Annotated in this window: 219 protein-coding genes, 7 tRNA genes, 1 other RNA gene, 1 pseudogene and 2 riboswitches; of the genes and pseudogenes, 134 read left to right on the top strand and 94 right to left on the bottom strand. The window is 65.1% G+C overall.

Annotated features, from left to right (window positions below):
- Positions 1–265: 265 nt before the first annotated feature.
- From gyrB to FYJ28_RS09980, 7 genes are all read left to right on the top strand, one after another.
- Positions 266–2,329 (top strand): DNA topoisomerase (ATP-hydrolyzing) subunit B, encoded by a 2,064-nt coding sequence (gyrB, locus tag FYJ28_RS10005; protein ID WP_055242804.1) that lies wholly within the window; start codon positions 266–268, stop codon positions 2,327–2,329.
- Between the two features lie 49 nt (positions 2,330–2,378).
- The gene (gene gyrA / locus FYJ28_RS10000) at positions 2,379–5,012 is read left to right on the top strand and encodes a DNA gyrase subunit A (RefSeq protein ID WP_055242802.1); all 2,634 of its coding nucleotides are present in this window, start codon (positions 2,379–2,381) and stop codon (positions 5,010–5,012) included.
- Positions 5,009–5,509: a DUF3566 domain-containing protein gene (locus FYJ28_RS09995; RefSeq protein ID WP_055242800.1), complete on the top strand. Its 501-nt coding sequence runs from the start codon at positions 5,009–5,011 to the stop codon at positions 5,507–5,509. The genes gyrA and FYJ28_RS09995 overlap by 4 nt, the downstream gene beginning before the upstream one ends.
- A 111-nt stretch (positions 5,510–5,620) precedes the next feature.
- Positions 5,621–5,694: transfer RNA gene (locus FYJ28_RS09990), tRNA-Ile, on the top strand.
- Positions 5,695–5,738: 44 nt separating this feature from the next.
- A complete protein-coding gene (locus FYJ28_RS17350; RefSeq protein WP_211372315.1) occupies positions 5,739–5,858 on the top strand; it encodes a DLW-39 family protein in 120 nt (39 codons plus the stop codon).
- Between the two features lie 65 nt (positions 5,859–5,923).
- Positions 5,924–5,996, top strand: a tRNA-Ala gene (locus FYJ28_RS09985).
- A gap of 162 nt (positions 5,997–6,158) precedes the next feature.
- Positions 6,159–7,106 (top strand): DMT family transporter, encoded by a 948-nt coding sequence (locus FYJ28_RS09980; RefSeq protein WP_154579165.1) that lies wholly within the window; start codon positions 6,159–6,161, stop codon positions 7,104–7,106.
- Positions 7,107–7,159: 53 nt separating this feature from the next.
- On the opposite strand, the gene FYJ28_RS09975 is transcribed toward FYJ28_RS09980, so the two are convergent.
- Positions 7,160–8,098, bottom strand: a complete 939-nt coding sequence (locus FYJ28_RS09975; protein ID WP_154579164.1) for a hypothetical protein — start codon at positions 8,096–8,098, stop codon at positions 7,160–7,162.
- 152 nt (positions 8,099–8,250) lie between these two features.
- Between FYJ28_RS09975 and FYJ28_RS09970 the strand changes: the two genes are divergently transcribed.
- Both FYJ28_RS09970 and FYJ28_RS09965 read left to right on the top strand, forming a co-directional pair.
- Positions 8,251–8,793 carry a peptidylprolyl isomerase gene (locus FYJ28_RS09970; RefSeq protein ID WP_055242794.1) on the top strand — a complete coding sequence of 181 codons (543 nt, stop codon included), beginning with the start codon at positions 8,251–8,253 and terminating at the stop codon, positions 8,791–8,793.
- 308 nt (positions 8,794–9,101) lie between these two features.
- A complete protein-coding gene (locus FYJ28_RS09965) occupies positions 9,102–9,716 on the top strand; it encodes a rhomboid family intramembrane serine protease (protein ID WP_321164379.1) in 615 nt (204 codons plus the stop codon).
- Between the two features lie 903 nt (positions 9,717–10,619).
- On the opposite strand, the gene FYJ28_RS09960 is transcribed toward FYJ28_RS09965, so the two are convergent.
- On the bottom strand, positions 10,620–10,877 hold the full coding sequence (locus FYJ28_RS09960; protein ID WP_055242791.1) for a cell division protein CrgA: 258 nt from the start codon (positions 10,875–10,877) through the stop codon (positions 10,620–10,622).
- A 310-nt stretch (positions 10,878–11,187) separates the two neighbouring features.
- Here FYJ28_RS09960 and FYJ28_RS09955 point away from each other — a divergent pair, with 310 nt between their 5' ends.
- Genes FYJ28_RS09955 through FYJ28_RS09945 form a run of 3 tightly spaced genes read left to right on the top strand, consistent with a single transcriptional unit; the run spans position 11,188 to position 12,726 of the window.
- A complete protein-coding gene (locus tag FYJ28_RS09955) occupies positions 11,188–11,904 on the top strand; it encodes a class E sortase (RefSeq protein ID WP_082413656.1) in 717 nt (238 codons plus the stop codon).
- A 1-nt stretch (position 11,905) separates the two neighbouring features.
- Positions 11,906–12,085 (top strand): hypothetical protein, encoded by a 180-nt coding sequence (locus tag FYJ28_RS09950; RefSeq protein ID WP_055242788.1) that lies wholly within the window; start codon positions 11,906–11,908, stop codon positions 12,083–12,085.
- On the top strand, positions 12,082–12,726 hold the full coding sequence (locus FYJ28_RS09945) for an aminodeoxychorismate/anthranilate synthase component II (RefSeq protein ID WP_055242787.1): 645 nt from the start codon (positions 12,082–12,084) through the stop codon (positions 12,724–12,726). The genes FYJ28_RS09950 and FYJ28_RS09945 overlap by 4 nt, the downstream gene beginning before the upstream one ends.
- 30 nt (positions 12,727–12,756) lie before the next feature.
- Here the strand turns inward: FYJ28_RS09945 and pknB are convergent, their stop codons facing one another.
- From pknB to FYJ28_RS09910, 7 genes are read right to left on the bottom strand one after another with little or no spacing between them, the layout of a single operon-like run.
- A complete protein-coding gene (gene pknB, locus FYJ28_RS09940) occupies positions 12,757–14,652 on the bottom strand; it encodes a Stk1 family PASTA domain-containing Ser/Thr kinase (protein ID WP_195840645.1) in 1,896 nt (631 codons plus the stop codon).
- 5 nt (positions 14,653–14,657) lie between these two features.
- Positions 14,658–16,436, bottom strand: coding sequence for a protein kinase domain-containing protein (locus FYJ28_RS09935; RefSeq protein WP_326831640.1), 1,779 nt, complete (start codon positions 16,434–16,436; stop codon positions 14,658–14,660).
- On the bottom strand, positions 16,433–17,875 hold the full coding sequence (locus FYJ28_RS09930) for a peptidoglycan D,D-transpeptidase FtsI family protein (protein WP_154579162.1): 1,443 nt from the start codon (positions 17,873–17,875) through the stop codon (positions 16,433–16,435). The genes FYJ28_RS09935 and FYJ28_RS09930 overlap by 4 nt, the downstream gene beginning before the upstream one ends.
- A complete protein-coding gene (locus FYJ28_RS09925; RefSeq protein WP_154579161.1) occupies positions 17,872–19,284 on the bottom strand; it encodes an FtsW/RodA/SpoVE family cell cycle protein in 1,413 nt (470 codons plus the stop codon). The genes FYJ28_RS09930 and FYJ28_RS09925 overlap by 4 nt, the downstream gene beginning before the upstream one ends.
- On the bottom strand, positions 19,284–20,789 hold the full coding sequence (locus FYJ28_RS09920; RefSeq protein WP_154579227.1) for a protein phosphatase 2C domain-containing protein: 1,506 nt from the start codon (positions 20,787–20,789) through the stop codon (positions 19,284–19,286). Before FYJ28_RS09920 ends, FYJ28_RS09925 begins: the two co-directional genes overlap by 1 nt.
- 44 nt (positions 20,790–20,833) lie before the next feature.
- On the bottom strand, positions 20,834–21,319 hold the full coding sequence (locus tag FYJ28_RS09915; RefSeq protein WP_055242776.1) for an FHA domain-containing protein FhaB/FipA: 486 nt from the start codon (positions 21,317–21,319) through the stop codon (positions 20,834–20,836).
- Positions 21,319–22,047 (bottom strand): FhaA domain-containing protein, encoded by a 729-nt coding sequence (locus tag FYJ28_RS09910; RefSeq protein ID WP_055242774.1) that lies wholly within the window; start codon positions 22,045–22,047, stop codon positions 21,319–21,321. The genes FYJ28_RS09915 and FYJ28_RS09910 overlap by 1 nt, the downstream gene beginning before the upstream one ends.
- Positions 22,048–22,466: 419 nt before the next feature.
- Between FYJ28_RS09910 and FYJ28_RS09905 the strand changes: the two genes are divergently transcribed.
- Positions 22,467–22,549 (top strand) — tRNA-Leu (locus FYJ28_RS09905).
- Positions 22,550–22,650: 101 nt separating this feature from the next.
- Here FYJ28_RS09905 and FYJ28_RS09900 read toward each other — a convergent pair.
- Positions 22,651–23,010 carry a DUF5997 family protein gene (locus FYJ28_RS09900; RefSeq protein ID WP_195840651.1) on the bottom strand — a complete coding sequence of 120 codons (360 nt, stop codon included), beginning with the start codon at positions 23,008–23,010 and terminating at the stop codon, positions 22,651–22,653.
- A gap of 79 nt (positions 23,011–23,089) precedes the next feature.
- Between FYJ28_RS09900 and FYJ28_RS09895 the strand changes: the two genes are divergently transcribed.
- Positions 23,090–23,860 carry a substrate-binding domain-containing protein gene (locus FYJ28_RS09895; RefSeq protein ID WP_326831638.1) on the top strand — a complete coding sequence of 257 codons (771 nt, stop codon included), beginning with the start codon at positions 23,090–23,092 and terminating at the stop codon, positions 23,858–23,860.
- Between the two features lie 14 nt (positions 23,861–23,874).
- Here FYJ28_RS09895 and FYJ28_RS09890 read toward each other — a convergent pair whose 3' ends face one another.
- Both FYJ28_RS09890 and FYJ28_RS09885 read right to left on the bottom strand, forming a co-directional pair.
- Complete coding sequence (locus FYJ28_RS09890) at positions 23,875–24,645, bottom strand: metal-dependent hydrolase (protein WP_154579159.1); 771 nt, start codon at positions 24,643–24,645, stop codon at positions 23,875–23,877.
- Positions 24,646–24,746: 101 nt separating this feature from the next.
- Positions 24,747–25,262: a gluconokinase gene (locus FYJ28_RS09885; protein ID WP_326831637.1), complete on the bottom strand. Its 516-nt coding sequence runs from the start codon at positions 25,260–25,262 to the stop codon at positions 24,747–24,749.
- Between the two features lie 147 nt (positions 25,263–25,409).
- Here FYJ28_RS09885 and FYJ28_RS09880 point away from each other — a divergent pair, with 147 nt between their 5' ends.
- Positions 25,410–26,129, top strand: coding sequence for a FadR/GntR family transcriptional regulator (locus FYJ28_RS09880; protein WP_326831636.1), 720 nt, complete (start codon positions 25,410–25,412; stop codon positions 26,127–26,129).
- Between the two features lie 4 nt (positions 26,130–26,133).
- On the opposite strand, the gene FYJ28_RS09875 is transcribed toward FYJ28_RS09880, so the two are convergent.
- The gene (locus FYJ28_RS09875) at positions 26,134–26,631 is read right to left on the bottom strand and encodes a Dps family protein (RefSeq protein ID WP_055242766.1); all 498 of its coding nucleotides are present in this window, start codon (positions 26,629–26,631) and stop codon (positions 26,134–26,136) included.
- Between the two features lie 210 nt (positions 26,632–26,841).
- On the opposite strand from FYJ28_RS09875, the pseudogene FYJ28_RS09870 reads away from it, so the two are divergent.
- Positions 26,842–27,291 (top strand): annotated as a pseudogene (locus tag FYJ28_RS09870) (SRPBCC family protein); the annotation flags it as partial.
- Between the two features lie 184 nt (positions 27,292–27,475).
- On the opposite strand, the gene FYJ28_RS09865 reads toward FYJ28_RS09870, so the two are convergent.
- Positions 27,476–28,951, bottom strand: a complete 1,476-nt coding sequence (locus FYJ28_RS09865; protein ID WP_055242763.1) for an FAD-dependent oxidoreductase — start codon at positions 28,949–28,951, stop codon at positions 27,476–27,478.
- A 200-nt stretch (positions 28,952–29,151) separates the two neighbouring features.
- On the opposite strand from FYJ28_RS09865, the gene FYJ28_RS09860 reads away from it, so the two are divergent.
- The 5 genes from FYJ28_RS09860 (at position 29,152) to FYJ28_RS09840 (ending at position 33,251) form a co-directional block, all read left to right on the top strand.
- Positions 29,152–29,655, top strand: coding sequence for a DUF4383 domain-containing protein (locus FYJ28_RS09860; protein WP_055242761.1), 504 nt, complete (start codon positions 29,152–29,154; stop codon positions 29,653–29,655).
- Between the two features lie 211 nt (positions 29,656–29,866).
- Positions 29,867–30,940 carry an acyl-CoA dehydrogenase family protein gene (locus tag FYJ28_RS09855; RefSeq protein ID WP_154579158.1) on the top strand — a complete coding sequence of 358 codons (1,074 nt, stop codon included), beginning with the start codon at positions 29,867–29,869 and terminating at the stop codon, positions 30,938–30,940.
- Positions 30,937–32,283 (top strand): PIG-L family deacetylase, encoded by a 1,347-nt coding sequence (locus tag FYJ28_RS09850; RefSeq protein WP_152970018.1) that lies wholly within the window; start codon positions 30,937–30,939, stop codon positions 32,281–32,283. Before FYJ28_RS09855 ends, FYJ28_RS09850 begins: the two co-directional genes overlap by 4 nt.
- A complete protein-coding gene (locus FYJ28_RS09845) occupies positions 32,280–32,966 on the top strand; it encodes a glycosyltransferase (RefSeq protein WP_055242756.1) in 687 nt (228 codons plus the stop codon). The genes FYJ28_RS09850 and FYJ28_RS09845 overlap by 4 nt, the downstream gene beginning before the upstream one ends.
- A gap of 45 nt (positions 32,967–33,011) precedes the next feature.
- Entirely contained in the window at positions 33,012–33,251 is a 240-nt protein-coding gene (locus FYJ28_RS09840) for a DUF2630 family protein (RefSeq protein WP_055242754.1), read from the top strand.
- 9 nt (positions 33,252–33,260) lie between these two features.
- Here the strand turns inward: FYJ28_RS09840 and FYJ28_RS09835 are convergent, their stop codons facing one another.
- A complete protein-coding gene (locus FYJ28_RS09835; protein ID WP_055242752.1) occupies positions 33,261–33,515 on the bottom strand; it encodes a hypothetical protein in 255 nt (84 codons plus the stop codon).
- A 3-nt stretch (positions 33,516–33,518) separates the two neighbouring features.
- Positions 33,519–34,385 (bottom strand): non-homologous end joining protein Ku, encoded by an 867-nt coding sequence (gene ku, locus FYJ28_RS09830; RefSeq protein WP_055242750.1) that lies wholly within the window; start codon positions 34,383–34,385, stop codon positions 33,519–33,521.
- 174 nt (positions 34,386–34,559) lie between these two features.
- Between ku and FYJ28_RS09825 the strand changes: the two genes are divergently transcribed.
- From FYJ28_RS09825 to FYJ28_RS09815, 3 genes are read left to right on the top strand one after another with little or no spacing between them, the layout of a single operon-like run.
- Positions 34,560–35,951: an FAD-binding oxidoreductase gene (locus FYJ28_RS09825; protein ID WP_154579157.1), complete on the top strand. Its 1,392-nt coding sequence runs from the start codon at positions 34,560–34,562 to the stop codon at positions 35,949–35,951.
- A gap of 41 nt (positions 35,952–35,992) precedes the next feature.
- The gene (gene soxR / locus FYJ28_RS09820) at positions 35,993–36,451 is read left to right on the top strand and encodes a redox-sensitive transcriptional activator SoxR (RefSeq protein ID WP_055242747.1); all 459 of its coding nucleotides are present in this window, start codon (positions 35,993–35,995) and stop codon (positions 36,449–36,451) included.
- A gap of 38 nt (positions 36,452–36,489) precedes the next feature.
- Positions 36,490–37,008: a flavin reductase family protein gene (locus FYJ28_RS09815; protein WP_055242745.1), complete on the top strand. Its 519-nt coding sequence runs from the start codon at positions 36,490–36,492 to the stop codon at positions 37,006–37,008.
- Here FYJ28_RS09815 and FYJ28_RS09810 read toward each other — a convergent pair.
- A complete protein-coding gene (locus FYJ28_RS09810; RefSeq protein ID WP_154579156.1) occupies positions 37,005–37,886 on the bottom strand; it encodes a LysR family transcriptional regulator ArgP in 882 nt (293 codons plus the stop codon). The genes FYJ28_RS09815 and FYJ28_RS09810 overlap by 4 nt on opposite strands.
- A 71-nt stretch (positions 37,887–37,957) precedes the next feature.
- Between FYJ28_RS09810 and FYJ28_RS09805 the strand changes: the two genes are divergently transcribed.
- Both FYJ28_RS09805 and FYJ28_RS09800 read left to right on the top strand, forming a co-directional pair.
- The gene (locus FYJ28_RS09805) at positions 37,958–38,578 is read left to right on the top strand and encodes a LysE/ArgO family amino acid transporter (protein ID WP_154579155.1); all 621 of its coding nucleotides are present in this window, start codon (positions 37,958–37,960) and stop codon (positions 38,576–38,578) included.
- 130 nt (positions 38,579–38,708) lie between these two features.
- The gene (locus tag FYJ28_RS09800) at positions 38,709–39,173 is read left to right on the top strand and encodes a hypothetical protein (RefSeq protein WP_154579154.1); all 465 of its coding nucleotides are present in this window, start codon (positions 38,709–38,711) and stop codon (positions 39,171–39,173) included.
- A 66-nt stretch (positions 39,174–39,239) separates the two neighbouring features.
- On the opposite strand, the gene FYJ28_RS09795 is transcribed toward FYJ28_RS09800, so the two are convergent.
- A complete protein-coding gene (locus tag FYJ28_RS09795; RefSeq protein ID WP_154579153.1) occupies positions 39,240–39,794 on the bottom strand; it encodes a TetR/AcrR family transcriptional regulator in 555 nt (184 codons plus the stop codon).
- A gap of 97 nt (positions 39,795–39,891) precedes the next feature.
- On the opposite strand from FYJ28_RS09795, the gene FYJ28_RS09790 reads away from it, so the two are divergent.
- The 3 genes from FYJ28_RS09790 to FYJ28_RS09780 all read left to right on the top strand — a co-directional run bounded on the left by FYJ28_RS09790 (position 39,892) and on the right by FYJ28_RS09780 (position 41,519).
- Entirely contained in the window at positions 39,892–40,740 is an 849-nt protein-coding gene (locus FYJ28_RS09790; RefSeq protein WP_154579152.1) for an alpha/beta fold hydrolase, read from the top strand.
- A gap of 81 nt (positions 40,741–40,821) precedes the next feature.
- On the top strand, positions 40,822–41,259 hold the full coding sequence (locus FYJ28_RS09785; RefSeq protein ID WP_055242734.1) for a hypothetical protein: 438 nt from the start codon (positions 40,822–40,824) through the stop codon (positions 41,257–41,259).
- A 38-nt stretch (positions 41,260–41,297) separates the two neighbouring features.
- Positions 41,298–41,519: a PLD nuclease N-terminal domain-containing protein gene (locus FYJ28_RS09780; protein WP_055242732.1), complete on the top strand. Its 222-nt coding sequence runs from the start codon at positions 41,298–41,300 to the stop codon at positions 41,517–41,519.
- Positions 41,520–41,523: 4 nt separating this feature from the next.
- Here FYJ28_RS09780 and FYJ28_RS09775 read toward each other — a convergent pair whose 3' ends face one another.
- From FYJ28_RS09775 to FYJ28_RS09765, 3 genes are all read right to left on the bottom strand, one after another.
- Positions 41,524–42,762 (bottom strand): L,D-transpeptidase, encoded by a 1,239-nt coding sequence (locus tag FYJ28_RS09775; protein ID WP_154579151.1) that lies wholly within the window; start codon positions 42,760–42,762, stop codon positions 41,524–41,526.
- 61 nt (positions 42,763–42,823) lie between these two features.
- Positions 42,824–45,040 carry an acyltransferase family protein gene (locus FYJ28_RS09770; protein WP_195840644.1) on the bottom strand — a complete coding sequence of 739 codons (2,217 nt, stop codon included), beginning with the start codon at positions 45,038–45,040 and terminating at the stop codon, positions 42,824–42,826.
- Positions 45,041–45,183: 143 nt separating this feature from the next.
- Positions 45,184–46,671 carry an SDR family oxidoreductase gene (locus FYJ28_RS09765; RefSeq protein ID WP_154579149.1) on the bottom strand — a complete coding sequence of 496 codons (1,488 nt, stop codon included), beginning with the start codon at positions 46,669–46,671 and terminating at the stop codon, positions 45,184–45,186.
- Positions 46,672–46,803: 132 nt separating this feature from the next.
- Between FYJ28_RS09765 and FYJ28_RS09760 the strand changes: the two genes are divergently transcribed.
- The 3 genes from FYJ28_RS09760 (at position 46,804) to FYJ28_RS17120 (ending at position 52,302) form a co-directional block, all read left to right on the top strand.
- A complete protein-coding gene (locus tag FYJ28_RS09760) occupies positions 46,804–49,395 on the top strand; it encodes an ATP-dependent DNA ligase (protein ID WP_154579148.1) in 2,592 nt (863 codons plus the stop codon).
- A gap of 38 nt (positions 49,396–49,433) precedes the next feature.
- A complete protein-coding gene (locus FYJ28_RS09755; protein WP_154579147.1) occupies positions 49,434–51,911 on the top strand; it encodes a phosphoketolase family protein in 2,478 nt (825 codons plus the stop codon).
- 172 nt (positions 51,912–52,083) lie between these two features.
- Entirely contained in the window at positions 52,084–52,302 is a 219-nt protein-coding gene (locus tag FYJ28_RS17120) for a hypothetical protein (RefSeq protein ID WP_195840643.1), read from the top strand.
- 80 nt (positions 52,303–52,382) lie between these two features.
- On the opposite strand, the gene FYJ28_RS09745 is transcribed toward FYJ28_RS17120, so the two are convergent.
- Both FYJ28_RS09745 and FYJ28_RS09740 read right to left on the bottom strand, forming a co-directional pair.
- Positions 52,383–52,994: a zinc-binding dehydrogenase gene (locus FYJ28_RS09745; protein WP_229780380.1), complete on the bottom strand. Its 612-nt coding sequence runs from the start codon at positions 52,992–52,994 to the stop codon at positions 52,383–52,385.
- A gap of 228 nt (positions 52,995–53,222) precedes the next feature.
- Positions 53,223–54,221, bottom strand: a complete 999-nt coding sequence (locus FYJ28_RS09740; protein WP_154579144.1) for an SDR family NAD(P)-dependent oxidoreductase — start codon at positions 54,219–54,221, stop codon at positions 53,223–53,225.
- A 156-nt stretch (positions 54,222–54,377) separates the two neighbouring features.
- Between FYJ28_RS09740 and FYJ28_RS09735 the strand changes: the two genes are divergently transcribed.
- On the top strand, positions 54,378–55,373 hold the full coding sequence (locus tag FYJ28_RS09735; RefSeq protein ID WP_154579143.1) for a LacI family DNA-binding transcriptional regulator: 996 nt from the start codon (positions 54,378–54,380) through the stop codon (positions 55,371–55,373).
- Between the two features lie 18 nt (positions 55,374–55,391).
- On the opposite strand, the gene FYJ28_RS09730 is transcribed toward FYJ28_RS09735, so the two are convergent.
- Entirely contained in the window at positions 55,392–56,495 is a 1,104-nt protein-coding gene (locus tag FYJ28_RS09730; protein ID WP_326831635.1) for a GTP pyrophosphokinase, read from the bottom strand.
- A 147-nt stretch (positions 56,496–56,642) separates the two neighbouring features.
- Here FYJ28_RS09730 and FYJ28_RS09725 point away from each other — a divergent pair, with 147 nt between their 5' ends.
- The 4 genes from FYJ28_RS09725 to FYJ28_RS09710 are packed head-to-tail and all read left to right on the top strand — an operon-like array spanning position 56,643 to position 59,791.
- Positions 56,643–57,398, top strand: coding sequence for an alpha/beta hydrolase (locus tag FYJ28_RS09725; protein WP_154579142.1), 756 nt, complete (start codon positions 56,643–56,645; stop codon positions 57,396–57,398).
- A gap of 33 nt (positions 57,399–57,431) precedes the next feature.
- Positions 57,432–58,346, top strand: coding sequence for a carbohydrate kinase family protein (locus FYJ28_RS09720; RefSeq protein WP_055242711.1), 915 nt, complete (start codon positions 57,432–57,434; stop codon positions 58,344–58,346).
- Positions 58,347–58,392: 46 nt separating this feature from the next.
- Positions 58,393–58,923 (top strand): YbhB/YbcL family Raf kinase inhibitor-like protein, encoded by a 531-nt coding sequence (locus FYJ28_RS09715; protein WP_326831634.1) that lies wholly within the window; start codon positions 58,393–58,395, stop codon positions 58,921–58,923.
- A gap of 58 nt (positions 58,924–58,981) precedes the next feature.
- The gene (locus FYJ28_RS09710) at positions 58,982–59,791 is read left to right on the top strand and encodes an HAD family hydrolase (protein ID WP_154579140.1); all 810 of its coding nucleotides are present in this window, start codon (positions 58,982–58,984) and stop codon (positions 59,789–59,791) included.
- Here FYJ28_RS09710 and FYJ28_RS09705 read toward each other — a convergent pair.
- From FYJ28_RS09705 to FYJ28_RS09695, 3 genes are read right to left on the bottom strand one after another with little or no spacing between them, the layout of a single operon-like run.
- On the bottom strand, positions 59,788–60,522 hold the full coding sequence (locus tag FYJ28_RS09705; protein ID WP_154579139.1) for a phosphatase PAP2 family protein: 735 nt from the start codon (positions 60,520–60,522) through the stop codon (positions 59,788–59,790). The genes FYJ28_RS09710 and FYJ28_RS09705 overlap by 4 nt on opposite strands.
- Entirely contained in the window at positions 60,519–61,820 is a 1,302-nt protein-coding gene (locus FYJ28_RS09700) for an alpha/beta hydrolase (protein WP_154579138.1), read from the bottom strand. Before FYJ28_RS09700 ends, FYJ28_RS09705 begins: the two co-directional genes overlap by 4 nt.
- The gene (locus FYJ28_RS09695) at positions 61,817–64,375 is read right to left on the bottom strand and encodes a bifunctional lysylphosphatidylglycerol flippase/synthetase MprF (RefSeq protein WP_154579137.1); all 2,559 of its coding nucleotides are present in this window, start codon (positions 64,373–64,375) and stop codon (positions 61,817–61,819) included. Before FYJ28_RS09695 ends, FYJ28_RS09700 begins: the two co-directional genes overlap by 4 nt.
- 156 nt (positions 64,376–64,531) lie before the next feature.
- On the opposite strand from FYJ28_RS09695, the gene FYJ28_RS09690 reads away from it, so the two are divergent.
- Both FYJ28_RS09690 and FYJ28_RS09685 read left to right on the top strand, forming a co-directional pair.
- A complete protein-coding gene (locus FYJ28_RS09690) occupies positions 64,532–65,326 on the top strand; it encodes a glycerophosphodiester phosphodiesterase family protein (RefSeq protein WP_055243005.1) in 795 nt (264 codons plus the stop codon).
- Between the two features lie 39 nt (positions 65,327–65,365).
- Positions 65,366–66,475, top strand: a complete 1,110-nt coding sequence (locus FYJ28_RS09685; protein WP_154579136.1) for a glycerate kinase — start codon at positions 65,366–65,368, stop codon at positions 66,473–66,475.
- A gap of 4 nt (positions 66,476–66,479) precedes the next feature.
- On the opposite strand, the gene FYJ28_RS09680 is transcribed toward FYJ28_RS09685, so the two are convergent.
- On the bottom strand, positions 66,480–67,793 hold the full coding sequence (locus tag FYJ28_RS09680) for a uracil-xanthine permease family protein (protein WP_055242697.1): 1,314 nt from the start codon (positions 67,791–67,793) through the stop codon (positions 66,480–66,482).
- Positions 67,794–67,986: 193 nt separating this feature from the next.
- Here FYJ28_RS09680 and FYJ28_RS09675 point away from each other — a divergent pair, with 193 nt between their 5' ends.
- Positions 67,987–68,808 (top strand): SDR family NAD(P)-dependent oxidoreductase, encoded by an 822-nt coding sequence (locus tag FYJ28_RS09675; protein ID WP_229780392.1) that lies wholly within the window; start codon positions 67,987–67,989, stop codon positions 68,806–68,808.
- The gene (locus tag FYJ28_RS09670) at positions 68,805–70,205 is read left to right on the top strand and encodes an aldehyde dehydrogenase family protein (RefSeq protein ID WP_154579134.1); all 1,401 of its coding nucleotides are present in this window, start codon (positions 68,805–68,807) and stop codon (positions 70,203–70,205) included. Before FYJ28_RS09675 ends, FYJ28_RS09670 begins: the two co-directional genes overlap by 4 nt.
- A gap of 81 nt (positions 70,206–70,286) precedes the next feature.
- Here FYJ28_RS09670 and pgm read toward each other — a convergent pair whose 3' ends face one another.
- From pgm to FYJ28_RS09640, 6 genes are all read right to left on the bottom strand, one after another.
- Positions 70,287–71,918, bottom strand: a complete 1,632-nt coding sequence (gene pgm, locus FYJ28_RS09665; protein ID WP_195840642.1) for a phosphoglucomutase (alpha-D-glucose-1,6-bisphosphate-dependent) — start codon at positions 71,916–71,918, stop codon at positions 70,287–70,289.
- Positions 71,919–72,066: 148 nt separating this feature from the next.
- Complete coding sequence (locus FYJ28_RS09660) at positions 72,067–72,855, bottom strand: ABC transporter ATP-binding protein (RefSeq protein WP_055240509.1); 789 nt, start codon at positions 72,853–72,855, stop codon at positions 72,067–72,069.
- A gap of 16 nt (positions 72,856–72,871) precedes the next feature.
- Entirely contained in the window at positions 72,872–73,771 is a 900-nt protein-coding gene (locus FYJ28_RS09655; RefSeq protein WP_055240510.1) for an ABC transporter permease, read from the bottom strand.
- 46 nt (positions 73,772–73,817) lie between these two features.
- Positions 73,818–74,807, bottom strand: coding sequence for an ABC transporter substrate-binding protein (locus FYJ28_RS09650; RefSeq protein ID WP_055240511.1), 990 nt, complete (start codon positions 74,805–74,807; stop codon positions 73,818–73,820).
- A gap of 363 nt (positions 74,808–75,170) precedes the next feature.
- Entirely contained in the window at positions 75,171–76,649 is a 1,479-nt protein-coding gene (locus FYJ28_RS09645; RefSeq protein ID WP_055240512.1) for a peptide MFS transporter, read from the bottom strand.
- Between the two features lie 163 nt (positions 76,650–76,812).
- On the bottom strand, positions 76,813–78,243 hold the full coding sequence (locus FYJ28_RS09640; protein WP_442778582.1) for an amidase: 1,431 nt from the start codon (positions 78,241–78,243) through the stop codon (positions 76,813–76,815).
- 145 nt (positions 78,244–78,388) lie between these two features.
- Here FYJ28_RS09640 and FYJ28_RS09635 point away from each other — a divergent pair, with 145 nt between their 5' ends.
- From FYJ28_RS09635 to FYJ28_RS09620, 4 genes are all read left to right on the top strand, one after another.
- On the top strand, positions 78,389–78,706 hold the full coding sequence (locus FYJ28_RS09635) for a rhodanese-like domain-containing protein (protein ID WP_154579132.1): 318 nt from the start codon (positions 78,389–78,391) through the stop codon (positions 78,704–78,706).
- Complete coding sequence (pheA, locus tag FYJ28_RS09630; RefSeq protein ID WP_229780379.1) at positions 78,703–79,665, top strand: prephenate dehydratase; 963 nt, start codon at positions 78,703–78,705, stop codon at positions 79,663–79,665. Before FYJ28_RS09635 ends, pheA begins: the two co-directional genes overlap by 4 nt.
- A 1-nt stretch (position 79,666) precedes the next feature.
- Positions 79,667–80,641, top strand: coding sequence for a DNA topoisomerase IB (locus FYJ28_RS09625; RefSeq protein WP_154579131.1), 975 nt, complete (start codon positions 79,667–79,669; stop codon positions 80,639–80,641).
- A gap of 128 nt (positions 80,642–80,769) precedes the next feature.
- Entirely contained in the window at positions 80,770–81,051 is a 282-nt protein-coding gene (locus tag FYJ28_RS09620) for a hypothetical protein (RefSeq protein WP_055240515.1), read from the top strand.
- On the opposite strand, the gene FYJ28_RS09615 is transcribed toward FYJ28_RS09620, so the two are convergent.
- The gene (locus FYJ28_RS09615; RefSeq protein ID WP_154579130.1) at positions 81,048–82,148 is read right to left on the bottom strand and encodes a diacylglycerol/lipid kinase family protein; all 1,101 of its coding nucleotides are present in this window, start codon (positions 82,146–82,148) and stop codon (positions 81,048–81,050) included. The genes FYJ28_RS09620 and FYJ28_RS09615 overlap by 4 nt on opposite strands.
- A gap of 66 nt (positions 82,149–82,214) precedes the next feature.
- On the opposite strand from FYJ28_RS09615, the gene serS reads away from it, so the two are divergent.
- Together serS and FYJ28_RS09605 are read left to right on the top strand one after the other, a co-directional pair.
- Positions 82,215–83,486, top strand: coding sequence for a serine--tRNA ligase (gene serS / locus FYJ28_RS09610; protein WP_326831632.1), 1,272 nt, complete (start codon positions 82,215–82,217; stop codon positions 83,484–83,486).
- Between the two features lie 136 nt (positions 83,487–83,622).
- Positions 83,623–84,468 (top strand): HAD family hydrolase, encoded by an 846-nt coding sequence (locus FYJ28_RS09605; RefSeq protein ID WP_154579129.1) that lies wholly within the window; start codon positions 83,623–83,625, stop codon positions 84,466–84,468.
- A gap of 5 nt (positions 84,469–84,473) precedes the next feature.
- On the opposite strand, the gene FYJ28_RS09600 is transcribed toward FYJ28_RS09605, so the two are convergent.
- Both FYJ28_RS09600 and FYJ28_RS09595 read right to left on the bottom strand, forming a co-directional pair.
- Positions 84,474–85,133 (bottom strand): hypothetical protein, encoded by a 660-nt coding sequence (locus tag FYJ28_RS09600; RefSeq protein WP_229780378.1) that lies wholly within the window; start codon positions 85,131–85,133, stop codon positions 84,474–84,476.
- A 120-nt stretch (positions 85,134–85,253) separates the two neighbouring features.
- Positions 85,254–85,799: an inorganic diphosphatase gene (locus FYJ28_RS09595; protein WP_055240519.1), complete on the bottom strand. Its 546-nt coding sequence runs from the start codon at positions 85,797–85,799 to the stop codon at positions 85,254–85,256.
- Between the two features lie 254 nt (positions 85,800–86,053).
- Here FYJ28_RS09595 and dacB point away from each other — a divergent pair, with 254 nt between their 5' ends.
- The 23 genes from dacB (at position 86,054) to dhaM (ending at position 108,115) form a co-directional block, all read left to right on the top strand.
- Positions 86,054–87,472 carry a D-alanyl-D-alanine carboxypeptidase/D-alanyl-D-alanine endopeptidase gene (gene dacB / locus FYJ28_RS09590; RefSeq protein ID WP_195840641.1) on the top strand — a complete coding sequence of 473 codons (1,419 nt, stop codon included), beginning with the start codon at positions 86,054–86,056 and terminating at the stop codon, positions 87,470–87,472.
- A gap of 71 nt (positions 87,473–87,543) precedes the next feature.
- The gene (locus FYJ28_RS09585) at positions 87,544–88,686 is read left to right on the top strand and encodes a zinc-dependent metalloprotease (protein WP_154579127.1); all 1,143 of its coding nucleotides are present in this window, start codon (positions 87,544–87,546) and stop codon (positions 88,684–88,686) included.
- Between the two features lie 85 nt (positions 88,687–88,771).
- The gene (gene tilS / locus FYJ28_RS09580) at positions 88,772–89,836 is read left to right on the top strand and encodes a tRNA lysidine(34) synthetase TilS (protein ID WP_154579219.1); all 1,065 of its coding nucleotides are present in this window, start codon (positions 88,772–88,774) and stop codon (positions 89,834–89,836) included.
- A 35-nt stretch (positions 89,837–89,871) separates the two neighbouring features.
- On the top strand, positions 89,872–90,423 hold the full coding sequence (gene hpt / locus FYJ28_RS09575; RefSeq protein ID WP_055240523.1) for a hypoxanthine phosphoribosyltransferase: 552 nt from the start codon (positions 89,872–89,874) through the stop codon (positions 90,421–90,423).
- Between the two features lie 267 nt (positions 90,424–90,690).
- Positions 90,691–92,757: an ATP-dependent zinc metalloprotease FtsH gene (ftsH, locus tag FYJ28_RS09570; RefSeq protein ID WP_055240524.1), complete on the top strand. Its 2,067-nt coding sequence runs from the start codon at positions 90,691–90,693 to the stop codon at positions 92,755–92,757.
- 73 nt (positions 92,758–92,830) lie between these two features.
- Positions 92,831–93,448, top strand: a complete 618-nt coding sequence (gene folE, locus FYJ28_RS09565; RefSeq protein WP_404320977.1) for a GTP cyclohydrolase I FolE — start codon at positions 92,831–92,833, stop codon at positions 93,446–93,448.
- A gap of 9 nt (positions 93,449–93,457) precedes the next feature.
- Positions 93,458–94,363 carry a dihydropteroate synthase gene (gene folP, locus FYJ28_RS09560; RefSeq protein WP_055240525.1) on the top strand — a complete coding sequence of 302 codons (906 nt, stop codon included), beginning with the start codon at positions 93,458–93,460 and terminating at the stop codon, positions 94,361–94,363.
- 2 nt (positions 94,364–94,365) lie between these two features.
- On the top strand, positions 94,366–94,758 hold the full coding sequence (gene folB / locus FYJ28_RS09555) for a dihydroneopterin aldolase (RefSeq protein ID WP_235472042.1): 393 nt from the start codon (positions 94,366–94,368) through the stop codon (positions 94,756–94,758).
- Positions 94,755–95,249 carry a 2-amino-4-hydroxy-6-hydroxymethyldihydropteridine diphosphokinase gene (gene folK / locus FYJ28_RS09550; protein WP_055240526.1) on the top strand — a complete coding sequence of 165 codons (495 nt, stop codon included), beginning with the start codon at positions 94,755–94,757 and terminating at the stop codon, positions 95,247–95,249. Before folB ends, folK begins: the two co-directional genes overlap by 4 nt.
- Positions 95,250–95,256: 7 nt before the next feature.
- The gene (locus FYJ28_RS09545; protein ID WP_055240527.1) at positions 95,257–95,742 is read left to right on the top strand and encodes a DUF3180 domain-containing protein; all 486 of its coding nucleotides are present in this window, start codon (positions 95,257–95,259) and stop codon (positions 95,740–95,742) included.
- The gene (locus FYJ28_RS09540; protein WP_154579126.1) at positions 95,735–96,247 is read left to right on the top strand and encodes a PH domain-containing protein; all 513 of its coding nucleotides are present in this window, start codon (positions 95,735–95,737) and stop codon (positions 96,245–96,247) included. The genes FYJ28_RS09545 and FYJ28_RS09540 overlap by 8 nt, the downstream gene beginning before the upstream one ends.
- Positions 96,244–97,905, top strand: a complete 1,662-nt coding sequence (locus FYJ28_RS09535) for a PH domain-containing protein (protein WP_326831631.1) — start codon at positions 96,244–96,246, stop codon at positions 97,903–97,905. Before FYJ28_RS09540 ends, FYJ28_RS09535 begins: the two co-directional genes overlap by 4 nt.
- The gene (locus tag FYJ28_RS09530; protein ID WP_055240529.1) at positions 97,892–98,800 is read left to right on the top strand and encodes a Rossmann-like and DUF2520 domain-containing protein; all 909 of its coding nucleotides are present in this window, start codon (positions 97,892–97,894) and stop codon (positions 98,798–98,800) included. The genes FYJ28_RS09535 and FYJ28_RS09530 overlap by 14 nt, the downstream gene beginning before the upstream one ends.
- A gap of 11 nt (positions 98,801–98,811) precedes the next feature.
- The gene (gene panC, locus FYJ28_RS09525; protein WP_152969923.1) at positions 98,812–99,687 is read left to right on the top strand and encodes a pantoate--beta-alanine ligase; all 876 of its coding nucleotides are present in this window, start codon (positions 98,812–98,814) and stop codon (positions 99,685–99,687) included.
- Positions 99,688–99,818: 131 nt separating this feature from the next.
- Positions 99,819–101,273, top strand: coding sequence for a lysine--tRNA ligase (gene lysS / locus FYJ28_RS09520; protein WP_154579215.1), 1,455 nt, complete (start codon positions 99,819–99,821; stop codon positions 101,271–101,273).
- 4 nt (positions 101,274–101,277) lie between these two features.
- Positions 101,278–101,469 carry a hypothetical protein gene (locus FYJ28_RS09515; protein WP_055240532.1) on the top strand — a complete coding sequence of 64 codons (192 nt, stop codon included), beginning with the start codon at positions 101,278–101,280 and terminating at the stop codon, positions 101,467–101,469.
- 109 nt (positions 101,470–101,578) lie between these two features.
- A complete protein-coding gene (locus FYJ28_RS09510) occupies positions 101,579–101,905 on the top strand; it encodes a histone-like nucleoid-structuring protein Lsr2 (protein WP_055240533.1) in 327 nt (108 codons plus the stop codon).
- A gap of 94 nt (positions 101,906–101,999) precedes the next feature.
- Positions 102,000–104,513 (top strand): ATP-dependent Clp protease ATP-binding subunit, encoded by a 2,514-nt coding sequence (locus FYJ28_RS09505; protein WP_055240534.1) that lies wholly within the window; start codon positions 102,000–102,002, stop codon positions 104,511–104,513.
- Between the two features lie 136 nt (positions 104,514–104,649).
- Positions 104,650–105,180: an amino-acid N-acetyltransferase gene (locus tag FYJ28_RS09500; protein ID WP_055240535.1), complete on the top strand. Its 531-nt coding sequence runs from the start codon at positions 104,650–104,652 to the stop codon at positions 105,178–105,180.
- 150 nt (positions 105,181–105,330) lie between these two features.
- Positions 105,331–105,507 carry a CsbD family protein gene (locus FYJ28_RS09495; protein ID WP_082413445.1) on the top strand — a complete coding sequence of 59 codons (177 nt, stop codon included), beginning with the start codon at positions 105,331–105,333 and terminating at the stop codon, positions 105,505–105,507.
- A 237-nt stretch (positions 105,508–105,744) separates the two neighbouring features.
- Positions 105,745–106,746 (top strand): dihydroxyacetone kinase subunit DhaK, encoded by a 1,002-nt coding sequence (gene dhaK, locus FYJ28_RS09490; RefSeq protein WP_154579125.1) that lies wholly within the window; start codon positions 105,745–105,747, stop codon positions 106,744–106,746.
- Positions 106,747–106,748: 2 nt separating this feature from the next.
- On the top strand, positions 106,749–107,390 hold the full coding sequence (gene dhaL, locus FYJ28_RS09485; RefSeq protein ID WP_154579124.1) for a dihydroxyacetone kinase subunit DhaL: 642 nt from the start codon (positions 106,749–106,751) through the stop codon (positions 107,388–107,390).
- Positions 107,387–108,115, top strand: a complete 729-nt coding sequence (dhaM, locus tag FYJ28_RS09480) for a dihydroxyacetone kinase phosphoryl donor subunit DhaM (RefSeq protein ID WP_154579123.1) — start codon at positions 107,387–107,389, stop codon at positions 108,113–108,115. Before dhaL ends, dhaM begins: the two co-directional genes overlap by 4 nt.
- A 39-nt stretch (positions 108,116–108,154) precedes the next feature.
- On the opposite strand, the gene FYJ28_RS09475 is transcribed toward dhaM, so the two are convergent.
- Positions 108,155–109,084, bottom strand: coding sequence for an A/G-specific adenine glycosylase (locus tag FYJ28_RS09475; protein WP_154579122.1), 930 nt, complete (start codon positions 109,082–109,084; stop codon positions 108,155–108,157).
- 102 nt (positions 109,085–109,186) lie between these two features.
- Here FYJ28_RS09475 and FYJ28_RS09470 point away from each other — a divergent pair, with 102 nt between their 5' ends.
- On the top strand, positions 109,187–109,885 hold the full coding sequence (locus FYJ28_RS09470) for a hypothetical protein (protein WP_154579121.1): 699 nt from the start codon (positions 109,187–109,189) through the stop codon (positions 109,883–109,885).
- Positions 109,886–109,897: 12 nt separating this feature from the next.
- Here the strand turns inward: FYJ28_RS09470 and disA are convergent, their stop codons facing one another.
- From disA to FYJ28_RS09455, 3 genes are all read right to left on the bottom strand, one after another.
- Positions 109,898–110,974: a DNA integrity scanning diadenylate cyclase DisA gene (gene disA, locus FYJ28_RS09465; RefSeq protein ID WP_055240539.1), complete on the bottom strand. Its 1,077-nt coding sequence runs from the start codon at positions 110,972–110,974 to the stop codon at positions 109,898–109,900.
- 153 nt (positions 110,975–111,127) lie between these two features.
- A complete protein-coding gene (gene radA / locus FYJ28_RS09460; RefSeq protein WP_055240540.1) occupies positions 111,128–112,495 on the bottom strand; it encodes a DNA repair protein RadA in 1,368 nt (455 codons plus the stop codon).
- A 54-nt stretch (positions 112,496–112,549) separates the two neighbouring features.
- Entirely contained in the window at positions 112,550–113,680 is a 1,131-nt protein-coding gene (locus FYJ28_RS09455; RefSeq protein ID WP_154579120.1) for an FUSC family protein, read from the bottom strand.
- A gap of 209 nt (positions 113,681–113,889) precedes the next feature.
- Between FYJ28_RS09455 and pstS the strand changes: the two genes are divergently transcribed.
- The 4 genes from pstS (at position 113,890) to pstB (ending at position 118,068) form a co-directional block, all read left to right on the top strand.
- Positions 113,890–115,011: a phosphate ABC transporter substrate-binding protein PstS gene (gene pstS, locus FYJ28_RS09450; RefSeq protein ID WP_326831630.1), complete on the top strand. Its 1,122-nt coding sequence runs from the start codon at positions 113,890–113,892 to the stop codon at positions 115,009–115,011.
- Between the two features lie 167 nt (positions 115,012–115,178).
- Positions 115,179–116,111 carry a phosphate ABC transporter permease subunit PstC gene (pstC, locus tag FYJ28_RS09445; RefSeq protein ID WP_055240542.1) on the top strand — a complete coding sequence of 311 codons (933 nt, stop codon included), beginning with the start codon at positions 115,179–115,181 and terminating at the stop codon, positions 116,109–116,111.
- Complete coding sequence (gene pstA, locus FYJ28_RS09440; RefSeq protein ID WP_154579117.1) at positions 116,111–117,211, top strand: phosphate ABC transporter permease PstA; 1,101 nt, start codon at positions 116,111–116,113, stop codon at positions 117,209–117,211. The genes pstC and pstA overlap by 1 nt, the downstream gene beginning before the upstream one ends.
- A gap of 77 nt (positions 117,212–117,288) precedes the next feature.
- Positions 117,289–118,068, top strand: coding sequence for a phosphate ABC transporter ATP-binding protein PstB (pstB, locus tag FYJ28_RS09435; RefSeq protein ID WP_055240544.1), 780 nt, complete (start codon positions 117,289–117,291; stop codon positions 118,066–118,068).
- Between the two features lie 132 nt (positions 118,069–118,200).
- On the opposite strand, the gene FYJ28_RS09430 is transcribed toward pstB, so the two are convergent.
- From FYJ28_RS09430 to FYJ28_RS09420, 3 genes are all read right to left on the bottom strand, one after another.
- Positions 118,201–119,211, bottom strand: coding sequence for an inorganic phosphate transporter (locus tag FYJ28_RS09430; RefSeq protein WP_154579116.1), 1,011 nt, complete (start codon positions 119,209–119,211; stop codon positions 118,201–118,203).
- The gene (locus tag FYJ28_RS09425; protein WP_055240546.1) at positions 119,212–119,829 is read right to left on the bottom strand and encodes a DUF47 domain-containing protein; all 618 of its coding nucleotides are present in this window, start codon (positions 119,827–119,829) and stop codon (positions 119,212–119,214) included.
- A 223-nt stretch (positions 119,830–120,052) separates the two neighbouring features.
- Entirely contained in the window at positions 120,053–120,697 is a 645-nt protein-coding gene (locus tag FYJ28_RS09420) for a hypothetical protein (protein WP_055240547.1), read from the bottom strand.
- A gap of 170 nt (positions 120,698–120,867) precedes the next feature.
- Between FYJ28_RS09420 and FYJ28_RS09415 the strand changes: the two genes are divergently transcribed.
- A tRNA-Lys gene (locus FYJ28_RS09415) sits at positions 120,868–120,940 on the top strand.
- A gap of 85 nt (positions 120,941–121,025) precedes the next feature.
- Here FYJ28_RS09415 and FYJ28_RS09410 read toward each other — a convergent pair.
- Together FYJ28_RS09410 and FYJ28_RS09405 are read right to left on the bottom strand one after the other, a co-directional pair.
- On the bottom strand, positions 121,026–121,301 hold the full coding sequence (locus tag FYJ28_RS09410) for a CDGSH iron-sulfur domain-containing protein (RefSeq protein ID WP_082413447.1): 276 nt from the start codon (positions 121,299–121,301) through the stop codon (positions 121,026–121,028).
- A complete protein-coding gene (locus FYJ28_RS09405; RefSeq protein WP_154579115.1) occupies positions 121,298–122,383 on the bottom strand; it encodes an iron-containing redox enzyme family protein in 1,086 nt (361 codons plus the stop codon). Before FYJ28_RS09405 ends, FYJ28_RS09410 begins: the two co-directional genes overlap by 4 nt.
- Before the next feature lie 142 nt (positions 122,384–122,525).
- On the opposite strand from FYJ28_RS09405, the gene FYJ28_RS09400 reads away from it, so the two are divergent.
- The 3 genes from FYJ28_RS09400 to FYJ28_RS09390 all read left to right on the top strand — a co-directional run bounded on the left by FYJ28_RS09400 (position 122,526) and on the right by FYJ28_RS09390 (position 124,742).
- Complete coding sequence (locus FYJ28_RS09400) at positions 122,526–123,116, top strand: hypothetical protein (protein WP_154579114.1); 591 nt, start codon at positions 122,526–122,528, stop codon at positions 123,114–123,116.
- Positions 123,117–123,318: 202 nt separating this feature from the next.
- Positions 123,319–124,005 (top strand): hypothetical protein, encoded by a 687-nt coding sequence (locus FYJ28_RS09395; protein WP_321164365.1) that lies wholly within the window; start codon positions 123,319–123,321, stop codon positions 124,003–124,005.
- Entirely contained in the window at positions 124,002–124,742 is a 741-nt protein-coding gene (locus FYJ28_RS09390) for a hypothetical protein (RefSeq protein WP_055240551.1), read from the top strand. Before FYJ28_RS09395 ends, FYJ28_RS09390 begins: the two co-directional genes overlap by 4 nt.
- A 152-nt stretch (positions 124,743–124,894) precedes the next feature.
- Here FYJ28_RS09390 and FYJ28_RS09385 read toward each other — a convergent pair whose 3' ends face one another.
- From FYJ28_RS09385 to FYJ28_RS09370, 4 genes are read right to left on the bottom strand one after another with little or no spacing between them, the layout of a single operon-like run.
- The gene (locus tag FYJ28_RS09385) at positions 124,895–125,173 is read right to left on the bottom strand and encodes an HPr family phosphocarrier protein (protein ID WP_055240552.1); all 279 of its coding nucleotides are present in this window, start codon (positions 125,171–125,173) and stop codon (positions 124,895–124,897) included.
- 46 nt (positions 125,174–125,219) lie between these two features.
- Entirely contained in the window at positions 125,220–126,914 is a 1,695-nt protein-coding gene (gene ptsP / locus FYJ28_RS09380) for a phosphoenolpyruvate--protein phosphotransferase (protein WP_154579113.1), read from the bottom strand.
- 33 nt (positions 126,915–126,947) lie between these two features.
- Positions 126,948–129,131 (bottom strand): PTS fructose transporter subunit IIABC, encoded by a 2,184-nt coding sequence (locus FYJ28_RS09375; protein ID WP_154579112.1) that lies wholly within the window; start codon positions 129,129–129,131, stop codon positions 126,948–126,950.
- Positions 129,131–130,192, bottom strand: a complete 1,062-nt coding sequence (locus FYJ28_RS09370; protein ID WP_154579111.1) for a 1-phosphofructokinase family hexose kinase — start codon at positions 130,190–130,192, stop codon at positions 129,131–129,133. Before FYJ28_RS09370 ends, FYJ28_RS09375 begins: the two co-directional genes overlap by 1 nt.
- 147 nt (positions 130,193–130,339) lie before the next feature.
- Between FYJ28_RS09370 and FYJ28_RS09365 the strand changes: the two genes are divergently transcribed.
- The 3 genes from FYJ28_RS09365 (at position 130,340) to FYJ28_RS09355 (ending at position 132,299) form a co-directional block, all read left to right on the top strand.
- Positions 130,340–130,999 (top strand): alpha/beta hydrolase, encoded by a 660-nt coding sequence (locus FYJ28_RS09365; protein WP_154579110.1) that lies wholly within the window; start codon positions 130,340–130,342, stop codon positions 130,997–130,999.
- Between the two features lie 138 nt (positions 131,000–131,137).
- Entirely contained in the window at positions 131,138–131,404 is a 267-nt protein-coding gene (locus FYJ28_RS09360) for a GlsB/YeaQ/YmgE family stress response membrane protein (RefSeq protein ID WP_055240556.1), read from the top strand.
- 148 nt (positions 131,405–131,552) lie between these two features.
- Complete coding sequence (locus FYJ28_RS09355; RefSeq protein ID WP_154579109.1) at positions 131,553–132,299, top strand: hypothetical protein; 747 nt, start codon at positions 131,553–131,555, stop codon at positions 132,297–132,299.
- Here the strand turns inward: FYJ28_RS09355 and FYJ28_RS09350 are convergent.
- Positions 132,296–133,501 (bottom strand): DUF445 domain-containing protein, encoded by a 1,206-nt coding sequence (locus tag FYJ28_RS09350; protein ID WP_154579213.1) that lies wholly within the window; start codon positions 133,499–133,501, stop codon positions 132,296–132,298. The two genes, FYJ28_RS09355 and FYJ28_RS09350, sit on opposite strands and share 4 nt — an antisense overlap.
- Positions 133,502–133,738: 237 nt before the next feature.
- Between FYJ28_RS09350 and FYJ28_RS09345 the strand changes: the two genes are divergently transcribed.
- From FYJ28_RS09345 to FYJ28_RS09335, 3 genes are read left to right on the top strand one after another with little or no spacing between them, the layout of a single operon-like run.
- On the top strand, positions 133,739–134,632 hold the full coding sequence (locus tag FYJ28_RS09345) for a glycerophosphodiester phosphodiesterase (protein ID WP_326831629.1): 894 nt from the start codon (positions 133,739–133,741) through the stop codon (positions 134,630–134,632).
- Between the two features lie 14 nt (positions 134,633–134,646).
- Positions 134,647–136,500, top strand: coding sequence for a glycoside hydrolase family 15 protein (locus tag FYJ28_RS09340; RefSeq protein WP_268235005.1), 1,854 nt, complete (start codon positions 134,647–134,649; stop codon positions 136,498–136,500).
- On the top strand, positions 136,497–136,895 hold the full coding sequence (locus FYJ28_RS09335; protein ID WP_055240561.1) for a DoxX family protein: 399 nt from the start codon (positions 136,497–136,499) through the stop codon (positions 136,893–136,895). Before FYJ28_RS09340 ends, FYJ28_RS09335 begins: the two co-directional genes overlap by 4 nt.
- A 51-nt stretch (positions 136,896–136,946) precedes the next feature.
- On the opposite strand, the gene FYJ28_RS09330 is transcribed toward FYJ28_RS09335, so the two are convergent.
- From FYJ28_RS09330 to pta, 4 genes are all read right to left on the bottom strand, one after another.
- A complete protein-coding gene (locus tag FYJ28_RS09330) occupies positions 136,947–138,140 on the bottom strand; it encodes a zinc-dependent alcohol dehydrogenase (RefSeq protein ID WP_154579107.1) in 1,194 nt (397 codons plus the stop codon).
- 226 nt (positions 138,141–138,366) lie between these two features.
- Positions 138,367–138,756: a hypothetical protein gene (locus FYJ28_RS09325; RefSeq protein ID WP_154579106.1), complete on the bottom strand. Its 390-nt coding sequence runs from the start codon at positions 138,754–138,756 to the stop codon at positions 138,367–138,369.
- 155 nt (positions 138,757–138,911) lie between these two features.
- Positions 138,912–140,048: an acetate/propionate family kinase gene (locus tag FYJ28_RS09320; RefSeq protein WP_154579105.1), complete on the bottom strand. Its 1,137-nt coding sequence runs from the start codon at positions 140,046–140,048 to the stop codon at positions 138,912–138,914.
- On the bottom strand, positions 140,048–142,120 hold the full coding sequence (pta, locus tag FYJ28_RS09315; RefSeq protein ID WP_055240565.1) for a phosphate acetyltransferase: 2,073 nt from the start codon (positions 142,118–142,120) through the stop codon (positions 140,048–140,050). Before pta ends, FYJ28_RS09320 begins: the two co-directional genes overlap by 1 nt.
- 153 nt (positions 142,121–142,273) lie before the next feature.
- On the opposite strand from pta, the gene FYJ28_RS09310 reads away from it, so the two are divergent.
- The 4 genes from FYJ28_RS09310 (at position 142,274) to FYJ28_RS09295 (ending at position 145,947) form a co-directional block, all read left to right on the top strand.
- Positions 142,274–143,818 carry an amino acid permease gene (locus FYJ28_RS09310; protein WP_326831628.1) on the top strand — a complete coding sequence of 515 codons (1,545 nt, stop codon included), beginning with the start codon at positions 142,274–142,276 and terminating at the stop codon, positions 143,816–143,818.
- Between the two features lie 67 nt (positions 143,819–143,885).
- On the top strand, positions 143,886–144,236 hold the full coding sequence (locus tag FYJ28_RS09305; protein ID WP_055240567.1) for a thiamine-binding protein: 351 nt from the start codon (positions 143,886–143,888) through the stop codon (positions 144,234–144,236).
- Positions 144,237–144,297: 61 nt separating this feature from the next.
- Positions 144,298–144,954, top strand: a complete 657-nt coding sequence (locus tag FYJ28_RS09300; protein WP_154579211.1) for an O-methyltransferase — start codon at positions 144,298–144,300, stop codon at positions 144,952–144,954.
- Positions 144,955–145,068: 114 nt separating this feature from the next.
- On the top strand, positions 145,069–145,947 hold the full coding sequence (locus FYJ28_RS09295) for a spermidine synthase (RefSeq protein WP_154579104.1): 879 nt from the start codon (positions 145,069–145,071) through the stop codon (positions 145,945–145,947).
- An 82-nt stretch (positions 145,948–146,029) separates the two neighbouring features.
- Here FYJ28_RS09295 and FYJ28_RS09290 read toward each other — a convergent pair whose 3' ends face one another.
- A complete protein-coding gene (locus tag FYJ28_RS09290; protein ID WP_154579103.1) occupies positions 146,030–147,460 on the bottom strand; it encodes an NCS2 family permease in 1,431 nt (476 codons plus the stop codon).
- A 194-nt stretch (positions 147,461–147,654) separates the two neighbouring features.
- On the opposite strand from FYJ28_RS09290, the gene FYJ28_RS09285 reads away from it, so the two are divergent.
- The gene (locus tag FYJ28_RS09285) at positions 147,655–148,650 is read left to right on the top strand and encodes a universal stress protein (RefSeq protein ID WP_055240570.1); all 996 of its coding nucleotides are present in this window, start codon (positions 147,655–147,657) and stop codon (positions 148,648–148,650) included.
- A gap of 9 nt (positions 148,651–148,659) precedes the next feature.
- On the opposite strand, the gene FYJ28_RS09280 is transcribed toward FYJ28_RS09285, so the two are convergent.
- Both FYJ28_RS09280 and FYJ28_RS09275 read right to left on the bottom strand, forming a co-directional pair.
- Positions 148,660–149,589 (bottom strand): cation diffusion facilitator family transporter, encoded by a 930-nt coding sequence (locus FYJ28_RS09280; RefSeq protein WP_154579102.1) that lies wholly within the window; start codon positions 149,587–149,589, stop codon positions 148,660–148,662.
- Between the two features lie 3 nt (positions 149,590–149,592).
- Complete coding sequence (locus FYJ28_RS09275; protein WP_055240572.1) at positions 149,593–149,952, bottom strand: metallopeptidase family protein; 360 nt, start codon at positions 149,950–149,952, stop codon at positions 149,593–149,595.
- A 156-nt stretch (positions 149,953–150,108) separates the two neighbouring features.
- Between FYJ28_RS09275 and FYJ28_RS09270 the strand changes: the two genes are divergently transcribed.
- The 9 genes from FYJ28_RS09270 (at position 150,109) to FYJ28_RS09230 (ending at position 153,567) form a co-directional block, all read left to right on the top strand.
- Positions 150,109–150,181: transfer RNA gene (locus FYJ28_RS09270), tRNA-Glu, on the top strand.
- 61 nt (positions 150,182–150,242) lie between these two features.
- Positions 150,243–150,316 (top strand) — tRNA-Asp (locus FYJ28_RS09265).
- A 57-nt stretch (positions 150,317–150,373) separates the two neighbouring features.
- Positions 150,374–150,449, top strand: a tRNA-Phe gene (locus tag FYJ28_RS09260).
- 143 nt (positions 150,450–150,592) lie between these two features.
- Positions 150,593–151,036 carry a pyridoxamine 5'-phosphate oxidase family protein gene (locus FYJ28_RS09255; RefSeq protein WP_154579101.1) on the top strand — a complete coding sequence of 148 codons (444 nt, stop codon included), beginning with the start codon at positions 150,593–150,595 and terminating at the stop codon, positions 151,034–151,036.
- Positions 151,037–151,241: 205 nt separating this feature from the next.
- Entirely contained in the window at positions 151,242–151,712 is a 471-nt protein-coding gene (locus FYJ28_RS17345; RefSeq protein ID WP_326831653.1) for an Asp23/Gls24 family envelope stress response protein, read from the top strand.
- 70 nt (positions 151,713–151,782) lie between these two features.
- Positions 151,783–151,974 (top strand): DUF2273 domain-containing protein, encoded by a 192-nt coding sequence (locus FYJ28_RS09245; protein ID WP_055242076.1) that lies wholly within the window; start codon positions 151,783–151,785, stop codon positions 151,972–151,974.
- Positions 151,971–152,360 (top strand): hypothetical protein, encoded by a 390-nt coding sequence (locus FYJ28_RS09240; protein ID WP_154579099.1) that lies wholly within the window; start codon positions 151,971–151,973, stop codon positions 152,358–152,360. The genes FYJ28_RS09245 and FYJ28_RS09240 overlap by 4 nt, the downstream gene beginning before the upstream one ends.
- Complete coding sequence (locus FYJ28_RS09235; protein ID WP_055240575.1) at positions 152,357–152,959, top strand: DUF6286 domain-containing protein; 603 nt, start codon at positions 152,357–152,359, stop codon at positions 152,957–152,959. Before FYJ28_RS09240 ends, FYJ28_RS09235 begins: the two co-directional genes overlap by 4 nt.
- Positions 152,956–153,567, top strand: a complete 612-nt coding sequence (locus FYJ28_RS09230) for a hypothetical protein (protein WP_154579098.1) — start codon at positions 152,956–152,958, stop codon at positions 153,565–153,567. The genes FYJ28_RS09235 and FYJ28_RS09230 overlap by 4 nt, the downstream gene beginning before the upstream one ends.
- A 138-nt stretch (positions 153,568–153,705) precedes the next feature.
- Here FYJ28_RS09230 and FYJ28_RS09225 read toward each other — a convergent pair whose 3' ends face one another.
- The 3 genes from FYJ28_RS09225 to nadE form a co-directional block, all read right to left on the bottom strand.
- Complete coding sequence (locus FYJ28_RS09225) at positions 153,706–154,560, bottom strand: hypothetical protein (protein ID WP_055240577.1); 855 nt, start codon at positions 154,558–154,560, stop codon at positions 153,706–153,708.
- 2 nt (positions 154,561–154,562) lie between these two features.
- Positions 154,563–155,366: an exodeoxyribonuclease III gene (locus FYJ28_RS09220; RefSeq protein WP_055240578.1), complete on the bottom strand. Its 804-nt coding sequence runs from the start codon at positions 155,364–155,366 to the stop codon at positions 154,563–154,565.
- A 1,140-nt stretch (positions 155,367–156,506) separates the two neighbouring features.
- Positions 156,507–157,328 carry an ammonia-dependent NAD(+) synthetase gene (gene nadE, locus FYJ28_RS09215; RefSeq protein ID WP_154579096.1) on the bottom strand — a complete coding sequence of 274 codons (822 nt, stop codon included), beginning with the start codon at positions 157,326–157,328 and terminating at the stop codon, positions 156,507–156,509.
- 113 nt (positions 157,329–157,441) lie between these two features.
- On the opposite strand from nadE, the gene pyrE reads away from it, so the two are divergent.
- Positions 157,442–158,011, top strand: coding sequence for an orotate phosphoribosyltransferase (gene pyrE, locus FYJ28_RS09210; RefSeq protein ID WP_055240580.1), 570 nt, complete (start codon positions 157,442–157,444; stop codon positions 158,009–158,011).
- A 26-nt stretch (positions 158,012–158,037) separates the two neighbouring features.
- Complete coding sequence (locus FYJ28_RS09205) at positions 158,038–159,045, top strand: alpha/beta hydrolase (protein WP_055240581.1); 1,008 nt, start codon at positions 158,038–158,040, stop codon at positions 159,043–159,045.
- Positions 159,046–159,059: 14 nt separating this feature from the next.
- On the opposite strand, the gene FYJ28_RS09200 is transcribed toward FYJ28_RS09205, so the two are convergent.
- Entirely contained in the window at positions 159,060–159,812 is a 753-nt protein-coding gene (locus FYJ28_RS09200) for an HAD-IIA family hydrolase (RefSeq protein ID WP_082413451.1), read from the bottom strand.
- Between the two features lie 151 nt (positions 159,813–159,963).
- On the opposite strand from FYJ28_RS09200, the gene FYJ28_RS09195 reads away from it, so the two are divergent.
- The 8 genes from FYJ28_RS09195 (at position 159,964) to FYJ28_RS09160 (ending at position 168,155) form a co-directional block, all read left to right on the top strand.
- A complete protein-coding gene (locus FYJ28_RS09195; protein ID WP_326831627.1) occupies positions 159,964–160,623 on the top strand; it encodes a TrmH family RNA methyltransferase in 660 nt (219 codons plus the stop codon).
- A gap of 30 nt (positions 160,624–160,653) precedes the next feature.
- Positions 160,654–161,631, top strand: coding sequence for a sensor histidine kinase (locus FYJ28_RS09190; protein ID WP_055240584.1), 978 nt, complete (start codon positions 160,654–160,656; stop codon positions 161,629–161,631).
- Positions 161,628–162,311 (top strand): response regulator, encoded by a 684-nt coding sequence (locus FYJ28_RS09185; protein WP_154579094.1) that lies wholly within the window; start codon positions 161,628–161,630, stop codon positions 162,309–162,311. Before FYJ28_RS09190 ends, FYJ28_RS09185 begins: the two co-directional genes overlap by 4 nt.
- A gap of 159 nt (positions 162,312–162,470) precedes the next feature.
- On the top strand, positions 162,471–163,526 hold the full coding sequence (locus FYJ28_RS09180; protein ID WP_055240586.1) for an ABC transporter substrate-binding protein: 1,056 nt from the start codon (positions 162,471–162,473) through the stop codon (positions 163,524–163,526).
- A gap of 71 nt (positions 163,527–163,597) precedes the next feature.
- Positions 163,598–165,340: an ABC transporter permease gene (locus FYJ28_RS09175; protein ID WP_229780377.1), complete on the top strand. Its 1,743-nt coding sequence runs from the start codon at positions 163,598–163,600 to the stop codon at positions 165,338–165,340.
- A 51-nt stretch (positions 165,341–165,391) separates the two neighbouring features.
- Positions 165,392–166,549 (top strand): ABC transporter ATP-binding protein, encoded by a 1,158-nt coding sequence (locus FYJ28_RS09170; RefSeq protein ID WP_154579093.1) that lies wholly within the window; start codon positions 165,392–165,394, stop codon positions 166,547–166,549.
- A gap of 167 nt (positions 166,550–166,716) precedes the next feature.
- On the top strand, positions 166,717–167,736 hold the full coding sequence (gene fbaA / locus FYJ28_RS09165) for a class II fructose-bisphosphate aldolase (protein WP_055240588.1): 1,020 nt from the start codon (positions 166,717–166,719) through the stop codon (positions 167,734–167,736).
- The gene (locus FYJ28_RS09160; RefSeq protein ID WP_055240589.1) at positions 167,736–168,155 is read left to right on the top strand and encodes a DUF3151 domain-containing protein; all 420 of its coding nucleotides are present in this window, start codon (positions 167,736–167,738) and stop codon (positions 168,153–168,155) included. Before fbaA ends, FYJ28_RS09160 begins: the two co-directional genes overlap by 1 nt.
- A gap of 30 nt (positions 168,156–168,185) precedes the next feature.
- On the opposite strand, the gene FYJ28_RS09155 is transcribed toward FYJ28_RS09160, so the two are convergent.
- Positions 168,186–168,671 (bottom strand): DUF427 domain-containing protein, encoded by a 486-nt coding sequence (locus FYJ28_RS09155; RefSeq protein ID WP_154579092.1) that lies wholly within the window; start codon positions 168,669–168,671, stop codon positions 168,186–168,188.
- A complete protein-coding gene (locus FYJ28_RS09150; protein WP_321164366.1) occupies positions 168,563–169,285 on the bottom strand; it encodes a hypothetical protein in 723 nt (240 codons plus the stop codon). Before FYJ28_RS09150 ends, FYJ28_RS09155 begins: the two co-directional genes overlap by 109 nt.
- 196 nt (positions 169,286–169,481) lie before the next feature.
- Here FYJ28_RS09150 and FYJ28_RS09145 point away from each other — a divergent pair, with 196 nt between their 5' ends.
- A complete protein-coding gene (locus tag FYJ28_RS09145) occupies positions 169,482–170,771 on the top strand; it encodes an adenylosuccinate synthase (protein ID WP_055240591.1) in 1,290 nt (429 codons plus the stop codon).
- Positions 170,772–170,832: 61 nt separating this feature from the next.
- On the opposite strand, the gene FYJ28_RS09140 is transcribed toward FYJ28_RS09145, so the two are convergent.
- The 3 genes from FYJ28_RS09140 to FYJ28_RS09130 all read right to left on the bottom strand — a co-directional run bounded on the left by FYJ28_RS09140 (position 170,833) and on the right by FYJ28_RS09130 (position 173,248).
- Entirely contained in the window at positions 170,833–171,195 is a 363-nt protein-coding gene (locus tag FYJ28_RS09140; RefSeq protein ID WP_326831626.1) for a VOC family protein, read from the bottom strand.
- Positions 171,196–171,635: 440 nt separating this feature from the next.
- Positions 171,636–172,628, bottom strand: a complete 993-nt coding sequence (locus FYJ28_RS09135; RefSeq protein ID WP_154579091.1) for a DUF2804 domain-containing protein — start codon at positions 172,626–172,628, stop codon at positions 171,636–171,638.
- 11 nt (positions 172,629–172,639) lie between these two features.
- Complete coding sequence (locus tag FYJ28_RS09130) at positions 172,640–173,248, bottom strand: hypothetical protein (RefSeq protein WP_154579090.1); 609 nt, start codon at positions 173,246–173,248, stop codon at positions 172,640–172,642.
- Between the two features lie 189 nt (positions 173,249–173,437).
- On the opposite strand from FYJ28_RS09130, the gene FYJ28_RS09125 reads away from it, so the two are divergent.
- The 3 genes from FYJ28_RS09125 (at position 173,438) to FYJ28_RS09115 (ending at position 175,957) form a co-directional block, all read left to right on the top strand.
- The gene (locus FYJ28_RS09125; RefSeq protein WP_154579208.1) at positions 173,438–173,887 is read left to right on the top strand and encodes an Hsp20/alpha crystallin family protein; all 450 of its coding nucleotides are present in this window, start codon (positions 173,438–173,440) and stop codon (positions 173,885–173,887) included.
- A 102-nt stretch (positions 173,888–173,989) separates the two neighbouring features.
- Positions 173,990–175,108, top strand: a complete 1,119-nt coding sequence (locus FYJ28_RS09120; protein ID WP_055240596.1) for an NAD(P)-dependent alcohol dehydrogenase — start codon at positions 173,990–173,992, stop codon at positions 175,106–175,108.
- A 42-nt stretch (positions 175,109–175,150) separates the two neighbouring features.
- Positions 175,151–175,957, top strand: a complete 807-nt coding sequence (locus FYJ28_RS09115) for a carbon-nitrogen hydrolase family protein (RefSeq protein ID WP_154579089.1) — start codon at positions 175,151–175,153, stop codon at positions 175,955–175,957.
- Between the two features lie 423 nt (positions 175,958–176,380).
- Here FYJ28_RS09115 and FYJ28_RS09110 read toward each other — a convergent pair whose 3' ends face one another.
- Positions 176,381–177,787: an amino acid permease gene (locus FYJ28_RS09110; protein WP_154579088.1), complete on the bottom strand. Its 1,407-nt coding sequence runs from the start codon at positions 177,785–177,787 to the stop codon at positions 176,381–176,383.
- Positions 177,788–178,158: 371 nt separating this feature from the next.
- On the opposite strand from FYJ28_RS09110, the gene FYJ28_RS09105 reads away from it, so the two are divergent.
- Together FYJ28_RS09105 and FYJ28_RS09100 are read left to right on the top strand one after the other, a co-directional pair.
- Positions 178,159–178,734 carry an RNA polymerase sigma factor gene (locus FYJ28_RS09105; protein ID WP_154579087.1) on the top strand — a complete coding sequence of 192 codons (576 nt, stop codon included), beginning with the start codon at positions 178,159–178,161 and terminating at the stop codon, positions 178,732–178,734.
- Positions 178,706–179,527, top strand: coding sequence for a hypothetical protein (locus tag FYJ28_RS09100; RefSeq protein WP_154579086.1), 822 nt, complete (start codon positions 178,706–178,708; stop codon positions 179,525–179,527). Before FYJ28_RS09105 ends, FYJ28_RS09100 begins: the two co-directional genes overlap by 29 nt.
- 90 nt (positions 179,528–179,617) lie before the next feature.
- Here the strand turns inward: FYJ28_RS09100 and FYJ28_RS09095 are convergent, their stop codons facing one another.
- Positions 179,618–180,109 (bottom strand): CoA-binding protein, encoded by a 492-nt coding sequence (locus tag FYJ28_RS09095; protein ID WP_154579085.1) that lies wholly within the window; start codon positions 180,107–180,109, stop codon positions 179,618–179,620.
- Entirely contained in the window at positions 180,102–181,463 is a 1,362-nt protein-coding gene (locus tag FYJ28_RS09090) for an O-acetylhomoserine aminocarboxypropyltransferase/cysteine synthase family protein (protein WP_154579084.1), read from the bottom strand. The genes FYJ28_RS09095 and FYJ28_RS09090 overlap by 8 nt, the downstream gene beginning before the upstream one ends.
- Before the next feature lie 64 nt (positions 181,464–181,527).
- Between FYJ28_RS09090 and FYJ28_RS09085 the strand changes: the two genes are divergently transcribed.
- Positions 181,528–181,857 (top strand): hypothetical protein, encoded by a 330-nt coding sequence (locus FYJ28_RS09085; RefSeq protein ID WP_154579083.1) that lies wholly within the window; start codon positions 181,528–181,530, stop codon positions 181,855–181,857.
- On the opposite strand, the gene acs is transcribed toward FYJ28_RS09085, so the two are convergent.
- From acs to FYJ28_RS09065, 4 genes are all read right to left on the bottom strand, one after another.
- Positions 181,854–183,833, bottom strand: coding sequence for an acetate--CoA ligase (acs, locus tag FYJ28_RS09080; RefSeq protein ID WP_154579082.1), 1,980 nt, complete (start codon positions 183,831–183,833; stop codon positions 181,854–181,856). The two genes, FYJ28_RS09085 and acs, sit on opposite strands and share 4 nt — an antisense overlap.
- The gene (locus FYJ28_RS09075; protein WP_154579081.1) at positions 183,824–184,681 is read right to left on the bottom strand and encodes an ABC transporter permease; all 858 of its coding nucleotides are present in this window, start codon (positions 184,679–184,681) and stop codon (positions 183,824–183,826) included. Before FYJ28_RS09075 ends, acs begins: the two co-directional genes overlap by 10 nt.
- Positions 184,681–185,748, bottom strand: coding sequence for an aliphatic sulfonate ABC transporter substrate-binding protein (locus FYJ28_RS09070; RefSeq protein WP_154579080.1), 1,068 nt, complete (start codon positions 185,746–185,748; stop codon positions 184,681–184,683). The genes FYJ28_RS09075 and FYJ28_RS09070 overlap by 1 nt, the downstream gene beginning before the upstream one ends.
- Before the next feature lie 115 nt (positions 185,749–185,863).
- Positions 185,864–186,691, bottom strand: coding sequence for an ABC transporter ATP-binding protein (locus tag FYJ28_RS09065; protein ID WP_154579079.1), 828 nt, complete (start codon positions 186,689–186,691; stop codon positions 185,864–185,866).
- 420 nt (positions 186,692–187,111) lie between these two features.
- Positions 187,112–187,227, top strand: a riboswitch (SAM riboswitch).
- Positions 187,228–187,260: 33 nt separating this feature from the next.
- On the opposite strand from FYJ28_RS09065, the gene FYJ28_RS09060 reads away from it, so the two are divergent.
- The 3 genes from FYJ28_RS09060 (at position 187,261) to FYJ28_RS09050 (ending at position 190,236) form a co-directional block, all read left to right on the top strand.
- The gene (locus FYJ28_RS09060) at positions 187,261–188,655 is read left to right on the top strand and encodes an LLM class flavin-dependent oxidoreductase (RefSeq protein WP_154579078.1); all 1,395 of its coding nucleotides are present in this window, start codon (positions 187,261–187,263) and stop codon (positions 188,653–188,655) included.
- Positions 188,656–188,976: 321 nt separating this feature from the next.
- Positions 188,977–189,750 (top strand): alpha/beta fold hydrolase, encoded by a 774-nt coding sequence (locus tag FYJ28_RS09055; protein WP_055240609.1) that lies wholly within the window; start codon positions 188,977–188,979, stop codon positions 189,748–189,750.
- A 69-nt stretch (positions 189,751–189,819) separates the two neighbouring features.
- Positions 189,820–190,236, top strand: a complete 417-nt coding sequence (locus FYJ28_RS09050) for a CoA-binding protein (protein WP_154579077.1) — start codon at positions 189,820–189,822, stop codon at positions 190,234–190,236.
- 10 nt (positions 190,237–190,246) lie between these two features.
- Here FYJ28_RS09050 and FYJ28_RS09045 read toward each other — a convergent pair whose 3' ends face one another.
- Positions 190,247–190,810: a hypothetical protein gene (locus FYJ28_RS09045; RefSeq protein WP_326831625.1), complete on the bottom strand. Its 564-nt coding sequence runs from the start codon at positions 190,808–190,810 to the stop codon at positions 190,247–190,249.
- A gap of 211 nt (positions 190,811–191,021) precedes the next feature.
- A riboswitch (SAM riboswitch) is annotated at positions 191,022–191,125 on the top strand.
- A 102-nt stretch (positions 191,126–191,227) separates the two neighbouring features.
- Between FYJ28_RS09045 and FYJ28_RS09040 the strand changes: the two genes are divergently transcribed.
- The 5 genes from FYJ28_RS09040 to FYJ28_RS09020 are packed head-to-tail and all read left to right on the top strand — an operon-like array spanning position 191,228 to position 196,247.
- Entirely contained in the window at positions 191,228–192,019 is a 792-nt protein-coding gene (locus FYJ28_RS09040; protein WP_055240612.1) for a methionine ABC transporter ATP-binding protein, read from the top strand.
- Positions 192,012–192,677 carry a methionine ABC transporter permease gene (locus FYJ28_RS09035; protein WP_055240613.1) on the top strand — a complete coding sequence of 222 codons (666 nt, stop codon included), beginning with the start codon at positions 192,012–192,014 and terminating at the stop codon, positions 192,675–192,677. Before FYJ28_RS09040 ends, FYJ28_RS09035 begins: the two co-directional genes overlap by 8 nt.
- A gap of 29 nt (positions 192,678–192,706) precedes the next feature.
- Entirely contained in the window at positions 192,707–194,131 is a 1,425-nt protein-coding gene (locus FYJ28_RS09030) for an LLM class flavin-dependent oxidoreductase (RefSeq protein ID WP_154579076.1), read from the top strand.
- Complete coding sequence (locus FYJ28_RS09025; protein ID WP_055240615.1) at positions 194,128–195,342, top strand: acyl-CoA dehydrogenase family protein; 1,215 nt, start codon at positions 194,128–194,130, stop codon at positions 195,340–195,342. Before FYJ28_RS09030 ends, FYJ28_RS09025 begins: the two co-directional genes overlap by 4 nt.
- A 29-nt stretch (positions 195,343–195,371) precedes the next feature.
- The gene (locus FYJ28_RS09020; RefSeq protein WP_154579075.1) at positions 195,372–196,247 is read left to right on the top strand and encodes a MetQ/NlpA family ABC transporter substrate-binding protein; all 876 of its coding nucleotides are present in this window, start codon (positions 195,372–195,374) and stop codon (positions 196,245–196,247) included.
- Here FYJ28_RS09020 and FYJ28_RS09015 read toward each other — a convergent pair.
- Positions 196,244–197,077: a DUF1206 domain-containing protein gene (locus tag FYJ28_RS09015; RefSeq protein WP_229780376.1), complete on the bottom strand. Its 834-nt coding sequence runs from the start codon at positions 197,075–197,077 to the stop codon at positions 196,244–196,246. The two genes, FYJ28_RS09020 and FYJ28_RS09015, sit on opposite strands and share 4 nt — an antisense overlap.
- A 124-nt stretch (positions 197,078–197,201) precedes the next feature.
- Between FYJ28_RS09015 and FYJ28_RS09010 the strand changes: the two genes are divergently transcribed.
- Positions 197,202–197,594 carry an MmcQ/YjbR family DNA-binding protein gene (locus FYJ28_RS09010; protein ID WP_154579073.1) on the top strand — a complete coding sequence of 131 codons (393 nt, stop codon included), beginning with the start codon at positions 197,202–197,204 and terminating at the stop codon, positions 197,592–197,594.
- Positions 197,591–198,163, top strand: coding sequence for a DUF1990 family protein (locus FYJ28_RS09005; RefSeq protein WP_326831624.1), 573 nt, complete (start codon positions 197,591–197,593; stop codon positions 198,161–198,163). Before FYJ28_RS09010 ends, FYJ28_RS09005 begins: the two co-directional genes overlap by 4 nt.
- Here the strand turns inward: FYJ28_RS09005 and FYJ28_RS09000 are convergent.
- Positions 198,111–198,551 carry a hypothetical protein gene (locus tag FYJ28_RS09000; RefSeq protein WP_154579071.1) on the bottom strand — a complete coding sequence of 147 codons (441 nt, stop codon included), beginning with the start codon at positions 198,549–198,551 and terminating at the stop codon, positions 198,111–198,113. The two genes, FYJ28_RS09005 and FYJ28_RS09000, sit on opposite strands and share 53 nt — an antisense overlap.
- Positions 198,552–198,583: 32 nt before the next feature.
- Positions 198,584–199,120, bottom strand: a complete 537-nt coding sequence (locus FYJ28_RS08995; RefSeq protein ID WP_195840640.1) for a GNAT family N-acetyltransferase — start codon at positions 199,118–199,120, stop codon at positions 198,584–198,586.
- 132 nt (positions 199,121–199,252) lie between these two features.
- On the opposite strand from FYJ28_RS08995, the gene FYJ28_RS08990 reads away from it, so the two are divergent.
- Complete coding sequence (locus FYJ28_RS08990) at positions 199,253–200,218, top strand: endonuclease domain-containing protein (RefSeq protein ID WP_229780375.1); 966 nt, start codon at positions 199,253–199,255, stop codon at positions 200,216–200,218.
- A gap of 88 nt (positions 200,219–200,306) precedes the next feature.
- Here the strand turns inward: FYJ28_RS08990 and purL are convergent, their stop codons facing one another.
- From purL to FYJ28_RS08955, 7 genes are all read right to left on the bottom strand, one after another.
- A complete protein-coding gene (gene purL, locus FYJ28_RS08985; protein ID WP_055240622.1) occupies positions 200,307–202,616 on the bottom strand; it encodes a phosphoribosylformylglycinamidine synthase subunit PurL in 2,310 nt (769 codons plus the stop codon).
- Positions 202,616–203,389: a phosphoribosylformylglycinamidine synthase subunit PurQ gene (gene purQ, locus FYJ28_RS08980; RefSeq protein ID WP_154579069.1), complete on the bottom strand. Its 774-nt coding sequence runs from the start codon at positions 203,387–203,389 to the stop codon at positions 202,616–202,618. The genes purL and purQ overlap by 1 nt, the downstream gene beginning before the upstream one ends.
- Positions 203,390–203,391: 2 nt before the next feature.
- Entirely contained in the window at positions 203,392–203,646 is a 255-nt protein-coding gene (gene purS / locus FYJ28_RS08975) for a phosphoribosylformylglycinamidine synthase subunit PurS (protein ID WP_055240624.1), read from the bottom strand.
- A 180-nt stretch (positions 203,647–203,826) separates the two neighbouring features.
- Positions 203,827–204,603 (bottom strand): amino acid ABC transporter ATP-binding protein, encoded by a 777-nt coding sequence (locus tag FYJ28_RS08970; RefSeq protein WP_154579068.1) that lies wholly within the window; start codon positions 204,601–204,603, stop codon positions 203,827–203,829.
- Positions 204,590–205,258: an amino acid ABC transporter permease gene (locus tag FYJ28_RS08965; RefSeq protein ID WP_055240626.1), complete on the bottom strand. Its 669-nt coding sequence runs from the start codon at positions 205,256–205,258 to the stop codon at positions 204,590–204,592. The genes FYJ28_RS08970 and FYJ28_RS08965 overlap by 14 nt, the downstream gene beginning before the upstream one ends.
- Positions 205,259–205,267: 9 nt before the next feature.
- Complete coding sequence (locus tag FYJ28_RS08960; RefSeq protein WP_154579067.1) at positions 205,268–206,053, bottom strand: amino acid ABC transporter substrate-binding protein; 786 nt, start codon at positions 206,051–206,053, stop codon at positions 205,268–205,270.
- Between the two features lie 84 nt (positions 206,054–206,137).
- Positions 206,138–206,566, bottom strand: a complete 429-nt coding sequence (locus tag FYJ28_RS08955) for a hypothetical protein (protein ID WP_055240628.1) — start codon at positions 206,564–206,566, stop codon at positions 206,138–206,140.
- A gap of 142 nt (positions 206,567–206,708) precedes the next feature.
- On the opposite strand from FYJ28_RS08955, the gene FYJ28_RS08950 reads away from it, so the two are divergent.
- Complete coding sequence (locus tag FYJ28_RS08950; protein ID WP_235472045.1) at positions 206,709–207,227, top strand: DUF4442 domain-containing protein; 519 nt, start codon at positions 206,709–206,711, stop codon at positions 207,225–207,227.
- Here the strand turns inward: FYJ28_RS08950 and FYJ28_RS08945 are convergent.
- From FYJ28_RS08945 to FYJ28_RS08925, 5 genes are all read right to left on the bottom strand, one after another.
- On the bottom strand, positions 207,190–207,678 hold the full coding sequence (locus FYJ28_RS08945; RefSeq protein WP_154579066.1) for a serine protease inhibitor: 489 nt from the start codon (positions 207,676–207,678) through the stop codon (positions 207,190–207,192). The genes FYJ28_RS08950 and FYJ28_RS08945 overlap by 38 nt on opposite strands.
- Before the next feature lie 84 nt (positions 207,679–207,762).
- Entirely contained in the window at positions 207,763–208,287 is a 525-nt protein-coding gene (locus FYJ28_RS08940; protein ID WP_154579065.1) for an SRPBCC domain-containing protein, read from the bottom strand.
- Positions 208,224–209,207 (bottom strand): 3-methyladenine DNA glycosylase, encoded by a 984-nt coding sequence (locus tag FYJ28_RS08935; protein ID WP_326831623.1) that lies wholly within the window; start codon positions 209,205–209,207, stop codon positions 208,224–208,226. Before FYJ28_RS08935 ends, FYJ28_RS08940 begins: the two co-directional genes overlap by 64 nt.
- A gap of 32 nt (positions 209,208–209,239) precedes the next feature.
- Positions 209,240–211,330, bottom strand: a complete 2,091-nt coding sequence (locus FYJ28_RS08930) for a BCCT family transporter (RefSeq protein ID WP_442778581.1) — start codon at positions 211,328–211,330, stop codon at positions 209,240–209,242.
- A 159-nt stretch (positions 211,331–211,489) separates the two neighbouring features.
- Positions 211,490–211,954: a MarR family winged helix-turn-helix transcriptional regulator gene (locus FYJ28_RS08925; protein ID WP_154579064.1), complete on the bottom strand. Its 465-nt coding sequence runs from the start codon at positions 211,952–211,954 to the stop codon at positions 211,490–211,492.
- 111 nt (positions 211,955–212,065) lie between these two features.
- On the opposite strand from FYJ28_RS08925, the gene FYJ28_RS08920 reads away from it, so the two are divergent.
- The 3 genes from FYJ28_RS08920 to FYJ28_RS08910 all read left to right on the top strand — a co-directional run bounded on the left by FYJ28_RS08920 (position 212,066) and on the right by FYJ28_RS08910 (position 213,264).
- The gene (locus FYJ28_RS08920; RefSeq protein WP_055240632.1) at positions 212,066–212,281 is read left to right on the top strand and encodes a hypothetical protein; all 216 of its coding nucleotides are present in this window, start codon (positions 212,066–212,068) and stop codon (positions 212,279–212,281) included.
- 92 nt (positions 212,282–212,373) lie between these two features.
- Positions 212,374–212,610 carry a hypothetical protein gene (locus tag FYJ28_RS08915; protein ID WP_055240633.1) on the top strand — a complete coding sequence of 79 codons (237 nt, stop codon included), beginning with the start codon at positions 212,374–212,376 and terminating at the stop codon, positions 212,608–212,610.
- Between the two features lie 177 nt (positions 212,611–212,787).
- Positions 212,788–213,264 (top strand): VanZ family protein, encoded by a 477-nt coding sequence (locus FYJ28_RS08910; RefSeq protein WP_154579063.1) that lies wholly within the window; start codon positions 212,788–212,790, stop codon positions 213,262–213,264.
- On the opposite strand, the gene FYJ28_RS08905 is transcribed toward FYJ28_RS08910, so the two are convergent.
- Positions 213,261–214,547 (bottom strand): aspartate kinase, encoded by a 1,287-nt coding sequence (locus FYJ28_RS08905; protein ID WP_055240634.1) that lies wholly within the window; start codon positions 214,545–214,547, stop codon positions 213,261–213,263. The two genes, FYJ28_RS08910 and FYJ28_RS08905, sit on opposite strands and share 4 nt — an antisense overlap.
- 272 nt (positions 214,548–214,819) lie before the next feature.
- On the opposite strand from FYJ28_RS08905, the gene FYJ28_RS08900 reads away from it, so the two are divergent.
- The gene (locus FYJ28_RS08900; protein ID WP_154579062.1) at positions 214,820–215,755 is read left to right on the top strand and encodes an ABC transporter ATP-binding protein; all 936 of its coding nucleotides are present in this window, start codon (positions 214,820–214,822) and stop codon (positions 215,753–215,755) included.
- Positions 215,752–216,816 carry an ABC transporter permease gene (locus FYJ28_RS08895; protein WP_055240636.1) on the top strand — a complete coding sequence of 355 codons (1,065 nt, stop codon included), beginning with the start codon at positions 215,752–215,754 and terminating at the stop codon, positions 216,814–216,816. Before FYJ28_RS08900 ends, FYJ28_RS08895 begins: the two co-directional genes overlap by 4 nt.
- Positions 216,817–217,191: 375 nt before the next feature.
- Here the strand turns inward: FYJ28_RS08895 and recR are convergent, their stop codons facing one another.
- The 3 genes from recR to ffs all read right to left on the bottom strand — a co-directional run bounded on the left by recR (position 217,192) and on the right by ffs (position 221,328).
- Complete coding sequence (gene recR, locus FYJ28_RS08890; protein ID WP_055240637.1) at positions 217,192–217,788, bottom strand: recombination mediator RecR; 597 nt, start codon at positions 217,786–217,788, stop codon at positions 217,192–217,194.
- A gap of 47 nt (positions 217,789–217,835) precedes the next feature.
- Positions 217,836–221,156 (bottom strand): DNA polymerase III subunit gamma and tau, encoded by a 3,321-nt coding sequence (locus FYJ28_RS08885; RefSeq protein WP_326831622.1) that lies wholly within the window; start codon positions 221,154–221,156, stop codon positions 217,836–217,838.
- Between the two features lie 76 nt (positions 221,157–221,232).
- Positions 221,233–221,328, bottom strand: an RNA gene (gene ffs / locus FYJ28_RS08880) — signal recognition particle sRNA small type.
- 159 nt (positions 221,329–221,487) lie between these two features.
- Here ffs and FYJ28_RS08875 point away from each other — a divergent pair.
- On the top strand, positions 221,488–222,354 hold the full coding sequence (locus FYJ28_RS08875) for a GNAT family N-acetyltransferase (RefSeq protein ID WP_154579061.1): 867 nt from the start codon (positions 221,488–221,490) through the stop codon (positions 222,352–222,354).
- The last annotated feature ends 484 nt before the right edge of the window (positions 222,355–222,838 follow it).

Here is a 222,838-nt window from a genome sequence, read left to right as displayed (position 1 = left end):
CGAAAAAAGTTGTTGAAAATTCGCTCTTTTTGTGCTCGGCTTCACACGCCCTCCGTGCGGGTTTGCGGGCTGCAAACCCCGGAGGACGTATCCGGAGCCGTGTGAGCACTCAAAACTGTCTCAAAAGTGGCTTTAGTGGCCTCTGGAGGGGTGTTTTGGCCAGCAAAGGTACCCTTAGCACGGTAGAATTGGTAGTAGAGGCGCTCTGTCCCCTGCAGGACGGGGTGCCAAATTCTGACCGACACAAGAGGAGTCGACAGCACCTGTGGCTAACGACAATGAGCTTGGCAACGAGCTAGACAACACGGAGCCCGCCCCCCAGGAAGACAGCGAAGCTCTGGCACCGCACGAGTACGGCGCCAATGAGATTACTGTTCTTGAAGGCCTGGAAGCTGTGCGCAAGCGCCCGGGTATGTACATCGGTTCCACCGGACCCCGCGGTCTGCATCACCTGGTCTATGAAGTGGTGGACAACTCCGTTGATGAAGCCCTGGCCGGATACTGCGACCGGATCGACATCACGCTCCAGGCCGACGGCGGCGTCCGGGTAACGGACAACGGCCGCGGCATCCCCGTGGACATGCACCCGACGGAAAACATGCCGACGGTCCAGGTTGTCATGACAATCCTGCACGCCGGCGGCAAGTTCGGCGGCGGCGGATACGCCGTTTCCGGCGGCCTGCACGGTGTTGGCATCTCCGTGGTGAACGCTCTTTCTGCCCGCGTCGAAACCGAGGTGAAGCGCCAGGGCTTTGTCTGGCGGCAGACCTTCGAGAACGGCGGCCACCCGGTGGGAGGCCTCCGCAAGGGTGAGGAAACCGAAGAAACCGGCACCACCCAGACGTTCTACCCGGACCCGGAGATCTTCGAGACCACCGAGTTCGACTTCGAAACCCTGCGTGCCAGGTTCCAGCAGATGGCATTCCTGAACAAGGGCCTGCGCATCGTGCTCACGGATGAGCGCCAGCTCGACGACGTGACCGAGGAAATTGCCGAGGACGGCGCTGAAGACGATGCTCCGAAGCACCGCAGTGTCGATTACATGTACGCCAACGGCCTGCTGGACTACGTTCATCACCTGAACAGCTCCAAAAAGGTAGAGGTCATCCACGACGACATCATTGCCTTCGAAACCGAAGACAATGACAAGAAGATGGCCGTGGAAATGGCCCTGCAGTGGACCACCGCGTACTCCGAGAGTGTCCACACGTACGCGAACACGATCAACACGCATGAAGGCGGAACGCACGAAGAAGGCTTCCGTGCTGCCATGACCTCGCTGATCAACCGGTACGCGCGGGAAAAGAACATCATCAAGGAGAAGGACGACAACCTTACGGGTGACGACATCCGTGAAGGCCTCACCGCCGTCATCTCCGTGAAGATCGCCGAACCGCAGTTCGAAGGCCAGACCAAGACCAAGCTCGGCAACTCCGAGGTCAAGGGTTTCGTCCAGCGCGTCGTGACCGACCAGCTCGGTGACTGGCTGGAACGCAATCCCGGTCCTGCCCGCGATGTCATTCGCAAGTCGATCCAGGCCTCCCAGGCCCGGCTGGCGGCCCGCAAGGCCCGCGAATCCACCCGCCGCAAGGGACTCCTGGAGTCCGGCGGCATGCCGGGCAAGCTGAAGGACTGCTCCTCCAAGGACCCGTCGAAGTCTGAAATCTACATCGTGGAGGGTGACTCGGCAGGCGGTTCCGCCGTCCGCGGCCGCAACCCTGAAACACAGGCCATCCTGCCGCTGCGCGGCAAGATCCTGAATGTGGAGCGTGCCCGGCTGGACCGGGCGCTCTCCAACGCTGAAGTCCAGTCAATGATCACGGCATTCGGTGCCGGCATCGGCGAAGACTTCGACGTCGAGAAGGCCCGCTACCACAAGATCGTGCTGATGGCCGATGCCGACGTCGACGGCCAGCACATCACCACCTTGCTGCTGACACTGCTCTTCCGCTACATGCGTCCGCTGATCGAGCAGGGTTACGTGTACCTGGCCCAGCCTCCGCTGTACCGGATCAAGTGGTCCAACCACCCGCACGACTACGTCTACAGCGACCGGGAACGCGACGAAGTCGTGGCGCGCGGCCTGGCAAACAACCAGCGTCTTCCCAAGGACAACGGCATCCAGCGCTACAAGGGCCTGGGCGAGATGGACTACACCGAGCTGTGGGACACCACCATGGACCCGGACCACCGCACCCTGCTGCAGGTCACCATGGACGACGCAGCCTCCGCGGACCAGGTCTTCTCGGTGCTCATGGGCGAAGACGTCGAATCCAGGCGCAACTTCATCCAACAGAACGCCAAGGACGTCCGGTTCCTGGACATCTAGTGCCGCAGCTACCCGGACTTTTTCGAGAACTTAGAACGGAACACAACCAATGAGTGATGAGACCCCGGAAGTACCCGGCGGCGAACTCGAGCCCCTCAGCGGGAACGTCCTCTCCGACCGCGTGGAGCAGATCGACCTGCAGACTGAAATGCAGCGCTCGTACCTGGACTACGCCATGGCGGTCATCGTCGGGCGCGCCCTCCCGGACGTGCGCGACGGCCTGAAGCCCGTGCACCGCCGCGTTATCTATGCGATGTACGACGGCGGCTACCGGCCGGACCGCTCGTTCAACAAGTGCGCCCGCGTAGTCGGCGAAGTCATGGGCCAGTACCACCCGCACGGCGATTCCGCGATCTATGATGCGCTGGTCCGCCTGATCCAGGACTGGGTCATGCGCGCCCCGCTGGCGCTCGGACAGGGCAACTTCGGTTCCCCCGGTAACGACGGGGCTGCTGCACCTCGTTATACAGAGACCAAGATGGCCCCGCTGGCCATGGAAATGGTCCGTGACATCGACGAGGAAACCGTCGATTTCATGGACAACTACGACGGCCGCAACCAGGAACCCACCATCCTGCCGGCCCGCTTCCCGAACTTGCTGGTCAACGGCTCCTCGGGCATCGCCGTCGGCATGGCCACCAACATTCCCCCGCACAACCTGCGCGAGGTGGCTGACGGTGTGCAGTGGTACCTCGAGCACCCCGAAGCTTCCAATGAGGAGCTGCTGGAGGAACTGATCAAGCGCGTCAAGGGACCTGACTTCCCCACCGGCGCCACCATCCTGGGCCACAAGGGCATCGAGGATGCCTACCGCACCGGCCGCGGTTCCATCACCATGCGGGCCGTGGTCAACGTGGAGGAAATCCAGGGGCGTACATGCCTGGTCGTCACCGAGCTGCCCTACATGGCCAACCCGGACAATCTGGCCATCAAGATTGCCGAACTGGTCAAGGACGGCAAGATCACCGGCATCGCCGACATGCGCGATGAAACTTCCGGCCGAACCGGCCAGCGCCTGGTGATTGTGCTCAAGCGCGACGCCGTTGCCAAGGTTGTGCTGAACAACCTGTACAAGCACACGCAGCTGCAGGACAACTTCGGCGCCAACATGCTTGCCATCGTTGACGGGGTGCCGCGCACGCTGAGCCTGGATGCGTTCATCCGCCACTGGGTCACCCACCAGCTCGAGGTTATTGTCCGGCGTACCCGCTACCGCCTGCGCAAGGCGGAGGAAGTGGCGCATATCCTCCGCGGGCTGCTCAAGGCACTGGACGCCCTGGACGAAGTCATTGCGCTGATCCGCCGGTCCAGCACCGTCGATGAGGCCCGTACCGGCCTGATGCAGCTGCTGGACATCGATGAACTGCAGTCCCAGGCCATCCTGGACATGCAGCTGCGCCGCCTGGCAGCACTGGAACGGCAGAAAATCCAGGACCAGCACGCCAAGCTGGAAGTTGAAATCGCCGAGTACAACGCGATCCTGGCTTCCGAGGAACGCCAGCGCAGCATTGTCAGCGAAGAGCTGGCAGAAATCGTGGACAAGCACGGGGACGATCGCCGTACCAAGGTCCTGATGGGCTACGACGGTGACATGAGCATGGAAGACCTGATCCCCGAAGAGGAAATGGTCGTCACCATCACCCGCGGCGGCTACGTCAAGCGCACCCGCAGCGACAACTACCGTGCCCAGCACCGCGGCGGCAAGGGAATCCGTGGAGCCCAGCTGCGCGGTGACGACGTTGTGGAACACTTCTTTGTCACCACCACGCATCACTGGCTGCTCTTCTTCACTAACCTGGGCCGCGTCTACCGTGCCAAGGCCTATGAACTGGCTGAAGCCGGGCGCGATGCCAAGGGCCAGCATGTTGCTAACCTCCTGGCCTTCCAGCCCGGCGAACACATTGCCCAGGTGCTGGACCTGCCCGACTACGAAGCAGCTCCCTACCTGGTGCTCGCCACTAAGCGCGGCCTGGTCAAGAAGACCCAGCTGTCCGACTACGACACCAACCGTTCCGCAGGCGTCATCGCAATCAACCTGCGCGAAGGCGACGAGGTCGTGTCGGCGCAGCTGGTCAGCGAAACCGATGACCTGATGCTCGTTTCCCGCAAGGGCCAGTCCCTGCGCTTCACTGCCACCGATGAGGCGCTGCGCCCCATGGGCCGTGCCACCTCCGGCGTTACCGGCATGAAGTTCCGCGAGGATGATGAACTGCTGGCAGCTGACGTCGTCACCGAGGACTCATACGTGTTCATCGTGACAGAGGGCGGCTATGCCAAGCGAACCTCCGTCGACGAATACCGGGTCCAGGGCCGCGGCGGCCTGGGCATCAAGGTTGGCAAGTACAACGAAGACCGGGGGCACCTGGTGGGCGCCATGATCGTCCAGGAAGAGGACGAAGTCCTGGTAGTCATGCAGGGCGGCAAGGTTGTCCGTTCAGCAGTCTCCGGTGTCCCGGCCAAGGGCCGCGACACGATGGGCGTCATCTTCGCCAAGCCGGACAAGAACGACCGCATCATCGCTGTGGCCCGGAACTCCGAGCGTGACCTCGCCGTGGAAGCGGACGAGGACGACGCAGCTGCCGAAGGCGAGTCTGTGGAGGCAACTGTGGATGAAGTACCGTTGTCTACAGACGAAACGGCTGGGCGCGACGCGCAGTCTGCTGAAGATGGAGGTAGCGAGTGAGCTCGACCAACTCTAATGCCAGGTCCGGCGGCCCGCGGGTAAAAACCCCCGCCCGGCCCGCCCAGCGGCCTGGGACGGGTCAGAGCGCGCCAGGAAACCGGCAGCCGCTGGTCAAGCCGGCACCCAAGGCCAAGGCCCGCAAGGCCCGCCTTCTGGTAAGCAAGATCGACCCGTGGTCGGTTCTCAAGATGTCCTTCCTGCTCTCCGTGGCCCTTGGTGTGGTCACGGTTGTGGCAGCGATTGTCCTGTGGACGGTCCTGGACCTCACCGGCATCTTCGACCAGGTGAACCGTCTCCTGGGCGAAATTGCAGGCTCCGAATCCGGTGGATTCGACCTGCGTGAGTTCGCCTCGCTGGGACAGGTGGTCTCCTTCGCGACCATCATCGCCGTCGTCAATGTCCTGCTCCTGACGGCACTGTCGATGCTTTCGGCCGTGCTCTACAACATCGCCTCCACTCTGGTGGGCGGCATCGGTGTGACCCTCACCGACGACTAAAAACGGCTCTCTTCCGGCGCGGGCAAACGGTCCGCGCCGGAAGAATGAACCCGGATTTGTTGAAGTGGCCGAGGGTACGGTAGAGTCTTATCTCGGCCCGGTGAGGTATCGGGGCGTATAGCTCAGGCGGTTAGAGCGCTTCGCTGATAACGAAGAGGTCCCAGGTTCAAGTCCTGGTACGCCCACGGAAAACCATGAAAATGGTTGACCACAACGGCAAGGAGGCACTGTGAAGAAGCTGATTGCAATTGCAGCGGCGACGGCAGCGGGAGTCTTCGCCTTCAAGAAATGGCAGGAAACTGCCGCGGAGAAATCTGTCTGGAAGGCCTCGACCGACAAGGTTGAGTAGCTCCATCCGGAGCAGCTTGGTTTGAACACCCTTCCGGGTGGGATATACTGAAGCAGTTCCATTTCGGGGGCATGGCGCAATTGGTAGCGCACCTGCTTTGCAAGCAGGGGGTTCGGGGTTCGAGTCCCCGTGCCTCCACCGAAAGAAAGTCCCGGCCGGTAACGGCCGGGACTTTCCGCTTTAACGGCTTACGCACAGTCCGAACATTCCGCCCGGATTTCCGGGTTTCCCTCGCTCCCCGGCTCCGCGCACACGGCGCGGCCACAGCCGGTGGGCGCACACAGGGAATAACCTCTTCTAATGACCTTTCTCCTCGCCGTAGTCGGCGTGCTGGGCGTCTCCGCGTCCGGACCCATTATGGCCGCCACTGCGGCACCGGCCCTCGCCATCGCGTTCTGGCGCAACGCACTCGGAGCGCTCATCATGGGAGTTCCTGCAGGAGTGCGCGGACGGCAGCAGTTCCTCAGCCTCAACCGCACTGAGCTGCGCTGGACTGCCCTGGCATCGGTCGCCCTGGCACTGCACTTCGCCTGCTTCATCACTGCCCTGCAGCTGACTTCCGTGGCTGTCGCAACCGCTCTGGTGTGCCTTCAGGCCGGGTGGATTGCTCTCTTCGATGTCTTCCGCGGACGAAAGGTTGCCGCACAGACGCTTGCCGGCCTTGTCATTGCCTTCGTGGGAGTCCTCGTCATCACCGGGTTCGACATCGCGCTCTCGCCGCAGGCACTGCTCGGAGACGCGCTGGCTGTGGCAGGTGGTGCCCTGGCCGGGCTGTACACAATAGCCGGAGGCAAGGCCCGGCGCACCATGTCCACGGGCACCTATACAACGCTCTGCTACGGGTTCTGCGCCCTGGTACTGGCGGTTATGTGCCTGGCCTTCCGGCAGCCCGTCATCGGCTTTCCGCCGGCGGCCTGGGCGGGAATCCTGGGCGTGACCCTCATGGCCCAGTTGCTGGGACATACGGTGTTCAATCACCTGCTGGCCGTGATCAGCCCGCTGGTTGTCTCGATGACTATTCTGCTGGAAATACCCGGGGCAGCGATCCTGGCCGCGATCTTCCTGGGCGAGGAACTGCCTGGGGGAACCTACGCCGGGCTCGCTGTGATCCTGGGCGGCCTCGCCGTCGTACTGCTGGGCCAGGCTAAACGGCGTGAAAGTACTCCGCCCCCACCATGCGGGGAACCGCTGCCGCCTGCACCGCCCGCGCTTGGCGGGGATGTGAGCGCTGACCCTGCGAAGCCTTAAACCGGAAGGGACCGGATGCCTGAAGCATCCGGTCCCTTTCCTGCAGCTAAAGCCTACTTCTGCGGCTTGTCGGCCTTGGCCGAGGTGTCTGCGTGTGCACCGCCGGACTTCGCAGCTGCGGCGTCCTTGGCGTTGTTGGCTGCGTCAGCGGCCTTGGTGCCGGCCTTCTGCGTGTTGGAAGCAGCAGCTTCCTTCACAGTCTGGGCGGCGTCCTTGGCCTTCTCAGCGGCCGTAGCAGCAGTGTCCTTGGCCTTGTCAGCAGGAGTATCTGCCGCCTTGGCTGCGGGAGCGGCGGACTTTGCTTCAGCGGCCGGGGCAGGTGCCGGGACCGGAACAGACGGCTGGGCCGGAGCCGGGGTCTTCCACGGGTCCTCGACCGGACGCGAAGCACGCCAGGCTGCTACGCCGGCAACCACAGCGGAGGCGATGATGCCGAAGATGAGCCAGCCCTTGCCACCGCTCTTGTTCTGCTTCCGGGCTTCCTTGGCGGCCTTCGCAGCAGCCTTTTGAGCCTGCTTGAGGGCTTTCTTGTTGCCAGTGGCCTTTGCAACGGCGGTCTGTACCGGAACAGCTGCGGTTCCGAGACTGCGCGTAACTGAATCTGCCGCGTCGCCAATACGGGTGGACAGAGTGGGGATGTAGCTGTCCACAACCTTGTCCTTGGCGTGGGTCAGGGCCGGCGAAGCCTTATCCAGGGTGGTCTGAATTTTCGGCGCCGCGTCGTCGACAACCTGGCTAATCCTGGGGCCGACCTTCTGCAGGCCGTCCTGGAGCCGCGGAGTCACGACTGCGACTCCCTGCGCGATCTCATCGGCTGCGCGCTTGAGCCCGTCCTGGATCTTCGGAGAGGCGGTTTCGATTCCCTTTTCGATGCGGGGAACTGCCCATCCGACGGCTGCTTCTACTTTGGGGGTTGCCCAGTCACGCGCCGTTTCCACGCCTGCGGTGACATTCGCTTCGAAGTCACGGGCAATGCGGTCCTTCTTGTTCAAAACTACCTCCCAGGATAGTGACGGTTCAGCCTTAGCCTACGTGCAATGCCGGTTCTGTGCTATCAGAGCCCTGCCAGCCACTGGATTTTCACTGTGCGCTGAACAGGGCGTTTTCCAGCCGCCTGTAAGGCCGCCGTGGAAGAATGAGCGTTATGACTGCTATTCCTACCGCAAAAGCAACCGTCCACACGACCAAGGGCGATATCCGGATCAACCTCTTCGGCAACCACGCGCCGAAGACGGTCCGCAACTTCGTCGGCCTGGCAACCGGAGAGATCGAATGGACTGATCCGGCAACCGGCGAGAAGACCAGCCGTCCGCTCTATGACGGAACCATCTTCCACCGCATCATCAAGGACTTCATGATCCAGGGCGGCGATCCCCTGGGCCGCGGCACGGGCGGACCGGGTTACCAGTTCGACGACGAGATCAGCCCGGACCTGGACTTTGCCACTCCGTACAAGCTGGCAATGGCGAACGCGGGCATCCAGATGGGCCGGGGCACCAACGGCTCGCAGTTCTTCATCACCTCTGTTCCCACCACCTGGCTGCAGGGCAAGCACACCATCTTCGGTGAAGTTGCCGATGACGAGTCCAAGGCAATCGTGGACGCGCTCAACGCCGTTCCCACCGATATGCGGGACAAGCCGACCGAAGATGTTGTTATCAACAGCATCACCGTCGAGCAGCTCTAGCCGCTTCGCCGGAACCCCGGCCGGTACCGCCGGCCGGGGTATCCCTCTTTAGAACTTCCTGGAGCACACACACCATGTCCTATGGAGTACCTGCCGGAACACCTGCCCACGATGTGCCTGTCTGCCCCCGGCACCCCGACCGGGTCAGCTACATAAGGTGTCAGCGGTGCGGCCGTGCCGCCTGTCCTGAGTGCCAGCACACGGCACCGGTGGGCATCCAGTGTGTTGACTGTTTTCAGGAAAGCCGCCGCCAGTCCCCGGCGTACCGGACCCAATACGGGGGCGCGGTTCGTGCCGGAAAACCCGTTGTGACCATTACGCTCATGGTCCTGTGCGGTGTGGCCTACGCCCTGCAATGGATTGTTCCCGGCTTTACGGAGCTGTTCTGGTTCGCCCCGGTTTACGCACAAGTCGAACCGTGGCGCATGCTCACTGCCGCCTTCCTGCACTCCCCCGGCTTCATCTTCCACATCGCCTTTAACCTCTATGCCCTGTGGCTGCTGGGCAGGTCGCTTGAACCGCTGCTTGGCAGGCTGCGGTTTACCCTGCTTTACCTGATCTCCGCACTCGGCGGTTCGATCGGCGTGCTTATGCTTGCCCCGGGCCTGCAGGCAGTAGTTGGTGCGTCCGGAGCCATCTTCGGACTCTTTGGTGCCCTCTTCGTCATCCAGCGGCAGCGTGGCGGTGAGGTGAAAGCCCTGCTGATCCTAATCGGCATCAACCTGGTGCTTGGCTTTGTCTACCCCAGCATCTCCTGGCAGGCCCACCTGGGCGGCCTGGTAACCGGTGCAGCCTGCGGCGCCGTCCTGGCCTACGCACCGAAGGGCCCGCGTCGTTCCCTCTTCCAGTTCGGCGGACTTGCCCTCATTACAGTGGTGCTCGCGGTTCTCAGCTTCGTCTGGGCGCCCAGCTTCCAGCCTTAGACGCCTTCCGGGCGGGCTCCAGCAGCCGGCTTGTCCGGTCCCTTGCGCCGGCTCCCACCTTACCCCGCACTCTTTCCCCGCGTCCCGGCCGGGAGTTAGTCCAGCTCCCGGCGGCCGTGCGGCGTGCCCTATTTGGCGTTCTCCTGTGCGTGGCCACACACACGCCGGCTCCTGCGGACAACCCCGCCGGACCGCGCTCTCCTTCCGCTGAGGAAAAATGCTGCAGCGCCGCAGACGGGTCACAGCTGTGCGGCAACCAGTCCATCCACAGGGTCGCCCCCAGTTATCCACAGAGATACCCACATTGTTAATAACTTACAGTGGTGTAACTCGAATCCTGGGGGTGTTCTGCACGGTCGCCGGATAGAGGGACAGAGCAGACCGCGGATGTTATCCACAGGCCTGCTGAGAAGTTGTGCACAGCCGGTGGGTAACTCTTCGACAGAGTTATCCAGTGCTGTGTATGAGTTACACACATGTAATTCCACAGCTGTGGATAACTCGCATCCCCGCGCTGGCGCCAAATAGGCCCGCACTAGCCACAGAGTTATCCACTGTTGTGGATAACTATCTGCACAAGGTGGGTATAAACCCCTATGCGTGGAGCACGCTTTATCCCCAGCTTTTCCACCTGCTGCTGTGGATAAGGCAGGGACGGCACTGAGGTGCACGGTGTCTCTATCTGCAAGATCACACACATAGTTATCCACCCCTGTGGATAACTATGTGTGGAGAACCTGTACCCCTGTGGGTAACCCTGTTAAAAACTCCTGCGTCCGCGGTCTGCCGTGGTCAGCCGCGCAGCGACGGCCTGGGTACAGCCGGCGGTGCGCCCGTCCCCGGTCAAAAAAGAACTCCCGGGCTGCCGTGGCAACCCGGGAGTCGAAGAGAATCGGTAGTCGGCTAGCGCCAACGCGTGGTCATCAGGAATCCCACAATGGCGACCCCGAAGCCCACGAGGATGTTTCCGGCCCCGAGGGCGGGGACGGGGTAAACACCTTCAGAGATGTAGAAAACGATGATCCAGATGAGGCCGATGATCATCAGGCCGAACATGACGGGCTTGTACCAGACCGGGTTCGGCTTCGGCTCGGACTTCGCCTTGGCGGGCACTGCTCCTGTCGCTGCCGGGGGCTTCTTGCGGGACTTGGACTCTGGCACGGATCCTCCTAGCGGAACCGGCTCTGGACGCCGGCACGGTTATGGTCTGCGGGTTCCCCGCACAGCTCGCCTGGGCTGGTCCGCTGGCTATATCCTGACGGGGTATCTGCGGTGGGCCGGGCGGTTGTGTAAGGTCCCTCTCATCCAATCGTAGCGAATGAGCAGACCGGGCGTGCCCGGATGCGCGGCCAGCCATTGAGAGGACCGGAACCGGGTGGAGAGTACCGCTAACAAAATCGAGGGAGTTGAGGCTGCGGAGCCGCCATCCGGCAAGCCACGCGTTCCCCGGCGCAGACGGGGCAAAGGCGCCATGGCCGTACAGGTGATGGGCGAACTGCTGATTACCCTTGGCCTGGTTCTGGTGCTGTTCGTCGTCTGGGAACTCTGGTGGACCAACATCGAAGCTGACCGGAACCAGGAAGCAGCCATGGAGGAGCTGTTTGCCGGGTTTGAGCCCGCCCCCGCAGCACCGGCCATCCCGCTTCCCGAATCCTACGGTGACCCTGCGGTGCTTCCAGCCCCGGAAACCGACGGAACTACCTTTGCCGCAATCTATATTCCCCGGTTTGGCGCCGAGCATGCCCGTCCTGTCACACAGGGCGTGGGCACCGAGGTCCTGGACACACTGGGGCTGGGCCACTACCCCGAAACAGCAATGCCGGGAGAGGTTGGCAACTTTGCCCTGGCCGGACACCGCCAGACCCACGGGCAGGTGCTGGACGCCGTCGACACCCTCGTGCCCGGAGACCGGATCTATGTGCAGACCGCCCAGGGCTACTACACCTACGTGTTCCGCAACAGCCAGATTGTCCTGCCGGACCGGGTGGACGTACTGGCCCCCGTGCCCACACAGCCGGGTATAGCGCCTGAAGAACGCATCCTGACGCTGACCACCTGCAATCCGCGGTTTGGTTCGGAGGAGCGCTTCATCTCCTACGCAGTTCTGGACTCGTGGCAGCCGGCATCAGCTGGACCGCCCGAAGAGATAGCCGCAGTCGTCAGCCGTAACTCTGCAGGACAGGGATAAAATGTACGCTTGGATCTTCCGGCATCTTCCGGGGCCCCTGTGGGTTCGTATTCTTACGGCTCTCGTGCTGGCAGCCGGAGTGGTGCTGGTCCTGATGATGTACGTCTTCCCCTGGTTCTCGGAATTCAGTTTCCTGGCACCCCTCACGGATTCAACGATTGGCGGTTCTGAAACGCAATGAGTACCCGCATCCTTGTGGTCGACAACTACGACAGCTTTGTCTACACCCTGGTGGGGTACCTCCAGGAACTGGGCGCTGAGACAACCGTTATCCGCAATGACGACCTCAGTGCCGACCAGGCCCGGGAAATGGCTGCCGAGCACGACGGCGTCCTTGTGTCCCCCGGACCCGGGGCCCCGGCAGAGGCGGGTATCTGCATCGACTTGATCCGCTGGTGCAGTACCAATAACAAGCCCATGCTTGGCATCTGCCTTGGTCACCAGGCTCTGGCCGAAGCATTTGGCGGTACGGTCACGCACGCACCGGAACTTATGCACGGCAAGACTTCCCAGATTCAGCACGAGGGAACTGACGTGTTTGCAGGACTCTCCAGCCCCCTGACTGCTACCCGCTACCACTCCCTCGCAGCGGTGGCGGAATCAGTACCGGAAGAGCTGGAAGTGACGGCCAGGACGCAAAGCGGCATCATCATGGGACTGCGCCACCGCACCGCTCCCCTGTCCGGCGTCCAGTTCCATCCGGAATCGGTACTCACGGAGGGTGGCTACCAGATGCTGGGGAACTGGCTGGAAACCCTGGGACTCACCGGGGCCGCAGCGCACGCTTCAACGCTGAGCCCGCTGATCAGTTCCGCAGGCTGAGGAACCGCAGTCAAGAGCCGGCCGGAACGGTCAGCCGTTGCCTCCCCTGCGGTTTCCCGGTGCCGATGGTGATGCGGAGGAGCTGGGCGAGGCCGACGGCGAGGGCTCAGGAGCCTTGGCCACCGTCAGTGTGATGGTGCTTCCCTGCGGCACGTCGCTTCCGGCGGGCGCACTCTGGCCAGTCACGGTACCCGGCTCAACCACACTGTTCTCGACTTCTTCCACCTCTACCCCCAGCCCGTAGGCGGGATCGGCGAGGTAGGCCTTTGCTTCTTCCACGTTGGTGTCCACGAGGTTCGGGACCGTGACCTTGCCGGTGGACAGCACCAAATCCACGGTGCTTCCCGTCTGGACGGAAGTACCAACACCAGGTTTGGTCTCGATAACCCTGCCTTCCGGGACGGTGGGACTATTGGCCGTGGCCGTGTCCCCTCCCTGCAGGCCAAGCAGGCGGAGTGTGTCGCGTGCCTGGGCCTCGCTCATCCCGGGCAGCGTATCCGGGATCTGTACTGCAGACGGGCCCTGGGAGATCAGGAGGGTTATGTCGCTGTCGAGCTCCACTGTGCTGCCAGCCTCCGGCTCAGTGCCGATGGCCAGGCCCGGCTCAACTGTGTCGCTGTACTGGGGTTCGGTCACCGGCGCCCTGAATCCTTCGGCAAGCAACGCATTGATCGCGTCAGTCTGGGACATGTTCTCCACGTCCGGGATGCTTGCCACCGCGGGCGGCGGAGGCGGCTGGTTCACGAGGTTGTAGGCGTAAATGCTGCCGCCGGCCAGAATCAGCGCAATAGCCGCAAACAGGGTGATGATCCAGGCCCTGCGGCGTCCGCTGCGCTCCGGATTCCCGTCCGCACGGCTGGACGGAGGAAGGATTGAATTGTCCTCTTCTTCCTCCAAATCGCTGGCGGACATGCTTGTGAGAGGGCCGCCTTCGAGCACACGTGCCATGGCCCGGGTGCGCGGCTCATCGGAGGGAACGGGCTCAGAGCGCACGGACTGGCGAGGGACAGCCTGTGTGGCGGCCGTTGGATGCGGGTCTACCGTGCCGGCGCGTGCCGCCAGGAGGGCCTCGCGGAAGGCGTGCGCATTCTGGTACCGCTCATTACGGTCCTTGGTGAGGGCATGCCCGAGGACAGAATCAAGGGCGGGGGTCACCTCGGGGTTGAAGCTGCTCGCTTTGGGGGGTGCCTCCCGCACGTGCTGGTAGGCAACCGAGACCGGGCTGTCCCCGATGAACGGGGGCCGCCCGGCGAGCATCTCGAACAGCAGGCACGCCGCTGAGTAGAGGTCGCTGCGGGCGTCAACGGTTTCGCCGCGGGCCTGCTCGGGTGAGAGGTACTGCGCCGTTCCGATAACTGCCTGGGTTTGTGTCATGGTGGCCGCGGAGTCTGCAATTGCGCGTGCAATGCCGAAGTCCATGACCTTCACGTGGCCGTCGTGGGTCACCATCACGTTGGCTGGCTTGATGTCCCGGTGCACAATGCCGGAACGGTGGCTGTACTCCAGGGCAGCCAGGACTCCCAGAGTGTAATCGACAGCCTCGTCAACGGTGACGTCACCGGACTTGATGAGGTCCCGAAGAGTCCGTCCGGATACGTACTCCATAACGATGAAAGGAAGCCGTACTTCGTCAGGGGAGCCGCTGGCCGGGGCCTGGTCGCCGGTGTCATAGACAGAGACGATTGCGGAGTGGTTCAGGCCGGCGACGGCCTGGGCTTCCCTGCGGAACCGCGACTGGAACAGCGGATCGCGCGCCAAGTCAGGGCGCAGCACCTTGATGGCGACGGCCCGGCCGAGCCTCGAATCGCGGCCCAGGTAAACATCGGCCATGCCTCCGCGGCCGATAAGCTCACCCACTTCATACCGGCCGTCAAGGATCCGGTCGGTGTTCAGCGTTGGGTGTCCCTTTAGGAAGTCCGAACTCATGGTGGTTACGGTCCGTCAGGATTCGTGGTTTCTCCGGCGGCAGGTGTCGACGCGGAGGGGGCGGGGCCGGAGGAAATGACAATGGTCACCGTGGAACCGCGCGGAACAGAGCTGCCCTCACGGGGGTTCACGCTGATAACAGTGCCCGCAGGCTGGCTGCCGGGCTGCTCCACCCGGTTGGGAACGAGCCCCGCGGCTACAATCGACTGGCTCGCTGCGGATGCCTGGGTGTCCATGAGTCCACCGGGGACGGTGACGAGTTCAGGGCCGCTGGAGTAGGTAATTGCGATTGCGTCACCCCGGGAGAGCGGGCCAACCGGGTTAACGTCCAGGACAGTGCCCTCGGGCTGGTCTGACGGCACCGGGTTGCGGCTGACCGCCAGCCCAAGGCTGCTGAGCTCCTGGGACACTTCGTTTACGTTCCGGCCCTGGTACTGGGCAGCGTTGATCGTGATTTCAGGAGCCTCGGTAGACGGGCTGGGCTCTGAAGTTGTCGGAGACGGGGAATTCGACGTCGGCGAGGCGCTGCTGCGGGTAGGGCTGCTCGAGACCGAGGTGGACGGCGACGTCGTCGGCTTGCTGTCTCCGGCGGGGTCGGAGTTCAGGTTCACTACGATCATGGCGATGATGCCCGCCAGGACCAGAGCCAGGATCACGATCAGCGGGATCAGCCACTTCTTGCGCTTCGGCTGGTCCGCATCGTCATTTCCGTAGCCGTCATTTCCGTAGCCGTCGCCGTCGCTGTCTACGTCTTCATCGGTCCACTCACGTGACGCTGCCAGGGCACCGGTCTGCTCACCCGCGTTGGCCATGGGCAGGGCCGAGGTTGAGGGAGAGGTGTCCACGACGCGCGTTGCAGACGTGTCGCCGGGCATGGGCACCGGTGCGGTGACCGTGCTGGTTGCCGCTGTGCCTCCGGAACCGAAAAGCAGCATGCCGGGTACAGCCTGCTGAGCAGCGCTGATGTCGCCGCGGCGGATGGCCGCAACAGCGCGGGCAAGGGCCTCGGCGTCGGCCGGACGGTCTGCCGGATCCTTGGCAAGCATGGACATGATCAGCGCCCGTACCGGAGCCGGTATCGACTCCGGCAGCGGCGGCGGAGTGTCGTTGACCTGTGCCAGCGCAATGGCGATCTGGGATTCGCCCGAGAACGGGCGGGTACCGGCAAGCAGTTCGTAGCCGATGACTCCAAGGGCATAAATGTCGCTCGAACCGGTCGCCTGCTGGCCGGTGGCCTGCTCGGGGGCGAGGTACTGTGCCGTACCCATGACCTGGCCGGTGGCGGTGAGCGGGACCTGGTCGGCAAGGCGCGCAATGCCGAAGTCGGTGATCTTTACCCGCCCGTCCGGCATGATCAGCAGGTTGCCGGGCTTGACGTCCCGGTGCACCAGTCCCTGCCGGTGCGCGACTGCCAGAGCAGTGGCCGTCTGTCCAATGATCGAGAGGGTGCGGTCCGGGGAAAGGACCTTCTCGCGCTCGATGATGGTGGAGAGCGGCTGGCCGGGGACGAGCTCCATCACCAGATAGGCGGAACCCTCCTCCTCGCCGTAGTCGAACACGTTGGCGATGCCTTCGTGGTTCAACAGTGCGGTGTGGCGTGCCTCAGCGCGGAAACGGTTCAGGAAGCCCGGGTCGCCGGTGTACTCCTCCTTGAGGATCTTGATGGCAACGATCCGGCCCAGGACAAGGTCCCGTGCTTTCCAGACCTCGCCCATACCGCCGATGGCTATACGATCGGTCAGCTGGAACCTGCCGCCTAAGGTGATTCCCGAAGTAGGCCTCACTTATTCAACACCGCCTCTAGGAGTTTTTGCGCGCTTGGAGTGGTCAATTGGGATCCGGTGGCCAGGTCAACATTTTCCATCACGATGGAAATGACTACCTCCGGGTCATCGGCTGGGGCGAACCCGGTGAACCAGGCGTTGTCGCCGCGGTCCTGGACTTCCGCCGTGCCGGTCTTGCCTGCAACCTTCACCCCGGGGATCCTGGCTGCGGAGGCGGTGCCGTTGTCTACTACGCTGACCATCCAGTCGGTCAGCTGGGCGGCAGTGCCGGGGCTGATCGAATCGTTCAGCACGGTGGGCTCGGGCTCGTTCAGCACCGAGAGGTCGGGAGCCCGGACTGTCTTGATGAGGTTAGGAGTCATCTGCACGCCGTTGTTGGCTATGGCAGCTGAAATCATTGCCACCTGCAGCGGAGTCGCCGTGACGCTTCCCTGGCCAATGGAGGAGAGAGCAAGCTCGGCCTGGTCTTCGGTCTCGGGGAACTGGCTCGCGGTGACGGGTGTCGGAATGCTCAAGGACTCACCGAAGCCGAACTTCGAAGCCTGCTCCGAGAGGGCATCCTGTCCCACCTCCCAGGCGATCTGCGCGAATACCGTGTTGCAGGACTGTTCCAGTGCGAACTGGATGTCCGCCTCCGTGCGGCTTGCACAGGCACCGTTGGTGTAGTTGGGCAGGGAAATGTTGGTCCCGGGCAGCGGCAGGGCAGCAGGATTTGGGATCACGGACTCGGCGTTGAACTTGCCGGTCTCCAGGGCTGCTGCGGCGTCGATGAGCTTGAAGGTGGAACCGGGAGCCAGCAGGGACTGCGTGGCAGGGTTCAGATAGGGGGAAAGGCCTGGAACGCTGAGCAGCGCATCCATATTGGCATTTACCTCTTCGGTGTCATGGCCGGCGAGCAGGTTGGTGTCATAGGCCGGTTTGGAAACCATGGCCAGGATGTCACCGGTCTTGGGATCCATCATCACAATCGAACCGCGCTGGCCGTCAGGGATGAGGTCGTAGGCCATCTGCTGCAGCTGTGGGTCAATCGTCAGTTCCACCGAGGCGCCCTCCGCCTGGGAACCGGAAAGCAGCTTTACAACCCGGTCAAAGAACTGCTGGTCACTGTTGCCGGCCAGCTCGTCATTCATGGCCTGTTCCAGCTGGCTGCTGCCGTGCACCAGGGAGAAGTAACCGGTCAGCGCTGAATACACCTCGGGGTTGTTGTAGACCCGCTGGAAGTTGAACTGGTCGTTCGAAGGAACGGACTCTGCGATCGGAACGCCGTCCACCAGGATGGACCCGCGGTTCTGTCCGAAGTCCTGGTAGAGCTGCCGGCTGTTGATCGGGTTCTTGTTGAGTTCGTCCGCTGCAAAGAACTGTACGTAGGTCAGCGAGCCCAGAATCGCGAGGAACATGGCGAGGGCCACGATCCAGCTGTTGCGGATTGCCTGGTTCATACTCCTGTCACCTCATTCCGTCCTTTGCGTCCCGGTCCCCGTCCAGCGGCGGGAGAGGCCAGTGCAGGTTCCATATCAGTGAGAAGTCCAGTCGCAGCAGGGCGCCGGGCAGCGTCGGAGATCAGCAGCAGCAGCGCCACAATGATCCAGTTGGCCAGCAGTGACGAACCGCCGGCAGACATAAACGGTGTTGTCAGGCCGGTCAGCGGGATGAGGCGGGTGACACCGCCAATCACAACGAAGCACTGCAGTGCGATGGTGAAGGAGAGGCCGCACGCCAGGAGCTTCCCGAAGCCGTCCCGGGTGCCCAGCGCCGCGCGGAAGCCGCGGGAAACGAGCAGCACGTACATAAGAACGATTGCGAAGATTCCGATCAGGCCCAGCTCCTCGCCGAGCGCAGCAATAATCATGTCCGAATTGGCATACGTGACCATGTCCGGGCGTCCCTGCCCCAGGCCGGTGCCGGTCATGCCGCCGCTGGCGAGGCCAAAGAGACCCTGCACCACCTGGTAACTTCCGCCCGGGGAACGTTCGATCACTTCGGGGTCGAACGCGTTTAGCCAGCCGTCGATGCGCAGGGCAACGTGGCTGAACAGCTGAGTTGCCACAAATCCGCCTGCACCGATTAGCCCCAGGCCGATCAGGACCCAGCTCACCCGGCTGGTTGCCACGTAGATCATGGCCATAAAGAGGCCGAAGAAGAGGATGGAAGAACCGAGGTCGCGCTGGAATACCAGGACCCCGATGCTGACGGCCCACGCAGCCATCATGGGACCCATGTCCTTGAAGCGGGGGAACTGCAGCGGACCCACCTTGCGTCCTGCCAGCAGAATCAGGTCGCGGTTGGTGGACAGATACCCCGCAAAGAATATGGCCAGGGTGATCTTGGCGATTTCACCGGGCTGGAAGGTGCCGCCCCCAACACTGATCCAGATCCGGGCGCCGTTAATGGTCAGCCCAAGCGGCGTTAGGGGAAGCAGGAGGAGGACGGCGCTCACGATCAGCGAGATATAGGTGTAGCGGCGCAGGATCCGGTGGTCCTTGATGAGGAACAGAACGCCAATGGCGACTGCCACGGCCAGTGTGCTCCAGAGCAGCTGGCGGTCCGCAGCCGTGGTCCCCTCGGCAATGTCCAGACGGTGGATCATTGCCAGTCCGATGCCGTTCAGGGCCGTCACGACCGGAAGTATTACCGGGTCGGCATATTTGGCGCGGAAGCGCAGCACAAAGTGGAAGGCCAGTACCAGTGCCACGAGGGTCCCGCCCTGGAGCCAGAAATCGGAATCGAAGGCACGGTCCTCATCGATGCCCACGAGCATGTTGGCGCCGACGCCCACGCCCAGGGCAAGCACCAGCAGGACGGCTTCGATGTTGCGGCGCGGTTTGGCCGGAGCTGCGAGTTCTGACATCACTGCTGGCCTCCGCAGGCGTCTATGGGAGGAAGTGCTTCGGTGGTGGTGGCAGCATCGAGTGCCTCAGCGAGTACGGAAGGAGATGGCGAGGGAACAGGATCTGCCGGCTGAGGGCAAAGGATCGCCTTCGCGGTTCCGCGGAGCTGGTCAACAATCTGCTCGGCGTGCACGAGGTCCCTGGCCGGAACGGTGTCGTTGACACGGCTGCGCCAGTACTCGGGGAGGCTGTCAACCGGGATGTTCGTGGTCTCCGCAACCTGGGAAAGCCTGATCGGACCGATGGTTTGGGACACACCGTTGTAAATGGCCACCCGGTTGTCCGCCGATCCCACGTAGTAGCGCGTCTGCGTCCAGGCGTAACCGACCCAGAGGACGGCGGCCAGCAGGGCGGCAATCACTCCCAGGACTACCAGCAGGATCCAGCGGCGGCGCCTGCGCGGCTCAACAGGTGCATCCTCGGGCGCGTCCGGGCTGCCGGCGTCGTCCGCCTTGTGCATAAGCAGGCGTGCCGCGCGCCGTTCTGCCGAACGTTTGGTGACAATTGGAATCTGCCCGGTTTCGGTGGCAAGCGAAGCGGCGCCGACCAGCACATGGGGCCTCGACTCCAGATCCCTGCGGATGAGTTCGGCGCGGGCGGGGCTGTCTGCCTCTCTCGCCTCCTCGCCGTCGGTGCCGGTGCCTTCGCTGTCTGCATGCGGTTCATCAGCTGTATCAGCTTGATCCGGCAGCGGCCGGGCGGCAGCGCCCTCAGCCTTGACGGCAGCGGTCCCTGCCGTGACTGGGGCAGGTTCCCGGACAGGTGCCGGGGCGGGGGCTTCAGCCTCTTCAGCGACCTCGATAATCGCCACCGTCACGTTGTCCGGCGACCCGCCCGCCAGGGTTAGTTCCACGAGGGTGTCGACGGCGGCGCCCAGATCCGTGGAGTCCCGCAGCACGGTCTCGATGTCGCTGTCCCGCAGGACTGCATTGAGCCCGTCTGAGCACAGCAGCCACTTCTCGCCCGGTTCCACCTCAAAGGTAGCCAGATCAAGTTCCGGACTGGCGTCCACATCACCCAGCACGCGCATCAGCACATTCTTATGGGGATGGACTTCCGCGTCTTCGGGCCGCAGACGGCCCTCGTCGATGAGCCGCTGAACGAAGGTGTGATCCACACTTATCTGCTCAAAAACGCCGTCCTTGAGCCGGTAGGCGCGGGAATCGCCGATATGTGCCAAAGCCAGGCGGTCGCCCTGAAGAAGCATGGCCGTGACCGTCGTGCCCATGCCGGACAGATCCGGGGACGTGGTGACAAGCTCCGAGAGCAGTGAATTTGCGGCCTGGATTTCATCAGCAAGGACGGTGACGGCCACGTCGTCAAGATCAGGGCGGTCGAGGTGGACCAGGTCCAGAACAGTGGAAGCGGAGGCCACGTTGCCCCCTGCATGACCACCCATTCCGTCTGCGACAACGGCAAGATAGCGCCCCACATAGGCAGAGTCGTCGTTCTTGAAACGAACCATACCTACGTCGGAGCGGGCAGCGTACCGAAGGACCAGGGCCACTGCTATGGCCTCAATTCAATGACTGTTTTACCGATGCGGATCGGAACCCCGGGGTCAACGGGCTGGGCGCGGGTGAGCTGGGAACCGCCAAGGAAAGTGCCGTTCGTGGAACCGAGGTCCTCAATAAACCAGCGGCTTCCCTGAGGGAAGAGCCGTGCGTGCCGGCCGGAGGCGTAGTCGTCCTCGAGGACGAGGGTGGCTTCCTGTGCACGTCCAAGCAGGATGGGGCTGGATGCCAGCTCCAGCGTGGTTCCGCGCAGCGGGCCTTCCGTCACAACCATTTCCCGGGCCTGGACCTTTGCAGGCGGCGCAGCAACACGTTCAAGTTCCGGGTTTTTCCGCACCTGCCTGGCTGTGGGAGTACCGGTGCGGTTGCGCGCACCGAGGACAAGGTCCCGCCGGATAGCCCCTACTACTCCGAGCACCATGACCCAAAGCAGGATGAGGAAACCGTAACGGAGCAGGGTCAGCGTCAGTGAACCGTCCATCAGCGCCCCCCGGAACGAACTGGAAGCAGACGGAACACAATGCGCGTCCTGCCCATGGCAATTGTGGAGCCGTCAGTAAGGATGGTTTCCCCCTGGACTTTCTGGCCGTTGACGTAGCTGCCGTTGGTTGAACCGAGGTCGATGGCACGGACGGTTCCACCGTCGGTACGGATTTCCAGATGGCGGCGGGAAACACCCGTGTCGTCCACCAGGATGTCCGCTTCGGAGGAGCGGCCAAGCACAACTGAGGACGCGTTCAGCGAATAGCGCTGTCCGTCAATGTCCAGCACGGGCTGCATGCGGGTGGGACTCTGGCGCGGTGCAGGCGGCTGAGGGGGCCGTGTCGCCGCGGCATGGGACTTCTCGGTTGCTGAATCAATTTCCAGGGAACCCGGTTTCAGCGATGAATCACGGGTGAAGGAGACCCTGACTGCACCCTGCAGTGTGTAGGACTGGCTGCGTGCGTGCTTGATGACAACGTCGCACAGTTCTTCCGCAAGAGGAGCGCCCCATTCCTGGGCGCGGGCGAAATCGTCGTCGGAAAGGCGTGCGGTGAAGACATTCGGGGCCAGGGTGCGGCCCTGCCCCAGCGTCATGGACTTCTCATCCAGTTCGCGGCGGAGCGCTATTGCCAGTTCGAGGGGTTCGACACGGCCGGAAGATCCGCTGGAAAAGGCACCGCGGACCATTCGTTCAATGCCGCGTTCAACGTTGTCGAGTAGGCCCATCTCCGCCTCCTTCCCTGTTCCTAGAACTTCCCTGGCTTGCCTTGAGTCCGCGCGGTGCCAGCGGGCGGCCAGCAGGCCGATCAGGGGGCAGGGCGCGGGTTATCCATTCCGATACTACTGGGGTCCGCTCGCAATTGTCTTAACACCCTAACGGTGTCCCCTTACCAATCTGTGCGCCCTGTTTCTGCAGGCGAAGCGTTCCGGAGCCGCCCGGGGGACCCGGATTCCCCGCCTGTTGGCAAGGGAGAACACCCCTCGGCGGACCTGCGGGTCCGGCGTTTGAGGAGCCTCACAGAGTCCGTTTAGGTGTTTCGGGGAAATGCCGGTATGCTTGATTCTGCTGTTCCCGAGGAATCGGGATGCGAATCTCACATCAAGGTGTGAGCAAATGAGCGTCCGAGGCTGAGGGAAATCACTTTGCGCGAGTGGCGGAACGGCAGACGCGCTGGCTTCAGGTGCCAGTGTCCGAAAGGGCGTGGGGGTTCAAATCCCCCCTCGCGCACACTATAGAGAATCACCCCGGCGGTTAGCCGGGGTGATTTTTTTATGCCGGTCAAGGACCGGCCGCGCCGGCACCCAAACGGGTGCAGCGCGGCAGCAGTGTCAGCTGCGGGACTTCTTGGCGTTTTCCTGCTTGACCCGCTGGTTCTCGGCACGGACAGCAGCGAAGCTGGCCCGTTCAGCGACCAGCCACTCCGGCGGGGAAGCCAGCAGTTCGTTGATCTGTGCGGTGGTCAGCGGCTCGGTGATACCGCCGCGGGAGAGACCGCCAATTGAGATGTTCAGTTTCTGGGCCACCACCGGCCGCGGGTGGGGGCCGTTGCGGCGAAGCTCGGAGAGCCATTCAGGCGGCGTGGACTGCATCTCGTCCAGCTGGGCACGGGTAACCGGGTTGTCCTGGAACTCCTGGGGAGCCGCAGGAAGGTAGATGCCCAGCTTCTTGGCAGCCGTCGCAGGCTTCATGGACTGGGAAGATTTTTCGGGGGTCATAGTTCAAGGGTATCCGCAGCCCCCGCAAGGTGTGGTGGGCTAGTGTGAACAGGTGTCCTCCGAGTCCCCGCAGCCGGCCCATTCCGCAGTTCCTCCGCTGAGGATTTCCTACGTCCCCGGTGTTACGCCGGGCAAGTGGGTGTCCCGCTGGACTGAGCGCCGCGGCAGGGAGGTCCAAGCCGTTCAGGCTGAGCAGGAACAAGCGCTTGAGGAGCTGCGAAACGGTTCCGCGGACCTGGTTTTCATCCGTATTCCCGAGGACGGCTATGAGCGTCCGGGGGACCTGCACGCGATCCCGCTCTACCGGGAACAGCCTGTTGTCGCCGCGCCCAAGGACCATCCCCTGGCGGCTTTCGAAGAGGTTGAATTCGCCGATCTCGCGGGCGAAAACCTTATGGATGCCGCGGAACTTGGGACCCCGGCAACGGCACTGGAAGTCGTTGCATCCGGGGCAGGGCTGTTCATCCTGCCGATGTCCGTGGCCCGGGCCCATTCACGCCGGGATGTCCTGACCCGCCCGGTGCACGGCGTGGAGGGGACCAGGATTGCGGTGGCGTGGCTCCAGGACACCACAGACCCCGACGTGGAAGAGTTCATCGGCATAGTCCGCGGGCGTACAGCCAACAGTTCCCGGCAGCCCTCGGCGAAGGGCGAACCGGCCGGGAAAACACGCGGCACTTCGGTATCCGGAGACCGGGAAGGTTCAAAGCCTTCGGGAGGCAGGAAAAGCGGAAAGCCGGTGAGGGGCAAAGCTCCGCACAGCAAGCCCGGCAAACCGGGCGGTAAGCCCGCCCGCCGCCGTCCCGGCAAAGGCCGTGGCTAGAACTCCTGGCGGTACTAGGTCAGCCAGTCCCGGAGGGCATTAAAACTGCCTTCGATCACCCCGTACACGGCGTAGACCGACACGGGGACCATGATTGCCCACTCCCGCCAGGAACCGGCACGGCCAATGATGGGCAGTGACAGGCAGCCGCTGGTCTTCCAAAACTTGGCCAGCAGCGGCATGGATGCAATCTTCCGCGGACGCTTTATGCGCAGCGGCCAAAGAATCATGACGCCCTGATGGGTGAGCAGGTCACCGACAATGTGGACTGCAACGCCCAGCCCCACCGCCAGGGGCAGCCAGCCGTTATTTTCCGGCGCATAGAGCGCAATAAACACCGAGAGCAGGATGGCCAGCAGCCAGCTGCGGCCCGCCCCGCCGGCAATCTTGAGTGCTTTCAGCGCGAACCCCATGAGCAGCACGGACAGTAGTCCCGCACCAACCTCAACGGTCCCAAAGCCCGGGACCTCGGCGGTAAGTTCTCCCAGTGCACCCGCTACTGCAACGAACACCGCAAGTCCAAGCAGGGAGTGTGTACCGCGCCGGTGCCCTCCGCTGATCTGTTCAGTGATTTTGGCCAGGATCCGGGTCAGCGGGGGAAGGGAATGGGCAATGGTCCCGCTGTGGTGGTCCAGATCCGGAAGAAGGGCTGCTCCGGCCGTGAGCAGGGCACCGCTTACGACGCCGAGAGGACTCACCGGGTAGATGCCCAGTGCATAGGGGGCAGCCGAGGCTACGGCTACCCATGCCGCTGCGCCGCTCGCGGCGTGATGGCCACCCATCATGGTGTGTTGCTTTCCTTCCGGGCAGTCCAAATAATCCGGTTGCCCGGTATGCATCCATTCTCCCAGCTGCCTCTGACATCAGCGTGCGGAGGTTCCCGGAGCTAGGGGTCCGTTAGGAGGTCCTGCATGATCCGGGCGGAGATTTGCGCCGGGGCGCCCAGGGAATCGACGGTCAGCCCGTCTTCGTCCCGGGCCAGCGGTTCAAGGTCTGCGAGCTGGGAGGGGAGAAGGGAGAGGGGCATGAAGTGGCCCCGGCGGGAAGCCATTCGTTCGGCGAGTACATCCGGTGCCCCGTCCAAATGTACGAACTGCACCCGGCCTTCTGCGCCGGAAAGCAAATCCCGGTAGCTTCGCTTGAGTGCTGAGCAGGCGATGACCGTGGACCGGCCGTTGAGTGCCTGCGTGGTCATCCAGCTGCGGATCGCCTCGAGCCAGGGCCACCGGTCATCGTCGCAGAGCGGGGTTCCTGCGGTCATCCGCTCAATATTGGCCGCAGGATGAAATTCCTCAGCTTCGGCAGCTATCCAGCCAAGGTGTTCTGAAAGGGTAGTGGCGACGGTGGTTTTGCCGGATCCGGCAGCGCCCATAATAACTAGGTGGCGGGGCACATGGCTCACGTACTGCTCCTCTTGACGCCGTTGTCTGACGAAGGAGTGCTGGCACTTCGCCGGAGAATAAAGGTATCACCATAGGCTGGCTGTGGTTCGGGCTGCGGACTACGCTTGATGCAGCGGTGATGCCCCCGACGGAACGTGAAGGACGCCTTGCAGGACCATACAGTCATTGAGCAGGACCGCCCTGCCGCAGAAGTGATGAACAGCCGGATCATCGAAGTCCTGGGCCGGGAGATTGCCACCGGGACGTGCGGGCCTGGAACCCGGCTGACCCTGGACGGTCTCCAGGAGCGGTTCGCAGTCTCACGCACGGTTGTGAGGGACTGCATGCAAATCCTGGAAGCCATGAACCTTGTGTACTCAAAACGCCGCATCGGCATTGTGGTCCAGGACCCCGTCTACTGGAACGTCTACGATCCGAGGATTATCCGCTGGCGGCTGTCCGGCCCGGGCCGGAAAACCCAGTTCAGGTCCCTCACTGAGCTCAGAATCGCCGTCGAGCCCCTGGCCGCTGCCGGGGCTGCCCGGAAGGCTACGCCGGAGCAGCGGGAGGCTCTGGTGGACCTTGCCCGCCAAATGAGGGAGAGCGCCGCCGATTCGGAGGCTTTCCTGGCCGCCGACATCGCCTTCCATACCCTGCTGCTGCAGGCCAGCGGGAACGAAATGTTTATGGCCCTCAGCGAGGTAGTTGCCGAGGTGCTTTCCGGCAGGACCCGGGAGAACCTGATGCCGACCAGGCCCAGACCTGAGGCACTGGATGGACACGAGGCCGTTGCTGCGGCTGTGGCGGACAGGGATTCGGCCGGGGCCCGGGCCCGGATGGCAGGCCTCCTGGTGGAGGTGGAAGAAGCCATCCTGGGCCAGGAGTAACCGCTTAGGTCGTGGCTGCCGTTTCGGCGCCTTCCGGGGTGACCACCTTGGCGGTTGGCTGCAGGTTCTCTGCATCCACCATCCAGGCGTACTGTTCCAGCTTGCCGATGAATCCGTGCAGGATGTCCGCCGTGGTCGGGTCTTCCTCATCCACCTGATCGTGGACGTCGCGCATGGTCTGTACAGTCCCGCGCAGCAGTGAGACCACCAGGGTCACCGTGTCCTTTGTGTCCACGAGTCCGGCCGGGAACGGGGGCAGGGAGGTGCCCTCCGCTACGGCTGTGCTGCGTCCGTCCGGAACAGCCTCCAGGGCGCGCATGCGTTCGGCCAGCTCGTCGGCGAAGAGCCGTGCATCATCAATGATCTCGTCAAGCTGAAGGTGCAGATCCCGGAAGTTCTTCCCCACCACGTTCCAGTGCGCCTGCTTGCCCTGAAGATGGAGTTCGATCAGGTCGACCAGCACGGCCTGCAGGTTGGTGGTGAGTTGCTGTGATGCCTTCATTGTTCCTCCTGTGTTGACGAACCAAGACTGCGAGAACCGTTGGATGACCGGCTAAGGACCGCCGCGGGAACTCGGATATAAGTAAGCTTACCTTCAGCTTGTGATCTGTTGTCCACTTCGTTACCGTGGGAGGGCCAAGGGGACTAAGCCCCCTTACTAACGGAGGTTCGTTCCGTCAGGAACAGCGCAATCCGCGACCGAAGGGACAGTGTGAGCACCGTAGAAGAATCAATTGACGTTGCAGTACCCGTCACCACTGCCTACAACCAGTGGACGCAGTTCGAGTCCTTCCCCCACTTCATGAAGGGCGTCGAGTCGGTAACGCAGACTTCCGACACCGAGTCACGCTGGGTCACCAAGATTGGGGGCGTTGAGCGCACCTTCGACACCAAGGTCACCGAGCAGCACCCGGACGAGCGGGTTGCCTGGAAGAGCACCGACGGCAAATCCCAGGCAGGAGTCGTTACGTTCCACCGTCTCAGCGACACCGAGACACGCGTGACCGTACAGATCGACTGGGATCCCGAGACATTTGCTGAAAAGGTCGGTGCCGTAGTCGGTGCTGACGATCACCGTGTGAAGGGCGACCTTAAGCGGTTCAAGGAATTCATTGAGTCAAGGGGTTCTGAGACTGGATCCTGGCGCGGCAACGTGGACGCTGCCCCAACAGCAGCCACCGGCGGCCCTGGACTGAAGGCTGCCCCAACAGCCGATCCCTCACTTGATGATCCCGAGTCGGGCGGGCCGCGGGCAGCCGTTTAGGGCCCTTCCTTCCGACCAGGACACAAAGCCCGGTGCCCCTCCCCGAAACGGGAGGGACACCGGGCTTTGTGTTGGCGGCGGGTTAAGCCGGATCCAGACCCTTCACTGCGGGCCCCTCCAGCACTTCGCCGTCAGCGCTGAAACGTGAACCGTGCAGCGGGCAGTCCCAGGACGCTTCGGCGTCGTTCCAGGACAGGACGCCGTGGAGGTGGGGGCAGATTGCCGAACGCCGTGTGGTCACCCCGTTAACGGTACAGACGGCAACCGGCGACCCGCTTTCCCGGACCACCACTCCGAGTCCCTCCGGCGGATCCGCTTCTGTGGTTCGGGCAATTCCCTGCGCCCAGCCGCTGATCATCTGCAGTCCAACTTCTGCGTTGTTCTGCACTGTGGTCACCGCATCGGGAACGCTGACCCTGGTCTTGTACAGGTCCTTCCCCGGATCAGGTTCACCCAGGATCCTGGCGGCCAGGGTAATTGCGGCAGCGACGCCGTTGGTCATTCCCCACTTGTTGAAACCGGTAGCGGCGTAGATGTTCTTCCCCAGCACCGGCAGTTCACCCACGTAGGGGACGGCCGATGCCGGCTGGTAATCCTGGGCCGACCAGTCATACCGGGCGGCGTCCACCGCGAAGTGTTCCCGGGTCCACTCATGCAGGCCGTTAACCTTGTCCCGAGTGTGCGGTTCCCGTCCCACGGGGTGGCCGTTGCCGCCTGCCAGGAGGTATTTGGTGCCCCCTGCCGTCACTGTCCGCAGCGACCGGGACGGCGAATCGACCGAGAGGTACATTCCTTCCGGAACGTCGCCTGTGACCGGAAACGCTGATGCGTAGGAGCGCTGGGGCTTCACGACGGCGAAGTATCCGCCGCGGTCCAGGATGGGAATGCCCGTGGCCAGTACAACCTGTGCCGCAAGGACGTCACCCGGACGGGTAACAACCCGCACACCGGCGTCTGTATGGTGCACCTCAGTCACCCGGACCCCTTCAACAAGTGTTCCGGAAAGCGATTTCAGCTCGGATGCCAGGGCAGCAAGGGCTTCCAGCGGGTGGAACTGGGCCTGTCCCGGCAGCCTGAGCGCAGCCTGAACCGGGAAAGGCAGTTCCGTCTCGGTTGTGCTCTCCACGGGAAGCCCCGCTGCGCGGCAGGCATCCCGTTCCTGTGCCACTGCGGCCGCACCCTGCTCGGTCGCGGCGTAAGTCCAGGCATCCCGGATCTCGTAGCCCACCCCGGAGGCGTCACAGAAGCCCAGGAGCCATTCCTGTCCGCGGCGGTTGGCTGCGACGTACGCGGCCGCCGTCCCGGTGTCGTGGTGCCGGGCAACTTCGGAAACCACGCTGCCCTGCAGCAGGCTGATCTTGGCCGTGGTGTTTCCTGTGGTGACCGCACCGGTCCGCCGCGCTTCAAGCACCGCTACCCGCTGTCCGCGGCGTGCGAGCATGACGGCGGTCGTGAGGCCCGTAAGGCCGGCACCCACAACGACGGTGTCATAGACCGTCCCGGGAGCGAAGGGGTCTGCTGGGATGGCGGGTGAGGTGTCTAGCCAAAGCGATTCCATGTTTGTCCTTCCGCGGAGCCGGCCTTCAGCCCACAGGCTGGAGTGGCGGACGTCAAGGGCTTTTACGTCTTGGGAGTCCCCGGCCGCTGGTTGATAAGCATGCTTCCCATGTTGGGATGACTGTGCCACAGTTTAACCGTAGGTTTAAGGCCTCCGTATGGCCGGAGTCCGTGATTCTCCCCGGAGATAAGGAGTTGGCCATGTCATATGCAAGCAGCAGCCGAGGACTTTCCTCTCACCGGACCAGCGCCCAAATAGCCGCACTGGTTTTCGGCATTATCTTCCTGGCTATTGGCGTCCTCGGGTTCATACCGGGCATTACCACCAATTACGAAGCTCTTCTCTTCGCCGGCTACACGTCTGAGGCCACGCTCTTGGGCCTCTTCCAGGTCTCCATCCTGCACAACGCAGTCCATATGCTGCTGGGATTTGCAGGGTTGTGGATGGCCAGGACAAACTCGTCAGCCCGCACATATCTGCTGGGTGTTGGCGTTCTGTATGCACTCCTGTTCATCTACGGCCTGATTGTTCCCCTGAATGGAGCAGGCAACTTTGTGCCATTCAACTGGGCTGACAACTGGCTGCATCTGATCCTTGCAGTCGCGATGATCGTTCTTGGACTCGTCCTTGGCAAGGACCGTTCAACGGATTCCAGCCGCGGCCCGAGCCGGGGATCACCCGGGGAGGGGAGCATCCCCAACTAGAACTGGCTGCATCCAAAGGCACGGCCCCGCCCGGGGCCGTGCCTTTGCCGTGTCCGGCACGGAAGAAACAGTTGCCCGCAATTCACTGCCGGGGCTGCCGAGGCTGTAATTTAGGAAGCATCCTTAGGAAGGAGGTGCGGCCAGTGTCGTTCCGCCGAGACCAACTGACCTCTTTGGCTTCGCCCGTCCCGAAGCCTTCCGGTGCTGCATCGTGAACCGCCCGGTACTGCTGGCTTCCGGCACCGGCCCTTATCCGCACAGGGATGCCCTGTCAGACCTCATGGCCATGGCCGCGGACACGAATGGCTCGGCAGTCACGTCGCTGCTGCTGCTGAAACCGGCAGCCGACGCCGCTGAACTGCCCGGGTCCGGAAGGACCCTGGGGCTGTTGGAGCTGCTCGCTACCCTTGGAGCCGCTGACCTTACTGCCGCACGCGTAGTAGAGCCCCACCTCGATGCCCGTGCAATTCTGGCCCAGGCCGGCGAGCTGCCGGCGGGTCACGCAGGTCCACCCGGCGGAATCGATTTCGCCTCCGGAACGTGGGGCGTATACGCCGCGGAGGCACCCGGACAGGAGCTGCGCGCAGAGGAGCACGACGGCGCCTGGCAGCTGTCCGGGCGGAAGCCGTGGTGTTCGCTGGCGGACCAGCTTGACTATGCCGTTGTCACGGCCCACACAACGCCCGGGAACCGGCGCGCGTTCGCCGTGGACCTTCGTCATCCGGGAATCGAACTGAGCGGCGGAACATGGGTCAGCCGTGGACTGGCGGCCGTGGACAGCTCGCCCGTGGGTTTTCGTGAAGTACCCGCTTTTCCGTTGGGCGCGGACAACTGGTATTTGCAGCGGGACGGCTTCGCATGGGGCGGAATCGGCGTTGCGGCGTGCTGGTTTGGCGGTGCAGTTGCCCTTGCCAGGCGTCTCTTTGAGGCGAGCAGGCAACGCACCCCCGACCAGATAGCCCACATGCTTCTTGGCGAAGCCGACCTTTCCCTGCAGGCGGCAGCCAGTGTGCTGGCATCAGCAGCCTCGGACATTGACGATGGACGTGCCGGAGGCGGGAACGGAGCCGTCCTGGCCCAGCGCGTGCGCGGAGTTGTGGCTTCCACCGTCGAGAAAGTACTCGAAGCAGCGGCCCACGGCCTGGGCCCGGGACCGCTTACAAGTGAGGAAGAGCATGCCAGGCGGGTCGCGGACCTGCAGGTATACGTCCGCCAGCACCACGCCGAGCGGGATGCGGCCGCACTGGGGGAGATGCTCCTGGGGCGGGGTGCAATGCCGTGGTGAGTTTTACCCACCGCGACACCACGCAGGACGAGGCAGTATGGCTTGCGGCACTGGAAGGTGTTCCGGCCCTGGACAGTGTTCTGCCGGACAAGCCTGCCCGGCTCGTGTTGCTGGCTGCACACCCCGACGACGAGACCCTGGGTGCAGGGGGCCTGATGGCAGCCCTGGCCGCCGGCGGAACCAGCATTGACGTGATTGTGGCAACCGCTGGAGAAGCATCACATCCGGATTCGGTGACCCACACACCCCGGCAGCTGGCGGAGGTTCGGGAAAGAGAAGTCCGGGAGGCTGTGGCGGTTGTTGCGCCGCAGGCCCGCCTCCACCTCCTGGGCCTGCCCGACGGCGAACTGGCAGCTCACCGGGATGAGCTGCAGGGCGCGCTGCAGGAAATTGCCGGAGACGACACCACCGGCCTTTGGCTGGCCGCACCATGGCGGAACGACGGGCACACCGACCACGACACCGCCGGTGAAACCGCTGCCGGCTTCGCCGCTGCGGCACGTATACCCCTGCTGGAATATCCCATCTGGCTGTGGCACTGGGGAACGCCGGAAGACATCCCCGGGACGCTCCGCGTTGCGGAGCTGGGCCCCTCTGCCGCGGACGCCAAGCGCCGGGCCATGGCAGCACACCACAGCCAGGTGCGCCCTCTTTCGGATCAACCCGGAGATGAAGTCCTGCTCGCCGCCGAGGTACTGGCACATTTCGAGCGTCCGTTCGAGGCTTTCACTGTCACTGTGCCGCTGAGCCCCCGGGAGGTTTTCCAGGAGCTCTATGCCCGTTCTGCCGATCCCTGGAACTTCGAAGGCAGCTTCTACGAACACCGCAAGCGTGCCCTTACGCTTGCCATGCTGCCCAGGGACCGCTTCGCCAGGATCTTTGAACCGGGGTGCTCGATCGGCGTACTCACCGGCGAACTGGCACGCCGGTCGGATTCTGTGGTGGCCATGGACCTCAGCCGCAGGGCACTTGAACTTGCGGCTGAGCGGCTGAACGGGGTCACCGGCGTCGAGCTGGTGGAAGGTAGCATTCCCGCCGACTGGCCGGACGGAGAATTCGACCTGGTGCTGATCTCCGAAATTGGATATTTCCTGGCACCGGGCCAGCTGCAGGCTGCCGTACAGCGGGCCTCCGAAACATTGTCTCCGGACGGTGTCTTGCTGCTCTGCCACTGGCGGCACCCCAATGAGGGCTGGCCTCTGACCGGGGACGACGTTCACAACGCCTTCCGTGAGCACAGCGGTCTGGAGCTCCTTTCCGAGCATGTTGAAGAGGACTTTCGGATCGATGTCCTCGTGCATCCGCCGGCACAGTCGGTGGCCCGCCGTGAGGGCATTCGTTGACCCCTGCCCGCCTTGGCGTCGTCATTCCCGCCCGGGACGAAGAACAGCTTCTTCCGCGCTGCCTTGTGTCCGTGGCGGCTGCTGCCGCGATCGTCGAAGAGACCGGTACGCATGTCAGTGTGGTGCTGGTGCTGGATTCCTGCACTGATGGTTCAACAGCTGCCGCAGCCGGAACGGCCGCAGAACTGGGCCTGGAACTCCATCTGCTTGAAACCTCTGCCGGGAACGTCGGTTCAGCGCGTGCAGAGGGCGTGGCATACGCACTGGAATTGAATGCGGAGTGGATTGCGAACACGGATGCCGACACTGTGGTGCCCGGGAACTGGCTCCGGACCCAGACCGAACTGGCGGAGGCCGGGTACGGACTTGTCCTGGGCACGGTGGTGCCCGACGCCCGTGATCTTCGGTCCGGGCATTTGGCGCTCTGGCAGGACCGGCATGTCCTGGCGGAGGGACACCCTTACATTCACGGGGCCAACCTGGGGTTCTCCGCCCGGGCCTACAGAGCCGGGGGCGGTTTCCTGCCCGGTGTTTCACACGAGGACGTGGAGCTCGTTGAACGGATCAAAGCAGCCGGGCTGTCCTGGGTTGCCACCGACTGGATTCGCGCCGTGACCTCCGGCCGGCGGGACGGGCGCGCCCCGGACGGGTTCTCCAGCTACCTTCAGACGCTGTTGAACTAAGGCTCCGCTGTGGTGTGCGGGCCGCAGGCTGGCTAGCGTTGGGTCATGGACTCCGAGCAGATTCACGAACAGATTCAGCGGCTTGTGGAACAGGAGCAAAAGCTCCGCGACACCGGTCCGTCAGATAACGCAGAGGCCCACGCAGAACAGCTGCGCAGCGTCGCTGAACAGCTGGACCAGTGCTGGGACCTGCTCCGGCAGCGGCGGGCGCGCATGGACGCCGGCGAGGACCCGGATGAAGCCGAAGTTCGGCCCGTCGGAGAAGTCGAGGGATACCGGCAGTAGCGTCCGGCCCTAGCGGGTCAGCGACCGCATGAGAGTTGCTGCACCGAGCGTGCGGCGGAATGGACTCCGGCCGCGGAACGTCTCACCGGCTGCCCACCACATCATCGCCCCCTGGCTGGCCCGGCGCATCAGGTCCTGGTAGCGCGGAGTCAGCGCCATGGCTGAGGCCGCACCAAACCCGGCCCAGGCCAGCAGCGGAAGGTTTGGCGGCAGCACTACCGTCTGCTTGCCCCGACGGTCACGGAAGTAGCTGGTAACACCCATCGTCTACGCGCCTTTCCTGGATTTGCGGCCGGAAGATTTCGCCGCCGGTTTCTTTTCTTCCTTGTCCTTGGCAGGAGCGGATTTCCTGCCCCGGTTTTTCTCGACGCTGCGGCGCAGGGCTTCCATCAGGTCCAGGACCTTGCCGCCTTCCTCCTCGGAATCCTCACCGAAGGTTTCCTGGGTGTCCAGTGCCTCGCCCTTTTCAAGCTTCGCCTCGATCAGGGTGCGAAGCTGTTCCTGGTATTCATCAGTGAACTCCGAGGGATCAAAATCGGAGCTGAAGGAATCAACCAGCGCCGAAGACATCTCCAGCTCCTTGGCGGAAATGCGGACACTCTCCTCCAGGGACGGAAAGGCTGCTTCCCTGACCTCGTCCTCCCAGAGGAGGGTCTGCAGGGTCAGGACGTCTCCGCGGACCCGCAGCGCACCAAGCCGGCTTTTCTGCCGCAGGGAGAACTGCACAATCGCAGTGCGGTCCGTGTCTTCAAGGGTCCGCCGCAGCAGCACATAGGACTTGGTGGACTTGGAGTCCGGCTCCAAATAGTAGGTGCGGTCAAACAGGATCGGGTCCACCTGGTCGCTCGGAACGAACTCCACCACTTCGATCTCGCGGCTCTTCTCCACCGGCAGGGAAGCCAGATCCTCATCGGTCAGGACAACTGTCTGCTCGCCGTCGTCATATGCCTTGGCGATGTTCTTGTACTCAACTACCTCGCCGCAGATCTCGCAGCGGCGCTGATACCGGATCCGCCCGCCGTCTTTCTCGTGAACCTGATGCAGGCTGACGTCATGGTCTTCCGTAGCGGAATACACCTTGACCGGCACGTTGACCAGCCCAAACGCGATGGCACCTTTCCAGATGGCTCTCATGTACCAAGTGAACACCAAGCAGGCTGTGAATCTCCAGACTTTGGTTTGGGAGGGTGCGGCGGCACGAACGGCCGTCTTTCCCGAGGGCCTTGAGGGCAGCCGGACCTCCTGCCTACCCTGTGAACAATTCTCCGGTGCTCGGGCCGGTTTCAACTGACTATCCCGGGAGCGCCCATGATCCAACAACCAGACCTGGAATCTCTGAAAGGTGCCGTCCGAGGCATCGTGTCCCTGCCCGGAGAAGGCACTTACGCGGAAGACACCCCTGCATTCAACCTTGCCCAGGTTCACCATCCGGACGCCGTGCTGGGTGCCGTCGACGCCGAAGACGTGCGGTCCGCGGTTGTCTGGGCTGCCCACCGCAGTATTCCAGTAGCTGTGCAGGCTACCGGGCACAACGCAGCCGCACCCATGGACGAAGGCCTGCTGGTGAATACCTCCCGTCTCCAGGACCTGCACGTGGATCCCGAATCGGGAACCTTCAGTGTGGGTGCAGGAGTCCGCTGGGACACCGCGCTTAGGGAGCTGGTTTCCCGGGGCCTCACTGCACCCCACGGGTCGAGCACGCGGGTGGGGGTGGTTGGTTACACAGTGGGCGGCGGTCTGCCGCTGATGGGCCGGGCCCTGGGATTCGCCTCGGACCACGTCCGCAGCTTCGACGTGGTTACCCCTGACGGAACACTTCGCTACGTGGATGCAGAAACCGAGCCGCAGCTCTTCACAGCTCTGCGGGGAGGCAAAGGCAACTACGGCATAGTCACGGCGCTGCGGATGGCAGCCGTGCCGCTGGGAGACTTCTACGGCGGACAGCTGGTTTATCCCGAAGAAGCCGCAGGAGATGTCCTGGACGCATTCCGTTCCTGGGCGCCCGGCCTGCCCAACGAAGCTTCGGCATCCCTGGCCTTCATGCACATGCCGGACGTTCCGTTCCTGCCGCCGGAAATCCGCGGAACCGCGCCGGTGATTCTGCGCTTCGGACTCTTTGGCGATGAGGAGTGGGGTGACCAGCTGCTCGGACCCATGCGTTCCCTCCCTGCGGTCAGCGACACGGCCGGACCAATGGATTACCTCGGTGTGGATGCAGTGCACGGCGACCCGGCCGATCCGGCCCCGTCCATGGAACGCGGCATGATCCTGGCGGATCTGGATGAAGATGCCGCGGCGGAACTCCTGCGGCAGATCGGACCCGGGTCGGGGACTCCGGTTGTCATGCTGGAGCTGCGCCTCATGGGCGGCGCACTGGCCCAGGAACCACCTTTCCCTGACACCGTCTCCGGCCGGAGTGCGGCGTTCCACCTTTTCGTCCTGGGGGTTCCCGGCCTGCCCGCACCCGACCAGGTGGAGTCAGCACTGGCGCGGCTCGCCGTCGCGCTTGAACCGTACGCCGCCGGAAGCCTTATCAATTTCCACGGGCCGGCGGGTGATGAACAGGACCGTGCACGTGCCTGGGAACCTGCCGCCTATGAAGTGCTGAAATCGGCCAAGGCGAGCTGGGATCCGCAGAACCTCTTTCGTTTCGGCCATGCCGTACCGCCGGTTGGTTTAATGGACATACCGGCCGGCTAAGGACAGCCGGTCCTCAGACGGACAGGCGGCAAGCAGCTCCAATGGATGGTCAACCCAGGGCTCTTGAAGAACTCACGGTGGGACAGGTTTCCCAGCGGAGCGGCGTAGCTGTCTCCGCCCTGCACTTCTATGAGCGGCAGGGACTGATTCGGAGCCGCCGCACCGGCGGCAACCAGCGCCGCTTTGACCGCTCGGTCCTGCGCCGCGTCGCCGTCATCCGCGCAGCCCAGCGCGCCGGAATTCCGCTTTCGCACATAGCATCCGTCTTCGCCGAACTCCCGGAGGACGGGGTCCCGGACCAGGCGGACTGGCAGCGGCTGAGTGCAGCCTGGCGGAAGGAACTGGATGAGAGGATCGGCCAGCTTGAAGCCCTGCGTGACCGGCTGGGCGGGTGCATTGGCTGCGGCTGTCTGTCCCTTGCTGAGTGCGGGTTTGTGAACCCGGACGATGCCTCCGGCCGGGATTACCGCGGTGCGCGGCTGCTGGAGCCTGACTCCTGATTTGACCTCAACTATTGTTGAGGTTCTACCGTGGAGATATGACTTCAACGGCTGCGAGGAATCCTGTGGTGGATGAGTTCAAGGATGCGTTTCGGGGCCACCCGGCGGGCGTGGCAATCATTACCGCTTCCGGCCCGGAAGGCCCGGTGGGCCTGACTGCATCCTCGGTGAGCTCGGTTTCTGCCGTTCCCCCCATCCTGGCGTTCTCCCTCGCATCAACGCAGGGGTCTGCAGGCGTGATTGCCGCCTCGGACACGATCGTGGTCCATCTGCTGGGGTCCGGAAATGCCGGGCTTGCTGCCCTCTTCGCGGCCCGCGGGTCGGAGCGGTTTGGTCCCGACCTTGACTGGAGCACGCTCCCGGGCGGTGAGCCGCTGCTTGGCGGTGTGCCGCGGGCACTGGTCTGCCGGATCCTCTCCCGCACGCAGGCCGGCAGCTCCACCCTGATGGCTGCAGCCGTCCTCGAGATCCATGCCGGCCCCGCAGCCGAACCGCTGGTTTACCACGACCGGACGTACCACCGGCTCGGATCGCACTCGGCACTCGAACTGCCCTAGTAAAGAAGGCCGTCGCCCGCGGCTCCGCTGAGTGCTTCCGCCACGCGGGCCAGCGCCGGCAGGTCCACCCTCCACTGCTGCCAAAACAGTTGAACGTCAATGTGCCTTTCGCGGTCCAGGAGTACCAGGGATCCGTCCGCGAGCAGGTCCCGGGACTGCAGATCCGGCAGCATGCCCCAGCCAAGGCCGTGCCGCACCGCCTGAAGGAAGTCCCAGGAAGCAGGCACATAGTGCCGCGGCGGGTCTATGCCCGGTCCGAAATTCTCCCCCAGGAAACGTTCCTGAAGTGTGTCCCTGCGGTTGAATACCACCATGGGTGCCTGGGCGGCTGAGGCCGCGTTCCAACCCTGTGGGAACCACCTGCGTGCAAAGGTTTCACTGGCCGCAGGACGGTAGCGCATGGTTCCCAGCGGTGTGACCGAACATCCCTGCACGGGTTCGGGACTGGACGTCACAGCGCCCATGGCTGTTCCGTTCCTTAGGCTTTCCGCCGAATAATCCTGGTCTTCCAATGCCAGTTCAAAGCTGATGCCATTCAGCCGCGCCAGGGCCGGCAGCACCCAGGTGGAGAGGGAATCGGCGTTGATCACGAGCTGCACGGCGGGACGTCCAGCCGCACTGTCCAGGCCAAGGCGTTCGACGGCGTCGTCCTCCAGCGCTGCGATCTGCCGTGCCAGCCGCAGCAGTACAGCCCCCGGCTCAGTGGCCGTGACCGGCCGCGTCCGGCGGAGGAGGACACACCCGGTCCGGGCTTCAAGCGCTTTCACCCGCTGGCTTACCGCCGACGTTGTCAGGTGCAGCGCTGCACCTGCCGCTTCAAAGCTGCCGTGGTCAAGAACTGCCCCAAGGGCACGAAGCTGGTCCGCATTGAAGTTCATATTAAGGAATTCTAAAGAACCTGTAGAAAGATTAGCTAGACCTCACAATCGTCTGTGCCTAACTTTGGATCATGAGCACCGACATCCTTACCCCGCTTCTTACCGGCTTTGTCAGCGGACTGGCCCTGATAATCGCCATCGGTGCCCAGAACGCTTTTGTCCTGCGGCAGGGACTCCGTCGCGAGCATCTGCCTGCCGTGGTGGCCGTCTGTATCCTCAGTGATGCAGTCCTGATCCTGGCGGGAACAGCCGGAGTTGGACGGCTGACCCAGAGTGCACCGCTGGCGCTGGATGTGATCCGCTGGGCCGGTGCTGCTTTCCTGCTGGCGTATGCATTTCTTTCCCTGCGAAGGGCGTTGAGGCCGCAGTCCCTCCGGGCCGCAGACGCAGGGCGGGGAACCCTGGCCGCGGCGCTCATAACCTGTCTTAGCCTCACCTGGCTGAACCCGCACGTGTATCTGGATACGGTGGTGCTGCTTGGTTCGCTCGCGGCCACCCACGGTCCTGATGGCCGGTGGATCTTCGCGGTGGGCGGAGTTGCCGCCAGTGCAGTCTGGTTCAGTGCGCTCGGCTTCGGCGCCCGACTGCTGGCGCCAGTGTTCGCACGGCCCCGGGCATGGCAGATCCTGGACCTCGCGATTGCAGTCTTTATGGTCGTGCTGGCCGTCTCCCTCGTAACCGGATCCCTGTAACCTGCAGGTTTCGCGTCCCGCCGGGACTTATGGCTGATATTGTCCGCCGTAATCCTCTTCCCCTGACCCTGTATGGAGGCAGCCCGTGGTGCGGCATCAATCAACCGTCCCGTCTTTCCACCGCGGCCTGGTGTCTGCAGCCGCTCTGGCGGCAGCGGGAATGCTGCTTGTCGGCTGCTCTGCCCAGGGGGCTGACAAAGTCCCGGACCCGCCCTTCGCAGTGTTCGAGACCGAACCGGGCGAGCAGGATACGCTGCCTGACTGGGTGGAACTGGACACGGGCCGTGAGGAGGTCCGGTACCTGACCACCAGCGGTACCGGCCGCTACTATGTTTCCCGGAACAGCACGGACTATTGCCTCGTAGTTGTGCGGGAAGGACCAGGCGAAAGCTATTCTGCCTTCTGCCGCAGCGGTCCCCTCACCCAGGGTTTTGTACTGTCGGGAACTTCTCCGGGGACCACCCTGGACGGGCGTGCGGGCCAAGCGTCACTCGTGGTTGACGGGTATATGGACGGAGCGGAACTCGGAGAGGACTCCGAACTGATCCATGAGAATGTCCTGGTGCGCCTCGGTGTCCCGAACGGGGACAACTAGGCTGCAGGGCCTGTGGGTAAGCTCCGGGCCGGGTACTTGCCGGGGTGCGGACTATGTGGCAGCCCGCTACAGCTGGGCGTCAATGAGGATCTCTGCCGCCTCACGGGCCTGGCGTGCCGGTTCCGCAGAACGGGAGATGGCCGCCGTCGTCTGCGCGCCCTCGGCAAGCAGTGCCAGCTGTGGAGCCAGTGCCGGGCTGCCCCCGGCAGCAGCCACCAGTTCACCCAGCACCTGCTGGAAGGACTCCTTGTGGGCGCGGGTGCGCTCTGCAACGTCGGGGGACTGGCTGCCCAGTTCCGCAAAGGCATTGATGAAGGCGCACCCCCGGAACGAGTCCTCGGTGAACCAGTCGGAGAGGTAGTCGTAGACAGCCAGCAGTTTCTCCCGGGGCTGGGGTGCGGCGTCTATCCGGTGCTGCAGCTGCTCGGTCCAGGTGCTGTGGCGCCGGTCAAGGACTGCGAATAGGATGGCCTGCTTAGAGGGAAACAGGGTATAGAGCTTCTTCAGCGGCAGCCCCACCTCGCGCCGAAGTTCAGCCATGCCGACGGCTTGGATGCCACGCTCGTAGAAGAGCCGGTCGGCAACTTCAATCACATGTCCGCGTTCATCAGCAAGAGTCATAACAGCATTGTACTTGCGATGAGAACGATCGTTCTCTACGCTGGGAAGCCAGCGGAGAACGACCATTCTCAGCTGCAGTCGAGACTAGGAGACAGCAATGGGACGAATCAGAGTCAGCACGGAGAACAGCAGTCCGATCGAGCTCTACTATGAAGACCACGGAAAAGGACAGCCGGTAGTCCTCATCCACGGATATCCGCTTGATGGAGCATCGTGGGAGAAGCAGACAGCAGCCCTGCTGCAGGCCGGCTACCGGGTTATCACCTACGACCGCCGCGGTTTCGGCCGCTCGGACAAGCCCGCGGAGGGCTACGACTATGACACGTTTGCAGCGGACCTGAACGCCGTTATGGAAACCCTGGACCTGCACTCCGTGGTGCTGGTCGGATTCTCGATGGGAACCGGGGAAGTCGCCCGTTACCTCTCCACCTACGGGGCGGACCGGGTGGACAAGGCTGCTTTCCTTGGCTCCCTGGAGCCCTTCCTGCTGCAAACTGAAGACAACCCCGAGGGCGTGCCGCAGGAAGTCTTCGATGGGCTGCTCGAAGCCGCCACTGCGGACCGGTATGCGTTCTTCACCGAGTTCTTCAAGAACTTCTACAACTCGGATGACTTCCTGGGTACCCCGCGCCTCAGTCAGGAAGTGGTGAACGCCGGCTGGCATCTGGCCGCTTCGGCCAGTCCGATCGCTTCGGTGGCCGCCCAGCCGACGTGGCTCACCGATTTCCGGGATGACATCCCCAAGATCGAGGTTCCGGCGCTGATTGTCCACGGCACTGCAGACAACATCCTTCCCATCGACGCGACGGGACGGCGTTTCGCGAAAGCCCTCCCCTCCGCTCAGTACGTCGAGATCGAAGGGGCCCCGCACGGACTCCTCTGGACCCATGCGGATGAGGTGAATGAAGCACTGCTCGCATTCGTTGCACAGGACCCGGCCCTGTGAGCGCAGGGCCGGGTCCGTTACAGTAACTCCACCGGAAGGCGCGCCCTATTGGGAGGGCGGCCCAGTGAAGGGGGAGCAGTTGTGGCTGGCAGGCAGGGCGAGATTGATCCGAGGTACGATCCGGCTTACCAGCGCGGAGGCGGCGAAATGCAGCTCTCCCGGGGTGCTGATGAAGCACCGGCCATTATGGAAATCAGTGACTCCCCCGAGCCACAGCAGCTGGGTATCACCCAGCCGCCCTGGTCTGAACTCGAACAGCGGCAGCGCAAGTACCGGCTCGCGGCGTGGAGCCTGGCAGCTGCGCTGGTAGTCCTGGGTATTTTCTTTATGTTTGCCGACGCGATCTTCCCCCAGGACCCGGAGCTCACGCAGCCGAACTGGAGCGGGTACCCGGTTGAGCCCTGGACCCAAAAGCTGAGATGGGTCGCCCCGAACATGATTATGCTGGGGATACTGACGCTAGTCGTCCAGGTCTTCATCGAGCAGATGCAGACCTTCCGGCTGCGGATGGGTAAATAGTTACCGGTCCAACCGCCGCACCACACCTAGGAGCACTCATGGCCAAGAAAAAGACCCTCAATGACCTGACAGCAGGCCAGAAGAAGGGCCTGGGCATCCTCTCCAGCGTGCAGTTCCTGCTCGCCGGCGCCGCACTCGTTGACATCTGGCGCCGGCCGGGCAGCGAAATCCGCGGACCGAAAGCCGCCTGGAGCGCCGCCTGCGCCGTGAACTTCATTGGCCCGATCAGCTACTTCGTGTTCGGGCGGCGTCGGTCCTAAGGGTTTAGGCCTTGGGCTGGGTTGAATATTCTGCCCAGGGCATGTTCCAGTCTCCGTAACCGTCCCAGACAGCGGCCGGCCCCACTTCGGTGTTCAGTACCTGCACCAGATCACCGGGCTCGAACGTGTCGTAAAAGTACTTGGCCCCTTCCGGGGACATGCCTATGCAGCCGTGCGAAACGTTGATGACGCCCAAAGCTCCCAGTGCGCCGGGCAGGGCCTGATGGACGAACACTCCGCTGTTGGTCAGCCTGCTGGCCCATGAGGCGTCGAAGGGCTCGTAATAGGCCGGGTCTCCGGGCTTCAAGCCGATGCTCTCTGCCCGGAACGGCAGGGTTTCGTGCTGGCTCATGACAACCTGGTAGCCACTCGGGGAAGGCCATTCCGCGTCACCCAGGGTTATGGGGAAGGAACGGGTGAGCTGTCCGTCGATGAACACCTGCATGGTCTTGGTGAGGTTGTCGACGACGGCGACCCTGCTGTTATGCACCTGGAAGGTGCGTGTCTCATTGAAGTTGCCGATCATGGAGTTGCCGAAGTCCACGCCGAAGAGCTTCATGTCCACGGTGACGGTGCTGTTTGGCTCCCAGAATGTCTCAGGGCGGTAGCGGGCCTTGGTGTCCGAGATCCAGTAGAACGCACCCGTCTGGGCACTGGTGCTGGTGACCGTGATGGCAGCTTCAACCGCCGGCTTGTTGAGGACCGGCTCGCTGAAGTTGATTTCGATCGGGTGGCCAACGCCGACCACTGACTTGTCCATGGGCGCCATAAAGGCGTTGGCCTCGTTTGGCGGCGTGACTGTGTGGAAAGTCTGCGAGCCCTTGGTGGTATTGCCGTTGGTGTCCGCCAGCGTGAAGGCGAACGTGTACTCCGTGTTGAACTCCAGCGGCTCGGAGGCCGTCCACTCGGAATCGTTGGCGGAGAGCTCACCGGCGACGTCTCCGCCGCCCGACTTCGGTGCAAGGCTGACGGACTCGATAGTGCCGTTCTGCACCTTGAGAACCGGCGTCGACGCAGGATTTACCTCAGCGGCGTTATCTGCGGGTTCCGCCGTGAAAGCTACCGGAACAGCCGGCTCGCTGGGCGTCGGGGACTGCGTGGGAGTGGTGGACTGCTGGGCGCCGGGTGCTTCTGTGTCGAAGACTCCGGTTGCCGCCGCGACACCGGCCGCACCACCGATCAGCAATACCCCCGCCGCTGCGGCCAGGACAAAACGCCGCTTGCGGCTGCTCTTTTCCTGCACTTTGTCCGTCCCCTACGTCTCTCTTTGACTGAAGTCATCCTACGTTAGCTGGGCTGTCCGGCTAACCGGCCACCCCGTCTTTTTCCAGCACTGAAGCGACCAGCGGGGCAAGCAGGCGGGACCCCTCGGCGCTGAGGTGGTAGGCATCGGCATACAGTGTGGTGCTGCCTGAAAAGGCAGGGCATCCTCCCTCTACACAGAACCACGCAGTGGTATCCACCCATTCCGCCTCCGGGTTCCCGGCGGCTGCCGCGGAGGATTCAATGTCTGCGCGGAGCTGATGATTGTCCGGCAAAGCGCTTTCGCAGTCACCGGGGGAACTGAAACGGGTGACGCACTGGGCCGGGTCCTTTGCCTCCGGAGGTGCGCTGAGTACAACTGTGCGCGCTGCCTTTCCCGCCAGCCTCTGATGGATCAGCTGTGTACCGGCGCTCCACTCGGCATCAGCGGCTTCACCGGTGGCGCGGCTGGCCAGGGCCGGGTCATACCGGAAAGACGAAACCACCAGCAGGTCCGGAGCAAGCTCTCCGATGCGCTGGACCGCCCAGTCCCGGAACTCAGTGCACTCGGGGTACGGTTCGCCTCCGATCCGTACCTGCGGGACATCTGCCGGCGCACATCCGGCAGCCGTAAAGACATGAATCCGCCATTCATCGGCGGACAGCGCTGTCCGGAGGGCGGGGAGGTATCCCATGGCCACGGAGTCGCCGTACAGGACCAGGTCCCGGTCTGCCTTCGGGCCCCCGTAGACACAGTGACCGGCGTTGGCCACCGGATTTGGATCCAGCGCTTCGTTGCTGCCCAGGCAGCCGTCCTGGATCCATTCGGCTGGTTTGGCATTGCGGCCGCCTTCCGTGAAGGCGCCGGGGTCCGGATCGAGATCCGGCCACGTACTGCTTCCGAGTGCGGTCCGAAGCGCAGCAGTATGTGCAATCAGCGGGTCAGGTCCGGGACCATCCGTGACTGCCCCGGCGGAAGGTGCGCGCGCGTCAAGAGCGGGCGGATCCGCTGCGGCAGGGGTATCAGCTGTGTGCAGGGTGGTCTGGAGTGCGACGGCGATCAGGGCCGCGGAAAGGAAGCCGCCGGTTGCCGCCAGGCCTGCGAGCCGGGCAGGCCTGGGTTCCATTGCCGGACGCCGGTACCGCCGGCCACGTTCCCGGTATGCGTAGCGCGGCTGCAGCCATCGTGAATGCCGGACCGGATTTTCAACCCAGTGAAATGAAAGAACCGACAGCAAAACGGTCAGTGCCAGAACGGGCAGCGGTGAGGCGTCCGGGAAGAGAGCGTCGGCGAACACGATGACGGGGAAATGCCACAGGTACAGCGAGTAGGAAATACGTCCGATGTAGCGGCTGCCCGGATTGGTGAGGGGCCACATGGCACGGTTGTGGCTTCGTCCACGGGCCCCTGTTCCAGCGGCCAGCACCAGCAGCGCCGAGACCACGGGGAGTGCGGCAGCCGGCCCGGGGAAGAGACTGTCTGCCGAGAGCACCGCGAAGGAGGCTGCGATTCCGGCCAGGCCGGCCCAGCCGGCGACGGCACGCCCCAGTGCCGGGATCCGGCTTAGCCAGGGAGCAGCCACTGCCAGCATCGCCCCGGCGCCAAGCTCCCAGGCGCGCGAGAACGTCGAAAAGTAGGCGGTTGTGGGGCGGTTAAGCGTCTCCCAGACTGCGAAGGTGAAACTGGCAGCGCAGAAGGCGCCGATGAACAGCAGCAGCAGGACCCGCATCCCACGGTCGGTGCAGCGCAGGGCTGCGGTGACCGCAATGCCGGTCAGCAGGATCCACGGCCAGAAAAGGTAAAACTGTTCTTCAACTCCCAGGGACCAGAAGTGCTGCAGCGGAGACACCGCCGTGCCGGCGTTCAGGTAGTCGGTTCCGGACGCCGCGAAGCGCCAGTTGCCCAGGAAGAAGAAGGACCAGACGGCGTCTTCCAGGATCGTCACTGCACGGCCGGGCCCAAAAATGATGAAGGCCGCCGCCGAAGTCGCAGACAGGACTGCTGCGGCGGCGGGAACCAGCCTGCGCACGCGCCGGCGGTAAAAGTCCGGCAGGGACAGTTTCTGCGGCGAGGTGATCTCCCGAACCAGGATGGTGGTGATCAGGAAACCGGAAATAACAAAGAAGATGTCGACGCCGGCGTAGCCGCCCGCGGGCCAGGCCAGCAGGTGGTGGGCCAGGACTGCCAGGACCGCCAGCGCACGCAGTCCCTCGATGTCATGCCGGAAGGCACCCGGCCGGTGCTGTGCCCGGGCATGCTCCCGGGCACGGCGGGACACGGGGAGAGACCTAGGCGCGGGCAATGCATCGCTTTCGCAGGACGGTCGGGACTGCATTGAATCTAGCCCGGGGATACTGCGGCCCGCCAATCAGCTTTTAAAACTGCTGCCGAACGTGCCGGCAGAATGGTCAGCCCGGGGGTTCACACAGCGTCAAGTTCCGCCATCCGCGCGGCCTGCCGGGTGATGTTTTTGGCCATGGACGGGAAAATCAGCCCGTGGAACGGATAGATCAGCCACCAGTACAGCCGTCCCAGCAGCCCCCGCGGGAAGTAAATGGCGCGCTGGCTGTACACACTGCCGTCGCCGTCGGGATCCACCCGGAGTTCAAGCCAGGCTTTGCCGGGGACACGCATCTCGGCCCGCAGCCGAAGCAGCGTCCCGCGTTCCAGGAACTCTACGCGCCACCAGTCAACGACGTCGCCGGTGAGCAGAGTGGCAGGGTTCCGCCGCCCGCGGGTCAGCCCTGCACCGCCCACTGTCTTGTCCAGGACACCGCGGATGGCCCAGGCCATGGGCAGTGAATACCAGCCGTTCTTTCCGCCGATGCCCTCGATGACCTGCCAGACGTGTGCCGGGTCAACATCGGAGCCGCGCCGCCGCTGGTCCACGTAAACGGTTTGTCCGGCCCAGTTCGGATCGGATGGCAGCGGCTCGGAGGCCAGATCGGCCGCGCTCGACGCGCTGGCCCACGTGGTTTCAACCTCGTTCCGCGCCTCTTTGCCGAGGGCCCGGGTAACGGCGTCGTGGTAGTTGGTCAGGCCGCCGTCGGGGGCGGGAATGTAGTCGTTGATGTCCCGTTCCTTGGCCACGGCGTCGTGCTGGAGCGATTCGACCAGCGGCCGGGACATTGAAAGCGGAATCGGCGTCACCAGGGCAACCCAGAGTCCTGCCAGTTTGGGAGCGGGAATCGGAAGGGCATAGATCCGCCGCCGGGGCAGGCCGGCCACCTCGGCGTAGCCGTTCATGATGTCCGCGTATTCCAGGACTTCTCCGGAGCCAATGTCGAAGGTACGGTTAAGGTCCTTTGGCAGATCCGTGGCACGGACAAGGTAATGCAGAACATCCCGGATGGCTATCGGTTCAATTCGCCGGCGCACCCAGCTGGGCGCCGGCATGACCGGAAGCGTTTCGGTCAGGTGCCGGATCATTTCGAACGACGCGGAACCGGAGCCGATCACCACTCCGGCCTGGAACACCACCGCCGGGACGGGCCCGTTCAGCAGGATCTCGCCGACGGCCGTCCGCGAGGCCATGTGCGGGGAGAGCTCGCCTTCATTTGGATGCAGCCCGCCCAGATACACGATGCGCTGGACGCCGGCCTTCTCGGCAGCATCCGCCACGATGTTGGCGATGTTCTCCTCCTGGGCCGCGAAGCCCTTTCCGGAGGCCATTGAATGCACCAGGAAGTACACCGTGTCCACGTCCTGGAAGGCCCCTTCCACAGATTCGGCATCGGAAAGGTCGCCCTGCACAATTTCGACGTCGTCATGCCAGGGGACGTCATTGAGCTTCTCGGGAGAGCGGACCAGCACCCTCACCGTGTGGCCGTCCGCCAGGAGAAGCGGAACCAGCCGACCGCCGATATAGCCCGTCGCTCCGGTGACCAAGACCCGCTGAGTGTCCGTCATTTCCCCAACATACACACCCGGGGGCCCGCTCCGGGGGCAGTTGCGCCAACCCTCGCAAAAACACTCAGAGATTTTGTAAGCATGCTGATGTCTACTGGAAATTGCTGCCCAATCCCGGTAAGACTAGAGGGCATGGCGACAACGGGAACGGCCCCGAAGCAGCGGGAAACGGTCAATGTGGACGGACACCGGCTGCGCCTGACCTCGCTGGACAAGGTGCTGTACCCCGAAACCGGAACCACCAAGGCCGACGTGCTGCACTACTACGCAGCCATTGCCCCAACCCTGATTCCCTACGCCCGCAACCGCCCCGCTACCCGCAAGCGGTGGGTCAACGGAGTGGGCACTCCCAAAGACCCCGGCCAGGTTTTCTTCCAGAAGAACATTGACGATTCCGCACCCAGCTGGGTCAAGCGGTACACGATTGAGCACAAGGACCACAACAACGCCTACCCGCTGGTAAACGACCTCGCCACGCTGACCTGGCTTGCCCAGCTCGCCGCCCTTGAGATCCACGTACCGCAGTGGCAATTCGGCCCCCGCGGGGTGCGGCAGAACCCGGACCGGCTGGTCCTGGACCTGGACCCCGGGGAGGGCGCCACGCTTGCGGACTGTGCTGAAGTTGCCAGGCAGGCGCGCAGCATCCTCACGGACATGGGACTGGACGCCCGGCCGGTCACCAGCGGTTCCAAGGGCATCCACCTCTACGCTGCACTGGACGGAGGGCAGACCTCGGATGAGGTCAGCGCCGTCGCCCACGAGCTGGCCCGCGCCCTGGAGGCCGACCATCCGGACCTGGTGGTCAGCGACATGAAGAAGTCGCTGCGCAGGGGAAAGGTCCTGGTGGACTGGAGCCAGAACAACGCCAACAAGACGACCATCTGCCCGTACTCGCTCCGCGGACGGTTCCATCCAATGGTCGCCGCCCCGCGGACCTGGGAGGAGCTGGAGGACCCGGACCTCGCCCAGCTCGACTATGAGCAGGTACTGGACCGCGTGGAGGACATCGGGGATCCGCTGGCCGGTATGCACGGAGGGGAAGCCGACGCCGAGGTGATTGAATCGGCAGCCGAAACGGACAAACTGCACAAGTACCGCAGCATGCGCGATGCGGCGAAGACTCCCGAGCCGGTCCCGGACGAAGCGCCCAAAGCGGTGGAAGGGGACGGGAACAGCTTTGTCATCCAGGAACACCACGCCCGGCGCCTGCACTGGGACTTCCGGCTGGAGCGCGACGGCGTCCTGGTGTCCTGGGCGGTACCCAAAGGCCCTCCCACCACGCCGGACAAGAACAACCTCGCCGTGCAGACCGAGGACCACCCGCTGGACTACGGGGGCTTCGAGGGAAGTATTCCCAAAGGGGAATACGGTGCCGGCGAGGTGACCATCTGGGACCACGGCACGTATGAGACCGAAAAGTGGCGGCCGGACAAGGAAGTGATCGTCACCGTGCACGGCCAGCCAGACGGCGGCCTGGCCCGCGACGGTTCGGCAGTGCGCCGCTTCGCCTTTATCCACACCGGCGGGCAGGACGGCAAGAACAACTGGCTGCTGCACCTCATGAAGGAGCAGCCGGCCAGACAGGAAGCCGGAGAATCTGCGAAACCTGCCGCGAAGAATGCCGCCAAGCCCAAAGAAAAGGAAAGTCCCGTCCAAGTAGCCCAGACCGCCACCAAATCCCGTCCGGAACCGCTGCCGCTCCCGGACGGTTCGGCGCTGAAGAAGGACATCAGGGACTCCGGCATGCCGTCGCTAAAGCCGATGCTGGCAACCCTCGGTTCCCGGGCTGACATCAATGACGACGCCGAGTGGGCGTTCGAGATGAAATGGGACGGCGTGCGCGCCATCGCCGAGGTGACACCGGAGGGAACCCGGCTGATCAGCCGCAACGGCAATGACATGACGGTGGCCTACCCCGAACTGCAGGAACTCGGCGGTGCGCTGAACGGCGAGCGTGCAGTGCTGGACGGCGAAATCGTCGCGTTGAACAAGGCCGGGCGCCCCGACTTCGGACTGCTCCAGCCCCGGATGCACCTCACCCGGGCCCGGGACGCGGAAGCTGCCGCGGCCAAGACACCCGTGCAGTTCATGGTCTTTGATCTGCTGTGGCTGGATGGAAACTCCCTGCTGGACCTCGGCTACGAACAGCGCCGCGAAATCCTCGAACAGGCTGTTGAACCCAGCGACGCCGGCGGACACATCCAGGTTCCACCCGCCCTGGACCTGGATATGGACGCCGCCGTTGAGGCCAGCAAGGAGCTGGGACTGGAAGGCGTCGTGGCCAAACGCCGGTCGGCGGACTATTCAGCCGGCACCAGGTCCCGGAGCTGGATCAAGCTGAAGAACCAGTTCACCCAGGAAGTAGTCATTGTGGGCTGGCGCCCCGGCCAGGGAAACCGGGCGAACAAGGTCGGTTCACTCCTGGTCGCCATCCCGGACGGGACCGAACTGCAGTACATCGGCCGGGTGGGGTCCGGCCTGAGCGAAAAAGACCTTGCCCTGGTGGGCTCCCGCCTGAAGAAACTGGCACGCAAAACCCCGCCGCTGGACGACGTACCGCGTGCCGATGCATCCGACGCACGGTGGGTCCGCCCGGTCCTGGTGGGTGAAGTGACCTACGCCGAACGGACCGGAACCGGCAAGCTCCGCCACCCCGTCTGGCGCGGGCTGCGGCCCGACAAACGGCCCTCCGACGTCGTACCGGAAATTCCAGCGCAACCCTGAGACCGTCCACCATCCCCAACCGGGAGGAACGCAGAGCGATGACCGACACCCGAACCCCTGAAGAGCGGCTGCCCGGGACGGCCCTGCCCCCGGAAGATCAACTCCAGGCGGTGGACGCTTGGTGGCGGGCGGCGAACTATCTGTCCGCGGGCCAGATCTACCTGCGCGACAATCCGCTGCTGCGCCGGCCGCTGGAGGCCGGCGATGTGAAGGCCCGCCTGCTGGGACACTGGGGGACCACCCCGGGACTGAACTTCATTTACGCCCACCTCAACCGGCTGATCAATGACACGGGGCAGCAGTTCCTGTTCATCACCGGGCCGGGCCACGGCGGACCTGCCAACGTGGCCAACTCCTGGCTGGAAGGCACCTATTCGGAGATCTACAGCCATATCGGCGAAGACGAGGACGGTCTGGCCGCACTCTTCAAGCAGTTCTCCTATCCCGGAGGAGTCCCCAGCCATGCGGCTCCGGAAACACCCGGCTCCATCCACGAGGGAGGGGAGCTGGGCTACTCCCTGGCCCACGCCTACGGAGCGGTGTTCGACAACCCGGACCTGGTTGCTGCCACCGTTATTGGTGACGGCGAAGCTGAAACCGGTCCGCTGGCCGCCAGCTGGCATTCCAACAGCTTCCTCGATCCGGCCGCCGACGGCGCCGTGCTGCCAATCCTGCACCTGAACGGCTACAAAATCGCCAACCCGACCGTGCTGTCCCGGATGCCCGAATCCCAGCTGGTGAAGCTCCTGGAGGGCTACGGCTACCGTCCGCACTTCGTGACCGTTTCAGATCCGGACGCTGTGATGGCCGCGCACGAGGACTTCGCCGCGGCCCTGAGCACCTGTCTGGCCGAAATCCATGCGATCCAGGAGCCCTACCGCACCGGCGAAAAGTCCGCGGCACCTGGCGATGCGCCGCGGCCGGCCGAGAGCGATCCGCAGGCTCCACGCTGGCCCATGATCGTTTTCCGCTCCCCGAAGGGCTGGACCGGCCCCCGCAGCGTGGACGGCAAGCCGGTGGAGGGAACCTGGCGGGCACACCAGGTGCCGCTGTCCGAAGTTCACGACAACCCCGAACACCTCGCGCAGCTCCGGGAATGGCTGCAGTCCTACCAGCCGGAGGAACTGTTCGACGCCGAGGGGCGGCTGCGCGGGGAGATCGCGGCCCTGGCTCCAGCCGGGAACCTGCGGATGAGTGCCACCCCGTACGCCAACGGCGGCCGCCTGCTGCAGGACCTGCGCCTGCCCGCCTACGCGGACTTCGCCGTCGACATCGAGGAACCGGGCAGTGAGCGGGTCAGCCCCATGCTCAACCTTGGCAGGTACCTGGCGGAGATCATCCGGCTGAACCCGGAGAACTTCCGGATTTTCGGGCCGGACGAAACGGCGTCGAATCGGCTGCAGGAGGTCTACGGCGTCACGGACAAGGTGTGGCAGCAGCGCATTGAGGCCGTGGATGAGCATCTGGCCCGGAGCGGGCGCGTGGTGGAGGTGCTCAGCGAGCACCTCTGTGAAGGCTGGCTGGAAGGCTACCTGCTGACCGGCCGGCACGGAGTCTTCAACTGTTATGAGGCCTTCGTCCACATTGTCGATTCAATGTTCAACCAGCACGCCAAGTGGCTGAAGGTCAGCCGCGAGCTGTCCTGGCGGCAGCCCATCGCCTCGCTGAACTACCTGCTCTCGAGCCACGTCTGGCAGCAGGACCACAATGGGTTCTCCCACCAGGACCCGGGTTTCATCGACCACGTGGTGAACAAGAAGGCGGACGTGATCCGGGTGTACCTGCCGCCGGACGCCAACACCCTGCTGGCGGTCACGCAGCACATCCTTGGGACCCGGGACCGGGTGAACGTGGTGGTCTCCGGCAAGCAGCCTGCTCCGGTGTGGCTGGACCCCGAACAGGCGAAGTTGCACGTGAAACGGGGGATTGGAGTGTGGGACTTCGCTGGCAGCGAAGACGAGTCCCCGGGTGCCAAGCCGGATCCCGACGTCGTGCTGGGCTGTGCCGGAGACGTCCCCACCCTGGAGACCATCGCGGCCGCGGCCCTGCTGAAGAACCAGCTTCCCGAGCTGCGGATCCGGGTAGTGAACGTGGTGGACCTGATGCGGCTGCAGGACTCCACGGAGCATCCGCACGGGCTCTCTGACCGGGACTTCGACACCCTGTTCACCAAGGACCGGCCGGTCATTTTCGCCTATCACGGCTATCCCTGGCTGATCCACCGGCTCACGTACCGCCGGACGAACCACGGCAACCTGCACGTGCGCGGCTACAAGGAGGAAGGCACCACCACCACGCCGTTCGACATGGCGATGCTGAACCAGATTGACCGGTTCCAGCTGGCCATCGACGTCCTTGACCGCGTACCGTCGCTGGGGTCCACCCAGGCCGGCTTCCGGCAGTGGCTGCAGGACGAGCGCCAGCGGTGCAGGCAGTACACCCGCGATGAGGGCCAGGACCCGCCCTACATCAGCGGCTGGACACTCGAAGAGGCCCAGCGCTCCACGCAAGACTAGGTTTCCCGCGGGCTACCGCCCGCCGGGATGGCATGATCCGTCTACACGCAGGAGAACTATTTCCAACGAACAGTCGACCATTTCCGTATCCCGCGTCATTGACGCACCGGCAGGGGACATCTTCCACCTGCTCTCCAACCCCGAGCGCCACCATGAGCTGGACGGTTCGGGAATGGTGGTTTCGGATGAGAAGACCGACCGCATCGCCAAAGTCGGCGATGTGTTCACCATGAACATGAACAACTCCAAGATGGGCGACTACAAGACGGACAACCACGTCACCGGCTTCGACCACAACAAGCTCCTGGCTTGGCAGACCGCCGTCGCAGGCACCGAGCCTGCAGGCTGGGAGTGGATCAACAAGCTCGCTGCTGCGGTGTCGGGTTCCTAACTCTTCTCGCACGACGACGGCGGCCGGCCCCTTTCGCTAAGAAGGGGCCGGCCGCCGTCGTAATGTCCTTCGAACGGGACTCAGTCGAAACGGACGACGACCTTGTCAGCGGCCCCGGGGGTCTGCGCCAGCTCCAGGGCCTCGAGCGCGCGGTCGAAGGGCAGTACATCGCTGATGATCAGCGCGTACTTCCGCCAGTTCTCGATGATGTCGTCGGTGACCTCGAAGATCTCCGTCGGATAGCCCATCGCGAAGACGATCGTCAGCTCGGTGGTCAGGATGGAGCCGAAGTCCAGCTCGACGGGCTTCTTGTGGACCGCCACGATGCCGAGCACCGCACCGGACTTCGCGACGCCGGCCACGGTCTGGGGGACCACGGGCGCCCCTGCTGCGTCAAGGAAGATGTCGGTTCCGGAGCGGGTGCCTCGGACCATCATGGTGGCGCCGTCGCCGTGCAGCTCGACGAGCCGCGCGGCCACGTCCTCCTCGGCTGAGTTGATCACGGCATCCGCGCCAACCTCGAGTGCCTTCTCCAGGCGGGAGGGAATGATGTCGACGACGACGATGTGGGAGACGCCGCGCCGGCGGTAACCCAGGACCGCGCCGAGTCCGATGGGGCCTGCACCGAAGATCACCACCTTGTCGCCCGCTTTGGGGTTGGTGCGGTTCACTGCGTGGTAGGCAACGGCCATGGGCTCGTTCAGGGCGGCAACCTCCCACGGAATCTCCAGGGGAATGACCCGCAGCTGGCGGCCGGGTACTGCGTCCCGGACCAGGACATATTCGGACAGCCCGCCCTGCGCACCGCCGCTCCTTGGTAGATCGGCTAGGTTCCCGCTGCCGCCCGGCAGCGGGTGGAGCGCAGCGGCCGGCTCCCTATATCGAAGGAAGCCGGCCGCCGTCGTAGTGTCTGGTGCTGTTTAGCCTGCGGACCAGCCGCCGTCGGACGGCATGATGGCACCGTTGATGTTCACGGAGTCGTCGCTGAGCAGGAACGTGATGGACGCAGCCAGGTCTTCGGCGGACGCCAGGCCGGGGATCATCACGCGGGCGGGGGTCAGGCGTGCTTCGCCGTACTCGGAGACCTTGCCGCCCATGGGGATGCCGGTGGCAACGCCGCCCGGAGCAACCGCATTTACACGTATGCCTTCCTTGGCATACATAAACGCGGCGCTCTTGGTGATGCCAACAACTGCGTGCTTGGATGCCGTGTAGGCCACGCCGGAAGCGGAGCCGCGCAGGCCTGCCTCGGAGGTGACGTTCACGATCGCGCCCTTGCGTGCCTCAAGCATGCCCGGCAGTACGGCGCGGGTCAGGCGGACCAGGCCGTCCACGTTTACGGCGAAGATCTTCTGCCACATGGCATCGGATACTTCGTGCAGCGGGCTGAAGTCGTCGTTGATGCCGGCCACGTTCGCCAGGCCGTCGATCTGTCCGCCGGCGGCCGCGATGATCCGGTCCACGGCTGCCAGGTCCGTGAGATCGGCGGCCACTGGAACAATGGCGTCGCCGAGTTCTTCGGCCAGTTCCTTGATCTTCACCTCGGCGATGTCCACGGCGATGACGCGGCCGCCTTCGCGGGCGATGCGGCCGGCGGTGGCACGGCCAATGCCGGATCCGGCACCCGTGACGATGATGGTCTTGTTCTCAAAGCGGCCCGGAACGGTGGGAAGCACTGTCTCTTCGAGCTCCGGCATCACTCCGCCGTTGGCAGCCTTGACCATTTCATCAACCGCGGCCTGCGGCATCTGTCCCTGGCTGAGGTCAACGAGCTGCTGGAGCTTGAGTCCGAGTGCAGGGCCGAGGGAAGCTTCGTCGCTTCCTGTCTGGGCAAGGAAACCGCGAAGTACAGGTCCGCCCACGGGGTGGTCCAGCCACTCCTGGATCGTGTTGCGGGCTGTCAGGGGTGCATTGGACATAGACGGTAGTCCTTTCAGGAGCGGAGGCGGCCGGGGTGCAGCCGCTCTTGGGTTACACGTGTAAGTAGCGCGTGTAAGGTCAGATTAGCTCAAATTCGGGCTCCTGTCGCAGGGCAGGCCAGCACGCTTGGACGGAACGGAAGGCAAGGCGCACTTATGGCATCTCGGGTGACGTCCGCTGATGTGGCGCGGGCTGCAGGGGTGTCCCGGGCCACCGTGAGCTACGTGCTTAACGGGCGCCCCGGCCAGAGCATCTCGGCCGCTACCCGGGCGCGTGTCCTGGCTGCCGCGCAGGAACTGGGGTACGCGCCGTCGAACGCTGCACGCACCCTGCGGCGGGGGCGCAGCGATCTGGTCTTGATGCTGCTGCCGCCCGAACCGCTGGGCCGGGCACTGGCCATGGTGCTGGACGGGGCGTCGGACCAGGTGGAACAGGCCGGTCTGCGCCTGATCGCGCACCGCCTGCCGGACGGGGGTGCTGCTGCACCGCTGGTGCGTTCCCTGGTCCCGGCGGCATTGATCCTCGCCACTCCGCTGCAGGAGAAGGATCTGGACGCCCTGCAGGCCACCGGTGTGCCCATGGCGTCACTGCAACAGGACCATGCCGACCCGCTGGGACCCGACCTTGGGATCGGCGCCCTGCAGGTGCAGCACCTGGCTGCTGCGGGACACAGGCGAATCGGCGTCGCCCTGCCCGCCGCTTCCGGTTATCAATGGCGGGCCGAGGCGCGCCTGGCAGCCATCGAGGAGGCGTGTGACCGGCACGGGGTGCTGCCGCCTGCCGTGGAGCGGATCGATCTTGATCCGGAGCAGGCTTCGGGGATCATTGGCCGGTGGGTCCGCACGGCCGAGCCGGTGACGGCAGCCTGCGCCTTCGACGACGAATACGCGTTCGCCCTGCTGGCGGGACTGTCCGCGCTGAACCTGTCCGCACCGGCAGACCTGGCCGTCATCGGAGCGGAAGATATTCCGCTGGCCCGGCTGGCTGTGCCTCCCCTGACTACGGTCAGCGTGCATGCCCGCCGCATCGGCGTGCTGTTCGCCCAGCTGGCTACGGAGTCACTGGTGGAACATGGCAGCTTCGGCGGGATAACCGGGGACCCGGAACAGAACCTGCCGCCGGTAACCCTCGTCCGCCGGGCCTCGGCTTAGCCCAGCAGGCGTGCGTCCCTAGTTTTCCCGCGCCCGGTAGAGCTGCATCTGCCGGTAGCGCCGGCCAAGGGATTCACGCCGCGGCTTGGACGGCGCATCCTCAGGTTCTGCAGTCAGGTCAATATGGGCTTTGCCGAACCGCCACAGCAGGAGATCGTCAAGCAGCCGGTCGGGCCCCGGAGAGTAGCGGTGGTCCAGGGCGGCACGGACCTCGGTGATAGCGTCAGCCTGCAGCAGCCCGGCCAGGTCCATGGTGGTCTTCAGCCCATGCGCCGCCAGCAGCTCAGCGGCCCATCCCCAGTCGTCCCCGGCCTTGCGGTTGACGTGGGGCAGCAGGGTCATCCAGACGTGCCTGATCCGGTTTGGCGTCAGCGGAGCGGAGCCTTCCCCCTCCTCATCCCAGAAGCCGGTCACCGTTTCGTAGCGCTCATGGAGCTCCGCGAACTCGTTCTCAACGGTTTCCAGCATGGCCGCCGTGGCGATGAACTGCCGGTCGAAGTACGGGCTCCAGGCCCGGGGGTCGCCGGCCTTAAAGCGGATGTCGTGCTCAATCTCCGACCAGGCGTGCGCCAGAACGGTGTGGATCTGCACTTCGAACAGATAGCTGCCATTGGGCTTCTGCGACGGCTCCAGCAAACGGTGGAATTCCCGCACCGTTTCATTCTGGATTGTGCGCAGGATCAGGTGCCGGCTGGAGTACCCGTAGGTCCCGGACTCAATCGAACCAATGTCTTTCTCCCGGTCGCCGCGGCAGTCGAACTCGGCCCGCTGGCGCTTGATGAGGTTCGCTGCCTCATCCACCTCGTGCGGCAGCGTCATGATGACACGCACGCCCACCAAATCGGTGAGGTTCCGCAGCGGATCGGGGAAAAGCAGGGTGGGCACCTCGTCCGGGTTTTCCGGCGGCAGTGTCCGTGATGCCTTGTCCCGGAAGGACTCCACCGACTTGGTCCGGGAAGCGATGAACAGCGGTTTCACGGAGCTGTCCGTGAACACGGCCCGCAGGCTTGCTTCCATCTCCGCCGTCACGGATTCAAGGGCCGGGCGGACCCGGGCGTACTCATCCGTGCTGGCCTGGACCACCGGGCGAAGCCGGTCATCCAGGGTGTCCCACGCGCTCACGTCTGTCCTTTCGCAGTTTCTGCCAGCCTAGGGCACGCCGCGGACACCGGCTGGGCCGGCGGCGGTTAGGCTCATCTCCAGATTAGGACGGAGGGCGGCACATGGTGTGCAGCCCGCGGCAGCCCGCAGGAAAGATTGAGGACCTCCATGCCCCAGCGCTTCAGCTACGGCAGCCATCCGGAACAGTTCGGAGAGCTTACCCTGCCGCCCCCCGGCACGCCGCCGCGCGGAACCGCAGTCATCATCCACGGCGGCTACTGGCGTTCGCTTTACTCCCTTGAACTGGGACGGCCACTGGCAGCGGACCTGTCCGGCCGGGGATGGGCAGCCTTGAACCTGGAATACCGCCGGGCCGGCAACGGGGGCGGCTGGCCGGAGACCTTTGAGGACATTTCCGCCGGCATCGATGCCCTGGCAGAGCTGGCAGGGTTTGCCGGCACCGAAGGGATTCCGGGTCCCGTCATCGCACTCGGGCATTCCGCCGGAGGGCACCTGGCCGTATGGGCAGCCAACCGGGACGCCCCGCGGGTGCCGCTGGACGCCGTCGTCAGCCAGTCCGGGGTGCTGGACCTGCTGCTCGCCCACGAACTGCGGCTCAGTGACGGGGCGGTGGAAAACTTCCTGGGCGCAGCGCCAAACGCGGAGCCGGAACGTTACCGGGCAGCGGATCCGGTGCAGCGGGTTCCGGCTCCGGTACCTGTGTTCGTCCTGCACGGCAGGGATGACACCACCGTGCCGGCTGACGTGTCCGAGTCCTATGTCCGGGCGGCGAAGGCAGCTGGTGGAACTGCCGAGCTCCGCCGGATCTCCGGCGACCATTTCGAGATGATCACTCCGGGCACACAGGCCTGGGATGAGGTCATCCAGGCCTTGGAAGATGCCGCCAAAACAGCATCCGGGTAGCGCCGCCCGGTCCGTAATCGGTAGGTTGAGGGCGTGATCACAGTCATCGGCGAAGCCCTTATCGACGAAGTTGTCAGCGACACCGCGCCCCGCCGGTCCCACCCGGGAGGCAGCCCGCTCAACGTAGCCGTGGGTGTGGCCCGGCTTGGACGGCCGGTGCAGTTCGTTGGCCGGTACGGCACCGATGCCTATGGGGTGCTGATCGCCGAGCACCTGAAATCCAACTCCGTCCTCAGCGCCCAGCCGGCCGACGACCGGCCCACCAGCGTGGCCACGGCCGTGCTCGATCCGGCCGGCGGCGCCCGGTACACCTTCGACCTGGAATGGGATCTGCCTGGTTTGGCGGACGCGCTGCCGCGGCTGCTGCAGGGCACCACGCTGCTGCACACCGGGTCCATTGCCACCATGCTCTCTCCGGGGGCGCATGAGGTCCTCGCCGCAGTTGAACGCGCGCACCCGCAGGCAACCATCACCTTTGACCCGAACTGCCGGCCCACCATCATCACCGATGTGTCCTATGCCCGCGAACAGGCGGAGAAATTCGTCCGTCTCGCCGACGTGGTCAAGGCATCGGACGAGGACCTGGCCTGGCTCTACCCGGACGAACCGGTGGAAGACTCCGCGCGGCGCTGGCTCGAAATGGGTCCCGCGGTCGTGGTTGTTACCCGCGGGTCCAAGGGCCCGTGGGCAGTGGCTGCCGCGGGAACCTGCGAAGTACCCGCAGTGACCGTGACCGTGGCGGATTCGGTGGGCGCCGGTGATTCATTCATGTCAGCGCTCATTGCCGGGCTGATGGACCGGGATTACGACGGCGCTGCCCGCCGTCCGGAGCTCCGCAGGATTGGCGTCGGGGACCTCGAGGCACTCCTTGCCTATGCCGCCCGCGCTGCGGCCATTACGGTTTCCCGGCCTGGCGCCGATCCGCCCTACCGGAGTGAACTGCTCTAGCAGCGTACCGTCCCGTCCGGGGCGGGAGATGAAAGGAAGTGTGCCCGTGGAAGCGTACGACCCCACAGAATCCCTGCCCCAGGTTCCCGCCCTTGAACTGAGCAGCGCCAACTTTGCCGCCGGCGGTCCGCTGGCAGCGTCGCAATACGCCACCGGAGCCGTTCCCGGCGGGCGTGATGCCTCCCCGCAGCTGAGCTGGACCGGTTGGCCGGAAGCAACCCAGAGCTTTGCCGTCACCATGGTGGACCCGGACGCACCCATACCCGGGGTGTTCTGGCACTGGGCCGCCGTAAACATTCCGGTGCGGGAGACATCGCTGACGGAAAACGCCTCCAGGTCAGGAATGCCCAAGGGCACACTGCAGCTGCTTAACGAACTTGGCGAAACGGGCTACACCGGGGCAGCTCCACCGGTGGGACACGGGAAGCACCGGTACTTCGTCATGGTCCACGCGGTGGACATTCCGTTCCTCGATGTCGCCGAGGATGCCCGGCCCGGCGTGCTTTCCATGGCACTGCGCAGCCACGCGCTGGCACGCGGGGTAATCATCGGCACAGCCGAACGGCCGGCACCCTAGCGCCTGAGGTTTCACGCCCCCGATTCCGGCTAGGCTGGAGGCCGACGGAAGGGCGGGAATGCGGCTGGTAGCGAGTGACCTGGACGGGACCATACTGGGCCCGGACAACAGGATCAGTGACCGGACCGTTAATGCGTTCCGCAAATGTGCCGACGCCGGTATCGCCATCGTGTTTGTCACCGGCAGGCCGCCGCGCTGGCTGGATCCGCTGCGCGAGCAGATGGGCCATACCGGCACGGTCATCTGCTCCAACGGAGCGATCCTCTACGACGTCCAGAGCGGGGAAATCCTCTGGTCCCGGCCTATTGGGCTGGACGGGATGTTCGAAGCTGCAGGCATCATCCGAGGTCTCTACCCTGCCGTGCATTTTGCCGCCGAGACGGAGGAGGGATTCCATCTGGAGCCCGGATTCCTGCAGGACGCCGGCGCGGATATGCTTGGCGCCGTCACGCCCAAACCGCTGAAGGACTCACTGGGCGGGGATGCCCGCGTGGTGAAATTCCTGGCCCGCGTTGAGGGCGTCCATCCGGACGAGTTCCTTAACAAGGTCAAGCCCGAAGTGGCGCACCTGGTCTCCACCACCCACTCCGCGCCCTCCGTTCCGCTGCTGGAAATGTCTGCGTCGGGACTGGACAAATCGGTGACCCTGGCAGAGTACGCGCGCTCGCTGCGGATAGAAGCGGCCGACGTCGTTGCTTTCGGTGACATGCCCAACGACCTGGGAATGCTCGGCTGGGCTGGCCGCGGCTACGCCATGGCCTCAGGACACCCAGCGGTCCGTGCCACAGCGGGGCACCTGGCGCCGCCCTTCGCCGAGGACGGCGTGGCGCAGGTCCTGGAAGACCTGCTGCGCGGCAGGCAGCCCTAGCCGGCGGGCAGGCTCCTGAGGCGCCGCGCGTGCAGGAGCTGGTGCACCGTTATCAGGATGGCCAGCCAAGCCAGCCCCAGGATCCAGGCCACCAGCACGTCCGTGAGCCAGTGGTGGCCCAGGTAGACCCGGCTCAGGCCAATAGCCAGGACAAAGACCGCCCCCGCCAGGACGGTGAGGAAACGGCTCCGGCGGGTATTCAGGTACAGGACCAGCAGGTAGGCGAGCGTTCCGATCACCACGAGGGAGTTTAGGGAGTGCCCGCTGGGAAAGGATGCCGAGTGCTCGTAGGGCGGCACGGCGTCGGACAGCGGAGGCCGTGAGCGGCCCACCAGGGCCTTGCCGGCCACCGTGAGCAGCAGCGATCCGGCCGCGGCGGACGCGGTAAGAATCAGCGGCGTCCAGCTCCGCTGCCACCGGCACAGCGCCAGAACTGCGGCAGCGGCGAGCACGGGGAGCCCGATGGTCCCGCCAAGGTTGGTCAGCCAGGTAACTGCGGTGTCGACTCCGGGAGAACGCAGCGTAATGGCTGCGTCGAGAACCGGCTGGTCCAGGCCCGCAACGCCGTCTTCTTCTACGACTGCCTCGTACACGCCGCCGGCCGCCAGAGCCAGCAGCAGTGCGGGGATCAGCCCCGCAGCGAGGGTTAGGAGCAGCAGGCCATGACGGCCCAGCACCTCCACGGCGCCGGCCAGCCGCTGCTTCATCCGGGCGGAAACGGCGTCGGTCATTGGTCCAGTATGCCAAGCCGGCGGCTCAGCCAGTCCAGGTTGCCGGCCAGGCCCTCTTTCCAGACCACCCAGGAGTGTCCGCCGGGGAGTTCCTGAAGCGTGACGTCCATGCCGGCGGCCTTGGCCGCCTCATACACCTGGCGTCCCTGGTCCGCGTAGGTGCTGTCATCCCTGCCGACCACCACAATCCCGGCACTGTCCGGGAAGGACCCGGTTTTCAGGACGTCCAGGGCGTTCTGTGCGGTGAAGGCCGCAGAGTTCCCGCCGAAGTAGGTGCTGAGCAGGGACTGGATCCCGCCCGGAACCGTGGGCGCATTCTCCCCGGCAATATCCACGAACGTTGGATAGGCATCCGGGAAGTTCACGGCCAGCTGCAGCGCGCAGGTGCCGCCGTAGGAATACCCTGCCGCCGCCCATTGCCGGGAGCTGCTGAGGCCAGCCGCCAGGTTTCCCCGGACCCAGCGCGGCACATCCTCAGCGAGATAGGTTGCACCGCGTCCCTGGCTGGAGTCCAGGCACAGGGACCAGTTGGCATTGGCGCCGCCGGAGAGATCAGGCACAACGACGACTGGTGCAAGGCCTTTGTGCCCGGCAGCGAAGTCATCCATGACGGACTGGAGCTGGCCCCCGGTGAACCAGTCGGCGGGAGAGCCCGGCTGCCCATGGAGCGCAAGGATTACGGGCAGGTTCTGTGCGGGCGGGGAGGCAAGATAAGCCGGCGGAAGATAGACCAGTCCCGATCCGGCCTGGTATCCGGATCCGGATTCGGGGATCCGCGTCTGATACACCTTTCCCTGCGCGGGCATGTCCGCGGGCGGGGTCCAGTTCGTCTCCGTGGCAGGCTGCGGCGGGTCCTGGCCTGCCGGGGGGCTGCGGGTTGGCAGCGGGCCGCTGGATTCGCCCGGGTTCACTACCAGGGATTCAAGGGTTGGATACTGCGAGTAGGCCATGTTCGCCCCGGAGACGGCAGCGAGGAGCACCGCTGCTGCTGCCGCGGCCGTCACGATCCGGGACAGTGCCCGCCGGCTGGCCCTCCATCGCGGAACTACCAGGAGGAGGGCCAATATTCCCGCTGTGGAATATAGGTAGAGGTAACGCGGAAATGAGGCGTTCCACCACTCCAGCAGCACCTCTGCGGCAAGGAACAGCAGGATGGTGCCCGCTCCCGCGCCGATCAGTGCCAGTGGCACCAGCCGGGTCAGGTACCGCCGCGTGCCCCAGCACAGCCAGCACAGGCCGGCCAGGCCCAGCAGGAACACCACTGCCGGTACCGGCCCCGTGGTGAGGGAAAGGCTCATCGCTGGCTGCCCACGATCCTCCGAGCCATGGTGAACGTCTGCCCCACCGACACGTGCGGAAGATAGGCGCGGGTGAGCGCATTGGCAATGGCCGGAAGAGTGGCGGCGTCCAGGTAGGTCATGTACAGCGGAACGTACTGCGGCTGGAACTTGGCTTTGTAGGCCAGCAGGGACCGGAAGCCGTACACCGGTTCCAGCGCAGCGCCCAGCCGGTTCATCACCCAGTCCAAAGCCGGAGGAGGGGCGGCGGCGTCGGGTTCCGCGCTCTTGCCGGCCGCCGAAGCCGCGCTTCTGGCCAGCGGGGCGCCGGAGAGGCTCAGCAGGCTGAATCCCTCGTCCTGCAGGGACAGTGCTGCCGAGGCGATGAGGAAGTCCATTGCAGCAGGGAACCCGCGGCCCCGGCGGCGCATGAAGTCCAGCGTCCAGCCGACAATCCTGCCGTCCCGGTAAATGGGGAGCCAGGACGTTACCCCGTGGACGGTGCGGTCCTGGTCCACCGCCAGGAGCAGCCGCACGCCGTCGTCGTCGATCTCTTCAAGCCCGCCAAGCGTAAAGCCCATTTCCGGCATTTGCTTGTCTGCCACCCACTCCTCGGAAATCGCGTTGATCTGGTCCAGAACGGACAGTGGGGCCTTGCTGTAGGTGGTCCATTCGGCGCGGATCCCGGCCTTTCCAGCCCGGTTGAACGCCGTGCGGACATCCTGGAACCGCTTGCCCTTGAAGACCAGGGACCCCAGCGGCAGGATCGTCTCCTCGGCCACCTGAAGATCGGTATGTCCCAACCGCGCAGTGGCCTCCCGGGTTGCCGCGTTCACGGAGTAGAAACAGGCCGTCACCCCGGAATCAGCGCAGTAGGCGGCGAAACCGTCCACGCTTTGCTGCAGTTCCTGGGGTGGGCCCACCGGATCCCCCACTGTGAGGGCCACGCCGGAACCCAGCCGGTAGGCAATGTAGGAGTTGCCGGTGGGTGAAAACCAGTAGGAATTCCCGCTCCAGAGAGTCATCCAGGCCATGGTGCTCCCGCCCGTGGCCTTGAGCAGCGACCTGGCGCGCTCCTTGGCTTCGGTATACGGCGCGTAGGCGGGCAGGCTGAAGGAGCGCAGCACCAGAACGCACACGAGGATCCAGAACACCACACCCACACCCTCGTAAAGGATGGTTGCGGGCGCGTAGGCGGGCAGCAGCTGCGGGGCGCCGACCGTGAGTTCGGAGACCGGGAGGAACCGGAGCGGGAGGTCCGCAAGCAGGCTGGACAGGGTGGCAGCGGGCGTGAAACCGCTGCGCAGAAGCAGTCCGCCTCCCACCCAGGCCCCAGCCAGCAGCACGGCTGCGGCGAAGCAGGTCAGGAAGAGCCTTCGGTACGTGCCCGGCGGTGCACTGACCTGGAAAAGGCGGCGTCCGCTTACCGCCAGGAGCACAAAGACCAGCAGCGGCAGGAGCATGGGAAGGACCAGGGGCAACGGCTGGCCCGAGGCCCCGAATCCGAACACCGGGCCCAGTTCACCGGACAGGAACAGGATGATCCGGATGCCGGCTGCAAGAATCATGAGGCCCTGCAGGGTCAGGGCGCTGATCCACGCGAACCGGCGGCCACGGCGCAGGCCCACGGCAAAAACAAGCAGCAGCACCTGGGGAAGCACGGCGAGAAAGAATCCTGCCGGGCCGGCGCTCAGTTCCAGCTTTGCGGCCCGGCATTCAGCCTGCCGCGCGGAATCCGCGCAGAGGCTGGCCAGGGCCGCCGGGTCCAGCGTTTCCGCGTTGGTGAACAAGTACGCGAGGATGGCCAGCGGCCCCACGGCACGTACGTTCAGGGCAGCGATGACCGGCCCTGCAGCAGTGGCCGCCACGGCGAGGGCCACCAGAATCCGGGCCTCACGGCGGCTGGACACGAAGCCCTGCGGGCGCCGCGGCCGCCTGCCGAAGAGATATGGACCCCACAGACCGCCAACGACGGCGCTGCCCAGTGCCATGACGTCCCGCAGGGAACCCGAGAAGAGTGCCAGCACCACCAGCAGGGTGTAGAGCAGCAGGCGGATCCTGCGCCGCCAGAGTGTTCCGAGCCCGGCCGACGCCGCTCCGGCAACGCCGCAGAAGAGCGCCACCGGGCCCACGAAGGTATCTGTGCTGAGTTCCCGCCCCCAGGCGTCGAAGACCGTGCGGGTTACCGCGGTGAAGCCGATCGCCAGCAGGGCGCCGGCGAGCTGCGTTCCAAGGGCGGCCGCAAGGAAACGGCGGCTTCCCAGCAGGCGTTCCGCCGGCAGCCCCACCGCCAGTGCCAGGAGGGTACCGCTGAGATAGCCTGCCAGCCCGTTGGCCCACAGAGCCGAGAGGATCAGGGCAGGCCAATACTGCGGCAGCGTGGTGACCGAGACGCTCACCCACGGGAGAAGCTCACCCTCCGGTCCTGTGATGATGGAGGACGTCAGGATTCCCAGGAACCAGAACAGCACAAGGACAGAAACAGTGACAGGAGACCGTGTGATGGTCCCGCGCAGGCCATCCACGGGCCAGCGGAGGTAACGGCCTGCTGCCTGCCGTGCGGAACCGTGCTCCATGGGCACCTCCAGGGTTTGCCGGCGCGGCACCGAAGGCCCCCGCCCTCGGTGGAGCAAGTCTAGTTCCGGGACCCCACCGGCGGACCGGGGGGAAGCCGAAGACGGGCGGCAACCGGAGATAAAGTACACCCTGTGAGCCAGAAACTGCCGTACTTCATGCCGCCCGCTCCTGCATCTGCGCACCCGTCAGGGGCTTCGGAGCCAATTGGCCTCTCCCACCGCGGTTTCAGCCCGGACGGGCTGGAGAACACCATGGCCTCCTTCGAAGCCGCCGTTGACCTGGGCTTCGGCTACCTGGAAACGGATGTCCGCACCACGAGCGACGGCGTCCTCATGGTGTTCCACGATGAGACCCTTGACCGGGTTACCGATTCCACCGGACCTCTGAGCGCCTACAGCCTGCGCGAGCTGGCAGGAGTCCGGGTGGGCGGCACCGAGCCGATCCCCACGCTGGAGGACGTCCTGGTCCGGTGGCCTGACGTTCGCCTGAACGTGGACATCAAGGACGCCGCCGGAGCTGCGGCTCTGGCGGCCCTGATCGAAAAGCACCAGGCCCATGACCGGGTGCTCGTGACGTCCTTCTCGGACCGGCGCCGGCTGGACTGCCTGCGCCGGCTCTCCAGCCCGGCCGCGAGTTCTGCCGGATCCTTCTCAACGGCTGCACTGCTGCTCCTCTCACCGCTGGGTCTGGGACGGCTGATTGCGCGGCTGGGAAGATTTCAGGCGGTGCAGGTTCCGGTGAGCTTCCGCGGGGTGCCGGTAGTGCGGCCGGCTTTTGTCCGGCGCTGCCATTCCGCCGGAATCGAGGTGCACGTCTGGACCATCAACACCCGCCCGCTGATGGAAGGACTGCTGGACCTGGGAGTCGACGGACTGGTCTCGGACCGCGCGGACCTGCTCGCTTCGGTGCTCTCCGCCCGCGGAGCCTGGCCGCAGGGAGCCGGCGCGTAGAACTGTCCTGCTCCGGCGGCGGCTGGCAGGATGGGAACCATGCGCGTGCTCATAGCCCCGGACAAGTTCAAAGGCAGCCTCACCGCTGAGGAAGCCGCTGCCGCCATGGCGCAGGGGGTGTTTGCGGTCTACCCCGACGCCGAAGTTACCCGGATTCCGGTGGCCGACGGCGGCGAGGGAACCTTGGAGGCGGCTCTCGCCGCGGGCGCCGTCGAGCGCTCCACCCGGGTCCGCGGACCGTTGGGCCGCGAAGTGACCGCAGTCTGGGCGATGGACGGCACGACGGCGGTCCTGGAAACCGCGCGCTCCTCCGGCCTGATGCTCGTGGAACCGTCAGTGCAGACGTCCCTGGCGGCGTCGAGCTTTGGCAGCGGGCAGCTGATCACGGCGGCGCTGGACGCCGGAGCACGCGAGATCATCCTGGGCATCGGCGGATCAGCAATGACCGACGGCGGCTCCGGGGCACTGACAGCGCTGGGGCTGCGGATCCTCGACGCTGCCGGTGAGCCGGTACCCCCGGGCGGGGCCGGGCTGGCCCTGGCAGCAGCTGTCGATGCATCCGGACTGGACCCCCGGCTCAAGGACACCCGGATCCGGATTGCCGCGGACGTGACCAACCCGCTCACCGGGCACAACGGTGCAGCCCACGTTTTCGGCGGACAGAAGGGAGCGGATTCCTCGGCACGGCTGCTGCTGGATGAAGCCCTGGCAAACTGGGCGCGCCTGCTTCAAGAGGCAACGGGCATCGACGTTGACATCCCCGGGGCAGGGGCCGCCGGCGGATTCCCCTCAGCCTTCCTGGCGTTCACCGATGCCGGAATCGAGCCCGGTTTTGAGCTCATTGCCGCACTGGTGGGCCTGGAGCCGGCTCTTTCGCGGGCAGACCTGGTTCTCTCCGGCGAAGGGTCCATTGACGAGCAGACACGCTTCGGCAAGGCTCCCCTGGAGGTAGCCCGGTTGGCCGCTGACCGGGGTATTCCGGTGGTGCTGGTGGCCGGGGCCATCACGCTGGGCCCGAAGGTCCTGGCTGAGTACGGGGTTGAGGCAGCGGTGAGCGTCCTGGACCTTGCCCAGAGCCCGGAGGATGCGATGGCACGGGCAGCGTTCTACGTTGCCCGTGCCACCCAGGCGGCCCTGGAAGGGGCCTAGGTTCCTAGCCCAGGCTGGACGGCGTGGCGCCGACGTCTTCCTGGGGTTCATCCGGCATGGTGCCGCGCCAGCGAGCGATGGCCATCATGCCGTGGTAGATCACCAGAGTGGCAGCGGTGCCCAGGGCGATGCCCTCGAAGGTCAGGCCGCCAACGTTCCAGGTGTAGTTCGCGATGCCAACCACCAGCGCAACTCCGGCCACGGAGAGGTTGATCGGGTTGGAGAAGTTCACCCGGTTGTCCACCCAGATCCGGACGCCGAGGATGCCGATCATGCCGTACAGCACCACTCCGGCACCACCCAGCACACCCGGGGGAATGGTGGCGATCATGGCACCAAACTTGGGGAAGAGGCTCAGCAGCACCGCGGTGATGCCGGCGACCCAGTACGCGGCAGTGGAGTACACCCGGGAGGCCGCCATGACGCCAATGTTCTCGGCGTACGTGGTGGTTCCGGAGCCGCCGCCGGAGCCGGCCAGCATTGTGGCCACGCCGTCAGCCATCAGCGCCCGGCCGGTGTAGGGATCCAGGTCCCGCCCGGTCATGGCGGCCACGGATTTCACGTGGCCGATGTTCTCTGCCACGAGTACCAGGACAACCGGCACGAACAGCCCAATGACGTTGAAGTGGAAGGTCGGGGCGGTGAACTGGGGCAGGCCGAACCAGGCTGCGTCACTGATGGTGGAGAAGTCCACTTCGCCCTGAATGATGGCGGCGACGTAACCGGCCAGGACGCCTACCAGGATGGAAAGGCGGCCGATGAGTCCCTTGAACAGGACAGTGGTCAGCAGGATCACGACGACGGTGACCGTGGCCGTGATGGGACCGGCTTCGTAGTTGGTGCGTGTGGTGGGGGCCAGGTTCAGCCCGATCAGCGCCACGATTGCGCCGGTGACCGTCGGCGGCATGAGGACCTGGATCCAGCGGGTTCCGGCCAGCTGTGCGGCGAGCCCGATCAGGAACAGGGTGGCGCCGGCCATGATGATGCCGCCGAGGGCTCCGCCCGGACCGTGCTGGTTTACTGCAGCGCTGATCGGCGCGATGAAGGCGAAGGAGGAGCCCAGGTAGCTGGGCACCTTTCCGGCAGTGATGATCAGGAAGAGGATGGTGCCGACGCCGGAGAAGAACAGCGTGGTGGCGGGCGGGAAACCGGTTAGCAGCGGAACCAGGAAGGTGGCGCCGAACATCGCGACGACGTGCTGGGCGCCGATGCCAATGGTCCGCGGCCAGCTCAGCCGCTCATCCGGTGCGACGTATGAGCCGGGAGTGACTGTCCTGCCGTTCCCGTGGATTTTCCAGTCTGTGCCGAACCTGCTCATGCGTGTGCCTTCCAAAGGACAAAGGGGGATTGATTCGTGGAGAATGTTACCGGCGGGGCGACTGTGCCACGCTATGTTGCACGCACTTGGAATTTTACCGGGAAAGCAGTTGGGCCGAAGGCGGCCTGTGACGGACGGATCATACGTGGGAATCTCAGTTTCTGGACGGACAGTACTCATCACCGGAGCGGCCATGGGCATGGGGCTCCTGTACGCCGAACGGGCGGTGCGCGAAGGCGCACGGGCCGTTGTGCTGTGGGACCGGAATGCCGAGGCGCTGGAGGCTGCTGCGCAGCGGCTGCGCGGTCTCGGATCCGCGGAGATCCGCCCCTACACGCTGGATGTCTCCTCTGCGGCTGAAGTGGCAGAAAACGCCGAAGCCGTACTGGCGGAACTCGGTGCGCCGGACGTGCTGATCAACAATGCCGGCATCGTCCGCGGCAAGTACTTCTGGGAACACTCCGGAACGGATATTGACGCCGTCACGGACGTGAATACTCTGGCCCCGATGCACATCACCCGCGCGTTCCTGCCCGGCATGATCGAGCGGCGCACCCCGGCCCGGATCCTGAATGTCGCCTCTGCCTCCGGGACGCTGTCTGTACCCAAGATGAGCGTCTACACCGCCTCCAAATGGGCAGTGATCGGCTGGAGCGATTCACTTCGCCTGGAGCTGGAGGAAGCCGGGCACGGCCACGTCCAGGTCACCACCCTGATCCCCAGCTACATCAAGACCGGCATGTTCGAAGGTGCCCGCGGTCCGCTGATGACACCGCTGATGGAACCCGAATACGTCGTGGACAAGGCGTGGAAGGCGCTGCTGGAAGGCAGGGCCCGGGTCCAGCTGCCCTGGACCGTCCCGCTGGGCAGCGCGCTGCGTGGCCTGCTGCCGCAGCCTGCCTGGGACGTTGTGGCGGGAAAGGTCTTCAAGGTTTACCAGTCCATGGACCACTTCACCGGGCGTCCCGCCCAGGAAGCGGAGAAGCCTGTACAGGAAAGCGGTAACCGGGCATGAGCTCCGATATCCGGACAGCGTCCCCGGCGGGCAGTATTCCGGCACAGGTTGCCGCGGTCCGCAAGGTTTATGAAAGCGGGCGCACCCGGCCCCTGGCATGGCGGAAAGAACAGCTGAAGTCCCTGATGCGGATGCTCTCCGAACGGGAGAAGGAGTTCGCCGCAGCCCTGCGAGAAGACCTGGGCAAGAACCCGCTGGAGGCCTACCTCACCGAAATCTCCATCACCCGGTCCGAAGCAGGCCACGCGCTGAAACACCTGACGAACTGGACCAGGAGCACCAAGGTGCCGGTGCCGCTGGGCCTGCAGCCGGCGTCGGCCCGTATTGAACCGCAGCCGCTGGGCGTGGTGCTGATTATCGCGCCCTGGAACTATCCCGTGCAGCTGCTCCTCGCCCCGCTGATCGGCGCGCTTGCCGCAGGAAACACGGCCGTGCTCAAGCCCAGCGAGCTGGCGCCGGCCACCTCTGCCGCCGTCGCACGGATCCTGCCCGAGTACCTGGACCCGGAGGCCGTGGTGGTGGTTGAGGGTGCCCAGGAAGCGTCCCAGGCACTGCTGGCCCAGCAGTTCGACCACATCTTCTACACCGGTGGTGAGCGGGTGGGCAAGATTGTCATGCGTGCCGCCGCCGAGCACCTCACCCCGGTAACGCTGGAGCTGGGAGGCAAGTCTCCCGCCGTCGTACTGGACGGGAACCTGACCGCCATTGCCCGCCGGCTGGCCTACGGCAAGCTGATCAATGCAGGCCAGACGTGCGTGGCGCCCGACTATGTGCTGGTCACCGAGGATGCAGCGCCCAAACTCCTCAAGGCGCTCGGCAAGGTGATCCGCGAGTTTGTGGGCCGGGATCCGTCCCGCAGCGCCAACTTCGGGCGGATCGTCAACGAGGGGCACTTCGACCGGCTCACCGGCTACCTGGCGGACGGCACCGTAGTGTCGGGCGGACGGACCAGCCGCGAGGACCTCTATTTCGAGCCCACAGTGCTGACCGGCGTTTCCCTGGATGCTCCGGTGATGCAGGAAGAGATCTTCGGGCCCATCCTTCCGGTTGTCACCGTCCGCGACCTGGACCAGGCAATGGAGATCATCAACGCCCGCCCCGCGCCGCTGGCGTCCTATCTCTTCACGTCCTCAGCCTCCCGGCAGCGGAAGTTCGAGCAGGGAGTCCGTGCCGGAAGCGTGAACCACAACGCCGCAATTGTGCAGCTGGCCGTGCCGGAGCTGCCGTTCGGCGGGGCAGGTGCCAGCGGCATGGGCGCGTATCACGGCAAACAGTCCTTCGACACGTTCAGCCAGGCACGCCCGGTCTTCTCAAAGTCAACACTGCTGGACACCCTGCGCGTGGCCTACCCGCCGTACAACGGGTTCAAGGCGCGGATCCTCCGCCGCCTTCTCTAACTTCGAGATGACAGAAACTGCCCGTATGAACGCTCATACGGGCAGTTTCTGTCATCTCGTTTAAGTCGTTGGAGGAACGGGCTAGGAGATTACGGAGTCCACAATGGCCTTCGCCTCGGCCTGGACTTCGCTGAGGTGCTCGGCGCCCTTGAAGGATTCGGCGTAGATCTTGTACACGTCTTCGGTACCGGAGGGACGGGCCGCGAACCAGGCGTTCTCGGTGGTGACCTTCAGCCCGCCCACGGGTGCGCCGTTGCCCGGGGCTTCGGTAAGCCGGGCGGTGATTTCCTCGCCTGCCAACGTGGTGGCGGTGACGTCCGACGGCGAGAGCTTGGACAATGCAGCCTTCTGTTCGCGCGTGGCCGGGGCATCAACCCGCGCGTAGACCGGATCTCCGAAGCGGCCGGTCAGCTCCCGGTAGTGCTGTGAAGGCGTCTTCTGCGTGACGGCCGTGATCTCGGACGCCAGCAGGGCCAGCAGGATGCCGTCCTTGTCGGTAGTCCACACCGAGCCGTCCAGCCGCAGGAAGGACGCACCCGCGGATTCCTCGCCGCCAAAGGCCACTTCGCCGGACAACAGGCCCGGGACGAACCACTTGAAGCCCACGGGAACCTCCATGAGCCGGCGGTCCAGGCTGGATGTGACACGGTCAATCATGGAGGAGGAGACCAGTGTCTTGCCGACCATCGCGTCACCGCGCCAGCCGGTGCGGTTGGCGTACAGGTACTCAATGGCAGCAGCGAGGTAATGGTTCGGGTTCATCAGCCCGGCGTCGGGGGTGATGATGCCGTGGCGGTCAGCATCGGCGTCGTTGCCCGTGGCGATGTCGTACCGCCCGGCCTGGGCAATCAGAGATGCCATCGCGTCGGGGGAGGAGCAGTCCATGCGGATCTTCTCATCCCAGTCCAGGGTCATAAACCCGAACTGGGGGTCCACGCTGGGATTCACTACGGTCAGGTTCAGGCCGTACTGCTCGCCGATTGCACCCCAGTAGTCAACGGATGCGCCGCCCATGGGGTCGGCCCCGATGTGCAGTCCGGAGGCCTTGATAGCATCCATGTTCAGCACTGAGCCGAGGTCGCCCACGTAGTGCTGCAGGAAGTCATAGGCGCCCACGGACTCCGCCAGCCGTGCTTCACCCAGCGGAATACGCTGGACGCCGCGCAGCCCGTTCTCCAGCAGTTCGTTGGCCCGGTTGGCGATCCAGGCCGTGGTTTCCGAATCTGCAGGTCCGCCGGAGGGCGGGTTGTACTTGAACCCGCCGTCGGCAGGCGGGTTGTGGGACGGGGTGATCACGATTCCGTCAGCCTGGTCGGTGCGGGTCGCGTTGTGCGTGAGGATGGCATGGCTCAGCGCCGGGGTCGGCGTGAAACCGGTGCGGGAGTCGATCAGGACATTGACCCCGTTGCCGGCGAGAACTTCGAGGGCGGTGTTCTGCGCAGGTTCGGAAAGAGCGTGGGTGTCCTTGCCCATAAACAGCGGTCCGGTGATGCCGGCGCCTGTCCGGTATTCGACGATCGCCTGCGTGATGGCGGCGATGTGGGGCTCATTGAAAGAGCCCTTCAGGGAGCTGCCACGGTGTCCGGAAGTCCCGAAGGCCACACGCTGGCCGGGATCAGCGGTGTCGGGCGCGACGTCGTAATAGGCGTCCAGAAGGGCAGTGAGGTCGACAAGGTCGGATGGCTGGGCGGGTGTTCCGGCTCGGTTAGACATAAATCCAAGCATGCCAAAGATTCGTGTGATCCGGCAGACGATTGGCTGATGCGCCCACTGCCCAACTTACGCGAGAGGCCAGTTACGGCTGGTTTGAGCGCTCAAACGGGCCGTAACTGGCCTCTCGATGGGATTCCGGAGGGGGCGGCTACTGAAGCAGCGTCCGGTCGTCCAGGCCGCCCTTGATCTTCTCGAACTCGTGAAGCAGGTCCGGGACGGTCATTGCGCTCTTCTGCGTGCTGTCCAGGTCCAGGATGATCCGGCCTTCGTGCATCATGATGAGCCGCGTTCCCAGATCCAGGGCCTGCTGCATGTTGTGCGTGACCATCAGGGTGGTGAGCTTGTGGCGGGCCACAATCTCCCCGGTGAGGCGTGAAACCAGCGCTGCACGCTGCGGGTCCAGGGCCGCGGTGTGCTCATCCAGGAGCAGGATTTTCGGTTCGCTGAAGGTCGCCATGAGCAGGGACAGCGCCTGGCGCTGGCCGCCGGAGAGCAGGCCGACCTTGGCCTTGAGCCGGTTCTCCAAGCCCAGTTCCAGGGACTTGAGCTCTTCGCGGAAGAGTTCCCGCTTCTTGCCCGAAACGCCCCAGCCCAGGCCGCGGCGCTTGCCGCGCTCGTAGGCAATGGACATGTTCTGTTCGATGCTCAGCTGCGGGGCAGACCCTGCCATGGGGTCCTGGAACACGCGCCCAATGAACTTGGCCCGCTGGTAGTCGGCCAGCTTCGTGACGTCCTTGCCGTCGATCAGCACCGATCCGGTGTCCGGGCGAAGCTTCCCCGAGACCATGTTCAGCAAGGTGGACTTGCCCGCACCGTTGGAACCGATCACCGTGATGAACTCTCCGGCGTGCAGTTCCAGGTCGATTTTCGCCAGCGCCACGCGTTCGTTGACGGTGCCGGCGAAGAAGGTCTTTTGTACGTTGTCGATTTTCAGCATCGTTTTTGGCTTCCTGCTAGCTGGCCGTGGTGACGGTGGATTTGCGCAGGCTGCTGAAGGTGGGCAGCCTGCGGAAGAGTTTCCACTGCGGCAGAATCAGGGCCAGCACCACCAGCACCGCAGAGATCAGCTTCATGTCGTTGGGCTCGAAGCCCAGGTCCAGGGCCAGGGCGATGACGATCCGGTAGACAACCGCGCCCAGGACGACTGCCAGGGTGGAGACCACGATCAGGCGGCTGCCGAAGATGGCCTGGCCGATGATCACCGATGCGAGTCCAACCAGGATGAGGCCGATGCCCATTCCGATGTCCGCGAAGCCCTGGTACTGCGCCACCATGGCACCGCACAGGCCAACGAATCCGTTCGAGAGCGCCAGGCCCAGGATCTTCATCCGGTCGGTGCTGACACCGAAGCTGCTGACCATTTCCTGGTTGTCACCCGTGGCCTGCATGGCCAGGCCGAGGTCGGTGTGGAGGAACCAGTCCAGGAAGAGCTTCACGCCCAGTGCCAGGAGGGCGAACAGCGCAATTGCGACGGCGCCGCCCAGGTACCCGTTTTCACGCAGGGGGGTGATAAGCGTGTCCTCACGGAGCAGGGAGAGATTGGACGTTCCCATGATCCGGAGGTTGATGGAGTACAGGGCAATCATTGTCAGGATGCCGGCCAGCAGGCCGTTGATCTTGCCCTTGGTGTGCAGCAGGCCGGTGACGCAGCCGGCTACCAGGCCGGCTCCGAACGCGGCTGCCGTGGCGGCCAGGGGTGGAACCCCGTTGGTGATGGAAATGGCCGCCACGGCTGCGCCGGTGGTGAAGCTGCCATCCACGGTAAGGTCCGGAAAATCCAGGATCCGGAAGGTGAGGTAAACGCCCAGGGCCATAACGGCGTAGATAAGCCCCAGTTCAACAGCAGTGATCATGGAAGTTCTGTTCCTTACAGCAGGGTGGGAAAGGCAGCTTCGAGGATTACTCGATGACCTTGTCGGCCTTTTCGAGCATCGACTCGGGAATCTCGATGCCCATGTTGGCGGCTGCGGCCTTGTTGACCACGAGCTGCACTTCATCCAGGGTTTCGATGGGCATGGAAGCCGGGTCGGCGTCCTCTTCCAGGATCTTGATGGCCATCAGGCCGGTCTGGTAACCGAGTGCTTCGTAATCGATACCCCAGGTGGCAAGGCCACCGGCTTCGACGGCACCGGCGTCACCGGTGACCAGTGGGATTTTCTTGGTTTCCGCAATCTGGACGACGGAGTCCAGGGCAGCCACAACGTTGTTGTCCGTGGGGATGTAGAAAGCATCCACATCCAGGGACTCGGCAGCCTGCTGTACCTCAGCGGTGTTGCTTACTGCGGCGAGCTTCAGCTCGAGGCCAAGATCCTTTGCGGCTTCCTGGGCCAGTTCGATCTGCACCTCGGAGTTCACTTCACCGGAGCTGTAGACGATTCCCACCGTCTTGGCATCCGGAGTCAGTTCCTTGATCAGTGCCAGCTGGTCTGCAACCGGGTTGAGGTCGCTCGTGCCGGTGAGGTTGGCGCCCGGAGCGTCCCAGGAATCGACGAGTCCGGCTTCTTCCGGTTCGGTGACAGCGGTGATGAGGATCGGAATATCGGTGATGGCCTGTGCAGCGGCCTGTGCCGTCGGCGTGGCGATGGCAAGCACCAGGTCGAGGTCGTCGGAGGCGAACTTCGAGGCGATTGACGTGGCAGTGGCCTGCTCCCCGGCTGCATTCTGCTCGTCGTAGGAGATGTTCTCGCCTTCGGTGTAGCCGTTCTCAGCCAGTGCCCGCTTGAATCCTTCCTTGGCGGAGGTCAGGGCATCGTGCTCCACGATCTGGGTGATCCCGATCTTCACCATGTCCGAATCGCCGCTTGAAGCGGAATCCGAGCCGCAGCCGGTCGCCGCGAGGGATGCACCCAGCAGCAGGGCCCCCAGTGCCCCTGTCTTTGAACGCTTCATCGTTGCCCTTTCAGTGCGCTGCCCGGAGGCGGACGGCGCCGGCCGGGCAGGGTGTCGTGGTGCCGGGCTGGCATCCGTTCCCTGGTTCGGCGTCGTTGCCCGGACCAGTTAGCGGGTGCACTTAAGCGCCGGCTGATTCACTGATACTAACTGTGAGGGCTGTCACATTGTCTAACTGACGGGTTTATGAAGAGACAGATCACCCCGAAGCGGCAATGTTGCAAGGACACGTGGACCCATTGAGTCACCGCGGATAACAGAATGTCTACGCGGCGCTGGCAGGGGAAGGGGCGGGCAGGGACGCAAAAAGTGCCCGTTTCATAAAGAAACGGGCACTTTTTGCTAAGCGGCTGCGGGAACGGGTTACCGAACCCCGCCCATCTGCTTCTTGATGGCCGGAGCGCACAGGGCCAGGATGATGCCCAGCACGATCGCGGTGATTCCGAGGAAGGCGAAGTAGCTGACTTCGGTGTCCTCGCTGTAGAACTGTGCCAGCCAGCCCGAGAGCGTGCTGCCCAGTGAGACCGACAGGTAGAACAAAGCAACCATCTGCGTCGGGAACGCCGCCGGAGCCAGCTTCGTGGCTGCGGAGAGGCCGGTGGGGGACAGGGACAGCTCAGCGAAGGTGAAGAGCAGCAGGATCCCGGCCAGTGCCAGCAGCGGGGTGCTTGCAGGTCCGCCGCCGGAGAACGGGATGAAGGCCAGGAAAGCCAGGCCCATCACTGCCAGTCCCAGACCGAACTTGACCGGGGTGCCCGGCTGGCGGGTGCCCAGCTTGGTCCACATGCTGGCGAAGACCGCGGCAAACACGATGATGAAGATCGGGTTGATGGACTGGACGAAGCTCGGCGGCATCTCCCAGCCGAAGAGGTTCAGGTTCAGCTTGGTGTCTGCGTACAGCGCCACAACGGTGAACTGCTGCTGGAAGAGTGCCCAGAATGCCGTGCTGGCAACGAACAGGGGCATAAACGAGAACACGCGGCGGCGTTCAATCTGGGTGACGCGCTTGCTGGTAAGGATCACGACGAAGTAGGCGATTGCCGCCAGCAGGGCCAGGGCAGCCATGAGGCCGACAAGGTTCTCGCTGGTGATCAGGCCGAGTGCAATGGCGACGACTACGACGGCGATGGCGGCAGCAAAGATTGCGCCTACCCGGGCAAACTGGCTCTTGGGCAGCGGGTTGGCGACCAGGTGTGCAGACTCGGGCAGGTACTTGCGGGTGGCTGCATACTGAGCCAGGCCGATCGCCATGCCGACGGCCGCCAGGCCGAAGCCGATGTGGAATCCGAAGGCGTTCCACATGAGGCCGGTCAGGATGGGGCCCATCAGGCCGCCGATGTTGATGCCCATGTAGAAGATCGAGAAGCCGGCGTCGCGGCGTTCGTCCTTTTCGTCGTACAGGCTGCCAACCAGGGAGGTGGCGTTCGCCTTCAGGCCGCCGGAGCCAATGGCGATGAGCACGAGGCCGATCGCCAGGCCGGCGTAACCGGGAACGAGGGAAAGGGAAATGTGGCCGATCATGACGATCATGGCCGAGTAGAAGAGGGTCCGCTCCGAACCGAGGATGCGGTCTGCCACCCATGCCCCGGCAATTGAGGACAGGTAGACACCGCCGCCGTATGCGCCTACGAGTCCTGCCGCGACTCCTTCGGACATGCCCAGGCCGCCGTCAGTGACGGAGTAGTACATGTAGTAGAGCAGGATGCCCTGCATGCCGTAGAAGGAAAAGCGTTCCCAGAGCTCAACGCTGAAGAGGTTGGCGAGCATCCGGGGATGACCAAAGAATGCCTTCCGTGCGGGGGGCGCAGGCACGGGGCTGGTAGTGGTGGGGCTTGGACTCATCGTCCAATCGTCCCAAAGCAGCGAACGGCCGGATTGGGCCCAAATGGCGGTTTTTCGTGTGTTTTATAGGATGCGCCGCAAGTATATGTGCTGTTTATCACCGCTAATCCTGCCTTTTTGTCCACATTGTGGACAAAAAGGCTTCCAGTTAAGGTGTCTCCTGTTATTGGGAACCCAGCTGGGCAGCCACCGCCAACAGGTCAGCCTCCGCCCCCGGGCGGCCGATTAGCTGGATGCCCATGGAGAGGCCCTGGGCGGTTTGGTAGGTGGGGACGCTGATGGCTGGCAGGCCGCAGACGTTGACCATGGATGTGAACGGCGAGTACCGGCACTGCCTGGCGTAGTCCTCGTCGGCGTCGCCGGTCCAGTACCAGCCAACGGGGCGCGGCGGCATGGCGACGGTCGGGGTGAGGATCATGTCCCACGCGGCAAACTGACGGATCGTGTCCTCCTCGAAACCACGGAGGATGTCGACGGCGGCGGCCAGCTCAGCTGCAGAGCGCTGAAGGGCGCGGCGGCGCATGGTGGCAGTGAGCGGCGTGAGTTTCTCCTCCGCTTCCCGCGGCAGGGGGATGTTGGCCAGGGGCGCGGTCCACACCATCGCGAAAGCGTCGGGATAGCGCTCGTCGTAATGGACGTCTGCCTCTTCCACCTCATGTCCGGCGCCGGTAAGGGCCAGGATGCCTGCTTCCAGGCCCAGGACCGCCTCCGGGTCAAGCCTGATGTCCAGCCGGGATTCGAAGGGGGAACGGGTGCTGACTCCAATCCGAAACTGCCCCTGCGCCCGGAGTGCGGCGTCGAGGAACGAACCGGTTGCCCGGTCGGCGCTGGTTGCGTGGAAATTGGGTTCGGCGGCCATGGCGTCGAGCAGCAGGGCGGCATCCGCCGCTGTGCGTGCCAGGGGGCCGGCGACGACGAACTGGCCGAGGTCACGCTGTCCGCCGCCGGAGGGGACCCGGCCGCGGTTGGGTTTCAGGCCCACCAGGCCGGTAGCTGCCGCCGGTATCCGCACCGAACCGCCGCCGTCGGTGCCGGGAGCGAAAGGCAGCATTCCCGCCGCAACTGCAGCGGCACTGCCGCCTGAAGATCCGCCGGGACTCAGTGCGGGGTCCAGGGGGTTCCGGGCCGGCGGTGCCACATAATTTTCGCTGTAGCTGCTCAGGCCAAACTCCGGCACCTGCGTTTTGCCAAGGCTGATTGCCCCGGCCGCCCGAAGGACTGCCGGCAGGGGGCCGTCCGCCTTGGCCGGAACCGGCGGTACGGCAGTGCTGCCCATGGTCGTGGGGACCCCTGCGACGTCGGTGAGGTCCTTATGGGCCAGGGGCATGCCGTGCAGGATTCCCAGCGGACGGCCGGACGCCAGCGCTTCGTCGGCCTCATGCGCCTGCTTCATTGCAGCATCGGCGGTAATGGTCAGAAAGGAACCGAGGTCGGGGTTCAGCGCCTCGATTCGCCCCAGGAAATACTCCGTGGTTTCACGGGCGGAGACTTCACCGCTTGCCAGCGCGTCGCGCAGCGTGAGGGCACTGAATGAACCAATTCCCTCGTCGTCGGGCATCCCTGCCCGGGGCTGGACGGCTGGACCTTTGGGCATTGTTACCTCCGGTGCGCGGGGAGCTTTGTTCTCTGGCGGTGCATCCCACTATAGGCTGGGATAAAAGGCAGGAACGCCTGCGCAGCGGGTTGCTTCCGTGCCTAGTCAGACCCGGCAACAGAGACTGCAAGGAAGTGTGAACAAGATGGAAAACGTATCTGTGGACGCTATCGGTGAAGGTGTCCGGGTCCTGGATGTCCGGGAAGACTACGAGTGGGAAGCCGGGCACATCCCCAATGCCGTCCACATTCCCCTGGAACAGCTTCCCGACCGTCTCGACGAGCTGGATCCGGACCAGGACCTCGCTGTCATCTGCCGTTCCGGCGGACGGAGCGCACGCGCAACACAGTGGCTCGAATCCCACGGCTACTCTGCCCTCAACGTGACCGGCGGTATGGGTGCCTGGCTGGAAGCCGGCCAGGAAATGGTTTCCGAAAACGGAAAAGAACCGACCGTCGTATGAGTCCTGAGGGCATCCCCGGGAACCACAGGCTCCCGGGAACCATGGTTTATACGTATCTGGGACCTGAGGGAACCTTCACGGAAGCGGCGCTGCTCCAGGTGCCCGGCGCCGCCGAGGCGGTGAGAATACCGTCCACAAGCGTCACCTCCGCACTTGAGATGGTCCGTTCGGGGCACGCCAACGCGGCCGTCGTGCCCATCGAAAACTCGGTGGAGGGCGGAGTGAGCGCCACCCTCGATGCAATTTCAATTGGCCAGCCGCTGCGGATCCTTCGGGAGATCCTTGTGCCCATCACCTTCGTCCTGGCCGTGCGCCCGGGCCTTGACCTGGCTGACATCCGCAAAGTTTCAACGCACAGCCACGCTTGGGCGCAGTGCCGTAACTGGGCGGAACTGAATATTCCGAAGGCGGAATATTTGCCTGCCTCCTCCACCGCAGCTGCCGCCGTGGGGCTGCAGGATGACGCCGCCGGCTTCGATGCTGCGATTTGCGCGCCGCTGGTGGCGTCCCGGCTGGGCCTGAACGTCATTGCCCGGGACATTGGGGACATATCCGACGCCGTGACCCGTTTTATCCTCATCAGCCTTCCGGGGCTGCTGCCGGAGCCCACCGGGGCGGATAAAACCACCGTGGTCATCCCGCTGCCCGAGGACCGTCCCGGAGCCCTGATGGAAATCCTGGACCAGTTCTCCACCCGAGGCGTGAACCTCAGCCGGATTGAGTCCCGGCCAACCGGAGCCTTCCTGGGTGACTACTTCTTCAGCATCGACGCCGACGGGCACGTGTCCGATGCCCGGGTGGCAGACGCTTTGAAGGGGCTGCACAGGGTCTCTCCGGAACTGCGCTTCCTCGGCTCATATCCCAGGGCGGACCATCGGCGCGCCCAGGTCCTGCCGCACACCTCCGACGCCGCTTTCGAGGCAGCGGACCAGTGGCTCGAATCCCTGATTAACGGCTGACATGCCCCGCCTGCGCCGCAGCAACTGCGATCACCCCGGTTACACCCGCCTGAGGTGGGGCAAGGGGTTCAGCTACCGCGGACTGCGCGGCGAGGTGCTGCGGGATCCGGCGGAACTCCGCCGGATCCGGTCGCTGGCCATCCCGCCGGCCTGGGAAGACGTCTGGATCAGCCCCTACGCCAACGGCCACATCCAGGCCACCGGCCAGGACGGTGCGGGGCGCCGGCAGTACATCTACCACCCGCACTGGCGGGAAATGAAGGACCGGGAGAAGTTCGACCGCGCGCTGGAGTTCGTCCAGGCGCTGCCTGCTGCCCGCCGGATCGTGACCAAGCACCTGCGTGCCGAGGGGTGCGGTCCTGAACGGGCCTTCGCGGCTGCCCTGCGGCTTGTTGACTCCGGGGCACTGCGGGTCGGCGGCTCGCGCTATGCCGAGATGAACGGGTCCTACGGGACTACGACGCTGCGGGTTGAACACGTCCGGCTGGAAGATACCCGGCTGCTGCTGGACTTCCCAGGTAAAAGCGGTCAGCACTGGCACGTGGAACTTGAGGACGAGGACCTGGTTGCCGCCATGACGCCGATGCTTCAGCGTCCGGATCCGGACACGGCGCTGGCGTACATCGGCGTGGACGGGCAGTGGCACAGCATAGACGCCTCCCAGCTGAACGGGTTTTTGCGCGAAGCGACCGCCGGGGACTTCACCGCCAAGGACTTTCGGACCTGGCAGGCGACAGTCTCCGCTGCCATGGGACTGGCCCGCGCTGCCCGTACGGCTTCCACCAAGCGGGAACAGCAGCAGGCGGTAGCCCAAACCATCCGCGAGGTAGCTGAACGGCTGGGAAACACCCCTGCCGTCGCGCGGAAATCCTACGTCGACCCCCGAGTGGTGGACCGGTTCCTGCACGGGGAAGTAATCCCGGTAGCCGGGTATTCAGCGTCCGAAACCGCAGTGCGGGAACTGCTGGACGGTTAGCGGGAGGCCAAAGCCGCTCAAGCCGGTACCTGCCCGCAGGGCAATATCCCCGGCTTTTATGGTAAGTATGCTTATAGACCACCGGCCATGAAGCCGGCGGGAGAAGCCATCAATGCGAAAGGCGGACCATGAGCGAACACCCGAACGAAGACGAGCAGCTCACCAACCCCAAGCCCAGCGGGCAGGCCAGCGGAGACGATAACTACCGCGGCGACATCGGCGACCAGGGGAACGATCTGCGCTTCGCCGAAGAGCAGGAGCTCATCCGCGAACAGGCCTCCCCGGCATCCGTGAAGCATGATGAAGGCGAGTACACCGACGCGGACGGCCGGAAGCAGCCGCCGTCGTCACGCAACTCCGACGCCGATACCGAAGGCAGCTACACCGACTCCGAGGGCACCCAGGACTAGTTCCTGCGGAACCCGCCGGTTCTGCCGTTTCCGGCGGCAGAACCGGTCACGGTGGCCGGAGCGCGGACCCGGAGGCAGTGCGGGTCCACACTGACCCGGACCCGGGTGGCAGCCCCCGTCAGGTCGCCGTCGAGCTGCGTGATGATCGGTTCCTCGGTACTGACCGTGACCTTCCGTGCCCGGGTGTATTCGATCAGGGACAGCTCGCGGCGGTTCCGGGTTACCACCTTGCCCGCGACTGCCAGCCAGCCAAGGACTGTGCGCGGAGTCAGCACAACGATGTCCAGCATGCCGTCGTCCATGGCGGCCGTCGGGATGAAGTCGATGCCGGCCGGCAGCTTCCCCGTATTGGCAAAGAGCACGCTGCGCACCTTGCGGGTCTTGGGAAGGCCGTCGTCGAGCTGCAGCCGCATCCTGCGCCGCGGTCCGGGCATGAGCCGGACTCCGGCTTCGCTGTACGCCAGCCAGCCCACCCGGCGCTTCAGATCATCTCGGGTAGCGGCGATGACTTCCGCATCCAGTCCAATTCCACCCATCACCAGGAAATTGCTGGCGGAACGGATACCCGTATGGGAGTTATCCAGTTCCATCCGGCCCATGTCGATCCGGCGTTCATTGCCGTGCAGGGCGGCCTGGATGCTTCCGGCAAGATCATTGACCGCCACGCCCAGGTTCCGGGCCAGGAGGTTGCCGGTGCCCAGGGGAAGCAGCCCCATCGCAGCCCGGGAATGGGCCAGTGCCCGCGCCACCTCCCGGACGGTGCCGTCTCCGCCGGCCGCCAGTACGACGTCGGCTCCCGCAGCCAGCGCTTCCTTCGCCTGGTTGAAGCCGGGCGAGTCCACGGTTGTTTCCAAAATCAGCGGCGGTTCCCAGCCAGCCATCTCGCATGCCGCCTCCAGCGCCGCGCCGGCCTCGGCCGCCTGCGCCTTGATCGGGTTGATGACCATCGCCACGCGCTGGTCTGCTGCGGCAACGGGACGCGTGATGCGCCCGGCAGCCGCGTGCCGGCGGTGCCGGCGGGCCGTTACCTGCCACGTGGCAATGGACGCGATTGCTGCGGTGGCCAGCAGCAGGATTACGGCTATTTCAGTGGGCATGGTGGTTTCAGGATAGCCGGGGTGCAGCGTGCGGGCCGGACACAGTGTTTTCGGTACTCTTGAGACGTGATCGATGTAAATGAGCTGCGAGAAAATCCTGAGAAGTTCCGAGCATCCCAGCGCGCACGGCTGGCCGAGCCGGAGCTGGTGGACGCGATCATTTCCGCGGATGCCCGCCGGCGCGAGGCCCGTACCCGCTATGAGACGCTGCGGGCCGAGCAGAATGCCTTTGGCAAACGCGTCGCCCAGGCCAAGGGCGAAGAGAAGCAGGCGCTGCTGGCCGAAGTGAAGGAGCTGGCCGCTGCGGTCAAGGCTGCCGGCGCCGAAGCCGACGCTGTGCAGGCTGAGCAGGAAGGGCTGGTCCGCCGCGTTGCCAACGTCGTTGAAGACGGCGTGCCGGCAGGCGGCGAGGATGACTTCACCGTGCTGAAGACCATCGGCAAGCCCCGGGACTTCGAGGCCGAAGGCTTCACTCCCAGGGACCATCTGGAACTGGGTGAGCTGCTCGGTGCGATCGACATGGAGCGCGGTGCCAAGGTGTCCGGCTCCCGTTTCTATTTCCTGCGCGGTGTAGGCGCCCGCCTGGAGCTGGCCCTGCTGCAGATGGCCATGGACCAGGCTGTGAAGGCCGGCTTTGTCCCCATGATCACCCCCACACTGGTCCGTCCCGAGACCATGCAGGGCACCGGATTCGACGTCGCGCACGACGCCGAGATCTACCGTCTCGCCGAAGACGACCTCTACCTGGTGGGAACCTCCGAGGTGCCGCTGGCCGGATACCACGCAGACGAGATCCTTGACCTCAGCAAGGGGCCGGTGCGCTACGCCGGCTGGTCCTCCTGCTACCGCCGCGAGGCCGGTTCCCACGGCAAGGACACGCGCGGAATCATCAGGGTGCACCAGTTCAACAAGGTTGAAATGTTCACCTACACCACCACCGAGGAAGCTGCCGCAGAGCACCAGCGGCTGCTTGCCTGGGAAGAGGAAATGCTCGCGAAGGTGGAGCTGCCCTACCGCGTCATTGAAACGGCGGCCGGAGACCTCGGCATGTCCGCCGCCCGCAAGTATGACTGCGAGGCATGGGTTCCCACCCAGAACGCCTACCGCGAACTGACCTCCACGTCGAACTGCACCACCTTCCAGGCACGCCGGCTGAACATCCGCGAACGCCACGACGGCAAGACCCGCGCCGTCGCCACTCTGAACGGCACCCTGGCGACCACCCGCTGGATCGTGGCCATTCTGGAGCACCACCAGAACCCGGACGGTTCGGTCAACGTTCCCAAGGCGCTGCAGCCCTACCTGGGTGGAATGGAAGTCCTGCCCGTCCAGCAGTAGCTTCCTCCAGCAGGTACGCGCTGCCCCTGCCTTTTTGGCAGGGGCAGTGTGCGTTGAAGGAACAGTTCACCCCCTGTTTGCCCAAAGTGTGAATCGCGTCCTACCGGGATTTACCGGTGTCTGTTTAAATGAGTCGATGACAACTCTCACCTCAGCCGGCATCGAAGACCGGTTCAACTCAGACAGTAAGCACCTCATCGCCCTGGACGTCGACGGAACCCTGGTGGACCACGACGGACACATGTCCCCGAACGTCCGCTCCGCGGCGAAGGACGCCATCGGCGCAGGCCACCACCTGGTCGTTTCGACCGGCCGGTCCTTCGGCGCGGCGCTGCCCGTACTCGAGAACATCGGACTGACCGAAGGCTTCACCGTGTGCTCCAACGGCGGCGTGACCCTGCATGTGGACACCTCACTCCCCGACGGCTATGAAATTGTGGACCGGGTGGTTTTCGACCCGCGCCCTGCACTCGATGCCCTGAGGGTGGAACTGCCCACGGCCAAGTTCGCGCTTGAAGACCACGAGGGCCGCTTCCTCTCGACCGAACGCTTCCAGGATGCCAGCTTCGGTGCCGAGGCCAAGGCCGTGGATTTCGAATTCCTGCGTGAATGCAGGGCAGTCCGCGTGGTTGTTTTCAGCACTGACAGCACGGCCGAGGAATTCGGCCAGGCCGTGGAGTCCATCGGGCTGCACGGCGTGACCTACTCCGTGGGCTGGACAGCATGGCTGGACATCGCCGCAGCCGGGGTCACAAAGGCATCCGCGCTGGAGCAGGTCCGCCGCAGGCTGGACATCGATCCGATGCACACCGTGGCCGTCGGCGACGGGCGCAATGACATCGAGATGCTCTCCTGGGCTGCCCGCGGCGTCGCCATGGGCCAGTCGCCCGGCGAGGTTGTCGCCGCTGCCTCCGAGGTCACGGGATCGGTCTATGAAGACGGCGCCGCCGCCGTGCTCCGCAGCCTGATCGCAGCGCGCTGAGTTCCTTACCGCGCTGAGTACGGCAGGGGTGCAGGTGGCAGCGAAGCCGGTCCGGCTACCAGGTCCAGCAGACGGGCCGCCGCCGGACGGGTAGCCCACTCCTCCACCCAATGGGAGCGCACCACTGCCTTGCTGACGGCCTGTGCGGTGATGCCGAGTTCTTCGGCAACGTACTTCTGCTGGCCCCTGGCCCCGGGCGTCATGAGGTCCAGGACCTTCCACTCGGCTGCCGTGCGGCTGGCTACTATCTGGCCAAGCAGGCGCAGGACCGCTTCCGCCTCAGCGGCCACCTCGGCGTCGGGCCCCTCAACCGCAAGCGGAATGCGGTCCCCGGTGCGCTGGGCGCGTTCGACGGCGCGCCGGGCGTACACCAGCCCGAATCCTTCCGCCTCCAGCACCGCGGAGGGCAGCGGCCGGCGGAGTTCGCCGACGCCGATTCCCACGTTCCAGCGCCGGGCGCGGACCGCCACCAGTGCAGCCTCAACGGCAGCCGAAGGGTGGGCCAGGATGCCCTGGGCTTCATCGCCCACGGAACGCTGGAAATCCACGGCAGCAGGAATGTGCCGCAGGGAGCGCAGCAGGTCCGGTACCTGGTCTCCCACCTCGCGGGTGTCCCGCTGGTTGATGGTCAGCACAAAATGCATGGCATCAGCATGCCAGAGCATCCCGCGAATCAACCCATATCGGTTGACCGGGCGTGCCGCGCCCCACGAGATAACAGAAACTGCACGTACCAGCGCTGGTACGTGCAGTTTCTGTTATCTCGATTGGTGAGGAGCTGCCCCTTAGTTGTTCTCGGGGCTTGCGTCGACGTCGCGGCCCTGGGGCTCGTCCTCTTCGCTCGCTTCGCCCTGTGCCTTGAAGCGTGCCAGCGAGGCCTCAACTTCAGCCTCGGCTGCTTCGCGGCCTTCCCAGTCAGCGGCCTCTACCCATTTGCCGGGCTCCAGGTCCTTGTACTTGGTGAAGAAGTGCTTGATCTCGTCCAGGAGGAAGTCCGAAACGTCGGAGATGTCCTTGATGTGGTCAAAGCGGGCATCAGTGGGGACGCAGAGAACCTTTGCGTCTCCGCCGCCGTCATCAACCATGTTGAAGACGCCGATCGGGCGGGATTCAACCAGCACACCCGGAATCAGGTCGAAGTCCTGGAGCATCACCATGGCGTCCAGCGGATCGCCGTCCTCACCCAGGGTGTTTTCGAAGTAGCCGTAGTGCGTCGGGTACTGCATGGAGGTGAACAGCACACGGTCCAGGCGCAGGCGGTGCGTCTCATGGTCAATTTCGTACTTGACGCGGGATCCCTTGGGGATCTCGATCGTTACGTCGAGTTTCATAACGGCTCCTTGGGTGCGGCCCTCGGAAAGGGCCGCTGAAACGGACAGATGGTTCGTGCAAATCGTGAGTGGGCGCAGCCGGAATCCCCGTCCATTTGGGAATGTCCGTTTGGCTCACTGCGCCGGTCTAGTGTTAAAGATATATGTCCCGAGGCCCTGCCGGGTTTTCCGGCACTGGCTGTTGCCTCACAGTGCCTCCCTGCGGACCCGCGGCACAGTATCGAATACACGGACCGAAAAGGAATGGGTGGCTCTTGGCGAGGATCATCTCCGGCGTTGCCCTGGTGCTCGCCTTCGCCGTACTCCTGGTTCCGCTGGCCGTGTATGCCGGTCCGCCCGTGGTGAAGGCTCTTTCGGGTACACCGGCTGAACGGCAGATCGCCGTCCCTTCCTATCAGCGTCCGCCATCCGAACTCTCCCCTAATCCCGTGGTCCAGCCCCTGGACCCCGCAGCTCCGCTGCCGGACCCAGCGGCACTGGCAGCGGCGCTCGACGCCGAACTCGCCCTGGCCGGAAGCGGCACCGTCTCAGCGGTGGTGTCCGACGCGCTCACCGGGAACGTGCTTTACGAACGCGACCCGGATGCCGCAGGAATGCCGGCCTCAACACTGAAAATCCTGACGGCGGCTGCCGTGGCAGCAACGCTGGATCCCGGATCCCGGTTTGAAACGACTGTCCACGCCGCACAGTCAGGGGACGAAACGGTGCTTACGCTGCGCGGCGGCGGAGACGTTCTCCTTGGCAGCGGTGCTTCCGATGAAGACGCGGTAGTTGGCCGGGCAGGACTCACCACCCTGGCCAGGGAAGCGCTTCAGGCGATCGGAGACGGCGCCGGTACGGTGCGGGTCCAGGTCGATGACACCCTGTTCTCCGGTCCTGCGCTGTCCCCGGCCTGGAGCGAGGCCGACGTCGAAGCCGGAGAAATTGCGCCGGTCTATTCGCTGGCCGTCAATTCAGCCTGGGTGGATGAGTCGCGGCAGGCCGGCGAACGCACGGATGATGCTGCGCTGGCGGCCGGTGACGCCTTCCGCAATGCGCTGGCCTCGGCCGGGTCCGGCGCCGGAATTACGGTGGCGGACGGCGTTGAACGCGGGGCGTTGCCTTCCGGGGCCCGTGAAGTGGCCTCCGCCGAGTCTGCCACCGTGGCCGAGCAGATTCAGCAGATGCTCCTGGTCTCAGACAATTACCTGGCCGAAGCCCTGGCCCGTTCAGCTGCTGCCGCCTCCGGGCAGGAGGCGTCCTTCGAGGGGGCAGCGTCAACGGTGGCTGCTGAAGTCTCCAGGCTCGGCGTCGATACCACCGGACTGGCGCTGGCGGATGTATCAGGTCTGGCAGCTGAAAACTCAGTGACGGCGGCCCAGCTTGCCCAGACGGTCCGGAAGGTCCTGACCTCCGGAAACGAAAGCCTGCGACCAGTGTCCCGCGGACTGCCCGTTGCCGGCCTGACCGGCACACTCCAGGGCAGGTACAGTGACGGCGCCGCCGCCGGACTGGTGCGGGCAAAGACCGGCACGCTCAGTGCAGTCACGGCACTGAGCGGATACGTCACCGACGCCGACGGGCGCCTGCTCACCTTTGCCCTGGTGGCCCGGAACCTCGACGGCAACACCGCTGAAGCCCGGGGAGCCGTCGACGCCGCTGCCGCAGTTCTGGCCGGCTGCGGCTGCCGCTGACGGGCCGCGCTGAACCGGAGGATTCAGCCCGGCAGGGACACATTGAACGGTGCCTGTGATCGAATGGAGCAATGGAGAGCAACCAGCACCACCTGAGCACCTCAACCGCCGCCCGCCTGGTGAATTGGGATTTCGCCGCCGCCACGGCAGCCACCCTGGTGGCCCCCGGGCCGAAGCTGAGCCGCCGCGAAATCCAGGCCGCAGTTGCAGACCTGCGCCGGCTCGCTGACGAATCCGTCACCCACGTCCACCGCATCACCGGGCTGGACGCCGCAGAGGACCTCCGTGACTCCCAGGTCCTGATCGTGGACCGGGCGTCCTGGGCCAAGGCCAACTCGCAGAGTTTCGCTGCCCTGATGAATCCGATGCTCCAGCACCTGGCCGAGACCCGGCCCGAAGCCGTAAATGCGACCAATACGGCCGTGGCGGGCAGGCTCACCGGAGCTGAACTCGGAGCGGTGCTGGCATTCCTGGCCAGCAAGGTACTGGGCCAGTACGATCCTTTTGCCGCGCTGGCTTCGGACGATCCGTCGAAGACCGGTGGACGGCTGCTGCTGGTGGCACCAAACATCATCAGCACCGAACAGGAACTGAATGTTGAGCCTTCCGATTTCCGGCTCTGGGTGTGCCTGCACGAACAGACCCACCGTGTGCAGTTCGCTGCGGCTCCGTGGCTCCGCGACCACCTCCTCGACCAGATTCAGCTGCTGAGTACCGGACTGATGGACAAGGCGCAGAGCCTGCCGGAACGCATCAGCTCCATGGCCAAGCAGCTTTCCGCTGCCGCCTCCGGGCGGGATGAAAGCCCGGACGACGGCGTCCCGGACCGCCAGATGGACGTCCTGACCCTGCTGCAGGACCCGCAGGACAAGGCCCGCCTCTCCCACATCACCGCAGTCATGAGCCTGCTGGAGGGACACGCGAATGTTGTGATGGACGCCGTGGATGCCAGCATCATCCCCAGCGTGAAAACCATCCGCCGGCGTTTCAACGACCGCGGCGTGAACCGCGGCTGGCTGGACAAGTTCTTCCGCCGCGTCATGGGGCTGGACGCGAAGATGCGGCAGTACGCAGATGGCTCCAAATTCGTCCGGGGTGTTGTGGACAAGGTGGGAATGCCCGGCTTCAACCGTGTGTGGGAGCAGGCAGGGAACCTGCCCACCGAGGCAGAAATCCACAACCCGGATCTCTGGATCAAGCGGATGGGACTCTAGGCACTTCGTGAGCGATACACACCCCCTCGTACCGGCCGCACGCGCCCGCAGGCGGCTGAACCCCACCCTCGGCAAGGCCCGCGCCATGCTGCGGGATTTCCTTCGTGACGCCGGCCTCCCGCCGCAGCGCAGCAACCCCCATGTGCTGCTGGTAGCCTGCAGCGGCGGTCCCGATTCCCTCGCACTGGCGGAGGCGGCGTCGTTCTTCAACCGCCGGGGCGACTACACCGTAGGCGCCGCCGTGGTGGACCACGGACTCCAGCCAGGCTCGGCAGAGATTGCTGAGGCCGCCGCCGGGAAACTGCGGGGTATGGGCCTGAGCCCGGTCACCGTGCGCCGCGTCCAGGTTCCGGAATCCGGGATGGGCCCGGAAGCTGCTGCCCGCACTGTCCGCTATGAAGCGCTGGACGCGGCAGCGGAAGAGGCCGGTGCAGACGCCGTGCTGCTCGGCCACACCCTGGATGACCAGGCGGAGCAGGTGCTGCTGGGCCTTGCCCGCGGCTCCGGGACACGCTCCCTGGCCGGCATGCCCGCAAGACGCGGAATCTACCTGCGCCCCTTCCTGGGCCTGCGGCGGGAGGAAGTGGAGGAGATCTGCGCCGCCCAGGGCCTGGAACCCTGGCACGACCCGACCAACGCGGATCCTGCCTTTGCCCGCTCGCGCGTCCGGACCTCCGTGCTGCCCTTCCTGGAGAACGAACTGGGCCCTGGAATCGCCGAGGCCCTGTTCCGCAGCTCCCGGATCCTGGCCCAGGACGCCGATTTCCTGGATGCGCAGGCAGCCCGGACCTATGCGCGGCTCCGCGCTGAAGCGGCCCAAACGCCCGGAACCGACGGGCCCGCGGAGACTGAAACCCCGGCTGCGGGGGGCGAGCCGGAAGAGATCCTGCTCTCAGAGGAGTCCCTGCGGGACCTGCCTCCGGCAATGCGCCAGCGGGTCCTGGCACTCGCGGCCGCAGAGCTCGGAGCGGCCCGCCCCAGCTGGGAACGGGTGCGCGCGGTAGAGTCCCTGCTGCGGCGGGAAGGGTCCGCAGGGCCGGTCCAGCTGGCCGGCAAGGTGAGCGCTTACCGGCAGGTGCGCGGGAAGCCGGTTCCCCAAGGCGGCCCAAGCTATGGCAATCTTGTTTTTAGGAAAAAGAGCAGCGCCTAAGTCCAGCTGCAACATCTCGTACCCGGGAGCCATTCGTGGATTCACACGACGTCCAGTCAGACCTCAAACACGTTCTTTACACCAAGGAACAGATTGCCGAGCGGATCAAGGAACTGGCGGCGGAGATTGACCGCGACTACGCCGGACGCGACATCCTGCTTGTCGGCGTCCTCAAGGGTGCTGTGATGGTCATGGCTGATCTGTCCCGCGCCCTGCACAGCCACGTCTCGATGGACTGGATGGCAGTGTCCTCCTACGGCTCCGGAACCCAGTCTTCCGGCGTCGTCCGGATCCTCAAGGATCTTGAGACCGACCTGCTGGGCAAGCATGTGCTGATCGTCGAAGACATCATTGACTCCGGCCTGACCCTGTCCTGGCTGCGCACCAACCTCGAGTCCCGCGGACCGGCCAGCGTTGAAATCTGCACGCTGCTGCGCAAGCCCGACGCCGCGAAGGTCCAGATCGACGTCAAGTACGTCGGCTACGAGATCCCGAACGAATTCGTGGTCGGCTACGGCCTGGACTTCGCCGAGAGGTACCGCAACCTGGACTTCATCGGCACGCTGGCACCGCACGTTTACGAATAAAGCCGGAACCCACTTCCGCGGACCCGCTGGTTCCCGCACCGTCCACCGGTATCCTCCGGTGGACGGCCGCGGGACCAGCGGGTTTTTCACACCTCCGCCGGCATGAGTGGAATCACGCTTCCCGGATACGCCCTGAGGGAACTAAAGCGCCCTTTGGGCCGTGTGTTTCTTGGAGACGGTGTATAGCTAGACATTGCTAGCCAACGAATTTTCGCGCAGTATCAGCGTTGTTGATCAGGAGGGACGGGGCATCTGCCCTGACGACGAATGAAATCCAAGAACTTCTTCAAGGGACCGATCATTTGGATCGTGCTGGCTCTTGCCGCACTGCTGATCATCCTTCCCAACCTTGCCCCCTCCGGCGCTGCCCAGGTTGACACGAACGTGGGCCTGCAGCTGCTGCAGGACAACAAGGTGGAACAGGCGAAGATCTACGACGGCGAGCAGCGGGTGGACCTGACGCTGCGGGAACCGTATGAGGACAAGGGCGAGAACGTCCAGTTCTTCTTCGGCACCGCACGCGGCGAGGACATCGTCGAGGCCGTGAACAACTCCGACGTTGACGGCTTTACCGACCAGCCTGTCCAGACCAACTGGTTCACCAGCTTCCTGGGCCTCTTCCTGCCCATCCTCATCCTCGGCGCGATCTTCTGGTTCCTGCTCACCCGCATGCAGGGCGGCGGCTCCAAGGTCATGCAGTTCGGCAAGTCCAAGGCCAAGCTGACGAACAAGGACATGCCCCAGGTGACGTTCGCCGATGTTGCCGGCGCTGACGAAGCGGTGGAGGAACTCCACGAAATCAAGGAATTCCTGAAGGAACCCGCCAAGTTCCAGGCCGTGGGTGCCAAGATCCCCAAGGGCGTTCTGCTCTACGGCCCTCCCGGCACCGGCAAGACGCTGCTGGCCCGGGCCGTCGCCGGAGAGGCGGGCGTGCCGTTCTACTCGATTTCCGGTTCGGACTTCGTGGAGATGTTCGTCGGTGTGGGTGCTTCCCGCGTCCGCGACCTTTTCGAACAGGCCAAGAACAACGCCCCTGCCATCATCTTCGTCGACGAGATCGACGCCGTCGGCCGTCACCGCGGTGCGGGCGTGGGCGGCGGCAACGACGAACGTGAACAGACCCTGAACCAGCTGCTGGTTGAGATGGACGGCTTCGACGGCAACACGAACGTCATCCTGATCGCCGCCACCAACCGTCCGGACGTCCTGGACCCGGCGCTGCTGCGCCCGGGCCGGTTCGACCGCCAGATTGGCGTTGAGGCACCGGACATGCAGGGCCGCCTGCACATCCTGCAGGTCCATGCCAAGGGCAAGCCGATGGCTCCCGGCATCGACCTGGAGACCGTGGCCCGCAAGACCCCGGGTTTCACCGGTGCGGACCTGGCGAACGTGCTGAACGAAGCCGCCCTGCTTACGGCGCGCTCGAATGCGCAGCTGATTGACGACCGCGCGCTGGACGAGGCAATCGACCGCGTCATCGCCGGCCCGCAGAAGCGCAGCCGCGTCATGAAGGAACTGGAGCGCAAGATCACCGCGTACCACGAGGGCGGGCACGCCCTGGTTGCTGCTGCCCTGCGCAATACCGACCCGGTCACGAAGGTGACCATCCTTCCGCGCGGCCGGGCACTGGGCTACACGATGGTGCTGCCGCAGGATGACAAGTATTCGGTCACCCGAAACGAACTCCTGGACCAGCTGGCCTACGCCATGGGTGGCCGTGTGGCAGAGGAGATCGTCTTCCACGATCCGTCCACGGGTGCTTCCAATGACATTGAGAAGGCCACCTCCACGGCCCGCAAGATGGTTACCCAGTACGGAATGAGCGAGCGGATTGGTTCCGTGAAGCTCGGCTCCGGCGGCGGCGAGCCGTTCCTGGGCCGGGACATGGGCCAGGAACGCAACTACTCCGACCAGGTGGCGTACGTGGTGGATGAGGAAGTCCGGCGCCTGCTGGACAACGCCCACGACGAGGCGTACCAGATCCTCACCGAAAACAGGGATGTGCTGGACCGCCTGGCGCTTGAACTGCTGGAGCGCGAGACCCTGAACCAGCAGGAGATCGCCGAAGTGTTCCGCGACGTGCGCAAGCGCGATGTCCGTGAAGTGTGGCTCTCCAAGCCCACCCGCCCGGTGCATGACATTCCCCCGGTGGTCTCCCCGCGCGAACGCGAAGAGGCTGCAGCTGCCGGTGAACCGAACCCGGACACCGTGGCTCCGCAGGACCAGATTGCCGACGCCGATCTCCCGCAGGACTTCGACGTCTCCGGCAACGGGCTCCCGGAGCCTGAGAACAGCGGACGCGGAAGCCACACCGGCTCCGCAAACCACGAATAACCGCAGGACAGACGGCCGGAGCAGCATGCTCCGGCCGTCCGCCCGTCTCCGACGTCCACGGTAGGATCGTGCAGTGACGGATTTCGACGACGAACTGACTATGGCTGAGCTCAACGGGGCGGCCTCTGAAGTGGACCAGCCCCGCATTGAGCGCGCGGTGCGTGAAATTCTCCTGGCTATTGGAGAAGATCCGGATCGTGACGGCCTCAAGGAGACTCCTGCCCGGGTGGCCAAGTCCTACGCGGAAATCTTCGCCGGACTGCACCAGAGCCCCTCGGACCTGCTTGCCACCACCTTCGACCTGGACCATGAGGAAATGGTGCTGGTGAAGGACATCCCGTTCTACTCCACCTGCGAGCACCACCTGGTTCCCTTCCACGGTTCAGCGCACATCGGCTACATTCCGTCCCACGACGGCAAGGTCACCGGGCTGAGCAAGCTGGCCCGCCTGGTGGATGTGTACGCCCGCCGTCCCCAGGTCCAGGAACGCCTCACCACCCAGATCGTGGACGCGCTGATGGAGAACCTGCAGCCGGTTGGAGCGATCGTCGTCATTGAATGTGAACACCTCTGCATGTCCATGCGCGGCGTGCGCAAGCCCGGTGCCAAGACGGTTACCTCGGCAGTGCGCGGCCAGCTCCGCGAGACCGCCACGCGTGCAGAAGCAATGAGCCTCATACTCGGACGATAGGACGACTCGATGGATTCGCTAGCTGCCACCCCCGGAACCGGGCCCGCCACCAACCCGCTGCCGGTGATTCGTCCCGGTGCCAAGAAGCGGCGCTTCGAGGATCTCCCCACCGGGCGCACCCTGGTCATGGGGATCCTGAACGTGACCCCGGATTCCTTTAGTGACGGCGGCGAACACGCCACCACTGACGCAGCCATCCGTGCCGGCCTGAAATTGCACTACGACGGCGCGGACATCATTGACGTCGGCGGTGAATCCACCCGCCCGGACGCCGAGCGGATCACAGCCGAAGAAGAACAGCGGCGGATCCTGCCTGTGGTGGAAGCTCTGGTGAAGGCCGGTGCACTGATCAGCGTGGACACTATGAATGCCTCCACCGCCCAGAAGGCCATCGAAGCCGGGGCGGGACTGATCAATGACGTGTCCGGGCTGGAACTTGACCCGGAGATGCCTGAGCTCATTGCCCGCACCAAGGTGCCGTACGTGCTGATGCACAGCCGCGGAAGCGTCCGCACCCAGGACCCCAAGGCAAACTACGACGACGTCGTCGAAGACGTGATTACCGAGCTCACCGCGCTGCGGGACCGGTTCTACGAAGCCGGAGTGGCTCCCGAGCAGATCATCCTGGATCCGGGGCTGGGCTTCGCCAAGAACGCCGAGCATGACTGGGCGCTGCTGCGCAACGTTGACCGGCTAACCGTGCTCGGCCACCGCGTCCTCGTCGGTGCCTCCCGGAAGCGTTTCCTGGGCTCGCTCCTCACCACTGCCGGAAAGGCGGCACCGCCCGCCGAACGCGACAACGCGACGCTTGCCACCACGGCGCTGGCAGCGAGCCAGGGTGTCTGGGCGGTCCGTGTGCACGACGTCGCTGCCAACGTGGACGCGGTCAAGGTCGCGGCTGCCTGGCAGGGCTAGCCGTGGCTGACACAGCAGGCTCCCCTGCACTGCGTGACCGGATCAGGCTCTCCGGCCTGCGGGCCACCGGTTACCACGGCGTTTTTGAGCACGAGCGGCGCGACGGGCAGGAATTCACGGTCGACCTGGTCCTCTACACGGACCTCCGCCCCGCCGCCGCAGCAGACGACCTCACCCTGACGGCGCACTACGGTGAACTGGCCGAGCAGGTCTGCGCGATCATCGCCGGTGACCCGGTCAACCTGATCGAAACGCTGGCGGAACGGATCGCTGCCGCGGTGCTGGCCGGATTCAGTGTGGTCGACGCCGTTGACGTCACGGTCCACAAGCCGCACGCACCGATCACGGTGCCCTTCGCCGACGTCGAAATCCAGATCCACCGGGAACGCGCATGAACGCCGTCCGCACAGTCCTGGCGCTGGGCAGCAACCTGGGTGAATCCCGCAGCACGCTCGCCGACGCCGTCGCCGCACTCGCGGACCACCCCGCGATGAAGCTCGTGGCCGTTTCTCCCGTGGCCCGGACCCGCCCGGTTGGCGGACCGGAAGGCCAGCCGGACTACCTGAACCTGGTGGCTGAGTTCGAAACCACGCTGGATGCCCACAGCCTGCTGGACCACTGCCACGAAGTGGAGAACAGGCACCACCGCACCCGCGAGGTGCGCTGGGGGCCCCGTACGCTGGACGTGGACATCATCACCTACGGGGACCAGCGCATTTCCGACGACGTGCTCACCGTTCCGCACCCGCGGGCCGCGCAGCGCGCCTTTGTGCTTCAGCCCTGGGCATGGATGGACCCGGAGGCAGTGCTGGAGGGTGTTCCGGTGGCAGAATTGGCTGCCCGGGCCGCAGACCTTCCCGGGCTAGAGCTCTTCGAGGGGGAGTGAGGGCTTCGTGAGGAGCATCCGGTACCGCTGGCTGGCTGTCATCACCGTTTTCTTCGGCATTGCCGGCTGGCAGGTGAACGCCTGGGCTACCCGCAACGGATTCCCGGCGCCGGTACTGAACTTCACCGCGCTGCTCACCCTCGCGTTCATTGTTGGGTTCACCCTGTTCCTGGGGCTGCGGGTCCGCCGCTGGCGGGACGGAGACCGGGAAAAACCGCTGGACCCGATAGCGGCAGCCCGCACCCTTGTGCTGGCCCAGGCTACGGCCTATGCCGGGGCGCTGCTGCTCGGCTGGCACGGCGGGATCTTCCTGGACCAGCTGGGCTTATGGGAAATGCGCCCCAACCACGGCCCCACATGGGCATCGCTTGCCATCTCCGTGGGCGGAGTGATCATGATAGCTACCGGTCTGGTGGTGGAGCGGTTCTGCCGGCTGCCGCCCGAAGACAAGAACGGCGGCGAAGAAAACAACAACGGGGGAGAGTATGCATAACCAGGCGATAGATCCGCGGGGCCTGACCTGGCAGCGCGTATCCCCGCGGTACCTGACGCTGCGTGTGCTCTCACTGGCAGTTGAGGCACTCATCACGCTGGCCGTGGTGAGCGTACCGCTTGTGCTCCGCAGCCTGGATATTTGGGGCGGTTTCCCTGCCTGGATTGCGTGGGGACTGCCGGGGGTTTTCCTGGTCGGCTTTATTTGGCGCGGCGTGCTGCTGCCCCGGCAGGTCCGGGCAATCGGGTACGCCGAGCGCGGCGAGGACCTGCTGCTGCGCACCGGCATCTTCTTCCAGCGCACCCTGGTGGTCCCCTACGGCCGCATGCAGTACGTGGACGTCGCCGTCGGACCTTTTGAACGCCTCTTCGGCCTTTGCACGCTCAAGCTGCACACAGCATCCCCCGGCACCGACGCCACGATTCCCGGCCTGCCCACCGATGAAGGCGCCAGGCTGCGCGAACACCTCTCTGCGCGCGGCGAGGCGCAGCTGGCGGGACTGTGACTTCCGCACCCGGCAGCCCCGCTCCCGGCAAATCCAGCGGCAGTTCCGGCGGGGAGGAGCAGTGGCAGCGCGTCCATCCCGTTTCCCCGCTGGTCCGCGGCTGGATCGCCCTTGCCGCCGTTGCCTACGTTGTGGGCAGGGACAGCGTCGAAGCCCTGTTCCTGCGCGAAGAGCCCTCCGGCCCGCTGCCGGACGGAACGCCGCTGGCATGGGTGGTCATTGGCCTGGTCGTCCTGCTGCTCGCTATTGCTGCGGTCTTCTTCCTTTCCTGGTGGTTCACCCGCTACCAGGTCACCTCCGGTCACGTCCGCGTCCGTTCCGGCGTACTGTTCCGGCAGCACCGCCAGGCCCGCCTGGACCGGGTGCAGGCCGTGGACATTAACCAGCCGCTGCTCGCCCGCCTGTTTGGACTGGCTGAACTGCGCTTTGAAGTGGCCGACGCCGGAGAATCAGCCGTGCGCCTGTCCTTCCTTCGCCTGGATGATGCCCGGGCACTTCGCGGCACCATCCTGGCGCGGGCATCCGGAGCGGACCCCGAGGCGGACTCCGATACGGAGGCCGGGACGGAGGCCGGGACGGAGGCCGGCGGTGAAGAGACCGGCGAAGCTGCGGCAGGAACCGGAACGGCCGCATCCGCGCGCCGGCGCGGCCCGGCTGAAGCGCCCGAATATCCCGTCCTGGCCCTGGCCCCCGGCCGGGTCCTGGGGGCAACAGCACTCTCAGGGAATACCGTGGTGCTGGTCATTGGCATCATCGCGGTGCTCATCCTTACGTTTGCAACCGGAGAAGGCGTCTCCCTGGCAGCATTCATTCCGCTGGGCCTGGCTGTGGTGGGCGGCTACTGGTCCATGCTGAACACCTCCTGGAACTTCCGCGCTGCCGTTTCCCGCGACGGCGTCCGCCTCCGTTACGGACTCCTGGACACCCGCACGCAGACTGTTCCGCCAGGGCGGATCCAGGCCGTGGCCGTCACGCAGCCGTTGCTCTGGCGTATTACGGGCTGGTACCGGATCTCCGTCAACGTGGCCGGCTACGGTGCCGCTGCGGGGAACGACGGCGCTGCCCGCACCCGCCTGCTCCCGGCCGGAACGCTTGAGGAAACACTCCAGATCCTGGCCCTGGTACTGCCGAATCCGGGCACACCTGACCCGGTAGGGCTCTTCAGCGCCGGAATCGAGGGCAGCGGAACGGATCACGGGTTTACGGTTTCGCCCCGGCGCGCCCGCTGGGTGGCACCCCTGCAGTGGAGGCGCAGCGGCTATGCCCTGACTGAGACCGCCCTGCTCAGCAGGAGCGGACGGCTTTGGCGGAACCTGACTGTGGTGCCCCACGAGCGGATCCAGTCGATGGCACTGCATCAGGGGCCGCTGGCGCGGAAGCTGCGCATTGCGGATCTGCGCCTGCACTCGACACCCGGCCCGGTGTCCCCGCGGATCCGCCAGCTTGACGAAGCCGTCCTGCTGGAACTCTTTAATGAACAGTCCGTCCGGGCCGCTGACGCACGCCGCCGGGACCGCACCGAACGCTGGCTGCACCGGGAGACTGCCACCGGGCCGGCCGTGTCCGCTGCCCCGGAGGATCCCGGGACAGCAGCCCTGCCCGCCGAGGGATCGAACGCTGCACCACAGATGGAGGAAAACTGGAATGAACACCGCTGATCAGCGCAGGCGCGGCCGGCTGGGAATCGGAGTCATTGGTGCGGGAAAGGTAGGAGCCGTCCTCGGGGCGGCCCTGCGCGCGGCGGAACACGCCGTCGTCGGAGTTTCCGCAGTTTCCGACGCCAGCCGCGAACGTGCCGAGAACCTGCTGCCGGGCGTTCCGGTCCTGGAAATCCCGGACATTATTGAACGCTCCGAACTGGTGCTTCTGGCCGTGCCTGACGACGCCCTGCCGCCCCTGGTTTCCGGCCTCGCGGCCACGGGGGCCTGGCAGGCAGGTCAGCTGGTCGCCCACACCTCCGGACGCTTCGGCACCGCAGTGCTGGAACCGGCACGGCAGGCCGGAGCCATCCCGCTGGCCATACATCCCGCCATGACCTTCACCGGACTGAGCCTTGACCTCACCCGCCTGGCAGACTGTTCCTTCGGCGTGACGGCGCCCACCGCCGTCCTGCCGATCGCGCAGGCGCTGGTCGTGGAAATGGGAGCCGAACCCGTGGTGATCGACGAAGCGGACCGTGAGCTTTACCACGCAGCACTCGCCCATGCCTCCAACCATCTGGTGACTATTGCCGCCCAGTCCTCGGAACTGCTGCACGGAATCGGCGTGGAACAGCCCGAACGGCTTTTGGGTCCGCTGATGCGGGCGTCCCTTGAAAACGCGCTGGCTTCCGGGGAACACGCGCTGACCGGACCGGTTGCGCGGGGAGATACCGGCACCGTGGAGGCCCACACCCGGGCCCTGCACCGGAACGCTGCCCCGGACCTTGCTGCTGCCTACCAGGCGCTGTCCGCAGCCACCGCCCGCCGTGCAGTTGCGCGCGGTCTGCTCTCACCCGCCCAGGGAGAGAGGATAATTGAAGTACTGAATTCCGAACCCGAAGGACCCCGGTGAACCACCCCCGGTTGGCAACAACCCCCGCAGAACTTAGCAAGGCCATTACCGAGCTCCTCGAAGCCACCGGGAAGGACCGTCCCGCTTTGGGTCTTGTGCCCACCATGGGTGCACTCCACTCCGGGCACGCGGCCCTGGCCGCGGCAGCGCGTGCCGATAACGACGTCGTAGTCGCTTCCATCTTTGTAAACCCCCTGCAGTTCGACGATCCCGCCGACCTCGCCCGCTACCCGCGGACCCTGGACGCGGACCTTGAGCTGCTCGGAGAAGCCGGTGTTGACCTCGTCTTCGCACCGAGCGAAGAGACCATGTACCCGGGCGGCCTGCCCCTGGTCCGGGTGAGTTCGGGCAGTCTTGGAACCCGCTTTGAAGGAGCGGCCCGGCCCGGCCACTTTGACGGTGTGCTCACCGTGGTGGCCAAACTCTTCCACTGTGTCCAGCCGCAGGTTCCGGCAGAGTTCCGGGCCTACTTCGGGCAGAAGGACGCTCAGCAGGTAGCGCTGATCCGGCGCATGGTTGCGGACCTGAACTTCCCCGTGGACATCTACCCGGTGCCAATCGTGCGCTCAGGGGACGGCCTGGCGGAGTCCAGCCGCAATGTTTTCCTGGGCCCCGCAGACCGGGAGGCGGCACTGTCCCTTTCCAGGGCGCTGGCACAGCTGCAGGAACGCGCAGCCAGCGGCCGTCCGCTGGACCTGCCCGGCGCCGCAGCGCTCGTCTCCTCCGCCCCGGGGGTTGAACTGGACTACTTCGAGGTTGTTGATCCCCTCACACTCGATCCGCTCCCGGCCGGTGCGCAGGACGTCCTGTCCGGACCGGCGCTGGCACTGGTCGCAGCCAAGGTGGCTGGAATCCGGCTGATCGACAACGCCGAACTCCACGGCTGAGGCGCGGGGCATCCTCTGCTCTTCGGGGGTGTTGCCGGACCCGTAGTCAGGACGGTTGATCCGGCTAGGTAGACTTAAGCACCGTGACCTCCTCTAACGTCGTTCCCGAAGCAGCAGATTCCTCCGAGCAGATGCGCATCCGCGCTGAAAAGCGCGCCAAACTGCTCGAACGGGGTCAGGAAGCCTACCCCGTTGGCGTCGAGCGCACGCACTCGCTCCGGCAGGTCCGCGACAAGTTCGGCCACCTGCAGGCGGACGAAACCAGCGGTGAGACCGTGGGTGTCAGCGGCCGTGTGGTCTTTATCAGGAACACCGGAAAGCTCTGCTTTGCCACACTGCAGGAAGGGGACGGCACCCGCCTGCAGGCCATGCTCTCCCTCGCCTCCATTGGGGAAGAGTCGCTGGCTGACTGGAAGGCCATGGTGGACCTGGGTGACCACGTCTTCATTCACGGCGAAGTGATCTCCTCCCGCCGCGGCGAACTCTCCGTAATGGCGGACTCCTGGTCCATGGCCTCCAAGGCGCTGCGTCCGCTGCCCGTGCTGCACGCGGGTCTGAACGAAGAAACCCGCGTCCGCCAGCGCTACGTGGACCTGATGGTCCGGGACGAGGCGCGGGACATGGTCTACAAGCGGGCCTCGATCATCCGCGCCGTCCGCGACACCCTGCACAGCCACGGGTACGTGGAAGTTGAAACTCCCATGCTGCAGCTTATTCACGGCGGTGCCGCTGCCCGCCCGTTTGAAACGCACCTGAACGCCTTCGACCAGCCGATGACTCTGCGCATCGCCACCGAGCTGTACCTCAAGCGTGCGGTTGTCGGCGGCATCGAACGGGTCTATGAGCTTGGACGGATCTTCCGGAACGAAGGTGTTGACTCCACGCACAGCCCCGAATTCACCACCCTGGAATGCTACGAGGCCTACGCCGACCAGTACGTGATGGCCGATCGGATCAAGGAGATCATCCTGAACGCGGCCGATGCGGCCGGGAGCCGGCAGATTGAAACCGAGGCCGGAACCATTGACCTGGACGGGGAATGGCGCTGGCTCTCCGTATACCCGGGCCTGTCAGAGGCTGTGGGTGAAGAAATCACCCCGGATACTGACGCTGAGGCCCTGCGCGCACTGGCGGACAAGCACGGCGTAAAGGTTGATCCGAAGTGGGATGCTGAAAAGCTGGTCATTGAGCTGTTCGGCGAGATTGTTGAGCCGACCCTGCTGCAGCCCACCTTCGTCTATGACTACCCGCCGTCGGCGCAGCCCCTGGCCCGCCCGCACCGCGAAGATCCCCGCCTGATCGAGGCCTGGGACCTGATCATCGGCGGCATGGAGCGCGGTACGGCCTTCTCCGAGCTCATCGATCCGGTGATCCAGCGTGAGCGCCTTACTGAGCAGTCGCGCCGCGCTGCTGCCGGCGATGACGAAGCCATGGCATTGGATGAAGACTTCCTCCGGGCACTTGAATACGGTGCACCCCCCATGGGCGGGATCGGCCTGGGCATCGACCGCCTGGTGATGCTTTTCACGAACGCAGGAATTAGGGAAACAATTTTGTTCCCCCTGCTAAAGCCTGAAGTGGGTTAGGAACATGGAATATGTTGAAGTTCTCCTGCCGTCCATATGTGTTGCTGCTCTCTTTTATTTTGTGATGAAGGCAGTACTGAACGCTGATCGTTCCGAGCGAAAAGCCCTCGCAGAGGCTGAACGCGAGGTCGATCAGAAAGAACACCAGCAGTCGGATCCTAAAACTGACGCTGCCGGTCCTGCAGATAAAGAATAACTATTGAATATGCCTCTCCTGCTTTGACGGGGCATTACCAATTGCGCCATACTCGTAGCAGTCTCGAAATTCGAAGCATTCCCTCGCTTGACTGCATAGGAGCCTCATCATGGCGCAAAAGGTAAAAATCATTCTGGTTGACGACCTCGACGGCGGAAGTGCCGATGAAACCGTCCGTTTTGGATTGGATGGGTCACAGTACGAGATTGACCTCTCCAATGACAATGCGAAGAACCTCCGTGCGGCGCTGAAGCAGTATGTTGATGCCGGCCGCAAAACCGGAGGACGCACCGGACGCCCGCGCGGCACCGGAGCCGCACGCAGCAATGAGGCAGCACAGATCCGTGAATGGGCCCGCAGCAACGGGTACACGGTCTCCGAGCGGGGCCGCGTAAACAGCGAGATCATCGAGGCATACCGCGCCGCTCAGGGCTAGTGGGCCCCTGGAGGTCACGCCCATGGCGAACACGCCCCTTAAGTCGGGGTAACCGCCGTAGCATCGAATTACGCGTTAGCTAGGAGTGTGCCTCATGTTTGAAAGATTTACCGACCGTGCCCGTCGCGTTGTCGTGCTTGCCCAAGAAGAGGCACGCATGCTCAACCACAACTACATCGGCACCGAGCACATCCTGCTTGGGCTCATTCATGAGGGAGAAGGCGTTGCCGCTAAGGCCCTTGAATCCCTGAGCATTTCCCTGGGTGCCGTCCGCGAACAGGTGCAGGAGATTATCGGCCAGGGCCAGCAGGCCCCGTCCGGCCACATCCCCTTCACCCCGCGGGCCAAGAAGGTCCTGGAGCTCTCGCTGCGTGAAGCGCTGCAGCTGGGCCACAACTACATTGGCACGGAACACATCCTGCTGGGCCTCATCCGTGAAGGTGAAGGCGTTGCAGCCCAGGTTCTCGTCAAGCTCGGCGCGGACCTGAACCGTGTTCGCCAGCAGGTCATCCAGCTGCTTTCCGGCTACCAGGGCAAGGAGCCAGTCTCCGCCGGCGGCCAGCAGCAGGAAGGCCAGCCGGCAGGTTCGGTTGTGCTGGACCAGTTCGGCCGCAACCTCACCCAGGCAGCGCGTGAAGGAAAGCTTGATCCGGTCATCGGGCGCGAGCACGAGATGGAACGGGTTATGCAGGTGCTTTCCCGCCGCACCAAGAACAATCCTGTCCTGATTGGTGAGCCGGGCGTCGGCAAGACTGCCGTCGTCGAAGGCCTTGCCCAGGCGATTGTCCGCGGCGATGTCCCTGAGACCATCAAGGACAAGCAGCTCTACACCCTGGACCTCGGTTCGCTCGTTGCCGGTTCCCGGTACCGCGGCGACTTTGAGGAACGCCTGAAGAAGGTCCTCAAGGAAATCCGCACCCGCGGCGACATCATCCTCTTCATTGACGAGATCCACACCCTTGTGGGCGCCGGTGCCGCCGAAGGCGCCATCGACGCAGCCTCGATCCTGAAGCCGATGCTGGCCCGCGGTGAACTGCAGACCATCGGTGCCACCACGCTGGACGAGTACCGCAAGCACATTGAGAAGGATGCAGCGCTTGAGCGCCGCTTCCAGCCGATCCAGGTCAACGAACCTTCTGTTGCCCACGCGATCGAAATCCTCAAGGGCCTGCGGGACCGCTACGAGGCGCACCACCGTGTGTCCATCACGGACGCTGCGCTGGCCTCGGCGGCAACCCTTGCCGAGCGCTACATCAGCGACCGGTTCCTGCCGGACAAGGCCATCGACCTGATCGATGAAGCCGGTGCCCGGCTGCGCATCCGCCGAATGACGGCTCCGCCGGAGCTCAAGGAAATCGACGAGCGCATCTCCGCCCTGAAGATGGAGAAGGAATCCGCGATCGACGCGCAGGACTTCGAAGGTGCTGCCTCACTGCGGGACAAGGAGCAGAAGCTCCAGGACCAGCGTGCAGAGAAGGAACGCCAGTGGAAGTCCGGCGGCCTGGATGACATCGCCGAGGTGGACGAAGAACTGATTGCCGAAGTCCTCGCCAACTCCACCGGCATCCCCGTTGTGAAGCTGAACGAGGAAGAGTCCACGCGGCTGCTCAAGATGGAAGATGAGCTGCACAAGCGGGTCATCGGCCAGGATGAAGCCATCAAGTCGATCTCGCAGGCCATGCGCCGTACGCGTGCCGGCCTGAAGGATCCCAAGCGTCCGGGCGGCTCGTTTATCTTCGCCGGTCCCACCGGTGTTGGTAAGACCGAGCTGGCCAAGGCGCTGGCAGAGTTCCTCTTCGGCGACGAAGAAGCCCTGATCACCCTGGACATGTCCGAGTACTCCGAGAAGCACACGGTCTCCCGGCTGTTCGGTGCCCCTCCCGGGTACGTCGGCTACGAAGAAGGCGGTCAGCTGACCGAAAAGGTCCGCCGTCGTCCGTTCTCCGTGGTTCTGTTCGACGAAGTTGAGAAGGCCCACGCGGACCTCTTCAACTCGCTGCTGCAGATCCTGGAAGACGGCCGCCTGACCGACTCCCAGGGCCGCGTGGTGGACTTCAAGAACACCATCATCATCATGACGACCAACCTTGGTACCAAGGACATCTCCAAGGGCGTCATGACCGGTTTCCAGTCCGGCACGGACACCAAGACCGGCTACGACCGGATGCGTGCCCGGGTCACGGAAGAGCTTCGCCAGCACTTCCGCCCCGAGTTCCTCAACCGCGTCGATGACACCGTGGTGTTCCCGCAGCTGACCCAGGAAGAGATCGTCCAGATCGTGGATCTGTTCCTCGAGCGCCTGGGCAAGCGCCTTGCGGAGAAGGGTATGAGCATCGAGCTCACCCCGGCCGCCAAGGTACTGCTGGCAACCCGCGGCTACGATCCTGCCATGGGTGCCCGGCCTCTGCGCCGGACCATGCAGCGCGAGATCGAGGACCAGCTCTCCGAGAAGATCCTCTTTGGGGATCTCAAGCCCGGAGAACTGGTGTCGGTTGATGTGGAAGGCGAAGGCGACGACGCTAAGTTCACCTTCGTGGGACACGGTGCCCCGCGCGCTATCGAAGAAGCCCCTTCGGCCATCGAGGCCGGCGTGGGCGACGGGCAGTAGCAAGACCAATACCGCCGTCCAGGCGGTGAAGCGAAGGAGCCCCCGGGAAACCGGGGGCTCCTTCGCTGTCCGGGCCATGTTTCACCCGGAGTCCGCTTCGCAGCAGCGGGCAGTCTCAAAGTTCTAGACTGAACCAATGACTCCAACTGCACAAAAGGCACCATTCACCATCCGCCGGGCCCGCACCTCGGACGTCCGGCAGATACGGGAACTGGTGGCGCCGCTGGCTGACGAGCGTGTTTTGGTGGCCAAGGAGACCGTCGCCTACTACGAAGGCCTGCAGGAGTTCCGGATCGCCGAGGATGAAGCCGGCAGGGTTATTGGCTGCGGCGCACTGCATGTGATGTGGGAAGATCTCGCCGAGGTGCGCACCCTGGCCGTGCACCCCGCCTGGCTCGGCCGCGGCGTAGGCCACGTCCTACTGGAAACGCTGCTTACCGACGCGCTGGAAATAGGTGTGTCCAGGGTGTTCTGCCTGACCTTCGAAGTCGATTTCTTTAAGCGCCACGGATTTACCGTGATGGAAAGCCAAAGCGCCGTAGATCCCGAGGTTTACTCCGAACTCCTGCGCTCCAACGATGAAGGCGTTGCCGAATTCCTGGACCTCGCACGGGTGAAGCCGAATACCCTCGGCAATACCCGCATGATCCGGGATGTTCGCGCATAGGGGAACTATCCGGTCCCGCTGGAGAAGTTTGCGCGGGAACGGTACAGTAAGGGTACTTAGCATCAAGAAATGCCAGACGGGTAACACCGGCAACACTGCAGCTAACGCAATTGCCAGCCCCGGCGGCCAATCAGAAAGCGGGTACCTAATATGGGCGCAGACGACAAGATGCAGAACAAGGGCGAAGAACTCGGCGGCAAGGTCAAGGAAGGCCTCGGTAAGGCCACCGGCGACCACAGCATGGAAGCCGACGGCCAGTCCGATCAGGCAAAGGCCAATGTGAAGCAGGCCGGCGAGCACGTCAAGGATGCTTTCAAGGGCAAGTAAGCCCCAGAATCAAATTAAATGTCCGGAGGAAACTCCGTACGCTCCCGGTCGCTGTTGTCACTACCGGCCGGGGAACACTGAAGGAAGGGCCACCGTGCCCTTCCTTCAGTGCGTTCAGCAACGTTCTACGCCTGTGCAGCCCTCCGCCTGCGGGGTAGGGTTGGCTCTCTCAGGAGAGCGGGCAACGGGGCCCGTTCCAGCGCAGTGGAGCCTTTCCGGGCGAAGGAGTGAACAGGGATGAAAAAGCTCATAAATGATCCGCGCGCCGTGGTGGCCGAATCGCTGGAAGGTTTCGGCATGGCCCACCATGACCTGGTAGAGGTCCACGCGGATCCTGCCTACGTGACTCGCAGGGATGCACCGGTATCCGGCAAGGTTTCCCTGGTTTCCGGCGGCGGCAGCGGCCACGAGCCGCTGCACTCCGGCTACGTGGGCCGCGGGATGCTCGACGCCGCCGTGCCCGGCGCCGTTTTCACGTCCCCCACCCCGGACCAGATCCTGCCGGCCATTACTTCAACGGATTCAGGTGCCGGCGTCCTGATGATCGTCAAGAACTACACCGGCGACATCCTGAACTTCGAGACCGCCGCAGAGCTGGCCCAGGCAGAGGGAATCGAAGTCAGGTCGGTTGTGGTCAACGACGACGTCGCCGTCGAGGATTCGCTCTACACTGCCGGCAGGCGCGGCGTGGGCGGCACCGTGCTGGTTGAACGCATCGCCGGCGCTGCGGCTGAACGCGGGGACTCCCTGCAGTCGGTTACCGACCTCGCGGAGCGCGTCAACGCGGGTGTGCGCTCGATGGGCGTTGCCCTGAGCGCGTGCACAGTTCCGCACGCGGGAGAACCCAGCTTCGACCTGGGCGAGGATGAGATTGAGCTCGGTGTTGGGATCCACGGCGAACCAGGCCGGCGGAAAATGCCCATGGCCACGGCGGACGTCATCACCGATCAGCTGCTGGAACCCGTCCTGTCCGACCTCGGCACCGGCTCCGGAGAGCGCGTGCTGCTGTTCGTCAACGGGATGGGCGGAACGCCGCTGAGCGAGCTCTACATCGTCTACCGGCACGCCGCGAAGGTTCTGGCGGACCGCGGGATCCACGTGGAACGTTCACTGGTGGGGAACTACATCACGGCACTCGAAATGCAGGGTGCCTCCATTACGGTGCTGAAACTCGACGACGACATGATCGATCTGTGGGACTCCCCGGTGCACACCGCGGCCCTGCGGTGGGGAGTGTAGCGATGGAACTCAACGCGCAGTGGGCCGAAGCCTGGATGCGGGCTGCCGCAGCGTCCCTGAATGAAAACCGGCAGCGGCTGATTGACCTTGACCGGGCCATTGGCGACGCCGACCACGGGGAGAACATGGACCGGGGCTTCACTTCAATCGTGGAGAAACTGGATGCTGACGGCACGCCTGCCACGCCGGCGGACGTGTTCAAGCTTGCCGCCATGACCCTCATGTCCCGCGTGGGTGGTGCTGCCGGGCCGCTCTACGGTACGGCTTTCCTGCGGGGGTCCACCGCCGTGGCCGGAAAGGACGTGCTGGACGCAGGGGACGTCGTCGCTTTCCTGAGAGCTGCCCGGGACGGAATCGTCAGCCGGGGAAAGGCCGAGCCCGGGGACAAGACCATGGTGGATGCCTTCACTCCCGCCGTGGAAGCGGCAGAAACGGCAGCCTCCGCTGAAGCCAGCGGGGCCGAAACCCTGGCCGCGGCTGCCAACGGGGCAGAGGGCGGCCTGGCCGGCACGGAACCGCTTATCGCACGCAAGGGACGGGCCAGTTACCTGGCTGAACGCAGCGCCGGCCACTTGGACCCCGGAGCGGCCTCCACTGCGCTGATCCTCGCGGCTGCTGCACGTGCGGCGGGGGAGCAGGCATGAGGGTTGGGCTGGTAATCGTCTCCCACAGCGACAAGGTGGCCGAAGGGCTGACTGAGCTCGCCGGGCAGATGGCACCCGACGTTGCGATTATCGCTGCGGGAGGCACGGACGACGGGGGGATTGGCACCAGCCTTGAGAAAATCCAGTCCGGAATCGCCCAGGCTCAGGGCGGCGCCGGGGTAGCGATCCTGGCTGACCTCGGTTCTGCCGTGATGACTGCGGAGATGGCCCTGGAGTTCCTGGATCCGGACCAGAGCGAGAGCGTCAGGCTGGCGGATGCACCGCTGGTGGAGGGCGCCGTGGCCGCCGCAGTCGCAGCACAGACGGGGCAGGATCTGGCGGCCGTCGTCCGCGACGCAGAGGCCGTCGCCGCGACGATGGGTTCAAAGGGTGCAGAACCCGCGTCCGGTCCTGAAACCACTGCCGAACCGGCCGACACCCTGGACGATATCGACCAGGACGACGACGGCGTCCACGAGGCGTCCTGGCAGCTGATCAATCCCATGGGCCTTCATGCCCGGCCGGCGGCTGCCGTTGCACAGGCGATGGCTGACCTGGACGCCGACATCACGATCAACGGGGTGGACGGCAAATCGGTGATGATGCTGATGACTCTTGGGCTGAAGGCAGGCGACACCCTGACCGTTTCCGCCCACGGACCCGACGCTGCCCGGGCCGTGGAGATGCTGGGACTTGAAGTCCGGAACGGGTTCGGCGAAATCTAGGCTGGACTCCGTGCGCCGCGGAACACTGGACCGGTGCCGTTAGACGGGAAGCTGGACTCCGGACCCGGTGGTCTCAGCCAAACCGTCGCGCAGCAGGCCGTCCAGTGCGCGTTCAAGCTGTTCGGCCGGGGCTGCCAGGGCGTGCAGCGCGGCCAGCGGCGCCAGCGCGGCGTCGGCCTCCGGAGCCACCAGGTCCACCGGGCCCGTGAGCAGCAGTTCGCGCAGCACCGGCCCCTCTGCCTGGCGCAGCACGGCCATCATGGCTCCACGGACCTGCCGGTCGGTGCCGTGCCAGGCCTGCCCCTTCGGGACATAGTGCGGTTCCGGCCGCCCGGCCCGGACCCAGGCGCAGTCAGCCAGCACGGGACAGTCGCTGCAGCGTGGGCTGCGGGCGGTGCAGACCAGTGCGCCGAGTTCCATGACTCCGGCATTCCAGACAACAGATTCAGCGTCGTCCCGGGGCAGCAGTGAGACGGCGAGTTTCTTCTCGGCGGCGGTAAGCGACTGGGACGGCAGTGCATTGCCGGTTACCAGCCGGGCATGGACCCTGCGGATATTGGTGTCCACAACCGTTTCGCGGCGGCCGTAGGCGAAGGAGGCAACGGCAGCGGCCGTGTAGTCTCCCACTCCGGGAAGGCCCAGAAGCGAGTCGTAGGTGTCCGGGACCTTCCCGCCGTGGCGGGCTGTTATTTCCGCCGCTGCTGCGTGCAGCCGGAGGGCGCGGCGGGGATAACCGAGCCGGCCCCAGGCGCGCACGGCCTCCCCGCCCGGCTCGGCAGCAAGGTCCGCCGGCCCCGGCCAGCGTTCCATCCACTGGTGCCAGACGGGCAGGACGCGCACCACCGGGGTCTGCTGGAGCATGATTTCGCTGACCAGGATTCCCCACGGCGAGCAGTCCGGTTTGCGCCACGGGAGATCCCTGGCCTCATCGGAGAACCAGTCAGCGATGCGCCTGTGCAGCTTACGCATTTGTTCCGGTTCCAACGCCACTCCCTCGGTCTTGACCAGCAATACTCTACTGACCGGCGTGGTGTGCGCCGTAATCCGGGCCCGGGTTCATAGCCTTAAGCCATGGCGGCAAAAGGAGTCCAGGGCAAGCGGGGGCAAAAGACCAGCGGTGCCTCCGGGACCAGGCCTGCAACCGGTCCGGCGCGCCCAAGCAGGGCTGTCTACCGTCGGCGCCGGCTCGTCGTGACACTCCTGGCGCTGCTGGTTGTGGCCGGCCTGGTGTGGGCCGGGATAGTAGTGGTCGCCGCTCTTGCGGGTGACAAGGATGCAACGGCGTCCGAACCCTTTGAGACCGCACCGACTTCTGCCGCGCAGCCGCCCGCTTCCAAGGCAGCGCAGGAAGCTGAAGCAGAGCCGTCTCCGAAGGCTGAAGACGGCATGTGTCCTCCGGCTGCGGTGACGGTTGCCGCCTCAACGGATGCAGAGGCCTATCCGGCCGGCGCCAATCCGAACCTGACACTGACAGTGACCAATACCGGTGCGGAACCGTGCCGGATCAACGTGGGCACCACGCAGATGGAATTCGTGGTCACGTCCGGTTCAGACCGGATCTTCTCTTCCGCAGACTGCCAGGACGGGGCCCAAGACCTGGTCAAGGAGTTCGAGCCCGGTGCCGAGGAACGGGCCAACTTCACCTGGGAACGGCTGCGGTCGGCTCCGGGGTGCACCGCCGTGTCCAGCAACCCGAATCCCGGCTGGTATGTCTTCACGGCACGGCTGGGGGAAACCACCAGCGAAAAAGCCGTGTTCCAGCTGGATTAGCTGCTGCGGCCGCTACATAAAGCGGTCGAGCAGGCTTGTCTCAGCAATCCGGGAGAGGCCTTCACGCACAGTCCGAGCCCGCTGTTCACCGATACCGTCCACCTGCATCAGGTCTTCGATGTTGGCGGCCATCAGGTTCTGCAGGCCGCCAAAGTGGTCCACCAGACGGTTGGAGACCGCCGGCGGAACGCTCTTGATGTTGCTCAGCAGGCGGTAACCGCGGGGCTGGACCACGGCTTCAAGGGAGTCCTGGCCCGGCTGGAAGCCCACCACGGCGGCGATCTTCCCCAAGTCCACCATGTCCGAGGAACTCAATCCCTGCAGGGTTGCGACCTGTTCTTCGATGTTGCCCTGGGTCTCGCCAATGTCGGCGTAATCCCGGATGATCATTTCGCTGCCCGGGCCGAGCCCTGTGGTCAGTTCCTCCAGCTGGAGGGAAAGCAGCCGCCCGTCGACTCCAAGCTCAAGGACGTACTGCGAGATTTCCTCGGAGATCCTGCGCACCATTTCCTGCCGCTGGAGAGTGACTGCCACGTCGCGGACGGTTACCATGGCTTCGATTTCCAGGGCGGAGAGTGAGTTCGTGACCTGGTCCAGGCGGGTGCGGTAGCGCTCCAGGGTTGCCAGTGCCTGGTTGGCGCGGGCCAGTACCGGCTCGGACCCTTCCAGGACGTGCCGCAGTCCGCCAACGTACAGCTGGATGATCTGCATCGACTGGCTGACGGAGATCACCGGGAAGCCGGTCTGGATGGCAACACGCTCTGCGGTGCGGTGGCGTGTTCCGGACTCATGGGTCTCGATCGTGTGGTCGGGGACCAGCTGCACGGCCGCCCGCAGGATGTTGGTGCCGTCCTTGTCACAGACGATTGCACCGTCCATTTTCGCCAGTTCGCGAAGCCGGGTGGAGGAGAACTCAATCCCGATGTCGAAACCGCCGGAGCAGATCGAGTCCACTGTGCGGTCAAAGCCGAGGACAATCAGGGCGCCGGTGCGGCCGCGGAGGATCCGCTCCAGGCCGTCGCGAAGAGCAGTTCCGGGCGCAACCCTCGCAAGGGTCGCCTTCAGCGCGTCCTCGGGACTGCGAGGCATGGTCACTTCCTTCCGGCCACTGGCGGCCCACGGGACGTTCTGGGCGTGGGTATGCGCAGATACTTCCCCATAGTAGTGGGAGGAACCGGCTCATCCGCCACTTTGGTCCCCGGAGTATGACAGGCGCGCTTATCAAACGGCCTGCGGCGCGCCCTAGAAGAGGAGTTCGAGAGCCTCGGAGAGAGTTGAGACTTCCCGGACCTTGAAACCAGCCGGCACCTGGCCGGGACCGTTGGGTGATGCGGGCACCACCGCATGGCTGAATCCCAGCCGCTCGGCCTCCTGGACCCGCCGGGCTATGCCGGGGATGGGACGGACCTCCCCGGCCAGTCCAACCTCGCCGAACGCAATGAGCCGTGCAGGCAGGGGCTTGTTCATCTTCGCCGAGGCGACGGCCAGGGCCACGGCAAGGTCGGTGGCCGGTTCGGTCAGCTTCACCCCGCCCACGGTGGCCACATAACTGTCGTCCTTGGCGAGGTTCATCGAAGCCCGCTGCTGCAGCACCGCGAGCAGCATGGCCACCCGGGCGGAGTCCAGGCCGCTGGTGGCCCGCCGCGCCTGCGCATTGCCGGTCTCCGCGAGCAGCGCCTGTACCTCCGCTACGAGCGGGCGCCTGCCTTCCAGGGTCACCGTGATGCAGGTGCCGGAGACGGGCTCCTTGGTACGGGAGACGAACAGCCCGCTCGGATCGGCGAGGCCTTCGATGCCGTCCTCGGTGAGATCGAAGCAGCCGACTTCGTCCGTGGGCCCGTAACGGTTCTTGACCGCACGGACCAGCCGCAGGCGGGAGTGCCGGTCGCCGTCGAACTGGCACACCACGTCTACCAGGTGCTCAAGCAGGCGCGGGCCTGCAATGGAGCCGTCCTTGGTGACGTGCCCGACCAGCAGCGTGGTCATGTTCCGGGTCTTGGCTGCATTGATGAGCGAGGCCGCCACCTCGCGGACCTGGCTGACTCCGCCGGCGCTGCCGTCCACTGCGGCGCTGCTCAGCGTCTGCACCGAGTCCACGATCAGCAGCGCAGGCTTGACCTGCTCAACCTGCCCCAGTGCCTGGCCAAGGTCGGTTTCGGCACTGAGGTACAGGCTGTCCGACACTGCACCGATCCGTTCGGCGCGCAGCTTTACCTGGGCCGTTGATTCCTCACCCGTAACGTAAAGGACGTCCCGGCCCTGCCCGGCCACGCGTGCAGCGACGTCGAGCAGCAGGGTGGACTTGCCAACTCCGGGCTCGCCGGCCAGCAGGATCACTGCGCCGGGCACCAGTCCGCCGCCCAGTACCCGGTCCAGTTCGCCCACTCCGGTGGGCTGGTAAGCGGCAGTGGTGGCGTCAACATCGGCAATCAGCTGCGCCGGACGGGCGACGACGGCTGCGGGAGTGGTGCGCGCAAGGACCTCGCCCGCTTCCTCGACGGTGCCCCAGGCCTGGCATTCACCGCAGCGGCCTACCCACTTAACAGCGGTCCAGCCGCACTCCGTGCAGCGGTAATTGGCGGTTTTCGCCCGGGAAGTCTTTGTTGCCATGCCAACAGGCTATCTGCCGGCACTGACACCGCGTTGCAGCGTCCCGGCGGCTGATTAGACCTCGGAAAGATAGCTGACGGCCTCTTCGTGGGAGAGTCCGGTGGCCTCGAGGAGGTCCACCACCAAGGGGCGGAACAGCATTACCAGGGCATCGCCGTACAGGTCGTGTACGTCCAGGGAAGCCGGGTGCAGCCGGGCACCCACGGCGGCCAGTTCGCTTCGCGCCTGGCGGAGATGGCGCTCGCGCGTCGGCTGGGATTCACCGCCGCCCAGCGCCCGGGCCAGGATGTCCACGGCGTCGGCGGTGTCATTGATGACCTCTGAAACCTTGTCTACGGCCGTGTCCGAGAGCGACGCATGGTTAATTACGGAAGTGGTCCGCCGCGCGAAGACCCGGCTGCTGCGGATGGCCAGGTCCAGGTAACCCACAGATCCGCGAAGGTCCCCGAGTTCAGCCAGATGCCTGCGGTAGGCGGGGGAGATGCGGGCTATTTCACGGGCATCGCGGATGCTGCGTGCCAGCAGGTCCAGCTGCGGCTGGGTGCTTCGGGCCCGGACCAGGGCGTGCCAGGCCAGGGTCGAGTCGCTGCGTACAAGGGCGTCGGCAACCTGGCGCAGCACGGCGGAGAGTTCACTGAGCAGCTCACGGATATTCGACTTGGGTTCGCGCCGCGGATCCCTGGGCGCGAGCATCGTGACGATCAGCGCGAAGACACCACCCACAATTGCGTCCATGCTGCGCGTGAAAACTCCGCCTTCCGGTGCGGGCAGCAGGACCACCAGCAGGGACTGCAGTCCCAGCTGGGTCGTGAAAATAACGCCCCGGTCCAGGAACCGCGCCAGCATCAGGGAAGAGAAGAGCACGACGGCGGCCTGCCACAGCCCGTTGCCGAGCACCTGGAGGAGCAGTTCACCAATGGTGATGCCCAGGGTGCAGCCGATTCCGACCTCCAGCACCCGGCGGGTACGGGGTTCGCGGGAGAACCCCAGCGAGATCAGGGCTGCCGTCGCTGCGAAGAGCGGGCCTTCATGGCCCAGCACGTACTCCGCGAACGCATAGGCACCCACGGCACAAATGGTCATCTGAAGTGCGGGGTAGATCGACGCGCCGCTTCGCTTGACGCCAATCCGGAACCGGTTGCGCAGGAACCTGTTCCAGGAGCTGAGACGGTCACGGGCAGGCATGGGAACAGTCTAGGGGGACCGCGCTCCGACAGCAGACGCAGCAGCATCTGTGACATGCGGAGGGATTATTCCCGTGCTGCTTGGTCCCAGTTCACTTTTTGTTCACCTTGGCAGGCCAGTCTTCATATCGGAGCGGATGACAACCCTCCAGCGACAAGTCTCCCGGCGTTGACGCGCCGGACATACCACCCTTGAAAGGGACCACGATTGTGAAGGTATTCCGCATTGGCCGCACAGCGGCCGTCCTGTCCGTGGCAGCACTGGCATTGGCTGCCTGCGGCAGTGACAACGCGACGAACGCAGCCGCCGGCACCGATTCTTCCGCTTCCGCCTCGGCCCTGACCGGCACGCTGTCCGGTGCAGGTGCCAGCTCGCAGGCCTCGGCGATGGACGCCTGGATCGCAGGTTTCAACGAGTCGAACCCAAATGCCTCCATCCAGTACTCACCGGACGGATCCGGGGCCGGCCGGGAGGCCCTCCTGGCCGGCGGTGTGCAGTTCGCCGGATCCGACGCCGTCCTGAAGGACGAAGAGGTGCAGGCCTCGCTGGAGACCTGCGGCCCCGACGGTGCCCTGCACGTCCCGGCCTACATCTCCCCGATTGCGATCGCATTCAACCTGGACGGCATTGAGGAACTGAACCTCGACGCAGACACCATCGCCGGCATCTTCCGCGGTGAGATCACCACCTGGAACGATCCGGCAATCGCCGGCCAGAACGAAGGCACCGAGCTGCCGGGCACCGCTATCACCGTGGTCCACCGCTCCGATGAATCCGGTACCACCGAGAACTTCACCGAATACCTGGCCGCCGCGGCACCGGACGTATGGACCACGGAAGCCAGCGGTGAATGGCCGGCGGAGCTCGACGGGCAGGAGAATGCGCAGGGAACCTCCGGCGTCGTTTCTGCTGCCAGCGCCACCAGCGGGGCCATCACCTACGCCGATGCATCCGCCGTCGGGTCCATGGGCACCGTGGCCGTGAAGGTGGGCGGGGAATACGTTCCCTACAGCGCCGACGCCGCCTCCAAGGCTGTGGAGGCCTCCACGCCGGTCACCGGCGAAGGCCGCCCTGAGCTGGACATGGCCATGGAACTGGCCCGGGACACCACTGAATCCGGCGCCTACCCTGTGGTGTTGGTCTCCTACCATCTCTACTGCACCACTTATGAGGACCAGGACACCGTCGACCTCATCAAGGCCTTCGGATCCTACGTCGTCAGTGCGGAAGGCCAGGCGGCAGCAGGCGAAGCCGCAGGTAACGCCCCGATGTCCGCCGCGCTGCAGGACCAGGGAGCCAAGGCCATCGAATCAATCAAGGCCGCTTCCTAGCCGCAAAGGAATGGTCCAGGCCCCCGTACAGCGCCCCAAAGCGCAGTGCGGGGGCATTTGCCGGGCCGGCGGCCAGCTTGAATCTGGCCCGCCGACAGTGAAAACTGACGAGTGCGGTGTCTTGTCCACATCAATCAAGTTGCCAACAAAGTTCGAAGGGTTGTGCAGTGTCAAGCAAGTCAATACAGGGCACCGGCGGTGCCGGGCGCGCGGGGGACAAAGTCTTCTCCGGCATCACGCTGCTGGCGGGCTGTCTGATCCTGACAGTCCTGTTTGCGGTAGCCGCCTTCCTGCTCTGGCAGGCACTTCCCACTTTCTCCGCCCCGTCTGAGGACATCTCCGGCGGTTCGGGGTTCCTGGCGTACATCTTCCCGCTGGTGATCGGCACCGTGATCGCCGCGGCCATCGCGCTGCTGATCGCCACTCCGGTGGGCCTTGGCGTCGCGCTGTTCATTTCCCACTACGCTCCCCGCCGCCTTTCCCAGGCCCTGGGCTACGTTGTGGACCTCCTGGCCGCCATCCCCTCGGTGGTCTACGGCGCGTGGGGTATGACCGTGCTGGCGCCGGCACTGGTGGGGCCGTACAACTGGCTCGCTGAAAACGCCGGCTGGTTCCCCCTATTCACCGGACCGGCCAGCCAGACCGGCAAGACAATGCTCACCGCGGGAATCGTCCTGTCCGTCATGGTGCTTCCGATCATCACCTCCCTGAGCCGCGAAATCTTCCTGCAGACTCCGAAGCTGCATGAGGAAGCCGCCCTGGCCATGGGCGCCACCCGCTGGGAAATGATCCGCATGGCCGTCCTCCCCTTCGCCAGACCGGGCATCATCAGCGCCATCATGCTTGGCCTGGGCCGCGCCCTGGGTGAAACCATGGCAGTGGCGCTGGTGCTTTCCTCCGGCGGCCTGATCGCCAGCCTGATCCGGCCCGGCAACCAGACAATCGCCGCGGAAATCGCGCTGAACTTCCCCGAGGCCTATGGCCTGCGCCTCTCTGAGCTGATCGCTGCCGGCCTGGTCCTGTTCGTGATCACCCTGATCGTGAACGTCATTGCCCGCTGGATCATCAGCCGCCACAAAGAATTCTCGGGAGCCAACTGATGATTGAAACCGCACTGACCCGCTCCTCGTCGCTGACCAAGAACCAGCTGCCCGGCTGGGCACTGTGGGCCATCCTGGCCGCCTCGATCGTCCTGGGTGCAGCCCTTTCGGCGCTGCTGGGGTTCAGCATCGCCACGTTCGCCATCTTTGCCGCCGTCCTCTTCGTAGCCGGCAGCACCCTCGCCACCCGCATCGTTGAAGGCAGCCGGCGCGCAACGGACCGCTTCGCCACCAACCTGATCTACGGTGCCTTCATCCTGGCGCTGGTACCGCTGGTCTCAGTGATTTTCACGGTCCTGGTCCGCGGCATTCCCGGACTCAGCGGAGACTTCCTGTTCACCTCCATGGGCGGCATGACCGGAACCGTGGACAACAACACTGTTGAAAACGGGACCCCGGTCCTCGGCGGTGCCTACCACGCGATCATGGGCACACTGCTGATCACCCTCTGGGCAACCATCATCTCCGTGCCCATCGGACTGCTCACCGCTGTCTACCTGGTTGAGTACAGCAAGGGCGGGCCGCTGGCCCGGGCCATCACCTTCTTCGTGGACGTTATGACCGGCATCCCCTCGATCGTGGCCGGACTCTTCGCCGCAGCGTTCTTCGGTTTGATCTTCGGACCGGGCACACGCACCGGCTTCGTTGCCGCCGTCGCGCTTTCTGTCCTGATGATCCCCGTGGTGGTGCGTTCCACGGAGGAAATGCTGAAGATCGTTCCCAACGAACTGCGGGAAGCGTCCTATGCCCTGGGCGTTCGGAAGTGGCGGACCATCCTGAAGGTTGTTGTTCCCACGGCCATCTCCGGCATCGCCTCCGGCGTTACGCTTGCCATTGCCCGCGTGATCGGCGAAACCGCTCCGCTGCTGGTGACTGCCGGGTTCGTGAACACGATCAACCTGAACGTGTTTGCCGGCTGGATGGCCAGCCTCCCCACGTTCATCTACCGTCAGCTGATGAGCCCCACTTCTCCGACCAACACCGATCCGAGTACCCAGCGCGCCTGGGCCGCGGCACTGCTGCTGATCCTCATGGTCATGCTGCTGAACCTCGGCGCCCGGCTGGTTGCCCGAATCTTCGCGCCCAAGACCGGCCGCTGATCCCAAAGCCCCGGCCGCTGCGGCGGCACCGGAGAACCTATACGGGTGCTCCGGAGGAAAAGAACAGAAGGAACTAAATGTCCAAGCGAATCGACGTCAAGGACCTCAACGTCTACTACGGCGACTTCCTGGCGGTAGAAGACGTCAGCATCAAGATCGATGCGCGTTCCGTTACCGCGTTCATTGGCCCCTCGGGCTGCGGCAAGTCAACCTTCCTGCGCACGCTGAACCGCATGCATGAAGTGCTGCCCGGAGCCCGGGTAGAGGGCGAAGTCCTGCTGGACGGCGAGAACCTCTACGGCGCCGGCGTGGACCCCGTGACCGTGCGCAGCCACATCGGTATGGTCTTCCAGCGGCCCAATCCCTTCCCCACCATGTCCATCCGGGACAACGTTCTGGCCGGCGTGAAGCTGAACAACAAGCGGATCTCCCGCTCCGACGCAGACGATCTGGTGGAGAAGTCCCTCACCGGCGCCAACCTGTGGCGCGAGGTCAAGGACCGGCTGGACAAGCCCGGCTCCGGTCTCTCCGGCGGCCAGCAGCAGCGCCTCTGCATCGCCCGCGCGATTGCGGTCTCACCTGAGGTGATTCTCATGGACGAGCCGTGTTCCGCCCTGGACCCGATCTCCACCCTGGCTATTGAGGACCTGATCGAGGAGCTGAAGAGCGACTACACGGTCGTGATCGTCACCCACAACATGCAGCAGGCAGCACGCGTCTCGGACAAGACGGCGTTCTTCAACATCGCCGGCACCGGCAAGCCCGGCAAGCTGATCGAGTACGACGACACCACCGTCATCTTCAACAACCCGTCGGTGAAGGCCACTGAGGACTACGTCTCCGGCCGCTTCGGGTAAACCCGCCCCGCACCTCACCCATCGACATCGCAGAAACTGCCCGTTACAGCCCCGTATCGGGCAGTTTCTGCTATCTCGGTGGGTGTTTATGGGGTCCGGGGGTGCAGAGGGCGGAGACGGGCGCTGAGGGCCTCAGAGAAGCGGACTGAGCGCGAGATAGAAGATGCCGCCCAGCAGGGCAGCGGCGGGAGCGGTTACCAGCCAGGTCACCAGGATTTCCCGGAGGGGAATGAACCGTACCGCGGCAAACCTGCGGTTCGCCCCTGCGCCGACGATTGCGCTGGTCATGGTCTGGGTGCTGGAGAGCGGGATGTGCAGCCACAGTCCGCCCAGGAAGAGCATCCCGGTGGCCACTGCCTGGGCGCTCATGCCGCGCAGCGGGTCGATCCGCACCAGCCGGTAGCCCAGGGTATGGGTGATGCGCCAGCCGCCGAACAGTGCGCCGAGGGCGAGGGCAGCCCCGGCGAAGGCCTGCACACCCCAGGGGATCTCTGCGCCGGTGGAATACCCGGCTGCCACGAGCCCCAGCACCAGCACGGCCATTGTCCGCTGGCCGTCCTGCATGCCGTGGCCCAGGGAAAACGCAGCGGAGAGCACTGACTGTGCAATGCGGTTGCCGGCATCACCCCGGCGCAGCGAGCTGTAACGCATCAGCCACATCACCGGGTACACCAGCAGATAGGCGAGGACGAAGGCAATCAGCGGCGAGAGCAGCAGGGGCAGCGCGATCTGCTCCCACAGAAGCTGGATCGATTCGCTGATGCTTGGCCCGCCCACCAGTGTGGAGGCGGCTCCTGAGCCCACTATGCCGCCTATCAGGGCGTGGGTGGAGGAAGAGGGCATCCTGCGCCACCAGGTCCACAGGCCCCACGCACAGGCTGCTGCAAGCCCTGCTATCAGGATGCCGAGCCCGTTGCTGCCGGCAGGCAGTTTGACGAAGAGGTCGGCCAGGACCAGCGCCAGCGCCGTACTTATCAGTGCACCCAGGAGATTGAAGACGCTGGCAAGCACGACGGCGACTCCCGGCGTGAGTGCACGGGTGCGGATCGCGGCCGCAACGGAGTTGGAGACATCGTGGAAACCGTTGATAAAGGCGTATGCGCCGGCGAAGACGAACACTGCCACCAGCAGTACGGTGGTCAACTACGATTCCCGGACCAGGATGTTGCCCACGTAGGTGCCCAGCCTGCGGAACTCCTTGGAGGCCGCTGCGAGCTGGTCTGCCAGATCCCGGTGCCGGATGTAGACCAGGGCCTTATGGTCGTGGATGAGCTCAGCCAGCCACATGCGGTGCGTGCGCTCCACGCGTTTGCTCAGGCGGAGCATCTCGATCCAGTAGTCCTCCAGATCGTCCATGGAGGCCAGGGTGCGCATGGCTGCGACGGAGAGCTCGGCCTGCCGGCCCAGCACTTCGAGCTGCTCGGCGGCCCGGCCGGAGACGTTGGTCAGCCGGTAGAGCGAAATGATTTCAGCGGCGCTGTCCAGCCGTTCCATCAGGGCGAGCAGGATCAGTGAGATGTCGTACAGGTCCTCGCGCGGCAGGGGGTTAATGAAACTGGTGCGCATTTGCGTCATGAGCGCAAAATGCAGGTCCGTCGTTTCGGCCTCAAACGCGTGCAGTTCTTCTGCGAGCCGGGCGAATTCCGAAGGATCGGCGCCGAGTGCTTCGGAGAGCGTTGCTGTGCCTCGGACCGCCTGCGCAGCCATTCGGGAAAGAAGGTCAAGGCCGGCGTTTTCCTGGGGAAACAGCCGGAGCTTCACAGGACTGACCTGTTGGGCTGGAGGGTCATCACACCGGTAAGAATATCCGATGCGGAAAAGAGTAACGGTGCCGGACCGGGAGCGCCTCTCGGCGGAAGGCCGCTCGAAGCGGCTCTAAGTTGAAGCCCGGGGGTTCCGCGGTCCGACACCACTTTCAGTTTTCTACTCCCCGTCCCTGATGTCAACCGGGCTGTCCACAGGCTGGCACGGGGACCCAACGTGGTCAGTCGAGCTCTCCGCGCCGCCAGGATTCGGCCGAATGTTCAAGGTCTTCGGCAGTAAGGATCAGCTGGCGGGCCCTGCGGGTGAGCTCCGTGGCGCGCTCGGCGCTGGCCGATTCCGTTGAGTCCGCGTGATGGGTTTCACCCAGCGCAACTACCCGGCAGAAAGCGGCGAAACGCTCCAGGGCGACGTCGAAGTCTCCTTCAAAGGCGCCGGAAAGGATGGTGTCCGCCATGGCCCGCACTTCGTCAGCGCCAAGCGGCTCGGCGACGCCTGCCACGACTTTCGAGACCTGCGCGGCTTCCTTGCCGGCGGCATAGTAGGCAGCCACTTTTTCGGGGTTTTGCTGGACCGCTGCCCGCAGGGCATAAAGCCGCCACAGGGCGCCGGGCAGGGACCGGGCCGGACTGGTGGCCCAGATTTCCGCGACGGCCTCCAGGCCCTGCCGGTCCGCCAGCTCGACCAGGCGGCGTGTGACCTCGGGGTCGTCGCTTTCCCTGCCGTGGTGCACCAGGGCCTGCGCGGCCAGGTGGGCGGCCTCGGACACCCGGGCCGGATCAGCGCCGCCGGGGTGGTTGGCGAAGTCCATGGGTGCGTACAGCTTGGGCTTGTGGTGACGGGGAACCGATGCATTCGACTCAGTCATGTTTTGAGAATACTCCCGCCGGTGTTGTGAATCGAGGTGGCTTCCGGCTGGCGGAAACAGCGCACGCCAAAGCGGCGGACAGCCGTGCCCAAGGGGTTTCCACGATTCCCAACGCGTGCGATAAAGTGGGAAAGTCGAAGTGGCGGGTGTGTTCCTGCCGCGACGATGGGGGGCCTTTAGCTCAGTTGGTAGAGCATCGGACTTTTAATCCGTGGGTCGTGGGTTCGAGCCCCACAGGGCCCACCCTCATGCCGTACGGCAGCAAAACACCCCGGTTCCTTTTGGAGCCGGGGTGTTTTGCGTCCGGGGTCTTTGGCAGTCCGCCGGGCTAGTTTTCAGATGCGCCCCTGAGCAGTTTGTGGGTGCCGTCGCACCAGGGCTTGATCCGGGAGCCTGAGCAGCGGCACAGCGCTACAGTTTCGCGGTTCTTTGGGATGGCAGCGCCGTCAGCGTCCTGAACCTCAAATTCTCCGCGCACAAGAAGCGGACCGCCGGGACATTCGGTCACCGAAAAGTCTGCCGCCGCCTCAGTGCCCGCGGCCGGAACCACGGTGACTCCCGAGCGGCCCACGGACACACTGTCCTGGCCCTTTTGGGCGCTCATGCCGGAACCCCCGAAGCAGCGGCATCGGCAGCCAGCGTCTGCATGTCAATGCTGGTGGGAGAAGCCTCCCGGAGGGCTGACCGACCTTCCTTCCAGGCAGCGAGCTGTTCTTCGCCCAGCATCGCGTCCAGTGTCAGGACGGTCGAGGCGCCGAAGAGGATGTCCTCCAGCAGCTCCGGTTCGGACTCTGCGAGGCCGCCTGCGAGGTCCCTCGCCGCAATCTGCTCGTGCACGGCGTCTGCCTCCACATGCTCATCGAAGTAGAAGGTGACATCGGGCCCGTAGCCGGCGCGCTTGAAGCCGCGGGCGTAGAAGGAGTTGGGGATTGAAGAGGTCATTTCGAACGCTGCGAGATGTCCGGCGATGCATCCCCGCAGCCGCCGGTTCATGCCGAACAGGGACATGGCGTTGGATGAGGCGAGCACCAGTGCCGGAGCCTGGTCCAGGTAGTAGCCGTAGCGCGTGTCCAGGTCCAGGCCAGCCATGGTGCGGGCGAAGAGGTGCGAATGCATCCGCTCCGGACGTCCGCCGCCGTACTCATCCGCCTGGATTTCCACGAGGGCGGCCTTGGCCCGTCCCACTGGCAGGCGGGGAATGGCCCAGCTGTGGGGGTCGGCTTCCCGCAGCTGGTAGATCGAGCGGAGCACCAGGAACTCCCGCAGCTGGTCAGTCGTGGCGTGCCGGGCTATGAACCGCGAAACGCTGGGACCGTGGTCTTCGGCAGCAAGCCTGAACAGGGTGCTGGCCACTGCTTCAGCCTCCGGAGCAGGAGCCCGCGGTACCGGTACGGTCCGGCGGAGGGCGGCCTCAAATGCAGCCTCGATGTCCCTTCGAACGCGGATCAGTTCCGGCTGCCATTCCATGTCCGGGTCAATGCCGTCTAGTCCGCTGTAGTGCAGTTCATAGAGGCAGAAAAGGGTCAGCTGCAGGTCATCGGAGCGCAGTACATCAGGGTCCGCGGCCAATGCCCGGGCCGCGGTTTCGTCCAGCTGTCCGTACATTGCAGCCGTGGCCTGTGGGCCGGCATGCAGCACGTTCAGTAGCGAGGCGGAGAGCTCCCCGCGCGGAGCAGGTACCAACATGTCATTCCTTAGCTGTGAGGCGTCATGCGATGCTTGAGTCTTCCGGAGAAACTGCGGAAAACGCTGAATGTCAGCATACTTGGTAATCGCTGTGCCACGTTTGCGCTTCGCTGTGCGCGTGCGCCGGAAGGGGGTTGACGATATGCCAGGCATGGATGGGAGCCTCTTCGCTGCCCTCCCGGCCCTGCTGCTTGCCGCTGCTGCGGTTGGACTGACTGCGCCGGCCCTGGATTCTGCACTTCGCCGGGAGGACGGTGAGCGGCTTTTCTGGGTTGGGCTGACCGGAGGGCTGGCGGCCGTTGCGGCAATAGCCTGGGCGGGCCTGGCAGCAACGGGTGCTGCGGCCGTGACAGGGATCCTGGTGCTGGGCGGTGCCGCGGGCTCGTGGTACTGGCTGGCTCGGCGTCAGCGGGCCAGGAAGCTGGCCAGGGCCCGGAAGCTCAGGAACCGCCGCCTGGATTCCCTGCGCAAGAGGAGGGAAGCGGTCCTGCTGGAGTGGAGCTCCTACGAACTCGATCCGTGGAAGGGTGCTGAGTACCCCGGTCTGGCTGATGTTCGGGAGAAGGAAACCAGCCTGCTGGCGCGTGCTTCACGTGAGGCGCAGGCGGCGCAGGAAGCGGCTTCGGATGATGCTGCGGATGAAGATGCGGTGAACCGCTACGGATCCGCTGTTCAGGAGCTGGAGTCGGCCTGGGAGCAGGCGCTTGAAGCTGCACGCAGGCGGGCCGGCTAAGGCCGCCCCGTGCGCAGTGCTGTCCCGTGCGCAGTGCCGGTCCGTTAATTGGAGCTGGCTCCCGCCTCTGCATATGGGGGGAACGCAGAGGGGGGAGCCAGTGCTAGAAGTATACTGATCCGGTCGCTGGGAATCCAATCAAGCAGTATCGGGGGGTCTAATGGGAGTTTCCGCAAAGGCCTTCCAAGCTTGGCGGACCCTTATGGCACCCGAAGAATCCACGGCGGATCTCTGCCGCAGAACGGGGATCAAGCGCTCAACCCTGGCCCAGCAGCTGGTGCGGGGCAAGGTATCCGTCTCCACCGTGGTGAGCGCAGCAAGGGCCTACGGCCAGGATCCAGTCGTCACGCTGTCCTCGTTTGAGGGATACCAGGACCTCGCCGCCGGCAGGCGGGATCCGACGCCGGAAGAACTGATCAGCCAGGTGCCCTACCGGGACATCCTGAGGTATCTGCTGAGCCGGACCGATGCTGATGAAGATCATCCCGCGGCCCCCAGGGTTGCCGAATACGCGGAATCGATAGCGGTGCGCCCCTGGTTCGAGGCCGTTGATCCAGGCGATCTTCGCCAGCAGCTCTCCGCCGCAACTGGGATCGCCCCGCAGAATATTTCGGCACAGCTCACAGCCGGACGCCTTGCGCCCAGGCTCGCCATTCAGGCTGCACGCATCGCAGGGGTATCCCTGACCAGCGGACTCGTCGTCACCGGCGTACTTCAGCCGAATGAAGGGGGATGGCCGCCCAGGGGCCGGGAAGCTGCACTGGCTGAGCTTTCCGACGCCGAGCTTGTGGCCCTGGCCAGGGATCGGCTTGATGCCCTTGGCAAAGTCCTGCGCAAGCGGGAACAGGACGAAAAATACAACCACGCACTCTTGGAGAATTTGGGATGACCGCAGGATTCGTTGTCCAGGTGCTGGCATTCGCGGTTAGCGCGCTTTTTGCGCTGATCCGGCTGCCGGACGCCATCCGCGGACGGAACCGGAGCATGTTTGCCTGCCTGGTGCTGATGGCAGTTTCCACCGGCCTGAGCCTGTCCGTGTTCTATGAGTTCATCGACTCACTGCTTGGCGGCGTTAATGTGGCCAACCTGGTGCTTCGGATCTCCCTCTATGCGGTGTTCACCATTCTCGGGTTCAAGGGCGCGGCCGCGTTTGGTGCGCCCCGCGCGCGCAGCGCCGTAGCCGGCCCGGTTGGCCTGGCTGTCCTCGGAGCCACGGTCCTGCTCACGATCTACTTCTTTGCCGTCAGCGAGCTGCCCTATACCTCGACGGGCCTTTATGCCTTCGATGACCAGGAGTCAGTGCACATCTATGCGCATCTGGGCCGGCTCTATCCGGCGTATGTGGCAGCGTGCATCAGCCTGCCGGCGCTTGCGGCGTCGTGGAACCGCCGGTACCGGCCAGCCCACCGGACCGGTTCCGGACTGTTTGGTGCGGGGCTGGCAGTGGTGGTCGTCTTCGCGGTATTGACCCTTTTCGGCAAGCTTGGCGCGTTTATGCTGATCCTGCCGTTCTCCGCCGTGATCCTGGTGGTGCTGGGACTGACGGTGATGTGGATATCGCACCGTCTCAGCACCCGGCGGCCCAAGGCGAACCTGCTGCGCGAGCGTTACGGAAATGTGAGCTGAATTTCACCTTCTTCGTTCACAAATTCATGACGCTGTGCCAGACTAATGAATGTGTAACGTCCGCTGCCTGTGGGGGGTCAGCGTGAAGTTGCCAGCGAAGCCAGCGGCCATCGGCCGCTGGCTTCGCTCCTTTAACCCCGTCTGCTACGGGGCTAGGTTGCGTCCAGATCCGTTTCCAGGATCTTGACCAGTGCGTCCAGCGCATCGTCTGCTCCCTCTCCGTCCGCTCGCAGGACCACAACGTCCCCGTGGGAAGCGCCCAGACTCATGAGCGAGAGCATGCTGGAGGCGTCCATTGCCTCTTCGGCAGGTTCGCCCTGCATGGCGATGGTGACTTCCACAGGCTGGGCGGCAGCGGCTTCGGCAAAAAGTGAAGCGGGGCGGGCGTGCAGCCCCACGCTGCTGGCTATGGTGGCTTCGCGTTCTGGCATCGGGGTCTTCCTTCCGGTTGGTCCTGCTGGCTTGTTGGGAGTCCTGTTAGAGGCCGAGTTGCTCAAGGACGGGCAGCCTGCTCCGGACCTGTGTCCGCGCTTCCGCCGCAGTCCTGGCGACCAGGGCAATCCCGGCCAGTTCCTGAGCCTCGGCCAGGGTTACCGAGGCCAGCACGGCTCCAACGGTGGCAAGCGCCCGGGGAGTCATGGACAGTGTGTTCACGCCGATTCCGGTAAGCACGACGGCGAGTGCGGGGTCGGCGGCAGCCTCACCGCAGACTCCGACGCTGCGCGGAACGCTGTCCGCTGCTCCGGCCAGGGCACCGCCCTTCACGGTTAGGGCGATCAGCTGCAGTACTGCGGGCTGCCAGGGGTCATTCAGGGAGGCAAGCGTGCCAAGCTGGCGGTCAGCGGCCATGGTGTACTGCGTGAGGTCGTTGGTTCCCAGGGAGGCGAACTTCACCTTGGACAGCACGGTCTCTGCCTTGATGGCAGCCGCGGGCACTTCGATCATCACACCTGGTGTCGCCAGCCCGGCGGCGGCGCACATGACGGCGAAATCGGAGGCTTCGTCGGCGGTGGCGATCATGGGTGCCATGACCCAGACATCGCTCTCATGCGAACCGGCAGCCAGCGCGATTGCTTCAAGCTGGCGGGCGAGCACTCCGGGGGATGAACGGTCCGTCCGAAACCCGCGCACACCGAGCGCCGGGTTGGGCTCAGTCGTGTCGGTAAGGAACGGCAGCGGCTTGTCCGCCCCGGCGTCGAGCGTCCGAACCACCACCTTCCGTCCGGGGAAGGCCTCGAAGACCGCACCGTAGGCGGCGACCTGCTCCTCCTGGCTGGGCTCCGAGTCCCGGCCCAAAAAGCAGAACTCGGTGCGCAGCAGTCCCACGCCCTCCGCGCCGGCAGCAGCTGCCGCCGCCGCGTCCCTGCCCGAACCCACGTTGGCGAGCAGCGGCACCCGGTGTCCGTCCGACGTCGTACCGGTCCCGTTGAAAGCCGGAAGTGACGCGCGGGACGCGTACTTCTGGGCAGCTTCGCGCTCGGCTACTCCCGGGTTTACCACCACCGTGCCGGTGGCGCCGTCCAGGTAGATTTCCGCGCCGTCAACAATTGAGTCGGCGCTCCCTGCGCCCACTACGGCGGGCAGTCCGAGGGAACGGGCCAGAATGGCGGTGTGGGACTGCGGGCCGCCGCCGCTGGTGACCAGTCCCACGACCAGGGAAGGATCCAGCGTGGCGGTGTCCGCGGGGGCAAGTTCTTCCGCGGTAAGGATGAAGGGAACGTCCGACGCCGGGATCCCCGGTGGGGGCAGCCCGTCCAGCTGCGCGACGATGCGGGCCCGGACGTCCAGGACATCCTGGGTCCGTTCAGCCATATATCCGCCAAGGCCCTGCAGCATCGCAGCCACCTCGAGCCCGGCTTCCCAGATGGCGCGGTCCGCGGCCATGCCCTGGTTGATGTGTTTCCCGGCCGCCTTGAGCAGCATCGGGTCGGTAGCCATCATTGCCGTGGCGTCCAGGACCGCCTTGGCATCGCCGGAGGCGACTGAGGAGCGCCGCTTCAGGTCCTCACGGACCGCCTCCGCAGCATCCTTGAGCCGTGCCTTCTCCTCGTCAACCGAGCTCTCCGGCGCGTATTTGGATTCGGCGTCGGGTTCCGGCACGGGCGGCGGCATCCGCAGTGAAGGCCCCAGGACCCGGCCGGGACTGACTCCGATTCCTTTAATGGTGCGCATCAGTGAACCTTCCTGTAAATCAAAACCGGAATCCTACGCAACGACGGGCTCCTCGGTTCGCTTGGGTGCGGTCAGGCGTTTGAGTCCGACCAGGACCAGTGCGCTGACGACCATACCCGCCAGGATGGCCACGATGAACATGAAGATGTTGCCGATGGCGAAGAATACGAAGATTCCGCCGTGCGGTGCCTGCGAGGTTACCCCGGCAGCCATGCAGATGGCGCCTGCCGTGGCCCCGCCAAGCATGGTGGAGGGGATGACGCGAAGCGGATCCGCGGCAGCGAACGGGATTGCACCTTCGGATATAAACGCGGCTCCCAGCAGCCAGGCGGCCTTGCCGTTCTCCCTCAGGGCCATGGAGAACTGGCTCTTGTCCAGGACGGTGGCCAGTGCCATGCCAAGCGGCGGGACCATGCCTGCGGCCATCACGGCGGCCATGATCTGCCAGGGTGCCTGGTTGTCGAAGGCCCCCTCGCCCAGGCCTGCGACGGCGAAGGCATAGGCAACCTTGTTGATCGGTCCGCCGAGGTCCGCGCCCATCATCAGGCCCAGGATCACGCCGAGCCCGATGGCGGCGACTCCGGTGAGCCCGGACAGCCAGTCATTCAGGGCGAGGGTCAGCGCCGCGATGGGACCGCCGAGCACCAGCAGCAGCAGGCCGGAGGCTATGAGAGAGGCGATGAGCGGAATGATGACCACCGGCATCAGTCCGCGCAGCCAGCTTGGCACCTTCCAGCCGCCCACCCACATCGCCACATAACCGGCGAGCAGGCCACCGGCAATGCCCCCGAGGAAGCCTGCGTCCATGTACAGGGCGACGGCGCCGGCGGTAAACCCGGGGGCGATGCCCGGGCGGTCAGCCAGGGCGTAGGCGATGTAGCCCGCCAGTGCCGGGACCAGGAAGCCGAGGGAGATGTTGCCGATCTTCCAGAACACCGCCCCCAGGTAAGCCAGCAGCCCATCAGGGGGAAGGGAGAAGATGCTGGTCCCGTCCAGGATGATGTCGCCGTTGGCTACGCCCTCATCATTTGAAAGAGAGAGTTCGTAGCCGCCGAGCAGGAAGCCCAGAGCGATCAGCAGGCCGCCGCCGGCCACGAACGGAATCATGTAACTGACGCCGGTCAGCAGCGCCCGCTTCAGCTGTCCGCCAAAGTTTTCCCCGCTGCTCGAAGCGCGTTCTTCCCCGCCCCCGCCGCCGCCGGACACTGTCCGGGCATTGGGATCCTTGGCCGCAGCCAGGGCCTCGTCGATCATCACGCCGGGCTCGTCAATGCCGCGCTTCACCGGGCCGCTGATTACCGGTTTTCCGGCAAACCTGCCTTTGTCCCGGACATCAACGTCGACGGCGAAGATCACGGCGTCGGCATTCTTGATCACGTCCGGATCCAGCGGGGTGGAACCCGCGGACCCCTGCGTTTCTACCTGGAGGTCAATGCCCCGCTCAGCGGCTGCCGCAGCCAGCGAATCCGCAGCCATGTAGGTGTGGGCAATTCCCGTGGGGCAGGCCGTTACGGCCACGAGCTTTTCCGGCCTCGGACCTGTGGCTGACGCCGGGGGCTCACCGGAAGTAGCGGTCCCCGAACCTCCGTGGACCTCCCCGGAGGCGTTGCCCGCATGGGCTGCGGACGCGCCGGCTGCCGCACCGGCAGCAGTTCCGGCCGCAGTGGCGCCGGTGGCTTCAGCCCCACCCACGTGCCTGCCCCCGGCCGGGCTTTCGGATTCCCCGCCCGCTGTCCCGGATGCCTGTGATGTCTCCGGTGCAGGACCGAGCCCCAGTGCCCCGTTGACGAGGGCCACAATCTCCTGGGGCGTTGAAGCCGTCCTCAGCGCCCCCGTGAAGTCCTTTTTGATCAGTGACCGGGCGAGCTTGGCCAGCAGCTGCAGGTGCTCCTGGTCAGCGCCCTCAGGTGCCGCAATGAAGAACACAATGTCCGCCGGACCATCCTTGGCGCCCCAGTCCACGGGCGGTTTCAGCCGGGCCATGGCCAGGCTGGGGGTGGTGACGGAAGCGGAACGGCAGTGGGGAATTGCGATGCCGCCGGGAACCCCGGTGGCAGTCTTCTGCTCGCGGGCCATCGCGTCCGCGTACAGCCCGTCGAAGCCGGTTGCCCGCCCCGCTGCCACCACTCTTTCTGCCAGATGGCGGATGACAGCGTCTTTGGAGGTGCCGAGGTCCTGGTCCAGGGTTACCAGGTCCGGGGTGATCAGGTCTGACATCAGCTGTTCTCCTTCGGCGTGTTTGGTGCCGGTCCACGCCTGGTTCCGGAAGCGGGCACGGGATGAAGCTCCAGCCGTTCCACCGTCACGGCTTCAGGCTCGGTTTCTGCGACGGACGGCACGGTGGTTCCGGGCAGCGCTGCCGCCGCAGCTCCGTGCGCGACGGCCTGCCGCAGACAGTCAGGCGGCGCCTTGCCTGCCGTTTCTGCCAGGAGGTAGCCGGCCAGTGAGGAATCGCCGGCACCAACCGTCGACCTCGGGGTGACCGGCGGGCGGGTGGCAAGCCAGGCGCCGTCGGCAGTCACCAGCAGCGCGCCCCTGGCGCCGAGAGTGGCCAGTACCGCACCGACTCCGCGTTCGATCAGGGTCTGGGCTGCTGCCGCTGCCAGGCCGGGGTTGGCTTCCAGCTCGTCCCCCGTGGCTATTCCGGTCACTTCGGCCAGCTCTTCCCCGTTTGGCTTAAGCAGGTCAGGCATAGCCTCATGCAGCAGTGCGCCGAGCAGGGGAGGCCCTGAAGAATCGATCGCCAGCCGCGGCGAGGCGGCACCGAAGCGGTTTCGGAGAGCATGTGCGACGACGGCGTAATAGTCCGGCGGTACGCCCGGCGGAAGGGAGCCTGCCAGGACTAGCCAGCTGGCAGGCAGGGTTCCGTCCGGGCCGCCGCACGTATCGACGGTCAGCGCCAGCAGGCTTTCCTGCACCGGCAGGCCCAGCTCCGGGCCCGGAAGGTTGACCTTTGTGGTGGTGCCGTCCGGCTCAGTCAAAGTGAGGTTGGCCCGCAGCGGTGCGCCAATGGGAAGGTTCCGGTGCGCTATGCCCGTGGTTCGAAGTGCCTGCATGACGGGATCCGAATTGTCTCCCGGAAGCACGGCGACGCTCGGCACACCCGAGGCGCTGAGGGCGCGGCAGACGTTTACACCTTTGCCGCCCGGTTCCTCATGGACCCCCGCAGCCCGTTGCACCGCACCGCGGACCAGGACTCCGGCGAGCTCTACTGTCCGGTCAAGGCTCGGGTTGGCGGTGAGCGTAACTACGGAGCCAGCATTCTTTCCTGCGTACATGTGCCCCCGCATTCAGTGGCTGCGGCGCACGTCCATGCGCTTTCTGCAACGGTAGGTTCCCCACCAGTTCATTGCAATGGTCTGGACGCCGGGCGGGATCGTCCCGGCGCAAACGTCCGCCGGGCCCGTTCGGCCTAGGCTGGAGCCATGCACCACGTCTCCTGGTCCGTCCCCGAAAACGCACGCGCGGGCACTCATCTGCTCGTTATGCTCCATGGCTACGGCTCGGATGAGACGGCGCTGGCTCCGCTCTTTGACCACCTTCCCCCAGGTGTGACCGGCGCTGCGCTGCGCGGCACGTTCGATGTCGGCGGGCGGTACGGATGGTTCCTGCTGGATCCCCTGCTGGCCTCGGATGAGGCGGAAGTCCTCGCCGCGGGCACCAGTCTCCTTGCCACGATTGACGAGCTGAGGAAGAAGGGGAACTTCACCGGGGTTTCCCTTCTGGGTTTCTCGCAGGGCATGGCCATGGCGGTGTGCGCGCTGCGCCTGCGGCCGGGTGGATTCAGCTGTGCAGCGGGGCTCTCCGGGTTCATCGTGGAAAGCCAGCTCCTGGCCATGGCGGAACCGCTGGAAGTGCGTCCGCCGTTTTTCTGGGGCAGGGACCGGGCCGACTGGGTAATCCATCCGGATGCCGTTGCCGCGGCGTCGGCCTGGCTGGAAGAAAACACAATGCTCACCGCCCGGACCTATCCCGGTATGGGGCATCGGATTGGTGCGGATGAACTGCGCGATTTGGGCGTTTTCCTGCGCAGATTTGCTGTGTCTGCAGAAAAAAATAAGGTCACTGATTATGGCTCTGACTAGGCATTATGTTCTTGATGGCCTGTTTTTGGGCCGGTATGACTTCGCATAAGCATGCTTATGAAGTAGGCTTATGGAAAGCGCGGCCCACAGGCCACGCAGGCTTTCACTAGTCACTCACACACAGCAAGGAGTATTCACATGGGTATCATTGCTTTCCTTATTCTGGGACTTATTGCAGGCGCCATTGCGAAGGCCCTGCTTCCGGGACGCCAGGGCGGCGGATGGGTTATCACCCTCGTGCTCGGTGTCGTTGGCGCCCTGCTGGGCGGCTTCATCGGCAACGCGATTTTCGGTATCGGCCTCGAGGAGTTCTTCTCGATCCAGACCTGGATCGTTGCCATCCTCGGTTCGCTGATCGTTCTGCTGGTTTACGGCATGATCACCAAGCGCGGTGCTCGCGCCTAACCAGTGCAGGCGGCGGGCACGGCCCGCTTCCGACCAACGGGTCCACGGAATCTGATTCCGTGGGCCCGTTCAGGTTTAAGTCCCCTCACGTAGGCTTAATCAGCGATACCGGTGCCAGTGTGTGTCCGGAAACTACAAAGGAGCATCCATGGGCTTCAAAACGAACAGTGCGCTCCGGCTCGCCGGCGGCGCCGTTTTTGACCGTGACGGCCGCCCCAAGTCCCACATTGCCAGGGGCATTGAGCGGGCAGTGGAGGTCCAGCGGCCGCTGGTGCTGGCGAATATCCGCCGGCTGCAGCGCAGGCATCCCGAAGCTTCCGCCGCCGAGCTGGTGAAGATCCTCGAGCACCATTACCTCGCGGCCGTGGCCGGCGGCGGCGCCGCCGTCGGTGCCACCGCCGTCGTACCCGCCGTGGGCACGGCCGCAGCGCTCGGACTCTCCGTTGCAGCGACCGTCGGCTTTCTCGAAGCCACCGCCCTGTACGCGCAGTCAGTGGCTGAGCTCCACGGCATCCGGCTGCAGGATCCTGACCGTTCACGCACCGTGGTCATGGCCATCATGCTGGGCGAAGAGGGCACAGCCATGATGCAGCAGCTAAGCAAGGGCCAGCCGTGGGGAAGTGCGATTGGCGGAGCGTCCTCCGGAGTGCTGGGCACTATTGGAACGACCATCCGCAAGCAGTTCATGAAGAGGATGCTGGCCCGCCAGGGGTCCGTAATCATTGGCCGCGCCCTGCCGCTGGGCGTCGGTGCCGTCATCGGCGGAGCCGGCAACTATACGATGGGCCGCTCGGTCATCAAGGCAGCCCACCGTGCCTTTGGGGAAGCTCCGGACACAATTCCGGGCGAACTGGCGGCGGAAATTCAGGCACTGCCGGAGAACCCGCGCGCCTAGCCGAAGATTGCGTGGGCCACTGAGAAGATGGCCAACCCGGCCAGGGAACCCACCACGGTGCCGTTGATCCGGATGAACTGCAGGTCCTTGCCGACCTGCAGTTCGATTTTCTCTGAGGTCTCTTCCGCGTCCCACCGCTCCACCGTCTCGGTGATGACGCCGGCAATGTCCTTCCGGTACGTCCGCACCAGGTACCCCGCGGCGTCGCCCACGTAGGCGTTGACCTTTGCGGCCAGCTCGGGTTCGGTTACCAGCCTGGTGCCGAAGTCCTGCACGGCGGACTTGAAGTTGGCGGTGAGCTCGCTGTCGGGGTCATCCACGGCGTTGGCCAGGGCGCCCTTGATGGTTGCCCAGGTCTGCGCCATTAATTCCTTCACCCGCGGATCATCGAGCACCTGCTCCTTGATCCGCTCCGCCTTGGCCATTGCCCCGGGGTCATGCTGCAGGTCGGAAGCCAGGCCGCGCAGGTATTCGTCCAGCGAGCGGCGGACCTGGTGGTTTGGATCGTCCTGCACCGCGTCCAGGAAGCGGCCCAGTTCAACCTGCACCCGGTCTCCCACCAGGTCATCAAGGAAGCCTGGAACCCACGACGGCGACCTCTCGGCTACCAGCCGGGCGACCACCTCGGGATTCTGGTGTACCCAGTCGTTGAGGCTGTCCACCAGGAGGTCCACCAGCTGGTGGTGGTGGCCTTCCTCAAACACCCGTTCAGCCATACGCCCCACCGGCGGTCCCCAGGGGACGTCGACGACGTGCCTCCGGAACATGGACTCCAGGACGTCACGGACGGCCTCGTCATCCAGGACGCGCAGGATGCCGCGGATCGCGGCGGCGCCCTCAGTGGCCACCCGTTCTGCGCCCTCCGGGCGGGACAGCCAGGCTCCGGCGCGCTGGGCGATGCCGATTGAATCGAGCTTGGTCTTCACCACTTCGTCTGAGAGGAAGTTATCCTCCACAAAATCGCCCAGCGTGGCCCCGATCTGGTCCTTATTGCGCGGGATGATCGCTGTGTGCGGGATCTTCAGGCCCAGCGGGTGCTTGAACAGCGCCGTTACGGCAAACCAGTCGGCCAAAGCGCCCACCATGCCGCCCTCGGCGGCTGCCCGGACGTACTGCAGCCACGGATAGCGGTCCTGGAACGCAAAGGCGAAAACAAAAATGATGCCCAGCACCGCCAGCAGCCCGGTGGCAATGAACTTCATCCGCCGCAGGGCCGCGGCCTTTACAGCATCCTTCTCCAGCAGCGGTGTGCTCACCGGCGCTCCTCCAGTCCCAGCTCAGTTGCGGCAGTGGTTTTCCCGTGCGGGCCCGCATCTGCACGCACTGCCATCTAATCAGCCGCAAGGCCGCGGCGCCACGCTCGGCACCGGCCGCCCTCCCTCCGGGCGGCACCGGGCTCGCGTACCGTGGAAAAGGCAAATCCCAGCGAAAGGTCCCACGTGCAGCCCCAGATCTATGCCCACCGCGGAGCCAGCGGACAGTATGCAGAGCACACCAGGGCTGCCTACCTGCAGGCACTCGCAGAAGGAGCTGACGGCGTTGAATGCGACGTCCACCTCAGCGCCGACCTCCAGCCCGTCCTCCTGCACGATTCGGTAGTGGACCGCACTTCCAGCGGTTCCGGGCCGGTGTCCGGCTTCACGCTGGCAGAGCTGCGGGAACTCGACTTCACGGGCTGGAAAGGTGTGGATATTCCTGCAGACCGCGGCAGTGCCGGCGAGCAGTTCCTGACCCTTGCGGAACTGCTGGACCTTTTGGCCGGGGCCGGCCGCGAGATTGGGCTGGCAGTGGAGTTCAAGCAGCCCGGTCCCTTCGGGATTCAGCTGGAGGATGCCGTCCTGGACCTGCTCGCCTCCCGGGGCTGGGATGCGGGCACCTCGCGCCTTGGCAGCATCCAGGTCAGTTTCATGAGCTTCAGCCCCGAATCCGTCAGGCACCTGGGGCGCACTGTGGGCGCCGAATTTCTCTGCCAGCTGGTGTCCGACGTCGACGCCGCCGCGGTTGCCGAAGCGGAGGCCGTCCTTCCCCCCGAAAGCGACGCGAGGGCACTGCTTGAGGCGGGCCTTGCAGACGCGGAAGGGCTGATCGCCGCGGGGACCGCGGGCATAGCCGGCCCGGGAGTTGAGTACATGCATGCCCACCCGGAACGAATCTCGGAGTGGGTCCGTCTTGGGCGCACCGTGCGCGCCTGGACCGTGGATGATCCCCGGGACGCCGAATACGCCTACAGCCTGGGTGTCCGGGAATTCACCACCAATTACCCCGCCGGGATGCGCGGCATCCTTTCGGAAATCACGGCGGCGAAGGAGCCACGGGCCCGGCACCAGTCGTAGGCGCCTGCAGCGGCTTGTGGTTGAGTGGTGCAATGGCCACTCCAATCGAGGATTATGCCCTGATTTCGGACCTCCATACCGGTGCGCTGGTTTCCCGAACCGGAAGCATCGACTGGCTGTGCCTTCCCAGGTTCGACTCGCCGTCCGTCTTCGGGGCGCTGCTGGGCACCGAGGATCACGGCCGGTGGCTGCTGGAACCGGATCAGCACGGAGCGAGGGTGCTGCGGCGCGAATACCTCGAGTCCACCTTCATCCTGCAGACCCACTGGCACACCGTCAGCGGAGAGGTGCTGGTAACGGACTTCATGCCGGTCAAGGACCGGCGGGCCTCGGTGGTGCGGCGGGTGAAGGGGCTGTCCGGCACGGTGCGGATGCGCCAGGAACTGCAGTGCCGTTTCAACTACGGCACCACTGTGCCCTGGATGCGCCGGGAAACCGTGGGCGGCGTCGAACGGCTGCTGGCCATCGCCGGTCCCAGCGCCATGGTGCTGACCGGCGGAAACATCCCGCACGGCAGCGACCACCGGCACACCGGGGAGTTTCTGGTGGGTGCCGGGGAAACCGTGGACCTCGAGCTGCTCTGGTACCCGTCACACCGTGAAACGCCCGGGCAAGCGGACATTGACGCCGCCCTGGCCCGCACCACCAGATACTGGCAGGACTGGGCCGGGCTCTGCATAGACGGGGAACGCTATCTGCTGCCGGTGCGGCGCTCGCTGCTGGTGCTGCGTGCACTGACGCATGAAGATACCGGCGGGATTGTGGCGGCACCCACCACCTCTTTGCCGGAGGAATTCGGCGGTTCCCGGAACTGGGACTACCGGTACTGCTGGCTGCGGGACGCGGCGCTGACGCTCGAGGCAATGATGACCCACGGGTACGACGAAGAAGCCGCGCACTGGCGGAACTGGCTGCTGCGGGCAGTAGCCGGGGACCCGGACGATCTGCAGATCATGTATGCCGTGGACGGCGGACGGGAACTGCCCGAAAAGATCCTTCCCCAGTTCCCCGGCCATGCCGGCTCGATCCCGGTTCGGCTCGGCAACGGTGCAGTCGAGCAGTACCAGGCGGACGTCGTCGGCACAGTGATGGTGGCACTGGCCAGGCTGCGGGACCGCGGAGTCGCTGAAGACAGCTTCTCGTGGCCGCTGCAGCGGGCACTGCTGGGATTCCTGGAACGCCACATTGAAGAACCTGACCATGGAATCTGGGAAGTGCGGGGAGAGCCGCGGTTCTTCACGCAGTCCCGGGTCATGATGTGGGCGGCGTTCGACCGTGCTGCCCGCGCGGCACGCCAGGGCGGCATGGAAGGGCCGGTGGAGCTGTGGGAAGCGATCAGGGACGGACTGCGTAGGGAAATCCTGGACCGTGGATTTGATGCCGGACGGAACACGTTTGTGCAGTCCTACGGCGCTGTCGAGGCGGACGCGTCCCTGCTGCAGCTCACCCACGTCGGATTCGTGGACTATGACGATCCGCGGATGCTGGGGACAGTGGCTTTCCTGGAGCGGGAGCTCCTCGACAGCCAGGGGCTGCTGCTGAGGTACCGCAGCGGGACGGGAGTTGATGGTCTTGAGCCGGGGGAGAATCCCTTTCTGGCCTGCAGCTTTTGGCTGGTGGAGCAGTATGCCCATACGGGCCGGCTGGATGATGCCATCCGGCTCATGGACCAGCTGGTGGGCTACGCCAATGAGGTTGGCCTGCTGAGCGAGGAATATGACACAGTGAACGGGCGCATGGCAGGGAACTACCCCCAGGCGTTCTCCCACCTGGCGCTGGTGCGGGCGGCGGATGCCATCCATGCCGTTGAAGCCAGGCAGCGCAGCCGCAGCGCCCAGCCCGCCGAAACCCTGGAAAGCAGCTCATGAACAAACAGAACGCCTCTGCCGCCGCGATGGCTGCCCTGCTCGCTGCGAGTGCAGTAAACCATTTCCGCAATCCGGGCTTTTACGCCGCCGTCGTTCCCCGCAGCCTCTGCCGGGACAAAGGCGGCCGCTTAGGCGTGCTGACGCGCAGCCAGTGGATCAGTGCCAGCGGTGTCATTGAGGCCGCCGCTGCCGGGGCGCTTCTGGTGCCGGCTACCCGGCGGGCAGCGGCAACCGGGACAGCACTGATGTACGTGGCCTTTATTGCCGGACACCTCAGTGCCCTGGAGCGGGCCTTCGGGGAACGGGGTTCGGAGCGGGACAAGGTGATCCACACCCTGCGCCTGCCCCTGCAGCTCCCGCTTATTCGCTGGGCCTGGAGCCTTCGGAGGGCATGAAACAGCTGTTCCCGCCCGGTAGCCCGTGCGGGAACAGCTGTTTCAGTTACTTCAGGATGCCTGGTTCAGGCCCGGCTGGAAGACCACCTTGATGCACCCGTCTTCCTTCTTCTGGAACTTCTCGTACAGTTCGGGGGCTGCTTCCAGCCCGGCGCGGTGCGTCACCAGATCCATGACGCCCAGCGGATCAGAGGAGTCCTCCACCAGCGGAAGCAGGTCATCGATCCACCGCTTCACGTTGGCCTGGCCCATGCGGAAGTTCAGCTGCTTGTCGAACATGGTCATCAGCGGCATGGGGCTGGCGGTGCCGCCGTAGACGCCGCTCAGTGAGACCGTGCCGCCGCGCCGCACGGCATCAATAGCGCTGTGCAGCACGGACAGCCGGTCCGTTCCGGCGGTCTCCATGGCCTTCTGCGCCAGGGCATCAGGGAGCAGGCCCACAGCAGCCTGGGCGAAAGACCCCACATGGGAGCCGTGGGCTTCCATGCCCACGGCGTCCACTACGGAGTCCGGACCGCGGCCCTGGGTCATCTCACGCAGCTCGTCCCCAATGTCCTTGGAGAAGTCCAGCACTTCCGCGCCGTGCCGTGCTGCGAGTTCGCGCCGCTCTGCCTGCGGCTCGATGCCAATCACGCGGTAGCCGAGGTGGGTGCCGATCCGCGCAGCGAACTGGCCTACGGGGCCGAGCCCGTAAACGGCGAGGGTTCCGCCGTCGGGCACATTGGCGTACTGCACACCCTGCCAGGCGGTGGGGAGAATGTCTGAGAGGAAGAGGTACTTGTCATCCGGGCCTTCGGAGCTGACCTTGATGGGACCATAGTCTGCGTGCGGAACGCGCAGGTACTCGGCCTGGCCGCCCGGAACAGAGCCGTAGAGCTCCGAGTAGCCGAACAATGCTGCCCCGGAACCCTTTTCCCTGACCTGGGTGACCTCGCACTGGGTCTGCAGCCCCTGCCGGCACATAAAGCACTCACCGCAGGCAATCTGGAACGGAATCACCACGCGGTCGCCGCGCTTGAGGTTGGTGACGGCGCTGCCGATCTCTTCCACGATGCCCATCGGCTCGTGTCCCACGATGTCCCCGGCGTTCATGTACGGGCCCAGGACCTCATAGAGGTGCAGGTCCGAGCCGCACAGTGCGGTGGAGGTGATCCGGATGATTGCGTCCGTAGGCTCCTGGATCACCGGATCGGGAACCTCTTCGACGCTGACCTTCCGCTTGCCCTGCCACGTAACTGCCTTCATGCTGCTGACCTCCTGCTTGATAGTGCGGGATAAGTTGCCACCATCCTGCCAAAGTTATAAGCCTGCTGATAATTGGGCGGCGTGGCGGGCTGGATTGCCGCCGCAGCCGCGGCCGGCACGGGCGTCATCGGTGAGGAGGAGTAAGAGGCAGTTCGGTGCCGGTGCCGGTGTCCGGCGGTGCGGGGCAGCGCCGTGATTGGGCTGCGCGGGATCCTGGCCGGCGCGGTTATCCGGGAAGGCGGAAAACGGCTGGTGTGCGCTGCAGGAACGCCATCTCAAAGGCCTGCTGATTATCCAGGGGCGCCTGCGGCCCGGGCGCCGCCGGCGGGCACAGCGGCATCCGGGGCGGCATTTGCACTGAGACCGTCGTGAATCCTTCGGTCATGGGCTGCGGCGGGATTTCCTCGGCGCGGGCCAGGAGTTCGTCCATGGCCAGGGCGTCCAGGTGGTGGGCCCGGGAGAGGTTCACGACCACGTGTGCGCCGAGCAGGGCGGTATGTCGAAGGATCTCCACCAGGTCCGGGCAGTTCTCCGGAACCAGGCATCCGCGCACTTCTATGCACGCCGAGGACGTTTTTGTATCTATTCTGACCAGTACCCGCAGGGTGTGCTCCATGCCAACTCCACGCACGAGAAAAATCCGCGGCTTCTGCTTAACCTGACCTGCAATATAGCAATGCCCACCCGGTGCTGTCGCCCTGGGGCGGGCCGTTGGACATCATTGTTCGGGTACCGGCCAGTAGGGTTGCGGCGCACGTCGAAGCGTGGTTTCTACTCCCTGCCTGCGGCCAGGACGGTATCCACCGTCGCCTCGGCGATGGCTTCCTCCTCATCGGTGGGAACCACCAGTACCTCGATCGCTGATTCCGGTGAGCTGATCCGGCGAGTCTCCTTTGAACGCACCGCATTTGCTTCCGGGTCAAGGCGGACATTCAGGGCGCTCAGGTACCCGGCCACCTGCGCCCGGAAGTCGCTCGCATTCTCGCCAACGCCGGCTGTGAACACGATGGCCTGCGCGCCCCCCACGGCAACGTGATAGCCCCCGATGTATTTAGCCAGCCGGTAGGCTGCGATTTCGAGTGCCAGCTTCGCCTGCTCATTGCCGGCCTCTGCTGCTTCCTCCATCTCGCGCATGTCCGCAGCCCCGCCCAGGGCGAGGAGCCCGGACTCCCGGTTCAGCAGGTCGTCCAGTTCGTCGGGGCCGTAGCCTTCCCGTCCCAGGAACACCAGGATGGAAGGATCGATGTCCCCGGACCGGGTGCCCATGACCAGCCCGGCCAACGGGGTGAAGCCCATGGAGGTGTCGATGCTGCGGCCGTTCTTCAATGCCGTAACGGAGGCTCCGTTGCCGAGGTGGGCCACGACGGCGTCGAACTGGTTCGCCGGTACGCCCAGGAAATCCGCAGCCAGCCCGCTGACGTAGGCGCAGCTGGTGCCGTGGAATCCGTAACGGCGGATGCCGTAGCGGCGGTAAAGGGACTGGGGGATGGCATACCGCCAGGCACGCTGGGGGAGGGACCGGTGGAACGCGGTGTCAAAGACGGCAACCTGCGGGACGTCCGGGTAGAGGTCCGTCACCGCCCGGATTCCCATGGCGCTGGCCGGGTTGTGCAGCGGAGCCAGCGGACTGAGCCGTTCAATGGCGCGGGTAATTTCGTTATTCACCAGCACCGGCTGGCTGAAGCGCTCGCCGCCGTGGACTACGCGGTGCCCGACGGCGTCGATCCGCCTGCCGTCCAGGACCTCGGTGACCTGTTTCCTTAGCAGTACCAGTGCCTCGTGATGGTCCGGAACGTCCGGCCCGCCAATCCGGTCGATCAGTCCCTTCGCTACGACCTCACGCGTGTCTGTGTCCCGCACCTGGTACTTCAGCGATGAGGAACCGGAATTAACCACTAGAACCAGCATTAGTCCTCCTGCGCCTGAACGGCGGTGATGGCCACGGTATTGACGATGTCATCCACCGTGCAGCCGCGGGAAAGGTCGTTGACCGGCTTGCGCAGGCCCTGCAGGATGGGGCCGACAGCCACGGCCCCGGCGGACTGCTGGACGGCTTTGTAAGTGTTGTTGCCGGTGTTGAGGTCCGGGAAGATGAAGACGGTCGCCTGGCCGGCCACCGAGGACCCGGGCGCCTTGGAGGCAGCCACGGACGCGTCGACCGCGGCGTCGTACTGGATGGGCCCTTCCACCGGGAGGTCCGGCCGCGCCTTCCGGACCAGCTCAGTGGCCTGGCGGACCTTCTCGACGGCGTCCCCCTTGCCGGACGCGCCGGTCGAATAGGAAAGCATGGCCACCCGCGGGGGAATGCCGAACTGCTCGGCGGTGGCAGCGGACGCCAGCGCAATGTCTGCCAGCTGACCGGCATCGGGATCGGGATTCACGGCGCAGTCACCGTAGACCAGCACCCGGTCCTGGAGCAGCATCAGGAAAACGGACGAGACAATCTGCACCCCGTCCCTGGTGCGGATGAATTCAAGTGCAGGGCGGATGGTGTTGGCCGTGGTGTGGGCGGCTCCGGACACCATGCCGTCCACCCGGCCCAGCTTCACCATCATGGTGCCGAAATATGCCCCTTGAAGCATACGTTCGCCGGCTTCCTCCAGGGTCACGCCCTTTTTGGCCCGTAGCTGCTGGTACTCCCGGGCAAAGTCGTCCCGCATTCCGCTGGTGGCCGGGTTGATGACCGTAATGCCGCTGAGATCAATGCCTTCACTGGCAGCCAGCTCGCGGACCTGGTCGGCTGGCCCCAGGAGGGTCAGGGCGCAGACGTCCCGCCGCCGGAGGATCTCCGCTGCCCGCAGGATCCGCACGTCCAGGCCTTCAGGCAGGACGATATGCCGGCGGTTGGTCCGGGCCCGGACGATTAGTTCGTTCAGGAAACGCAGCGGCGTCGTCTTTTCCGGACGGGGCAGTTCCAGCCGTTCCAGCAGCTCGTTCTCGTCCACATAACGTGACCAGACGCCGAGTGCCGCCGCCACTTTCCGGCTCTGTCCGGTGGCGATCTCACCCCTGACGTTGCTGACGTCGCGTGCCGCGGCATAGGTGTCGGAATCCACGGCGAACACCGGGAAGGGGGCCTGGGCGAGCAGTGCAAGGATCCCTGCTTCCAGGGGCAGGCCTCCGGTCAGGATCATGCCGCTGGGCACGGGGAACTCCGCCGAGAAGGAAGAGGCCAGGGCTGCCACCATAACGTCGGCCCGGTCCCCGGGCGCGATCACCAGTGACCCGTCTTCCAGCTGGCCGATAAAGTTGCCGACCGTCATGGCCGCAACCTTTACGCCGGTGACATCGCGTTCAAGCGACCGGCTGCCGGCTATCTGCCGGGCGTCCAGTGCCTTGGCGACTTCGGAGACGGAAGGCTGGGAAATCTCGTTCAGCTCAGGCAGTACGTAAACGGGCCGGTGGGAGGCACCTGGGCGGACGTGGGCGCGCAGCTCATCCACTGCTGACTCCTCGGCCCGGTTGACCATCACCGCCAGCAGGTCGCACTTGGCGGCGGCAAGCTGGCCGCGGGCAACATCAACGGCGTCGGCGGCTTCTTCCACACCCATGTCCCGGGCGTTGACCACCGCCATGACCATGGCGCCCAGGTTGTTCGCAAGGCGGGCGTTCAGGTCGAACTCCAGCGCGACGTCGTGGCCGGAAAGGTCGGTCCCTTCAACAATCACCACGTCGCAGTTCGCGGCAATCTCGCTGTAGACCGCCAGGCAACGGGCATCGACTTCCCCGCGTTCACCCGCGACCAGCAGTGCCCTCAGTTCCGGCCTGGTGAGTCCGCCCCGGCAGTTGGAAGTGCTCAGGTCGAAGCGGCGCTGCATCAGCCGGACCATCGGGTCGTTGTCGCGGTCATTGCCCTCGACAATCGGGCGGAAGAACCCAATCCGGTCCGCATGCCGCTGGAGCATGTCTGCCAGGCCCAGGCTGATCAGGGACTTGCCGGAACCCGGAGTCATGGCACTTACATAGATTCCACGGGCCATGGCAATGTCCGTTCTCTAGGAAAGGCGCCCGCTGCACACGGGCCTCTCCCATAGTCGCAAAGGCAACTGCACTTAGCCAGCACGCTGTGCCTACACTTGAATCACGGCCTCTTATGACCGTTCCTAGCCGCCCCCACAGCAAGGACCCACGCAGTGAGCCTGTTCCGCACCAAACCCATAGAGCAATCACTGGCTGATGCCGACGAGGAAGGGCGCCGCCTGAAGCGGTCCCTGACAACGTGGGACCTCATGATCATGGGCGTGGCAGTCGCTGTTGGTGCCGGCATCTTCTCCGTGGGCGCCAAAGCTGCCGCTGAGTTCTCAGGACCTGCGGTCACGCTCTCCTTTATCCTCGCTGCCATCACCTGTGCGCTCGCGATCATGTGCTACGCGGAATTTGCGACAGCGATCCCCGTGGCCGGCTCCGCCTACGTCTTTACCTACGCCACCATGGGCGAGCTGATCGCCTGGATTATCGGCTGGAACCTCATCCTGGAACTATTTACCGCGGCAGCTGTGATCGCCAAGTACTGGGGGATCTACCTCAGCGAGGTCTTCGCCCTCATCGGCTGGGACATTCCGGCCACCATCTCCCTTGGCCCGGTGGACATGACCTGGGGTCCGTTCTTCATCGTCGCGCTCTTCACCGTGCTGCTGGTCATGGGCACCAAGCTCTCCGCACGCGTTGGCAATATGTTCACCCTGATCAAGATCGGTGTTGTGCTGTTCGTGATCGTGGCCGGGTTCTTCTACATCGACTTCGAGAACTACACACCGTTTATCCCGGAGGCAGTTTCCACCGAAGCGACCGGAACTGAAGGCGTCATGGCGCAGTCGCTGTTCTCCTTCCTCACCGGTGCGGCACCGGCCCAGTACGGCATGCTGGGTGTCCTCGCCGGTGCGGCAGTGGTGTTCTTTGCCTTCATCGGGTTCGACGTCGTTGCCACCTCCGCTGAAGAGGTCAAGAACCCCGGACGCACTCTTCCCCGCGGCATCTTCGCCGGCCTGGCCGTGGTGACCGCCCTGTACATCGGTGTTTCACTGGCCCTGACCGGCATGGTTTCCTACACCGAGCTGGCATCCGTGGAAGCTCCCAACCTGGCCACCGCCTTCAGCCTGGTAGGCAACACCGGTGCGGCGCAGGTCATCGCCATCGGTTCCCTGATTGGCCTGACCACCGTGATCATGGTGCTGCTGATGGGCCTGGCCCGCGTGGTGCTGGCAATGTCGCGTGACGGGCTGCTGCCCCGCGCACTGTCCCGCACCAGCTCCAAGCACGCCACCCCGGCCCGCCTGCAGATCCTCTGCGGCGTGCTGGTTGCCCTGGTGGCAGGCTTCACCCAGGTGGACCTGCTGGAGGAAATGATCAACATCGGCACCCTCTCCGCCTTCGTCGTCGTGAGTGCCGGGGTGCTGGTGCTGCGCCGCAAGCGCCCGGACCTCAAGCCGGCATTCCGGGTGCCGTTCGGGCCCGTGCTGCCGGTCCTGTCCACCCTGCTGTGCCTGTACCTGATGACAAACCTGTCCGTGGAAACCTGGATCTATTTCATGTTCTGGCTGGCGCTCGGCTTCGCGCTGTACTTCATGTACGGGCAGCGGAAGTCCCGGCTGAACCCAAGGAATGAGGCCACCGCCGGCAATATCGCCGCCGATACCGCGGCTGATTCGGCAGCGCCGGAGGCCACCCCGGGAACCTAGGAGCGGTTGTATTGCGCTCCGCTACGGAACGGTTCTGGTTTGCCGCCTCCGGTGGCAGACTGGGCGCATGCTTGTAGCCTTCTCAGTTGCCCCGTCCGGCGTGGGTCCGGAAACCGGCCCCGGCGGTCCGTCCGCTGACGCTTCCGTGCACGACGCCGTGGCCGCCGCCGTCAAGATTGTCCGCCAGTCCGGGCTGCCGAACCGGACTGACGCCATGTTCACCACCATTGAAGGTGAATGGGATGAGGTCATGGACGTCATCCGCCGTGCCACCGAAGCAGTTGGGCGGTACGGAAGCCGGGTGTCCCTGGTGCTGAAGGCGGACATCCGCCCCGGCCACACCGGCGAACTCACCGGCAAGGTTGAGCGGCTGGAGGAGATCCTGGCAGCCGAGGACGAATACCGTGGGCACTCCTAGCCACGGCACGGCGGAGCGGGGAACGCCGGGGGCACGCCAGCACTCAACCGTCAGCCCCGAATTGGGAACCCAGGGCTGGGCCGACGTCGATTCCTACCTCACGGCCACAGTGGTCCATCCGGACCCGGCCCTGGAGGCCGCCGTCGAAGACTCGGCAGCAGCCGGCCTGCCGCCAATTGAGGTCAGCCCCGGCCAGGGTAAGTTCCTGATGCTGCTGGCCCGAATCCAAGGTGCACGCCGCATCCTGGAAATCGGAACGCTGGGCGGATACAGCACTATCTGGCTCGCCCGGGGACTGGCCGACGGCGGGACCCTGGTCACCTGCGAGTACGAACCCCTCCACGCCTCGGTGGCCCGCGAAAACCTGGACCGCGCCGGCGTCGGGCATCAGGTGGAGGTCCGGGTGGGCCCTGCACTCGAGACCCTTCCCGGGCTTGAAGGGCAGGAACCGTTTGACCTGGTGTTCATCGATGCGGACAAAGTAAACAACCCCGGCTACCTGGAGTGGGCGGTGCGGCTGTCCCGGCCGGGGGCCGTCCTGATCCTGGATAACGTGGTGCGCTACGGCGGCGTCCTGGACTCCGGGGGCGACGAGACAGTACAGGGGACCCGCACCGCGCTTGAGCTGCTCGGTTCCCATCCCAGGCTGGAGGCCTCCGCCCTGCAGACCGTTGGTGCCAAGGGCTGGGATGGATTCGCAATCGCCGTCGTGAAGTGAAGCCGAGAGCAGGAGCCGGTACCCGGAGCGGCACCGGGCGGACGGCTGTGAAGCCTAAGCTGGAAGCATGAGCTTTGTGCACGTCCCCGTGTCCGATTTCCCGGCAGATTACTGATGGGCAGGAAACGCCCCGGCAAGACCGCCACTGAAGAGCTGCCAGGCGTCGGCCGCGGACCCGTGGAGGGCCGCTACGAGATTGATACCGGAACCTGCGAACTGCTTCCGGACCAGTTCTCCCCCACCGGGTGGCTGCTGAAAATCAACGGCGTGCATTCATCGCACATCGATTTGGCGAATCCGCGGGAACTGGACTTCGAATACATGCGCTGGATCGCTGCGCTGGTTCAGTCCCGGTTCCCGGAAGACGCCCGTCTCCGCGCACTGCACCTGGGCGGCGGCGCCTGCTCCATGGCCCGCTACTTCGCCGACGTTTACCCCGGAGCGCGCCAGGTCGTCGTCGAACTGGATGGAAAGCTTGCCGAACTGGTGCGGGGCTGGTTCGACCTTCCGCGGGCACCGCTGATGCGGCTGCGGGTAGGCGAAGCGCGCGAGGTGACTGAGTCCCTCAGCGAGGACAGCCGCGACCTGCTCATCCGCGACGTCTTCGCCGGAGACAAGACCCCGCTGCCGCTCACCTCGGCTGAATTCCTGGTCCATGCCAAGCGTGTGCTGGCAGCGGACGGGCTCTACGTGGTCAACTGCGGCGACGCCCCGGACCTGCGGATGGCCCGCCGCGAAGCGGCCACCATCGCCGCTTCCTTCCGGCACACCGCGATTGTGGCGGACCCGGCCATGCTCAAGGGCCGGCGCTACGGGAACATCATCATTGCGGGCTCCGACGTCCCCTTTGCCCAGGACGCAGCCCTGCCCCGGACGCTGCTCGGAGGTGCACTGCCGGCCCAGCTCTGGGACGACGCCAAAGTGCGTGCCTTCGGGCGCGGATCCCAGGTGATACACGACGCCGAGGCGGACGGGGAAGCCCGGCCCGCCTAAAGCCCTAAAAGGAAAGTGCCCCCGCCGGACGGCGGGGGCACTTTCCTTTGCGGCCTGCGGCTGCACTTACTGCCGTGCGCGGTTACACACCCAGTGCAGCCTCGATCGGGCCGACGCAGAAGAAGACGGCGAACGCCGTGGCAACAATCCACATCACCGGGTGGACTTCCCGGGCCCGTCCCTGCACCGTGCGGATCAGCACGTAGGAGACGAAACCGGCACCCAGGCCGTTGGCGATCGAGTAGGTGAAGGGCATCAGCACAATGGTCAGGAAGGACGGCAGGGCCAGGCCGATGTCCGACCAATCGATCTTCGCCACCTGGGTGACCATCAGGTAACCCACGACGACGAGAGCAGGCGCCACTGCTTCGAACGGCACCAGGTAGATCAGCGGTGTCAGGAACATGGCTGCGATGAAGAGCAGGCCTGTGACGATGGACGCCAGGCCGGTACGGGCACCTTCGCCGATGCCGGCACCGGATTCAACGAACAGCTGGTTGGAGGAGACGCTGGCTCCGCCGCCGGCGATCGCGCCGGCTGCGTCAACGAGCAGCACACGGTCAACGTTGGGGATGTTGCCATTCTTGTCGATGCTTCCGGCCCCGGTGGCAAGCCCAACCATGGTTCCCATGGCGTCAAAGAAGATGCTCAGGAGGATTACGAAAGCCAGGAGCGAGGCACCGATGATGCCCAGCTTCTCAAAGGAACCGAAGAGGTTGAAGCTGCCGATCAGTGACAGGTCCGGGGCGCCCCACTGCGGCATGCTCGGTGTGACCAGGGACCAGCCTGTTGGCACGCCCGCGCCCTGGCTGCCCGGCGAGGCAACGTTCTCGACAATCACTGCCAGGACGGTCGAGGACAGGATGCCGATCAGGATGGCGCCGCGAACCTTGCGGGCCATCAGCACGATGGTGAGGATCAGCCCGAAGACGAACACGAGCGTTGGCCAGCCGAGCAGGTCTCCGCCGGAACCCAGTTCGACCGGAACCGTGGTGCCGGCGGCGTCGGGAACGCGGCGGACAAACCCGGCGTTTACGAAGCCCAGCAGGGCAATGAACAGGCCGATGCCAACCACGATTGCGGTTTTCAGGCTTGCGGGGACGGCCCTGAATACTGCTGTCCGGAAACCGGTGAGGACGAGGATGAACATGGTGATGCCGGCCAGAACCACCAGGCCCATGACATCGGGCCAGGTGAGGTCGTCAGTAGTGGCAACCGTGACTGCCACGAAGGCGTTGACGCCAAGGCCCGTGGCCATTGCGAAGGGGTGCTTGGCCCACGCGCCCATGATGATGGTTAGCACGCCGGCAACCAATGCTGTGGCTGCCGCGATCGCGGGACCGCCCAGAACGTTGCCGGCACCGTCTGCTCCGCCGAGAATCAGGGGGTTCAGGACCACTATGTAGCTCATGGCGAAGAACGTCGCCAGGCCTCCGCGGACTTCCGTTCCAACCGTGGAGCCCCGTTTGGAAATTTCGAAATAGCGGTCCAGTTTTGAACCTTGCTTGAGCATGACGGTTTCCCTCTGAGTGAGTGTTGTGGTCCGGGCCAGACGAATGCCCCATTCAATATTAGTCCTGACGTGCCCGGAGGCTTTAACTCAGGTCGACTTGCGTGACATCCGCCTCCTTATAGGGAAGCGGGCGGGTAGGCTGGCACCAGGAGCGCAGCCGACGGGGGCTGCGTGCACCCCGAAGGGAGCCGGTTTTGTTCGATTCTGAGTTTGAGGCGGGGCAAGTCCGTTCCGGGATCGTGGTCGGTGTGGACGGATCGGACCAGAGCATCTGCGCGCTCACCTGGGCCGCCAGGGAAGCCCGCCGGCGCGGGGTCCCGCTTCACGTGGTCACTGCCTACACCGTTCCCATATTCGCGGCGTCGTCGATGGACGCCGGCTACACCGCTGTTGATGACGCGGTTATCCGAGACGGCGCCCGCTCCGTGCAGGAAAAAGCGCTCGCCCGTGTTTCCCACGACGGTCTGGAAGTCGTTGCCCGGGTTGAGAGCGGGGACGCCTCCGCCGTCCTGCTTGAACTTTCCGAGGACGCGGACCTCATGGTGGTCGGTTCCCGCGGGCGGGGCGGGTTCGTTGGGCGGCTGCTCGGTTCTGTTTCAAGTGCCCTCCCGGCCCATGCCAAGTGCCCCACCGTCATTGTTCCGCTGCGGACTGCCGGACGGCTGCCCGAATCCGGTGTTTCCGCCCCGTCAGGATCTCCGGTGCCTGAGGACGTCCATCAGGCGGTCGTCGTGGGCGTCGACGGCTCCGAGCAGGGCCGCGCCGCTTCGCTCGTGGCGGCCGAGCAGGCGCGAAGCACCGGCCTGCCGCTGCGCATTGTGTGCGCCCTGCCGCCGTTCAGCGGCTCCCTGGCCTGGGTGCCTGCTCCGCTGGACATCGACGCGCTGCACGCGGAGTTGATGGAACAGCTCAGTGCCGGACGCAACTGGCTGCAGAGCCATTTCCCGGACGTTGAAATGTCCGTGGAGCTGGTTGACGGCCCGCCCGCGGAAATCATGGTGGGACGCACCGCCAATGTTGAGCTGGTGGTGCTGGGAACCCGCGGACGCGGCGGCTTCGCCGGCATGCTGCTGGGCTCCACCAGCCAGAGCGTGCTGCACCATGCCAAGGGGCCGGTCATGGTGGTTCCGGACTATGACGATCCCCGGCTCGAAGACCGGGCCAAGTTTGGCCCCATGGCCGAAGAGTAGGCGCAGGGCCTAGGCGTGCCGTTCGCCTTCGTGGACGGCATGCCGCTCGGGCTCCAGCTGGAAGGTGCAGTGCTCGGTGTCGAAGTGGCTGGACAGGCAGCCTGAGAGCCGGTCCAGGATGGCGTCCATGCCCTGCGGCGTCAGGTATTCCTCATCAACCACCACATGGGCCGAGAAAACCGGCACTCCCGAAGTGATGGTCCAGATGTGGATGTCGTGGGCATCCTGCACTCCCTCAACCCGGCCGATGTGTTCGCGGATCATTTCCACATCCACACCCTGCGGCGTCGCTTCGAGAAGTACGTCGATCACTTCCCGCAGCAGCGACCAGGCACGCGGCAGGATCATGGCAGCGATCAGGAACGACGCCCAGACGTCCGCCTGCTGGTAGCCGGTCAGGATAATTACGACGGCGGAAATCACCACGGCGGCTGAGCCCAGCAGGTCCCCAAGGACTTCCAGGTAGGCTCCGCGCACGTTCAGGCTTTCCTTGCGCCCGGAACGCAGGATGAGCAGGGAAACCAGGTTCGCCAGGCCGCCGAGGATGGCGGCAAAGAGCATAATCCCCGTCTGCACCTCGGGGGCGTCCCCGATTCGGCGGACAGCTTCCGTAAAGATGACGACGGCGATCACGATCAGCAGCACCGCGTTGGCCAGGGCGGCGAGGACTTCTGCGCGCTGGTAGCCGTAGGTCCGCTTGGACGTCGCGGGCCGCCCGGCAATCCATGCGGCGAGCAGTGCGATGGAAACACCCGCGGCGTCGGAAAGCATGTGTCCGGAGTCGGCGAGAAGCGCCAGGGAGCCGGAGAGCAGCGCTCCGATTGCCTGTATAACAACCACCGAGATGGTGATGAGGAAGACCGCCAGCAGTTTGCGGCGGTGCCTTCCGGTGGCTGTGCCTGACGGCAGCCCGTGGCTGTGGCCGGAATGATCGCCCATGAGTCAGCCCCAACCCAGTTCGTGCAGCCGGGCATCATCGATTCCGAAGTGGTGGGCTACCTCGTGTATGACGGTGATCCGGATTTCGTCGACGAGTTCGTCGCGGGAGTCGCACATCCGGGTTAGCGGTCCGCTGAAAACCACGATCCTGTCAGGCAGGGAACCGGCACCCCACCAGGAATCCCGTTCGGTGAGAGGCGTGCCGTCATACAGGCCCAGCAGTTCAGTTTCCGGGTCCTCATGCGGGGCAGGGATGTATTCGTCCTCGATGAAGACAGCCACGTTGTTCATCGCCTTGGCCAGGTCCTCCGGGATGGAGTTCAGGGCGTCGTCGACGGCGGCTTCGAAGTCATCGGGGCTCATCTCGATTGGCACATTTCTACTCTAGCCGTGGGTGCCCGGAACCCGATTTTGAAGATCGCGCGAATAGGCCCTATAGTTTTATAAGTCCGCAGCCGGGAAACCCGACTGGAACCGAGTAGCCTCGGAGTCAGCCAAGTTCAACGCTGCGTGTCTTAAGCCCCCATCGTCTAGCGGCCTAGGACACCGCCCTTTCACGGCGGCGGCACGGGTTCGAATCCCGTTGGGGGTACTCACGAGAGTGGTAATTACACCGCTGAAAAGCTGGTAGAGTTTACACTCGTGAAAAGCAAGGCCCTGTAGCGCAGTTGGTTAGCGCGCCGCCCTGTCACGGCGGAGGTCGCGGGTTCAAGTCCCGTCAGGGTCGCTCAGATTTTCTGAAGCGATTTGGAAGATCTCGGTGATCATCTTTTCGATGATGCCCGGCTCTGTAGCTCAGTTGGTAGAGCGTTCGACTGAAAATCGAAAGGTCACCGGATCGACGCCGGTCGGAGCCACCAGCTAGAACCCCGCACTCAGTGAGTGCGGGGTTTCTTTTTGTCCGGACCCGATTTGGCCGTGTCTGCCCGGCTCAGCCGCGGCAGGCCTTTTCTTCCTCAGGTCCGCCCGGTTCACTGGGAGCTTCGAACCTTGGAGGTCAAAGATGATTCCGAACAGTAAAGCGTTCCAATGGGACTCAGTCAGCCCGCATGCGAATGAGGAGCTGAGCGAAGCCCAGTGCTGGTCCCTGCTGGGCGGCCAGGAAACCGGCAGGATTGCGTTCCTGCAGGACGGACGGCTGCTGGTCTTTCCCGTGAACTACCTGGTGCACGACAAATCCGTGTATTTCCGGACCAGTGAAGACAGCGGACTGGCGCTCCTGCCGGGGGATCTGAACACTTCATTCCAGGTGGACGCGCACGACGGCGAGGCAATGGCCGGCTGGTCCGTCCTGGTCAGCGGCCGTGCCAACTCCGTGAAGGACGAGTCGCTGCTGACAACACTGTGGGGGATGCGTACCGCTGCACCCTATGGCGGCGGGCAGCGGAACCTGTTCGTGGGCATCGATCCCACCCAGGTGACCGGCCGGCGCGTACGGATGGGGTGACCCTTCCCTGCCCAACGGAGCAGGTGAGGGGCTAGGCTTGGCTCTTATGGAAGATGCCCAGATCACGCCGGGAAACGGTCCTGCCGCTCCCGCCGCACAGCCAGTGAATCCGACGCCGGCTCAGCCCGGTCCAGGCGCAGTCTCTCAGCCGCCGCCCGGTCCCGGACCAAAGCCCGCCGGCGCCGCCCATCAGGCCAGCCCGGGTATCCCGGGCCCGGACACCGCAGGAGCTCCGGTTCCCCCGCCGTCTGCACCCGGACCGGACGGGGAACCCGGCGGCCGCACCTCCATTGCCGAACAGGCCGTGGCGAAGGTAGCCGCCATTGCCGCGCGGGCCGTCCCCGGTGTCTTCACCCTTGGCACGGGCGCCGGCCGGACCCTGGGAGCGGTGCGCGACGCCGTCGCCGGTTCGGACAGCAGCGCCACAGCCGGCGTGAACGTTGAAGTCGGGGAGACCGAAGCTGCCGTGGATATCACGCTCGTGGCGGACTACGGAGTTCCGCTGACGGGCATCGCAGACGCAGTGCGGGCGGCCGTATACACCGCCGTCGAAGACCTCGTGGGGCTGAACGTGGTGGAGGTCAACGTTTCAATTGCGGACGTCCACGTTCCGGACGCACTGGACACCCGGGCAGTTAAACGCCAGCCCGGCACGGGCCAGGACCAGCATGCGTAGCCGTCCGGGCATCGAAGGATCATCCAATGCGTATCCGGTCCTGCAGGGGACCGAAAGTAAGGCAGGAACAATGAAACCGACAGTGGTGGGCATGGCAGTGGGTGCCGTGCTGGCATTCACGGCACTTCTTTTTGATTTCTGGGGTTTCCTGCTGATGGCACTGTTCATCGCAGTAGGAGCTTTCCTGGGCCGGGCCGCGGAAGGCAAGGTGGACTTCCGCAGCGTGCGGGACGCACTCACCGGGCGCCGTTCCTCCTCATGAGCACTGCCGTCGTACCTGCACAGCCCCGCACCGGAACATCACTGGCGGGGCACAACCGGATCAGCACCCAGGCCCTGACCAGCACGGCGCAAGCTGTGTCCGCTGAACACTTTGGGATTCCAGCCTCTGCCGTGCGCGTGACGTGGAGCGACGACCAGGGACTGCTGGCACTGTCCCTTGCACTGCCGGTCACCATGCCGCCGCTGGGCGCCGTCGTCAAAGACCCCGGACTGGTTGAACGCACCGGCGGGTCAGTCTGGGACCGGGTCCACGCCTCCAAACCTGCACTGCTGGAGCGCATCACCTACCTGACCGGCTCCATCCTTTCCCTGGTCGACATCCGCGTGACCGGCATCCGCGTGCAGGAAGGGGCCCGGGTCAAATGAGCGAGACCACGGCTGCCCCGCCCACCGAGTCGGCCACCGGCAGGATCGTGCGGCGGGAGACCCACGCCGCGCGAACCGTCCCGGCGGTCATCGCCGCCGTACTCGGCATTCTCCTTTGCCTGTACGTTCTTCTGGAGTCCGTGCTGCAGTCACTGGGCCAGGAGGAGTGGCTGATTGATCCGCCCACCTTTGCGCACTGGCTGGCCGGCCTGCCCCGCGACGCTGACCCCCTGTTCCTGGGCCTGGCCGGAGCCCTGATCTTCCTGGCCGGTCTCTGGTTCTTCCTGATGGCGGTCCTGCCGGGCCGCCGCGCACGCTATGCCATACCCAACCCGCGCGCCGCCGTCGTAGTGGATGCCGAAGTTCTGGCCTCTTCCCTGGCCCGCCGCGCCCGCCTCACCGCCGGCGTTACGTCCAGCCAGGTCCTGGTGACCGTAGGCCGGAGCCGCGTTGAAGTCAGGATCCGTCCCACCTCCGGCATCCCTGTTGACTCGGACGCCGTCCGGGCCGGTGTGGAGGACGAGCTGGCGTTGACCGGCCTGCAGCCGCAGCCCGAAGTCACCGTGCTGGTCTCTACCGTGGGGGCGATCGGCCAGTGAACCGCACCCCTCGATCCCTGAACCGTGTGCTCCTCGGACTCGCCGGGCTGCTGCTCCTGGCACTGGGTGCCGGTCTGGTCCTGCTCAGCGTTGATCCCGCTGCTGCCAGCTGGTGGCAGGAGACCGGCCCGGCCGTCATGGCCGAAGGCGGCCGAATCCTGGGCAGCACCGCAATTCCCGGCCAGACCCAGAGCTGGCTCTGGCCCGCCCTGGCTCTGGCGATGATTGTCTGCGCTGTGCTGCTGGTTCTGTGGATCGCCGCGCAGGGCCGCGGCCGGGTGGACACGCTGATAGCGGAGTACGACGACGAGGGCGCCTCGGGCCGCATCGCCATCAGCGGCGCTGTGCCGGAGCAGGCGCTGCGGGAAGCACTGCTGAAAGACCCGGACGTGACCTCTGTTGGAGTCAGCACCTGGGCGCTCCGGAACGGCAACGGGCTGCGGGTGCGGATCGTGCCGCGCCAGGGTGCCGCGCCGCATCTGGTTGCTGCGGATGCCACCAACCTGGTTGACGCCCTGGACGCTGCGCTGGGACGCAGTTCAACCGTGCTGATCAGCCTGGAAGCAGGCAGGCGCTACCGGATCGGCCGGGAGGAACGGGTCCGCTAGGGCCGTCGCCGGGGGCCGAGCCTGCTCTCACCTTCCCGGACCCGGGGCCGGGGACCCGTTCGGCTGGCGGCTTTGGCTAGTGGCCGGACTCGGCCAGTGCCTGGTCCGCCGGGCACAGGGTGCAGTCTGCTTCGCCCTCTAGGAGGCGCGGGCCAGCTGGCGGATGGGAATCCACCGTCCCGCAAGCCGCCGGTACGCTGCAGCGGCGCCGGTCATGTCGCCGTCGGCCAGCGATTCGATGCCCAGCCGCACGTCGGAAGGGGAATCGTCCGGATAGACCAGGTCTGCGACCAGTCCGTAGTCCAGTTCCAGCACCGCGGCGGGGGAGAAGACTTCCATCCACGCCACCAGGTCCGTCAGCTCGTCCAGCAGGTCCAGGTCCGGGGCGGCCAGAGCCAGAGCGGCAGCGGCGTGCCGGGCACGTTCAATGCACTGCAGAATTGGTGCCGAGAGCCGGACGGTCAGGACGCGGCCGTCTTCCTCGACCACTTCGGTCTGGTCGTCCTCATGCATCAGGACAAACCAGCCGAACGGCACACCCCAGGTTGCCGAGCGGGTGTGCAGCTTCGCGAGGGAATCGGCGAATGAATCAGGGTCGATCCGTGCGGCATGGGCCTCCCGAGCCACCTCCGGCAGGAGCACATCCACCAGCGGTCCGTGCACGGTTTCGCCGAGGGATTCCGCGGCGAGGGAAGTCCGCACGGCCAGCTGGTTCGGGCAGTACAAACGTGTGGTCGTGCCGTCCGGGCCCGGATGGTGCAGCACCCGGACAAGGTCCGTTGAATTGTGCGGGAACGGATCGGAAACGGCGCGCACCAGCCGCCGAACGGCGTCGCTGCGTTCCAGCACTTCCGTTTCGTGGCGGGCACGGGAGCGCTGGTCCAGGATGCGCAGCTGCTGGTCGTCGTCGAACGCATCCAGCGGCTCGTAGGCGCGGAGGTAGGACACGTAGGGGAAAGTCCGCCACACGGTAGCCTCCGGTGTCCCGGCCATGCTCAGTCCAGTTCCACGATCACGGGTGCGTGGTCCGAGGCACCCTTGCCCTTGCGTTCCTCCCGGTCGATGCTGGCGCCGGTGACACGTGCGGCCAGCGCAGGGGAGCCCAGCGCGAAGTCGATGCGCATGCCCTGCTTCTTCGGGAAACGCAGCTGCGTGTAGTCCCAGTACGTGTAGACGCCCGGGCCTTCGGTGTACGGACGGGCCAGATCCTGGAAACCGGCGTCGAGGAAGGCCTGGAAAGCTGCCCGCTCGGGTTCGGTGATGTGTGTGGCGTTCTGTGCGCGGAACCAGTCGATGTCCCAGACGTCTTCGTCGCGCGGGGCAATGTTCCAGTCGCCCATCAGTGCCAGGTTCAGGTTCGGATCGGCTTCGACCCACGACGCAGCCTGGTCCTTCAGGACCTTCAGCCACTCAAGCTTGTACGGCATGTGGGGATCGTCCACGGCCCGGCCGTTGGGAACGTAGAGGCTCCAGATCCGCACGCCGTTGCAGGTTGCACCAATCGCACGGGCCTCGGCGGCAGTAGTTTCCGCCGTCTTGCCGAAGTGCGGCTGGTCCGGGAAGGTGCGCTCGACGTCGTCGAGCCCTACCCGGGACGCAATGGCGACGCCGTTCCACTGGCTGAGGCCAAAGTGCGCCACTTCGTAGCCGTTGAATTCGAACATCTCCCAGGGGAAGTTGTCATCCTTGGCCTTGGTTTCCTGGATGGCCAGGACATCGACGTCGGAGCGCTGCAGCCACGCTTCAACGCGGTCGGCGCGGGCACGGATGGAGTTCACGTTCCAGGTAGCAATCTTCACCCTTGCTACGTTACCCAATCCGCGCAAGAGGGGCCTACGTTCTGGGACGCGCCGTTTCCGGCGGCTTAGGCGGGGCCCGCCGGGTGGTCCCGCCTGGGCGTCCGCCTGCCGGTCCTGCCTGCCGGGCCCGCCGGGCGCTGGGAGGACGGTCCGGAACGGCGGCAACGAAACTTCCGTGCTCGCAGGGCTCGCAGGAAGTATTAAAGCCGCCTAACCCGGACCGTCCTCCGGGCTCGTTAAGTGTCTGTACTGCCCCGGACCGTCTGTTGGTCCTTGGCTGTCCGCCTGACCTCGGCCCGGCACGTTTTCCAAGCTCGTTGGCCGTCCGCCTAATCCGGACCGCTCTCCAGGCTCGTTGATTGTTCGCCCGATCCTTGGCCATCCGCCTCGCCGTTCGGTTGAACCTGGGCTGTCTGCCTGCGCACGGTTCGCTTCTGTGCGGGCTGTGCCATTCGGGACATTTCAGCCGAAATGGGACATCCCTTCCGTGGCGGGACAATCCTGCCGTGGCGCCGCGCAGGGAAGTCCCAAAGTGGCAGGGTTGTCCCGGAGTGGCAGGGAAACCGACCCGTTGGCGGTCCCTAACTGGAGGAATGTCCCGGAATGGCAGGGAAACTGACCCGATGGCGACCCAAATTGGAGGGTTTACCAGTCAGGAGGGACTCAATCCGTTGTCACCGCCTCATCCGCCCGCCGTTCCCACGTTCTGTTGCAGATGGTGACTCCCGGGGTCACACCGGTAACAGGAGCACCTGAACGTGGGAAGGGTGGTCCGCCACGGTCCGGCCCCGCGATATTGGCACCCTGAACGAGGGAAATCCGAAAGACCGACTCCCACGCCCCCTCAACCACTGGCGGGCAGGGGCCAGCTTGGGCAGCTCCACGCCCAGCTCACCCCTCACAGACGGGCCGGGTTAGCCGACGCTCCAAACCAACCGCCGACGGGGGAGGGAACACGCTCACGGACGGGCCGGGTTAGCCGCCTCAAACCAACCGCCGACGGGGGAGGGAACACGCTCACGGACGGGCCGGGTTAGGCGGCTTTAATACTCCAAGCGAGCTCTGCGAGCGAAGGAGTTTCGTTGCCGCCGTTCCGGCCCGCCCGGGAGGCCTGCCTGGGCCCAACTCAACCGAAAGAACCTATTTCCACCAGGAATCAAGAATCGACACCGGCGTCGTCCGCTTGTGCTGCGTCATGAGGTACCGCTTCTCGATCTTCTCTGCTGCCTCATCGGAGACTTCCCGGCCCTCAAGGTAGTCGTCGATCTCGTCGTACGTGATGCCCAGCTCGGTTTCGTCCGTCTGGCCGGGAACGCCGTCGAGCAGGTCCGCGGTCGGGGCCTTGCCCACGAGCTTCTCGGGTGCACCGAGGGCAGTAAGCAGGGACCGGACCTGGCGCTTGTTGAGGCCGAACAGGGGCAGGATGTCCGCGCCGCCGTCGCCGTATTTCGTGAAGAACCCGGTCACGGATTCCGCGCCGTGGTCCGTGCCGATGACCAGCAGGTTGTGTTCGCCGCCGACTGCATAGTGGGCGGTCATCCGGACCCTGGCCTTGATGTTGCCCTTGTTGAAGTCGCTGAGCGGTCCGGCGTCCATGGCCGCGTACGCCTTTTCGAAACCGTCCACGGCGTCGCCAATGTTGTAGGTCCAGCAGGTCTTGGGCTGGATGAAGGACAGCGCCGCCTGGGCGTCGTCTTCGTCGTGCTGGACGCGGTAGGGCAGGCGAAGGGCCACGAAGTTGGCGTCCGTGCCCTCGGCGTTCAGCTCTTCGACGGCAAGCTGCGCCAGGCGGCCTGCCAGCGTGGAGTCCACGCCGCCGCTGATGCCCAGCACAAACCCCTTGGTGTGGGATGCGTGCAGGTAGTCCTTGAGGAAGTCCACCCGGCGCCGGATCTCCGCTTCCGGATCAATGGCGGGGTGCACACCCATTTCGGCAATGATTTCGGTTTGAAGTTCGCGCATGGCGTTCAGCCTATACAACGCGCTGTTGCGGAGGGCAGGTGCCGCGCGTTCTGTGACGCAGTTCAGCTCGACGGAACAGGGGCCGGATGCGGTGCTCGGATAGGATTGAGGTCATGACTTCCCCGCAGATCACCGCGTCCCGTGCCCGTCTCCTGGAACTGATCAAGGAGCTTGCCGTGGTCCGCGGAAAGGTCACTCTTTCCTCCGGCAAGGAAGCCGATTACTACATTGACCTGCGCCGCATCACGCTGCACCACGAGGCGTCACAGCTGGTGGGCGAAGTCATGCTGGACATGATCGATTCCGCGGGCATCCAGTTCGCAAGCGCGGGCGGGCTGACCATGGGTGCGGATCCCGTAGCGACCGCAGTCATGAACGCCTCGGCCCGCAGCGGGGGAACCGTTGATGCGTTCGTGGTCCGCAAAGCGCAGAAGTCCTACGGCATGGGACGCCAGGTGGAAGGCCCCGACGTCGCGGGCCGCGACGTCGTGGTCCTGGAGGACACCTCCACCACCGGCGGTTCGGCACTCACTGCCGTCGAGGGTGTGCGCAACGCCGGGGGCAACGTCGTCGCCGTCGCCGTGATCGTTGACCGTGACACCGGCGCGAAGGAGCGCATCGAAGCCGAGGCGGGCGTCCCGTACCTGTTCGCTTTTGGCAAGGATGAGCTCGGGCTCGACTAAAGCCCCTCACCGGTTGCACCGAGCCCATGAGCGATGACCCAGCGAAGGTCCTCCGCTATGCGGAGAGCCTGGGCCGCTTTTCCCGGCGACGGTTCCTCGTGGGAGCCGCCGCCGGACTGACGCTGGCTGCTGACCTCTTTGTCACCCGCCTGATCCAGGAGCAGCGCGAACAGCTGGAAATCCTCCCGGTGCGGGACGACGCCGCCGCCTCGCGCTTTCCGCGGGCTATGTGGTTCCTGTTCCCCGGCTACAAGACCAGCTGGGAAGAAGCCGTCTGGATCGTCAATTCCCTGCGTCCCGCGCTGGCAAGCCGGGGACAGATGGCAGCCGTCGGCTATTCAAACAAGGGCCTGGACATAGACACCATCGAGGCCGAGGTGTTCAGGTACATCCGTACCCGTCGGATCAACCGTGTGTACTTTTACGGTCACAGCTTCGGCGGCATGGTGGCCGTGGAACTGGCGGCACGGCTGCTGGCCCGCGGAGTGCAGGTTGAGCTGATCATTCTGGACTCCAGCCCGGCGGGCCGGTTCAACGTCCTGGACCAGAACATGATCCGCGGCGTGGTGCTGCTTTACGAGGCCGGTTACCGGATTCCCAGTGCGCTGCGCGGCGGCTACGAACTGGGGGAGCGGATCCTGCACAAGGACGAACGCAGCTGGAGCACGGTGGTGGACCAGACGCTGGAGCAGCTCTCTCCGCTGGCGCCGTCGAGCACCCTGATCCAGTCGGAGTCCTCCTACATCTACCATTACGACGCCGCTGCCTACGCCGGTGCCATCGGTGACGCCGAGCTGGCGTTCATTGGCAACCCCGACGACGAGACCGTGAACTACTACACCGCCCGCTCCCGCTGGACCGAGGTGTTCCCGGACAACATGGTCTCCAACTCCCTCATCACCGAGGGCGCCCGGCCGGCCCATGCGAGCCCGCAGTGGAACCCGGTGATCTACCAGCGGGTGGTGGAGCAGGTGCTGGACACCTATGCACCGCTGCCGGCTGTTGGCGGCGGTGGCAGAAAGATCCCGTTCTAGTCCCGGATAACCGGCTAGATAGTTCCGATCAGGTCTGCAACGGAGCCGATCACCTGGGTGGGCCGGAAGGAGTACCTGGCAATATCTTCGCGCTGGGTAATGCCGGTCAGCACCAGGACGGTGGTCAGGCCCGCCTCAATGCCGGCAATGATGTCCGTGTCCATCCGGTCCCCGATCATGCCGGTGGTCTCCGAATGCGCATCGATCTTGTTCATGGCTGAGCGGAACATCATGGGATTCGGCTTGCCCACAATGTACGGTTCCCGGTCCGTGGCTGCCGTGATCAGTGCGGCGATGGCGCCGGTGGCCGGAATGGGGCCCTCCGCCGACGGGCCCGTCACGTCCGGGTTCGTGGCGATGAAACGGGCGCCGTCCAGGATCAGCCGGATCGCTTTGGTGATGGTGCCGAATGAATAGGTGCGGGTTTCACCCAGGACCACATAGTCGGGGTTCGTGTCCGTGAGGATCAGCCCAGCCTCATGCAGCGCCGTCGTCAGCCCTGCTTCGCCGATCACGAAAGCACGCCCCGGGGAGGGGGAACCCTTGAGCTGGTCTTTCAGGAATTCGGCTGTGGCCAGCGCGGAAGTCCAGAGGTTCTCTTCCGGGACGTCGAGCCCGGAGGCATGCAGCCGGGCAGCGAGGTCCCGCGGCGTGTAGATCGAGTTGTTCGTGAGCACCAGAAAACGCTTGGAGGTATCTACCCAGCGGTTGATCAGTTCGGCGGCTCCCGGGATCGCCTGGTTTTCATGGACCAGCACACCGTCCATGTCTGTCAGCCAGCACTCGATGTTCTCGTTTTCGCCCACGGTTTCCCTCTCCACGGCAACGGGTCCGAAACCGCCCCGGGGAAGCTGGCACAGGCCAGCGGCTCCCGGTGCGGATGCGGGATGGTTCAGTCTTTCACCTTACGCTGGAAGGGTGATAGAGAGCCCTGAAACAAATCCCGCTGCCGAGCCGTCTGCGGTCCCCGAGGTCGGCGTCGGACCCTGGGAAGGGCCCTGGCCCGCGGGCGAGCAGTGGGACCCCGAACTCCTGGCCTCCGGCGACCGGCGCAATGTGGTGGATGAATACCGCTACTGGAAGCACGACGCGATAGTTGCGGACCTGGATTCCAAGCGGCACGAATTCCATGTCGCTATCGAAAACTGGCAGCACGACCTCAACATCGGCTCCGTGGTGCGCACCGCCAATGCGTTCCTCGCCAAGGAAGTGCACATCATCGGGCGACGCCGCTGGAACCGCCGCGGTGCCATGGTCACAGACCGCTACCAGCACGTCCGCCACCACCCCACGGTGGAAGAATTCACCGCCTGGGCAAGGTCGGAAGGCCTGGTCATCATCGGAATCGACAACTTCCCGGACTCGGTTCCGCTTGAAACCTACGACCTGCCGCGCAACTGCGTGCTGGTCTTCGGACAGGAAGGCCCGGGCCTCACCCCGGAAGTCCACCAAGCTGCCGAAGCGACCCTGTCGATCGCGCAGTTTGGTTCCACCCGTTCAATGAACGCCTCGGCCGCTGCCGCGATCGCCATGCACGGCTGGGTCCGCCGGCACGTGTTCGGACAGAAGGTGAGCTGAGACGAAGCCGCTGGTCCCGGCTGGAGCAGCATGAACTGGCTCTGGTATCTCCTGGCACTGGCCCCTTTGGCTGGTTTCCTGCCGCTGCGGCACTCAAGCCTGCCTCGGGTGGCCCGGGCGTGGCTTGCCGGACTGATCCTGGCCGCCTCCGCAGTGGTGCTCGCAATCGGGCGGTTCGTGGATTCCCCGCTGACGGTTGAAGGGCTCCTGGTCGCCCTTCTGGCAGGAATGCTCGCTGTCCTGCTCCTGGTGCTGCGGCGCTGGGCGTCGGACCGGGCGGAGGCCCACCGGCTGCGCGGAATCGCGCAGCGAAATGCGGACCAGATCTCCGTGGTGAGCCATGAAATCCGGACTCCGCTGTCCCTGATGAAAGGCGCCGCGGACCTGCTCGCCGAAGGCTCGCCCGGGCCGCTGACTGACAGCCAGACCCGGTTCGTGCAGACCATCAGCTCCAACTGCCACAGTGTCATCACTCTTTCCGAAGACCTGCTGACGCAGGCCAGGATCGACGCCGGCATGTTTGAGCTGCACCCGCAGCGGGTCAACCTGAGGGCACTGACCATGTCCGTCATCTCTGAACTGCGGCACCTGCACCCCCTGCCGATCGCCCTGGACTGCCCCGGGGCGCCGCCGCGGCTGTGGGCGGATCCGATGCTGATGCGGCAGGCCCTGACGAACCTGATCAACAATGCAGTGGCCCATGCCCGGAACGCGGAACTGATCACCGTGCGGGTGGTCAACGCCGACGCCCAGATCCTGGTGTCTGTTTCCGATGACGGCGAGGGGATCCGGGACGACGAGCGCCGCCGGCTCTTCGAGCGCTTCCAGAGCGGCAAGCCGCTCCGCGACGGCACAGGCCTGGGGCTGGTCATCACGCGGGCCATCATTCAGATGCACGGCGGCGACGTGTTCGTAGACAGCACTCCCAACAGAGGAACAACCATGCTCTTCACCCTTCCCAAGGACAGCTCACACAGCGTCGAAGCCGAACAGGGACTGCTCCGATGAGCACCAAGCCGCTGGCCCTGGTGGTCGATGATGAACCGCAGATGATCGACATTGTCAGCTTCGCCCTGGAAACCCAAGGCTTCACCACGCTGTCTGCCCGGGACGCAGAGAAGGCCTGGCAGGTCTTTAAATCAAGGGAGCTGGACCTGCTGGTGCTGGACGTAATGCTGCCGCAGTCCTCCGGCCTGAGCCTGTGCCGCAGGATCCGGCAGACCAGCACGGTCCCCATCCTGCTGCTCACCGCTCGCGGCGAAGCCAAGGACCGCGTCGCCGGTCTGGAAGCCGGTGCAGATGACTACGTGACGAAGCCGTTCCACCCCCGCGAGCTGGCGCTGCGTGCCGAAGCGATCGTGCGGCGGACCAGGGGCGCCGCCGGCCTCCGGGCCGAAGTGGTGTGCGGGCCGCTGAAGATTGCGGAAGGATCCGCCGTCCTCGCCGGGCACATCCTGACGCTGACCCCCACGGAGCTGCGGCTGCTGACTCGGCTGGCGGCGGAAGAAGGCAAACCGGTGAGTTTCCGGGACCTGCTGCTGGCGGGATGGCAGGTGGATGAAGGCCCGGGCGGCCGGCAGATGCTCAAGACGGCCCTGTACCGGCTGCGCAGGCAGCTCTCCGAACACGGCTACCCCCACGCCGTCGAGGCCGTCCGGGGGACCGGATACCGGCTGGGCATCAAATGAGGAGGCAGCGGCCGCAACGGTCACAGGACTGTGACCATCTGTGACCGCAAACGCCGCAGCGGGGTGGTTCCCCCTCCCTAGATTTGAATGGGCCGGTTCGAGGACGACACCGGATACATGGCAAGGGGCAGTGTGGCCCCTTCAACGAAAGGGACGCTGATGAAGCGCAAAGCCGCGCTCGCATTCGCCATTGGAGCCACAGCAATGCTGGGCCTGAGTGGTTGTGTGGTGGACGATTCGACCGCCGCCCAGGACGGTGAACTTGGCGGAAGCCTCACCGTAGCCTGCGGTGCCATGGAGGACTGGTGCCAGGCCATGACCTCTGCGTTCCAGGAAAAGACCGGCGTACAGACGAGCTTCGTCCGGCTCTCCTCGGGTGAAACAGTCGCCCGCCTCGAATCCGCCAAGGAATCCCCTGAATTCGACGTCTGGCACGGCGGCCCGGCCGACGGCTACGGCACGGCCAGTGCAGCCGGTCTCCTGGAGTCCTACTCCTCCCCCAACGCAGCGGACATCCCGGACAAGTACAAGGACGCAGACGGATACTGGACCGGCGTCTACGTCGGCACCCTGGGCTTCTGCTCCAACCAGGCCGTGCTGGACAAGCTCGGCGTCGACGTCCCCGAGTCCTGGGAAGACCTGCTGGATCCGAAGCTCAAGGGCCAGGTCTCCGCAGCGCACCCCTCCACTTCCGGTACCGCCTTCACCACGCTCTGGACCCAGGTTGTCCTAAACGACGGAGACCAGGACGCCGCACTGGGCTACGCGCGCAGCCTGCACAACAACATCCTGCAGTACTCCAAGAGCGGCACTGCTCCGGGCCAGACCGCAGGACGCGGCGAAGTCGCCGTCGGCCTCGTGTTCTCGCACGACTGCGTGAAGTACAAGGAAGCCGGCATGGATGACCTTGTGGTCTCCTTCCCCAAGGAGGGAACCGGCTACGAAATCGGCGGCGTAGGCGCCGTCAAGGGCACCAGGAACCTCACTGCAGCCCAGGCCTACATCGACTTTGCACTCACCGCGGAGGCGCAGGAACTGGGCGCCGGCGTCGGTTCCTACCAGGTGCCCACCAACCCGGAAGCCGCCATCGACGAGCGCATGGTCAAGCTGGACGACGTCCAGCTGGTCGACTACGACTTCAGCGAAGCAGCCAGCGCGAAGAAGGGCCTGACCCAGCGTTTCGACGCTGAAATCGCCGCCCAGCCGCGCGAGTAGCGTCCCTTCTCCACCATCCAGTACTACGTGCACGGCCCGCTGCGGCGGGCCGTGCACACCAGGAGCCTTTGTTGAGCCTCGAAACCCTGCAGCCGGTAGCGGCCCCCGCGCCGCCGCCCGCGAAGAAGACCGGGAAGAAGGCGGCCGGTCGCCGCCTGGACCCGCTGACCAAGATCGTCATTGGGATTGTCATGGCAATCCTGGTGCTCCTGATCGCCTACCCGCTGGTCCGGATCCTCACGCAGTCCTTCAGTGAGAGCGGCCGGGAAACCCTGGCTGAAATGTTCACATCGTCCACCAACCGCACCATCATCACGAACACCGTGGTGCTGGGCCTGCTGGTTGGTGCGTTTGGAACACTGATTGGCTTCGCCTTCGCCTACGCGCAGGCACGGCTGGAGTTCAAGGGCAAGAAGCTGCTGCACCTGATTGCGCTGCTGCCCATTGTCTCGCCGCCCTTCGCAGTGGCCACGGCAGTCATCACGCTGTTCGGCCGCGGCGGGCTCATTACCAACAAGCTCCTGGGCCTGGAATACAACATCTACGGGCTGACGGGCCTCACTCTCGTGCTGTCCCTTTCCTTCTTCCCGGTCGCCTACATGAACCTGCTGGGCATGCTGCGCAGCCTGGACCCGGCCATGGACGAAGCCGCGTCCATCCTGGGCGCCAACAAGTGGAAGATCTTCCGCAGCGTCACCCTGCCCATGCTGATCCCGGGTTTCGCCAGCTGCTTCCTGCTCCTCTTTGTTGAGGCAATCGCCGACCTCGCCAACCCGCTGGTGATCGGCGGCGACTTCACGGTGCTTTCCTCCCGGGCCTACATCGCCATTACCGGCGAGTACGACGTCGCGGCCGGCGCCGCCTACTCCCTGGTGCTGCTGCTTCCGGGCCTGCTCGTCTTCCTGGTGCAGCGCTACTGGGCCGAGCGCCGCAGCGTCGTCTCGGTCTCCGGCAAGCCCGCCGGCAGCGTACGCCTGATCCGCTCCGCCGCAGGCCGCATCCCGCTGCTGACGGTCGTCGGACTGATCGCCGCGCTGATCGTGACCATCTACGCGACGGTAATCATCGGTGCCTTCACCAAGATCCTCGGCGTGAACAACACCTTCACGCTGGCGAACTACCGCTACGTCCTGTCCGGCATCGGATCCGACGCCATGTTCACCACCACCATCCTGGCGCTTATTGCAACGCCGATCGCCGGCGTCCTGGGCATGATCATGGCCTGGCTGATCGTCCGGAAGGTCCGGCGCGGCCGAGGGTTCCTGGACTTCTTCGGCATGCTTGGCCTTGCCGTTCCCGGCACCGTGCTGGGCATCGGCTACGCCGTCGCCTTCAACAAGCCGTTCATCATCGGCAACATCCAGCTGCTTCCGGCCCTCGCCGGCGGCGCCGGCATCTTTGGCGGAGCCCTGGCGATCGTGATGGTCTACGTGATCCGCTCCATGCCGTCGGGCCAGCGTTCCGGCGTTGCGGCACTGCAGCAGATCGATCCGGCGATCGACGAGGCCTCCACCTCCCTGGGCGCCTCCTCGCTGACAACGTTCCGGACCATCACCCTTCCGCTGATCCGGCCCGCGCTGCTCTCCGGGCTTACCTACGCGTTCGCCCGGGCCATGACAACGCTTTCGCCGATCATCTTCATCACCACGCCGAAGACCAAGATCATGACCTCGCAGATCCTCTCCGAAGTGGACGCCGGACGGTTCGGCAATGCGTTTGCCTACTGCACCATCCTGATCGTGATTGTGCTGGCGGTCATCGGCCTGATGAACCTCCTGATCCGCGACCCCAAGGTCAAGACCCGCTCGCGCTAGCCGCACCGGCCTGACCCCATCAACTTTCTGACTTACCACCAAGAGGAAACCATGGCACAAACAGCAGCCCAGGCCCCCGCCCAGAGCCTTGCCTCAGAGACCGGCGAGCTCCACCTGGACCATTTGTACAAGCACTTCGGCGCACCGGACGCTCCGGCCGCCGTCGACGGCATCAACCTCGCCATCCGCCCGGGCGAGTTCATCACCCTGCTGGGTCCCTCCGGCTGCGGCAAGACCACCACGCTGCGCATGATCGCCGGCTTTGAGCAGCCCAGTGACGGAAAGCTGACCCTGGACGGGGAAGACATCCTGGGGCTGACGCCGGACAAGCGGCCCATGTCCATGGTCTTCCAGTCCTACGCACTGTTCCCCCACATGAGCGTCTTCGACAACGTGGCCTACGGCCTGCGCCTGAAGAAGACGCCGGCGAAGACCTTGGAACAGGAGGTCAACTTTGCGCTGGCTTCCATGAGCCTGACCCAGTACGCGGACCGGGCTCCCAACCAGCTCTCCGGCGGCCAGCAGCAGCGTGTGGCACTGGCACGCGCCATGGTCATGAAGCCGAAGGTCCTGCTCTTCGACGAGCCGCTCTCCAACCTGGACGCGAAGCTGCGCGTGCAGATGCGTACGGAAATCCGCAGCCTCCAGCACAAACTGGGCATCACCAGCGTCTACGTCACGCATGACCAGGACGAGGCAATGACCCTCTCCGACCGGATCGTCGTGATGCGGCAGGGCCGGATCGAACAGGTGGCACCGCCCACTGAGGTCTACCGCCGTCCGGCATCCGTGTTTGTTGCCGACTTCATTGGCCGGGCCAACTTCCTTGAAGCGCAGAACCACCGGGTCACCGGGGACGGAGAAGCCCGCCAGGCCACCGTCTCGGTCCTGGGCGGGATGCACCAGGTGCCCGCGCACGACGGCGTCAGCGACGCCCAGCCGGCTACGCTGCTGGTCCGTCCGGAATCCGTCTCCGTGACACGGATCGACGCGGTAAACCACGCCGAAGTCCAGATTGCCGGCAACGTTGGCCGGATCCTGAACTCCGTGTTCTACGGTTCCTGGATTGAGTACGAGGTAGAGACGCAGGACGGAAACATCACTTCAGTTGTGAGCGATCCGGCCCCCGAAGACATCATGGACGCCGGTACCTGCGTTGAGGTCCGGATCCGGCAGGAACGCTGCTGGCTGATGCCGGCCCAGGACTAGCCCCGGCCTTCGCCCAGGCCCGGCGCAGCACCGCTGTGCCGGGCCTGAGCCCTTTTGGCCGCGTAATGCCGTGTGCGCCTGATGATCGCAGGGCACTTGTGGCTAGGATGGGGGGAGCCAAAGAGGGCCCGGCCCTGCCGCATTTTTAACTTCGCTAAGGAGTCAGCATGCCTATTGCAACCCCCGAGATCTATGCAGAGATGATCGACCGGGCCAAAGCAGGGGGATTCGCATACCCGGCCGTCAACGTCACCTCCTCCCAGACCCTCAACGCGGCCCTCGCAGGTTTTGCTGAGGCCGGCTCGGACGGCATTGTCCAGGTCTCCACCGGCGGTGCCGCGTACTGGTCCGGTGCCTCAGTCAAGAACATGGTTACCGGTTCCCTGGCCTTCGCCGCGTACGCCCGCGAAGTGGCCAAGAGCTATGACGTGAACATTGCCCTGCACACCGACCACTGCCCCAAGGACAAGCTGGACGACTTTGTCCTGCCCCTCCTGGCCGCCTCCGAAGAGCGCGTCAAGCGCGGCGAGGATCCCATCTTCAACTCCCACATGTGGGACGGCTCCGCCGAGACCCTCGAGGAAAACCTGAAGATCGCCCAGGACCTGCTGGCCCGCACGGCAGCTGCCAAGATCATCCTCGAAGTCGAAATCGGCACCGTGGGCGGCGAGGAAGACGGCGTCGAGAACGAGATCAACGAGAAGCTCTACACCACCGTTGCCGACGGCATGGCAACCATTGAGGCGCTGGGCGACGGCAGCAAGGGCCGCTACCTCACCGCGCTGACCTTCGGCAACGTGCACGGCGTGTACAAGCCCGGCGGCGTGAAGCTGCGCCCGGAAATCCTTGACGAGATCCAGGCCGCCGTTGGCGGTTCAATCGGCAAGGAGCGCCCGTTCGACCTGGTCTTCCACGGCGGTTCCGGCTCCTCTGCCCAGGAAATCGCCGACGCCGTGTCCTACGGCGTGGTGAAGATGAACATCGACACCGACACCCAGTACGCCTACACCCGTCCGGTGGCAGACCACATGTTCCGCTACTACGACGGCGTGCTCAAGGTGGACGGCGAAGTCGGCAACAAGAAGCAGTACGACCCCCGCGTCTGGGGCGCCTCGGCTGAAAAGGGCATGGCCGCCCGCGTGGTCGAGGCCGCCCAGTCCCTCGGATCGGCAGGAAAGCACCTCTAATGTCAGACGAATTCCGCAAGAACCTGCTCGGCCCCGAGCCCACGTACCTGCCCGAGGAGACCGACGTCGTCGCGCGCCTCGCCGCAGGTGACGAGGCAGTGGACCTGGCAGCCAAGTTCCCCACCTCCTCGCAGGTCTGGGCCATCCTCGCCGACGAGGCGTTCAACGACGGACGTCCGGTGGAGTCCTACGCCTACGCCCGGGTGGGTTACCACCGCGGCCTGGACGCGCTGCGGCGTGCCGGCTGGCGCGGCACCGGCCCCATCCCGTGGGAGCACGAACCCAACCGCGGCTTCCTCCGTGCGCTGTACGCCCTGGGTCGTGCCGCAGCGGCGATCGGCGAGAGTGAGGAAGTGGACCGGATCGAGAAGTTCCTGGACGCTTCCGACCCGTCGGCCAAGGCTGCCATCGAGGGCTAGTACCACCCAAGCTGAGCAAGGGCCTAGGCGTTACCAGCCCCAGGTGCCCGGCGCGCCTTTAAAAGGCCCGGTTACCCGGCTTGTGATCCAGCCGCCGTAGAAGTCCCCTTCCTGCGGCTGCACTTCTTCGCCGTCCACCAGCACGGTGTCCATCAGCCCCGGATACAGGGCAGCCGTGTGGACGAGTTCCTCGTAGCCGGGAAACGGACGCGGATAGGTCCATGCCGCGCGGGCCGCGCGCTGCGGCCCGGACACGACGTCGAAATAGGCGGCAGCGCCCTTGAATTCGCAGTGCGTGGTTCCGGGAACAGGCTGCAGGACTCCGGAGGCGAAGACATCCAAGGGCAGGTAGTAGACGGGCGGATGGCTCGTTTCCAGGACACGCAGTGCGTGGATTGTGTCCGCGATCAGCGTTCCGGCGAGCCAGACCTGGACATGTTCCCCGCTTGGCTCGACGCGGGGCGGGCGGGGGTAAGACCAGACGGACTCGGCATGCGGGTGAAAGCGGTTTTCCATGAGCGGATTCCTTCTCCCTGGACCCGGGCGGTGATTGTGGTGGTGACAGCCAGAATCTGGGGGCGGGCCGGGACGGATGAAAAACCGAAGCGGACCGGCGGACTTACCGGAGCCAGGGGGCCAAGATCCTCGCCGCGCCATGAGCACTGTGCTGACACCAGCCGGCGGATGGAGCGTACTCCGTAGAACTCCAGCCGGTCCCCGGTGGTTCCTGCCGTACGGACACCGCGGACAATCAGGCGGGCCAGCGGATTCACCGCCTGCAGCCACAGCGGGTGGACGGCCAGCGGTGCGGGCACGGATTCCAGCAGCCTGCCCAGCAGGGTCACCTGGCCCAGCCTGGCGCTTAGCCGCAGCGCACCGCCGTCGACCGTCAGCCTGTCCCCGGACAGGAAAGCGCTGACGGGAACCACGTCGATTGCGTCGAATGTATACGTGGAGGAGACATAGCGGGCTACGGCCTCACTCGGGGCCAGCAGCAGCCGGGCACCAAACCGGTTTTCAACCATTACATCGGTGAAAGGACCGAACGGTGAGTCCGGCCAGTGCCCTACAACCAGGCGGGTTCCCGAGGCAGTGCCCAGTCCGGCAATATAGCCGCGGAAGCGCTCCATGCCTAAACCGTACGCCTCCCGCCTGTGCATCCAAACGGGTCAGGCCGCGGATCGGCTAAACTTGACAGGTAAGAGCCCCGCAGCCCTGAGCCTGTACACCTGTGTCCTGTGTCTCACGGTGCAGGGGCGTTCTCATGCACGGTAGCGGTTCAGCGCCTGGCGCGGCTCCCTAACGTAACTAATGGGGGAGGATCCCATGCCCGCAATTGTCATCGTCGGCGCCCAGTGGGGCGACGAAGGTAAAGGTAAGGCCACCGACCTGCTTGGCGGCCGCGTCGACTACGTCGTCAAGCCCAACGGGGGAAACAACGCAGGCCACACCGTCGTCGTCGGCGGTGAAAAGTACGAACTGAAGCTGCTCCCCGCCGGCATCCTGAGCCCCAATGCCATCCCGGTGATCGGCAACGGCTGCGTGGTGAACCTCGAGGCCCTCTTCACCGAAATCGACGGGCTGGAAGCGCGCGGCGCGGACACCTCCAAGCTGCGGATCTCCGCCAATGCGCACCTTGTTGCCCCGTTCCACCAGGTGATGGACAAAGTCACCGAACGTTTCCTGGGCAAGCGTGCCATCGGCACCACCGGCCGCGGAATCGGCCCGGCCTACATGGACAAGGTGGCGCGGCTCGGCATCCGCGTGCAGGACATCTTCGACGAGTCGATCCTGCGCCAGAAGGTTGAGGGTTCGCTGCGGCAGAAGAACCAGCTGCTGCTGAAGGTCTACAACCGCCGCGACGTGGACACCGAAGAGATGGTGGAGTACTTCCTCTCCTACGCCGACCGCCTGCGCCCGATGGTCATCGATTCCACCTTCGAGCTCAACCGTGCACTGGACGAGGGCAAGGTGATCCTGATGGAAGGCGGCCAGGCTACGTTCCTGGACGTGGACCACGGCACCTACCCGTTTGTGACCTCCTCCAACCCGACGGCCGGCGGCGCCTCGGTGGGCTCAGGCATTGGCCCCACCCGCATTAACCGCGCCGTGGGCATCATCAAGGCCTACACCACCCGCGTTGGTGCCGGACCGTTCCCCACCGAACTCTTCGATGACATGGGCCTGTACCTGCAGAAGACCGGCGGCGAGTTCGGCGTAAACACCGGCCGCCCGCGCCGCTGCGGCTGGTACGACGCCGTGCTGGCGCGCCACGCTTCCCGCGTCAACGGTTTCACGGACTACTTCGTCACCAAGCTGGATGTGCTCACCGGCATCGAGAAGATCCCGGTGTGCGTGGCCTACGACGTCGACGGCGTGCGTTTCGATGAAATGCCCATGACGCAGACCGACTTCCACCACGCCAAGCCGATCTTCGAGTACTTTGACGGCTGGACCGAGGACATCACCGGCGCCAAGACCCTCGAGGACCTGCCGGAGAACGCCCGGAACTACGTGCTGGCGCTGGAGAAGATGTCCGGCACCCGGTTCTCCGCGATCGGCGTCGGCCCGGACCGCGACCAGACGATCGTGATCCGCGACCTGATCAGCGAATAATCCGCCTATACATAAGCCCCGCAGCCGTTTTTGGCTGCGGGGCTTATTGCTGTGTGCTCTGCTAATCCCGTGCGGACAGGACGCAGAACTCGTTGCCTTCGGGATCGGCCAGCACAACCCAGGAGACATCCGGGCCCTGCCCGACATCGGCCCGGACAGCGCCGAGGGCAAGCAGCCGGTCCACTTCCTCCTGCTGGGTGCATCCGTCGGGAACCAGGTCGATGTGCAGGCGGAGCTTCGCAGTCTTGGCATCCGGGACGGGGATGATGTCGATCGGAGGTCCAGCCACGCCCTCGGCCGGAGCCAGGGAGATGCCGCCGTCGAACAATTCGGCCACCCGGTAACCCAGTGCTTCGGTCCAGAAGTTGGCCTGGCTTTCCACGTTGACGGCATCCAGGGCAAGGGAGGCAAACCTGTTGGCCACTTGGGGCTCCTTCGGGTCGGGGCTGGTGGCTCCGAACCTAGCAGCGTGCTCAGTGTTGGAAAACCCCTAGCGGGGACCGGATTGGTAGCGGCGCCGGATGAAGAGGGACGCGGCAATGCAGGCGACCGAAAGGACGGAAAGCGCAACGTAGAGGAAAGCAACCCCGGGCGGAGGCTGCAAGGACGGTGTCCCGGCCCAGAACACGAAGCAGAATCCGCACCCGATCAATCCGGCGAACATCAGCAAAATCCCCAGGAAGGCCACTGGCTTCATGGTTCCAGTGTGCGCTCCGGGATGCCGTGTCGGGGGCTTGGGTTGCACAGTTTCACACTCGTCGTTACTGATGGGACTGGTGAGGTCCCGTTGGTTCACATCTGTCACGATGAGTGGGAATCTGCGCCGCGGACAGCAAGCCAACGCCGGGGGCAGCCAAACCCCAACTACCAGCGGTTCCGGGCTTCTTCGATCCAGCCGTGCACGCCTTCCAGATCGTAGCGCGTACCGTCCGGAGCCGCGGCCCAGCCGGACCACGCACCAAAAGCCTGCCAGGTCTTCGACGCGACGAGGACGGCGTTGGTGGCAGCCAGCCGCCGGTGGAAGGGGGTGAGGGTCGCCTCGAGCCAGTCCCCGCGGACATGCCAGGGCGCCTGCGGGTCCGTAAGGTCGTAGCTGAACTCGAGCTCGCCGTCGTAATGGTGGAGTACCCCGTCCACGATCAGCGCGTTCTCCGTTGCCGGTGTTCCGGCCGTCCACATGCCGCCAAGCTGCAGTCCAAGCCGGGTACCTTCAGTTGTCCCGTAGCCGGCCGCCCAGTTCCAGCGCCGGGAATAGGGCCAGCGTCCGCGTCCGCGGTCCAGGACGGCAAACGCGCCATCCCCCACGGGATACTCCCGCCCGTCGACCGTGATGGTGCCGCTGACCCGCCGCGCGACGTCCTTGAGGGTGTACTGGTAACGGGCATCCGACCACGGAACCACGACGCCGAGGACGTCGCCTTCTGCTGGTGCATAAAGCTCGACGCCGACACGCGGCGACTCAGCGCGCAGGTGCGTTCCGCCGTCGTCGTCATGGAAACGAAGATGCAGCCCGCCGGTGGTGCCGACGGCGGTGAGCGGCGGGAGCGTGTCCGGAAGGACGGCACTGGAGCCGGGCGGGAGGGCCAGCGGCGCCAGGCTGATTACCTTGCCGGTTGCGCGTTCGTACACGTACAGCTGCAGGGTGGCGGCATAGTCCAGGTGGGCAATGGTCATGCCAAGCACCAGGTCCGGGGTCAGTACGCCCCAGTATTCCCACCGTTTGGTCCGCCAGCCATGCCGAAGCCCCTGGAGAAGATCCGCGAATGCGTGCAGCGGGGCGCGGGAAAAGCCCGCCGCAGCCGGGTTCAGCTTCCCGTCTCCCAGGGACAGCTGGACAGGTTCCTTGATTTCTTCCATGGCGCCTCAGTCTAGGCGGCGGGGGCGAAATCATCCTGCACCGGCTGTGCGGGCGGTTTTGCGCCGCGGCGGCGGGCGGCAGACTTGCAGACGGCGTTCTTGCGGATAGGAGATTTGCCGGAACGCGGGACGGTCCGCACCGCGCTGCCCGTTGTGGGCCTGGCCGGCAGGACGCTGCTGGGTGCACCCTCAGCGGCGGCTCGGGAGGAGGCCAGGGCGCGCCGGACCTCGGGTGTTCCGGTGGCGCCCTCGGGGAAAACGGCTGCACGGAACTCGGCCTGGGCGGCAGCGGTTGCAGCCAGGAAATCACGGGCTGCGGATGCGCCGGGTTCCGCGGCAAGACGGCGGGCGGCGCGCACGCGCAGGCCGCGCCAGGTCAGCCAGCCCAGTACCGACAGCGCGGCGCCGGTGCCGTAGAGCAGCACGAGGGCCAGCACCAGGGAAGTTGTTCCTCCGGAGAAAATGCCGACGCCCAGCACGGCGGCGACTACCCACAGTCCGCTGATCCAGGCGGCCGCATCGAGTATGGGGGAGGGCGCCGAGCCGGACATCCGGCTGGGAAGCGTGAAGAGTTTCTCAACGCGTTCGGCGCGGTGGGCTGTTCCAGGGTGTTGGGACACTGCTCCCTACCTTCCAGACATGGTTCGAATGAAAGACGGCGGTGCGGAAATCTCCGCTGCAACCTCGGGTTAGCACTCTCGGGTTGCAAGTGCTAATCTACTGCCCAAAGTTGAGCTATACCAACTCAACTTTGATTCAAATGGCAGATCAGCCCGCTGCTTGCAGCGGAGTGAAGGAGTTGATTTGTGATGGAAACACGCTTTGATCCGTTCCGCGAACTCGACCGTTTTGCCCAGGCAGTCCGCAGCGAGTCCCTGCGCGGCATGCCCATGGACCTGTACCGGCAGGATGACCGGTATGTCCTGAGCGTTGACCTTCCCGGCATTGACCCGGGGTCCGTGGACATCGACGTCGACGGCCAGCTGCTGACCATCCGCGCCGAGCGAACGCTGCGGGGCACGGACGGCGTTCAGTGGCTCACCCGTGAACGCGAAGGCGGGTCCTTCCTGCGCCAGCTCAGCCTGGGCCAGGGCATCGATACCGACGGCATCACCGCACACTATGAAAACGGCGTGCTGAACGTGATTATCCCGGTCAGCGAGAAGGCCCGGCCGCGCCGCATCGAGGTGCAGTCCGGTTCCAGCGCTTCGCTTGGTGCCGCAGAAGACCACCAGGAAACTGAGGCAGTCAGCGCATAAGGGCACTATTGCTGAGGGGGCGGCCGGCGGAGTTTCCGCCTGCCGCCCCGATCCGCGTCCGGACCCTGACGCGCGGGCGCCCATCCGCGTAGCGTGGGCGCTATGACTACCCAGGCGCGCGCCGCGATCCTGCGCGGCATCAATGAACCTTTCGAAATCACCGACGTGGTCCTGGACGACCCCCGTCCGGACGAGGTCCTGGTCCGGGTGCAGGCCGCCGGTGTCTGCGGCACGGACCTGGGCGTCCAGGCCGGCCACATCCCCTTCCCGCTGCCCGGAGTCCTGGGACACGAGGGCGCCGGTGTGGTGGAAGAAGTGGGTTCCGCTGTGACCTCAGTGGTTCCGGGTGACCATGTACTGCTCAGCTTCACCAGCTGCGGAGTGTGCCGGAACTGCCGCAGCGGCCACCCTGCCTACTGCACGTACTTCCTGGAACTGAACCTGGTGGGCGGGCAGCGGATGGACGGCAGCGCCACCATCAGCAAGGACGGGAAGGGTGTCCATGGGCACTTCTTCGCGCAGTCCTCCTTCTCCGACCTGGTGCTGGCGGATGAGCGCGGCGTCACCAAGGTGGATCCCGACGCCGATCTTTCGCTCCTCGCCCCGCTTGGCTGCGGCATCCAGACCGGCGCCGGCGCGGTCATGAACGTTCTCCGGCCCGAACCGGGCTCCATTCTCGCCGTGTTCGGGGCAGGTCCTGTCGGGCTTTCCGCGGTCATGGCGGCGGCGCTAAGCGGATCCACCCGCATTGTGGTCATGGACCTGGTGGATTCGAGACTGGAGCTGGCCCGTGAACTGGGAGCCACCGACGTCGTCAATTCCGGCAGTACCGATGCTCTGCAGGCCCTGTTTGAAATGACGGACGGCGCCGGCGTGACCCATGCCCTGGAAACCACCGGCAGCACCCGGGTTGCCGCAACCGCGGCGGACGCATTGGCGCCGCTGGGCAAACTGGGGCTCATCGGTGCCCCCGCCCCCGGCTCCACCGTGGAACTGGACGTGAACTTCATGCTGAACGGCCGCCAGGTCATCGGTATTACCGAAGGTGACTCCACCCCGCAGCTGTTCCTGCCCGCACTGGTGGAACTGGTGCAGCAGGGCCGGTTCCCGCTGGAGAAGCTCATTACCCGCTACGGTTTCCAGAACATCAATGACGCGGCCGCCGCCGCGAAATCAGGAGCGGTCCTGAAACCCGTGCTGCACTTTGGGGACCTGCACTAGGCTGGGAACAATCCTGGTCCCGAAGGCAAGGCGGTTCCCCAAATGTTGGTCAGCGTAGGTCAGTTCAGCCCCAGCGGCGACGTCGAAGCGAACCTTGCAGTGATGCGCTCGCTGGCGGAAAAGGCCAGGGCCGAGGGATCGGAACTGATTGTCTTCCCGGAAGAGTCGATGTTCAGCATCGGCAAGGTCGAAGGCCCGCTGACCGCAGCGGTCGACGCCGGCTGGAGCACCTTTGTGCAGCGGCTGTCCCTGACCGCCGCGGAGCTGGGCATCGCCGTCGTTGCCGGCGGGTACGAATCCTCGGGGGAGGAACGGCCCTACAACACGCTCGTGGCGATCGAAGCCGACGGGCGGATCGCAGCGACCTACCGGAAGCTGCACCTTTACGACGCCTTCAGCTACTCCGAATCCACCCGGATCAAGGCAGGGGACCGCGGAATCCAGGTTGTGGAGCTCGGCGGCCTGCGGGTGGGCCTCATGACCTGCTACGACCTGCGGTTCCCCGAACTCGCCCGTGCCCTGGCTGTGCAGGAAGCGGATCTGCTTGCGGTTCCCGCCGCTTGGTTCAAGGGCGAGCACAAGATCGACCACTGGGAGACCCTGCTCAAGGCCCGCGCCATCGAAAACACCGTCTGGGTGGCAGCAGCGGGAACTTCGAGCGGCCACACGATCGGCCACTCCGCCATCCTGGATCCGATGGGTGTTCCGCAGGTCTTCCTTGGTGATGACCCGGAAGCGGTTGCCACTGCGGACGTGAACAGGAACCGGATCGAAGAGGTCCGGGAGTATCTTCCGGTGCTGGCCAACCGGCGCTTTGCGCCCGGCGAGGTCGTCGTCGAGACCAGCTAGTTTCGGGATGCGGTCCGAGCCTTACCCGCAGGCTGGGACGGCTGGCCGCGCGGCCGCCGGCGCGGGTGCGACGTTGACCCTCAGGACGCCGAGCCGCTGAACGGGCCGCCAGGCGCGGGGCCGCCGGGGCCGCTAAGCAGCCGGGCGCGGGAGCCTGTTCAGGGTCGCCCCCGGCCGTTTCGCTCCGTTTTGGGACAAACCGTACGCCTTGGGACTTTCCTGCCGCGGAGCCGCGCAGGAAAGTCCCCAACTGGCAGGGATGTCCCAAACCGCAGGGAAAACACTCCGCAGGCTGTCCCATTGCGGCAGGGATGTCCCAAAACGGAGGAAAACTGGGTCGGGCCGAATGCATCGATCCGGAACGCAGCTAGGTTTGCGCCACGAGGCTAGGCTCCGGCAGCTCGATCGGCTCCCGCCCCGGTGTCAGGCTTCGCGGCCAGGCTCCGGCAGCTCGATCGGCTTCCGGCCCTCGTCCTTGACCAGGAACTGGTAGGCCGCAAGCATCAGCAGCAGCCAGACCGCTCCCACAGCCAACGCCGTGCGTCCGGGACCGGTAAACGCCAGGATGACGGTGACCAGCGCCATGAAACCCAGCGTGATGTAGTTCAGTACCGGCCAGCCCGGGAAGGCAAAACCGGCCGACGGCGTAGCCTCCCGCCGCATCTGCAGCCGCATCCGGTGGTGGCTGAGCAGGATCGACGACCAGGTGAAGAGGGTCGCGAAGGTGGCGATGGAGGCGACAACCAGGAACAGCTGCTCAGGAATCCACAGGAACAGACCCAGGCCCGCGATGAGGCAGGCCATGATGATTGCCACCGGCCACACCGGGATCCCAAAACGCGAGACCCAGGTGAATGCCTGCGGCGCATGTCCCTGTTCGGCCAGCCCGTACATGGTCCGTGAGGCCGCGTAGAAGATCGAGTTCATGGCGGAGAGTGCCGCCGTGAGCACCACGGCGTTAATCAGGTGCTCAGCGAACGGAATGCCCAGTCCTGCGAAAACCTGAACAAACGGGCTGCCCTCGGAACCTATCCGGTCCCACGGCAGAAGGCAGAGCATGACGCCCAGTGAGAGAACGTAGAAAAGCAGGATCCTGACCGGAACAGTGTTCACGGCCTTGGGGATTGCGCGCTGCGGGTCGCCTGCTTCTCCTGCAGTTACACCCAGCGTTTCAACGCCGCCGAAGGAAAAGACGACGATGCCGAGGCTCATCACAATGCCCCAGACACCGAAGGGCGCGAAGCCGCCGTGGTCCACCAGGTTGTTGACCCCCGGCTGGTATCCGCCGGTGCTGACGCCGAAGACGATCAGGTAGAGACCGCCGGCAATCATCGCCACAATGGTGGATACCTTAATGAGGGTGAACCAGAACTCCAGTTCGCCGAAGACGCGCACGCGCAGAAGATTGAGACCCCCGATCAGCAGCATTGCCGCGATCATCCAGATCCACCCGGGTGTGTCCGGAAACCACAGCCCCATGTACATGCTGACCGCTGTCATGTCCGCAATGGCAACGATGATCATCTCGAAGGCGAAGGTCCAGCCGGTGAGGAACCCCATCCGCGGTCCCAGGTAACGTCCGGCGTACTGGGCAAAAGAGCCTGCAACCGGGTGCCGGACGGCCATTTCGCCCAAGGCCCGCATGACCAGGAACACGGCGCACCCGGCAATAATGTAGGCGATCAGCACTGCAGGTCCGGCAGCCTGGATGGTTTCCGAGGAGCCGTAGAACAGTCCGGTTCCAATGGCGGAACCCAGTGCGATGAACCGGATGTGCCGCAGGGTGAGGCCGCGCTTCAAATCAGTGTGGTGGGGTGTAGTGCTCGGCATTGTCTTCCTGGACCGGGCCGGATGGCCGCGGTGTTGCTGGTTCGGTACGGGCTGGCAGGAGTATTCGCCTCGGGCCGTCCGCGCTGTGCCCGCCGCTTGAAGGACGGACCCAATCAAGTCTTCCACATCAGGCGCCGTGCTCCTGCTGCCGCCGCTGCGTGATGGGCGGAGGATGCGTTCACCGCGGGGGGCGCTGCGGAAAAAACTTTGGCAGGTGCGTAACCTTTTGCGTACCCGGCACGATTACCACTTTGAATGGCCGCGTCGGTGCTCATCCCCCAACGAGTACCGGCGCGGCCATCTCCTGCAGGATCAGCTTGGGCGGGGTACGATTTGGTTCGCCCCAACGACCCAGACCGAAGGACCCCGCCTTGGCTGATCCGCTTACAGAGACAATCGTCTCTGAAGCGCGTGCCAACACCCCCGCGGCATTGCGGGCTGTCTACGAGTCTCTGGCCCCCTCAGTTCTTGGCTACCTGAAATCCAAGGGTTGTGAAGACCCCGAGGCTCTGACACAGGATGTATTTCTGGCGGTTTTCTCCAGGATTTCCACGGTCTCCGGCGGTCCCGAAGGTCTGCGTACCTTCGTTTTTTCCGTGGCGCACGCGCGGATGGTGGACGACTACCGCCGCCGTGAGCGCCAGCCGGCAACTGCCCCGTACGATCCGCAGCTGGATCAGCGGACCACGGAATCTGCAGAGGACGCTGTTGTGCACTCTCCGCTGGCGGCGGCAGAACTGCTGGACGGGCTCAGTGAGCCCCAGCGCGAAGTCCTGCTGCTGCGGGTAGTTGCCGACCTCTCGCTCGAAGAGACCGCAGCAACCATGGGGAAGACGGTCAACTCCGTCAAACAGCTTCAAAGGCGGGCGCTCCTGGCGCTCAAGGAACGGATGGCAGGGAAGGAGGCAGCGGATAAACATGAACAGCACGTCCAGCAACCCCAGTGACCGGGAATCGGTCCGGCGCCTCTTGGCGGAGTCAGGTGTCCCTGAGACTCCGGAGCTCGGTGAAGCCCTTATGGGCCTCCGCGCGGAAGGACACACAGCTGTCCCGGCCGCCAGCCCGCAGCTCGAGGCCTTCTTTTCTGCAGGCGTGACGCCGCTGCGCAGGCCGTCCCGCCGCCGCGGATACCTGCTTGGCGGAGCCATCATCGCTGCCATGGCAGCCGGCACAACCGGCGTTGCGGCCACCAGCGGCGGCCTGTGGGTCACGGCCGAAGATTCACCCGAGGTCCCCGCGCCGTTCGACTATGAGCAGGTCCCCGCGCCGTCGCCAAGTCCCGAGGCTCAGAATCCAGCTGCACCGGACCCGGCCGCTGTGCCGTCCGCCGTCCCGGTCGAGCCGGATGCGCCACCGGCTGATGAAACGCCGGACCCGGCAGGAGACCAGCCTGTCCAGGGGGAGATGCAGACCGGCCTGGAACAGGATCCCGGTACTCCCGGGAAATGGCAGCACGAGGGGCCAGGCCAGAGTGGGAACCCAGGCCAGGGCTGGAACAACGGCCAGGATTCGGAGAACAACCAGGGCCGGAACAACGGCCCGGGCTGGAAAGACGACCACCACAGCGAGAAGACTTACGGGTGGCAAAAAACCCAGGACTGGCCAGGCCAGGCTGCCGAAAACAAGGATCGCGGACAAGGCGGGAACCGGGACCGCAAGGATGACAGTGGCCGCCAGAATACCGGCAAGGACGGCAACCGCGGCGGTTCGGAGCAGCCTGGTGGCCGCGGCGACGGTTAACCCGTTCCGGTCACTCCCAGACAAAACGAGAGGCCAGTTCCTGCTGGAGCGTGAAACAGCAGGAACTGGCCTCTCGGCGGTAAATACGGGCTAAGCGGTGAGCTGCCGCTTGGAGGAAATCACTCCCGTGTTGAACCCTGCCAGGTTCAGTCCGCCGTGGAACCGGGCGTGCTCAATCTTGACGCAGCGGTCCATCACCACGTTCATGCCGGCCGCTTCAGCGTCACGGGCTACGTCCTCATGCCAGGAGCCCAGCTGCAGCCAGAGCGTCTTGGCACCCACGGCCTTTGCCTCTTCCAGCACGGTCGGCAGGTCATCGTGCCGGCGGAACACATCCACGATGTCCGGGGTCTCCGGCAAGTCAGCCAGTGAGGCGTACACCGGCTGGCCCAGGATCTCCTTGGCTACCGGGTTCACGAAGTACACCTTGTACGGCGAGGAGGAGAGCAGGTACGTGGCCACGAAGTAGGAGGCACGGGACGGTTTGTCCGAAGCACCCACAATGGCGATCGATTTCGCCGAACGCAGCAGGGACAGCCGTTCGGGGGCGCTGGGCCCCGCCCAGGTGCGGTTCTCAGACATTGGCTGACTCCTCGGTTTCAAGCGGAATGCTGCAGGCCGCAGCGGGTTCGGCGGCGGCGGGTGCCGCACCTGCTGCAGCAGCGGTCAGCGCCTGGTCCAGGTCCCAGAGAATATCCTCCAGGTCTTCCAGGCCCACGGAAATGCGCACCAGGTCCTCCGGCACGCCGCCGGCAGCCAGCTGTTCGGGGGAGAGCTGCTGGTGAGTAGTCGACGCCGGGTGGATCACCAGGGTGCGGGAGTCACCCACGTTGGCCAGATGTGAGGCAAGCTGCAGCGATTCAATGAATGTCTGCCCGGCAGAACGGCCGCCCTTCACGCCGAAGCTGAAGACGGAACCCGGACCCTTGGGCAGGTACTTCTTCGCGCGTTCATGATGAGGATGGGATTCAAGGCCGGCGTAGGACACCCAGGCCACGCGCTCATCCGCTTCCAGCCATTCGGCTACGGCCTGTGCGTTGCGGAGGTGCTCGTCCACCCGCTGAGCGAGGGTTTCCACGCCCTGCAGCAGCTGGAACGCGGACTGCGCGCTCAATGTCGGTCCAATATCGCGCAGCTGCTCGGACCGCAGTTTGGTCAGGAAGCCGTACTCCCCGAAGTTCCCCCACCAGGAGATGTTGCCGTAGGACGGCACCGGCTCGGTCATGGCAGGGAACTTGCCGTTGCCCCAGTTGAAGGTGCCGGCCTCCACGACGACGCCGCCCAGGGTGGTGCCGTGCCCGCCGATGAACTTGGTGGCGGAGTGGATCACAATGTCCGCGCCGTGCTTGAACGGCTGCACCAGGTAAGGAGTGCTCAGGGTGGCGTCGAGGATCAGCGGCACACCGGCGTCGTGCGCTACCTTCGCCAGGCCCTCAATGTCCGTGACTTCACCGCTCGGGTTCGCTACGACCTCCGCGTAGACGGCCTTGGTGTTTTCCTGGATTGCGGCGGCGTAGTCCGCCGGATCCGTGCCCGGCACAAAAGTGGTCTCGATGCCGAAGCGGCGCAGCGTGACATCCAGCTGCGTGACCGTCCCGCCGTAGAGCTGGGAAGCGGCCACAATGTGGTCCCCGGCTGAGCAGATTGCCGCGAAGGTGACGAACTCCGCGGACATGCCCGACGCCGTCGCTACCGCACCGATGCCGCCCTCCAGGGAGGCGATGCGCTCCTCGAACGCGGCGACTGTGGGGTTGCCGATCCGGGAGTAGATGTTGCCGTACTTCTGCAGCGAAAACAGGTTCGCGGCGTCGGCGGTGTCCTTGAAAACGAACGACGTCGACTGGTAGATGGGAACGGCACGGGCACCGTGGATGGCGTCGGGCGTTCCGCCGGCGTGCAGGGCGCGGGTACGGAATCCGAACTGGCGGTCACTCATGGACTGAGTGCTCCTTCCTTGGGGGAACCGCGGGTAAGCGGTTCGCCAATGGTTGCTTTATTGGGTGCTGGATACCAACAATGTTGAGGACAGTTGCGCAGAGGCAATCCTGGGAGCGGGCATGGACGAGTACGTGATCGTGGTTGAAACCGGGTACAAACTTGCGTCCGCGAACCACAAGGTGACTCCCACGGAGCCCATGGACCGGGTTGCCGCGGAGCGGATGTTCACCGAAATGATGGACGGCGGGCATCCCGAACTGCTCCCGGAGAAGAATGACACCTCGTTCCTTGAGGTCTCGCCCGTGGAGTTCCTGCGCCTGCACCGCGCCATGGGCGGAGCGGTGGAGCTGGATCGGGTGACGCTGGCCAGGGTTCACGACACCGCTCATTAGTTCCCGGCCTCGGTCCGCCGCGCTTCACACGCGGTGTGGATCGCAGGAATACAGGGTTCGTTCTGCAGGCTGGTCGTGTCCCCTAGCGTGGTGCCTTCGAAGAGCTGGGTGAGCAGCCGCCGCATGATCTTTCCCGAGCGGGTCTTGGGGACATCCGGAACCACGACGACGGCGGCGGGCTTGGCGATCGGCCCAATTTCCCTTGCCACGTGGGCGCGCAGTTCTGCCGTGACCGTCTCCGCGTCCTTCGACGCAGCGTCGGTCAGGACCACGAACGCGGCGATGGCGTGGCCGGTCTTCGGATCCGCGACCGGGCAAACCCCGGCTTCAACCACCCATGGGTGGGAGACCAGGGCAGATTCGATCTCGATGGTGGAGAGCCGGTGGCCGGAAACGTTCAGCACGTCGTCCACCCGTCCCAGGATCCAGGTGTCTCCGTCGTCGTCATAGCGGGCGCCGTCACCGGCCAGGAACCAGCCCTGCTGCGCATACTGCCGCCAGTAGGAGGAGAGGTAGCGCTGCGGGTCGCCCCAGCAGGTGCGCGTCATGGATGGGCCGATCCGGTCCACCACAATGAAACCCTGCACGTTCGGCGGGACGTCGGCACCGTGTTCGTCGACGATCCGGGTGGAGACTCCCGGCAGTGCGCGGGAAGCGCAGCCGGGCTTGAAGCTGCTGTCCGTCTGGCGCGGGGAGAGGATGGTGGCGCCGGTTTCGGACTGCCACCAGGTGTCGATCACCGGTACCTCGCCGCGGCCGATGTTCTCCCGTATCCAGCGCCAGGCTTCGGGGTTCACGGCTTCGCCGACGGTCCCGAGCAGCCGGATGGAGGAGAGGTCCCAGGTGTCCGGGACGCCGTCCGGGAACCAGCCCATCAGGGAGCGGACGAGGGTAGGAGCGGTGTAGTAGCTGGTGACCTTGTAGCGTTCGATGATTTCGAAGTGCCGGCCGGGATGCGGAGTGTTGGGGGTGCCCTCGAAAATCACCTGGGTGACGCCGTTGGAGAGCGGTCCGTAAATCTCATAGGTGTGCGCAGTGACCCAGGCGAGGTCTGCGGTGCACCAGTGGACGTCGGCTTCGCGGGCGGACTCGTCCGGGTTGGCGAACAGGAACTCGTAGCTCCAGAAGGCCTGGGTGAGGTAGCCGCCCATGGTGTGCACCAGGCCCTTGGGCTTTCCCGTGGTGCCGGAGGTGTACATGATGAACAGCGGCGTCTCGGCGTCGAACGCCTCCGGTTCGTGGACGTCGGAGGCGGCGTCAACGGTCTCGTGCCACCAAATGTCCCGGCCCTCGGTCCAGGCGATGTCGCAGCCGGTGCGCCGGATGACCAGCACGTGCTCGATTGCGTTGTCCCCGGAAACCGCCTCGTCCGCGTTGTCCTTCACCGGTACAGCCGCCCCGCGGCGGAACTGGCCGTCGGTGGTGACCAGGAGCTTCGCGCGGGTGTCTTCCACCCGGAACTTCAGGGCCTCAGCAGAGAAGCCGCCAAACACGAGCGAGTGGATGGCCCCGATGCGGGCGCAGGCCAGGGTGATGATGATCGTTTCGGCGATGACGGGCAGGTAGATGACCACCCGGTCGCCTTTTTCGATGCCCAGGGCCAGCAGGGCGTTGGCTGCCTTGGAGACTTCCTTTTGCAGGCCGGCGTACGTGTAGGTTCGGCGGTCGCCGGGCTCGCCTTCGGCGTGCAGCGCCACTTTGTCTCCGCGGCCGGCCGCCACATGGCGGTCCACGCAGTTCACGGCGACGTTGAGCTTTCCGCCGGCGAACCACTCGATTTCCGGGACGGAGTATTCGGCGTCGGCTTCCGGAACCTCCGGACCGCTGAGCCGCTGCGGAGGGCGGAAGGTGTGCGCCGTGTGCCACGGCTGGTCCCACTGCAGGCGGCGGGCAGCGTCCTCCCAGAACGCGATCCGCTCAGCCTCGGTGGCGAACTCCGGTTCGGCCGCGGTTTCGGTTGCTGTGCCTACGCCCATTTCTTCACTGCCCACTTTTCAGCGACGCCCAGCAGGGCATCCGTCGTCTTGCCGATAACTGCCAGCAGCACGATCGCCAGGAACATCCGGTCGGTGCGGCCGTTGTTCTGCGAGTCCGTGAGCAGGAAGCCCAGTCCCATGGAGGACGCAATCAGTTCCGCAGCCACCAGGAACAGCCAGGACTGTGCCAGTGCGAGCCGCAGGCCGGAGAAAACAGCCGGGACGACGGCGGGCAGCTGCACCGTGGTGAGCAGCTTGATGCCGTTCAGGCCGAAGGCGCGGGCTGCTTCGACGAGGTTCTTGTCCACATGCCGCAGGGCGAGGGACACGGTGGTGAATACCGGGAAGAACGCACCGATGGTGATCAGGGTGACCTTGGAGTCCTCGCCGATGCCCATCCACAGGATCAGCAGCGGCACCAGGGCCAGGGACGGTACTGCGCGGACTGCTCCGAACAGCGGGCCCAGCAGTACATCCGCCAGCCGGGACAGCCCCAGCAGGGCGCCGAGAACCAGTCCCAGCGCGGCACCGAGCGCAAAACCAGTCAGTACGCGCTGCGTGGAGATGGCAATGTGCGTGCCGAGTTCGCCGCGTTCAATCAGGTCCGCAGCCGAGGTCAGCACTGCGCCGGGGGATGGAAGCTGCACCGCGCTGAAGACCCCGAGGACGGAGACGAGCTGCCACAGTCCCAGCAGCAGGGCCGGTACAACCAGGCCCAGTGCTACGCGGACCCAGGTCTTGGTGAGGATGCCGCCGGAGCTGGCCTTTTGGGCAGGTGCGGGTGCTGCGGAAGACCCGAACGGGCCTGCCACTGCGGGTGCGGCAGCGGGAGATGGATTGCTGCTCATTAGGATTCCTTCACGGCTTCCGGATCGGCCTTCTGCACGAAGGAGTCATCCAGCAGGGACGCAACCGCGTCGTCAATGGCCTTCTGGTTGGCAACGTCGCCGGTTTCGACGAACACGGGGCCCACCTTTTCCAGGACCTTTCGCTGCGCATCGCCCGGGGCGGCGTCGACGTCGAGGTTGCTGCGTTCAAGAATGACGGTGCGGGCTACTTCCAGGTCCAGACCGGCGACGTCGGCGAGGATCTGCGCGGTTTCCTCGGGGTTTTCTGCAGCCCAGGCACGGGCCTTTTCGTAGACGTTCACCACGGTCTGGGCCAGTTCCGGCTTCTCCTCAAGGAAGGACTCCGTGGCGTTCAGGAAGCCGTAGGTGTTGAAGTCCAGGTTGCGGTAGAGGAACTCTGCACCGGCGTGCTCGGCTCCAGCCATGATCGGATCCAGTCCGGACCAGGCGTCCACCGCACCGTTTTCGAGGGCGGTGCGGCCGTCGGCGTGCTGCAGGTTCTCAACCGTGACGTCTGAGGTGCTCAGGCCGGCCTCTTCCAGAGCCTGAACCAGGAAGAAGTACGGATCGGTGCCCTTGGTGGCGGCTACGGACTTGCCGGCCAGGTCCTCTACGGAGGTGATGTCCGAGCCGGGGGAGACCAGCAGTCCCGCCCATTCAGGCTGCGAGTAGATGCTGATGGTCTTGATCGGCGAACCGTTGGAGCGGGCCAGGAGTGCGGCCGAACCGGCGGTGGAACCGACGTCGATCGCTCCGGCACGCAGCGCCTCGTTGGCCTTGTTCGACCCGGCGGACTGCACCCAGTTGACTTCCACGCCCTGCTCTTCAAGGGTTGCTTCCAGCCAGCCCTGGTCCTTGATGACCAGGCTGAGCGGGTTGTACGTGGCGAAGTCGATGTTCAGGGTGCCGCCGTCGGCTGCGTCATTGGCGGCCGCACCGGAGGAATCCTCGCCGGCAACGCAGCCGGTCAGGGCCAGTGTGAGGGCGGCGGCGGTGGCTGCCAGCGCGGTTAGCGGGCGGCGGGAGAAGCGGGGCGGGCGGCGGGAGAAGCTGGAACGGCTGTTCATGGGGATTCCTTCGAGACGGGTGGTGCGGGAAAAATTCAGGGAAATCAGGCACCGCAGGCACAGAGGGACTGCGGGTTGGACCGGCAGGACGCCTGGACCGGGGAAAGGACGAGCCTTAGTGGCGGTCGACGCCGAGGCTCGCCAGCAGCTCGCCGCGCATTCGGGCCAGCTCGGCGGAGGCACGGTCCCGCGGCCGGGCACCGGGGACGGTGATGGTCTGCGTGATGGTGGCGCCGGGCTTGCCCGGTTCGCGGCCGAGCACAATGATCCGGTCGGCGAGCTGCAGGGCTTCATCGACGTCGTGCGTGACGAGCAGGACGGTGGCGGGCGCGGCGCGGTGCACGTCCAGCAGCAGGTCCTGCATCTTCAGCCGGGTCAGGGCATCCAGTGCACCGAACGGTTCGTCCAGCAGCAGGACACCCGGTTTGCGGGCCAGCGCCCGGGCCAGCGACGCACGCTGGGCCATGCCGCCGGAAACAGCACGCGGCTGGTGCTTGGCAAAGCTGTCCAGTTCAACGAGCTTGAGCAGCTCGGAGACCTTGGCTTTGCCTTCGGAAGCGCTGGTGCCCTTCGGCAGGCCGATCGCAACGTTGGCCTGCAGGGTCTGCCAGGGCAGCAGCCGGGGTTCCTGGAAGGCAACGGCGCAGCGGTCGTCAATGCCGCGCACGGCGGTCCCGTCGATCAGCACCTGACCGGTGGAAGCGGCGTCGAGCCCTGCGGTGGCGCGCAGCAGCGTGGATTTGCCGCAGCCGCTGGACCCGAGGATCGCCAGGACTTCCCCGGGGCGGACTTCGAAGTTGATGTCCCGAAGCACCACGTGGGCGCCTGCACCGGAGCCGAAGCTGCGGCCAACGCCGTCGAACGTCACGGACAGGGCAGTGTCAGGCGCGGTGCGCGGGGCAGCGGAGACGGCATGGGAGCCGGAGGAAAGTACTGCAGTCATGTGAACACTCCATCGGTCCTGGCAGTAGCACCCTACGGAAAACGTCCTGGGCCGGGTTAGCGGCCTCCTGCGACGTCCACCTCGCTATCGCAGTGCCTCAAGGAGGAAGCACTCCGACCAGGGTTGCTGCGGCTTCACTGATCCAGGTCTCTCAGCCGCTCGGGATGGTCAAGACCCAACTAAACGCCCAAGAGTCCGTTTCCGGCAAGTCCCGGCGTAACATTTCGAATCCCGCCTCCTTCCCCATCGAGATAGCAGAAACTGCACGTTACAGCGCTGAAACGTGCAGTTTCTGTCATCTCGATGGTTCGGGGAGGGGTGGCTGGGCGCCCGGGAGGGGAGCACGACGGCGGCCGTTACGCCCCGTGACAGGCGGGGCTTGCGTGCACCCCCGGGGCCCGGCGCATACTGGACCCGCAGGATCATGAGTCCCAACGCGAAGCTCTGGCTGGTTGGGCGGCAACCCTCTCCCGTAGCGGGGTGCCCCAGATGACGATCCGGTCGACCGGCAAGACCGCCGGCGGCAAGTACGGCGCCCCTGCGCGGCGTCCCGCATGCAAAGGACCCTCATGGCCACCACGCCCGCCCGCCACATTCGCTTCAACGCCTTCGACATGAACTGCGTGGGCCACCAGTCACCCGGACTCTGGCGCCACCCGGAAGACCGCTCCGCCGACTACACCAAGCTCAGTTACTGGACGCATCTGGCGCAGACCTGCGAACGCGGCCTGTTCGACGGCATCTTCATCGCGGATGTACTCGGCACCTACGATGTCTACGGTTCGTCCAACGAGGCAACCCTGCGCCAGGGCACCCAGGTGCCGGTCAACGATCCGCTGCTGCTGGTCTCCGCCATGGCCCTGGTAACCGAAAATCTCGGCTTCGGCGTCACTGCAGGCACGGCCTACGAGCACCCGTACCCGTTCGCGCGCCGGCTCTCTACCCTGGACCACCTCACCGAGGGACGGGTGGGCTGGAACGTTGTGACCGGCTACCTTCCCTCCGCGGCGCGGAACATGGGCGCCGAAGACCAGCTGGAGCACGACGAGCGCTACAACCACGCCGACGAATACCTCGAAGTGGTCTACAAGCTGCTCGAAGGCTCCTGGGAAGACGATGCCGTCGTCCGCGACAAGGAAACCGGCGTGTTCACCGACCCGGCCAAGGTCCACGACATCAACCACGAGGGCAAGTACTTCAAGGTCCCCGGCATCCACATCTCCGAGCCCTCCCCGCAGCGCACCCCGGTGATCTACCAAGCCGGTGCCTCGCCGCGGGGCATCGCCTTCGCAGCCGAAAACGCCGAAGCCGTGTTTGTGGGCGCTCCCACGCCGGAAAAGCTGAAAGCAACCGTCACCAGGATCCGCGACGCCGCTGAGGCCGCCGGCCGGGACCGGCACTCAGTTCGGATTTACACCCTGCTGACCATCATCACTGCCGCCACCGCCGAGGAAGCCGAAGCCAAGCACCAGGACTACCAGTGCTACACCAGCGACGAAGGCGCCCTTGCACTGCTGTCCGGCTGGATGGGCGTTGACCTCTCCACCTACAACCTGGACGAGCCGCTGGGCGCCGTGAAATCCAACGCCATCCAGTCCGCTGCGGCGAACTTCCAGAAGGTGAACGACGACGGCGAGCCGTGGACGGTGCGCGACATTGCCGCGAGTGCCGGAATCGGCGGACTTGGTCCCCGTCTGGTGGGCTCCGGTGCGGAGGTCGCAGAGGAGCTGATCCGCTGGGTGGAGGAAACCGACGTCGACGGTTTCAACCTGGCCTATGCCGTCACTCCCGGTACCTTTGAGGACGTGGTTGAGTTTGTGGTGCCGGAACTGCAGAAGCGTGGCGCGTACCCCACGGAATACGCGCCGGGAACGCTGCGGCAGAAGCTCTTCGGAGCAGGGGATAAGCTCCCCGCAGACCACCGCGGGGCGAAGTTCCGCCTGGCCCCCGCCGTCACCGGCTAGGAGCTTGACGTATTTCCCTCGTCATCACGATGAACAAGGGGACACCCGTCTGGTCAGCCTGAACGTCACCTCCAAGCGGGCGCGTGCCCGAGGCGGGATGACGGTGCAGGTGCCGGTATCCCACCTGCCTCCAGTGCGGAAAGGGCCGTGTGCAAGCCGCACGCTGCCACCGCCATCTTCGACTACGGGCAGGGGACGGCGGACGTCACGGAGGTCCTGACGGCGGGGGCGGCCGAGCTGTGAGCCGTGGCGGGCCATTGACCGCCTCCCCTGGCGCTCCTACCGTTGAGGGACCCCCAGCCTCCAGGTAAGGAGAACCCCATGGATCCATCAGCCGAAGCTTCAGGACGTGTGCTTTCCGCCGACGGAACGCCTATTGCGTGGCAGCGCCGGGGGGAAGGGCCTCCGCTGGTGGTGGTGGATCCCGTCATGATGGACCGGACCACCTCGGGGATGGCAGGTGTTGCCGAACTGCTGGCCGCAGGCCACACCGTCTACACGTATGACCGCCGAGGCAAGGGCGAGAGCGGGGACGGGGAGGAGTACACCCCGGAATCCGAGGTGGACGACCTGCTGGCCGTGGTGGAAACCGCCGGCGGCACGGCCGATCTGCTGGGAACCTCCTCCGGCGCCGTCCTCGCGCTCCGGGCTGCCTCGGAGTCCGCGGTCATCTCCAGCGTCATCGCCGTGGAACCTCCGCTCACCGGGGACACTGACGAAGATCCGGACATCCGCCCTGAGCTGGATGAGCTGGTTGCGGCAGGTGACCGGGCAGGAGCCGTTCGGCTGTTCCAGGAGTCCATCGGAGTGCCGGCGGAGATCATCGAGGCCTCGGACCCGGCTCCGTTTGAGCCGGCGGCTCACACCATCTCCTATGACCTGACCCTGCTGCTGGAAACCGACGTGCGGTCCCTGACCGGAATCCGCGTGCCGGTGCTGGTGCTGGCGAGTTCCGGAAGTGATGACCGGCTGCGCGAATGGGCGCGTGAGACTGCCGAGCTGCTGCCCGACGGGTCATTCCAGCTGCTGGAGGGCAGCTGGCACGGGCTGGATGACCAGACCCTGGCCGCCGCCGTCGACGCTTTCCTGGAATAGGTCCGCAGTCTGCCGCGTTTGTACCCTGCGTAGGGTGGGAGCCCTGCAGAGACTCAAAGGAGAGACCGCATGGTGCACCTCAACGATCCCGAGGTCATTACCCGGCTGCTCACGGCCAAGGGCCGCTGGGCGGTAGTGGGCCTTTCGAACAATCCGGCCCGTCCCGCCGTCGGTGTTTCACGGTTTGTCCGGGATTCCCTGGGCATGGAGATCATCCCCGTGAACCTTTCCGGGCAGGCCGTCCACGGCCAGCAGGGCTACAGCAAGCTGGCGGACATCCCCGGCCAGGTGGACGTTGTGGATTGCTTCGTGAATTCGGCCAAGGTGGGAAACATCGTGGACCAGGCCATTGCAATCGGCGCCAAGGCCGTGTGGCTGCAGCTGGGCGTGGTCGATGAAGACGCCGCGAAGCGCGCCGCAAACGCAGGGCTCGACGTCGTCATGAACACCTGCCCGGTCATCGAGGCCGGAAGGTTTGGACTCTAGCGACGGAACATCAGACGCTGTCCTGGATCCGCTGGTCCACGGGCAGCGCCCGGTACGCTTTCCAGGCCTGAATCATCTGATCGCGGCTGCCGCCGGGATGTGCTGCATGCCAATGCCTGGAGAAGCGGTTCAGTTCAAACTGCGGGCTGATCGGCCGCGGGGCGGCATCCCGGGTGGCGTGCCAGTGGTCCAAGGCGGCCGCCAGCGTTGCGGTGCCGTCATTGGCGGCAAAGAACTCCCGCATCGGCGCATCGAACCGGAACCCGGGCCCGAGGGCGTGGACGAAGAACTCCCGCAGCACCTGGCTGCACGGATGTCCCGCCGGAATCACGGTGTGGATGGTCAGCGGCGGTACGAGCCGCTGCCGGGACATGTGAGGCCTGCCGGCCGGGGGAGGAAGCGGTGTGCCCGCCAGGAATGCGGCGATGCGTTCTGCCAGCTGCTCCTTTGAACCGGCAGCGGATATCTCCTGCGTGCGCGCGAACGCCTGCAGCTCTTCCTTTAGCCAGTACCAGCGGCGGAATTCGGCCGGCCCAAGCGAGGGCGAAAGGGCGGGGCGTTCCGTAGGTGTCACGTTCCCATCCTCGCGGATTCCCAGGAGAATCAGTGCTCCCGCGCCGCAGGACGCCCGTGAGTCTGCGCGGGTGGCGCGTGGGTTGGGGCAGGGACCCCCACGGACGTAACAAAACGGATTGTGACGCCGCTGCGCGTTACGCACCGACGCATTCGGCCGCACGGGGAAATCTTCTGGCCCCGCCGGTGCCTGGGCGGTTTAGATAGTCCCGTAACCATCCAGAGCGGCTGAGAGACCTGGCTCCGTGACGCCGCAGCAACCCCCTTCCGCGGGCTTTCCGCTGAAGAAGGGTGCTACCGCCAGGACCGATGGAGAAGCACCTGCTCTTTGCGGTCCGCTGCCCCGTGCCTTCCGCACGGCTGCGTGAGCCTGCGGAGGCGTGCACCTCTTCCCGGGCTCAGACCGCAGGAGGACAGCATGATCCGGATCGAAAACGTCTCTACCGTCTTTGGGGGCGGTGAATCGGCCTTCACGGCAGTGGACAACGTCACCCTGTCGATCCCCAAGGGAAGCATCCAGGGCATTATCGGGTTCTCCGGTGCCGGTAAATCCACCCTGCTGCGCAACATCAACCTGCTGGAACGCCCAACGTCCGGCCGCGTGCTCGTGGATGGAACGGACCTCACCAGTCTGGGTGATGCCGAGCTTCGGGCAGCCCGGCATGAGATCGGCATGATCTTCCAGCACTTCAACCTGCTGAACAACCGGACCGCGGCGCAGAACGTGGAGCTCTCGCTCAAGTTCGCCGGAGTGAAGAACGCCGCCGAACGCCGCGCCCGCGCACTGGAGGCGCTCGCCGTCGTCGACCTCTCGGAGAAAGCGGGGACCTATCCGGCCAAGCTCTCCGGCGGGCAGAAGCAGCGTGTTGCAATTGCCCGTGCCCTGGCCACCCGGCCCAAGGTGCTGCTGTGCGACGAACCGACCTCCGCTGTCGACCCGCGGACCACTGCCTCCGTGCTGCAGTACCTCAGCGACGTCAACGCACGGTTCGGCATCACGATCGTGGTGGTGACCCATGAAATGAACGTCATCAAGGCCATCGCGGACAACGTGGCCGTGATGGAGGAAGGCCGGGTCGTGGAACAGTTCGCGCTCGCGGAGCTGGCCCGGCCCGGGTTCACGCCGGCCACCGCAATCGGCCGGTACCTGATCTCCGATGAAATCACCCTGGACCGGGCTGCCGGCCGGGAAGGAGCCCGCGTTGCTTGAGCGAATTGCCGAAGTCTGGCCGGAACTGCTCGCCGCGCTGGGGCAGACCGGCACCATGCTGCTGGTCGCGATCCCGCTGGCGGTGCTGATCGGCACCCCGCTGGGGGTGCTGCTCTACTCCCTTGGGCCGGACGGGCTGGGGCACAAACCGCGGCTGCACCGGGTCCTGGACTCCCTGGTGAACCTGGTGCGTTCCTTTCCGTTCCTGATCCTGCTGATCGCGATCATCCCGTTCACCCGGTTCGTGGTGGGAACAACCATCGGCACCGCAGCCGTGATCGTGCCGCTGACCATCAATGCCATCCCGTACTTTGCCCGGTTCGTGGAGCAGAACATCACCGCGCTCGGCGGCGGGGTAGTGGAAGCGGCCCGCTCCATGGGCGCCACCCGCGGGCAGATTGTGCGGGACGTGCTGCTGGTTGAAGCCCGTCCGGCCCTGATCAGCTCGGTGACCATCATGACGGTCAGCTTCATCTCCTACTCCGCCATGGCCGGCCTGGTGGGCGGCGGGGGAATCGGCGACTTTGCCATCCGCTACGGCTACTACCGCTACGAGACCGGGCTGATGCTCACTGCCATTGTGCTGATGGTCCTGCTGGTCCAGGCCGTGCAGCTGGGCGGCTCCTGGCTCTCCCGCCGCGCCGACAAGCGCCTCTAGCCTTCCCGCTCCTACTGAAAGTTACTTCCATGAGCATTCCCAGTACCCGTTTTCCAGGCGGGCGTCCGCGCCTTCTGCTGAACGCCTTCCTGATGAACACCACCAGCCACATCCGCGGCGGCCAGTGGCGCCACCCCGATGCCGAGCAGCACCGCTTCAACGAACTGTCCTTCTGGACAGACCTTGCCCGGCAGCTCGAAGCGGCGAAGTTCGACGCCCTGTTCTTTGCCGACGTCGTGGGCCTGTACGGGGACCACGACGGCGGCTGGTCATCCCACGTGCGCCGCGGCCTGCAGGTGCCGGCCAACGATCCGCTGCTGCTGCTCGCCGCACTCTCGGGTGCCACCAGGGATATCGGCCTGGCCGCGACGTCGTCCGTGGTGCAGAGCCATCCGTTCCAGTTCGCGCGGCAGCTCTCCACCCTTGACCATCTCTCCGGTGGCCGGGCCGGCTGGAACATCGTCACCTCCGTGCTGGAGAACGCGCACCGCAATTTCGGCGGCGACGGCCTCACGGAACACGACCGCCGCTACGACTGGGCGGACGAATACACCGACGCCGTGTACAAGCTCTGGGAAGGGTCCTGGGATGACGGCGCCCTGGTCCAGGACAAGGCCAGCGGCGTCCACGCCGATCCGGACAAAGTCCACAAGATCCACCACCGCGGCGAACGGTACTCGATCGACGGACCGCACCTGAGCTCACCCTCCCCGCAGCGCACGCCCGTGCTCTTCCAGGCCGGAAGTTCCGGGCGGGGGCAGCAGTTCGCTGCAGCCAACGCCGAGGCGACGTTCATCTTCGCCCCCAACCACGCCCACGCGGCCAAGGTCTCCGCGGGAGTCCGGGCACGCGCCGCAGAAGCCGGACGGCTGCCCGACGACATCAAGGTCTTCACCGGCCTGTCCTTCGTGGTGGGCGGCACCGAAGCTGAAGCACAGCGGAAAAAGGCCGAGCAGGACGAATACCTGGACCTGGATGCGGTAATCGCGCACATCGGCGGCGGCTTGGGCATCGACCTCGGCGGCCTGGACCTGGACACCCCGCTGGGGGACGTTCAGACCGAAGGCGGCCGGGGAGTACTGCAGGCGATCATCGACTCCACCCCGGGCGGCAATCCCACCCTGGCCGACGTTGCCCGCTACCGCACCGAGGCCCAGCAGGTCACCGGCACCCCGGAACAGATCGCCGATGAACTTGAACGCTGGCAGGACGCGGGGGTGGACGGCATCAACATCATCAACGCCATCCTGCCCGGCTCCTACACCGACTTCATCGACGGAGTGCTGCCGGAGCTGCGCCGGCGCGGCCTGGCGCAGGGCGAATACGCCCCCGGGACACTGCGCGAGAAACTCTTTGGCGCAGGTCCGCTGCTGAACGAACGGCACCGGGCTTCGCAGTTCCGCGGCGCCTTCACCCCCGAAAACACCCTTGCAACCCCAGGAGTTACCCGATGACTGCCAGCCTGCTCACCCGCTACGGACACACGGTGCCAGCAGAGGCGCAGCGCTGGTTCGACGTCGCAGACGAGGTCGCGGCCATCCTCGGCGCGGATGCCCTCGAGCGCGACGCCGCCAACAAGCCGCCGTTCACGGAACTGGAGATCCTGCGCCGGTCCGGACTGCTGCCGCTCACCATTCCCGCCCGCTTCGGCGGTGCCGGAATCAACTGGAGCACCGCCTTCGAAATTGTGCAGCGGGTGGCCCGGGCGGACAACTCGATCGGACAGCTGCTGGGCTACCACTACATTTTCCAGGCCTTCCCCTACATTGACCTCGATCCGGAACGCGGGCAGGAACTGGCGGAGCAGTGCCTGGTCCACCAGTGGCTCTGGTCCTCCACCGGCACACCCCAGGGACCCCAGGCCACCGCCGTCCGCACCGAGGGCGGCTACCTGGTCACCGGCAGGAAACCGTTCGCCACCGGCAGCCGGGTCGCAGAGAAGATCTACGCCCGGGCAGTGCTCGACGGCGGTGACCGGCTGGCGCTGATCATCGACACCGCCTCCGACGGCGTGGTGCGCCACGATGACTGGGACGTCCTGGGCTCCCGCCTCACCGCCACCAACACCATCGAGTTCCGGAACGTGTTTGTGCCCGATGCCGAGGTGATCACCAACCTGGGAACCCACGACGGCGAACGCCGCCCGCACCAGGTGCTCACCACCCCCGCCTTCCAGCTGCTCTTCGCCCACGTGTACCTCGCCGCCGCTGAGGGCGCCGTGCTAGCAGCGCGGGACTACACGCTCTCCAGCGCAAGGCCGTGGTTCCACGCGGAGGTGGAATCGGCGTCGGACGATCCGTTTATCCAGAACCACTACGGTTCCTTCGCGGCCCGGCTCCAGGCGCTGGCCGCCGTCGTCGACCAGGCCACCACCGCACTGCAGTGGGCCTTCGACGCCGGGGACGCACTGACTGCCGCTGACCGCGCCGGCGTGGCCGAACAGATCGCCGCTGCGAAGGTCACCGCCCACGAGGTGTCGCTTGACGTCACGGCGCGGATCTACGACGTCACCGGTGCGCGGGCTGCGGGCAGCAAATACGGGTTCGACCGCTACTGGCGGGACGTCCGCACCCACACCCTGCACGACCCCGTTGCCTGGAAATACAACGAACTCGGCCGGTACTTCCTCAACGGAACCGAACCGGTTCCCTCCGCCTACCGCTAAACCACTCGCACTCTTTCAAAGGAAACACCATGGAACGCAGGAACTTCCTCAAACTCGCACTCGCCGGCGCAGGTGCTGCCTCCCTCACCGCCGCTACCGGCTGCGGCCTGACCGGGGGTGCGGCAGCCTCCGGGGACAAGACCATCAAGATCATCGCCACCGAATCCGCTCCCTACCAGGAGCCCACCAAGATTGCGGCCGAGCTGCTCAAGGCCAAGGGGTGGACGCTGGAGGCCACCTACGTCACGGACATCATCCAGCCCAACCTCGCCGTCTCCAACGGCGAGTTCGATGCCAACTACTTCCAGCACGGGGCCTACCTGCAGCAGTTCAACGTGGACCAGAAACTTGAGGTGCAGCCGCTGTTCTACGTTTACGGTTCGCCGGCGGGCATCTGGTCAGAGCGGTACTCCAGCCTGCAGGAACTTCCCGACGGCGCACGGATCGCCCTGCCGGTGGACCCCGCCAACAACGGCCGCGGGCTGGTGCTGCTGCGCGATGCGGGCCTGCTGGAACTCAAGGACGGGGTAGGCGTCATCCACACCTCGCAGGAGAGCATCACCGCCAACCCGAAGAACTTCGAATTCGTGGAAGTGGACCAGCAGTCCCTCTCCAAGACCCTGCCGGATGTGGATGCCGGGGTGCTGTTCGTGCGGCTGGCCGCTGAAATTGGACTGTCCCCGGCCGACGCCCTGGCGTTCGAGGCGGAAGCAGACCAGGTTCCGTTCCGCTGCGTCGTGGCCGGCACCGCGGAATTCGCCGACTCCGAGAAGGCGAAGGTCCTGCAGGAGGCCTACCAGTCACCGGAGGTCCGGGAATGGTTCGCCGGCTACATGGGCGGTGTGCTGCCCACCCCCTGGGATGCGGATCCGCTGGAGGAACTCGACTCCTGGTGGCAGGCCTAGAGCTTGCCGAACCGGGCCCGGATCAGGGCCATATAGAGCCCGTAAAGAACCAGTCCCACCCCGACGGCGCCCAGCGCCAGCCAGCCCAGCGGCGCCTCATGCAGGGTGCGCAGGGCGCCGTCGAGTCCGGTGGACTTCTCGGGGTCAGCGGTCACGGCAGCGGCCACTACCAGTCCGCCAAGGATCAGCAATGAGATGCCCTTGGCTACGAATCCGGCGATGCCGGTGGCTGTCGCCGTACGCTGCCAGGTCCGTTCCGGAATGGGGCCTAGGTCCTTCCGGAACTTGCGGGTGGCGCCCTTGTAGATGAAGTAGACACCGATCCCGGCGATTACCGCTCCGGCCAGGCCAACCACTACCTGTCCGGCGGGCTGGCTGAGGACGCGGGCCGTCCAGGTGACCTGGCTCTGTTCGCTGTCGCTGGACCCGCCAAGTGCAAATACCCCGAAGCTGACGCCGATCGCGCCGTAGACAACCGCCGACCCGGCGTCGGTTGCCCGCTTCTTCCAGATCTCCTTGCGGTCTTGGCCCGAATCCAGGAAGGCGCGCGAGGCCTGGAACAGTGCCAGGGCCAGGCAGCCGAGGAAGCAGGCCCAGATCAGGAAGATGCCGCCGGGCTGGTCGGCCAGGGCTGCCACCGCTCCCGAGGAATCGGCATCACCGCCGCCGCCTCCCGCAATTTGAAGGGCAATGAAGCCAGTGAGGGCATGCAGCACGCCGCTGGCCACGTAGCCCATGCGAGCGGCACGCTCGAAGGCCTTTGAATCTGCAGCCCGTTCCGCTGTTCGAGCGATTCTGCCTGCGCTCCCGCTTTTACGATCCGTAGCCAATCGGTCCTCCATAGGGTCGCCGGCGGCAGTGACACCGCCGGTGGAATTCTTCGTGTGCTTAGTAATCTGGATTCCATCCTGCCATCTGTGGTGCCTCTGACCTACCGCGGGTTAGGGTCGATCCATGGACGCCGCATCGCTGAGGGAGTATTGCCTGTCCCTGACCGGGGCCTTCGAAGACTTCCCTTTTGGGCCGGAGACCTCTGTGTTCAAGGTGCGTGCAGGTGGCCCGGCACGGCCGGCAAAGATGTTCGCGATGAGCACCCTGGAAGCGGATCCGCTTATGATCAGCCTCAAATGCGAACCTGAGCTGGCGCTGCAGCTGCGGGCAGCCCACCCGGAGATCAGCGGGGCGTGGCATATGAACAAGACCCACTGGAACCAGCTGGATCTCACCGGGGAACTGGAGGAAGAACTGGTGCGGAACCTGGTGGAGGACTCCTATGACCTGGTGGTCGCGTCCCTGCCGCGCCGGGACCGCGAGTCACTGGCCTGGAAAGGATTGGCGGAAGGGTGAGCAAACGCCCGCTGACCTACCCGGACGCCGGGTTCACCCAGCGGTCCTATTCCCAGCCCCTTGAGGGCGGCTGGCCGGAGGGTTACCGGCTGGTGCTGCGGTCCGAACTTATTGATGTGCCGGACCACGCCGCTGCTTTCCTGCGGCTGGCGGAGGGCGTGCTCGGTTGGGACCTGCACCGGGGGAGCGGGCTGCGCGTTGCGGCATCGACGCCGCGGGCGGCGGCCGGGGTGGAGATGGCCTCCGGGGTGGGGTTGGGTCCGCTGCGCTGGCAGGCACCGTGCCGGGTGCTATGGAGCGCCGAGCCTGTGCTCAACGGTGGTTTGCCGGTGCCGGGGCAGCGAGCCGGATTCGGCTACGGCACCTTGCGCGGCCATCCCGAAGCTGGAGAAGAAGGGTTTTACGCGGAGCTCACAGCGGACGGGCGGCTGTTCTTCCGGGTGGCTGCATACAGCCGGCCGGCCAACTGGTTTGTTGCGGCCGGCGGTCCGGCAAACCGGTGGACCCAGGAGCTGATCACCCGCCGCTACTTCCGGACCGCCCGGCGTCTGGCTGAGGGGACGGGGTAACGTCCCGGCGGGGCGTGAACAGGCTGCGGATGAAGTTGAAGGCGATCAGCGACGGCAGGCCGGTACTCACGGATGGCTGGGAAACGGTCAGGCCCGCCAGCAGCAAGGCGATGCAAACGCCCAGCATGATCACGCCGAACATAAGGCCGCCGCCGCTTCGCAGCACCAGGCCGGTGACCTCCGAGGTGCGCCAGGACTGGGCCAGGCACCACAGGCCGCAGGCAAAACCCACGACGCCGCATCCCGCAGCAACCCAGGGCACTCCGGCGTCCCAACCGCCGCCGTTGGGCAGATACGGGAGGTTCACGGCTACCGAGACGGTTCCCATAGCCAGAAGCACCAGGCCGGCTGCAAGCATGGCCATGTCGCTGCGCGACGCTTTCTTCATTCGGCCCCCTAAAGTGAGCCGACCCTACCAGGTCAGTCCTCGGCGTCGGGCAGCTGTTCCTTGCTGTGCAGCACGAATGCCAGCGCGGGTCCGGAGAATTCAACCGGCATGAACCCGGCGGTCAGCAGCAGGGAGACGGAGGCCTCGTTGGCTTCGTCGGTGTAGGCGGTGACGCAGTCGACGTCGGGCTGGTTCAGGGCGAACCTGCTCAAGGCGATGAGTGCTTCGGTAGCGAACCCGAGGTTCTGCCGCGAGGGAACGATGTTGTAGGTGACTTCCACGGCGCCGGCGACGGGCGGGCCCAGGAAGCCAATGGTGCCGATCACCAGGCCGCCGCGCTCGCGGATCAGCCGTGCCCCAAAGATCCCGGCACGCGGCCCCAGCAAACCTGCCTGGAAGTACTGCAGCGCGGCGTCTTCGTCGACGCCCTGGGGAAAGTCGTCGGCCCACAGCTCGCAGCGGGCGCCGACTATTAGGGCATCAACGTCTGCCGCTGACATTTCCGCCAGTTCCAACCGCTCAGTCAGCAGGCTGCTGGCGGGGACCGGCTCATTCGAAAGGATGGTCACGGCAATATTGTCCACCATCGAGATGACAGAAACTGCCCGTTTGAGGCCCGTAACGTGCACTTTCTGCAATCTCGATGAGCGGAGCTGTGGATAACGAAACGCCGCCTCATTTCAACAACCATAATGCTGGCCATGCGCACTCCTCGTGAACTGCCCCAAGAGCTCAGCCAGTCGACGTATACCGTCTACGATTCGGATGCCCTTGGAGTAAGCAGAGGGACTCTTCGCAACGTTCGCATCCGCCGTATCAGCAGGGCTATCCGGGCCGCGGACAACCTGGATTTGAGTGACCGCAGCTCATCTGTGCCGCCGGAGAGGATTGCCCCGTTCACAAGGGTCACCTCATTTTCCGTGGCTTCGCACCGGACGGCGGCAGAGGCTTGGGGTTTTCCACTTCCGGTTGTGCCTGGGCGGGCACCCGAACTGCACATCACCCGTCCGGAAGGGCTGGCGCCGCCGAGACGGTTCGGTGTGGTTGGCCACACCGGCCGGATACTGCCCGGCGAGGTGACCACGCTGGAAGGTTTGGTCCTTACCTCACGGGTAAAAACGTGGCTCGACCTGTCGAAAGACCTCACTGTGGAGGAACTCACGGTGATCGCGGATTACCTGATCCGGTTTCCCCGGCCGCTGTTCGAAGGGCGGTCGGATCCGTATGCGACACAGGAAGAACTGGCTGAGATCATCGGACGTCATCCGGGCCAGCGGGGCATCCGGACGGCACGTGAGGCCTTGCAGCTGAGCCGGGTGGGTGCGGATTCCCCGCCGGAAACCCAGCTGCGGCTTGCGCTTGGCGCGGCGGGGCTGCCCGAACCGGAGGTAAATGCCCCCATAGTGGATGACGACGGCGTCCTGCACCATGAGCCGGACCTGGGATACCGAAAGTACCGGGTGGCAGTCCAGTATGAAGGCGCCGGGCATTCGGACCCGGAACAGGTGGCACGGGACATCAGCCGTGAAGAGCGTACCCGCGCGCTGGGCTGGACCGAGGTGCGCTTATCGCGGCGGCACATGGTCGACGGCGCCCGGCCCGCTGTGGAGAAGGTCCGGGCTGCGCTGTGGGCGGCGGGCTGGCGCGCTGACCGTCCGGCGGCCTGACCCCTTGAACGAGATTACAGAAACTGCCCGTTTGAGGCTCCAAACGGGCAGTTTCTGTAATCTCGATGGGATCCCGGAGAGGGAGGGGTTAGCCGAAATGCTTCGGCAGGGTCCCCTCGTGGGCTTCCTTCAGCTCATCCAGCGGCAGGACGAAGTGGCCCTGGAAATCCAGTGCGCCAATCTCGGTGTCCACGACGCCGATGCGGGAGTGGGCGAAGCCGCGGGCCGAGCACATGTCCTTGAACCGGACCTCTTCGCTGCGTGCCACGGAGACGACGGCGCGTGCCTGGGACTCGGAGAACAGCAGCGTGAACAGGTCCACGCCGTCGCGCTCGGCAACTTCGTCCAGGCCAATCCGGGCGCCGACGCCGAAACGCAGCGCCATCTCGGACAGCGCAGCCGCGAGGCCGCCCTCGGAGAGGTCGTGCGCGGCGTCGATCATTCCGTCGCGTGAAGCGTTGATCAGCAGGTCGCCCAGCAGCTTCTCGGCCTGCAGATCGACCTTCGGCGGCTGGCCGCCCAGGTGTCCGCGCAGGTTGGCGAACTCGGAACCGTCCAGCTCGTCGCGGGTGACGCCCATCAGGTAGATGGCCTGCCCGTCTTCACGCCAGCCCGACGGCGTGCGCCGCGCAACGTCGTCGAACACGCCCAGCACGCCCACCACGGGGGTGGGGTGGATGGCGACGCCGCCGGTCTGGTTGTAGAGCGAAACGTTGCCGCCGGTGACGGGCACGCCAAGCTCCTGGCAGCCGTCGGCCAGGCCGCGGACCGCCTCGGCGAACTGCCACATGACCTCGGGGTCCTCGGGGGAGCCGAAGTTCAGGCAGTCGGTGACGGCCATCGGACGGGCGCCGGAGGTGGCGACGTTGCGGTAGGACTCGGCAAGGGCTAGCTTGGCGCCCTCGTACGGGTTCAGGTAGGTGTAGCGGCCGTTGGCGTCGGTGGAGATTGCGACGCCAAGGCCGGTCTCCTCGTCCACGCGGATCACGCCGGCGTCGTCGGGCATGGCCAGTGCGGTGTTGCCCTGGACGTAGCGGTCGTACTGGTTCGTGACCCAGGACTTGTCGCACATGTTCGGGGACGCCATCAGCTCCAGTACGGCGTTCTTCACGGCTTCGCCGCCGAAGGGGCGCTCTTCGCCGAAGGAGTCTGCCTGCACGCCGTCGAGCCACTCGGGGCGGTGGAACGGCCGGTTGTAGACCGGGCCTTCGTGGGCAACGGTGCGCGGGTCGACGTCGACAATCGTCTCGCCGTCCCAGTCGATGATCAGCCGGCCGGTATCGGTGACTTCACCCAGCCAGGAGTATTCGACGTTCCACTTGTCCATGATCGCTTCGAACGCTTCGACGTTCTCCGGGGTCACGACGGCCATCATGCGTTCCTGCGACTCGGACATCAGGATTTCGCCCGGGGTCAGGGACGGGTCGCGGAGCAGGACCTTGGTGAGTTCAACGTGCATGCCGCCGTCGCCGTTGGAGGCCAGTTCCGACGTCGCACAGGAGATACCGGCCGCGCCGAGGTCCTGGATGCCCTCGACCACGGAGGCCTTGAACAGCTCCAGGCAACACTCGATGAGCACCTTTTCAGCGAACGGGTCGCCGACCTGCACGGCGGGGCGCTTGGAGGGCTTGGCATCGTCGAAGGATTCTGAAGCAAGCACCGAGGCGCCGCCAATGCCGTCGCCGCCGGTGCGCGCACCGAAGAGGACCACCTTGTTGCCGGCGCCGGAGGCGTTGGCGAGGCGGATGTCCTCGTGGCGCATGACGCCGACTGCCAGCGCGTTGACCAGCGGGTTGCCCTGGTAGACGGAGTCGAAGACGACTTCGCCGCCGATGTTCGGCAGGCCCAGGGAGTTGCCGTAGCCGCCGATGCCGGAGACGATGCCGTGCACCAGGCGTGCGGTGTCCGGGTGGTCGATCGCGCCGAAGCGCAGCGGATCCATCACGGCAACTGGGCGGGCACCCATGGAGATGATGTCGCGGACAATGCCGCCGACGCCGGTCGCGGCACCCTGGTAGGGCTCCACGAAGGACGGGTGGTTGTGGGATTCGACCTTGAAGGTCACCGCCCAGCCTTCACCGATGTCCACGACGCCGGCGTTCTCGCCGATGCCAACCAGCAGGTGTTCCTTCATCTTCTCGGTGACCTTGTCACCGAACTGCTTCAGGTGCACCTTGGAAGACTTGTAGGAGCAGTGCTCGGACCACATGACCGAGTACATCGCCAGTTCAGCTGCGGTGGGGCGGCGGCCCAGGATTTCGACGACGCGGTTGTATTCGTCTTCCTTCAGGCCCAGTTCGGCCCACGGCAGCGGGGTGTCCGGGGTGGACGCCGCGTGCTCAACGGTGTCGATGTTGAATTTCTTCTGCTCGGCGGTGGAGTTAGCGGACACGGTCATTATTTGCCTCCGGCAACGAGCGAGGTGAGTACAGAGGTGAAGACGCCGATCCCGTCGGTGCCGCCGCGCAGTGCGACGTCCCCGCGGGCAGAGGAGTCCGGGCCGAAGCCGGCTTCCACGGCGTGCTCGGGGTGCGGCATGAGGCCGACGACGTTGCCGGCGGCGTTGGTGATGCCGGCGATGTCGCGGCGAGAACCGTTCGGGTTGAAGCCGTCGTAGCGGAAGACCACGCGGCCTTCGCCTTCCAGCTCGTCCAGGGTCTTTTCGTCGGCGACGTACTGGCCGTCCTGGTTCTTCAGCGGAATGACCATGCCTTCGCCCTGCGTGTAGCCGGAAGTCCAGGCTGTGGCGTTGTTTTCTACGCGGAGCAGCTGGTCGCGGCACATGAACTTCAGGTGGTCGTTCTTGATCATGGAACCGGGCAGCAGGTGCGCTTCGGTGAGGATCTGGAAGCCGTTGCAGATGCCGAGGACGGGCATGCCGCCCTTGGAAGCGTCAACGACCTTTTCCATCAGCGGAGCAAACCGGGAAATCGCTCCGGCGCGCAGGTAGTCGCCGTAGGAGAAGCCACCGGGGATGATGACGGCGTCGACGTCGTGCAGGTTCGCGTTGCCGTGCCAGAGTTCGACGGCGGTGCCGCCGGCCAGGCGCACGGCGCGGGCGGCGTCGCGGTCGTCAAGGGTGCCGGGGAAGGTGATGACGCCGACGCGGACCGCCCGGAGGAGGGCGTCTTCCGGTGCGGCGGAGTAGTCGCCGATCAGCGGGGTGCTCAAGACTAAGCCTCCGAAATAACTTCGACGCGGGTTACGTCTTCGATGACGGGGTTGGAGAGCAGCGTGGATGCGGCAGCACGGGCCTGCTCGAGGATTTCCGGGGTAACGTCCCCGTCAACCGTGAGCTCGAAGCGCTTGCCCTGGCGGACACCGGAGAAGCCGGTCAGGCCAAGTCGGGGAAGTGCGCCGGCGATGGCTTTGCCCTGCGGATCCAGGATCTCGGGCTTGGGCATGACGTCAACAACGATCCGGGGCATCCGGTAACTCCTGTGAGTGAAAGGGGTGGCCGCGGACCTTGCCGTCTCACGCTGATTCAGCGCTCCGCGAGCTTGCTCCTTCATTCTAAGGCCGTACAGCGAGATAGCAGAAAGTGCCCGTTACAGGGCTGAAAAGAGCACTTTCTGACATGTCGATTTGGTGCCGGGGGATGGAAGGGACTAATGGTTCAGCAGCCGCTGAACGAACGCGAGGGTGCGTTCCTGCCTGGGTGCGGCAAGTACTTCCGACGGCGGACCGGACTCAACCACCACCCCGCCGTCCATAAAGACAACCTGGTCCGCGACGTCGCGGGCGAAGCGGAGTTCGTGGGTCACCAGAAGCATGGTCCAGCCCTCGGAGGCGAGCTCGCGGATGGTTTCCAGGACTTCGCCAACCAGTTCGGGGTCCAGTGCGGATGTCGGCTCGTCGAAAAGCAGCAGCCGGGGCTTGAGGGCCAGGGCGCGGACAATACCCACACGCTGCTGCTGCCCGCCGGACAGCTCGTTGGGGTAGGCGCCGGCTTTGTCTTCGAGTCCCACCCGGGAAAGCAGGTCCATGGCATCGGCAGAGGCTTCGGCCTTTGGACGCCGCTGAACCCGGACCGGTCCTTCAATGACGTTTTCCAGCACGGTACGGTGCGGAAACAGGTTGTAGTGCTGGAAAACCATGGCGCTGTACTCGCGCAGTGCGGAGACTGCTGACCGGGGAGGCTTGGCGCCGAAATACACGGTCTCACCGCCGTCGAACCGGACGGTGCCTGAATCCGGCACCTCCAGTCCGTTGAGGCAGCGGAGCACGGTGGTCTTTCCCGAACCACTGGGACCAATCAGTGCCACGACCTGTCCCCGGGGGATTTCCAGGTCGATTCCCTTGAGGACTTCAACGCTGCCGAACCGCTTGTGCAGCCCCCGGGCGCTCAGGACCGGGGTGCTGCCGTCTTTCTCAGTTTGCGACATGGCGGTCGAGCCTCCTCTCCAGCGCCGACTGTCCGGTGGAGAGGACGACGCAGATAAGCCAGTAGATAAGGGCAGCCTCGATGTAGATGACCATGAACTCCTGGCTGAAGGCCGCAATCTCCTGGGCCCGGCGGAAGAGCTCCGTCACGAGGATCAGCGAGGCCAGAGAGGTGTCCTTTACCAGGCTGATGAAGGTGTTGGACAGCGGCGGCACCGAAACCCGGGCGGCCTGAGGGAGGATCACGCGCATAAGCGTCTGCGCCGGAGACATCCGGATGGTGTAGGCCGCTTCCCACTGCCCGCGCGGCACCGAGAGGATCGCAGCCCGGATCACTTCCGCGGCGTACCCGCCCACGTTCAGCGAGAACGCGATGATGGCGCTGGGCCATGGATCGACCAGGACTCCGATGGATGGCAGGCCGTAGAAGATGACGAACAGCTGAACCAGCAGGGGCGTGCCGCGGATGATGGACACGTACGCCCGCGCGATTCCGGACACCAGCCGGATTTTGGACAGCCGCATCAGCGCAACACCCAGGGCCAGCACCAGGCCGACGGCGAAAGAGATGAGCGCCAGGGGAATGGTGCCGGTGACGGCGCCCTGGAGCAGGGGCAGGAAGGAAGCGGCTATGAGGTCCCACGTCGGCTGGTCCATGGCGCCCCCTTACTGCGAAACGTCTTCGCCGAAGTACTTCATTGAGATCTCTGCCAGGGTGCCGTCCTCGCGCAGTTCCTCCAAAGCTGCGTTGACGGCGTTCCGCAGTTCAGTGTTGCCCTTGGCGAAGGCAAAAGCCATGAGGGCCGGGTCATCAGTTTCGGCAGCGACCTGAATCGGCGCGTCCGGAATCTGCAGGATGTAGTCCAGGAAGGTCAGGCGGTCATTGATGGTGGCGTCCACCCGTCCCTGCTCCAGCAGGGAGACTGACTGGGCCCAGCCCTCGACTGCCTCCACGCTGGCACCGTTTTCCTGGGCCAGCGCGTACCAGTTGCTGGACAAGGACTGTGCCGTTGTCTTGCCCGCCAGGTCGGTGAAGGAGGTGATGGAGGTGTCTCCCTTCGGCACCACTATCACCCCGGGACTCACCGTGTAGGGATCGGAGAACTCATAGGAATCCACTCGCTCAGGTGTGATCGACACCTGGTTGGCGACCATGGCGAAGCGTCCCGCGTTCAGGCCGGCGAAAAGCGCGTCCCACGGCGCTTCCCCAAACTGAGCTTCAACACCGAGTTTCCCGGCGACGGCTTCGGTGATCTCGACGTCGTATCCCGTCAGGTCCCCAACGCCGTCCGCATGGAAGCTGAACGGCCGGTATGTACCTTCCGTGCCCACTACAATCCTGCCCTGGTCCTGGATCGCATCAAGGCTGGTCGGAGTTCCTCCGGCGCATGCCGTCAGGAAAATCGATGCGGCACCGGCTGCCAGGGCAGCTGCGATCTTCAGCCTTCGCATATGAGCCTCCAGGGTTTGCAGTGGCCGGAAACAGGCGGAGCGCCTCCGGAAAATCCGGAAGCGCTCCCGCCCAGGCCCCGGCGGCTAGGCCGGGAGTTCGATTTGGAAACCGCAGTCGCAGCGCAGAATGTTGATCTCCAACCGTACGTCTCCGGTGTCCGCATCCGCTTCGGTGCTGAGAGGTTCGGAGAGGGAAACGGTCCGGGTGTCCTTCGGCTTCATGGGTTCGCCGCAGTGAAGGTACTCGGTGGTGTCAGCCGGCTCGGCAGTGGCCACGCGGGCCCACAGCGGCGAGTGGCGGACCGGGTGCCCGTAGAAACGGTCGCACTCGCCGCAGGTGTAGCTGATTTCAAGGAATTCCGCCGCATCGGCGGTCCTGGACGGCTCCACTGATTCGATGATGAGGTACTCATCGGTGCCGCAGTACGAGCACCATGGCACGTACTCTGCGGGTGCCTGCATGCCGGCATCTGCCGGGCACTGCGGGTCTTCGGGTGTTGCTTCGATCGACAATTTGGTTCCTCCGGTTAAGCCCGGTGCGCCTGTCACGGCGCGGTCCGTACGTGGATAGTAAGCAAGCTGATTCAATATTAGACCTAAGGGTGCTTACTATCAAAGCTGGAATGGCCTGGATCACAGTCGATAGAGTGGGCCGGTGAAACTCGTCGCCGCCCGACCGGGCCTCATTCGGCTGTCCATGAACCTCTGGCCGCCTTTCCTCTTCTCCGGCATCAAGATCACGGAGCTGCCCGAAGACTTCCTGTCCGCCACGGTCCGCCTGCGCCTGCGCTGGTGGAACCGCAATGTTGCGGGGGTGCTGTTCGGCGGGAGTCTCTTCGCCATGACGGACCCGTTCTGGATGATGCTGCTGCTGCGGCACCTGGGAAAAGAGAACGTCATCTGGGACCGCGCGGCCGAAATCGACTTCATCAAGCCGGGCAAGGGAGACGTGGTGGCGCACTTCGCCATCACGGAGGCGGACATTGAGCGGCTGCGCACGGCTGCAGCCGGCGGAGCCAAGGTGCTTGAGTGGTTCACCGTGGAAGTAAAGGATTCCGACGGCGACGTGGTGGCCCGAGTCCGCAAGCAGGTCTACCTGCGCCGCAAGCGCGAGCTCTCTGCAGCGGCTGAGACCGCTACATTGCCGCCATTGCCGGACCAAGCAGTCCGGTAAGGGCCTCCCACCGGCTGATCTGGCAGCCGTTGGTTGCCGCGAATTCGGCGTCCACTGTTTCGCCGTCCACCGTTCCGGTTACTGCTGCCCGCTGGGGGCCGCCGTACTGCATGGTGCAGGCAGTGTCCGCGGGTGGTTCCGCAAAGAGCCGGATCCCGCCGTCCGCCAACGCTGCGCATGCTGCTGCCGGGTCGGGGGCGCCCGATTCACCTGCCGGTGCTGCGCCGTCGCACTCCAGGGTCCAGGTGTCCGTGACCGACTCGCCGTCGGACATCATTTCCACCGTCAGGGACGTGGCTGCTTCCGATGCCGGGCTGGAAACGGACGCGGAGGGTGACGACGCCGGTGAGGAGGAGGCGGGTGCGGTGCCGGGGGTCGATTCGGCGCATCCGGTGAGGAGGACGGCGGCGGCAGCGAGCATAAGGGCTGGGCGGTGCAGACGGATCGGCATTTCGGCATAACCTCCGGGAGTGAATTGGCTACAGCCTAGCCAATCTCCGGCAGCGGGGGGCCCACCTGCCTGCTTGCCGTGGAATTACGACGGCGCAGGTGCGGCTTTCGCGGCCCGGGCCTGGGCCGCGTAGTACGGACCCTGGTCCAGGTAGCGGTCGTCGAAATCCGGCATGGTGCCCCCGGTACGGGCGGCGGCGAGCCGGTCAAGGTAGTACTCCCAGCCCGGCCCTGTGTCCTCAGCGGCAGCCAAATCCGCCAGATGCTGGATGAACTCAAGGGCGGTGGCGCCGCCGTCGTCCCAGAGACGGATTTCGAGGTCCCAGCTTCCACCCTCGTCCTCCATCAGGACCCGCACCCGTTGGCCGGCGGTGCAGTCGACTACCCGGGTGCTGCTGTGCGGCTGCCCTTCTTCATAGAGCATCTGGAAATCGAAGGATGATCCGGTGCCGGGGGAGCCGTCCCAGCGGCCAATCCACGCGGCGGCCTGATCCGGATCGGCGAACGAATGCCACACTTCTTCCGGCGGTTCCGCCAGGCGGCGGGTCAGGACCAGGTTGTAGGACTGTTCTCCGGTGCGGTGGACCCGTCCAGTGGGCTGGGACTGCATGGCTTCTCCTCGAAGGAATCAAGCAGGTCCAGGATGCGGGCCCGCTGCGCCTGGGATTCTGCGCTGAATCCGCGCTGGGCGGAAGCGTACTCGGCCCGGCCTTCCGGTGTTTCCACCCGAATTGGCTCGTACCCCCAGTCCTGGAGGTCGTACGGGGAAGCCCGCATGTCCATTTCACGGATGCGCCAGGCCAGTTCGAAGCAGTCCATCACCAGTTCGCTGGGCAGCACTGGGGTGAGCTTGTAGGCCCATTTGTAGAGGTCCATGTTCGCGTGCAGGCAGCCGGGCTGTTCCAGGTCCCGCTGGTTTTCGCGGGTGGGGGTGAGCTCATTCAGCTCCACGGCCTGAGGGGCGTAGAACCGGAACGCGTCAAAGTGCGTGCAGCGGATCCTGCTCTTCTCCACCAGGTCATTCGTCCCCTGGGCGCCCAGCCGCAGGCCGAGGTAGTCATGCCGGATCCCGTTCACCTCGGACCTGTAGGCCATGGCCCACTCGTGCATGCCGAAACAGCCCAGCGACGGTTTCCGGGCAGCGGTGCGGGAGAGCAGCATCCTGGTGAAGTCCGCCGCGGGCCCACGGGCGGCGGTGAATCCGGCCCAGTCGACGGTGACCGCCGGTGTATCCCTGGCCAGTCCGGCGGCAGCCAGTTCCTCCTGCGAAAGTGAGCGGTAGAACTTCCAGGACTCACGCTCCGCTGCGGCGGCACCGGTAAGGACGACGCCGGCGCCCGGGTGCCAGCGCGTCAGCTGGCCGGGTTTGTAGGAATAGTAGGTGAACAGGAAGTCCTCAACCGGGTGTTTGGTACCGGCTGAGCGCCGCTGCAGGAACCCTTCGGTGAACGGCCGCACACGCTGCTCATGGGCGGCCTGCCGGGGTAGCCACTGGTCCTCGGTCAGCACGGCGGGATAAGGGAGGCTCACAGTCCTATTATCCCGCCGTGCCGCCCAGGGTCCTAGCTGACCGGGGCGCGGCGGTGGTCCCCGGACGCCCCGCTGCCTCGATCCTGGCCGGAGTCCCCGTTGCCGTCGTCTGATTCCGTGGCGGCCGCGGAGTCGTCGTCGGCCGTCCAGCCGTCAGCGTACTCACCCGATTCGTAGTCGTACTCCACGGGTTTTCCGTCTTCGTCGGTGCGCTGGTACCAGTCGGTGACGGTGCGGTCGTGGGAATCGAAGTCGGCTCCGGCCCCCTGCCCATGGGGCGTTTTCTCCACCGTGATGGCGAAGTCGTCGCCGTGCTCGTCGATCCCGGCGCGGACGGCGTTCTCCAGGGCGGCCGTTGCATACTCCCGGCGGATAATCAGCGGATCGGTTTGCAGGTCCCGGATCAGGGCAACCATCATCAGCAGCAGGATTACCGCGAACGGCAGGGCTGAGACGATGATCAGGTTCGGCAGCCCGGACAGGGCCTGGTTTCCTCCAACCAGCAGCATGACCACGGCAATGCCCATCATGGCCAGACCCCAGAAGACGGTGACTTTTCGGTCAGGGTGCGGTTTGCCGCGTTGCGACAGGCTTCCCATGACCAGGGAAGCGGAGTCCGCCGAGGTAATGAAGAAGATGGCGATGCAGAACATCGCCAGCAACGGGGTGATGGTACTCAGCGGCAGCCCGTCCAGGACCTGGAAGAAGAGCGATTCCGGAGCGCCGTCGGCGGAGATGTCCATGCCCTGCATGCGCATCCAGATAGCCGTGCCGCCGAAGACGCCGAAAGCGATTACCGAGACCAGGGTGGGCACCACAAGCACGTACTGAACGTATTCACGCAGTGTCCGGCCGCGGGAGATGCGCGCCAGGAAGATGCCGACGAACGGGGACCAGGAAATCCACCAGGCCCAGTAGAAGACGGTCCAGTTGGCCGAGAAGTCCGCCGCTTCGGCACCCCAGGACGGGCCCTTGCTCATCAGGTGCAGGAGATCGGACAGGTATTCGGCCAGCGAAGAGGGAATGAGGTTGAGCAGGAACAGGGTTGGCCCGGTCAGGAAGATGAAGGCGACCAGGATGATGGCAAGGGAAATATTGACGTTGGAGAGCCAGCGGATGCCCCTGCCGATTCCGGAGACCGCCGAGGCGATGAATGCTGCCGTCAGGATCGCGATGATGCCGATCAGGACAGCGTTGGGAAGCCGGCCGATGCCGCTGATAATCTCCACGCCCCGGCCAATCTGCAGGGCGCCAATGCCGAGTGACGCCGCCGTGCCGAAGAGGGTCGCGACGATTGCGAACATATCGATCAGGCGCCCGGCCACGCCTTCGGTCTTCCGTCGTCCGAGCAGCGGGGTAAAAATGGCGCTCATGAGGGGAACCCGGCCGCGCCGGAAGGAGCCATAAGCAATAGCAGCGCCGACCAGCGCGTAAATCGCCCAGGCATTGAGGCCCCAGTGGAAGAAGGACTGTGCCATGGCCTTGTGCAGCGCCACCGCGCTTTCGGGGGCTGCCTCGCCGGGGTTTGGTGTCATGAAGTAGGTCAGCGGCTCGTACGGTCCGAAGAAGAAGAGGCCGATGCCGATTCCGGCGGAGAACATCATGGCGACCCAGGAGAAGGTTGAATACTCCGGCTTTTCGCCGTCAACGCCGAGGGGAATCTTGCCGTAGCGGCTGAAGCCGACAAAAAGCATAAAGACCAGGACCACGGCAATGAGTGCGCTGAAGAGCCAGCCGGTGTTCGTCACAACCCAGCCCAGGGCCACGTCGGAGACCGCCTTCAGCGATTCCGTGGAGAACACGCCCCAGGCGACGAAGCCCAGGATGAGCACGGCGGCAACGCCGAATACCAGGGGATCGGTGCCGTAGCGTACCCGCTGCTCGTCGACAGCGATGCCGGGAATCAGTCCGGGATGGGTGTCGTGCGGGTATTTTTTCTTTTCCCTGCGCAGGGCACGGGCAGCGCGCTGGCCTAGTGTGGCCTTTTGCGGTGTTGCCCCCGATGCCCCGGAACCGTTTGGGGATCCACCTCCCGCGCTGCCGGCGGGCGTCGCGGGGGGCGTTTGGTGCCGCGATGAGGGGGGTGTTGCCGCGGGGAATCTTCTCCTTGTGGGCGGAGACACCCCCGCCCATTTGGTGCTTTATGTGGGACGCGAAGAAGAGTAGTTCGATTCGTTTGGCAGTTTTGACTTATAAGGTGCCTTATATACCACGTCCTTATCGTTATCGGTTCGTTATTCTGTGCGTACTATTGTGCTCCTCGGAGTCCTCGATTTGCACATTCACCGCCGTGTGTGGCCGTCCGGGAGCTGGGTGGCCTGGATGAGCCGGCGCATGGTGGTGTTCAGCTGGTGGACTTCCTCCCGGGTGAGCTGCAGCCGCTCCAGCATGGCGGCCGGTATCTGCGCCGCCTGCTGGCGGAGCGCACGCCCCTTTGCGGTCAGGTCCACCGCCAGGGCGCGGTCGTTGCCGGGAGCGCGGTTGCGCTCCACCAGACCCGCGCTTTCCAGTCGCTTCAGCATGGGGGAAAGGGTGGCCGGTTCCATCAGCAGGGTGTCCCCCAGGTTGCGGACCGTGCGGGGGGAATCTTCCCAGAGGGCCAGCAGTACCAGGTACTGCGGGTGGGTGATGCCCAGTTCATCGAGCACGGGCCGGTACGCCCCGACGACGGAGCGCGACGCGACGGATAGGGCAAAGCAGAGCTGGTGTTCGAGCAGCAGATCATCGTCTGCGGTGCCGGTGTCCATTAAGGTCCTTCTTCCCTGTCTGCCGGTCCCAGCGGCTGATGCCACAAATGCTTAGTGCACTAACAATTAGCGTACTATAGGCGACAGGAACACCTCTGAAAGGGACGTCTTATGGCAGCCAGGGAAAGCTTCACCGAAAAATTCATGCGCGTGACCGGCAAGGCACGGCTGATATTCGGGCCGGCGCAGAGCTCCTCCCTGACCCATGACATGACCGAGGAAAACAAACGGCTCCTCGAGGCCCAGCAGGCCGAGGAGAAAGCCATGTGGGAGACTGTCACCCGCGCTGACGGCAGCAGCTACATTCTGCCCCGCAAGAAGGACTGACCTCCCCGGAAGTTTCGGCGCAGCGGCTCTTTTGCCCGGCCGCGACCCTATCCTTGAGGCACTTATCGTGTCCCTTAAAGGAGGGGATCCAAATGGCAACTGTCGTACCGGATCCGGGCAGCGGGCAGGAACCGCGTTTACCCGAAGATGAGATTCCGGAACCTTCGCAGATCGAACTGCCCGACTACGCAGTCGAAATAGACAGCGAAGGGCACCATTACGGGGTGGACCGCGAGTACATCAACGGCAAGCCGCACCGCGAGCCGGCCGAACCGGTGGTGTATCCGGACTACATGCATTCGCCGCTCTTCCGCGAACACCTGTACTGACTGGCTGAACGCGTGCGCCACGGCTGCACCCGCCGGTGACTTAGTATTTGAGCAGGGTCCCGTCGGAGAGGTATTGCAGCATGGTTAAGAAGGAAAGTCTGGTGTCCCGCTTCATGCGGAGCATTCGCCTCGTCCCCCGCGGGCGTCATTAGCCATTTTCTGAGCACCCATGCGTGGATGGGGCAGACCGCGTTCATAGCGCTCGTCGTCGTCGGACCGCTGCTCGGGGCCTGGCTGCTATCCCGTCCGGCGACTGCCCGGAAGCTGTTGCGGGTCGTGGCTGCGGCGGTCCTGCTGCTGACCCTGTTTCCCACGACCTACCGCACGGTGGATACACGGTGCCTGGTGGACGGCGGACTGGCCCACCTGGCGGCGCCGGAGCCTCTGGCCAACGTTGTGCTGTTTGTTCCGCTGATCCTGTTGGCCGGCATCCGCACCCGAAGGCCACTGGCCATGTTCCTGGCCGGCACGGTGCTGTCCGCATTGATCGAGGCGGTCCAGGCATTCGTCCCCGTGCTCGGCCGCAGCTGCACCACCGGAGATTGGCTGGCCAACAGCGCCGGCGCCCTGACGGGCGCAGTGCTGGCGGCAGCAGCCATCTGGATTCACCGGGCGCGCAGCAAGCGGCGCCTCCCGGAGGAATCCTCGCTCTAGCGGCCGGTGCCGCCGTACACGGTGGCCTCTGCTTCGCCGTCGAGTCCGAAGGCAGCGTGCACGGCACGGACCGCGGAGTCGAGCAGGGCTGCGCTGGTAACCACGGAGATGCGGATTTCCGACGTCGAGATCATGTCGATGTTCACGCCGGCCAGGTGCAGGGCCTCGAAGAACCTGTGTGAGACGCCCGGGTTGGAGCGCATGCCGGCGCCGATCAGGGACAGCTTGCCGATCTGCTCGTCGTAATCGATGCTGTCGAAGCCAACCTCTGCCTTCGCCGCGTTCAGCGCAGCCATCGCAGCCTGCCCGTCAACGATGGGCAGGGTGAAGGAAATATCCGTCTTGCCGGAGCCCTTGGTGGAGACGTTCTGCACGATCATGTCGATGTTCGTGTTGGCTCCGGCCACGATTCCGAAGATCTCCGCTGCCTTGCCGGGAATGTCCGGAACGCCCACAACGGTGAGCTTGGCTTCGGAGCGGTCATGCGCCACGCCGGAAATGATGGGCTGTTCCAAGGGTTCTCCCTCTTGAATCTTGATCTTGTCATCCGGGCTGGGCAGCACCCAGGTCCCTTCGTGCTGGCTAAAGGAGGAGCGCACATGCAGCGGCACACCGAAGCGCCGCGCGTATTCAACGCAGCGCAGGTGCAGGATCTTCGCACCGGAGGCTGCCATTTCCAGCATTTCCTCGCTGGAGATCTTCTCGATCTTCTGTGCGTTGTGGGCAACGCGCGGATCCGCCGTGTAGATGCCGTCGACGTCCGTGTAGATCTCGCAGACATCGGCATCCAGGGCGGCGGCAAGAGCGACGGCGGTGGTATCGGAACCGCCGCGGCCCAGGGTAGTGATGTCGTGGCTGTCCCGGCTCATGCCCTGGAAACCGGCGACAATCGCGACGTCGCCCTTCTCGATCGCGGTCTTGATGCGGTGCGGTGAGACGTCGATGATGCGCGCCTTGCCGTGGATGGCATCGGTGATCATGCCGGCCTGGCTGCCGGTAAAGGACTGGGCGGAAGCGCCGAGTTCGTTGATGGCCATGGCCAGCAGTGCCATGGAAATGCGTTCGCCCGAGCTCAGGAGCATGTCCATCTCACGCGGGTAGGCGCCGGTGGTAATCTGTCCGGCGAGGTCCAGCAGTTCATCGGTGCTGTCGCCCATGGCGGAAACCACCACAATGACGTCGTTTCCGGCCTTTTGGGTATCCACCACGCGCTTGGCGACGCGCTTGATGCCTTCGGCGTCCGATACGGAGGATCCGCCGAATTTCTGCACTATCAGGCTCATGCGTACACGCTCTCTGGAACTCTTCCAAGTTGCTGCCGGGGCGGCCTTTGGCTGCTGCGGCACTAAATGTCCGTGGAAAGGGCCGCGCTCGGCGGCCAACCTTCAAAGTCTATAGCGGGGCCGCGGCACCACTGAAATGATGCCGACATGCCGCTCAACCTGTACTTAACGAACCCGTCGGAAGAATAGTTGCCGCATGCGCGGCGCCGGAACCAGCGGTCTTTACCGCGCCTGCCTCACCGTGCGGCAAACGGGGCCGATAGTGTGACCGTATGGGGACTACTGAGACCGGCGGGATATCCGCCCAGGACGTCAAACGCAGCTTCGGCGCAGTGCAGGCCGTCCGCGGCATGAGCTTTGAAGCGCCGGCGGGAGCGGTCACCGCGCTGATTGGACCGAACGGATCCGGCAAAACGACGCTGCTGCTGATGCTGGCGTCCCTGCTGGCACCGGACTCCGGAACGATTCGCATCGCCGGGGCAGATCCGGTGGAGGATCCGCTTAGCGTCCGCCGCTCCGTCGGCTGGATGCCGGACACACTGGGCGTCTGGGACTCGTTGACCGCCACCGAAATCCTGATCACGATGGGCCGGCTGTACGGAATGGCCCCGGCAACGGCGGCCTCCCGGGCCGGTGAACTGCTGGAGCAGGTGCGCCTGGCCGATCTGGCGCACAAACCCGCACGCGTCTTCTCACGCGGACAGCAGCAGCGCCTAAGCCTTGCCCGGGCCCTCATTCATGACCCGGCCGTCCTGCTGCTGGATGAACCCGCGTCCGGGCTCGACCCAGGCTCCCGCGTGGAACTCCGGCTGCTGCTGCGCCGCCTGGCTGCGGACGGCAAGACCGTCGTGGTCTCCTCCCATGTGCTCTCCGAACTCGACGAAATGGCCGACCGGGCCGTGTTCGTTTCCGGCGGCGAGACCGTCAAGACACAAAACATGGACGACGTCGGAACCCAGCTGCGCTGGTACGCGGTCAGCGCGGGGAACACGGGAGCACTGCTGCGGGCCCTCGAGGCCGGCGGGCTGACTCCCGATGTGGGAGAGGGAACCCGCCGCCGGCACGTCCGTGTCCAGCTGGCAGGTGAGGAGCAGGCCGTTGCGGTCCTGCGGCACCTGGTCCAGTCCGGCGTCGACGTTTCCGCTTTCGCCCCGGCAACCGGAGCATTGGAAGAGACTTACATGAGCCTGGAAGCAGGGAAGCCATGAGCACAGCGCTCGCACCGCGGCAGGCGGGACTCGGTTACTTCAGGGGCGTTGGAACCGTCTTTGGGCTCGAAATGAAGCAGCGCCTCCGATCCAGGGGCTGGTATGTGCTGCTGGGCGTCTGGTTCGTAGTGATCGGACTGGTGGCAGCCTTCACGGCGTGGGTTGCGGGCGAGGAGCCCAGCGCCGGACAGGTCCTGTTCGAGCTGATGGTCGCCTTTGTGCTGTTCTTCGGGCTGCTCGTGGCTCCGGCGCTCTCCGCGAACGCAGTCAACGGGGACCGGGCCGCCGGAACACTGGCTGTCCTGCAGGTGACCCTGCTGCGGCCCGGTCAGCTGCTGGCCGGCAAATGGCTTGCCTCCTGGGCAGCGTCCCTGGGTTTCCTGGCGGCGAGCCTTCCCTTCCTGATTTGGTCACTGGCGCTCGGCGGAGTGGACCCGGTGATCGCCGTCGTGTCCCTGCTGATGCTCGGCGTCGAACTGGGCCTGGTGTGCGCGATTGGTGTGGCCGTGTCCACGCTGGCCAACCGGCCGCTCTTTTCGATCGTGGTGACCTACATGCTCGTGGCGCTGCTCTCGATCGGTACCCTCATAGCCTTCGCCCTGAGCACACCGCTGGTCCGCGGAACTGCCGAAGCAAACACCCCGATGTGGGCGGAGACTTACACGTCACCGGCTGCGGAGGAACCGGGCTTTACCTGCGAGGGTCCCATGTACGAGGTCGAGGTTCTCCACACCGACCGGATCGCCTGGATCCTGGCTGCCAACCCCTTTGTAGTGCTGGCAGATGCCCTTCCCTACGGAGAGGGCAGCCTCAGCGGCGGCCCGCTGGAAGGCATCAGCGAAACGGTGCGCTATGCCCAGGGCGGCTCCGAATACAGCGGGCCGCTGTGCGTCAACGGAGAGGCTCGGAGCCCGTCTGCTCCCGCGCCGTCGTCGTCGTTCCCGATCTGGCCGCTGGGACTGGGAATACAGGTCCTGGGGACCGGGATATTGCTCGTGCTGGCCCGCCGCCGGCTGGTGACGCCTGCTCGGAAGCTGGCCGCGGGAACCCGTATCGCTTAGCTGTTCGGAGCGGCATGCTGGTCCCGAGCGTTTGGCCGGTGCGACGCCGCCTTTCCGCAGTACAGCTGGCGCCGATTTCCTCCGTGTGGGGACATTCCTGCCAGTTTGGGACATTCCAGCCGTGGCGCCGCGCAGGAATGTCCCAAACCGGAAGGCATGTCTCATAGTGACGGGAAAGGGCCGGGGATCAGCGTCCCAAATCGGCGGAAATGTCCCAAAGGCCAGGGGAATGCCGGCGGCTGACTGCCCAAATCGGAGGAATGTCCCGAACCGGCGGAGAGCAGCGCCGAGTGATTCCAGCCTTCACTGCACCGCCAGCACGACGACGCTGACCGCCCCACCTCTGGCATGATCGACACGCAGCCGGTTCGACCCCTAGCTGAGGCTGCGGCGTCCTTCGAAGGCGCGGCCCAGCGTGATTTCGTCGGCATACTCCAGGTCTCCGCCCACCGGCAGGCCGGAGGCGAGGCGGGTGACGGTGATGCCAAGGGTCTTGAGCATCCGGACCAGGTAGGTGGCCGTTGCTTCGCCTTCGAGGTTCGGGTCCGTGGCGATGATGATCTCGCTGATCTGTTCATCGGAGAGACGGCTGAGCAATTCCCGGATACGCAGCTGGTCAGGGCCGATGCCGGCGATCGGGTTAATTGCTCCGCCGAGGACGTGGTAGCGGCCGCGGAAGGAACGGGTGCGTTCGACGGCAATGACGTCCTTGGACTCTTCAACCACGCAGATCATGGTGGGGTCCCGGCGGGGATCGCGGCAGATGTTGCAGGTTTCCTGCTCGGTGACGTTGCCGCACACCTGGCAGAACTTCACCTTCTCCTTGACGGTGACGATCGCCGAAGCCAGCCGGGACATGTCCTCGGCATTGGATTCAAGGATGTGGAACGCGATCCGCTGGGCCGACTTGGGGCCCACGCCGGGGAGGCGGCCCAACTCGTCGATCAGTTCCTGAACCGCACCTTCGTACACGTGGCCTTCTTAGGAAATAGTTGTTGTTCCGGCTGGTTGCTGCCGGGCTAGCGGTGGACGCCATGGCCGTCGAGGCTGCGTTCCTCAATGAGCCGGCCGCCCAGGATCCGTTCGATTGCCTTGCGGCCCACCAGTCCCGAATCTTCAAGAGTGACATCGTCGGCACTGGGAACGTCTTCGACGTAGCCCAAGTCTACTTTGCCGCGGGCTGCGGCAGCCGGAGCAGTGCCGTTGCGCTGGGCAGCCTCATGAAGCAGCTGCTGGTAGCGGCTGAGTTTCTGTCCTGGTGCCGGCTGCTGCGCGGCCGGAGCCCCCTGCCCATTGTGCCCGGGAGCTGGGCGCTCCTGGGCCGGTGCAGCGGAAGGGGGAGCGCCGTGCTGGGCGCCGGCGGGGGGACCCTGGGTGGCGTTCCGGCCGGGCAGGTGTGCACTGGCTCCGTGCGCGGCTGGAGAACCCTGGCCTGCAGCTGAGAGATTGCGGCCCGCTGGAACGGCCTGTCCCGACGCGGCGCGTGCAGTGCCCGGACGGGCGGAAGTGGTTCCAGCCCAGTTGGTGCTCGCCCATTCCTCGTCGCTGACTGCGCTGCTGACGTGGATGTCATCGGGGACAGCAGCGGTTTCCCACGCATTGCTTTCAGGTACGTCGGCCGGCTCCGAAGGTTCCTGCGGCCAGTCCTCAGGCAGTGGGGCGGTGCGGCGCGGCGGAGTTGTTGCGCCTGCGGGCCGCTGCCGGTCGTCCCGGGCTTGAGGTGCAGGCTGCGGACGGGCAGGATCCGGGCGACCGGGTGACTGCTGTGCCGGTGACTGCTCTGCCGGGGCCTGGGGTGCCTGGCCATGGGGCGCCGAAACGTGGGTCGCCGAAGCTGGTGCCGAAGCCTGGGCTGCGGGCGCCTGCTGTTCTGCAGATGCAGATGCAGATGCAGATGCAGATGTAGGTGCGGATGCAGCGCGTGAATCGGCCGGAACGGCGGCGGCCGGGGCATCCTGCACAGGACCGCTGCCGCTATCGGCGGTGGCCCGGCCAGGGACAACTGCAGACGCACCGGAGTGAGCCTGGGACTGCGCCTGTGCCGGGGCGTTGGACTGCGGCTGAACCGGCGGGGTTACGTCAGCCGGTACTGCTGCCGGGACGGTCGGCGCTGGCGCTGTGGCGGCCGGTGCCTGGGCTACCGGTGCCGGTGCCTGTTGTGACTGGACCTGCGGAACCGAGGCTGCTGCCTGGGCAGTGGCCTGGACCTGAGGGGCCGGTGCGGGAGTCTGCGCCGGCGGGGTTAGCCGGCTACCAGCTTTTGGGCCGGGTTCACCCGCTGCCGCGGAACTGTCGTGAACGGCGTTGACCTGGCAGTCCACACCCAGCACCTGATGGATAGCCTTGCGCAGGTTCTCCAGGTGGTCCGGCCGGTTGAAGTTGGTCGCAGCACCGGGGTTCGAGAACGCCAGTTCCAGGACCCGTCCGTCAAAGGCCCTCGGGGAAGCGTTCTTGCTGACGTTCAGCCAGGTTGCCCTGCGGATGCTGGTCAGGGCGTCCATGATTTCCGGCCAGGCACGGCGGATCATTTCAACTTGCCCCGCGCCGCCGGCTGCAGGTGCTGCGGGCGCGCCGCCCTGCTGTGCCGGGGCCTGCTGCTGTGCCGGGGCCTGCTGCCGGGTTGCCTCGCTGGGTGCACCGGAAGGCTGGCCCTGCGGCGGGACCTGCCGGGCCGGCTGGGTTTGCTGCTGGGCGGGCCCGCCGGTGGGCTGCCCCTGCGGTGCACCGGCAGGGGAGACGCCGGACTGCGGAGTCCGGCCTGCGTCAGGACCGGCCTGCGCGGACTGCCCCGAGTCGGGACGGGTTCCCTGTGCAGGCTGCTGCACCGGCTGCGAAGAGGCCGCTTCACGGGACACGTCGTCCCATGTCCGCCCTGAGGCAGCGGGTGCAGCAGGGGTGGCAGGAGCACCGTTGCCAGGCGAAGTAACGGAGTCCGCAGCCGGAGTTGCCCACGTTCCTCCCCAGTCTGCGGAACCACCGGAGGAAGGTGCTGAAACAGGGGAAGGTGCGGACACAGCGGCCGGGGCTGCCGTCTCCGGGGTTTCGGGTGCGGCCTGAGGAGCTGCGGTCCGAGGAGAAGCTGCCGGCGCCGTCGTCGGGCCTGAAACTGGCCGGACAGCCGGGCGGCCGCCCGCCTGGGAGGAGGTGTCCTGCGGCATAGCCTGCGCGGCGTCGCCTGCGTAGCTGAGCCGGCGTTCGATCCGGTCCACCCGTGCAGCGGTGCCGCGCTCGGACTTGTCCGCCGCGGGAAGGAGGATCCGCGCGCAGAGCAGTTCCAGGTGCAGGCGCGGGGACGTAGCCCCCGTCATCTCCGTCAGCGCGGTGTTGGTGATGTCGGCAGCGCGGGAGAGCTCAGCCCCGCCGAACTGGGAGGCCTGGGTGCGCATCCGGTTGATCTGGTCTTCGGGAACTCCGCGGAGCACCGCAGCGGCGCTGTCCGGCATCGCGCTGACCACAATAAGGTCGCGGAAACGTTCCAGCAGGTCTTCCACGAAGCGCCGCGGATCCTGACCGGTCTGGATGACGCGGTCCACTGCGCTGAAGACCGTGGCGGCGTCGCCGGCGGCAAAGGCATCAACAACGTCGTCGAGCAGCGCAACGTGAGTGTAGCCAAGCAGGTTAACGGCAAGTTCGTAATCGAGCCCGGCTTCCCCGGCGCCTGCCATCAGCTGGTCAAGCACCGAAAGCGAGTCGCGCACGGACCCGCCGCCGGCCCGGATAACGAGGGACAGCACGCCTGGAGCCACCGGCACGTTTTCCTGCACGCAGAGCTTTTCAAGGTAGGCCAGCAGGGGTTCCGGCGGGACCAGCCGGAACGGGTAATGGTGTGTGCGGGAGCGGATGGTTCCAATGACCTTGTCCGGTTCCGTGGTGGCAAAGATGAACTTGATGTGTTCCGGCGGCTCTTCGACGATCTTCAGGAGGGCGTTGAACCCGGCCGAAGTGACCATGTGGGCCTCATCGATGATGAAGATCTTGTAGCGGTCACGCACGGGGGCGAAGGTGGCACGTTCGCGCAGGTCACGGGCGTCGTCGACGCCGCCGTGGCTGGCCGCGTCGATCTCGATGACGTCGAGGCTGCCGGCACCGTTGCGGGCAAGTTCAACGCAGCTGTCGCATGTTCCGCACGGGATCGGCGTGGGGCCCTGGGCGCAGTTCAGGCAGCGTGCAAGGATGCGGGCAGAGGTGGTCTTGCCGCAGCCGCGCGGACCCGAGAAGAGGTAGGCGTGGTTGACGCGGTTCTTTGAGAGGGCCGCCATCAGCGGCTCGGTGACATGCTCCTGGCCGATCACGTCCGCGAAGCTCTCGGGACGGTAGCGGCGGTAAAGGGCTGTACTCACAGATAGAACCCTATCGGTTGGCACTGACGGTTCGCATCCGGACCCGGGGCGGTGGAAAACCGCCGTTTCCGGATAAATTAAAGACCCCCCATGCACCTGCCAGAGCCCGCTTACCCTTGCTACCTTCCGGTCCTGGGGGAGTTCACAGGATGACACCACATGAGGGGCCGGAAAACAGTCTACCCGATTTTTCAGGCGCCCTTTCCGTCCTGCGTCCGCTCCTGGGAGTTGTTGCAGCCGTGGACCATGCAGAGGAGAGCGGATGTACCACGCCGGCTCAAAAAGCGGCGCGGCGGCTCCAGTCTCCGGGGCGTTTGTTGTGTCATGGACTATGGCAATCATCCTGAAGACTCCCAGGCCGCCGGAGCTGCCGGAGGTTGCCCGGACACTGGGCGCCTGGCAGCTCGACTGGCTCCCTGTTCAGCTGCATCCGGGAGATTTGGGCTGGGCGTGGCAGATCGGTGCCCGGAATCTGGCTGCCCGCCTGAGGGTTTGGGCCAGAGACGGGAAGATGCTCGCCGTCGGTTTCCAGGACGGTGCTTCGCTGCTGCGCGTGGCAATAGACCCGGAGGCATCACTGGACGCCGAACTTGCCGCCCGGATAGCGGCCGACGCCGCAGATCCGAAACGCGGAGTCCTCCCGGCCGGTGAAGCGTCCGTGGAGGCACGCGTCGGAGAAGCGCTGCGCCAGAGCCTTAAGGAGGCGGGCTGGACCCCGGGGGAGCTGTGGACTCCCTTAGTCCGTGAGCTTGGTCAGCCGGTGGAAGACCCCGGGCTGCGGCTGGAAGTGGTTGGACCGAACCTGGCCCAGACACGGGTGGAGGTACAGAACGCTTCCTTCGGGACATCCAGGTTCACATTGGATCGGTGGCACACTATGGCGGCAGGTCCGCTGTATGCCCAGGCGCGCTGCCTGCTGGCCTACGACGCCGCCGGGCGGGCGGTTGCCACTGCCACGGTCTGGTCGTCGGGTCCGGGCAGCCCGGGGCTGATCGAACCTATGGGAGTGCACCGCGCCCACCGGGGCCACGGCCACGGCAGGGCAATTACCTTGGCGGCCGCCCTCTGCCTGCAGCAGCTGGGTTCCTCTACCGCGGTTGTGTGCGCGGAGTCCGCGAACAAGGGAGCCACCGCCACTTACACGGCTGCCGGGTTCAAGCCCTTCCCCGTAGTTGCTGACTTCCACCGCGGGCTGTAGCGCTCCGCCGCAAACGTTTTACGCAGGCACTGTTAAGGGCCCTTATATAGGCGTACGTATATAGGTAAGGGAGGAAGCCGGGAAAGACGGTTCGCAAGGACCGCGAGGAGGGGTCGCGCAGGTGTCCGAGACCACATCCTGTGGATTTGCACGGGTGCCCGGGCACGTGTAATGTTTTCTGAGTCGCCGCGGCCGGGACGCTCTGCTGGAAAGCATGAGGCGCCCGAAGCATGGCGGCCAAACCCCAACTTCCTTTTGATGGTGGATCTGCTGCGCGCCTTGTGTGCCGGCGGGAAAGCCTGGGACTGGATGCTGGGTTCGGAAGGGCTTTTATAGCCGGTTTGGTGGGAATTCTTCGGAATTCACCGAATTGCTAAAACGGCCTGGATGGAATATGCTGGTAAAACACCACAGCGGTGCGAAAAGAAAAGAAAGTTTCCGGTTGGGAATGGTTTTTCTGAGTAGGCCGGATGTGCCTGTTGTT

The organism is Arthrobacter sp. BL-252-APC-1A (assembly GCF_009696625.1).
In the GTDB taxonomy this organism is placed as follows: domain Bacteria; phylum Actinomycetota; class Actinomycetes; order Actinomycetales; family Micrococcaceae; genus Arthrobacter_B.
This window is presented reverse-complemented; position numbering and strand designations above follow the sequence as displayed.

What these genes read in the sequence shown, in the direction of transcription:
- FYJ28_RS09355 (WP_154579109.1), top strand. Translation starts at nt 131,553, where the DNA reads ATGGGCTTCAAAACGAACAGTGCGCTCCGGCTCGCCGGCGGCGCCGTT.
- FYJ28_RS09170 (WP_154579093.1), top strand. Translation starts at nt 165,392, where the DNA reads ATGGCACAAACAGCAGCCCAGGCCCCCGCCCAGAGCCTTGCCTCAGAG.
- pstA (WP_154579117.1), top strand. Translation starts at nt 116,111, where the DNA reads ATGATTGAAACCGCACTGACCCGCTCCTCGTCGCTGACCAAGAACCAG.
- FYJ28_RS09395 (WP_321164365.1), top strand. Translation starts at nt 123,319, where the DNA reads ATGGCACCCGAAGAATCCACGGCGGATCTCTGCCGCAGAACGGGGATC.
- purL (WP_055240622.1), bottom strand. Translation starts at nt 202,616, where the DNA reads ATGACCGTGTCCGCTAACTCCACCGCCGAGCAGAAGAAATTCAACATC.
- FYJ28_RS09155 (WP_154579092.1), bottom strand. Translation starts at nt 168,671, where the DNA reads ATGGAAAACCGCTTTCACCCGCATGCCGAGTCCGTCTGGTCTTACCCC.
- FYJ28_RS08920 (WP_055240632.1), top strand. Translation starts at nt 212,066, where the DNA reads ATGGCAGCCAGGGAAAGCTTCACCGAAAAATTCATGCGCGTGACCGGC.
- FYJ28_RS09675 (WP_229780392.1), top strand. Translation starts at nt 67,987, where the DNA reads ATGGGCATGGGGCTCCTGTACGCCGAACGGGCGGTGCGCGAAGGCGCA.
- FYJ28_RS09760 (WP_154579148.1), top strand. Translation starts at nt 46,804, where the DNA reads ATGGCGACAACGGGAACGGCCCCGAAGCAGCGGGAAACGGTCAATGTG.
- ptsP (WP_154579113.1), bottom strand. Translation starts at nt 126,914, where the DNA reads ATGCGCACCATTAAAGGAATCGGAGTCAGTCCCGGCCGGGTCCTGGGG.
- FYJ28_RS09410 (WP_082413447.1), bottom strand. Translation starts at nt 121,301, where the DNA reads ATGAGCGCCCAAAAGGGCCAGGACAGTGTGTCCGTGGGCCGCTCGGGA.
- FYJ28_RS09780 (WP_055242732.1), top strand. Translation starts at nt 41,298, where the DNA reads ATGGCCAAGAAAAAGACCCTCAATGACCTGACAGCAGGCCAGAAGAAG.
- dhaL (WP_154579124.1), top strand. Translation starts at nt 106,749, where the DNA reads ATGGAACTCAACGCGCAGTGGGCCGAAGCCTGGATGCGGGCTGCCGCA.
- FYJ28_RS09405 (WP_154579115.1), bottom strand. Translation starts at nt 122,383, where the DNA reads ATGTTGGTACCTGCTCCGCGCGGGGAGCTCTCCGCCTCGCTACTGAAC.
- FYJ28_RS09745 (WP_229780380.1), bottom strand. Translation starts at nt 52,994, where the DNA reads ATGGCCGTTGCCTACCACGCAGTGAACCGCACCAACCCCAAAGCGGGC.
- FYJ28_RS09290 (WP_154579103.1), bottom strand. Translation starts at nt 147,460, where the DNA reads ATGCTCAAGCAAGGTTCAAAACTGGACCGCTATTTCGAAATTTCCAAA.
- FYJ28_RS09135 (WP_154579091.1), bottom strand. Translation starts at nt 172,628, where the DNA reads ATGGAAGAAATCAAGGAACCTGTCCAGCTGTCCCTGGGAGACGGGAAG.
- FYJ28_RS09825 (WP_154579157.1), top strand. Translation starts at nt 34,560, where the DNA reads ATGATCCAACAACCAGACCTGGAATCTCTGAAAGGTGCCGTCCGAGGC.
- FYJ28_RS09160 (WP_055240589.1), top strand. Translation starts at nt 167,736, where the DNA reads ATGTCAGACGAATTCCGCAAGAACCTGCTCGGCCCCGAGCCCACGTAC.
- FYJ28_RS09335 (WP_055240561.1), top strand. Translation starts at nt 136,497, where the DNA reads ATGAACAAACAGAACGCCTCTGCCGCCGCGATGGCTGCCCTGCTCGCT.
- FYJ28_RS09240 (WP_154579099.1), top strand. Translation starts at nt 151,971, where the DNA reads ATGAGCACTGCCGTCGTACCTGCACAGCCCCGCACCGGAACATCACTG.
- FYJ28_RS09680 (WP_055242697.1), bottom strand. Translation starts at nt 67,793, where the DNA reads ATGAGCAGGTTCGGCACAGACTGGAAAATCCACGGGAACGGCAGGACA.
- FYJ28_RS09010 (WP_154579073.1), top strand. Translation starts at nt 197,202, where the DNA reads ATGGACGCCGCATCGCTGAGGGAGTATTGCCTGTCCCTGACCGGGGCC.
- FYJ28_RS09020 (WP_154579075.1), top strand. Translation starts at nt 195,372, where the DNA reads ATGGAACGCAGGAACTTCCTCAAACTCGCACTCGCCGGCGCAGGTGCT.
- FYJ28_RS09950 (WP_055242788.1), top strand. Translation starts at nt 11,906, where the DNA reads ATGTACGCTTGGATCTTCCGGCATCTTCCGGGGCCCCTGTGGGTTCGT.
- FYJ28_RS09375 (WP_154579112.1), bottom strand. Translation starts at nt 129,131, where the DNA reads ATGTCAGACCTGATCACCCCGGACCTGGTAACCCTGGACCAGGACCTC.
- FYJ28_RS09705 (WP_154579139.1), bottom strand. Translation starts at nt 60,522, where the DNA reads ATGACCGACGCCGTTTCCGCCCGGATGAAGCAGCGGCTGGCCGGCGCC.
- FYJ28_RS09510 (WP_055240533.1), top strand. Translation starts at nt 101,579, where the DNA reads ATGGCGCAAAAGGTAAAAATCATTCTGGTTGACGACCTCGACGGCGGA.
- FYJ28_RS09915 (WP_055242776.1), bottom strand. Translation starts at nt 21,319, where the DNA reads ATGGACGGTTCACTGACGCTGACCCTGCTCCGTTACGGTTTCCTCATC.
- FYJ28_RS09075 (WP_154579081.1), bottom strand. Translation starts at nt 184,681, where the DNA reads ATGAGCAGCAATCCATCTCCCGCTGCCGCACCCGCAGTGGCAGGCCCG.
- dhaK (WP_154579125.1), top strand. Translation starts at nt 105,745, where the DNA reads ATGAAAAAGCTCATAAATGATCCGCGCGCCGTGGTGGCCGAATCGCTG.
- FYJ28_RS09360 (WP_055240556.1), top strand. Translation starts at nt 131,138, where the DNA reads ATGGGTATCATTGCTTTCCTTATTCTGGGACTTATTGCAGGCGCCATT.
- FYJ28_RS09620 (WP_055240515.1), top strand. Translation starts at nt 80,770, where the DNA reads ATGAGCGAACACCCGAACGAAGACGAGCAGCTCACCAACCCCAAGCCC.
- FYJ28_RS08910 (WP_154579063.1), top strand. Translation starts at nt 212,788, where the DNA reads ATGGGGCAGACCGCGTTCATAGCGCTCGTCGTCGTCGGACCGCTGCTC.
- FYJ28_RS09585 (WP_154579127.1), top strand. Translation starts at nt 87,544, where the DNA reads ATGGAGAGCAACCAGCACCACCTGAGCACCTCAACCGCCGCCCGCCTG.
- FYJ28_RS09755 (WP_154579147.1), top strand. Translation starts at nt 49,434, where the DNA reads ATGACCGACACCCGAACCCCTGAAGAGCGGCTGCCCGGGACGGCCCTG.
- FYJ28_RS09515 (WP_055240532.1), top strand. Translation starts at nt 101,278, where the DNA reads ATGGAATATGTTGAAGTTCTCCTGCCGTCCATATGTGTTGCTGCTCTC.
- folP (WP_055240525.1), top strand. Translation starts at nt 93,458, where the DNA reads ATGGATTCGCTAGCTGCCACCCCCGGAACCGGGCCCGCCACCAACCCG.
- FYJ28_RS09650 (WP_055240511.1), bottom strand. Translation starts at nt 74,807, where the DNA reads ATGAAGCGTTCAAAGACAGGGGCACTGGGGGCCCTGCTGCTGGGTGCA.
- FYJ28_RS09910 (WP_055242774.1), bottom strand. Translation starts at nt 22,047, where the DNA reads ATGGGCCTACTCGACAACGTTGAACGCGGCATTGAACGAATGGTCCGC.
- acs (WP_154579082.1), bottom strand. Translation starts at nt 183,833, where the DNA reads ATGGGCGTAGGCACAGCAACCGAAACCGCGGCCGAACCGGAGTTCGCC.
- FYJ28_RS09475 (WP_154579122.1), bottom strand. Translation starts at nt 109,084, where the DNA reads ATGCGTAAGCTGCACAGGCGCATCGCTGACTGGTTCTCCGATGAGGCC.
- fbaA (WP_055240588.1), top strand. Translation starts at nt 166,717, where the DNA reads ATGCCTATTGCAACCCCCGAGATCTATGCAGAGATGATCGACCGGGCC.
- FYJ28_RS09205 (WP_055240581.1), top strand. Translation starts at nt 158,038, where the DNA reads ATGAGCGATGACCCAGCGAAGGTCCTCCGCTATGCGGAGAGCCTGGGC.
- FYJ28_RS09115 (WP_154579089.1), top strand. Translation starts at nt 175,151, where the DNA reads ATGTTGGTCAGCGTAGGTCAGTTCAGCCCCAGCGGCGACGTCGAAGCG.
- purS (WP_055240624.1), bottom strand. Translation starts at nt 203,646, where the DNA reads ATGCCCCGGATCGTTGTTGACGTCATGCCCAAGCCCGAGATCCTGGAT.
- soxR (WP_055242747.1), top strand. Translation starts at nt 35,993, where the DNA reads ATGGATGGTCAACCCAGGGCTCTTGAAGAACTCACGGTGGGACAGGTT.
- FYJ28_RS09185 (WP_154579094.1), top strand. Translation starts at nt 161,628, where the DNA reads ATGAGCACCAAGCCGCTGGCCCTGGTGGTCGATGATGAACCGCAGATG.
- pyrE (WP_055240580.1), top strand. Translation starts at nt 157,442, where the DNA reads ATGACTTCCCCGCAGATCACCGCGTCCCGTGCCCGTCTCCTGGAACTG.
- FYJ28_RS09795 (WP_154579153.1), bottom strand. Translation starts at nt 39,794, where the DNA reads ATGACTCTTGCTGATGAACGCGGACATGTGATTGAAGTTGCCGACCGG.
- FYJ28_RS09875 (WP_055242766.1), bottom strand. Translation starts at nt 26,631, where the DNA reads ATGAAGGCATCACAGCAACTCACCACCAACCTGCAGGCCGTGCTGGTC.
- FYJ28_RS09125 (WP_154579208.1), top strand. Translation starts at nt 173,438, where the DNA reads ATGGAAACACGCTTTGATCCGTTCCGCGAACTCGACCGTTTTGCCCAG.
- tilS (WP_154579219.1), top strand. Translation starts at nt 88,772, where the DNA reads ATGCTGCGGGATTTCCTTCGTGACGCCGGCCTCCCGCCGCAGCGCAGC.
- FYJ28_RS09735 (WP_154579143.1), top strand. Translation starts at nt 54,378, where the DNA reads ATGGCATCTCGGGTGACGTCCGCTGATGTGGCGCGGGCTGCAGGGGTG.
- FYJ28_RS09455 (WP_154579120.1), bottom strand. Translation starts at nt 113,680, where the DNA reads ATGCCTGCCCGTGACCGTCTCAGCTCCTGGAACAGGTTCCTGCGCAAC.
- FYJ28_RS09500 (WP_055240535.1), top strand. Translation starts at nt 104,650, where the DNA reads ATGACTCCAACTGCACAAAAGGCACCATTCACCATCCGCCGGGCCCGC.
- FYJ28_RS08965 (WP_055240626.1), bottom strand. Translation starts at nt 205,258, where the DNA reads ATGGACCAGCCGACGTGGGACCTCATAGCCGCTTCCTTCCTGCCCCTG.
- pgm (WP_195840642.1), bottom strand. Translation starts at nt 71,918, where the DNA reads ATGTCTAACCGAGCCGGAACACCCGCCCAGCCATCCGACCTTGTCGAC.
- FYJ28_RS09365 (WP_154579110.1), top strand. Translation starts at nt 130,340, where the DNA reads ATGCACCACGTCTCCTGGTCCGTCCCCGAAAACGCACGCGCGGGCACT.
- FYJ28_RS09615 (WP_154579130.1), bottom strand. Translation starts at nt 82,148, where the DNA reads ATGCCCACTGAAATAGCCGTAATCCTGCTGCTGGCCACCGCAGCAATC.
- FYJ28_RS09835 (WP_055242752.1), bottom strand. Translation starts at nt 33,515, where the DNA reads ATGGGTGTTACCAGCTACTTCCGTGACCGTCGGGGCAAGCAGACGGTA.
- FYJ28_RS09370 (WP_154579111.1), bottom strand. Translation starts at nt 130,192, where the DNA reads ATGTACGCAGGAAAGAATGCTGGCTCCGTAGTTACGCTCACCGCCAAC.
- nadE (WP_154579096.1), bottom strand. Translation starts at nt 157,328, where the DNA reads ATGCGCGAACTTCAAACCGAAATCATTGCCGAAATGGGTGTGCACCCC.
- FYJ28_RS09350 (WP_154579213.1), bottom strand. Translation starts at nt 133,501, where the DNA reads ATGAAGTTCATTGCCACCGGGCTGCTGGCGGTGCTGGGCATCATTTTT.
- FYJ28_RS09600 (WP_229780378.1), bottom strand. Translation starts at nt 85,133, where the DNA reads ATGCTCTGGCATGCTGATGCCATGCATTTTGTGCTGACCATCAACCAG.
- FYJ28_RS09655 (WP_055240510.1), bottom strand. Translation starts at nt 73,771, where the DNA reads ATGATCACTGCTGTTGAACTGGGGCTTATCTACGCCGTTATGGCCCTG.
- FYJ28_RS09245 (WP_055242076.1), top strand. Translation starts at nt 151,783, where the DNA reads ATGAAACCGACAGTGGTGGGCATGGCAGTGGGTGCCGTGCTGGCATTC.
- FYJ28_RS08970 (WP_154579068.1), bottom strand. Translation starts at nt 204,603, where the DNA reads ATGTCGCAAACTGAGAAAGACGGCAGCACCCCGGTCCTGAGCGCCCGG.
- FYJ28_RS09625 (WP_154579131.1), top strand. Translation starts at nt 79,667, where the DNA reads ATGCCCCGCCTGCGCCGCAGCAACTGCGATCACCCCGGTTACACCCGC.
- FYJ28_RS09235 (WP_055240575.1), top strand. Translation starts at nt 152,357, where the DNA reads ATGAGCGAGACCACGGCTGCCCCGCCCACCGAGTCGGCCACCGGCAGG.
- FYJ28_RS09145 (WP_055240591.1), top strand. Translation starts at nt 169,482, where the DNA reads ATGCCCGCAATTGTCATCGTCGGCGCCCAGTGGGGCGACGAAGGTAAA.
- pknB (WP_195840645.1), bottom strand. Translation starts at nt 14,652, where the DNA reads ATGAGTTCGGACTTCCTAAAGGGACACCCAACGCTGAACACCGACCGG.
- ku (WP_055242750.1), bottom strand. Translation starts at nt 34,385, where the DNA reads ATGAGAGCCATCTGGAAAGGTGCCATCGCGTTTGGGCTGGTCAACGTG.
- ftsH (WP_055240524.1), top strand. Translation starts at nt 90,691, where the DNA reads ATGAAATCCAAGAACTTCTTCAAGGGACCGATCATTTGGATCGTGCTG.
- FYJ28_RS09070 (WP_154579080.1), bottom strand. Translation starts at nt 185,748, where the DNA reads ATGAACAGCCGTTCCAGCTTCTCCCGCCGCCCGCCCCGCTTCTCCCGC.
- disA (WP_055240539.1), bottom strand. Translation starts at nt 110,974, where the DNA reads ATGCCTCGCAGTCCCGAGGACGCGCTGAAGGCGACCCTTGCGAGGGTT.
- FYJ28_RS09955 (WP_082413656.1), top strand. Translation starts at nt 11,188, where the DNA reads ATGGCCGTACAGGTGATGGGCGAACTGCTGATTACCCTTGGCCTGGTT.
- pstB (WP_055240544.1), top strand. Translation starts at nt 117,289, where the DNA reads ATGTCCAAGCGAATCGACGTCAAGGACCTCAACGTCTACTACGGCGAC.
- FYJ28_RS09840 (WP_055242754.1), top strand. Translation starts at nt 33,012, where the DNA reads ATGGACTCCGAGCAGATTCACGAACAGATTCAGCGGCTTGTGGAACAG.
- FYJ28_RS09400 (WP_154579114.1), top strand. Translation starts at nt 122,526, where the DNA reads ATGCCAGGCATGGATGGGAGCCTCTTCGCTGCCCTCCCGGCCCTGCTG.
- lysS (WP_154579215.1), top strand. Translation starts at nt 99,819, where the DNA reads ATGCGCATCCGCGCTGAAAAGCGCGCCAAACTGCTCGAACGGGGTCAG.
- FYJ28_RS09860 (WP_055242761.1), top strand. Translation starts at nt 29,152, where the DNA reads ATGTCATATGCAAGCAGCAGCCGAGGACTTTCCTCTCACCGGACCAGC.
- FYJ28_RS17120 (WP_195840643.1), top strand. Translation starts at nt 52,084, where the DNA reads ATGGTGGTTTCGGATGAGAAGACCGACCGCATCGCCAAAGTCGGCGAT.
- FYJ28_RS09110 (WP_154579088.1), bottom strand. Translation starts at nt 177,787, where the DNA reads ATGCCGAGCACTACACCCCACCACACTGATTTGAAGCGCGGCCTCACC.
- FYJ28_RS09725 (WP_154579142.1), top strand. Translation starts at nt 56,643, where the DNA reads ATGCCCCAGCGCTTCAGCTACGGCAGCCATCCGGAACAGTTCGGAGAG.
- FYJ28_RS09980 (WP_154579165.1), top strand. Translation starts at nt 6,159, where the DNA reads ATGACCTTTCTCCTCGCCGTAGTCGGCGTGCTGGGCGTCTCCGCGTCC.
- FYJ28_RS09920 (WP_154579227.1), bottom strand. Translation starts at nt 20,789, where the DNA reads ATGGTTCGTTTCAAGAACGACGACTCTGCCTATGTGGGGCGCTATCTT.
- FYJ28_RS09635 (WP_154579132.1), top strand. Translation starts at nt 78,389, where the DNA reads ATGGAAAACGTATCTGTGGACGCTATCGGTGAAGGTGTCCGGGTCCTG.
- FYJ28_RS09970 (WP_055242794.1), top strand. Translation starts at nt 8,251, where the DNA reads ATGACTGCTATTCCTACCGCAAAAGCAACCGTCCACACGACCAAGGGC.
- pta (WP_055240565.1), bottom strand. Translation starts at nt 142,120, where the DNA reads ATGGCCCGTGGAATCTATGTAAGTGCCATGACTCCGGGTTCCGGCAAG.
- FYJ28_RS09945 (WP_055242787.1), top strand. Translation starts at nt 12,082, where the DNA reads ATGAGTACCCGCATCCTTGTGGTCGACAACTACGACAGCTTTGTCTAC.
- FYJ28_RS08925 (WP_154579064.1), bottom strand. Translation starts at nt 211,954, where the DNA reads ATGGACACCGGCACCGCAGACGATGATCTGCTGCTCGAACACCAGCTC.
- FYJ28_RS09295 (WP_154579104.1), top strand. Translation starts at nt 145,069, where the DNA reads ATGGGCAGGAAACGCCCCGGCAAGACCGCCACTGAAGAGCTGCCAGGC.
- FYJ28_RS09055 (WP_055240609.1), top strand. Translation starts at nt 188,977, where the DNA reads ATGGATCCATCAGCCGAAGCTTCAGGACGTGTGCTTTCCGCCGACGGA.
- FYJ28_RS09930 (WP_154579162.1), bottom strand. Translation starts at nt 17,875, where the DNA reads ATGAACCAGGCAATCCGCAACAGCTGGATCGTGGCCCTCGCCATGTTC.
- FYJ28_RS09390 (WP_055240551.1), top strand. Translation starts at nt 124,002, where the DNA reads ATGACCGCAGGATTCGTTGTCCAGGTGCTGGCATTCGCGGTTAGCGCG.
- FYJ28_RS09255 (WP_154579101.1), top strand. Translation starts at nt 150,593, where the DNA reads ATGATTCCGAACAGTAAAGCGTTCCAATGGGACTCAGTCAGCCCGCAT.
- FYJ28_RS09305 (WP_055240567.1), top strand. Translation starts at nt 143,886, where the DNA reads ATGCTTGTAGCCTTCTCAGTTGCCCCGTCCGGCGTGGGTCCGGAAACC.
- FYJ28_RS09640 (WP_442778582.1), bottom strand. Translation starts at nt 78,243, where the DNA reads ATGCCCAAAGGTCCAGCCGTCCAGCCCCGGGCAGGGATGCCCGACGAC.
- FYJ28_RS09540 (WP_154579126.1), top strand. Translation starts at nt 95,735, where the DNA reads ATGCATAACCAGGCGATAGATCCGCGGGGCCTGACCTGGCAGCGCGTA.
- FYJ28_RS09710 (WP_154579140.1), top strand. Translation starts at nt 58,982, where the DNA reads ATGCGGCTGGTAGCGAGTGACCTGGACGGGACCATACTGGGCCCGGAC.
- FYJ28_RS09325 (WP_154579106.1), bottom strand. Translation starts at nt 138,756, where the DNA reads ATGGAGCACACCCTGCGGGTACTGGTCAGAATAGATACAAAAACGTCC.
- FYJ28_RS09670 (WP_154579134.1), top strand. Translation starts at nt 68,805, where the DNA reads ATGAGCTCCGATATCCGGACAGCGTCCCCGGCGGGCAGTATTCCGGCA.
- FYJ28_RS08990 (WP_229780375.1), top strand. Translation starts at nt 199,253, where the DNA reads ATGCGCACTCCTCGTGAACTGCCCCAAGAGCTCAGCCAGTCGACGTAT.
- FYJ28_RS09150 (WP_321164366.1), bottom strand. Translation starts at nt 169,285, where the DNA reads ATGGAGCGCTTCCGCGGCTATATTGCCGGACTGGGCACTGCCTCGGGA.
- FYJ28_RS09765 (WP_154579149.1), bottom strand. Translation starts at nt 46,671, where the DNA reads ATGACGGACACTCAGCGGGTCTTGGTCACCGGAGCGACGGGCTATATC.
- FYJ28_RS09050 (WP_154579077.1), top strand. Translation starts at nt 189,820, where the DNA reads ATGGTGCACCTCAACGATCCCGAGGTCATTACCCGGCTGCTCACGGCC.
- FYJ28_RS08945 (WP_154579066.1), bottom strand. Translation starts at nt 207,678, where the DNA reads ATGCCGATCCGTCTGCACCGCCCAGCCCTTATGCTCGCTGCCGCCGCC.
- radA (WP_055240540.1), bottom strand. Translation starts at nt 112,495, where the DNA reads ATGGCAACAAAGACTTCCCGGGCGAAAACCGCCAATTACCGCTGCACG.
- FYJ28_RS09180 (WP_055240586.1), top strand. Translation starts at nt 162,471, where the DNA reads ATGAAGCGCAAAGCCGCGCTCGCATTCGCCATTGGAGCCACAGCAATG.
- FYJ28_RS09320 (WP_154579105.1), bottom strand. Translation starts at nt 140,048, where the DNA reads ATGCTGGTTCTAGTGGTTAATTCCGGTTCCTCATCGCTGAAGTACCAG.
- FYJ28_RS08875 (WP_154579061.1), top strand. Translation starts at nt 221,488, where the DNA reads ATGGCAATCATCCTGAAGACTCCCAGGCCGCCGGAGCTGCCGGAGGTT.
- FYJ28_RS09695 (WP_154579137.1), bottom strand. Translation starts at nt 64,375, where the DNA reads ATGGAGCACGGTTCCGCACGGCAGGCAGCAGGCCGTTACCTCCGCTGG.
- FYJ28_RS08900 (WP_154579062.1), top strand. Translation starts at nt 214,820, where the DNA reads ATGGGGACTACTGAGACCGGCGGGATATCCGCCCAGGACGTCAAACGC.
- FYJ28_RS09330 (WP_154579107.1), bottom strand. Translation starts at nt 138,140, where the DNA reads ATGAAGGCAGTTACGTGGCAGGGCAAGCGGAAGGTCAGCGTCGAAGAG.
- FYJ28_RS09790 (WP_154579152.1), top strand. Translation starts at nt 39,892, where the DNA reads ATGGGACGAATCAGAGTCAGCACGGAGAACAGCAGTCCGATCGAGCTC.
- FYJ28_RS09495 (WP_082413445.1), top strand. Translation starts at nt 105,331, where the DNA reads ATGGGCGCAGACGACAAGATGCAGAACAAGGGCGAAGAACTCGGCGGC.
- FYJ28_RS09900 (WP_195840651.1), bottom strand. Translation starts at nt 23,010, where the DNA reads ATGAAGCCTGCGACGGCTGCCAAGAAGCTGGGCATCTACCTTCCTGCG.
- FYJ28_RS09595 (WP_055240519.1), bottom strand. Translation starts at nt 85,799, where the DNA reads ATGAAACTCGACGTAACGATCGAGATCCCCAAGGGATCCCGCGTCAAG.
- FYJ28_RS09530 (WP_055240529.1), top strand. Translation starts at nt 97,892, where the DNA reads ATGAACACCGCTGATCAGCGCAGGCGCGGCCGGCTGGGAATCGGAGTC.
- FYJ28_RS09225 (WP_055240577.1), bottom strand. Translation starts at nt 154,560, where the DNA reads ATGGCCGGGACACCGGAGGCTACCGTGTGGCGGACTTTCCCCTACGTG.
- FYJ28_RS09700 (WP_154579138.1), bottom strand. Translation starts at nt 61,820, where the DNA reads ATGAGCCTTTCCCTCACCACGGGGCCGGTACCGGCAGTGGTGTTCCTG.
- FYJ28_RS08905 (WP_055240634.1), bottom strand. Translation starts at nt 214,547, where the DNA reads ATGAGCCTGATAGTGCAGAAATTCGGCGGATCCTCCGTATCGGACGCC.
- FYJ28_RS09470 (WP_154579121.1), top strand. Translation starts at nt 109,187, where the DNA reads ATGGCGGCAAAAGGAGTCCAGGGCAAGCGGGGGCAAAAGACCAGCGGT.
- FYJ28_RS08960 (WP_154579067.1), bottom strand. Translation starts at nt 206,053, where the DNA reads ATGCGAAGGCTGAAGATCGCAGCTGCCCTGGCAGCCGGTGCCGCATCG.
- FYJ28_RS09120 (WP_055240596.1), top strand. Translation starts at nt 173,990, where the DNA reads ATGACTACCCAGGCGCGCGCCGCGATCCTGCGCGGCATCAATGAACCT.
- FYJ28_RS09865 (WP_055242763.1), bottom strand. Translation starts at nt 28,951, where the DNA reads ATGGAATCGCTTTGGCTAGACACCTCACCCGCCATCCCAGCAGACCCC.
- folK (WP_055240526.1), top strand. Translation starts at nt 94,755, where the DNA reads ATGAACGCCGTCCGCACAGTCCTGGCGCTGGGCAGCAACCTGGGTGAA.
- FYJ28_RS09890 (WP_154579159.1), bottom strand. Translation starts at nt 24,645, where the DNA reads ATGATGGGTGGCCATCACGCCGCGAGCGGCGCAGCGGCATGGGTAGCC.
- FYJ28_RS09280 (WP_154579102.1), bottom strand. Translation starts at nt 149,589, where the DNA reads ATGGGCGATCATTCCGGCCACAGCCACGGGCTGCCGTCAGGCACAGCC.
- FYJ28_RS09810 (WP_154579156.1), bottom strand. Translation starts at nt 37,886, where the DNA reads ATGAACTTCAATGCGGACCAGCTTCGTGCCCTTGGGGCAGTTCTTGAC.
- FYJ28_RS09685 (WP_154579136.1), top strand. Translation starts at nt 65,366, where the DNA reads ATGCGCGTGCTCATAGCCCCGGACAAGTTCAAAGGCAGCCTCACCGCT.
- FYJ28_RS08895 (WP_055240636.1), top strand. Translation starts at nt 215,752, where the DNA reads ATGAGCACAGCGCTCGCACCGCGGCAGGCGGGACTCGGTTACTTCAGG.
- FYJ28_RS08915 (WP_055240633.1), top strand. Translation starts at nt 212,374, where the DNA reads ATGGCAACTGTCGTACCGGATCCGGGCAGCGGGCAGGAACCGCGTTTA.
- dhaM (WP_154579123.1), top strand. Translation starts at nt 107,387, where the DNA reads ATGAGGGTTGGGCTGGTAATCGTCTCCCACAGCGACAAGGTGGCCGAA.
- FYJ28_RS09000 (WP_154579071.1), bottom strand. Translation starts at nt 198,551, where the DNA reads ATGAAGAAAGCGTCGCGCAGCGACATGGCCATGCTTGCAGCCGGCCTG.
- FYJ28_RS09925 (WP_154579161.1), bottom strand. Translation starts at nt 19,284, where the DNA reads ATGTCAGAACTCGCAGCTCCGGCCAAACCGCGCCGCAACATCGAAGCC.
- FYJ28_RS09190 (WP_055240584.1), top strand. Translation starts at nt 160,654, where the DNA reads ATGAACTGGCTCTGGTATCTCCTGGCACTGGCCCCTTTGGCTGGTTTC.
- FYJ28_RS09505 (WP_055240534.1), top strand. Translation starts at nt 102,000, where the DNA reads ATGTTTGAAAGATTTACCGACCGTGCCCGTCGCGTTGTCGTGCTTGCC.
- gyrA (WP_055242802.1), top strand. Translation starts at nt 2,379, where the DNA reads ATGAGTGATGAGACCCCGGAAGTACCCGGCGGCGAACTCGAGCCCCTC.
- FYJ28_RS09740 (WP_154579144.1), bottom strand. Translation starts at nt 54,221, where the DNA reads ATGTCCAATGCACCCCTGACAGCCCGCAACACGATCCAGGAGTGGCTG.
- FYJ28_RS09605 (WP_154579129.1), top strand. Translation starts at nt 83,623, where the DNA reads ATGACAACTCTCACCTCAGCCGGCATCGAAGACCGGTTCAACTCAGAC.
- pheA (WP_229780379.1), top strand. Translation starts at nt 78,703, where the DNA reads ATGAGTCCTGAGGGCATCCCCGGGAACCACAGGCTCCCGGGAACCATG.
- FYJ28_RS09060 (WP_154579078.1), top strand. Translation starts at nt 187,261, where the DNA reads ATGGCCACCACGCCCGCCCGCCACATTCGCTTCAACGCCTTCGACATG.
- FYJ28_RS09065 (WP_154579079.1), bottom strand. Translation starts at nt 186,691, where the DNA reads ATGACTGCAGTACTTTCCTCCGGCTCCCATGCCGTCTCCGCTGCCCCG.
- FYJ28_RS09815 (WP_055242745.1), top strand. Translation starts at nt 36,490, where the DNA reads ATGACTTCAACGGCTGCGAGGAATCCTGTGGTGGATGAGTTCAAGGAT.
- FYJ28_RS09090 (WP_154579084.1), bottom strand. Translation starts at nt 181,463, where the DNA reads ATGAGTGACCGCCAGTTCGGATTCCGTACCCGCGCCCTGCACGCCGGC.
- FYJ28_RS09025 (WP_055240615.1), top strand. Translation starts at nt 194,128, where the DNA reads ATGACTGCCAGCCTGCTCACCCGCTACGGACACACGGTGCCAGCAGAG.
- FYJ28_RS09030 (WP_154579076.1), top strand. Translation starts at nt 192,707, where the DNA reads ATGAGCATTCCCAGTACCCGTTTTCCAGGCGGGCGTCCGCGCCTTCTG.
- FYJ28_RS09805 (WP_154579155.1), top strand. Translation starts at nt 37,958, where the DNA reads ATGAGCACCGACATCCTTACCCCGCTTCTTACCGGCTTTGTCAGCGGA.
- FYJ28_RS08940 (WP_154579065.1), bottom strand. Translation starts at nt 208,287, where the DNA reads ATGCAGTCCCAGCCCACTGGACGGGTCCACCGCACCGGAGAACAGTCC.
- FYJ28_RS09040 (WP_055240612.1), top strand. Translation starts at nt 191,228, where the DNA reads ATGATCCGGATCGAAAACGTCTCTACCGTCTTTGGGGGCGGTGAATCG.
- FYJ28_RS09275 (WP_055240572.1), bottom strand. Translation starts at nt 149,952, where the DNA reads ATGAGCCCCGATGACTTCGAAGCCGCCGTCGACGACGCCCTGAACTCC.
- FYJ28_RS09095 (WP_154579085.1), bottom strand. Translation starts at nt 180,109, where the DNA reads ATGTCTGAGAACCGCACCTGGGCGGGGCCCAGCGCCCCCGAACGGCTG.
- FYJ28_RS09200 (WP_082413451.1), bottom strand. Translation starts at nt 159,812, where the DNA reads ATGGACGGTGTGCTGGTCCATGAAAACCAGGCGATCCCGGGAGCCGCC.
- FYJ28_RS09690 (WP_055243005.1), top strand. Translation starts at nt 64,532, where the DNA reads ATGCCGCCCGCTCCTGCATCTGCGCACCCGTCAGGGGCTTCGGAGCCA.
- FYJ28_RS09100 (WP_154579086.1), top strand. Translation starts at nt 178,706, where the DNA reads ATGAACAGCACGTCCAGCAACCCCAGTGACCGGGAATCGGTCCGGCGC.
- FYJ28_RS09420 (WP_055240547.1), bottom strand. Translation starts at nt 120,697, where the DNA reads ATGACTGAGTCGAATGCATCGGTTCCCCGTCACCACAAGCCCAAGCTG.
- FYJ28_RS09385 (WP_055240552.1), bottom strand. Translation starts at nt 125,173, where the DNA reads ATGCCAGAACGCGAAGCCACCATAGCCAGCAGCGTGGGGCTGCACGCC.
- FYJ28_RS09645 (WP_055240512.1), bottom strand. Translation starts at nt 76,649, where the DNA reads ATGAGTCCAAGCCCCACCACTACCAGCCCCGTGCCTGCGCCCCCCGCA.
- FYJ28_RS09660 (WP_055240509.1), bottom strand. Translation starts at nt 72,855, where the DNA reads ATGCTGAAAATCGACAACGTACAAAAGACCTTCTTCGCCGGCACCGTC.